General features: G+C 31.9%; 172 protein-coding genes, 2 tRNA genes and 4 pseudogenes (1 of these 178 only partly in view). 117 read left to right on the forward strand and 61 right to left on the reverse strand.

Annotation, left to right across the window (positions count from 1 at the left end; translation table 11 throughout):
• From guaA to RH82_RS01460, 4 genes are all read left to right on the forward strand, one after another.
• Window positions 1-1,370, forward strand: the 3' portion of a protein-coding gene (gene guaA / locus RH82_RS01445; protein ID WP_034057460.1) for a glutamine-hydrolyzing GMP synthase. Its footprint begins 163 nt before the window's first position; the window shows 1,370 of its 1,533 coding nt (coding positions 164-1,533); the start codon falls outside the window, past its left edge; it ends in the stop codon at window positions 1,368-1,370.
• A 252-nt stretch (window positions 1,371-1,622) separates the two neighbouring features.
• A complete protein-coding gene (locus RH82_RS01450; RefSeq protein ID WP_034057461.1) occupies window positions 1,623-3,596 on the forward strand; it encodes a LysM peptidoglycan-binding domain-containing protein in 1,974 nt (657 codons plus the stop codon).
• 71 nt (window positions 3,597-3,667) lie between these two features.
• Window positions 3,668-4,177, forward strand: coding sequence for a hypothetical protein (locus tag RH82_RS01455; protein WP_241147983.1), 510 nt, complete (start codon window positions 3,668-3,670; stop codon window positions 4,175-4,177).
• A gap of 43 nt (window positions 4,178-4,220) precedes the next feature.
• Window positions 4,221-4,457, forward strand: coding sequence for a DUF3820 family protein (locus RH82_RS01460; RefSeq protein WP_034057463.1), 237 nt, complete (start codon window positions 4,221-4,223; stop codon window positions 4,455-4,457).
• Between the two features lie 74 nt (window positions 4,458-4,531).
• Here RH82_RS01460 and RH82_RS01465 read toward each other — a convergent pair whose 3' ends face one another.
• Window positions 4,532-5,797, reverse strand: coding sequence for a T9SS type A sorting domain-containing protein (locus RH82_RS01465; protein ID WP_052158146.1), 1,266 nt, complete (start codon window positions 5,795-5,797; stop codon window positions 4,532-4,534).
• Between the two features lie 387 nt (window positions 5,798-6,184).
• On the opposite strand from RH82_RS01465, the gene RH82_RS01470 reads away from it, so the two are divergent.
• Window positions 6,185-7,993 carry a hypothetical protein gene (locus tag RH82_RS01470; RefSeq protein WP_034057464.1) on the forward strand — a complete coding sequence of 603 codons (1,809 nt, stop codon included), beginning with the start codon at window positions 6,185-6,187 and terminating at the stop codon, window positions 7,991-7,993.
• A gap of 208 nt (window positions 7,994-8,201) precedes the next feature.
• On the opposite strand, the gene RH82_RS01475 is transcribed toward RH82_RS01470, so the two are convergent.
• A complete protein-coding gene (locus tag RH82_RS01475; RefSeq protein WP_034057465.1) occupies window positions 8,202-8,762 on the reverse strand; it encodes a hypothetical protein in 561 nt (186 codons plus the stop codon).
• Between the two features lie 30 nt (window positions 8,763-8,792).
• Entirely contained in the window at window positions 8,793-9,611 is an 819-nt protein-coding gene (locus tag RH82_RS01480) for a tetratricopeptide repeat protein (RefSeq protein WP_034057466.1), read from the reverse strand.
• 716 nt (window positions 9,612-10,327) lie between these two features.
• Here RH82_RS01480 and RH82_RS17565 point away from each other — a divergent pair.
• The 4 genes from RH82_RS17565 (at window position 10,328) to RH82_RS01500 (ending at window position 16,657) form a co-directional block, all read left to right on the forward strand.
• Complete coding sequence (locus RH82_RS17565) at window positions 10,328-11,782, forward strand: Lcl domain-containing protein (RefSeq protein WP_052158147.1); 1,455 nt, start codon at window positions 10,328-10,330, stop codon at window positions 11,780-11,782.
• Window positions 11,783-12,125: 343 nt separating this feature from the next.
• Window positions 12,126-13,742, forward strand: coding sequence for a CTP synthase (locus tag RH82_RS01490; protein ID WP_034057468.1), 1,617 nt, complete (start codon window positions 12,126-12,128; stop codon window positions 13,740-13,742).
• 158 nt (window positions 13,743-13,900) lie between these two features.
• On the forward strand, window positions 13,901-15,805 hold the full coding sequence (gene yidC / locus RH82_RS01495) for a membrane protein insertase YidC (RefSeq protein WP_034057469.1): 1,905 nt from the start codon (window positions 13,901-13,903) through the stop codon (window positions 15,803-15,805).
• A gap of 147 nt (window positions 15,806-15,952) precedes the next feature.
• Complete coding sequence (locus RH82_RS01500; RefSeq protein WP_034057470.1) at window positions 15,953-16,657, forward strand: toxin-antitoxin system YwqK family antitoxin; 705 nt, start codon at window positions 15,953-15,955, stop codon at window positions 16,655-16,657.
• A 118-nt stretch (window positions 16,658-16,775) separates the two neighbouring features.
• Here the strand turns inward: RH82_RS01500 and RH82_RS01505 are convergent, their stop codons facing one another.
• Entirely contained in the window at window positions 16,776-17,756 is a 981-nt protein-coding gene (locus tag RH82_RS01505) for a fasciclin domain-containing protein (protein WP_034057472.1), read from the reverse strand.
• Window positions 17,757-17,961: 205 nt separating this feature from the next.
• Between RH82_RS01505 and mnmA the strand changes: the two genes are divergently transcribed.
• From mnmA to RH82_RS01535, 6 genes are all read left to right on the forward strand, one after another.
• Window positions 17,962-19,152 (forward strand): tRNA 2-thiouridine(34) synthase MnmA, encoded by a 1,191-nt coding sequence (gene mnmA / locus RH82_RS01510; RefSeq protein ID WP_034057473.1) that lies wholly within the window; start codon window positions 17,962-17,964, stop codon window positions 19,150-19,152.
• A 24-nt stretch (window positions 19,153-19,176) separates the two neighbouring features.
• Window positions 19,177-20,787, forward strand: coding sequence for a S8 family serine peptidase (locus RH82_RS01515; RefSeq protein ID WP_034057475.1), 1,611 nt, complete (start codon window positions 19,177-19,179; stop codon window positions 20,785-20,787).
• Window positions 20,788-20,812: 25 nt separating this feature from the next.
• Window positions 20,813-21,775, forward strand: coding sequence for an NAD(P)H-dependent flavin oxidoreductase (locus RH82_RS01520; protein ID WP_034057477.1), 963 nt, complete (start codon window positions 20,813-20,815; stop codon window positions 21,773-21,775).
• 372 nt (window positions 21,776-22,147) lie between these two features.
• Complete coding sequence (locus RH82_RS01525) at window positions 22,148-23,539, forward strand: MATE family efflux transporter (protein WP_052158148.1); 1,392 nt, start codon at window positions 22,148-22,150, stop codon at window positions 23,537-23,539.
• A 13-nt stretch (window positions 23,540-23,552) separates the two neighbouring features.
• Complete coding sequence (locus RH82_RS01530) at window positions 23,553-23,780, forward strand: hypothetical protein (protein ID WP_034057479.1); 228 nt, start codon at window positions 23,553-23,555, stop codon at window positions 23,778-23,780.
• 67 nt (window positions 23,781-23,847) lie between these two features.
• A complete protein-coding gene (locus RH82_RS01535) occupies window positions 23,848-24,420 on the forward strand; it encodes a phosphatase PAP2 family protein (RefSeq protein WP_034057481.1) in 573 nt (190 codons plus the stop codon).
• Here the strand turns inward: RH82_RS01535 and RH82_RS01540 are convergent.
• Genes RH82_RS01540 through RH82_RS01550 form a run of 3 tightly spaced genes read right to left on the reverse strand, consistent with a single transcriptional unit; the run spans window position 24,407 to window position 27,370 of the window.
• Window positions 24,407-26,041: an ArnT family glycosyltransferase gene (locus RH82_RS01540; RefSeq protein ID WP_034057483.1), complete on the reverse strand. Its 1,635-nt coding sequence runs from the start codon at window positions 26,039-26,041 to the stop codon at window positions 24,407-24,409. The two genes, RH82_RS01535 and RH82_RS01540, sit on opposite strands and share 14 nt — an antisense overlap.
• Window positions 26,034-26,657: a lipid-A-disaccharide synthase N-terminal domain-containing protein gene (locus RH82_RS01545; RefSeq protein WP_034057485.1), complete on the reverse strand. Its 624-nt coding sequence runs from the start codon at window positions 26,655-26,657 to the stop codon at window positions 26,034-26,036. Before RH82_RS01545 ends, RH82_RS01540 begins: the two co-directional genes overlap by 8 nt.
• Window positions 26,657-27,370 (reverse strand): glycosyltransferase family 2 protein, encoded by a 714-nt coding sequence (locus RH82_RS01550; RefSeq protein WP_034057487.1) that lies wholly within the window; start codon window positions 27,368-27,370, stop codon window positions 26,657-26,659. The genes RH82_RS01545 and RH82_RS01550 overlap by 1 nt, the downstream gene beginning before the upstream one ends.
• A gap of 250 nt (window positions 27,371-27,620) precedes the next feature.
• On the opposite strand from RH82_RS01550, the gene RH82_RS01555 reads away from it, so the two are divergent.
• Window positions 27,621-28,562: an NAD-dependent epimerase/dehydratase family protein gene (locus RH82_RS01555; protein ID WP_034057489.1), complete on the forward strand. Its 942-nt coding sequence runs from the start codon at window positions 27,621-27,623 to the stop codon at window positions 28,560-28,562.
• Window positions 28,563-28,646: 84 nt separating this feature from the next.
• Here RH82_RS01555 and RH82_RS01560 read toward each other — a convergent pair whose 3' ends face one another.
• The 3 genes from RH82_RS01560 to RH82_RS01570 all read right to left on the reverse strand — a co-directional run bounded on the left by RH82_RS01560 (window position 28,647) and on the right by RH82_RS01570 (window position 31,693).
• Complete coding sequence (locus tag RH82_RS01560; protein WP_034057491.1) at window positions 28,647-29,663, reverse strand: acyltransferase; 1,017 nt, start codon at window positions 29,661-29,663, stop codon at window positions 28,647-28,649.
• Window positions 29,664-29,818: 155 nt separating this feature from the next.
• On the reverse strand, window positions 29,819-30,898 hold the full coding sequence (meaB, locus tag RH82_RS01565; protein WP_034057710.1) for a methylmalonyl Co-A mutase-associated GTPase MeaB: 1,080 nt from the start codon (window positions 30,896-30,898) through the stop codon (window positions 29,819-29,821).
• Between the two features lie 249 nt (window positions 30,899-31,147).
• Window positions 31,148-31,693, reverse strand: coding sequence for a DUF2911 domain-containing protein (locus RH82_RS01570; RefSeq protein ID WP_034057492.1), 546 nt, complete (start codon window positions 31,691-31,693; stop codon window positions 31,148-31,150).
• Between the two features lie 241 nt (window positions 31,694-31,934).
• Between RH82_RS01570 and RH82_RS01575 the strand changes: the two genes are divergently transcribed.
• The 8 genes from RH82_RS01575 to RH82_RS01615 all read left to right on the forward strand — a co-directional run bounded on the left by RH82_RS01575 (window position 31,935) and on the right by RH82_RS01615 (window position 40,042).
• Window positions 31,935-32,492 (forward strand): RNA polymerase sigma factor, encoded by a 558-nt coding sequence (locus tag RH82_RS01575; protein WP_034057493.1) that lies wholly within the window; start codon window positions 31,935-31,937, stop codon window positions 32,490-32,492.
• Entirely contained in the window at window positions 32,476-33,036 is a 561-nt protein-coding gene (locus tag RH82_RS01580; RefSeq protein ID WP_034057494.1) for a hypothetical protein, read from the forward strand. Before RH82_RS01575 ends, RH82_RS01580 begins: the two co-directional genes overlap by 17 nt.
• 47 nt (window positions 33,037-33,083) lie before the next feature.
• Window positions 33,084-34,637: a hypothetical protein gene (locus RH82_RS01585; protein ID WP_156112384.1), complete on the forward strand. Its 1,554-nt coding sequence runs from the start codon at window positions 33,084-33,086 to the stop codon at window positions 34,635-34,637.
• A gap of 28 nt (window positions 34,638-34,665) precedes the next feature.
• Window positions 34,666-35,355, forward strand: a complete 690-nt coding sequence (locus RH82_RS01590; RefSeq protein WP_034057497.1) for a peptidoglycan DD-metalloendopeptidase family protein — start codon at window positions 34,666-34,668, stop codon at window positions 35,353-35,355.
• 339 nt (window positions 35,356-35,694) lie between these two features.
• On the forward strand, window positions 35,695-36,027 hold the full coding sequence (locus RH82_RS01595; protein WP_034057498.1) for a hypothetical protein: 333 nt from the start codon (window positions 35,695-35,697) through the stop codon (window positions 36,025-36,027).
• Window positions 36,028-36,581: 554 nt separating this feature from the next.
• Window positions 36,582-37,694: an aminoglycoside phosphotransferase family protein gene (locus tag RH82_RS01605; RefSeq protein ID WP_034057501.1), complete on the forward strand. Its 1,113-nt coding sequence runs from the start codon at window positions 36,582-36,584 to the stop codon at window positions 37,692-37,694.
• On the forward strand, window positions 37,691-38,737 hold the full coding sequence (locus tag RH82_RS17570) for a T3SS effector HopA1 family protein (protein ID WP_052158149.1): 1,047 nt from the start codon (window positions 37,691-37,693) through the stop codon (window positions 38,735-38,737). The genes RH82_RS01605 and RH82_RS17570 overlap by 4 nt, the downstream gene beginning before the upstream one ends.
• A 3-nt stretch (window positions 38,738-38,740) precedes the next feature.
• Window positions 38,741-40,042, forward strand: coding sequence for a lanthionine synthetase LanC family protein (locus tag RH82_RS01615; protein ID WP_034057502.1), 1,302 nt, complete (start codon window positions 38,741-38,743; stop codon window positions 40,040-40,042).
• A 147-nt stretch (window positions 40,043-40,189) separates the two neighbouring features.
• Here the strand turns inward: RH82_RS01615 and RH82_RS01620 are convergent, their stop codons facing one another.
• Both RH82_RS01620 and RH82_RS01625 read right to left on the reverse strand, forming a co-directional pair.
• On the reverse strand, window positions 40,190-41,095 hold the full coding sequence (locus RH82_RS01620; protein WP_034057504.1) for an IS982 family transposase: 906 nt from the start codon (window positions 41,093-41,095) through the stop codon (window positions 40,190-40,192).
• Between the two features lie 330 nt (window positions 41,096-41,425).
• A complete protein-coding gene (locus RH82_RS01625; RefSeq protein ID WP_034057506.1) occupies window positions 41,426-41,833 on the reverse strand; it encodes a hypothetical protein in 408 nt (135 codons plus the stop codon).
• 426 nt (window positions 41,834-42,259) lie between these two features.
• Between RH82_RS01625 and RH82_RS01630 the strand changes: the two genes are divergently transcribed.
• Entirely contained in the window at window positions 42,260-43,087 is an 828-nt protein-coding gene (locus tag RH82_RS01630; RefSeq protein ID WP_162182438.1) for a prenyltransferase, read from the forward strand.
• Here RH82_RS01630 and RH82_RS01635 read toward each other — a convergent pair.
• The 7 genes from RH82_RS01635 to RH82_RS01660 form a co-directional block, all read right to left on the reverse strand.
• Window positions 43,082-44,587, reverse strand: coding sequence for a phytoene desaturase family protein (locus RH82_RS01635; RefSeq protein ID WP_034057509.1), 1,506 nt, complete (start codon window positions 44,585-44,587; stop codon window positions 43,082-43,084). The two genes, RH82_RS01630 and RH82_RS01635, sit on opposite strands and share 6 nt — an antisense overlap.
• Before the next feature lie 183 nt (window positions 44,588-44,770).
• Window positions 44,771-48,127: a preprotein translocase subunit SecA gene (gene secA, locus RH82_RS01640; protein WP_034057511.1), complete on the reverse strand. Its 3,357-nt coding sequence runs from the start codon at window positions 48,125-48,127 to the stop codon at window positions 44,771-44,773.
• Window positions 48,128-48,445: 318 nt separating this feature from the next.
• Window positions 48,446-48,667, reverse strand: a complete 222-nt coding sequence (locus RH82_RS01645) for a DUF2795 domain-containing protein (RefSeq protein ID WP_034057512.1) — start codon at window positions 48,665-48,667, stop codon at window positions 48,446-48,448.
• A 176-nt stretch (window positions 48,668-48,843) separates the two neighbouring features.
• Entirely contained in the window at window positions 48,844-49,416 is a 573-nt protein-coding gene (locus tag RH82_RS01650) for a cob(I)yrinic acid a,c-diamide adenosyltransferase (RefSeq protein ID WP_034057514.1), read from the reverse strand.
• A 402-nt stretch (window positions 49,417-49,818) separates the two neighbouring features.
• Complete coding sequence (locus RH82_RS18980; RefSeq protein WP_262494835.1) at window positions 49,819-49,944, reverse strand: hypothetical protein; 126 nt, start codon at window positions 49,942-49,944, stop codon at window positions 49,819-49,821.
• Window positions 49,945-49,946: 2 nt separating this feature from the next.
• Window positions 49,947-50,720 carry an O-methyltransferase gene (locus RH82_RS01655; RefSeq protein ID WP_034057516.1) on the reverse strand — a complete coding sequence of 258 codons (774 nt, stop codon included), beginning with the start codon at window positions 50,718-50,720 and terminating at the stop codon, window positions 49,947-49,949.
• A gap of 113 nt (window positions 50,721-50,833) precedes the next feature.
• Complete coding sequence (locus RH82_RS01660; protein ID WP_034057518.1) at window positions 50,834-52,699, reverse strand: ABC-F family ATP-binding cassette domain-containing protein; 1,866 nt, start codon at window positions 52,697-52,699, stop codon at window positions 50,834-50,836.
• Between the two features lie 103 nt (window positions 52,700-52,802).
• On the opposite strand from RH82_RS01660, the gene RH82_RS01665 reads away from it, so the two are divergent.
• The 42 genes and pseudogenes from RH82_RS01665 to RH82_RS01865 all read left to right on the forward strand — a co-directional run bounded on the left by RH82_RS01665 (window position 52,803) and on the right by RH82_RS01865 (window position 98,850).
• Complete coding sequence (locus tag RH82_RS01665; RefSeq protein ID WP_034057519.1) at window positions 52,803-53,594, forward strand: polysaccharide biosynthesis/export family protein; 792 nt, start codon at window positions 52,803-52,805, stop codon at window positions 53,592-53,594.
• A gap of 10 nt (window positions 53,595-53,604) precedes the next feature.
• Window positions 53,605-56,067 (forward strand): exopolysaccharide transport family protein, encoded by a 2,463-nt coding sequence (locus RH82_RS01670; RefSeq protein WP_034057522.1) that lies wholly within the window; start codon window positions 53,605-53,607, stop codon window positions 56,065-56,067.
• Window positions 56,068-56,069: 2 nt separating this feature from the next.
• Window positions 56,070-57,056, forward strand: a complete 987-nt coding sequence (locus RH82_RS01675) for an SDR family oxidoreductase (protein ID WP_034057524.1) — start codon at window positions 56,070-56,072, stop codon at window positions 57,054-57,056.
• A gap of 50 nt (window positions 57,057-57,106) precedes the next feature.
• On the forward strand, window positions 57,107-57,946 hold the full coding sequence (locus tag RH82_RS01680; RefSeq protein ID WP_206420395.1) for an ABC transporter permease: 840 nt from the start codon (window positions 57,107-57,109) through the stop codon (window positions 57,944-57,946).
• A 2-nt stretch (window positions 57,947-57,948) separates the two neighbouring features.
• Entirely contained in the window at window positions 57,949-59,136 is a 1,188-nt protein-coding gene (locus RH82_RS01685) for an ABC transporter ATP-binding protein (RefSeq protein ID WP_034057527.1), read from the forward strand.
• Entirely contained in the window at window positions 59,133-59,975 is an 843-nt protein-coding gene (locus tag RH82_RS17575; protein WP_052158150.1) for a sulfotransferase family protein, read from the forward strand. Before RH82_RS01685 ends, RH82_RS17575 begins: the two co-directional genes overlap by 4 nt.
• Window positions 59,959-60,882 carry a class I SAM-dependent methyltransferase gene (locus tag RH82_RS01695; protein WP_162182439.1) on the forward strand — a complete coding sequence of 308 codons (924 nt, stop codon included), beginning with the start codon at window positions 59,959-59,961 and terminating at the stop codon, window positions 60,880-60,882. The genes RH82_RS17575 and RH82_RS01695 overlap by 17 nt, the downstream gene beginning before the upstream one ends.
• Complete coding sequence (locus RH82_RS01700) at window positions 60,869-62,008, forward strand: glycosyltransferase (protein WP_034057529.1); 1,140 nt, start codon at window positions 60,869-60,871, stop codon at window positions 62,006-62,008. The genes RH82_RS01695 and RH82_RS01700 overlap by 14 nt, the downstream gene beginning before the upstream one ends.
• Window positions 62,009-63,061 (forward strand): acyltransferase family protein, encoded by a 1,053-nt coding sequence (locus RH82_RS01705; protein ID WP_034057530.1) that lies wholly within the window; start codon window positions 62,009-62,011, stop codon window positions 63,059-63,061.
• 1 nt (window position 63,062) lies between these two features.
• Window positions 63,063-64,028 carry a glycosyltransferase gene (locus RH82_RS17580; RefSeq protein WP_052158151.1) on the forward strand — a complete coding sequence of 322 codons (966 nt, stop codon included), beginning with the start codon at window positions 63,063-63,065 and terminating at the stop codon, window positions 64,026-64,028.
• Window positions 64,029-64,034: 6 nt separating this feature from the next.
• Window positions 64,035-64,841 carry a putative capsular polysaccharide synthesis family protein gene (locus RH82_RS01715; RefSeq protein ID WP_034057531.1) on the forward strand — a complete coding sequence of 269 codons (807 nt, stop codon included), beginning with the start codon at window positions 64,035-64,037 and terminating at the stop codon, window positions 64,839-64,841.
• A gap of 446 nt (window positions 64,842-65,287) precedes the next feature.
• Complete coding sequence (locus RH82_RS01720; RefSeq protein ID WP_052158152.1) at window positions 65,288-66,109, forward strand: glycosyltransferase family 2 protein; 822 nt, start codon at window positions 65,288-65,290, stop codon at window positions 66,107-66,109.
• A 260-nt stretch (window positions 66,110-66,369) separates the two neighbouring features.
• On the forward strand, window positions 66,370-67,482 hold the full coding sequence (gene gmd / locus RH82_RS01725; RefSeq protein ID WP_034057533.1) for a GDP-mannose 4,6-dehydratase: 1,113 nt from the start codon (window positions 66,370-66,372) through the stop codon (window positions 67,480-67,482).
• Window positions 67,482-68,408, forward strand: a complete 927-nt coding sequence (locus RH82_RS01730) for a GDP-L-fucose synthase family protein (protein ID WP_034057535.1) — start codon at window positions 67,482-67,484, stop codon at window positions 68,406-68,408. Before gmd ends, RH82_RS01730 begins: the two co-directional genes overlap by 1 nt.
• A 23-nt stretch (window positions 68,409-68,431) precedes the next feature.
• On the forward strand, window positions 68,432-69,259 hold the full coding sequence (locus RH82_RS01735; protein ID WP_052158153.1) for a glycosyltransferase family 2 protein: 828 nt from the start codon (window positions 68,432-68,434) through the stop codon (window positions 69,257-69,259).
• Between the two features lie 72 nt (window positions 69,260-69,331).
• The gene (locus tag RH82_RS01740) at window positions 69,332-70,195 is read left to right on the forward strand and encodes a sulfotransferase domain-containing protein (RefSeq protein WP_034057536.1); all 864 of its coding nucleotides are present in this window, start codon (window positions 69,332-69,334) and stop codon (window positions 70,193-70,195) included.
• Window positions 70,196-70,204: 9 nt separating this feature from the next.
• Window positions 70,205-71,284 carry a glycoside hydrolase family 99-like domain-containing protein gene (locus RH82_RS01745; RefSeq protein WP_034057537.1) on the forward strand — a complete coding sequence of 360 codons (1,080 nt, stop codon included), beginning with the start codon at window positions 70,205-70,207 and terminating at the stop codon, window positions 71,282-71,284.
• Window positions 71,281-72,207 (forward strand): glycosyltransferase family 2 protein, encoded by a 927-nt coding sequence (locus RH82_RS01750; RefSeq protein WP_052158154.1) that lies wholly within the window; start codon window positions 71,281-71,283, stop codon window positions 72,205-72,207. Before RH82_RS01745 ends, RH82_RS01750 begins: the two co-directional genes overlap by 4 nt.
• Window positions 72,204-73,307: a glycosyltransferase family 4 protein gene (locus tag RH82_RS01755; RefSeq protein ID WP_034057540.1), complete on the forward strand. Its 1,104-nt coding sequence runs from the start codon at window positions 72,204-72,206 to the stop codon at window positions 73,305-73,307. Before RH82_RS01750 ends, RH82_RS01755 begins: the two co-directional genes overlap by 4 nt.
• Window positions 73,308-73,405: 98 nt before the next feature.
• A complete protein-coding gene (locus tag RH82_RS17585) occupies window positions 73,406-74,344 on the forward strand; it encodes a glycosyltransferase family 2 protein (RefSeq protein ID WP_052158155.1) in 939 nt (312 codons plus the stop codon).
• Entirely contained in the window at window positions 74,341-75,132 is a 792-nt protein-coding gene (locus RH82_RS01765) for a glycosyltransferase family 2 protein (RefSeq protein WP_034057541.1), read from the forward strand. The genes RH82_RS17585 and RH82_RS01765 overlap by 4 nt, the downstream gene beginning before the upstream one ends.
• Window positions 75,133-75,333: 201 nt before the next feature.
• Window positions 75,334-76,401 carry a glycosyltransferase family 2 protein gene (locus RH82_RS17590; protein ID WP_052158156.1) on the forward strand — a complete coding sequence of 356 codons (1,068 nt, stop codon included), beginning with the start codon at window positions 75,334-75,336 and terminating at the stop codon, window positions 76,399-76,401.
• Between the two features lie 3 nt (window positions 76,402-76,404).
• Complete coding sequence (locus tag RH82_RS01775; protein WP_034057543.1) at window positions 76,405-77,553, forward strand: glycosyltransferase; 1,149 nt, start codon at window positions 76,405-76,407, stop codon at window positions 77,551-77,553.
• A complete protein-coding gene (locus tag RH82_RS01780; protein WP_034057545.1) occupies window positions 77,550-78,245 on the forward strand; it encodes a sulfotransferase family 2 domain-containing protein in 696 nt (231 codons plus the stop codon). The genes RH82_RS01775 and RH82_RS01780 overlap by 4 nt, the downstream gene beginning before the upstream one ends.
• Before the next feature lie 13 nt (window positions 78,246-78,258).
• Window positions 78,259-78,603: pseudogene (locus RH82_RS18720) on the forward strand (glycosyltransferase family 2 protein); the annotation flags it as partial.
• A 93-nt stretch (window positions 78,604-78,696) separates the two neighbouring features.
• On the forward strand, window positions 78,697-79,152 hold the full coding sequence (locus RH82_RS17600) for a hypothetical protein (RefSeq protein WP_052158158.1): 456 nt from the start codon (window positions 78,697-78,699) through the stop codon (window positions 79,150-79,152).
• A gap of 88 nt (window positions 79,153-79,240) precedes the next feature.
• A complete protein-coding gene (locus tag RH82_RS01790) occupies window positions 79,241-80,395 on the forward strand; it encodes an acylneuraminate cytidylyltransferase (RefSeq protein WP_034057546.1) in 1,155 nt (384 codons plus the stop codon).
• A 5-nt stretch (window positions 80,396-80,400) separates the two neighbouring features.
• Complete coding sequence (locus RH82_RS01795; RefSeq protein WP_034057547.1) at window positions 80,401-81,276, forward strand: N-acetylneuraminate synthase family protein; 876 nt, start codon at window positions 80,401-80,403, stop codon at window positions 81,274-81,276.
• 19 nt (window positions 81,277-81,295) lie between these two features.
• Window positions 81,296-82,114, forward strand: a complete 819-nt coding sequence (locus RH82_RS01800; RefSeq protein WP_241147984.1) for a polysaccharide pyruvyl transferase family protein — start codon at window positions 81,296-81,298, stop codon at window positions 82,112-82,114.
• Entirely contained in the window at window positions 82,107-83,501 is a 1,395-nt protein-coding gene (locus tag RH82_RS01805; protein ID WP_034057721.1) for a glycosyltransferase family protein, read from the forward strand. Before RH82_RS01800 ends, RH82_RS01805 begins: the two co-directional genes overlap by 8 nt.
• The gene (locus tag RH82_RS01810; protein ID WP_034057551.1) at window positions 83,498-84,295 is read left to right on the forward strand and encodes a sulfotransferase; all 798 of its coding nucleotides are present in this window, start codon (window positions 83,498-83,500) and stop codon (window positions 84,293-84,295) included. Before RH82_RS01805 ends, RH82_RS01810 begins: the two co-directional genes overlap by 4 nt.
• Before the next feature lie 591 nt (window positions 84,296-84,886).
• Window positions 84,887-86,047 (forward strand): glycosyltransferase family 4 protein, encoded by a 1,161-nt coding sequence (locus RH82_RS01815; protein ID WP_034057552.1) that lies wholly within the window; start codon window positions 84,887-84,889, stop codon window positions 86,045-86,047.
• Entirely contained in the window at window positions 86,028-87,560 is a 1,533-nt protein-coding gene (locus tag RH82_RS01820) for a glycosyltransferase family 2 protein (protein WP_034057553.1), read from the forward strand. The genes RH82_RS01815 and RH82_RS01820 overlap by 20 nt, the downstream gene beginning before the upstream one ends.
• A gap of 1 nt (window position 87,561) precedes the next feature.
• Window positions 87,562-89,316 carry an FkbM family methyltransferase gene (locus RH82_RS19060; RefSeq protein WP_081979156.1) on the forward strand — a complete coding sequence of 585 codons (1,755 nt, stop codon included), beginning with the start codon at window positions 87,562-87,564 and terminating at the stop codon, window positions 89,314-89,316.
• Between the two features lie 18 nt (window positions 89,317-89,334).
• Window positions 89,335-90,345 (forward strand): hypothetical protein, encoded by a 1,011-nt coding sequence (locus RH82_RS01830; protein WP_034057556.1) that lies wholly within the window; start codon window positions 89,335-89,337, stop codon window positions 90,343-90,345.
• 7 nt (window positions 90,346-90,352) lie between these two features.
• Window positions 90,353-91,471 (forward strand): glycosyltransferase family 4 protein, encoded by a 1,119-nt coding sequence (locus tag RH82_RS01835; protein ID WP_034057558.1) that lies wholly within the window; start codon window positions 90,353-90,355, stop codon window positions 91,469-91,471.
• Window positions 91,472-92,547, forward strand: a pseudogene (locus tag RH82_RS01840) (glycosyltransferase). It begins immediately after the preceding gene.
• A complete protein-coding gene (locus RH82_RS01845; protein ID WP_034057559.1) occupies window positions 92,548-93,885 on the forward strand; it encodes an O-antigen ligase family protein in 1,338 nt (445 codons plus the stop codon). It abuts the pseudogene before it with no gap.
• A complete protein-coding gene (locus RH82_RS01850; RefSeq protein WP_034057560.1) occupies window positions 93,869-94,807 on the forward strand; it encodes a glycosyltransferase family 2 protein in 939 nt (312 codons plus the stop codon). Before RH82_RS01845 ends, RH82_RS01850 begins: the two co-directional genes overlap by 17 nt.
• Window positions 94,808-96,394 (forward strand): hypothetical protein, encoded by a 1,587-nt coding sequence (locus tag RH82_RS01855; protein WP_034057562.1) that lies wholly within the window; start codon window positions 94,808-94,810, stop codon window positions 96,392-96,394.
• Window positions 96,391-97,401: a glycosyltransferase family 4 protein gene (locus RH82_RS01860; RefSeq protein ID WP_034057564.1), complete on the forward strand. Its 1,011-nt coding sequence runs from the start codon at window positions 96,391-96,393 to the stop codon at window positions 97,399-97,401. The genes RH82_RS01855 and RH82_RS01860 overlap by 4 nt, the downstream gene beginning before the upstream one ends.
• A 54-nt stretch (window positions 97,402-97,455) precedes the next feature.
• The gene (locus tag RH82_RS01865) at window positions 97,456-98,850 is read left to right on the forward strand and encodes a sugar transferase (protein WP_034057565.1); all 1,395 of its coding nucleotides are present in this window, start codon (window positions 97,456-97,458) and stop codon (window positions 98,848-98,850) included.
• Window positions 98,851-98,988: 138 nt separating this feature from the next.
• On the opposite strand, the gene RH82_RS01870 is transcribed toward RH82_RS01865, so the two are convergent.
• Window positions 98,989-100,152: a lipoprotein N-acyltransferase Lnb domain-containing protein gene (locus RH82_RS01870; RefSeq protein ID WP_034057566.1), complete on the reverse strand. Its 1,164-nt coding sequence runs from the start codon at window positions 100,150-100,152 to the stop codon at window positions 98,989-98,991.
• Window positions 100,153-100,165: 13 nt separating this feature from the next.
• Window positions 100,166-101,230: a putative type IX sorting system protein PorV2 gene (locus RH82_RS01875; protein WP_034057568.1), complete on the reverse strand. Its 1,065-nt coding sequence runs from the start codon at window positions 101,228-101,230 to the stop codon at window positions 100,166-100,168.
• A gap of 148 nt (window positions 101,231-101,378) precedes the next feature.
• Between RH82_RS01875 and RH82_RS01880 the strand changes: the two genes are divergently transcribed.
• From RH82_RS01880 to RH82_RS01890, 3 genes are all read left to right on the forward strand, one after another.
• On the forward strand, window positions 101,379-102,131 hold the full coding sequence (locus RH82_RS01880) for a CDP-alcohol phosphatidyltransferase family protein (RefSeq protein WP_034057570.1): 753 nt from the start codon (window positions 101,379-101,381) through the stop codon (window positions 102,129-102,131).
• Window positions 102,131-102,937 carry a TerC family protein gene (locus RH82_RS01885; RefSeq protein WP_034057572.1) on the forward strand — a complete coding sequence of 269 codons (807 nt, stop codon included), beginning with the start codon at window positions 102,131-102,133 and terminating at the stop codon, window positions 102,935-102,937. Before RH82_RS01880 ends, RH82_RS01885 begins: the two co-directional genes overlap by 1 nt.
• Window positions 102,938-103,049: 112 nt before the next feature.
• A complete protein-coding gene (locus tag RH82_RS01890) occupies window positions 103,050-103,646 on the forward strand; it encodes an LURP-one-related/scramblase family protein (protein WP_034057573.1) in 597 nt (198 codons plus the stop codon).
• Window positions 103,647-103,878: 232 nt separating this feature from the next.
• On the opposite strand, the gene lptB is transcribed toward RH82_RS01890, so the two are convergent.
• The 4 genes from lptB to RH82_RS01910 all read right to left on the reverse strand — a co-directional run bounded on the left by lptB (window position 103,879) and on the right by RH82_RS01910 (window position 106,903).
• The gene (gene lptB, locus RH82_RS01895; RefSeq protein WP_034057575.1) at window positions 103,879-104,619 is read right to left on the reverse strand and encodes an LPS export ABC transporter ATP-binding protein; all 741 of its coding nucleotides are present in this window, start codon (window positions 104,617-104,619) and stop codon (window positions 103,879-103,881) included.
• 154 nt (window positions 104,620-104,773) lie between these two features.
• A complete protein-coding gene (locus RH82_RS01900; protein ID WP_034057576.1) occupies window positions 104,774-105,121 on the reverse strand; it encodes a carboxymuconolactone decarboxylase family protein in 348 nt (115 codons plus the stop codon).
• Complete coding sequence (gene tatC / locus RH82_RS01905) at window positions 105,105-105,938, reverse strand: twin-arginine translocase subunit TatC (protein ID WP_034057577.1); 834 nt, start codon at window positions 105,936-105,938, stop codon at window positions 105,105-105,107. Before tatC ends, RH82_RS01900 begins: the two co-directional genes overlap by 17 nt.
• Window positions 105,938-106,903, reverse strand: a complete 966-nt coding sequence (locus RH82_RS01910; RefSeq protein ID WP_034057579.1) for a KpsF/GutQ family sugar-phosphate isomerase — start codon at window positions 106,901-106,903, stop codon at window positions 105,938-105,940. The genes tatC and RH82_RS01910 overlap by 1 nt, the downstream gene beginning before the upstream one ends.
• Window positions 106,904-107,117: 214 nt before the next feature.
• On the opposite strand from RH82_RS01910, the gene RH82_RS01915 reads away from it, so the two are divergent.
• A complete protein-coding gene (locus tag RH82_RS01915; RefSeq protein ID WP_034057580.1) occupies window positions 107,118-109,310 on the forward strand; it encodes an ATP-dependent DNA helicase RecQ in 2,193 nt (730 codons plus the stop codon).
• A gap of 298 nt (window positions 109,311-109,608) precedes the next feature.
• On the opposite strand, the gene RH82_RS01920 is transcribed toward RH82_RS01915, so the two are convergent.
• The gene (locus RH82_RS01920) at window positions 109,609-110,043 is read right to left on the reverse strand and encodes a hypothetical protein (RefSeq protein ID WP_034057581.1); all 435 of its coding nucleotides are present in this window, start codon (window positions 110,041-110,043) and stop codon (window positions 109,609-109,611) included.
• 459 nt (window positions 110,044-110,502) lie between these two features.
• Here RH82_RS01920 and RH82_RS01925 point away from each other — a divergent pair, with 459 nt between their 5' ends.
• From RH82_RS01925 to RH82_RS01935, 4 genes are all read left to right on the forward strand, one after another.
• Complete coding sequence (locus RH82_RS01925; protein ID WP_034057582.1) at window positions 110,503-111,435, forward strand: peptidylprolyl isomerase; 933 nt, start codon at window positions 110,503-110,505, stop codon at window positions 111,433-111,435.
• A gap of 201 nt (window positions 111,436-111,636) precedes the next feature.
• Entirely contained in the window at window positions 111,637-112,335 is a 699-nt protein-coding gene (locus RH82_RS01930; protein ID WP_034057583.1) for a tetratricopeptide repeat protein, read from the forward strand.
• Between the two features lie 99 nt (window positions 112,336-112,434).
• Window positions 112,435-112,647, forward strand: coding sequence for a DinB family protein (locus tag RH82_RS19065; RefSeq protein WP_316930886.1), 213 nt, complete (start codon window positions 112,435-112,437; stop codon window positions 112,645-112,647).
• Entirely contained in the window at window positions 112,565-112,972 is a 408-nt protein-coding gene (locus RH82_RS01935) for a YfiT family bacillithiol transferase (protein ID WP_316930887.1), read from the forward strand. Before RH82_RS19065 ends, RH82_RS01935 begins: the two co-directional genes overlap by 83 nt.
• Window positions 112,973-113,118: 146 nt before the next feature.
• On the opposite strand, the gene RH82_RS01940 is transcribed toward RH82_RS01935, so the two are convergent.
• The 4 genes from RH82_RS01940 to RH82_RS01955 all read right to left on the reverse strand — a co-directional run bounded on the left by RH82_RS01940 (window position 113,119) and on the right by RH82_RS01955 (window position 115,951).
• On the reverse strand, window positions 113,119-114,294 hold the full coding sequence (locus tag RH82_RS01940; protein ID WP_034057584.1) for a DmpA family aminopeptidase: 1,176 nt from the start codon (window positions 114,292-114,294) through the stop codon (window positions 113,119-113,121).
• 183 nt (window positions 114,295-114,477) lie between these two features.
• Complete coding sequence (locus RH82_RS01945; protein WP_034057585.1) at window positions 114,478-115,281, reverse strand: SDR family oxidoreductase; 804 nt, start codon at window positions 115,279-115,281, stop codon at window positions 114,478-114,480.
• 6 nt (window positions 115,282-115,287) lie between these two features.
• A complete protein-coding gene (locus RH82_RS01950) occupies window positions 115,288-115,611 on the reverse strand; it encodes a hypothetical protein (protein WP_034057586.1) in 324 nt (107 codons plus the stop codon).
• Complete coding sequence (locus tag RH82_RS01955) at window positions 115,589-115,951, reverse strand: hypothetical protein (protein ID WP_034057588.1); 363 nt, start codon at window positions 115,949-115,951, stop codon at window positions 115,589-115,591. Before RH82_RS01955 ends, RH82_RS01950 begins: the two co-directional genes overlap by 23 nt.
• 315 nt (window positions 115,952-116,266) lie before the next feature.
• Between RH82_RS01955 and RH82_RS01965 the strand changes: the two genes are divergently transcribed.
• Genes RH82_RS01965 through RH82_RS01975 form a run of 3 tightly spaced genes read left to right on the forward strand, consistent with a single transcriptional unit; the run spans window position 116,267 to window position 118,543 of the window.
• Complete coding sequence (locus RH82_RS01965) at window positions 116,267-116,602, forward strand: tRNA-binding protein (RefSeq protein WP_034057592.1); 336 nt, start codon at window positions 116,267-116,269, stop codon at window positions 116,600-116,602.
• 2 nt (window positions 116,603-116,604) lie between these two features.
• Complete coding sequence (locus RH82_RS01970) at window positions 116,605-117,501, forward strand: bile acid:sodium symporter family protein (RefSeq protein ID WP_034057593.1); 897 nt, start codon at window positions 116,605-116,607, stop codon at window positions 117,499-117,501.
• 10 nt (window positions 117,502-117,511) lie between these two features.
• Entirely contained in the window at window positions 117,512-118,543 is a 1,032-nt protein-coding gene (locus RH82_RS01975) for a 1-acyl-sn-glycerol-3-phosphate acyltransferase (protein ID WP_241147985.1), read from the forward strand.
• A 71-nt stretch (window positions 118,544-118,614) separates the two neighbouring features.
• On the opposite strand, the gene RH82_RS01980 is transcribed toward RH82_RS01975, so the two are convergent.
• Both RH82_RS01980 and RH82_RS01985 read right to left on the reverse strand, forming a co-directional pair.
• Entirely contained in the window at window positions 118,615-119,025 is a 411-nt protein-coding gene (locus RH82_RS01980) for a PUR family DNA/RNA-binding protein (RefSeq protein WP_034057594.1), read from the reverse strand.
• A 90-nt stretch (window positions 119,026-119,115) separates the two neighbouring features.
• Complete coding sequence (locus RH82_RS01985) at window positions 119,116-120,873, reverse strand: ABC transporter ATP-binding protein (RefSeq protein ID WP_034057596.1); 1,758 nt, start codon at window positions 120,871-120,873, stop codon at window positions 119,116-119,118.
• A 145-nt stretch (window positions 120,874-121,018) separates the two neighbouring features.
• Between RH82_RS01985 and RH82_RS01990 the strand changes: the two genes are divergently transcribed.
• The 6 genes and pseudogenes from RH82_RS01990 to RH82_RS02015 all read left to right on the forward strand — a co-directional run bounded on the left by RH82_RS01990 (window position 121,019) and on the right by RH82_RS02015 (window position 126,240).
• A complete protein-coding gene (locus tag RH82_RS01990) occupies window positions 121,019-122,131 on the forward strand; it encodes a Leu/Phe/Val dehydrogenase (protein ID WP_034057597.1) in 1,113 nt (370 codons plus the stop codon).
• Between the two features lie 95 nt (window positions 122,132-122,226).
• Entirely contained in the window at window positions 122,227-123,171 is a 945-nt protein-coding gene (nusB, locus tag RH82_RS01995) for a transcription antitermination factor NusB (protein WP_241147986.1), read from the forward strand.
• Window positions 123,172-123,225: 54 nt separating this feature from the next.
• Window positions 123,226-123,717, forward strand: coding sequence for a DUF1573 domain-containing protein (locus RH82_RS02000; RefSeq protein WP_034057598.1), 492 nt, complete (start codon window positions 123,226-123,228; stop codon window positions 123,715-123,717).
• Entirely contained in the window at window positions 123,717-124,010 is a 294-nt protein-coding gene (gene yajC, locus RH82_RS02005) for a preprotein translocase subunit YajC (RefSeq protein WP_034057599.1), read from the forward strand. Before RH82_RS02000 ends, yajC begins: the two co-directional genes overlap by 1 nt.
• Before the next feature lie 370 nt (window positions 124,011-124,380).
• Window positions 124,381-125,159 (forward strand): annotated as a pseudogene (locus tag RH82_RS17610) (SMP-30/gluconolactonase/LRE family protein).
• A 73-nt stretch (window positions 125,160-125,232) separates the two neighbouring features.
• On the forward strand, window positions 125,233-126,240 hold the full coding sequence (locus tag RH82_RS02015; RefSeq protein ID WP_034057600.1) for a LacI family DNA-binding transcriptional regulator: 1,008 nt from the start codon (window positions 125,233-125,235) through the stop codon (window positions 126,238-126,240).
• Between the two features lie 259 nt (window positions 126,241-126,499).
• Here RH82_RS02015 and RH82_RS18735 read toward each other — a convergent pair whose 3' ends face one another.
• The 3 genes from RH82_RS18735 to RH82_RS02030 form a co-directional block, all read right to left on the reverse strand.
• A complete protein-coding gene (locus RH82_RS18735; protein WP_316930890.1) occupies window positions 126,500-126,895 on the reverse strand; it encodes a DUF1801 domain-containing protein in 396 nt (131 codons plus the stop codon).
• Between the two features lie 113 nt (window positions 126,896-127,008).
• Complete coding sequence (locus RH82_RS02025; RefSeq protein ID WP_034057601.1) at window positions 127,009-127,419, reverse strand: hypothetical protein; 411 nt, start codon at window positions 127,417-127,419, stop codon at window positions 127,009-127,011.
• 32 nt (window positions 127,420-127,451) lie between these two features.
• Entirely contained in the window at window positions 127,452-127,775 is a 324-nt protein-coding gene (locus tag RH82_RS02030; RefSeq protein WP_034057603.1) for a DUF2200 domain-containing protein, read from the reverse strand.
• A 353-nt stretch (window positions 127,776-128,128) separates the two neighbouring features.
• On the opposite strand from RH82_RS02030, the gene RH82_RS02035 reads away from it, so the two are divergent.
• Entirely contained in the window at window positions 128,129-128,806 is a 678-nt protein-coding gene (locus RH82_RS02035) for a class I SAM-dependent methyltransferase (protein WP_034057605.1), read from the forward strand.
• Window positions 128,807-128,825: 19 nt separating this feature from the next.
• Here RH82_RS02035 and RH82_RS02040 read toward each other — a convergent pair whose 3' ends face one another.
• The 3 genes from RH82_RS02040 to RH82_RS02050 are packed head-to-tail and all read right to left on the reverse strand — an operon-like array spanning window position 128,826 to window position 132,090.
• Window positions 128,826-129,272, reverse strand: coding sequence for an SET domain-containing protein-lysine N-methyltransferase (locus RH82_RS02040; RefSeq protein WP_052158162.1), 447 nt, complete (start codon window positions 129,270-129,272; stop codon window positions 128,826-128,828).
• A gap of 47 nt (window positions 129,273-129,319) precedes the next feature.
• The gene (locus tag RH82_RS02045) at window positions 129,320-130,696 is read right to left on the reverse strand and encodes a sensor histidine kinase (RefSeq protein WP_156112386.1); all 1,377 of its coding nucleotides are present in this window, start codon (window positions 130,694-130,696) and stop codon (window positions 129,320-129,322) included.
• An 11-nt stretch (window positions 130,697-130,707) separates the two neighbouring features.
• Entirely contained in the window at window positions 130,708-132,090 is a 1,383-nt protein-coding gene (locus RH82_RS02050) for a sigma-54-dependent transcriptional regulator (protein WP_034057607.1), read from the reverse strand.
• Between the two features lie 856 nt (window positions 132,091-132,946).
• Here RH82_RS02050 and RH82_RS02055 point away from each other — a divergent pair.
• Genes RH82_RS02055 through RH82_RS02065 form a run of 3 tightly spaced genes read left to right on the forward strand, consistent with a single transcriptional unit; the run spans window position 132,947 to window position 137,333 of the window.
• Entirely contained in the window at window positions 132,947-134,209 is a 1,263-nt protein-coding gene (locus RH82_RS02055; protein WP_052158164.1) for an efflux RND transporter periplasmic adaptor subunit, read from the forward strand.
• A 3-nt stretch (window positions 134,210-134,212) separates the two neighbouring features.
• Window positions 134,213-134,908, forward strand: coding sequence for an ABC transporter ATP-binding protein (locus RH82_RS02060; protein WP_034057608.1), 696 nt, complete (start codon window positions 134,213-134,215; stop codon window positions 134,906-134,908).
• Between the two features lie 19 nt (window positions 134,909-134,927).
• Window positions 134,928-137,333: an ABC transporter permease gene (locus RH82_RS02065; RefSeq protein ID WP_034057610.1), complete on the forward strand. Its 2,406-nt coding sequence runs from the start codon at window positions 134,928-134,930 to the stop codon at window positions 137,331-137,333.
• 271 nt (window positions 137,334-137,604) lie between these two features.
• Here RH82_RS02065 and RH82_RS02070 read toward each other — a convergent pair whose 3' ends face one another.
• From RH82_RS02070 to RH82_RS17615, 4 genes are all read right to left on the reverse strand, one after another.
• Window positions 137,605-138,207, reverse strand: a complete 603-nt coding sequence (locus RH82_RS02070) for a hypothetical protein (RefSeq protein ID WP_052158165.1) — start codon at window positions 138,205-138,207, stop codon at window positions 137,605-137,607.
• A 274-nt stretch (window positions 138,208-138,481) separates the two neighbouring features.
• Window positions 138,482-138,985, reverse strand: a complete 504-nt coding sequence (locus tag RH82_RS02075; RefSeq protein ID WP_034057612.1) for a cupin domain-containing protein — start codon at window positions 138,983-138,985, stop codon at window positions 138,482-138,484.
• A 695-nt stretch (window positions 138,986-139,680) separates the two neighbouring features.
• Window positions 139,681-140,361, reverse strand: a complete 681-nt coding sequence (locus tag RH82_RS02080) for a CPBP family intramembrane glutamic endopeptidase (protein WP_034057613.1) — start codon at window positions 140,359-140,361, stop codon at window positions 139,681-139,683.
• A gap of 9 nt (window positions 140,362-140,370) precedes the next feature.
• Window positions 140,371-142,281 (reverse strand): ankyrin repeat domain-containing protein, encoded by a 1,911-nt coding sequence (locus RH82_RS17615; RefSeq protein WP_162182440.1) that lies wholly within the window; start codon window positions 142,279-142,281, stop codon window positions 140,371-140,373.
• Between the two features lie 360 nt (window positions 142,282-142,641).
• Between RH82_RS17615 and RH82_RS02090 the strand changes: the two genes are divergently transcribed.
• Together RH82_RS02090 and RH82_RS02095 are read left to right on the forward strand one after the other, a co-directional pair.
• Window positions 142,642-143,457, forward strand: a complete 816-nt coding sequence (locus tag RH82_RS02090) for a sensor histidine kinase (RefSeq protein WP_034057614.1) — start codon at window positions 142,642-142,644, stop codon at window positions 143,455-143,457.
• Window positions 143,454-144,152 carry a LytR/AlgR family response regulator transcription factor gene (locus RH82_RS02095; protein ID WP_034057615.1) on the forward strand — a complete coding sequence of 233 codons (699 nt, stop codon included), beginning with the start codon at window positions 143,454-143,456 and terminating at the stop codon, window positions 144,150-144,152. Before RH82_RS02090 ends, RH82_RS02095 begins: the two co-directional genes overlap by 4 nt.
• A 242-nt stretch (window positions 144,153-144,394) precedes the next feature.
• Here RH82_RS02095 and RH82_RS02100 read toward each other — a convergent pair whose 3' ends face one another.
• Complete coding sequence (locus tag RH82_RS02100) at window positions 144,395-145,147, reverse strand: class I SAM-dependent methyltransferase (RefSeq protein WP_034057616.1); 753 nt, start codon at window positions 145,145-145,147, stop codon at window positions 144,395-144,397.
• 251 nt (window positions 145,148-145,398) lie between these two features.
• On the reverse strand, window positions 145,399-146,637 hold the full coding sequence (gene pepT / locus RH82_RS02105) for a peptidase T (protein ID WP_034057617.1): 1,239 nt from the start codon (window positions 146,635-146,637) through the stop codon (window positions 145,399-145,401).
• 136 nt (window positions 146,638-146,773) lie between these two features.
• Here pepT and RH82_RS02110 point away from each other — a divergent pair, with 136 nt between their 5' ends.
• The 11 genes and pseudogenes from RH82_RS02110 to RH82_RS02160 all read left to right on the forward strand — a co-directional run bounded on the left by RH82_RS02110 (window position 146,774) and on the right by RH82_RS02160 (window position 166,598).
• A complete protein-coding gene (locus RH82_RS02110; RefSeq protein WP_034057618.1) occupies window positions 146,774-147,808 on the forward strand; it encodes a quinone-dependent dihydroorotate dehydrogenase in 1,035 nt (344 codons plus the stop codon).
• Window positions 147,809-148,435 (forward strand): LysE family translocator, encoded by a 627-nt coding sequence (locus RH82_RS02115; RefSeq protein ID WP_034057621.1) that lies wholly within the window; start codon window positions 147,809-147,811, stop codon window positions 148,433-148,435.
• A gap of 120 nt (window positions 148,436-148,555) precedes the next feature.
• On the forward strand, window positions 148,556-149,419 hold the full coding sequence (locus tag RH82_RS02120) for a hydroxymethylglutaryl-CoA lyase (protein WP_034057623.1): 864 nt from the start codon (window positions 148,556-148,558) through the stop codon (window positions 149,417-149,419).
• Window positions 149,420-149,480: 61 nt separating this feature from the next.
• Entirely contained in the window at window positions 149,481-155,702 is a 6,222-nt protein-coding gene (locus RH82_RS17620) for a fibronectin type III domain-containing protein (RefSeq protein WP_162182441.1), read from the forward strand.
• 872 nt (window positions 155,703-156,574) lie between these two features.
• Entirely contained in the window at window positions 156,575-157,786 is a 1,212-nt protein-coding gene (locus RH82_RS02130; RefSeq protein ID WP_034057625.1) for a DUF4856 domain-containing protein, read from the forward strand.
• 101 nt (window positions 157,787-157,887) lie between these two features.
• Window positions 157,888-158,985, forward strand: coding sequence for an imelysin family protein (locus tag RH82_RS02135; protein ID WP_034057626.1), 1,098 nt, complete (start codon window positions 157,888-157,890; stop codon window positions 158,983-158,985).
• A gap of 61 nt (window positions 158,986-159,046) precedes the next feature.
• Window positions 159,047-160,407 (forward strand): annotated as a pseudogene (locus tag RH82_RS02140) (HTTM domain-containing protein).
• Complete coding sequence (locus RH82_RS02145; protein WP_034057733.1) at window positions 160,388-162,835, forward strand: TonB-dependent receptor domain-containing protein; 2,448 nt, start codon at window positions 160,388-160,390, stop codon at window positions 162,833-162,835. Before RH82_RS02140 ends, RH82_RS02145 begins: the two are co-directional and overlap by 20 nt.
• A gap of 19 nt (window positions 162,836-162,854) precedes the next feature.
• The gene (locus tag RH82_RS02150; protein WP_241147987.1) at window positions 162,855-163,898 is read left to right on the forward strand and encodes a Fe(3+) ABC transporter substrate-binding protein; all 1,044 of its coding nucleotides are present in this window, start codon (window positions 162,855-162,857) and stop codon (window positions 163,896-163,898) included.
• Window positions 163,899-163,907: 9 nt separating this feature from the next.
• Entirely contained in the window at window positions 163,908-165,545 is a 1,638-nt protein-coding gene (locus tag RH82_RS02155; RefSeq protein WP_034057630.1) for an ABC transporter permease, read from the forward strand.
• 63 nt (window positions 165,546-165,608) lie between these two features.
• A complete protein-coding gene (locus RH82_RS02160) occupies window positions 165,609-166,598 on the forward strand; it encodes an ABC transporter ATP-binding protein (protein ID WP_241147988.1) in 990 nt (329 codons plus the stop codon).
• 7 nt (window positions 166,599-166,605) lie between these two features.
• Here RH82_RS02160 and RH82_RS02165 read toward each other — a convergent pair whose 3' ends face one another.
• Both RH82_RS02165 and RH82_RS02170 read right to left on the reverse strand, forming a co-directional pair.
• Window positions 166,606-166,965 (reverse strand): DUF6686 family protein, encoded by a 360-nt coding sequence (locus RH82_RS02165; RefSeq protein WP_316930888.1) that lies wholly within the window; start codon window positions 166,963-166,965, stop codon window positions 166,606-166,608.
• Window positions 166,966-166,975: 10 nt separating this feature from the next.
• Window positions 166,976-168,259 carry an acetyl-CoA hydrolase/transferase family protein gene (locus tag RH82_RS02170; protein WP_034057635.1) on the reverse strand — a complete coding sequence of 428 codons (1,284 nt, stop codon included), beginning with the start codon at window positions 168,257-168,259 and terminating at the stop codon, window positions 166,976-166,978.
• A 198-nt stretch (window positions 168,260-168,457) separates the two neighbouring features.
• Between RH82_RS02170 and RH82_RS02175 the strand changes: the two genes are divergently transcribed.
• Window positions 168,458-168,961, forward strand: coding sequence for a ferritin (locus tag RH82_RS02175; protein ID WP_034057637.1), 504 nt, complete (start codon window positions 168,458-168,460; stop codon window positions 168,959-168,961).
• Window positions 168,962-169,320: 359 nt separating this feature from the next.
• The gene (locus tag RH82_RS02180; protein WP_034057639.1) at window positions 169,321-169,569 is read left to right on the forward strand and encodes a hypothetical protein; all 249 of its coding nucleotides are present in this window, start codon (window positions 169,321-169,323) and stop codon (window positions 169,567-169,569) included.
• Between the two features lie 50 nt (window positions 169,570-169,619).
• On the opposite strand, the gene RH82_RS02185 is transcribed toward RH82_RS02180, so the two are convergent.
• The 3 genes from RH82_RS02185 to RH82_RS02195 all read right to left on the reverse strand — a co-directional run bounded on the left by RH82_RS02185 (window position 169,620) and on the right by RH82_RS02195 (window position 173,411).
• Window positions 169,620-170,696, reverse strand: coding sequence for an imelysin family protein (locus RH82_RS02185; protein WP_034057642.1), 1,077 nt, complete (start codon window positions 170,694-170,696; stop codon window positions 169,620-169,622).
• A 5-nt stretch (window positions 170,697-170,701) separates the two neighbouring features.
• On the reverse strand, window positions 170,702-172,108 hold the full coding sequence (locus RH82_RS02190; protein ID WP_034057643.1) for a di-heme oxidoreductase family protein: 1,407 nt from the start codon (window positions 172,106-172,108) through the stop codon (window positions 170,702-170,704).
• A gap of 70 nt (window positions 172,109-172,178) precedes the next feature.
• Window positions 172,179-173,411 (reverse strand): imelysin family protein, encoded by a 1,233-nt coding sequence (locus RH82_RS02195; RefSeq protein WP_034057644.1) that lies wholly within the window; start codon window positions 173,409-173,411, stop codon window positions 172,179-172,181.
• A 259-nt stretch (window positions 173,412-173,670) separates the two neighbouring features.
• Between RH82_RS02195 and guaB the strand changes: the two genes are divergently transcribed.
• Entirely contained in the window at window positions 173,671-175,140 is a 1,470-nt protein-coding gene (gene guaB, locus RH82_RS02200) for an IMP dehydrogenase (protein ID WP_034057645.1), read from the forward strand.
• Window positions 175,141-175,334: 194 nt separating this feature from the next.
• On the opposite strand, the gene RH82_RS02205 is transcribed toward guaB, so the two are convergent.
• Window positions 175,335-176,108 (reverse strand): hypothetical protein, encoded by a 774-nt coding sequence (locus RH82_RS02205; protein ID WP_052158168.1) that lies wholly within the window; start codon window positions 176,106-176,108, stop codon window positions 175,335-175,337.
• A gap of 267 nt (window positions 176,109-176,375) precedes the next feature.
• A complete protein-coding gene (locus RH82_RS02210; RefSeq protein WP_034057646.1) occupies window positions 176,376-176,612 on the reverse strand; it encodes a hypothetical protein in 237 nt (78 codons plus the stop codon).
• 388 nt (window positions 176,613-177,000) lie between these two features.
• Between RH82_RS02210 and RH82_RS02215 the strand changes: the two genes are divergently transcribed.
• The 11 genes from RH82_RS02215 to RH82_RS02260 all read left to right on the forward strand — a co-directional run bounded on the left by RH82_RS02215 (window position 177,001) and on the right by RH82_RS02260 (window position 188,488).
• Window positions 177,001-178,950 carry a peptidylprolyl isomerase gene (locus tag RH82_RS02215; RefSeq protein WP_034057649.1) on the forward strand — a complete coding sequence of 650 codons (1,950 nt, stop codon included), beginning with the start codon at window positions 177,001-177,003 and terminating at the stop codon, window positions 178,948-178,950.
• A 1-nt stretch (window position 178,951) separates the two neighbouring features.
• Complete coding sequence (locus RH82_RS02220; RefSeq protein ID WP_034057650.1) at window positions 178,952-179,806, forward strand: hypothetical protein; 855 nt, start codon at window positions 178,952-178,954, stop codon at window positions 179,804-179,806.
• Between the two features lies 1 nt (window position 179,807).
• The gene (locus RH82_RS02225; protein WP_316930889.1) at window positions 179,808-181,220 is read left to right on the forward strand and encodes a peptidylprolyl isomerase; all 1,413 of its coding nucleotides are present in this window, start codon (window positions 179,808-179,810) and stop codon (window positions 181,218-181,220) included.
• A 15-nt stretch (window positions 181,221-181,235) separates the two neighbouring features.
• The gene (locus tag RH82_RS02230) at window positions 181,236-182,189 is read left to right on the forward strand and encodes an AAA family ATPase (protein WP_034057652.1); all 954 of its coding nucleotides are present in this window, start codon (window positions 181,236-181,238) and stop codon (window positions 182,187-182,189) included.
• 60 nt (window positions 182,190-182,249) lie between these two features.
• Entirely contained in the window at window positions 182,250-182,378 is a 129-nt protein-coding gene (locus RH82_RS19185; RefSeq protein WP_394330720.1) for a GldL-related protein, read from the forward strand.
• Window positions 182,379-182,662: 284 nt separating this feature from the next.
• On the forward strand, window positions 182,663-184,930 hold the full coding sequence (locus RH82_RS02235; RefSeq protein ID WP_034057654.1) for an aconitate hydratase: 2,268 nt from the start codon (window positions 182,663-182,665) through the stop codon (window positions 184,928-184,930).
• A gap of 275 nt (window positions 184,931-185,205) precedes the next feature.
• Entirely contained in the window at window positions 185,206-185,724 is a 519-nt protein-coding gene (locus RH82_RS02240; RefSeq protein WP_316930891.1) for a Crp/Fnr family transcriptional regulator, read from the forward strand.
• A 205-nt stretch (window positions 185,725-185,929) separates the two neighbouring features.
• On the forward strand, window positions 185,930-186,820 hold the full coding sequence (locus tag RH82_RS02245) for an anti-sigma factor (protein WP_034057657.1): 891 nt from the start codon (window positions 185,930-185,932) through the stop codon (window positions 186,818-186,820).
• A 120-nt stretch (window positions 186,821-186,940) separates the two neighbouring features.
• Window positions 186,941-187,504 carry a TlpA family protein disulfide reductase gene (locus RH82_RS02250; protein ID WP_034057659.1) on the forward strand — a complete coding sequence of 188 codons (564 nt, stop codon included), beginning with the start codon at window positions 186,941-186,943 and terminating at the stop codon, window positions 187,502-187,504.
• The gene (locus tag RH82_RS02255; protein ID WP_034057661.1) at window positions 187,505-188,170 is read left to right on the forward strand and encodes a hypothetical protein; all 666 of its coding nucleotides are present in this window, start codon (window positions 187,505-187,507) and stop codon (window positions 188,168-188,170) included.
• Between the two features lie 18 nt (window positions 188,171-188,188).
• Window positions 188,189-188,488 carry a hypothetical protein gene (locus tag RH82_RS02260; protein WP_156112388.1) on the forward strand — a complete coding sequence of 100 codons (300 nt, stop codon included), beginning with the start codon at window positions 188,189-188,191 and terminating at the stop codon, window positions 188,486-188,488.
• On the opposite strand, the gene RH82_RS02265 is transcribed toward RH82_RS02260, so the two are convergent.
• From RH82_RS02265 to RH82_RS02295, 7 genes are all read right to left on the reverse strand, one after another.
• Complete coding sequence (locus tag RH82_RS02265; RefSeq protein ID WP_034057664.1) at window positions 188,485-189,630, reverse strand: lycopene cyclase family protein; 1,146 nt, start codon at window positions 189,628-189,630, stop codon at window positions 188,485-188,487. The two genes, RH82_RS02260 and RH82_RS02265, sit on opposite strands and share 4 nt — an antisense overlap.
• 10 nt (window positions 189,631-189,640) lie before the next feature.
• Window positions 189,641-190,090, reverse strand: a complete 450-nt coding sequence (locus tag RH82_RS02270) for a sterol desaturase family protein (RefSeq protein ID WP_034057666.1) — start codon at window positions 190,088-190,090, stop codon at window positions 189,641-189,643.
• Window positions 190,090-190,929 (reverse strand): phytoene/squalene synthase family protein, encoded by an 840-nt coding sequence (locus RH82_RS02275; RefSeq protein WP_034057668.1) that lies wholly within the window; start codon window positions 190,927-190,929, stop codon window positions 190,090-190,092. Before RH82_RS02275 ends, RH82_RS02270 begins: the two co-directional genes overlap by 1 nt.
• A 1-nt stretch (window position 190,930) precedes the next feature.
• A complete protein-coding gene (locus tag RH82_RS02280) occupies window positions 190,931-192,394 on the reverse strand; it encodes a phytoene desaturase family protein (RefSeq protein WP_034057671.1) in 1,464 nt (487 codons plus the stop codon).
• On the reverse strand, window positions 192,391-193,329 hold the full coding sequence (locus RH82_RS02285; RefSeq protein ID WP_034057672.1) for a MerR family transcriptional regulator: 939 nt from the start codon (window positions 193,327-193,329) through the stop codon (window positions 192,391-192,393). The genes RH82_RS02280 and RH82_RS02285 overlap by 4 nt, the downstream gene beginning before the upstream one ends.
• A 101-nt stretch (window positions 193,330-193,430) precedes the next feature.
• Window positions 193,431-193,515: transfer RNA gene (locus RH82_RS02290), tRNA-Leu, on the reverse strand.
• A 49-nt stretch (window positions 193,516-193,564) separates the two neighbouring features.
• A tRNA-Lys gene (locus RH82_RS02295) sits at window positions 193,565-193,637 on the reverse strand.
• Between the two features lie 124 nt (window positions 193,638-193,761).
• Here RH82_RS02295 and RH82_RS02300 point away from each other — a divergent pair.
• Window positions 193,762-194,280 carry a shikimate kinase gene (locus RH82_RS02300; protein WP_034057674.1) on the forward strand — a complete coding sequence of 173 codons (519 nt, stop codon included), beginning with the start codon at window positions 193,762-193,764 and terminating at the stop codon, window positions 194,278-194,280.
• On the opposite strand, the gene RH82_RS18650 is transcribed toward RH82_RS02300, so the two are convergent.
• Both RH82_RS18650 and RH82_RS18655 read right to left on the reverse strand, forming a co-directional pair.
• The gene (locus tag RH82_RS18650) at window positions 194,272-194,775 is read right to left on the reverse strand and encodes a phosphoribosyltransferase domain-containing protein (RefSeq protein WP_034057676.1); all 504 of its coding nucleotides are present in this window, start codon (window positions 194,773-194,775) and stop codon (window positions 194,272-194,274) included. The two genes, RH82_RS02300 and RH82_RS18650, sit on opposite strands and share 9 nt — an antisense overlap.
• A gap of 27 nt (window positions 194,776-194,802) precedes the next feature.
• Window positions 194,803-195,180 (reverse strand): RNA-binding S4 domain-containing protein, encoded by a 378-nt coding sequence (locus tag RH82_RS18655; RefSeq protein WP_034057677.1) that lies wholly within the window; start codon window positions 195,178-195,180, stop codon window positions 194,803-194,805.
• Between the two features lie 79 nt (window positions 195,181-195,259).
• Here RH82_RS18655 and RH82_RS02315 point away from each other — a divergent pair, with 79 nt between their 5' ends.
• Window positions 195,260-196,366 (forward strand): FKBP-type peptidyl-prolyl cis-trans isomerase, encoded by a 1,107-nt coding sequence (locus RH82_RS02315; protein ID WP_052158169.1) that lies wholly within the window; start codon window positions 195,260-195,262, stop codon window positions 196,364-196,366.
• A gap of 62 nt (window positions 196,367-196,428) precedes the next feature.
• Here the strand turns inward: RH82_RS02315 and RH82_RS02320 are convergent, their stop codons facing one another.
• The gene (locus RH82_RS02320; protein WP_081979161.1) at window positions 196,429-197,067 is read right to left on the reverse strand and encodes an outer membrane beta-barrel protein; all 639 of its coding nucleotides are present in this window, start codon (window positions 197,065-197,067) and stop codon (window positions 196,429-196,431) included.
• Window positions 197,068-197,164: the final 97 nt, after the last annotated feature.

Below are 197,164 nucleotides of genomic sequence, written 5' to 3' on the forward strand. Positions count from 1 at the left end.
TGTCTGTGAGATCTGCGGAAGCTTTTCATCCAGATTTAAAAGGTATTCGTGGTGTAAAACCAATGCTTGCGGTCTGTTATGGAGCCCAATATTTAGCTCATTTTTCAGGAGGAGAAGTCGCAGAATCTAATACCCGTGAATATGGTAGAGCTAACTTAAGCTTTGTTGAAGAAGATGCCTTTTTAAAAGGAATTTCGGTAGGAAGTCAAGTATGGATGAGCCATAGTGATACTATAAAAAGTTTACCAACAAACGGAAAATTGTTAGCCAGTACTCACGATGTAAAAAATGCAGCCTATAAAATAGAAGGAGAAGCAACGTATGCAATCCAGTTCCATCCAGAAGTATACCATTCTAAAGACGGAAAACTATTATTAGAAAACTTCTTAATAAACATTGCAAATGTAAATCCAGATTGGACACCAAATGCCTTTGTTGGCGAAACGGTAGAAGCTTTACAAGCTCAGATAGGTAAGGATAAAGTGGTGCTTGGTTTATCTGGAGGTGTAGACTCTTCGGTAGCAGCCATGTTATTGCATAAAGCTATCGGTGAAAATTTATATTGCATTTTTGTAAACAACGGTTTACTGCGTAAAAACGAATTTACAGAGGTATTGGAGCAATACAAAGGCATGGGCTTAAATGTAAAAGGAGTAGATGCTTCGGCACGCTTTTTGGATGCCCTTGCAGGAAAGAGTGACCCAGAAGAAAAACGTAAAGCTATAGGTCGTGTCTTTATAGAGGTTTTCGATGATGAAGCACACGAAATAGAAGATGTGAAATTTCTAGCACAGGGCACAATTTATCCAGATATAATAGAAAGTGTGAGTGCTACTGGTGGACCAAGTGTAACTATAAAAAGTCATCATAATGTGGGTGGATTGCCAGATTTCATGAAACTAAAAATCGTTGAACCACTTAAAGCCTTATTTAAAGATGAGGTGCGTAGAGTAGGAGCTTCAATGAATATGGACGCAACGCTTTTAGGGCGCCATCCTTTTCCAGGTCCAGGTTTGGCTATTAGAATTTTGGGAGATATTACTCCAGAAAAAGTTCGTATTTTACAAGAGGTCGATGCCGTTTTTATTAATGGATTAAGAGCAGCTGGATTATACGACAAGGTTTGGCAAGCAGGTGCGATTTTATTGCCAGTAAACAGTGTTGGAGTTATGGGAGACGAGCGAACATACGAAAAATGTGTAGCACTTAGGGCTGTGGAAAGTACAGATGGTATGACTGCAGATTGGGTAAATTTACCTTATGAGTTTTTGCAAAAAACCAGTAACGATATAATAAACAAAGTAAAAGGCGTAAACAGAGTGGTTTACGATATTAGTAGCAAGCCGCCAGCAACAATAGAGTGGGAATAATAATTATAACTGTCACTTCTAGTGCTTTTTTGAGAAAAGACAAAAAATAGCAGCGATAAGAAGGACGTTACCATGAGAGTCGCGTTTCAATTTATTTTGAACGCAGTCGAAAGGTTATATCTTTTTTCTGCTGAACTTGTTTCAGTGTTTCTCTAAGCTAATGGTGTTTTTGTTTTAAGAGAATACCGCGATTTTAAGCAAAAAAAGATGCCACTACAACCGCAAACGCAACTTTGAACGTATAATAAACATATGAAGAGAATAATATACATCCTTAGCCTATTAGTGCTATTTAGTTGTGCTTCTGCAAATGCGCAGAAATATAATACACATCGTGTTAAGACGGGAGAAACAGTAGAAACTATTGCGAAAAAATATAAAGTTTCGACTTCAGATATTTATAAGCTAAATCCAGATTCTCGAGAAAAACTAAAACCAAATTCAGTTTTAATAATTCCCAAAGCGGGAAGTTTAGATTCAACAACAATTGAAGAACCCAAAACTGAGAAAATAGTTGAGCGAACTTTAAAACGTTTCACTAAGCACAAAACAAGACGGAAAGAGACTTTATTTAGTATCTCCCAAAAGTATAATATAGAAATTGAAGATATTAAAAAGTATAATACGTTTCTATATGCTAACAATCTTAAAAAAGGAAATAAACTAAAAATACCTGTCTATAAAACAGTGGTAACAATTAAAACTGTACCAGAAATTAAGACAGAAAACACAACTTATGTAGTGCAACCAAAAGAAGGTAAATGGAGAATTGCATACAAATATGGTATAACCGTTCAAGAGTTAGAAAGCTTAAACCCTAACCTGCCAGATATATTACAACCCGGTCAAACTATAACCATTCCAAATCTAGAAGCAGATAAGGTAAAAACGATTGAAGCAGAATATAGCTATTACAAAGTATTACCAAAAGAAGGCTTTTATAGGTTAAAAGTAAAATTAGGTTTAGAGCAGGCCAATTTAGAGCGTTTAAATCCAGAACTGGCAACTACAGGTTTAAAAGAAGGTATGATATTAAAAGTGCCTTTCGATACTTCTGTTAATAATACAGACAGTGGTATCACACAAGGTACTGTTATTTATAATGTTTCAGGTACTGTTGAATTATCTAATATAGTAAGAGATTCTAGTATAAAAAACATAGCAGTTATGTTACCTTTTACACTTAATAAAATCGATATAGATTCTGTTTTCGATGTAAAACGAAAAATAAAAAACGATAGAACTTTAGGAATTACTTTAGATTTTTATTCCGGTGTTTTAGTAGCTTTCGATTCTCTTAAAAAATTAGGTATAAACCTAAAAGTGGATGTTTATGATACTCAAAACAGACTTAGTGAAGTTAATTCTATTATAAGAGCAAACGATTTTGATGGCACACATGCTGTAATTGGACCTTTACTTACTACTAATTTTAATGCTGTTGCTAATGCTTTAGAACGCGATAATATACCTGTAATTTCTCCTATAGTTAAAACCGTTACTCTTGGGCGTAATGTTTTTCAATCGAGACCAAAGGAAGAGTATTTAAAATCTAAAATTATAGAGTATTTTAAAACCGATTCTACTGCACAAGTATTAATAATAACAGATTTAAAACGAAAAGCTGCTAGTGCAAGATTAAAAGGTAAGTTTGCTAATTCTAAATTAGTAACTTCTCGTTTAGATAAAGAAACAAGTAAGGATGCTTATAATCTTACAGAAGAAGACTTAATAGAGCTTATTAAGCCTGGGAATAATGTGGTGTTTTTAGAAACCAATAATGCTGGTTTTGTTTCGAATGTATCTAGCATTCTTAATGGTTTACAAATAGAAGGCACCAAAATTACGTTAACAACTACAGACCAGAATAAGGCTTTCGAAGGCGAAGAGGTTTCAAATTACCATTTGTCTAACCTTCATTTTACATATCCTTCAATTTCTAAAATATTGAATTCGCAAACGACCAATTCATTTGTAAAGCATTACAAACAGCAGTATAGCATTTCACCAAATGCTTATGCTATTCGTGGATTCGACTTAACAATGGATGTGGTATTACGTTTGGTAACGTCTCAAGATTTATATCAGTCTATAAACGATGCTCCTATGACCTCTTACATTGAAAATAAATTTGCTTACAAAAAGAAATTGTTTGGAGGTTATTATAATGAAAGCGTATATTTAGTATGGTATAATGATTTAGAAATAGAAGAAGTAAAGCAATAAGTATTGTATGCTTTTCGTTTTCAGTAGATTATAATAAACGTATGAATAAATTTTTTATAATCATTAGCTTTTTGTTATGTATTCAAAGTGATTCTCCTGAATTTTCATGGCATGAAAACCATAAATTAAAATGGACGGATTTTGAAGGCGAACCAGATATGGATTCTAGTGCAGCCGCAGTTACAGCTTCAGGTATTACCTTTAGTTATTCTATTCAAAAAAGCAGTACAGATGGAATTACGGGATTTCAAACTAAAGCATTTGCGCATTTTTATCCAGAAGAGTCTTGGTGTAAAAAAGACATAATAGACAATCATATTCTAAAACATGAGCAATTTCATTTTAACATTACAGAGTTAAATGTTAGATATTTTCGCGAGAAAGTTTCAAAACTAAAAATCTCTTCTTCAATTGAAAATCAACTTGATGATTTAAACAATCAAATCAATGAGAATTTAGGAAAAATGCAAAAGCTTTATGATGCGGAAAGTAATTATTCTATCAATAAAGAATGTCAAGCAAGATGGGTGATTTTTGTAAAGAAAGAATTAAAACGATTAGAAAAATATAAATCTAAGTAATACCAATTTATTTTATGCGACATTCAAAACTTAAATTGTTATAATGCAACTTCAACCAGACAAAACCTTTCTAATCAAGTTAGCACATACCAAAATGCCTTTTGGTAAATACGAGGGCAGATATTTAATAGACTTACCAGAATACTATGTGGTTTGGTATCACAACAAAGGCTTCCCAAAAGGTAAACTTGGAGACATGCTAGAAACCGTTTACACACTTAAATTAAATGGTTTGGAAGGATTAGTGAAAAATATACAGCGAAATTTCGATAAGATTTAGTTTTCAGGAATCTGCGTTTAAACGTAATTTGTCCAGTTAGTTACGTAATTACTTGTCTAAGTATTTACAATAGTTTAATTGCTTTTTAATATTTTTTTTATGTAAAAATCTTTATCTGCAGACATCTTTATTATATACATTCCGTTACTCAAACTCTTCACATTTAGGTCTAAACGTGCAACATCTTGTACCGTTTTTTCTAAAACAATTTTGCCGCTAATATCAAAAATTAGAATGTTTAGATCTGCATAGTTTTTATTCAATTTTATATTAAGAGTATTATATGCAGGGTTTGGAAACAAGCTTACGCCTTCTATATCAAATTCCGCGACACTTAAATTAGTAATACTTATATTTTTTGTTTTGGTGTTAGATTTACCACATTTAGTATTTGTTAGAGACACGGAATAATTACCAATGGCTAAAAAGGTATGGACAGGGTTTATTTCTGTAGATGCAGTGCCATCACCAAAATCCCAAAGTATGGAGTCAAAATCTGCACTTGTATTTGTAAATGAAACAACATCTGTAGTAATAACTTCAGAATAATCTGCCATGGCTTGATTTATAGTAAAATCCCAGTTAGTAATAGTATCAAAAACTATTGTCTTTGCTGCCATCTTAATAGTATTAGCTAAAGTTTCAGATAAAGATGAGTTCCATGTAATTGTCGTTGGGTCTTTTTTGTAAATCATAGTATAAAAGGCACATGCTGCGGCATAAGAACCGGCTAAAGATGGATGTGAACCATCACTTGAGTATAAGTCAATACTAGGATGGTTTGTTCTAATAAACCTCCAAACGGCTCCTGCTGGTGCAACTTCAGCTTCATTGGTATCTGCCATGAGACTATAAGTCGCTTTAATGGCATCGTCCATACCTTCATAGGTGCAAACCCAAGGCCTAATTGCGCAATTTCCTGCATCTCCATTCTCTCTTCCCCAAGTCATATAAAATAGAGGTTGAGAGCATACATCATTAGCTCTTATTGTATTGCTTAAGGATGCTGCATAGGGATATAATTCTGTTGCCATTTGCGATGGACTCAAAGACGTTTCCTGGCTTTGAGCTTGTAAAGTAACATAATCCCAATTATCTGAATTAATTTTATTTAGAGTAGTCGTGTTAGAAGCATGGTTTATAAAGCGAAAACCTCCTGGTGTATTAGAATCATAAATCAATACATCTCCTGTACTCATCGCCATGTTATTTACAAGTGATGGTAAATTGTTTGATGCTGTATAACTATTGCCAATAAATAATACTTTTTTTGTTATTTGGCTAGTAGCAGAAATAATACAAAAGAAGATTAAACTATAAGAAAGTAATAAGTGTCTCATTTTTATTTAGTTCTTTAGATTCTAAAAGTAAACAAAGTTGTTTGAGTTTTATTCTAAACTATGGTAAAAATAACAGATTAACGCTTTAACTAATTAATTTTAAAGAATAGGTGAGTAAGATAGAACGTAATTTCGATAAGATTTAATTTCAAGAAGGTTCGTTGTATGTTATTCGTGTTGGCTAGCAACTAAATTAGTAATAGAATACTAACCAAATGTAAAGCCTTAGAGTTTTGAAGAGTTATAACCCAATGAAATTTAAATGTACCTTAAAATGATGTTTCCAAGATTAATGTAATAAAAAGACAAGAGGTATGATATATGTCAGCTTTTAGTGAAATAGGAACGATTATATTGTGATTTATTTAATTTTTAAAAGATTAAAAGATGATTTCACCTAAATCGATGCACACTTTTCATATTCCGGTAATGGGATTAGCGTATACCATAGATAGTCCGATTCGTGTGGCTCAATATGGAATTTCTTCAGTAATATCAATTATTGACGACGATCTTATGGAAAAAATGAATGCATTTTATAGCAAAAAATTCAATCTGCCATATAAGGAAATATCAAAAAAAGATAAGGATTATCGTGCCCAGCGCATTACTTCTTATTTAAATGTTGTGGATGCTATTGTTAGAGAAAAATTCTCAAAATTAAAAACAGAATTATCAGAAAGCAAATTAGCTTTAGAAAATTTCATGGCTACCTTGCCAAATAAATCCAGTATTAAAGAAGGGATTTCCAATGTGTTAGATGAAGGTTCTACTCTGAAAGGGAGTGTTTTAGACTACTTGGAAAAGCATTTAAAAGTTGGTGATATTGATGTGAATATCATGACAAAAGTTGATAAGAATAATTTTTTTAAAGGCGAACAATTACCAGTTGAGTTTAATGATGCACATGCTTCACTTCGTGGTTTTGCTAATAGTAATTTGAATTCTTCAGTTGTGTTATCTGCAGGAATGAACCCGAGATTATACAGTTACTTTGAAAATTTTAACGATTTTTTTCCAGATCGCGAGGGTCAGTTAAAAAAGAAGATTATTCTTAAAGTTAGCGATTATTGTTCAGCTACCATTCAAGGAAAGTTTTTAGCTAAAAAAGGACTTTGGGTTTCAGAATATCGTATCGAATCTGGTCTAAATTGTGGCGGACATGCCTTTGCAACAGATGGGTTTTTGTTAGGTCCTATTTTAGAAGAAATTAAGAATAAAAAAGAAGAACTAATGCAAGACACGTACGCTATTTTTGAAAAAGCGCTAAGTCTAAAAGAATGTATTGTTCCAGAGCGACCTTTAGATTTAAAGATCACGGTTCAAGGTGGTGTTGGAATAGCAGATGAACACGAATTTTTGCTTGAAAACTATAAGGTAGATTCTGTAGGTTGGGGAACTCCATTTTTATTAGTTCCAGAAGCCACATCTGTAGATAAACAAACCAGGGCATTATTAGTAAATGCTAAAGAGAAAGATTTGTATTTAAGTGGTATTTCACCGCTAGGAGTTCCTTTTAATACGATAAAAGGAACCTCAAATGAGTTCTACAAACAAAAACGTATCGATAACAATAAAGCAGGAAGTTCTTGTCCAAAAAAATACTTGGCTTTGAGTAAAGAATTTGGTCCAGAAGGTATTTGTACAGCTTCAAAAATATATCAAGATGTGAAGCTGCAAGAATTAGAAGCTAAACGATTTGGAGTGACTGCAGATATGTCTAAAAATGCTGAAGCCAAAATTATAGAAAAAGCGTGCCTTTGCGTAGGTTTGGCCAATGCGTCTTATTTGGAAAATGATATTAAAATAAAAGGTCAGGAGCAAGGTGTAGTCATTTGTCCAGGACCAAATATGGCTTATTTTGATAAGGAAGTGTCGCTTTCGAAAATGATGCAGCATATTTATGGAAATGGATCTGTACTTTCACATATCAACCGCCCAAATATGTTTGTCAAAGAATTGAAAATGTATGTAGATTATTTAAAAAATGAAATCACTGCTATTTCACAAGAAGTTACAACTAAGCAAATTAAGAAATGGGTCGCTTTCAGGAACAATTTGTTTAACGGCATTTCTTATTATCAGGATTTGTTTCAAGCGCCTATATCTTCTGAAAGTGAAAACATACAAAAGGAACTTCAGTTTTATAAAGAAGAACTTATCGAAGTTACAATTCCGGAATTGGAAGCGGTGTAATTGTAGGGTTTAATAATAATGAAAGATTAAAAACGTCAGCGCACACTATTCAACTAATCGAATTTATAATAAAAAAACCAAGCCTAAATTCATCTCAAATTAGACTTCTAATGCCAAATTATAAGGTTAGTGCAGTATCAAGATGGAACTCATTAGTACACAAACATGTTTTCCCGTTAGATCTCTTTTCTTTATTATTTATTTAAGCTTAATGGTGCCAAGCATACAAAATTATAGACGAATCGTCTGAAAGGAGGGCCACATAAGAATGCAATTGATTGCCTTTTGTAAGACTATATTCACTGGAGATTTGAAGATTATTAGTAGTATCCAGAATGTTTTGAATTTTTTGATCCAGTAATTTGTCTTTTCCTTTAAGCCTTGTTTTTGTTGAAAAGCCTTTAGTGTCCATGTGGTCTGCAAGGTTTCGATAGTGTGTTTCATCCATATGGATTAAGGAAAGACTAATATAACCTCTAGCGTAGGCACCAAAAGTCCAGTTTTCTTGATGAATAAAGTGAGCGCTCTCTGGTAAATCTAAACCTGTAACTTCTTTAAAATGTTCTTTGTACATGCTGTTTGGGTTATAAATACCTTGATAACTAGCATAGCTCAACCACAATATAGGGAGCAATGCAAGTAATCGCCATACTTTCTTATACTTCATCTTTTTTACGTACCAATAAATACCAAAGGCAATGCCAATTGGAATTCCGTAAACAAATACTATTCCTATTAAAAGTGTAAAGATGGATGTGAGTGTTTCCATTTCGTTATTGTGTTTTATTCGTTAAAATGATCAATCCAAATACTGCTGTAAGTTTTCTTTTAGCCATAGTTCTTTTGCTTTTTCATTTCCTTGATCTACTGCTTTTTTTACCCAACTTGCTCCAATTTTTTCATCTTTCTCAACGCCATTGCCTCCAAGATATAAAAAGCCAACATAGAATTGTGCGTTAGAGTTTCCTTTTTCGGCTCCCATTTTAAACATTTTAAATGCGAGTTTAAAATTTCTTTCAATTAAAGTCCCATTCGCATACATAAAGCCTAAACCAACCATGCAATTTGAAGAATCGCAATCAATTCCCCTTTGATAAGTTTCTTTGGCAGCAATACCATTTTTAGAGGTTCCAGAGCCTTTAACGTATTTTCTCCCTAGTAAATAGCACGCATCAAAACCTAAAGTAGCATCACATTGACAGCCCGATAATTCAACATGCTTTTTGAGCCATTTAAACGCATCTTCAGATTCAGGTGAAGTAACTTCATAATATAAATAAATTCCCTGTAGCGATACCTTATTACCAAGTTCAGCAGATTTTTCGATCCAAAGATAACCTTCACCAGGATTCTTCATGATACCATAATACAGACCCAATTTATGAATAGCCTTTACGTTTCCTTGTTCTCCACTTTTTTTTAACCACTCCAATCCCCTTTTAATATCTTGTTGGATACCTGCTATTTTAAATTTGGAATCAAAGTAGATTAATCCTAGTTTATATTGTGAAACAGCATCGCCTTTCTCAGCTGTTTTTTGCAGGTCTTTAAAATCAACATCTTGGCAATTTGCTTGTAACGAAATAAATAGAAGGAGTGTAATTGATAAATACTTCATAGGGTATAAACTGTTTATTAGAGATTAAAAATGAGCTTTTAATTCAATCAAGCAGTTTAAATTCAGAAGTAAAAAATATCAAATAATGTCATTGCTTAACGGCATCGTTTCGAAGAATTCATAGACTTCTTGTAAGGTACTTGATTTGTTATCTAACACTTTCGGTTTTTTGTTGCTAACGTGTTCGCACAAGGTTTTCGTTGCATTTGGGTAGCTTAAATTAGTAAAAAAAAATGACTAGAGGGAAATCCGAAGGAATTTTCCTAGTACAACACAAACCAAACAATTAATTAGAGATGTTGTTATCATTAGTTTTTTTTAATTTTCAAATACACGTCAATTTCGCTAGGATTTAGTTTTCGGGAGGTTCGTTTAACGGTTTTGTATAACGAAAGTGGCGCCTATCGAAGTTTCGTTGTTGTCAGATTTAAAGATAGTTAATTATTTGTACGAACCCTTATTCTAGTAAAAATCTAAGCCATTTTTGTTATACGTTGTTACCATTAGTTACGGCACGCCCTATCCACCACTGAACTAAAAATTACTATTTTTCACTATTGGATTTGTTCTGAGCTTAATAGCTCTTTGTTACTTGGAAAATGAGTTGTATTTTTTGGGCTAAACTATAATTTTTTCTACGTAGTAACGCGTATATATTCTTTGAAATATTATTTGTATTTTTATGATTTTTGAAATCTTACTAAAAAACCAACTCTATGAAGAAAGCTACCTCAATAGTTCTATTACTGTTATTTACAGTAGGGATGTATGCCCAAACGCCAGAAGGCTTCAATTATCAGGCAGTAGCTAAAGATGCTGCTGGTGATATAATGGTAAGCACTACCATTGGTGTACAAATTCAATTACGCGAAACAACTATTGCAGGTGCTGTTATTTATACCGAAACACATAGTCCTACAACAAATGCTAATGGTGTTTTTAATCTAATTGTAGGTCAAGGCACAAGCGCTGATACTTTTAATACGATAGATTGGGCAAACGATTTACATTTCCTAGAAATTAGTATTGACCTCGCAAATGGTAGTACTTATGTAAGCGTAGGAACAACACAATTTATGAGTGTGCCTTATGCCTTACATGCCAAAACAGCAACAGCTGTTTTGGGAAATAGCGGTACGACTCATTTTTTACCTAAATCTATAGATGGCACTGCTTTAGGTGATTCTCAACTATTTGATGATGGTACTAATGTGGGTATTGGTACAGAATCCCCATTAAAAGCGCTACACATTCAGCGTGGTGGCACATCTTTATTGACGTCATCATTTGGAGATGGTATGATCTTTTCAACCAACAGCAATTCAGGGGCAAGGATTTTTCTGGAAAATTTAACGGGTTCAAGTGCTCAAAAAACGATGGTACTTGTTAATGAAAATGTAAGCGGTGAGGGTACCACCTATTTTGGATCTCTTTCTGATGATGGAGGTGCTTTTATAAACGGTTCTATTTTGTCAATGAATCATTCTAGCGGAAATGTAGGTATCGGTCTTCATGCCCCTACAGCGAAACTAGATGTTGCCGGAGATATAAAAATAGCAGATGGCACGCAGGGAGCTGGAAAGATACTCACCTCAGATGCAGATGGTCTTGCTTCCTGGGACGATAGTGTAATAAACCTAATAACAGATTTACAATCTCAAATAACACTATTAGAATCTCAAACTTCGGCAAGAGTAGGCGACTTAAGAGCAGGTGGAGTTGTGTTTTGGGTAGACCCAGCAGATAACCGTCACGGTTTGGTTTGTGCTTTTTCAGATTACCCCAGTACTAGAGAATGGGGTTGTTTTGGTACAGATTTACCAAACGTACCAAATGTGACTTCCTTTCCTTCTGGCCTCGGTGCAGAAATAGGAGATGGTCTAAGTAATACAAATAATATACTAAATGATTGCCCTACAGCCCCTGCTGCTTTAGCTGCTCGCTCTTACGGATCTGAATGGTTTTTACCAAGTGCTAAGGAGTTAAACGAAATGTATGATAATAAAGCAACTTTAGAGGCTGTCGCTGGGTTTACTCCATTTAATGTTTTCTACTGGAGTTCTACGGAGTACCTTAACAATGCCGCGTGGATTCAGTATTTCAACAATGGTGTTCAGAACGGCTCCAATAAGTTCAACGCACTCTATGTGCGTGCGGTTCGGGCTTTTTAGTTATTTATCAATTTAAATAAAAGTCGCGTAAGCGACCGGTTTAAAAAAATAAAAAAACTAATCGTATCGTAACAGTTACTATTGGTTTTTTTTGGTTTACATAAAGAATGATGCTAGATTTTCTTAGTATGGAATAATTAATGGTAATGTTTCATTGATAAAAAATTGTTTTAATGTTTTTTATCAGATGTTAAACGAAGTTAGCTGATTTTTTTTACAAAGTCAAGTCTAATACAATTCCTATAACATAAAATACCAACCCTAAATTCATCTAAAAATAAACTTATAAATCTCTAAGGTTTCAACTAAAAATTGTAAATTTGCTCGCGTTTAACAACGCACAATGGCAACTACAACAAAATACATATTTGTAACTGGAGGAGTAACGTCTTCACTAGGAAAAGGCATAATAGCAGCTTCTTTAGCGAAGCTTCTTCAAGCACAAGGTTACAGAACTACAATTCAAAAATTAGATCCCTATATTAACATAGATCCTGGAACATTAAATCCGTACGAGCATGGTGAATGTTATGTAACAGATGATGGTGCAGAAACAGATTTAGATTTAGGGCACTACGAACGTTTTTTAAACGTGCCTACAAGTCAGGCAAATAATGTAACCACGGGACGTATTTATCAAAGTGTTATTGAAAAAGAACGCCGTGGCGAATTTTTAGGTAAAACGGTTCAAGTTATTCCACATATTACAGACGAAATAAAACACAGAATCCAAATACTTGGACGCTCTGGGGATTACGATATTGTAATTACAGAAATTGGTGGAACCGTTGGTGATATAGAGTCCTTACCTTATGTAGAAAGTGTGAGACAGTTAAAATGGGAGCTTGGTGAAAATAACGCTTTGGTTATACATTTAACCTTAGTGCCATATTTAGCTGCAGCAGGAGAATTAAAAACAAAGCCAACACAACACAGTGTGAAAACACTAATGGAAGGTGGTGTGCAAGCAGATATTTTGGTGTGTAGAACAGAACACGAGCTGTCTCAAGATATTCGTCATAAATTAGCACGTTTTTGTAATGTAACACCAGATTCTGTAATACAATCTATAGACGCATCGACAATATACGATGTCCCTAATTTAATGTTAGAAGAAGGTTTAGATACTGTGGTTCTTAGAAAGTTAAGTTTAGAAAGAAAGACACCAGATTTAACACAATGGAACACCTTTATAAAGCGTCATAAAAATCCTAAATCCGAAGTTACTATTGGGCTTATTGGTAAATATGTAGAGCTTCAAGATTGTTATAAATCGATATTAGAAGCTTTTATTCATGCAGGCGCAGTAAATGAGGTTAAAGTAACAGTAGAATCTATTCATTCTGAATATTTAAATGAAGACAATGTAAAAGCAATGTTATCTCATTTAGACGGTGTTTTAGTAGCACCAGGATTTGGAGAACGTGGTATTGAAGGTAAAATTGATGCTATAAAATATGTTCGTGAACATAACATTCCATTTTTTGGAATCTGTTTAGGTATGCAAATGGCAGTTATCGAGTTTTCTCGTAATGTATTGGGCTTAAAAGATGCTAACTCTTCAGAAATGGATGAGCATACAGCCAATCCTGTTATTAATTTAATGGAAGATCAAAAAAACGTTACAGATAAAGGTGGTACTATGCGATTAGGTGCTTGGGATTGTAAATTGGAAAGCAATAGTATTGTTGGAAAAGTTTACAATACAAAAACGATAAAAGAGCGTCACAGACATCGTTACGAGTTTAATAGTGATTATAAAAAGCAAATAGAAGATAAAGGGATGATTGCAACAGGTTTAAATCCTGATACAAACCTTGTCGAGATAGTAGAAATACCAAGCCATCCTTGGTTTGTTGGTGTGCAATACCACCCAGAATATAAGAGTACTGTTGAGAGTCCACATCCTCTTTTTGTAGCCTTTGTAGCAGCTGCTTTAAAGCATAAGAAAAATAACTAAGGTGTCAGTTTGGCATAAAATAAATAACGGATTACTTTTTGAAGAGTAAGTGTTGAAAGTATAAAGCCTGTTTGTTTTTTAACATACAGGTTTTTTGAAATAACTAACTAGATTACCGCTGGAGTTTATCTTGAGCAAAGTCGAAAGACGGAAATAATATGGAAGAAAAGAAATTAGACGTAAAATCGATAATAGGTTTTGTACTTATATTTGGAATTTTATTATTCATGATGTGGAGTAACCAACCAACTCCAGAAGAAAAAGCAGCAGAAGAAAAAGTAAAACAAGAACAAGTTGAAGCTGAAAAAGCTAAAGTTGAAGCTCAAGAAGATGTAAAAACTGTTGCTGTAGAAGACTTCTCTAATGTACAACCTGGAGATTCGTTACAACAATTGGCAGCTCAAAATAAATTAGGTGCTTTTGCTTATGCAGCTGGTTTGGCTTCTCAGGATGTAACTGTAGATAATGGAGTGCTTCACTTAATATTCTCAAAAAAAGGAGGCCATTTATCTGAAGTTAAGCTTAGCAAATTCGTCGATTTCGATTCTATTCCTATTTACTTAGTAAAAGAAAACAATGCGAGTTTTAATATCAATTTCGGAACAACTGATAGTCGAATATTAAACACCAAAAATTTACCGTTTCAATCTCTAGTAACTAAAAACGGAGAAAACACTTTAGTTTCTATGAAATTGAAAGTGTCGGAAACTAAGTTCTTAGAGTATTTGTATGTAATCAAACCTAACGATTACATGATAGATTTTACTATTAAATCTCAAGGTTTAAACACTGTAATCAATGGCTCTCAAGATATTAAATTAGACTGGTATCAAACCAGTAAGCGTCATGACGAAAGTATAAGTTACGAGAACCGTTACACGCGTTTAACGTATCAACATGATGATGGTTCTGTAGACAAACTATCTCAAGCTGGTGAAGATGAAGAAACCGTTGAAGATTTAGATTGGTTATCGTTTAGACAGCACTTTTTCAGTACTATTTTAGTTTCAGATACGCCATTAAAATCGGTAACATTAACATCTAAAGATTTAGTAGAAGACGAGAAAATAGATACTTTATTCACAAAAAGGTTTGGAGCAAAAACCATTCTAGCTTTAACCGGAAATGAGTTAAACCAAAATTTCGGGTTGTTTTATGGCCCAACAGAAAGTAAAACGTTAAGTAGCTACGAAAAAAATCTAGAAGAAAGTATTCCATTTGGTTGGGGACTTTTTGGTTGGATTAATAAGTTTTTATTTATTCCATTATTTACTTTTTTAAGTTCTTATCTACCTTACGGTGTTGCCATTATTGTAATGACGGTACTTATTAAATTAGCCATGTCTTTTGTACAATACAAGCAGTATTTGTCGCAAATGAAAATGAAAATTCTAAAACCAGAATTAGAAGCTATTAAGGAGAAGCATAAAGACAATAAGATGAAAGCGCAGCAAGAGACAATGGCACTGCAAAATAAGGCAGGTGCTAGTCCGTTAGCGGGATGTTTACCAGCATTAATTCAAATGCCAGTATTTTATGCTTTATTTATGTTCTTCCCAGTAGCTTTTGCATTAAGACAGAAAAAGTTTCTTTGGGCAGACGATTTATCATCTTTCGATTCTATTTACCAATTCCCTGATGGTTTTAGTATTCCTCTTTACGGAGACCATATCAGTTTGTTTCCAATTTTAGCTGGTGTTGCCATCTTCTTTTATATGAAGTTAACAACAGGACAACAACAAATGTCTGCACCACAGCAAGAAGGGATGCCAGATATGGCCAAAATGATGAAGTACATGATTTATTTTGCACCAATTATGATGATTGTGTTCTTTAACTCTTACGCGTCAGGTTTAAGTTTATATTACTTTATATCTAACTTAATTAGTATTGGTATTTTACTTGTGATTAAGAATTATATTTTAGATGAAGATAAAATTCTTGCAAAAATTCAAGTTCAAAAAGCGAAGCCTAAAAAAGAGAGTAAATTTCAGAAAAAAATGAAAAATATGATGGAGCAGGCAGAGCAGCAAAAACAATCACAGAAGAAAAATAAGAAGTAAGAATTATAAATTTTTAAAAAGCTGCCATTCAATTTATAGAGTTTGGCAGCTTTTTTGTTTAATACAATTTGATGATTTATTAATCGTTATAATACTATTGATAGGTCATTCCGCACGTGATGCGGAATCCACAAGAAAACTCAAAACATGAAAAAACTAATAATTGTAATCTTAGCTTTAGTTTCAACCTTAACCTTCGCGCAAGACATTAATAAAAAAGACTCAAACGGAAACCGCCATGGCAAGTGGAGTAAGAATTTTGAAGGCACAAATGTAATAAGATATGAAGGCGAGTTTAATCATGGACGCGAAGTTGGAACCTTTAAATTCTATAAAAAAATAGACGATAAACCGGTTTTAACAGCTACCAGAGCATTTAGTTCAAAAAATGATTTAGCAAAAGTGAAGTTTTTCTCATCTACCAAAAATCTTATTAGCGTAGGTGACATGCGTGGGAAAACCTATGTTGGTAAGTGGATTTATTTTCATAATAAATCTAAGGTTGTTATGACTGAAGAGTTTTTTGATAATAGAGGAAAGCTTGAAGGTTCAAAGAAAACATATTACTTAAGTGGACAATTAGCACAGCAAGATAATTATAGCTCTGGAATATTGGTTGGAGAATCGCGTAGTTATTCTGAATTTGGAAAAGTGCTTAGAACCTTTAATTACTTAAACGGTCAATTACACGGTTCTTCTAAAGTTTTCGATTCTCAAGGGAGAATAGAAATGGAAGGCGTATATCAAAAGGATAGACGGCATGGTATTTGGAAATTCTATAAAGATGGAAAATTTGTAAAAGAAAAAGATTTTACTAGACGTAGTAAATATCCTAAAAGAAAAAAAAAATAACAAGCTAGCACTAGATAACAAAAAAAGCGCTTTGATTAATCAAAGCGCTTTTTATATGGTGTGACTTTAGTTTGCTATTCTCAAACTAAATAGTTGTCATTTAATATTTTAATTTCTTTTATGGTCTAATTACTTTATCAACAACATGAGCAACTCCATTCACCGCTTGAATATTTATTAAAGTAGTTACAATATTTGTGACTCTAGATAATGGATCTGTAATAGTAAAGTTTGAAGTGTCAACATTAATTGTTCCTCCTAAAGTTGTAACAGGACCTGTAGTTAAATCATTAGAAGTTATATTTCCACCTACAATGTGTATGTTTAATACTGCTTCTACAGTTGCAGGAGCTATATCTCCCAATCCAGTTCCTCCAGTAGGATCTAATTCTAATAATAAGGCGTCAAACGCAGCATTAGTAGGTGTGAACACTGTTAATGGTCCAGCCGTAGCATCAGCTAAAGTAGCGACTAGCATTGGAGATGGCATTTGAGAATCTGCAGATCCTAAAGCCGTTACTAAATCTGCTAATGCAGGATTAGTTGTTGCAAAAGTAGCTAATGTTGGTAACGTAATTACTTTGTCAACGATGTGTACAATTCCATTAGATGCCGATACATCTGCAGTTGATACAGATGCTAAGCCATTAAATTTAACACCACTTGATGTGTCAAAATAGATACTCATTTTATTTCCACCAGCGCCATCTGCTAAAGTGTTTGAGTAACCTGCACCTAAACCAGTTAATGTTGCAGCATCTACAGTTCCGCTAATTACGTGGTTTAATAACACTTGTGTTAAAGCTGCATCTGGTATTTCAGTAACATTAGCCCAACCGTTTGCCGATAAAAATTCTGCAAAAGCTGCGTTTGTTGGTGCTAATACTGTAAATGGACCTGGGCCGCTTAACGTAGTCGCTAAATCTGCTTCAATAACAGCAGCTACTAAACTACTTAAATCTCCTGTAGCTTGTGCAGTTTGCACAATGTTTAATGCTACCGGTGTATTTACAGCAACATTGTTGTCATCATCATTACTACATGACCAGAATAATGTCACGACTAATAATAAAATTGAAAGTTTTCTTAAATTTTTCATAGTTAATATTTTTTTTGTTTTTATGTTTCACAAAATTAAAAAAAGGTTAAACAATAAGATACAAAAATTTTGTTAAATGTTTTACACGAAATGTTAAACAACAAAACGGCTTTGGTTTTTGAAAAAAGAATATTGCTGTCAAAAAAATTAAATCTTGTATCTTTGCAATCATTATAAAAACAGTCCTAATTTTTAGGAAAAAAACATGAAAAAAAGAGTAATTGTAGGACTTTCTGGTGGTGTAGATTCTAGCGTTGCAGCTTATTTATTGAAAGAGCAAGGTTATGAAGTTATTGGTCTTTTTATGAAAAACTGGCATGACGATTCTGTAACAATATCAGATGAATGTCCATGGCTTGATGATAGTAATGATGCTATGTTGGTTGCCGAAAAACTAGGAATTCCTTTTCAAACTGTAGATTTAAGCGAACAATACAAAGAACGTATTGTAGATTATATGTTTAATGAATACGAAATGGGACGCACGCCAAATCCAGATGTACTTTGTAATAGAGAAATAAAGTTCGACGTTTTTATGAAAATTGCTTTAGACCTTGGTGCAGATTATGTTGCCACTGGTCACTATTGTAGAAAAGGAGTGATAGAAAAAGATGGAAAGGAAGTCTTTCAATTGTTAGCTGGAAAGGATAATAACAAGGATCAGTCTTATTTTTTATGTCAGCTATCTCAAAAGCAATTAGCGAAGGCATTGTTTCCAATTGGAGAACTTCAAAAACCAGAAGTACGTGAGATTGCTGCAAATGCCGATTTAATTACTGCGGATAAAAAAGACTCTCAAGGTTTATGTTTTATAGGTAAAGTACGTTTGCCAGATTTTCTTCAGCAACAATTAAAACCAAAAGAAGGCGTTATCGTTGAGATCCCAAAGGATAATTTTAATTATAACACGACTCAGAAGTCTTTCAGTACAAAAACAGAAGAACTTCAATATTTATCTAGAAAACCAGAATATGCAGTGGCAGATGGAGAAGTAGTAGGTAAACATCAAGGTGCTCATTATTTTACTAAAGGTCAGCGAAAAGGGTTATCTGTTGGTGGAAAAGTGGAGCCATTGTTTGTTATTGATACAGACGTAAAAGAAAACGTAATTTATACTGGACAAGGCAAAGGACATCCAGGTTTATATAAAAAAGCATTATTTGTTTCTAACGAAGAGTTGCATTGGGTAAGACCAGATCTAGCATTAAAAACAGATGAAACATTAAGTGTTTTAGCACGAATTCGTTATCGTCAGCCCCTAGAGAATGCGATGCTGCACAAAGTAGAATTTGGATTGTATGTAGAATTCGAAAACTTACAATCTGCAATTACTGAAGGTCAGTTTGTGGCTTGGTATTTAGAGGACGAATTAGTTGGTTCTGGTGTGATTTCGTAATTTGTAGTAAATAAACCATATCTCATGATTAAGAAAATTGCATTATTGGTTATGCTATGTTTTCAGTTTAATGCTATTGCTCAAGAGGATGCTTGGGTTTATTTAGCAGATAAGGAAAACGTACAAACTTCAATATCCAACCCGATATCCATACTTACACAACATGCTATTGATAGAAAAAGTGCACATAATGTTACCATCGATGAACGAGATGTTCCAGTAAATGAAAATTATATTTCGCAATTAAAAACGCAAATGGGAATAACAGTTTTAGCCAAATCGAAATGGTTTAATGCTGTTCACGTGCGTGGTTTGGAAGTGGATATTTTGGCTTTGGAAAATCTTATGTTCGTAAATGAAATTATTTTTGCTGACAATAATCTAAATGCTAAAACGGGAACAAGCAAACTTAAATCGGATTTTAAAAATGAGAGAGTACGCGCAGTTTTTAACTATGGTGATGCCTTAAACCAAATACAGATGTTTAATGGTGATGATTTGCATATTGCAGATTATACCGGATCGGGAATGACAGTAGCTGTTATTGATGCCGGTTTTCCAGGTGTAGACAATATTGCAGGTTTTCAGTATGTTCGAGATGCTGGAAACATTTTAGGAACTTACAATTTTGTTGCACGTGATGTCGATGTTTATTTAAATACTACAAGTAATCACGGTACATTGGTTTTTAGCGATATGGCAGGTTTTATTCAAGATGATTTCGTGGGTACTGCTCCAGATGCACAATATTATTTATTTATTACAGAAGACGCGCCAAACGAAAATCCTGTAGAAGAAAGTTATTGGGTAGAAGCTGCAGAGCGGGCTGATAGTTTAGGTGTAGATGTCATAAATACTTCTTTAGGTTATAAAAATTATGACAATACAAATTATTCTCACAGCGCTGCTGATTTGGATGGTTTAACAACGTATATCTCTAAAGGTGCGAATATTGCTTTCGAAAAAGGTATGCTTATAGTAACCTCGGCAGGAAATTCTGGAGCAAGTGGTATTAGTGCACCAGGAGATGCACCAGGAAGCTTTACCATTGCAGCTGTAGATGCCAATGGGAATTATGCAGGATTTAGCTCTCAAGGTAGTGTTATCCAACTTACTCAAAAGCCAGATGTAGCAACACAAGGACAATCTAGTTATGTTATTGGAGAGAATAATATAATAGCAACAGCTAGCGGCACTTCTTTTAGTTCACCAATTATGGCTGGTGGTTTAGTTTGTTTATGGCAAGCGTTACCAAATTTTAATAATGCTGAAATTATGCAGTTGGTACGAGAATCTGCATCACAATTTAATAATCCTGATTATTTTATAGGTTATGGTATCCCTGATTTGTCTTTGGCTTTAAACGAAGGATTGTCGGTAGATGAGTTTCCTATTAGCGCAACTATTTTAAGAGTGTTTCCAAATCCTGTAACTAATGAGTTAAATGTACAATTGCCATCAATTTACGAAAGTGGTAACCTGATTTTTTATACTATTCTTGGAAAAAAAGTGCTAGAGAGCCAAGTTTCGCAAACCCAGCGAAAAGTAAATGTTAGTCATTTTTCAAAAGGTGTTTATCTATTAAAAGTAGAGGCCGATGGTTTTTCTAAAACATTAAAATTAATAATTAATTAGTCTGTTCTAACAGGAATTTCTTTAAATGAAACAAACAAAAAGTAACACCGGAAACAAAATAACAAAACTCTTCAATATAAAATATCCAATCATCCAAGCTGGAATGATTTGGAATTCTGGTTGGAAATTAGCATCTGCAGCAAGTAATTCTGGAATTCTTGGTCTTATTGGAGCAGGAAGTATGTATCCTGAAGTATTACGCGAGCACATTCAAAAATGTAAAAAAGCAACCAACAAACCTTTTGGTGTAAACGTACCGATGCTGTATCCTAATATCACAGAGATTATGGATATTATAGTTGAAGAAGGTGTGAAGATTGTATTTACTTCCGCCGGAAACCCAAAAACATGGACCAAATGGTTACAAGACAAAGGTATAACAGTTGTACACGTTGTAAGTAGTGTAAAGTTCGCTTTAAAAGCGCAAGACGCAGGAGTAGACGCTATAGTTGCAGAAGGTTTTGAAGCTGGAGGACATAATGGTCGTGATGAAACGACAACGCTAACTTTAATACCAATGGTAAAAGAGCAGTTGCAAATTCCATTAATTGCGGCTGGAGGTATTGCAACCGGAAAAGCCATGTTAGCGTGTATGGTTTTAGGAGCAGATGCTGTACAAGTTGGAAGCCGTTTTGTTGCTAGTAACGAATCTAGCGCTCATGACGGTTTTAAGCAAGTTGTAGTAGATGCAAAAGAAGGAGATACACAATTAACTTTAAAAGAATTAGCACCTGTACGTTTAATAAAAAACAAGTTTTATAACGAGTTACAAGAATTGTACAAAACGGCACCAACTCCTGAACAACTTAAAGAATTGTTAGGAAGAGCAAGAGCAAAACGCGGCATGTTTGAAGGTGATTTAGAAGATGGCGAATTAGAGATTGGACAAATTGCAGGATTAATACATGAGATTAAGTCTGTCAAGGATATTGTTGAGGAAATGGTTAGTGAATTTGAGGAAGCGAAGGCTAGTGTTTCTTGTTTATAAGCATCTATATAAAAGTGAATATGTAATAAAAAATTAAGAAATATTATCTTGTTTTCGTATTAATTCAACTTAGTTCTTTCTATTTGTGCGTTTTTATTTTCTAAAGAGATTAGAATCATTATTGATGCTTTTATCTTAAAAATTGTTTCTAGCGATTTGATTTGCAATACGGAATATACAGGACTTTTTCAAAAGTGAATACCGGTTGGGATAATTATAGGAGGATTTTCTTTTGGGAACTGTTTTTTGAATTTAAAATAAATTAACATTTTCAGAGTAAGAGAATCAAAAAGTGTTTTAACTTATATGTAACTTAAAAAATTCTTCAAAAATAAAATCCAAAAACCAAAACCTAAGCACTATTTTTGCCAAATGGTTTTAAGCAACTATACTAAAGAATTTAAATACAATTGGCAACTGGCAGCACCAGTAATGCTCGGTATGCTTGGTCATACATTTGTAAGCTTTGTTGATAACATTATGGTTGGTCAACTGGGTACAGCAGAACTGGCAGCAGTATCGCTTGGAAACAGTTTTATGTTTATAGCCATGTCTCTTGGAATTGGGTTTAGCACAGCCATTACACCTTTGGTAGCAGAAGCAGATTCTGCTAAGGATTTTGCACAAGGAAAATCAGCATTTAAGCATGGTCTCTTTTTGTGTTCTGTTTTAGGTGTTTTATTGTTTTTATTACTATTTTTCGCTAAGCCATTAATGTATTTAATGAAACAGCCTGTTGAGGTTGTAGAATTGGCATTACCATATTTAGATTTGGTGGCTTTTTCTTTAATTCCGTTAATTATTTTTCAAGCGTTTAAACAATTTAGTGATGGTTTGTCTATGACAAAATATCCAATGTATGCAACCATTCTTGGTAATATTATAAATGTTGTTTTAAACTATTTATTCATCTTCGGAAAATTTGGTTTTCCAGAATTAGGGATTGTTGGAGCAGCTTATGGAACGGTAGTCTCACGATTTATTATGCTTTGGTATTTGTGGTATTTGTTAAAGAAAAAAGACAAGTCGAAAGCCTTTGTAAGCAATATAAAACTGTTTGTTTTAGATACCTTAATGCTAAAAAAAATTATAAATTTGGGAGCGCCAAGTGCTATGCAAATGTTCTTTGAAGTTGCCATTTTTACAGCTGCCATATGGTTAAGTGGTTTATTAGGAAAGAATCCACAAGCAGCAAACCAAATTGCATTAAACCTTAGCTCTATGACGTTTATGGTAGCTATGGGATTAGGTGTTGCGTCAATGATTCGCGTTGGTAACCAAAAAGGATTAAAGAAATATCATGAGTTGCGTCGTATTGCGTTTTCGTTATTCTTATTAGGAACAGTTTTCGCTGTTGGTTTTGCCCTTTTATTCGCCATATTTCATGATTACTTGCCTAGAATTTATGTCGATTTTGATGACGCTGTAAATTTTGATGATAATATGGAAGTGGTATCAATAGCTTCAAAATTATTATTAGCAGCAGCCATTTTTCAAATAAGTGATAGTATTCAAGTGGTTGTATTAGGAGCATTGCGAGGCTTACAAGATGTAAAAATTCCTACCTTAATAACATTTGTGTCCTATTGGCTTATTGGTTTTCCTGTTAGTTGGTTTTTAGGGAAAGAGGACGCTTATGGCAGTTTTGGTATTTGGTTAGGATTATTAGCAGGTTTAACTACGGCTTCAATTTTATTATATATTCGATTTAACTATCTTACAAAAAAGCTAATTTTGTCAAACGAATTAACAACAAACAAATAACGAACAACAACAAATGACACTTCCAAAATTCATACTAGGTGATAACACCGATTTTCCAAACGCTATTTATGTAATCCATACAGAGTTTCCAATGTTTATAATAAACTTAGAAGATGATGAGGTGGAGTGGTTAGAAGATTTTGATCAACACGACCAGAAAGAACTGGAAATGGAAACTGAAAACATGATCACAGAAGCTACAGCTTTTTACGATAGAGAAGTAGCACGTTACGACGGTTAATATTACTGTTATTGCGAGGCGGTTTTTAGCAGCGAGGCGATTTTTTTAATAATTTTAAATCTGTTCAATGTTAGAACAATTACTACAATACGATAAAGAACTCTTTTTATTTCTAAATAATTTAGGAAGTGAAACATGGGATAATTTGTGGCTTATAATCACTCATAAATTTACTTTTGCACCGCTTTATGCACTTTTGTTATTTTTGGTTTTTAAAAAACTAGGGGTAAAAGGAATGCTGTTTATGATTTTGGTAATTGTATTAATGGTAACATTTACAGATCAAATTACAAATCAATTTAAAGATGGTTTTATGCGTTTGAGGCCCTGCAGAACAGATGGTATTATGGATAAAATGAGAATGGTTGCTGCTTATTGTGGCAAGTATGGCTATTTTTCTGGGCATTCTTCTAATACTATGGCAGCAGCTATTTTCGCTGGTTTGTTATTAAAACCATATTATAAAAATCTAATATTTATATTAGTCTTTTGGAGCGTTGTAGTGGCTTATAGTAGAATTTATGTGGGTGTGCATTTCCCATTAGATATTGTCTCAGGAATGTTATTTGGAGTGTTTTCTGGGTTTATTTTTTATAAACTAGCAACGTATGTGTTAAAACGATTTTCTATTTCAAAGTAAGAATGTAAAATACGCTTTTTAAACGCGTATTGTTTTGTTTTGAACTGCTACCGAAGTGATTTAAATCGTAAGTTCCAATTTCTTTCATAGTGTATTTATTGCGAATTTCTACTTCGTTTTCTGGACTCATAGCATTAACTAGTATTCCAAAGGTATTGTCCTTTGGAAACACATAAGCTTTTGCTTCTCTTTTAATTTCAGGTATTATATCGCCATAATCCCAAATGGTTTCTGGAGCGATGTAATTAATTGCAAATAGTTTGAGATCGCGTTGTTGGTTTTCTTTATTTAAAGAAGACAGGCTATTAAATTTTTCATTTTTAAAGGCTTCAGAAAGTGGTAAAACAAAGATAATTACGGAGACAAAAAAGAGCACCGTTAATAGAAAAACGGTTTTGATGTCTTTTGCTTTTAGTTTAAATATAATGAATACTCCAATAGTAAATAAAACTGCAGATGCTAATACGAACCGGAATAAATGTTCTTGCAATTCAGTTTTAAATAACACAAACATAACAACTGGAAACGCAATACCCAAAACCCCAATTAATCCAAAATTAAAATAGACAGGAAATGTTTCTCGTTTGTCTTTTAACGTTTTAAACTTCCTGATTAAATATTCAATATAAAATCCAATATTAAACGCCAACGGAATTAATACAGGCATTAAATAACGAGATTTCTTCATGGGTATTAACGACAGTAAAACAACTGCGGTAATAGTCCAAAGTATACTAAATTTATAAGCTTTAAAATGGCTGACACGTTTTTTTAGATAAGGATACAACAAGGAGATAAAAGCAGGAATGGTCCAAAGGCCACTTTGTACAAAAAAGCTCCAGTAATAGTAAAAAGGTCTGGTATTATAGCCTGTCCACGTACTTGTTTCTCGCGTTGCAATCGCATCTAATGTTGCAGGGTCATTTAATTTAACATACAAATACCAAGAGCCACCAATGGTTAAGCCTAATACAATGACACCTAAAATCGAAGGCAGTTTTTGTGTTATATTTTTGTATTTAAAACTAAATCCATAGGCAATTAAAAACGGTAATAATAAAGCATAAATAGAAATTGGTCCTTTTGCTAAAATGGAGAGTCCTAAGAATATGCCAGCTTTAATAACAAGCTTCCAACTTTTAGTTTCAGATTTAAAAATCTTGAATAAAAAGTAAATGGCCATGAGCATAAAAGCATGTGTAAAAATATCTGAAGGTGCCTCAATAGTAATTCCTATAACGTAAAAAGAAGTGATTAAAACGAATGCGTTAATCATGCTATGGGTTCTTCCTTTTAAAATGGTTCTCGATAAATAGAACATAAAACTTCCTGAAAGCATGACCATTAAAACTGCTGGAAATCGCATTCCGAAAGGGCTTTTTATTCCAAAAAGTAAGCCGCTAAAAGCAGACATCCAAGACGGTAAAGGCGGCTTTTGGTAGCGCGCAACAGTATTCATTGTTGTTAAAAACCAATGGTCGTTATTAAGCATTTCGCGTGCAGTAATAAAGTTTCGCGCTTCCATAATTGAGACTTGTAATAGGTCTAAGTTTGGTAAGAGCATGATGGCTACAAATAAGCAAATAGCAAGTATAGGATGTTGTTTAAGGTATTTAAACATTCTGATTTTTTAGAATAATTAGATTTCTTACGTATATAACGGTGCCTAAAATATGTCCAACAAAAAGCACAGGATCTTTTCTAAATATGGCATAAGTTAAAATAAGGAGTGAACCTATTAAGCTTAAAGCCCAAAACCCAAGAGGTAGAGAAGAGTCTTTTTGTTTTTCAGAATATAGCCACTGATAAACGAAGCGTAAAGTAAAAATAGTTTGCGATATAATGCCTAAGATTAATAACCAAAAGGGAATGTTTTCGTTTTTAAAGAAAATATTGACATCTATTCTGTTGTTATTAAAGTAGAATATAGAAACAAATAGAGGCATAAATAGTAACACGTAGCGCAGAATTATTGGAATTTTTTTCCACTGATTTTGGAGCTGTAAATTTCTAATGTATATAAAATAGGTGAGTGCTTGACCAAGCATAATAGCAAAATCGTCTCGTAAATAGCCATAAATAAAAAGAAGAAAAGAAGCCATTAAACTCAATGTCCAAAATAAAGTTGGCGTGACAACACGTTTGGTTTTTTCACTCGAAATCCATTGAATTATGAGACGCGATGAGAATAAAATTTGAGCTAAAAACCCAACACTATATATTAACCAATCACTCATTATTTTTGTTTAGCAATAGTGTAGTTAATATACTTTTTTTTCATCCATAAGTAAGCAAAGCAGTCCATTAATGGTCCAATTAACCGGTTCCAAACGCCAAATTTTGCTTCACCTGCAACTCTTGGAAAATGTTGTACAGGAATTTGTTTTATGATTCCGTTTTGTAATAAAATCATAGCTGGTAAAAAACGGTGTAAACCCTTAAACATAGGAATGCGCTTAGCGAAATCTGTTTTGATTACTTTTAAAGGGCAACCAGTATCATCCATACCATCGTGTGTAAAACTTCTACGAATACCATTTGCTATTTTAGACGACATGTTTTTTACAAAACTATCCTTCCTATTTGAGCGAACGCCTGTAACCAAGTCGTTCTCTCCAATATGTTCTAAAAGTAAATTAAAATCGCTAGGAGCAGTTTGTAAATCACTATCAATATATCCAACGAGTTCTGTTTCTGTAAAATCGAAACCAGCTTTAATGGCAGCACTTAAACCTCTATTCTCTTTGAAGGAAATATATGAAAATTCTGGATTTCTATTGCAAACAGCTTCAATAATTGACTGGCTTTTATCTTTAGAACCATCATTAACAAACAAAATTTTGGTTGTTTTAGTTGCTATTTTGGTGTAGGCTAAAAGTTCAGTTTCTACACGTAATAGGTTATCTTCCTCATTATACACAGGAACAACAATTGTAAATTGATAAGTCATAAATAATCTTGATTGTAATGCAAATGTATTGTTTTTTTAAGAATAGAAAATGAGTATCAAATAAAATATGTTTCTTTGTATATCAAACAGATTTTAAAAGGGTAACTATTAGATTTAAATTATGTTTTTGTTTGATAATTTGAAAATAGAATGATAGCCAAGTTTAGATTATATTTAAATTGAAATATAAAGGAAATAGAAACGAATCTAATGTATTATCTTGAGGTTTATTGGGTATAGAATTTAAAATATGAAGATATTAGTAACAGGAGCAGCAGGTTTTATAGGTTCTCACACTTGCGAACGCTTAAAAAGTTTAGGGCATGATGTGGTTGGTTTAGATAATTTTAATGATTATTACAGTTTGGAGCTGAAACATTTAAATGAAAAAGCCCTTAACGCCAAAGGTATTAGTATTATTAATCATGATTTAAGAGCAGATAGTTTAGTTGATGTACTTCCAAAAGAGGTTAACTATATTTTTCATTTTGCTGCACAACCAGGTATTTCGGCTTCATCAACATTCGAAGATTATTTTACTAATAACATTATAGCTACCAAAAACTTAATTGATTATGCTTTAACACTCTCTAATTTACAGTTAATGGTAAACATTGGGACGTCTTCAATTTACGGTTTAGAAGCGACTTTTCCTGAAACGGTTGTACCAAAACCAGCATCGTATTATGGTGTAACAAAGTTAACTGCAGAGCAATTAGTACTTCAGAAAAGTAGAGAGAAATTGTTTCAATCGTGCTCGTTGCGTTTATATTCTGTAATTGGTCCACGCGAACGTCCAGAAAAAATGTATACCAAATTAATTGCTTGCGCTTTTACTAATACGGAGTTTCCTTTATACGAAGGCAGTGCGTCTCACCTAAGAAGCTTTACTTACGTTGGTGATATTGTAGATGGTATTGTAAGTGTCATTGGAAATGAACCCAAAGTTGATGGTCAAATTATTAATCTTGGAACCGAAGTCGAGCACACCACTCAAGAAGGTATTGAAGCTGTAGAAGCTGTTATTGGTAAGTCAATACAAATAAACCATGTGTCTGCTAGAATAGGAGATCAATTGCGAACTAAGGCAAATATTGATAAGGCACGGGAGCTTTTAGATTATAATCCACAAACTACTTTATTAGAAGGCGTGAAAGCGCAAGTGGAATGGTATAAGGTTAATTTTACTTAATTGTATACCCAAAGAGTCGTTAAGAATTCCTAGTAGTTTTCTGAATTTTAGAAACAAAAAAATTAGAGTCATAGATTAGTGTTTTTATCCTGAAATATAATGGCCATACTTTATTTTGCGAAGTAAAAAAATTGTTAAGCTTGAAAGTGAAATGCAAATTAGTGATGTTATGGGAATACTAATTACTGGGGTAGTGAATTCCCAACTGATTCCAAGCTTATTTATAAGCGTTAAGATAAGAATGTGAGCTAAATATATGCCGAAGCTGTGATTATTTAAAAATGAAATTATAGCTTTAATCATTTTGTTTTTAATACTAATATTCTTTAATGTTAGAAATATACCAATTGAACTAAGTGCTACATTAGGGGTTAAGTATCCATAAAAATAACCTGCAAATTCACCTTTGTTTTGTGTTATGTAGTATGTGCCATAAATAGTTATTGTTATTCCTAATATTATAAATATGATTGGAGTGTATTTATATTTTAATTTAAAATTAGACAAGTAATAACCTAATACTAGATATCCAATATAACCCGTAAAATTAGTTAATGGGATTTTTGGGAAATACATCTTGAAATGTGGTATACTGTAAAGGATTGTTGCAAACCAAATGACTAAAAAATATAGAATTTCATTTTCATTTGAGTTTTTAATCCATTTCCTTAATATCGGAATAAATAAATAAAGCCCCAATAACGTATATACAAACCATAGATGGAATTTACTACCGTAAAATATTTTTCTTATTATTAACTTTATAGTATCTATAAGTGAATAGGAGTTTTCACCCAGTATTATATAATCATAAGATATATAAATCAGACTCCAAAATAGTAATGGAGGTATGATTCTCCAAAATCTTTTTTTGATAAAATAACTTAATTCGTAGTCTTTACTCAATAACAGTGCACCACTAATCATAAAAAACACAGGAACACAAAATCGAGTCGCTCCATCAAAGAGGTTTCCTATATTCCATATCCTTACAGGGATTTCTCCATACTTATATAGAATTGGTGATGACACATGCAAAATAACCACCGCGATCGTTGAGATTACTCTAACATTATCTAACCAAGATAGTTTCCCTTTCAATGGTGCACGGTGTTTAGTTTATAAAAAGCTAATATTTTTATCATATGGCCAACGAATTTATACTAATTTGTTCACAAAATCAACCCAAATCATTAGTAACTATTATAATCTTATGTTAGACATAAGTCAGTTTTTAATCTTAATTACCGCAAAAATTATTTAGTACTCCCCAAACCCAACAAATACTCAGCAGCCACAAAAGGCGTCGTTTTATTAGCTTCAATTAGCTTCAACTGTTTATTAAGGGCTGTTTTAATGTCAGTATTATCAAAGAAATCGCTTTTAAGTTGCTCTTCAATAGTTTGTATGAGCCAAAATTTGTTTTGTTCGTTTCGTTTAGAATAGAAGTAGTTGTTGTCAACGGTAAGTTTCAGGTAATCGGAAATCATAGTATATAAGTCTTGAATACCTTGATTTTCAATAGCACTACATGTGACCACTTTTGGTTGCCATGTAGACGATTTTACAGGATACATATGCAATGCACGATTAAATTCTACCTTGGCTAGCTTAGCACGCATGGTATTATCACCATCCGCTTTATTAATGGCAATAGCATCTGCCATTTCAATAATACCGCGTTTTATACCTTGAAGTTCGTCTCCAGCACCAGCGAGTTTTAGTAATAAAAAGAAATCCACCATACTATGCACAGCGGTTTCACTTTGTCCAACACCAACAGTTTCAATAATAATAGTATCGAAACCAGCAGCCTCGCATAAAATAATAGATTCTCGTGTTTTTCTAGCAACACCACCAAGCGATGTTCCAGAAGGACTTGGTCTAATAAAAGCATTTTTATCTTTCACCAAATCTTCCATTCGGGTTTTGTCTCCTAGAATGCTACCTTTTGTAAGCGAGCTACTTGGGTCTACAGCTAACACAGCAACCTTTTTACCAATGCTTGTTAAATAGGTTCCGAAAGCTTCAATAAACGTGCTCTTTCCAACACCAGGAACACCTGTAATACCTATGCGGATGGATTGATTTGCATGTGGTAAACACGCTTTTATAATAGCATGGGCTTGTTCTAAGTGTTTCGTGTTTTTACTTTCGACTAAAGTAATGGCTTGACTTAGCGCTGTAATGTTTTCATTTAAAATGGCTGATACTAAAGTATCAGTCGATTTTTTATGTTTTCGGCTTTCTTTAATTTTTGAAATAGCAGAATTACTGGTTATTTCTGGAGCAGAAATACCTTCGTTTTCTTTTAGTGCAGATTTTTTATTTGCCATCTTTTTTGTCATGTCCGTGTTTCCTTGAATTTGTTTCAGTAGAGGCGGAAAATCTTACCATTTTGTGTTATTTGTTTTATAAGGTCTCGACTGCGCGTGACCGGACAAAAATATTATTTTTTAAGTTTGAGTAATTACTGACGACTGAATACTGCCTAATTGTTTAACCTTTCGATTAAGACCGTCAATTGAAAGCTGAACACCGCCAACTCATTTCCCGAGTAAGACTGCCAAATGAAGACTGCTTACTTACTTCAACGGTACAACAACCTTAGCATCATCCCACGCCATAGTTAAAGATAAATTATCTGTAGAATTATCGAAAGCAATAGTAAATTGTTCTACAGGTTTTTCTAGTTTTTGCACAGAAGCAGAGCACATTATAACATCAAATTCTGGAATGCGCATAGGTTCCATAGTCTCGTCAACGCCCCATTTATATTGTTTAGCGTTAAACATAACGCTCCAAGACGTATCATTTGGTATGGTCCATAACGTGTATTTTCCAGCAGGAAGCGAGTCGTTACCAATTTTTAAAGCTTTATTAGTTTCAAAGGTGGTCGCCTCATTTGCGCCTGTTCTCCAAACCTTATTAAAGGGCACCAAAGCACCAAAAACGTCTCGATTGCGTTTCGATGGTCTGTTGTAGAATATTTCTAACTTTAAATCATCGACAGTAAAGACCACAGTTTTTTTTGGACTCTTACGTTCTACAAAAACACCGGTTTTAGTAAAGTAAAAATACCCAAGAGCGGCAACAATAATGAGTAATAAAAAAACGATAAATCGTTTCATAGCGATTGTAATTAAGTGAATACCAAATATAATTCAAATTTATAGTCAATTATTTGAAATTAATTTGGTGTCAGTTTGTGCGTTAAAGATACTCTAAAAGATAAGGCTGGTCAATAGCTTAACTCTTATTTAATCATTTTTGTTGTTACCTTTATAAAAAAAATGTAACTTTTTTGCCACATCTTAAATTTTGTGTCGTCTTTATAATGAGCTCGAAAATATACTAACCAAAAACCAATAAGTGAAAGTCGTTCAATTAGATAGTATTGAATTGTGTAAACAAAACAATCGCAAAGCGCAATTGAAATTGTATAACCAGTATTGTGATGCTATGTATTGTATTGCGAAACGTTTTGTAAATCACACAGCAGAAGCCGAAGATGTCGTACAAGAATCTTTTATAAAAGCATTTTCAAAACTGCATCAATTTAAAGGCGACGTTACTTTTGGAGCGTGGTTAAAACGTATTGTTATTAATAAAAGTATCGATTATCTCAAACTAAAAAAGCAGCGTTTAGTTGAGTTAGAAGACGTTCATTTAAAAGTGATCGATACTAATGATAATAACAATTGGTTAGTAGACGATACAACAACTATAGACGAAATTAAGGTAGCTATTAATAATCTACCAGAAAAGTACAAATATGTTTTGATGTTGTTTTTAATTGAAGGTTATGACCATGAGGAAATTTCAAAAATATTAAATATTACGCAAGTCGCATCACGTACACAGTTGTCTAGAGGGAAAGTTAAATTACAAGAATTACTAAAACATAAAAGTTATGGCGAAAGATATTAGAGACCTATTTGAAGCAGATAATAAACTGTCTAAAGATACAATGCCAACTGGTCATGAAGTACGTTTTCTAGATAAGCTAGAGACCGCTTTACCAGAAAAGAAAGCCTCACAATTTAATTGGTTATCAATAGCAGCGAGTGTTGTCGTGTTTTTAGGGTTGAGTTTTGGAGCATTTCAGTTTTTTATTGCTAATGGAAATCAAGGTACTACAATTGCAGATGTGGAGACTAGTGACACCAAAACAATTGGTGATATTTCTCCAGATCTAAAAAAGATTGAAGATTATTATCTCGCTAATATCAATATAGAATTGTCTAAAGTAAAGTTAACACCAGAAAATAAAGAACTTTTCGATGGTTACGTTAAACGTTTAGACGATTTGAAAGCTGAATACCAACGCTTGAATGTGGAGCTTACAAAAGAAGGGCCAGATGAGCTAACAGTAGATGCGCTTATTAGTAATTTGAAGTTAAGATTAAACTTAATGTATCGTTTAAAAGAACAATTAAAGGACTTGAATACAATCAATTCTAATCAAATTTAAAAATGAAGCTGAATAGGATAGTCAGCAAATCAATCAAAACGAAAATTATGAATCTAGCATGTAGAACGCTATCAACTCACGAAGTGATTAATAGCGTACCGCATGTGACACTTAAAAATAAACTTATGACACTTAAATATATATATACTACTATGCTTTGTTTGCTAGTATCGTTTAGTGCTGTGGCACAGAATGAACTTACAAAAACAAAGCAAACCATAAAGGTTAATAAAAACGTTGAAATTTATCTTGATGCTACGCATACTAATGTAGAAGTAGATACTTGGAACAAGAATTATGTAGAAATTGAAGCTTACATCGGAAGTAAGAAATTAAGTAAAGAAGAACTTGCAAAGGCTTTAGAAGCTTGGGACTTTGATGTTGATGCCAATGAAAATCGCATAAATATTCATTCTAAAGGCTCTCAAGGAAACTGGTCTAATGATATTAGTATAAAAATTTTAGATGAAGAGTCTCTAGAAGCACTATCTAATATGGACATTAATTTAAATTTAGAACCCTTATTAGAAGGCTTAAGCAGCTTAGAATCTTTACAAGATTTACCAGAAACTTTAAAAATACTACGTATTCCAGAATCTCCAGATGGTAGCTATAATATGGATTTCGATTTTGATAAATATCAAGAAGATGGAGAGAAGTATTTAGACGCTTGGAGTAAGAAATACAGAAAGGAATATGGCGAAGAGTATGAAGAAGAAATGCGTGATTGGGCAAAAAGCATCAAGCAGTCAGATTTAGACAATTTCGAAAAAGAAATGACCATTTGGGGAGAGAAATTTGGTGGAGATATTGAGAAAGCTATCGAAGAAGGTTTCGGGGAAGATTTTGAAAAGAAAATGGAAAAATGGGGAGAAGATTTTGGGAAACAGTTTGAAGAAAAATTCGCGCCTGCAATGGAGAAATGGGGAGAAGAATTTGGCAAAGCTTTCGAAGAAAAAATGGAAGAGGCGTTTGGAGATTCTAAATCTAAAAACAGATTTGAGAAATCTAACAAAACTCAAGATTTAATAAAAACCATAAAAATTAAAATGCCTAAAAAAGCAAAATTAAAGCTTGATGTTAGACATGGAGAACTTAAAATGGCATCTGTAATTAGTAATCCAGACATTACTATTTCACACGGTAAATTTTTAGCAAATACTATTGATGGAAGCGACGCTTCCATCAATATTTCATATTCTAATGCAGCTATTCAAGCATGGAACGAAGGCACTTTAAAATTAAATTATGCGTCTAAAACAAAAATTAAAACTGCTAAAGATTTAATGCTTAACGCTGTGTCTTCTAATGTTGATATCGAAAATTTATGTGGGAACTCTGTTATAGATGGTAGTTTTGGCGATTTGTATGTGCAGAATATTTTGGACAATTTTAATAACCTAAATATTTTTTTAGAAAATAGCGATGCGCTATTAAGTTTACCTAAAACAATAAATTACAACCTGTATTTTAAAGGCAATCACTCTAAACTTAATAAGAAGACAACTAATAGTAAAACAATAAAACATACTCCAAATGATGGAAATTCTAATAAAACCATTGTAATTAATGCCAAGTATAGTAACGTTATTGCTGAATAAATTTTATTTTTGAATTCAATTGTTTTAAATGAATTCGAAAAACTTCAAAATACGCTTAGCGGCTTTAACTTCACAAAATATTTTTGTTATAGATGCTGCAATTCCAAAAAGCGACTACACTCCAATCGATTTATCTAAAGCAAACACAGACCTTGACACTTTCGATAGTTCTTCTTCTCAAGATTGGGATACTTACATTACCAAATATTTAAAAGAACGTAACAAAAAAGTAGCCTTTGGTGGTTATCTTGAAAAACGTGGTATTTATAATCGTAGCGATTATTTTAATAACCCAAATCCAAGAGCTGAGCGTAATATTCATATTGGTTTAGATTTATGGATAGCAGCTGGAACCTCTGTTTTAGCAGCGTTTAATGGTGAAATTCATAGTTTTAAAGACAATACTAACTTTGGCGACTATGGGCCAACAATTATTCTAAGACATGATTTGGATGGTTTTGTATTCTATACGCTTTATGGTCATTTATCTCGCGAATCTTTAGCCAACTTAAAAGTAGGAGCAATGGTAAGTCAAGGTGAAATTATTGCATATTTAGGCAAAGCCGAAGTAAATGGTGATTATGCGCCACATTTACATTTTCAAATGATTATAGATTTACAAGGATGTGTTGGAGATTATCCGGGAGTTTGTTCTTTACAAGATTTAGAGTTTTATAAGGAGAATACTGTTAATCCTGAGAGAGTTTTGGAATTTTGAGTTTTAGGATGTTCGTTTAACTGTTTTTTTAAGTCTTAGTTGTATCCTTTCATATATCAATATTAAGTATGTATAGCATTTTCTTATAATTCAATTTATTATTTCCTCATCTTTAAATTGTCAAATAATATAGAATAATAAAGGTCGGGTATTAATACCTATTTTTTAAAAAGCAGTATTTGTACTCTAAAAAAAACAATTGTTTTATCAGATATTTACAATGTAATGTAAGAACAAATTATTCGATTGAGTAGCTACTATCAATTATTCTGATTACAAAGGTGGAATCCGAAAAACCTATTTTTAAATAGAGTAGGAATATTTTAAATTTTATTTATTATGGCAAATTCTAATTGTTGTTGGATAATAGTAGCAACTACTGGCTGTTCAACAGACGTTAATACAGAGAAAGCTTCCGCAGTTGCCCAAAAATCGGCACCGGATGATTGTTGTTGGATTGTTTTAGCAACTACTGGTTGTTCAACAGAAGTACAATCTACTTCTGCAGAGGCCTCTCTAGCACGTAAAAATGCTGTTGCAGATGATTGTTGTTGGATTGTTTTAGCAACTACTGGTTGTTCAACTGATGCAGAAACTACCAAATTAGTACAGAAAAAAACAGCAGACAGCTGTTGTTGGATTGTTGTAGCAACTACTGGTTGTTCAACTTGATACTAACTTAAGTATGTATTAAAAAATATTGAGGAAGGATATTAATGTCGTTCCTCAATATTTTCAAATTTTTATTTTGGTTATGGTCGAAATATTTAACAATAAACTAGTCAATGAAGAACTCTTAATTGAGTTGCTACAATCATTCGTGTTGGTTAGTATAGTTCAATTCCGAATAGTCTATTCTAAATAGAGTAGAATAAATTTTAAAAATACAATTATGACAAATAGTTCAAAAGATAAGAAGAGCAACCTGAACGCAAATAAATTGGTTGACATCAAGATACCTTATGATTGCTGCTGGATTCCTCTTTCAACTACAATGTGTAGTACTGATCCAACGTTCGTTGTTCAAAAAAAACCAATGATGATTGTTGTTGGGTTGGAGTGTTGGGAACTACAGGGTGCACTATGGATGAACCAAGCTTAAATAAATCCTCCTTAGAACAAAATTTAACAGATAACGATTGTTGCTGGGTTGTCGTTGCTACTACTAGCTGTACAACCTAATGCCTTATTATGCAATATTTCTAACTTAAAATACGCTAAACTTTATGTATACTGTAAATAACATTCATCACTTTTTATTGCAAGAGAAATTAATTGATTCAGATACGGTTGTATTTGGTGATTTCGAAGTAACAAGCATTAATAGGAGGAATCAAAATATACAAGTTACAACGCTCACAGATCCTAATTTCTTGATTAAACAAGTTAAAAATTTAAAATCTGAGAATGCTCAAACCTTGAAAAGAGAAGCTCAATTCTATGACTATTTTTCAAAGTCACTTCCTAGTCTAAATAATTACCTGCCAGAAGTTAAGTATGTTGATTTGGAAAAAGTAATCCTAGTTATGACTTTTTATAAAGATGCTATTCCGCTATGGAAGTATTACAATGAAAAGACGATTGAAAAATTTCCTTTGAAAACTACTGAGACTGTAGGAAGGTTATTGGGTGAGGTGCATAATGCATTCACTAAAGAGGAAATAATGAAAGATAAAAGATTAGATTTTTTGAACGATGAATTGCCCTTAATTTTTAATTTGTATAAACCACATCCCAAACGCCTTTCTTATATAGGTCGTGGTGGTTATAATTTTATTAAACACATTCAAAAAGAGGACGATATAATGATTGCATTTAATAATATTCCATCTATTTGGAAGAAGAATGCTTTAATCCATGGAGATATAAAATTAGACAACTTTATTATTCTCAATCCTGAAGATCCTGCTAGTAATCAATTGAGATTGGTAGATTGGGAAATGCTTCAATATGGCGATTTTGCTTGGGACCTTGCCGGTGTATTTAATGATTTTGTTTTTTGGTGGATAATTAATATGCCTGATAATGAAACACCTGAAGAAATGGTAAAAAACGCAAAATTTTCTTTCGACAAATTACATCCAGCCATAAATGTTTATTGGGAAAGTTATTGTAGTACAAGAGGCTTAACGTTTAAAGAGAACATAGAATTATTAGAAAAAGTAACCCTGTTTTCTGGCTTCAGGTTATTGCAAACATCTTTTGAAATCTCTTCAAAATTTGATGCTATTCCTCATATCGCACAATTGTTTTTAAATATGGGTAAAAGCATTATTAGAAACCCAGAACTCACTCAAGAAAAATTATTTGGAATATCAAAAAAAGAATTGATATCATGATAAAAACGAAACTTCACAAAGACATTCAAGAGGTATTAAATGCTGTTGAAATTTTAACCGAGACCTCTTACAATATCAAAGATATTCAAAGAGATTTGACTCAAATAAAATTAAAATCAGATGATGGAGAGGTACTTCAAAAAGACCCTAAGAGAAATGATTTATTTTTTAAAGAAATTCTTAGATCCGATATTTATAATCAACTATACAAGTTTAATGTTCCAGATAAAAACAGCTTTTTGGGAGAAGTAATGAATGGTAACTTTTTAGAAAATTTATCCAATGCAAATAATGGTTCAGGAACTTGGGAAGATAATTGGCTAATTGTAGGCGAAGAATTCAGTACTGGGAAAATAATTGTGAAGAAAAAAGATATTATGTTTTGGGTTAACAAAGATGAAGTAATAAGCAGTAATGAATCTTATGTTAACAACACACCATGCCTTGTGAAAATAGAAAAAGAGATTAAAAACTTAAACCCAAGTTTTTATATGGTATTTGGAAATACGAATAAGGAGAAAATTAATAAATTTGAAAATCAATTAACCCGTTTCTATTGGAATTTAACTCCTACAGGTGCTATTAAATATATAAAACTTGTTACGGAAAGATTAAACGAAAAAAAATGTTGTTTCCGTACTAAAGTACTTTCTAATCCTCAAGAATACAATAGATCAGATGCTGGAGTTTTATATTTAGATACAAGCCAACTATCAGTCGCTCTTCCAATTATTATGGAGATTTACAACGACCTTAAATCTTATTTAAAAGACAAAACACCACTCTTTTCAAAACAGCTTGCTAGAGGCTTAAGTTTTGCCGAAGACCCACAAGATGGTAATAGTTTTGGGATTTCGAGAGCAGAAATTATAAGTGATACCTTATATGATTGCTTTCAAAATAAAATTTTATCAAAGAATGAAATTTCTAATGAAATCTGTTCTTCGTTTTTATCCAAAGGAATTAATCCCAACTATCCATATTGTTCACAATCAAAATTGGACAACTATGAAATTTTATTAAACTCAATAATCTTAAATTAAACGATGGAGACACTTCAAATAGACTCTACTAAAGAAACCTTATTAAATGCTGCTTTAGAGATAGGAGATCATTTAATATCTACAGCAATTTGGGACTCAACTTCAACATATTGTACCTGGAATGGTGCTCGTGATATTCAAGATGCTCAAATTGCAAAATACTCAAAAAGAGTTTCGATTTTGAGTCCTGAATTTTATAGTGGAACTGGTGGAGTTGCTTATTTTTTAATAGAACTTTACCACAACACACAAAATGAGGAATATAAAAAAATTGCTTTAGGAGCATGGATGAGATCCATTAATTACATGAGAATTAATGACTTTCCAGCTTCTTCTATTTCTTTTTATGCTGGAGATTTAGGCTTAATTTTTGTTGGTTACAGATTTCTTGAAGTAGATAACAGTCTTGGTGAGGCCATTCAACCACATTTAGATTGGTTGATATCTAACTTAAAAAATGGTTTAAATGATAAACATTCTTTAGATATTATAGGAGGAAATGCAGGAGCTATTCCTGTTTTACTAGAATTAAAAAGAAAGTACAATTTAGATATTTTTGAAAAAGTAGCAACCGATTGTACTGAAGAATTAATAAGCCTTGCACAATGGAAAGATGATATGTGTATTTGGTCATCTCATAAAGTACATGGCGTAGAACTGGATACGCCTCCTACCACAGGTTATTCTCATGGAGCATCTGGTTTGGCAGTAGCGTTGTTAGAAGCTTATCAGTATTTTGGAGATAACAAATACCTTAAACATGGAAGAGGATCATTTACTTTCGAAAACTCCTTATTTAATGACGAAGAAGGGAATTGGGTAGATACTAGATATCCACATGTAAAACGAAATGGAAAAATAACTGGAACATTCAGATCTGCATGGTGCCATGGCGCACCAGGCATTGCTTTAGCTAACCTAAGGGCAGCATTCTTAGATACGGGTAACAGTGAGCTTTATTTTGAAAAAGCTCGCATCGCTATTAATACAACAAAAACTTTGTTATTGGAAAAAATAGAATCACTTCCTGAAAAAGATGCAACGCTATGCCATGGGATTTTAGGTTTGTCGGATATAATTTTTAGTTATGCTCAAAAACTAAATAACGAAGAGCTGATGTCATTTTCAAGAGCAATTACTTTAGATTATATTTCCAAATTTAAGAATGTTATTTCATTGCCATCAGGTATTGTTGCCGGCGGTTATAATCCATCTATTATGGTAGGACTTTCTGGTATTGGATTACATTGTCTAAGATTATACTCTAATGAAAATATAAGTAGCCCATTAATTTGTGTATTATAGAGTAGAGGTTTGTCTTTATCAACTTTAGGATTGGTTTTGTTAAACTCATTTTTTAATCATGAATTAATAACTGTTATTTCTAATAAAATATTAGGTCTCGAAGAATTAAATATTTCAAACTTTAAAACCTGAGTTCGACGTAAGGAATTAATAAAAAAGAGTTAATTGTGAAGATTTTTCTGTTTCAAATTTAATGCTAGGTTTCTTTTCTTGAAAAGAATAAGCCATAAGACTAGCTACTAAATTAGTAATGAAATTAGCAAAACTTCTATGCCTAGAATGCTCCGCGTGAGCTATATTTTTAAGTTGATCATTTATAGTTTCTATAACAGACCGTTTTCTAAGTAATATTTTATCTCTCATGGTCATTATCACATTTTTCATATTGTTTCTAATACCCGTTATTAGGTGCAACCCTTGATCGAATAGTAAAGCCGATAATTGCTTAGATATATAACCTTTATCTGCATATAAACTCCCAAATATTTTCTTTAAAAAGTGGTCTTCTTTTAAAGGTGTTCTGTCATCCACATTGGCTTGAGTAATAATAAAGTCAAGGAGTTCGCCTTTATCATTGACAATAACATGAAGTTTAAAACCGTAAAACCATCCCATTGTAGATTTACCAATAGTTGCAATCCCTTTAAATACTTTATTCTGACGTATACGTTTCTTTTTACAGGCTCGTATTGGTGTTGAATCTATAAAAGAAATACCAGTACATTTACCAAGGCAACACATTTTCATAAACAGGGTTAGTGGTAGTATATTAGCTTGCATAAGTTCTACAAAACGATTATAAGACACTGTATTTGGGAACTCTTGCTTTAAATGTTTTTGCACATAGAAAATATAGAAGTGCTTGAAGGTTCTTATACCACTTAAATGAAATAGAACGGTAAGGCTTACTATCTCACTCATAGACATTGTAGATTTTCTATTTCTGCTCTTTTTACCAGTGGAAAGCAGTCTTTTTCTTAAAGCTGGCTCAAAAACAAGGCAAAAATCATCAATAGAACAGAAAATTTCAGTAATTTTATCATTAGAAATCATAAGCAGGATGTTTTTTAATATATTGAAAAACAACACTTTAATATGCTAAATATTCTGCTTTTTTCGATACTAAAAAACCTCTTTTCTTACGTCGAACTCAGGTTTAAAAGTTATCCTAATCTAGTTAAAGATGTCTTAATTATTGAAAGTAAAGATAATATTAATTCTATTTTAATATATAGTGCTAACGGATAGTTGGTTAAATAAACAAAAAGCTTGGGTAAATGTTTTAATAATAAAATCGATGTAAGTAAACTGCAAAAAGGCATTTATTAGATTAAATAATGATCAAGGAATTCTAAATCAAAAATTTATTAAGGATTAAAACGACTAATCAAAAACATTCCGCTGTGCGAGAGATTTTCCGAAGAAAAAACCAGCAATAACTCCAACAACTTCAGCAATTACAAATCCTGTTTCTTTTGGTAAGCCAAACGTAACAAAGGCTGTTGCTAAAATCATAATTCCAGCTACACTATAAGCAGGAATCATACTCGTTTTAGAAATTAAACCAGCGACAAACATACCAGTTATAATGCCCATAAAATGGCCTATAACCACAAATATTTTCGCGCCAGTTGGAATACTAGCCATATTATTTTTTATCCATTCCATATCACTAGGATCTGATCCTTTTGGTAATGGAAAAAAAGTATGTCCAAGAAGGTTTTCGAAAAGATGAACAGCTAGTGCTGCGGCTATAAATCCTACGATAGTGGCAACTATATTTCTAAGCATGATTGTTTTATTTTTAGCCTTATTAAAGAGTGTGTTAAAGCAATAGAAAACTAAATTTACGAAATAATTATTGAATATGTTTTATTGTGAAATAACTTAGGAAGCATTTCAGTCTGTGCCTTTGATTATAGTCACGACATGAGGTCGTACTTCGTTCTTGAGATGACCGATGAAGAAATGAATGCTAAACCGGTTGTGTTTTCTGACCTTTTTATGCTTACCGATGGTTTCGATAGCCATGGTTATGGAAAATAAGTAGTACTTGTTAATCAATGGACTATAACCCAATTTCCTTTAGTTAATAAGGTTTTTTTTTGTTTAATAAATATTTAAAAAAAATAAACAAAAAAACACATATATTTAGATTTTTTCATTCTATCGACGTATTTTTGCCGTACTATGAAATTAACATTTAAAGAAATATTAATGAGGTCCAGACCAAGATTCTGGATGTATGTTCTGGGAACGTTTTTAATAGGTGTTATGTCTTCAGGCAATCTCTTTTTACATAGCGATTTTACGACGCTCCTTTTAATAGTTTTTGTTCTGTTTTTTTCGCTACCGGCGAACGTCCTTATTTACGGTGTTAACGATATCTATGATTATCATACCGATATTTATAATGATAAAAAGGTGAAATACGAAACGGTTTTACATCCTGAAAAGCATAGTAAGTTTTGGCTAATAATAGCACTAGTATTACTTCCTTTTTTGCCTTTACTCTTTATCGTTAATGTGCCAACAATACTCGCCTTATTGTTATTTCTTTTTACAGGGTTATTTTATTCGGCTACACCAATACGTGCTAAAACAAAGCCACCTTTAGATGTTGTTTTTTCTTCAATTATATATGTGTCGCCTGCATTAGTAGGGTTTTTTGTCACTGGAAACACAAACATACAATGGTTTGCCGTGCTTGGTGGTATTATTTGGGCTTTTGGTATGCAAACCTATTCTGCAGTTCCAGACATTGAAGCAGACAGAAAAGCGGGATTCAATACATTGGCTATTATGCTTGGTGAGAAAAAAGCCTTGTGGTTTTGTTTAATGGCTTATTTTTTTTCTGCTTGTATTGGTTTCTACTATGTAGGAGTTATAGCCGCTGTCTTTGGTGTTGTTTATATCTCAATAGTGTTATTAAGTATTTATAATCCGTCAAAATTGTTTAAATATTATACTTACTTTCCTCTTATCAATGTGTTAACGGGAGCCCTTTTGTTTTTCTCTATGTTTTTTAAGGAAATGATGTTATAAGGATTCTAAAGGTTTTGCTGTTTTAATTTTCTGAATACGTTTGTAAACGAGTTCTGCTGAAATTAGGCAGATGGGCATCCCAATTCCAGGACTAGTACTCGCGCCAACATAATACAGGTTTTTAACTTTTTTACTGTAATTTAAAGGACGTTTTAGCGTCTGTTTTAAAGTGTGAGCCAAACCTAGAGCGGTGCCCTTATAAGCGTTGTAATCTTTTTTAAAATCGTCTCCCCAATACGAACGCTCATAAACAATATAATCTTCAATTTTAGGAAGGTTCAAATCCGTCTTCATCAGGTTTAAAATCTTTTTTCTATAACCGCTCATATCAGCTTCCGTAAGATTAAGGCCAGGAGGAATTGGGACTAGCACGAATAGATTATCGGTTCCTGGTGGTGACAATTCCGGATCTGTTTCTGTGGGCTTACAAATGTAATAACTAGGGTCGTCTGGAAGTTGAGGTGTATCAAACAACTCCTTAAAATTCTGTTTCCAATCAGCTCCAAAACGTAGGTTGTGATGACTTAATAAGTCTATTTGTCTGTCCAAACCAAGATACATTATAAAAGCACTCGGACTCAAAACAGCTTTCTCCCAATACTGTTCAGGATATGTTTGGTAGCGTTTTTCTAATAATTTTGTTTCGGTGAACCATAAATCGGCATTAGAAATAATAAGATCTGCTTTTAGAACCGCTCCATCTTCTAGTTGCACACCAACAGCATGTTTGTTCTCAATGAGAATTTTGGCCACTGGTGCATGGGTTATAAATTGTGTGCCATGCTTTTTATTAATATTTACAAGTGCTTTTACTATTTCATAAATGCCGCCTTTAGGATAGTAAACACCCATATTAAAATCTATAGCATTCATTATATTGTACATCGCAGGTGTTTTTGCGGGATCGGAACCAAGAAACACTAAAGTGTATTCAAGAATTTTTTTTAGACGATCACTCTTAAACCACTTATTTAAATACGATTGCATCGTTTGAAACGGATTGAGTTCTATCCCTTTTTTTATAACTTTCCATTTTAGAAATTCCATTGAAAATCCAAGATTGCGATACATAAAGGTGTCTTTGGCCATCTCGTATTGCGCACCAGATTTTTTTAAATACGCTGTGATTTTAGGCGTAACACCAGGTTCTAAGGTTTCAAAAAGTGGTAAATCTTTTTCTAAGTCTGAATGAATATCAACGACAGGAAGTTCTTTATCGTTAGAAAAGAATACACGATATGAAGGAGAGAGCTTTATTAAATCCAAATGATCTGAAATATTTTCATCTAGAAGTTTAAAATACTGTTCGAACACATCTGGCATTAAATACCAAGACGGACCCATATCAAAAGTGTAACCTTCGGCTTTAAAAATATTAGCACGACCACCGAGGTTCGCGTTTTTTTCAATAACGTTAACCTCATAACCTGCTTTGCTTAAAAGTGCCGCAGAACCCAATCCTCCGATACCGGAACCAATAATAATCACTTTCTTTTTCATGGTCACAAAAATAATGAAGACTAGAGTGGTTAGAAAGAAATTAAGAAGGAATTAGTAAAGGGAATGTAAAACTAAGCACAAAAAAAACCTGATAAGAATTATCAGGTTTTAAATAGAGTAATTTTCATTTCTAAAGAAACGAAAAAGAATATAAATGTAGCTTTTTTAAAGTTGTAATATTAATTAATCAGTAACCATAACCCATTCGCCTTTAGAAATTAAAGGCTCGGCTTGTTTGTATTTTACGGTTTTGTTTTCTCCACTCATAACATGTTTGATGGTTACTTTGTCGTTACGTCCAATTTTTGGTTGGTCGCGAACAATAGTTTCCACGACTTGTCTTTGCTGTTGCGTATTCCCAGCTTGCCTGTTTTGTGCAGAACGTTCATCAAGATTCTGAATGTCATCCTTTTGAGCTTGTAAATGATCTCTTCGTTTAGGCTGCTTTGCTTCGCTAATGGTATTCGTGTCTTCACTTGGTAATTCTCCCTTAAACAAAAATGAAATAACATCTTTATTTACGAGATCAATCATCCCTTTAAACAATTCAAAAGCTTCAAATTTGTAAATTAATAAGGGATCCTTTTGCTCATGTACAGCTAATTGAACCGATTGTTTTAACTCGTCCATTTTACGTAAATGCGTTTTCCAAGCATCGTCAATAATGGCAAGTGTAATATTTTTTTCAAAATCGGTAACGAGCTCTTTACCTTTAGATTGGTAGGCACGTTCTAAATCTGTTACAACTTGTAAGGTTTTAACACCATCTGTAAATGGCACTACAATACGCTTATATTTATCACCTTGATTTTCGTATACATCTTTAATAACTGGAAAAGCAACTTCTGCATTGCGTTCCATTTTGCCTTTATAATGAGAGAAAGCAGCAGTGTAAACGCGTTGCGCCAAGTCCGTTGCCGATAGTTTTCCAAATTCAGATTCAGTAATAGGAGACGGCATAGAAAAATAACGAATCAATTCGAATTCAAAGTTCTTAAAATCACTTGCGCCTTTGTTGGTTTCTGCAATGCCTTCCGAAGTATCGAAAATCATGTTTGCTAAATCCACACGTAAACGCTCACCATTTAAGGCATTGAAACGACGTTTGTAAACGACTTCACGTTGAGAGTTCATAACATCATCATACTCTAGTAAACGCTTACGAACACCAAAGTTGTTTTCCTCTACTTTTTTCTGCGCACGTTCAATTGATTTAGAAATCATAGAATGCTGAATCACTTCACCTTCTTGTAATCCCATTTTATCCATCATTTTGGCAATACGTTCACTACCAAATAATCGCATTAAATTATCTTCTAAAGACACATAGAATTGAGAGCTCCCTGGATCTCCTTGACGTCCAGCACGACCTCTTAACTGTCTATCGACACGACGCGAATCGTGACGTTCTGTACCAACAATGGCTAAACCACCAGCAGCTTTTACTTCGTCACTTAATTTAATATCTGTACCACGACCGGCCATGTTTGTAGCAATAGTTACTTGTCCTGCATTACCAGCTTGTGCTACAATATCAGCTTCTTTCTTGTGTTGTTTTGCGTTTAAGACGTTGTGGTCTATTTTACGAATACTTAACATCTTACCTAGAAGTTCCGAAATTTCAACGTTGGTTGTACCAATTAAAACGGGACGCCCTTGTTGTGATAATTTGGTTACTTCTTCAATAACAGCATTATACTTTTCACGCTTCGTTTTGTAAACTAAATCTTCTTTATCTTTTCTAGCAATAGGTCTGTTGGTTGGTATTTCTACGACGTCTAATTTATAGATCTCCCATAATTCGCCAGCTTCTGTAACAGCGGTACCTGTCATACCAGACAGTTTACGATACATTCTAAAGAAATTTTGAAGTGTTACCGTTGCAAAAGTTTGCGTTGCATCTTCAATTTTTACATTCTCTTTTGCTTCAATCGCTTGGTGTAAACCATCGCTATAACGACGGCCATCCATTATACGGCCCGTTTGCTCATCTACAATCATTACTTTATTCTCCATAACAACATATTGGTTGTCTTTTTCGAATAGAGCGTAGGCTTTTAGTAATTGATTTAAGGTGTGAATACGTTCAGATTTTACACCAAACTCTCTAAATAATACTTCTTTGAGGTTTGCTTCTTCTTCAGATGCTAATCCTTTAGTTTCAATTTTAGCAATTTCAATACCAATTTCTGGCATAACGAAGAAATCTGGATTGTCTTTTCCAGAGATATATTCTACACCTTTATCTGTTAATTCAATTTGATTATTTTTTTCTTCAATAACATAATACAAAGCTTCGTCAACCTTTGGCATCTCACGATTATTGTCTGCCATATAAGTGTTCTCCGTTTTCTGAAGGATTTGTTTAACACCGTCTTCACTTAAAAACTTAATTAATGCCTTGTTTTTTGGAATACCTCTGTAAACTCTCAACAATTGAAAACCACCTTCTTTAGTATCGCCATCTGCAATTAATTTTTTTGCTTCGACTAAGGTTTGTGTTAATTGCTTGCGTTGCACAGAAACAATATCCTCAACTTTAGGTTTTAAAGCATCAAATTCATGCTCATTTCCTTTTGGGATTGGGCCTGAAATAATTAATGGTGTTCTAGCGTCATCAACTAATACAGAATCGACTTCATCTACAATAGCATAATGGTGACGACGTTGTACTAAGTCGTCTGGCGAATTTGCCATATTATCACGTAAGTAATCGAAACCAAATTCATTGTTTGTACCATAAGTAATATCAGAATTGTAGGCTTTTCTACGACCATCACTATTGGGTTGGTGGTAATCGATACAGTCAATGGTCATCCCATGGAATTGGAAAATTGGTGCCATCCAAGCCATATCACGTTTCGCTAAGTAATCGTTTACAGTTACTAAATGCACACCTTTTTCGGCTAATGCATTTAAGTAAACTGGTAATGTCGCTACTAAGGTTTTTCCTTCACCAGTTTGCATTTCAGCAATTTTACCTTGATGTAAGGCAATACCACCAATAAGCTGAACATCGTAATGAATCATGTCCCAGGTAATTGGTTTTCCAACGGCATCCCAAGAGTTAGACCATGTTGCTTTTTCGCCATCTAAGGTTACATAATCTCCCATTCCAGAAACTTCTCTGTCAAAAGGACTTGCAGTTACTGTAATTTCTGTATTATTAGTGAAACGTTTTGCTGTTTCTTTAACTACAGCAAAAGCCTCAGGTAATAGTGCGTTTAATGTTTCTTCAACAGCTTCGTAAGCTTCGTCTTCGATTTTGTCAATCTCTTGATAAATATCTTCACGTCTGTCTATATCTTCCGTAGCATCTGCTTCTTCTTTTAACGTGTCTTTACGAGCGTTAAAAGGCTTACGCGTTTCAGCGATAACAGCTTTAAATTCGTCAGTTTTAGCTCTTAACTCATCGTGAGATAAGGCGCCAATGGCAGCTTCAAAGGTTTTAATTTTATCTACTAAAGGTGACATGGATTGCACATCTTGTTTGGATTTATCTCCAACAAATACTTTTAGTATGGAATCTAAAAAACTCATAGTTTTATGTTTTATATTTTGATTGTTATGTTTTATCTGTGTAAAACAGAACAGTTATTATTTTAGTTATGTGGCGACTATCTCAATGAGTTCAGTCGAAGTGCCTTTATCTTTAGTGTTTTTAATACTCAAATTTTAAGGGCTTAAATATACGTTTTTAGCTGTGGTTGGCTAAATTTTAAACCACAAAAAAAGTCTCTAATGGAGACTTTTTTCTTTCTTTTTAGTGTTTAAACGTAGCGTTGCTGCGTCTTATAATTGTTGAAACGTTGCTGTGCAGCGTTTTAGCAGTATTAGAGCCTATGCAAAGCATAATGTCTAATACTCGTCCTCGTTCCAGAGGTAGTCTTCGTCTGTTGGGTAATCAGGCCAGATTTCTTCGATAGAATCGTAAGAATCGCCTTCATCTTCAATAGCTTGTAAATTTTCAGTCACTTCTAAAGGTGCTCCAGTTCTAATCGCGTAATCGATAAGTTCATCTTTAGTAGCCGGCCAAGGTGCATCACTTAAATGAGATGCTAATTCTAATGTCCAATACATTTCTTAATAGGTTTTATTTTTTGCAAAAATAAATTTTTAGTTTTAATAGGCAAGAAAAAAGAGGATTATTTTTCAGTAATAAAAAAGAACGTCATTTTTCACTGAAACTATTTGATAATAAATCTTTTGCAGTGTTATTTAATCACAGGACCTAAGATTGTCTTTCTGTTTAGCGTTTAATGCTTTTCAGGAATCCATTTTACTTCGTCTGCTTGCAAGTCATGAGACAACTTTCGTGCCAATACAAATAGGTAGTCAGAAAGACGGTTTAAATAGATTAAAGCTTCAGGTAAAAAGGGTTCTATTTCGTTTAATGCGCTGGCTAAACGTTCGGCTCTTCTACAGACACAACGTGCTACGTGACAGAATGACACCGTTTGATGACCTCCAGGTAATACAAAATGCGTCATTGGTGGTAAGTCTTCGTTCATAGCATCCATTGCGTGCTCTAGAAGTGTTATGTCTTCTTGTGAAATTTTATTGATGTTTAAACGCTCTTTTCCATTTTTTAAAATTAATTTCTCTGGATCTGTTGCTAATACAGCTCCAACAGTAAAGAGTTTGTTCTGAATTGTAATTAATATGTCTTTGTAGTGTTGATTGATATTTTGGTCGCGGATAAGTCCTATATGTGAATTTAATTCATCTACAGTGCCATAACTATCAATTCTAATATGATGTTTTGGTACACGAGTGCCACCAAATAATGCTGTTGTTCCTTTATCTCCTGTTTTTGTATATACTTTCATGGTAACGAAGTTAAAAGTTATTAGTCGAAAGTTAAAAGTTTTGAGGAGAAAATATTTTTCTGCCTTCATATATTTATTGAACACTATTTTTACCCATAAGTTTAATATGTGATGCTCCTTCTTTCAGTGGCAGGAAGGTGGATGCTGTTTTAACAGAACTCGGAAGTTTTGTGATAAATGTATGGCGGCTTAATAAATAGTATAGATTTTAGTTTCTATAGGCTTTAACGTCTCTTTTTTTGAATTCTCAATCGAATGTTAAATTCATTATTAGCTTTAAAAGTAAGCAGAGTACTAACTCATGATTGGTAGTAAGTAACCATGTTATTTTAAATTTATTATTATAAGACTAGCGTAGAACTTGTAATTATTGCGATTCGAGGCCAAGGAATAGTAAAAGGTTTATTGATTTAAGCGCTTATTGCCTTTCTTCTTTTTATAGCTGTCTTTATAAGCAGTGTTTCTTTTTCTTGGAATACCAATAAACGCAATGATTAGTAGTGTTGTAATTGTGAAAATTATAAGCATGATTATATTCTTATAGTAAAATGCTCCTTTTTTTGTTCTTTCCTAAAAAACACAATGCCCCACATAAAGGTATCTATCGTTACGGTAACTTGTGGATGTTTTTTAATGGTTTCCCAAGCTTCAGTCATGCCTTTAGACCAATAAATATCATCAAAAATAAATACAGACGCGTTAGTTGCTGTTGGTAACAAGGATTCAAAATAATCCAAAGTGGCTTGTTTTTGATGGTTACCATCAAAATAAATAAGATCGTAGGTTTTAGATGTTAAAGGCCTAATGACTTCACTAAAATCACCAGTAAGTATTTCAATGTTTTTTACGTTGAATTGCTTAAACGTCCCTTTTGTAAACGTCGAGATATTTGGACAGCCTTCAATAGTGGTGATTTTAGCTTTTGGATTCCCAAGGTGCATGGCATGTGTTGCAATACCTAAAGAAGTGCCTAATTCAAGAACCGTGTTAATTTTAAAGTAATCTAATAAACGAAATAATAGTTTTGTTTCTTTTTTTGAAGCGCCTACTTTTTGTGCCATTTTAGAAACAGAACGTTGGTTAGATTTAAAAACACGACTACCAGAACCTAAATCTGTGACATCAATTTTGAGCTTGCTTTTTCTTAATGTTTTACCGTATAATGCAATTTGTTTGTAAGAATTGTAATTAGTTTTATCATAAAAGCATTTAGTAATTAGGTTGTATACAAAAGGAGAATGCACGCCATGTTGGTTTGAAGAGCGCAATAGAAAGGTTATGTAGGAAATTATTTGATGTAGCATTATGTTTCAACAAAAGTTGTAATTTATTTAATTTCTCTTTCTTTTCTATTTAACATTCAACACTATCCCATAAGAGTAAGCAACTGCATACTGAACACTGCCTACTTTTTTTCCTACCCTTCCATTTTCTCAGTTAATTCTAACCAACGCATTTCTTTTTCTTCAATACCGTCGATAACAACTTTTAGTTTACCGGATAATTCATTGATTTCAGCTGTAGATAATTCTGGATTTAGAAACTTCTTCTCCAATTCAGTTTTATCAAATTCTAGCGTTTTTATTTTACTTTCTAAGTTCTTATATTCTTTTTGCTCGTTATAAGACAACTTTATAGTGCTGTTTTTTTTCCAGTTTTTCTTTTCCTTTTTCTCTTCTTCAGAAATTGCTGAAATTACAGGTTTACTATCGTCGTAAGCTCTAAAATCACTATAGTTTCCTGGGAAATCTTCAACAATACCTTCGCCTCTAAATATAAATAAATGATCCACTATTTTATCCATAAAATAACGGTCGTGAGACACAACTAATAGACAGCCAGGGAAATCTAATAAGAAACTTTCTAACACGTTTAAGGTTACAATATCTAAATCGTTAGTCGGTTCATCGAGAATTAAAAAGTTAGGGTTTTGTATTAAAATAGTACAGAGGTATAGGCGTTTACGTTCCCCACCACTTAGTTTTTCTACAAAATCATATTGTTTTTTTCTATCGAATAAAAAGCGTTCCAATAATTGTTGCGCACTAATTTGTTTTCCTTTTTTTAATGGAATGTAATCGCCAAACTCACGAACCACATCTATAACCTTCTGATTGGGTTTTGGTGTAATTCCTGTTTGCGTGTAATAGCCAAATTTTACCGTTTCTCCAATTACTATTTTCCCGGAATCTGGCTGCGCACTTTGTGTTAAGATATTTAAAAAAGTCGATTTGCCAGTTCCGTTTTTTCCAATTATACCAGCACGTTCACCTTTTTGGAACATATAATTAAAACCATCTAAAATTACTTTGTCCTTGTAGGATTTTGACACCTTTTTTAATTCTACAATTTTACTACCTAAACGCTCCATGTTTAGTTCTAATTGTATTTCGTGGTCTTGTCTGCGTTGGCTTGCCTTGTGTTTAATTTCGGTGAAATCGTCTATTCTTGATTTCGATTTTGTTGTTCGCGCTTTGGGCTGGCGACGCATCCAAGTTAATTCTTTTTTATAGAGTTGTTTGGCTTTTCCGGTCTCTGCCGTTTGCTGTTCTATTCTGGCTTCCTTTTTTTCTAGGTAGTAAGAATAGTTTCCTTTGTATGAAAATAATTCACCGTGATCCAATTCTATAATTTCGTTGCACACACGCTCTAAAAAATAACGGTCATGCGTTACCATAAACAAGGTGATATTTTCTTTGGCGAAAAAGTCTTCTAACCATTCTATCATTTCAAGATCCAAATGATTCGTAGGCTCATCAAGTACTAAAAGATCTGGTTTATTAATTAAAGCATTCGCTAAAGACAATCGCTTTTTTTGTCCTCCAGACATGCTACTTACTTTTTGCTGTAAGTTGTCGAGCTTCAGTTTAAAAAGAATTTGCTTGTATTGCGTTTCAAAATCCCAAGCATTCTGGATGTCCATTTGTTCGAATGCTACTTGATACGCATCAGCATCTTCAGGATTTAAAAGCGCCTTCTCGTAATTTTTTATAACATCAAGAATAGGGTTGTCACTGTTAAAAATAGTGTCTTCAACGGTTAATTCGCTATTTAAATAAGGTTCTTGAGGTAAAAAAGAGACTTTAATATCTTTTCTAAAAATAACATGACCAGTATCCGGCTCGTCAGTTTTTTCAAGAATATTTAGTATGGATGTTTTTCCTGTTCCGTTTTTAGCTACAAAAGCTACTTTCTGACCTTTGTGAATGCTAAACGAAATGTTCTCGAAAAGTGTAAGCGCTCCATAAGATTTCGATATGTTTTCTACTGTGAGATAATTCAAGGATTGTTTTTTTTACAAAGAACGGGTAAAAAACCAAAAAACGAGACAAATGTTTTATTATTCACGGTGAAAAACTATATTTGCGTTAAATCAATGGTCCAAAATGAATCGATTGCTATTCGGTATTGTAATTATTATATTTAGTGTGTTATGTACCTCTTGTATTACTAATAAGGATGTGGTTTATCTACAAGATAAAGGCACAGTTGTTAGTGATTCTTTGCAACTAGTAGAATTATCAAAACCTTATCGCGTTCAAATTAATGATATTTTAAGTGTTAATTTTAAAGCGGTGGATTCTGAGGTTAATAAATTATTAGGAATTTTTCAGCCTGTTTCAAAAGTCGGTGGAGCATCGGGATTATATTTTAGTGGTTTTTCTGTAGATTTGCATGGTAATATTGAATTTCCAATTTTGGGTAAAATAAATGTTTTAGGCTATACTACAGACGAGATTAGATTAAAAATTAAAGACGCCTTGTTTGAAAAATATTTAAAAAAAGAGGCTCAGGTTTTTTTAACTGTAAAATTATCAGGCTTACGTTATACAGTTACAGGAGAAGGTGCTAATGGAATATTTACGTTGCAACAAGATCGTGTTAATATCATAGATGCTTTAGCAAATGCTGGAGGTATGGCTAATACGGCAGATCGTACAGATATAAAAATTATAAGACAATATCCTCAAGGACAGAAAATTCACAGTATTGATCTTACGGATATTGCGGCATTGAAATCCCCATATTATTTTATTCAAGCTAATGATATTATTATGGTTAAACCTTTAAAACGTAAGGCGATAGGCGCTGGAGAAACGGCAACACAAACCTTAAGAACGGTAGCTTCAATATTTTCTGTTATAGTTTCCACCTATTTTTTGGTAAAGAATCTTTAAATTTTAGTTTATGAATGATGAATTTGATTTATCAGAGTCTTCTCAACCTGCTTTCGATATCAAAGCGTTTTTATTTCGAGCTTTACGCTATTGGTGGTTGTTTATTATATGCATTGGTATTGGTTTATTTTTTGCACACCAACAGAATATTAGAAAGCAACAGTCTTATAGTTTAGGTACACAAATATCTATAGTCGATAATACTAATCCGCTATTTACGTCAAATACAAGTTTAACCTTTAATTGGGGCGGTGTTTCTGGTAAAGTAAAAACAATAGTTACCATTTTAAAATCGCGGTCTATTCATGAGAATGTAGTAGATAGTTTGGACTTATATGTCTCTTATTTAAAGCAATCACGCTTTAGAAAAGACGATATTTATAAAAGCGCTCCTTTCGAGTTTAACTTAACGCCCAATACAAACCAAATACTTAATACCCCTATTAAAGTAACGTATTTAGGAGCAAATACTTATGAGCTAAGTTTAATTAGTGAGGCAGAAGAGTCTATAGTAGTAACTACTCAAAACTTCACAGACAAGACCAAAGGTGTTATTGATGTGTTGCCTAATGAAAGAATCTTTACGTTTACTTCTGGCGATACCATAAATCTGCCTTTTATCCATGGCGTTATTAATATTAAGGACAATGCCGTTGTGGCCCCAAATAGTGACTACTTTTTAGAGTTTCAAGATTATAATACTGTGGTTAGTAAGTACAGACGTAAATTAAAAATACAAAACCCTAAAGCTTCTGCTATTCTTAATTTAAGTATGACAGATTTTAACAAGAGAAAAATTGTCGATTATTTAAACGAAACGGTTAAAGTTGCAGTTGCAGATGAACTAACACGGAAAAATCAGTTTGTAATAAATACAATAGCATTTATAGATAGTCAATTAAATCGCTACAAAGAAAAAATTGTTAAAGACACAGACTCTTTAAATGATTACAGACAAAAAAATAAGATTTTTAATTTAAGTGCTGAAGCATCTCAGGTTAGTAATGAATTAATTTCTTTAGAGTTGCAAATAGACGCGCTTGATATGAAATTACATTACTATGCGCAATTAAAAAACTATTTAGAAACCAGCGATACGTTTACAAATTTTCCGGCACCTTCAACAACAGGAGTTGGTGAAGCTAGTATTTTAAAGAATATTTCTCAAATAAACACCTTATCTGTTCAAAAAGCGAAGCTTCAAGAATCCGTTATAAGTGATGCAGCTATATTTGATGATTACAATAGTCAAATAGAGGCTTTAAAATTGGTGCTGTTAGAGAATATTAGCGCAGCAAAGAACGGTATTAAAAGAGACAAGGTGTTTGTAAATTCTAAAATAGCTGGTGTTAATACAGAGCTTAGAAAGTTGCCTAAATTACAACAGGACTTATTTGGGTATAGACAACAGTTTTCTTTAGACCAACAAACCTATAATCTGTTTCTATCAAAACGTGGCGAAGCAGATATATTAAAATCAGCTACGGTGTCAGATGTTTTAGTAATAGATAAAGCTAAAGACACAGGCGCGAGAGTAACAGACTTAAAATTACAATCGGCCTATATATTGGCTAGTGTCATAGGCGTATTTCCGCCATTATTATTAGCCTTCTTAATCACTTTTTTCGACAACAAATTACATAGTCCAAAGCAATTAGAAACAGAATCCAGTATTCCTGTGTTAGGTGTTGTAGGCTTGAACACATTGGACAATAACTTAGTCGTCCATAGAAAACCAAAATCTACAGTAGCAGAAGCCTTTAGAGGTATTCGCTCAAGCCTACAGTATATATACAAAAAACACGAATTAGAAGGCACAAAAACAGTTATGGTAACTTCGTCTGTAAGTGGAGAAGGAAAAACTTTTTGTTCTATAAATGTAGCGACCGTCTTTGCGCTAAGTGGAAAGAAAACAGTCTTGGTAGGCTTAGATTTAAGGAAACCTAAAATTTTTGGAGATTTTGATATTAAAAATGATATTGGTGCCGTTAACTATTTAATCGGGCAAATGGACTTAGAGCAAGTCACGCAAAAAACAGAAATAGAAAATTTAGATGTTGTCACTTCTGGTCCAATTCCTCCAAATCCTTCAGAGCTATTAATTGGAGATAAAATAGATACGTTAATAGCATCTTTAAAAGAAAAGTATGATTATATTGTTTTAGATACACCTCCTGTTGGCTTGGTTTCTGATGCTTTAGAACTTACTGAGTATGCAGACGCTACACTATATGTTGCAAGGCAAGACTACACTAAAAAAGGAATGCTTAATTTAATTAATGATAAGTATAAAAAAGGCGAAATAAAAAATATTAGCCTGGTCTATAATGGTTTCGATCAAACTGGAAAATATGGTTATGGCTACGGTTATGGCTACGGTTACGGTTATGGTGCGTATGGGAATGGGTATAATGAAGACGAAGTCAAAAAAAAACCAATACTAAAACGTATCAAAAGTCTCTTTAAAATATAAATATGCATAAGTACCATACTCAAGATTTATCTCAGTATCGTTTTCTTATTACAGGAGGCGCAGGTTTTATAGGCTCTAATATTGTAAACTATTTAATAGCTAATAATGCAAAGCATGTAAGAGTATTAGATAATTTTTCTAATGGTTACAAGTCTAATATTCAAGAATTTATGGACTGTTCTAATTTTGAGCTTATTGAAGGCGATATCCGTGATTTAGAAACTTGTAAGCACGCCATGCAAGATATAGACTATGTGAGCCATCAGGCAGCTTTGGGCTCAGTACCACGCTCTATTAACGATCCTATAACATCAAATGCCGTAAATGTGTCTGGGTTTTTAAATATGCTTGTCGCTTTAAAAGAAAGTAAAACGGTTAAACGTATGGTTTATGCCGCATCAAGTTCTACTTATGGAGATAGTAAAAGCTTGCCAAAAGTAGAGGAGACTATTGGTAAACCACTCTCGCCTTATGCGGTTACTAAATATGTAAACGAGTTATACGCAGATGTTTTTTGTAAAACTTATAATACTGATATAGTAGGCTTACGTTATTTTAATGTTTTTGGTCCAAAACAAAGTCCTAATGGCGCTTATGCAGCAGTTATTCCATTATTTATGGAAGCTATTAAAAATAATGAGCCTGCAACTATTAATGGCGATGGAGAACAAACTAGAGATTTTACCTACGTTGATAATGCGGTACAAGCTAATATTAAAAGTTTTTTCGCTTCCAAAGAAGCACAAAACCAAGTGTTTAATATCGCTTTTGGAAAACGAATAAGTGTCAATGCACTGTGGGAATCTTTAAATGTTTCAGCAAACAAAAACATAACCGCTAATTATGGTCCTACAAGACCAGGTGATGTAAAAGATTCTTTGGCAGATATTAGTAAAGCACAACGTCTTCTAGGTTATAAACCTAAATATTCTGTTGAAGAAGGCTTAAAAGAGACTTGGAATTATTTTAAAAAGACTATTAATATTTAAAGTGACTAGTTTTTAATTAAGTTGTAATGGTCATGTTAAAATAAATAAATTTGGAAGTAAAAATTTATCAAAAAGAAAACAAACTAAGCCTGTTTAAGTTGCTTAAAGAGAGTTTAATGGATATTTATAATTCTCGTTTTTTAGCCAGGCAAATGGCAGAACGCGATATTAAGGCACAATACCGGCAATCTTATTTTGGGATCCTATGGGCTTTTATCACGCCTTTAACAACGGCTTTGGTATGGATTATTTTGAATATAACAGGAACCATAAAGCTTACAGATGCTGGAATGCCTTATCCATTATTTGCATTTACTGGAACACTAATGTGGTCTATTATAACAGAATCTATTAATTCACCAATGCAAAGTACCAATGGTGCACGAGGTATTTTAACAAAAATTAATTTCCCAAAAGAAGCTTTAATTATTTCTGGAATTTATAAATTACTATTTAACACCAGTATTAAATTACTATTGTTGGTGTTTTTTTTGTTTTACTTTAAAGTCGTATTAACTTGGTACTTGCTACTCATTCCTTTGGTGATTTTTGGAGCGGTCTTATTTGGTACAACAATAGGCTTATTTATTACACCTATTGGATTATTGTATGGAGACGTCAATAAATTAATTAAATTTGGGTTACAATTTTTAATGTACGTAACGCCTGTGGTGTATGTGATTCCAAAAGACGGCATCATGAAAACCATAATGGAACTCAACCCAATAAGTCCAATTATTTTAACCGTTAGAGATTTAATACTTGGAGTAGAGTTTAATTCTATTACATATTTAGTAATTGTTTTATTATGCTGTTTGCCATTATTATTTTTGGGTTTAATTATTTATAGAATTTCGATTCCAATTATTGTAGAACGTTTAAGCGCCTAGTTATGAAAGAGAACGATGTTTTAATAAAAGTAGAAGGCCTAAGTAAAAAATTCTGTAAGGATTTAAAAACCAGCCTATGGTATGGTGTTAAAGATTTAGCATCTGGTATACGTGGGAATACAAGCGAACGCGAATTGCGCCCTAAAGAATTTTGGGCAGTTAAAGATATTAATTTTGAGTTGCGTCGTGGCGAGTGTTTGGGTTTAATAGGACACAATGGAGCAGGAAAATCGACGCTTTTAAAAATTTTAAACGGATTAATTAATCCAGATGCAGGTAAAGTAACTATTAAAGGCCGCGTTGGCGCATTAATCGAGCTAGGCGCTGGTTTTAACGGCATTTTAAGTGGTCGCGAAAACATCTATAATAATGGTGCAATCTTAGGGTTTACCAGAAAAGAGATTGATGGTAAACTGGACGAAATTATTGCATTTTCAGAGCTAGAAGAATTTATAGACATGCCGGTTCAAAATTATAGCTCAGGCATGAAAGTACGATTGGGTTTTGCAATTGCGGCACAAATGGAACCGGATGTTTTGATTATTGATGAGGTATTAGCCGTTGGTGATATGGCATTTGCAATGAAATCTTTTAATGCTATAAGTCAGATATTAAAAACGTCCGCTGTAATTTTCGTAAGTCATAGTATGCCCTTTATTTCCAGGATTTGCGATAATGTCATTTTAATGGATAAGGGGAGTATTTTGTTGAAAACTGAAGATGTAGGTATTGGTATTCAATCGTATTTTGATAAACAAAAACAGTTAGAATCCTTAAATTTTGGCAATGAAAATATTAATCTTAATTTTGTAAAAATATATTCAGATGATGAAATTGTTGATGGTATTATTGAATATGGAAAAAAGGCAGTATTTGAAGTAAATGTTAGTTCTAATACTGGATATAAAAATGTTAAAGTGGCTATACTTATTTACAATATGGCACAAATTAATGTAGCGCTATATGAATCTAGTTATATTGATATTGAAGGAACAAATAATCAGGATTTTAAGTTTGATTTTGGGAAAAGTTTTTTGTCTAGGAGTAATTATTTTATCACAGTTCGTTTTGATAATTTTGAAGATGGTAAGTCGCTTGTGATATCAAATTATGTAAACTACAGAAAATTTCAAGTTACAGGAGAGGAAAGAATAGTTTTTGCGCCACTTTATTTAATAGAGGAAAAATGAATTTATTTAAAATTTTAAAGAATAATAATAAAGATAAAGTAGGGTTGTTCATTTTAGGAGCACAAAAATGTGGTACTACTTCATTGCATTATTATCTTAGTCAACATCCTCTATTTTTGGGTTCACAACCAAAGGAAACTGATTTTTTTAGCTATGATAGGTATTATGAAAAAGGTGTCGATTTTTATCATAAATTTTTTGATTTAAATTTAAAGCAGAAGAGGTTACTTAAGTTTGATTCGTCAACTGAATATTTGTATATCCCATATTGTGCAGAAAGAATAAAAAAATATAATCCTAATTCGAAATTTATCATAATAAAAAGAGACCCAGTTAAAAGGGCGATTTCTGCTTATAAAATGTATAAAGCTTTGAGTCAAGGTGAACTATGGTCAGAAGCTTATTTTAACAGGATTAAAATGCATAGTAGTGAATTTGAATCTAAAATGTTGAAATTATTAGTTAGAAAACCGTTTCCGGAATTTGCCGATTTAATTAGAGAGGAAGTTAGTTTAACTTCTACAAGTAACAATGAATTTATATATGAACCTAGTCTTATTGCTCGAGGAAATTATGAACATCAAAAAAAACGATTTCTACATTATTTTCCTAAAGAAAATATATTTGAAATTGATTTTGAAAGATATGCTGAAAATACAATCGAAGTGCTAAATGAGGTATTGGGCTTTTTAGATATAAAACAAGATTTTTTTGATGAAAGCTATGACTTGTCTATCCAACTTAAATCAAGAGAATCTTTTTTTCTAGATACTGATGAATATATTTCTTTTCGTCATTTGTTTAATGAAAATTATAGAAATAATGAAAATGATAGTTAAGTCCCCAATTACATCTGGAAAAACAAAATTATTAAAAGAAATTCCAACAAGTTATTTGAATTTTCTATATCAAGAAGGCTTGGGTTTAACATTAGAAGATTATTTTAAAGAAATTGATAGCATTTGTTTATATCAATGCTTAGATACAGGATACAAATTCTTTTTTCCTTTCAATCTAAGTGGAAAAGAATTATTTTATAAGAAACTTGAATTGAATAAGTGGTATTATCAAGAATCTAAGTGGGAATATGATGCTGCCAATTTATTTATCAAAGAGGGAGATAGAGTTTTAGAGGTTGGTTGTGGTAGAGGTCACTTTTTATCTCAATTAAAAAAAAGAGATCTTGAAGGCATAGGTTTGGAGTTAAATAAAGAGGCCATTGGTTTCGCAGTTAAGAATGATATTAAAGTGTTAGATAAATTAATTGAAGAGTACGCAGAAGAAAAACCTGAAAAGTTTGATGTTGTATGTGCTTTTCAATTACTTGAACACATATCGGATATTGGTTCATTTTTCACACAATGCATTAGTTTATTAAAACCAAATGGGCGATTGATTTTTGCAGTACCAAATAATGAGGCCTTTTTCTTTAATCAAAGTAAGATACTTCCCGAAAATAACGTTAGATATATTAATCAATTGCAAACTTTAGCCCTTAATTTGCCTCCTCATCACATGGGGCTTTGGGATAAAGACGTTTTTAGAAAAGTAGCTAGTAATAACTTAAATTTGGAGTTAGTGAGTATAAAAGAAGAGCCAGTAAACAGCGGGAGAAAGGAATTAAATACTGAAATACTTAAAAATATTGGCATAAAAAATAGATTTTTAAATAAACTTAATAAGTTTATTTATAGAAAAAGTTTAACAAAAGGTGATAGCTTATTGGTAGTTTATGAAAGAAAATAGAAGTTTATTAATTATTTCTTTCATGAGTGGTTTTCCATGGGGAGGAAGTGAAGAATTATGGTTTAAGACAGCGACTCATGCATTGTTGGAAGGAAAAGAAGTTAAAATATTGATAAAAAAATGGTCAAACGATCATGAAAATATTAATATTTTAAGAAGTAAGGGAGCTCAAATTTTTTATTTGGGTGAAAAGAATCCTGAACAAAAAGGATTTATTCAAAAAATTTTCACTAAAAAATTAAAGAAAAGAAATATTCCTTTTAAGGATTTGATTTTGGATGGTGTAGATAAAATTTTAGTAAGTCAAGGTGATACATTTTCTACTTTTGGTAATACTTTGTTTCAAGAGTTATTAAAACTAGATAAATCAGTTTATTTAATTAGTGAGCATTTATCAGATACTGGAATTCCGAGTACCGAAATTAGAAAGATTGCAAGAAATTCATTAAACAGAATAGAAAAGTTTTTTTTTGTTTCTAATCGCTCGCTTGAACTTACTAAAAGGTATTTGAATTCTAGTGGAGATAATTTTCTTTTGGTTAATAACCCTGTAAATCTAAAAGATAAAAAGATAGTCGAATACCCAAAAAACAAAACACTAAATTTTGGTGTAGTTGCTAGATTAGATTGCAAATTTAAGGGGCAAGATATTTTATTAGAAGTTTTAAGTCAAGAAAAATGGAAGAAAAGAGATTGGTCTTGTAATTTGTATGGAAGTGGTGTAGATCATCAATATCTAGATGATTTAATTTCAACCTATGGTTTAAATGATAAAGTAGTGATTAGAGGTCATATTAAATCTGTAAAGGGTATTTGGCGAAAAAATCATATTTTGGTTTTATCATCAATAAGTGAAGGGACACCTTTATCCTTAATTGAAGCACAAATTTGTGGGCGAGTAGCTATAGGAACAGATGTAGGAGGGGTTTCTGAGGTTATCCATGATAACATAAATGGATGGATTGCTCAGGCACCATTAAAGAGTTATTTAGACGATGCAATGGAAAGGGCATGGAACGAAAGAGACAAATGGGAGCAAATGGGTAAAGTTGCTCATGACATGGTAATGAAAAGGTATGAAGAAGATGCTGGTGAACAATTATTCAATATAATTTTTAGTAGATAGATGTACCTCAAACAAATTGATGCTCTTAGGGCTTTTGCTGTTATTTTTGTGATTTTTTCACATTGGGGACCGCAAAATGAGATGGTAATGAAAATATTGCCTTTTGGCTTTTTAGGTGTAAATCTGTTTTTTGTGATAAGTGGTTTTTTAATTACACGAATCCTACTTACAAATCAGAATTTAAAATCATCTACTAATTGGACCATTATTAAGAGTTTTTATATTCGAAGGACTTTAAGAATTTTTCCCTTATACTATTTAACACTATTCTTTTTTGTAATTATAAATTATCAAAACATAAGGTTAAATTTAAATCCTTACTTATTTTATTATTGTAATTTTAATTATTATCTTGACAATAGAATGCATGGTCAATTGTCTTCCAGATGGTCTTTGGCCGTAGAGGAACAGTTTTATTTAATATGGCCATGGATTATTCTTTTTATAAAAAAGATAAGAATGCAACAATTTTTAATTTTCACAATAATTTTAGCTTTTTGTTCAAGAACAATTCTGGTTCTTTTATTTCCGGAAAATGAGTTTGTTCAGTTTTTAATGATATCTAATTTGGACTCACTTGGTGTCGGAGGTTTGTTGGCTTATTTATCTATATACAATATTGAAATATTCAATTACCTCAATAAGGGATTGGTTATATCATTGATTTTATTTTTAGGTATAGCTATGCTATTTTTATATTCTTTTTATCGTTTTAGTGAAACACATACTGGAGTTATTCCTATAAACTTAAAAGCGATTGGGTGTACATTAGTAAGTTTCGGTATTGTAATAAGAGTCGTTAATGGAGTTAGAAGTCGACTCGGTAGTATTATAATGACTAATAAAGCATTAGTTTTTCTGGGAAAGATAAGTTATGGCTTATATCTGTATCATAGTATAGTATATTTATTAATGGAAGAACTAAATTTTAAACACTTTTCTAGTTTCTATACCAAAATATTAGCAATACTTTTATTACTTGTAATATCTTCATTATCTTGGTATTGCTTTGAGAAACCTTTAAATAATTTTAAAAAATATTTTTTATATTAAAATGATTGATATTTCTGTTATTCTGTGCTGTTATAATAGCGCACACTTATTAAAAGAGACGTTGTGCCATTTAGCAAAACAAGTTACCAAAAAAGACTTTCTTTATGAAGTTGTCTTAGTCGATAATAATTCTACAGACCAAACAGCACAAATTGCAAAACAGTTATGGTTGCTATTAGAAACTGACGTTGCATTACATGTTGTTTCAGAACGCCAACCAGGCTTGTCGTGGGCAAGAAAAACCGGAGTGTTAAATAGCAATGGAGATCTCATTGTTTTTTGTGATGATGATAATTGGCTAGAAGCACATTACTTGCAACTGGCTTACAATTTTATGATAAAAAATTCTAGGGTTGGAGCTTTAGGTGGTGAAGCGCAGGGGGTTTTAGAAATGGAGAGGCCGCCAAGTTGGTGGCAGGTCGAAAAGTCAAATTACGCGGTGGGTAAACAAGCAGAAGAAAGTGGTGATATTAGTAAAAGAGGGTATCTTTGGGGAGCAGGTATAGTAATGAGAAAAGAGTTATTAGTAAGATTATATCAAACAGGTTTTATATCTTTACTTTCCGATAGAAAGGGTAATGAATTAAGCTCCGGAGGAGATAGTGAATTTTGTAAATGGATACAATTGATGGGGTTTAAATTATGGTACTTAGAATCCCTTAAATTTAGCCATTATATCACAAAAAACAGATTGGTCGACACCTATTTGGTTAAGTTATTAGAAGGTCATCAGCAATCACAAAATATACTCAATCTTTATAATTTGTTTGTTAAAAGTGTTTCCACTCGTAAGCTTTTAAGTTTTACTCGAATTGAGAGGCTTATCATTTTAAAAAAGGTAATAAAGGCATTTCTAAAAAAAGATAAGAGATGGAAAATTGATTTGCAGTTAGTCTGTGGTGCAGCGGTTAAAATTCACCCAGATTTATATCAAATAATAATTACTTATAAATATTTAACCAAATAGCTATTAATGAAAAAAATATTATCTAAAATTGAAAGCAAATTAAAATCCAAATTAAAGATTTTAATTTACAGGGTACTAAAAAACAGAACTGTATTAGTTCACACTTTGGGAAAGGTGGGATCTTCAACCATTTATCACGAATTGAAAAAAGTAAGTCCTTGGGACAACATTTTTCACACTCATTTTTTGTCGGATGAATGGTTGCATTTAAAATTAAAAGAAGGAAATCATTTTGAGGTAAATAACAAGATGTCTCAAAAAGTGTTTGCTCATTTTAAATTGTATCCAAATAATAAAAAGTATATTATCTCTTTGGTTAGAGAACCAGTTTCTCGAGAAATTTCTAATTTTATGCAAAACCCTGAAGATTTTGTTGATGGTAATATACTAGATATGTCTAATGAAAATTTAAAAAAAGCCTATTTAAATAAATTAAACTACGACTATACCTTTAATTGGTTTGATAGCGAGTTTTTAAATTATACAGGCTTTGATGTGTTTTCTGAGCCTTTTGATAAAGAGAAAGGGTTTTCTATATATCAGTATGAGGGTTTCAATATACTTATTCTAAAGTTAGAGCGCCTCAATGAATGCTATACAGAGGCGATGAAAATTTTTTTAGGGTTGAATTTGAGCCTTGAAGGCAATGCAAATCAGTCCTCACAAAAGCCTATTGCTCATGTTTATTCTGAATTGCGAAAGACAATAAAATTTTCGGAAGCTGCATTGAATAAAGTATATAGCCATAAATATGTCACCCATTTTTATACAGAAGGTGAAATACAAGGTTTTACTTCAAAATATTTAAAGTGAAATTTTCCAAGCTTTAGTGTTTTTAAAGGAACAGGTTTAGCTTTTTTAGAATTGATTTAAGTCGTTATAATAAATGATTATTTGTAAATTTTCAATCACTTTTTATTGTTATTTAGACAAATATCCATTCCTATGGAGAAATATAATGAGAAGTTAATCTTGAACGGTAACATAAATAGTCTGGACGAGCAACCTAAATCTAAATGTGAGTATATTGTCGATGATAGTGTATGCACCGATCGAAGCAAGGAACTTGTTGCGCGTTATCAAATGCATTTACTGATTGGATAAGTGTTGCAATCTTCGTGTTTTGTAACCATCACTAAAGGAATTGAAAAAGATATAGATGGTTCTTTATTGTTATCCAATTTTAGTAATGTTTTTATTTACGGTAAAGCCCTAAACATAATGTCTAAACACTTAATTAATGATGATTTATTAATTCTATGAAGAACGCTAAAGATAAAACACCAGTACTAAGTATTATAATTCCAACTTATAATTCAGCTTCCACGCTTTCAGCGACTCTTGATAGTATTTTAAATCAAACATTTAAGGATGTAGAACTGCTGATTATGGATGGGTTGTCTATAGACAAGACTTTAGAAATAGCAACAAGATATCAAAAGCAGTTTGATAATGTTTTTGTGTATTCAGAAAAAGATAAAGGTGTTTATGATGCTATGAATAAGGGAATAGATCTCTCTAAAGGTGATTTTTTATATTTTATGGGTAGCGATGATGTTTTTTACAATAATACTGTTTTAGCAAACATGTTAACAAAAGGAAACGTGTTGTTTGATTTTATTTATGGCAGTGTAGAGTTTAAGAAAAGTAAACGCATTCATTCTGGTGAGTCTAGTTTTAATAAATTAGTTTGGGAGCAAATAAGTATTTGCCACCAAGCTATTTTTTATAGCAGAGAAACTTTTGATACTATTGGTTATTACAATTTAAAGTACTTTATACATGCTGATTATGATTTTAATATTAGATGTTTTAAGAATAAAGCGATTAAGATAAAATATGTGGACAGCATTGTTGCTATCTTTAATGAAGCCGGTTTAAGTGGGTTGAATTCCAATGCCGACGCGTTTCATACAGAACTAACAGCATTTAATGTCAATCAAAAATATAATATCCTAGATCTATATAATGAAAATTTAAGTTTAGAAAAAAAAATCAAAAGCATTTCAAACTCTAAAGAATATAGGCTAGGTCAATTTTTATTAAAACCAATTAAGAAACTCAAAAAAATGTTTTTTTAAAAGCTAATTTAAATTTTCAGAAATGCTATATTTACTTAGTATAAATAAGAGAGATGTTAGATGCTAAGTGATAGGTTTTTGTAATGAATATGACCTATAATGTCTAAAAACAATTATTTCTTGAATTATATTTAGAATTCTGAATATATAAAAGATCACTATGGATGTTAGTTCTACCATTAGCCCTTTTGAGCTAACTTAACTAATAGTTAACAAATTGAGCACAAGTAAATAGATAGATCTATAAAATTAAAAGTAAAATGAAAACAGCATTAATAACAGGAATTACAGGACAAGATGGCGCTTATTTAGCAGAGTTGTTATTGTCTAAAAATTATATAGTTCACGGTATAAAAAGGCGAGCATCTTCTTTTAATACGCAAAGAATAGACCATTTATACCAAGACAGACACGAAGATAATGTGCGTTTTAAATTGCATTATGGCGATTTAAGTGATGCCATGAACTTAACACGAATTATAAAAGAGGTGCAACCAGACGAGATTTATAATTTGGGAGCGATGTCTCATGTTAAAGTAAGTTTCGATACTCCAGAGTATACAGCGAATATAGATGGCTTAGGCACGCTTAGAATTTTAGAAGCTGTAAGACTTTTGGGGTTAACAGAAAAAACTAGAATATACCAAGCGTCAACGTCAGAGTTGTACGGTTTGGTGCAAGAAGTGCCTCAAAAGGAAACGACACCTTTTTATCCTAGAAGTCCTTATGCTGTTGCTAAATTATATGGCTATTGGATAACCGTAAATTATCGTGAAGCCTACAATATGTATGCGTGTAACGGCATTTTATTTAATCATGAATCTCCGCTTAGAGGCGAGACATTTGTGACTAGGAAAATTACAAGAGCGACCGCTAAGATTGCATTAAAAATGCAGGAGACATTGTATTTAGGGAATTTAGATGCCAAACGAGATTGGGGACACGCAAAGGACTATGTAGAAGCCATGTGGCTAATTTTACAACAAGAGGTTGCCGAAGATTTTGTAATTGCTACAGGTGTTACCAAAACAGTGAGAGACTTTGTTAACATGGCTTTTAATCATGTTGGTATTACTCTAGAATTTACAGGAACAGGAGAACAGGAGGTTGGTAAAATAAAAGCCTGTACTCATACAGAATACCAATTAGAAATAGGAACCGAAGTTGTTAAAGTCGATAAAGAATATTATAGACCTACAGAAGTAGATTTATTAATTGGGGATGCAACAAAATGTAAAACGAAATTAAACTGGGAACCTAAATATTCACTTTCCGATTTAGTTGAAGATATGATGTCTGCGGATGTTAAATTGTTTAAAAAAGAGAAGTATTTAAAAGAAGGTGGTCACGATACCTTAAACTATAACGAATAATGGAATTAAACGCTAAAATATACATCGCAGGCCATAATGGAATGGTAGGTTCTGCTATTCTAAGAGTACTTAAAGAGAAAGGCTATACTAATTTTGTGTTGCGTAGTTCATTAGATTTGGATTTAACGGATCAAGAAAAAGTAGCTTCATTTTTTAAAGCAGAAAAACCAGACTACGTGTTTTTAGCTGCGGCAAAAGTGGGAGGTATAGAGGCTAATAATGTGTATAGAGGTCAGTTTTTGTACGAGAATCTAATGATTCAGAATAACGTTATTCATCAAAGTTACGTTTCTAAAGTAAAGAAATTATTGTTTTTAGCCTCGTCTTGTATTTATCCAAAATTAGCAAATCAGCCTATAAAAGAAGATTATTTACTAGAAGGGAAATTAGAGCCCACAAACGAGCCGTATGCAATTGCTAAAATAGCAGGAGTGAAGCTATGCGAGAATTATAATAGACAATATGGTTGTGATTTTATTTCGGTTATGCCAACCAATTTATATGGTCCAAACGATAATTACGATTTAAAGAACTCACATGTATTACCTGCTTTGTTACGTAAGTTTCACGAAGCAAAAGAAAATAATGCACCAACGGTTGAAGTTTGGGGATCTGGGACACCAAAAAGAGAGTTTTTACACGTGGACGATTTAGCAAAAGCTTGTTTTCATTTAATGGAGTCCTATCAAGGGAATGTGTCTGTTAATGTTGGGACTGGTGAAGATTTATCTATTAAAGCATTAGCTGAACTTATACAGAAGACTGTAGGTTATACGGGGATTATAGTTTGGAATAGTGATAAACCGGACGGCACACCACGAAAATTATTAGACGTTTCGTTAATAAATAGTTTAGGTTGGAAATCTAAAATAGAGTTGAAAGAAGGGTTAAAAGACGTTTATGAAAACAAATTTTTAAAACAATAAATTTTAATTTAGTTTTAACTGCTATGAATCCATTTTTCACAATTATTATTCCAACTTATAATGTTGAAAAATTACTTCCCGAATCACTAAATAGTATTTTAGAACAAAACTATAATGACTATGAAGTTATTATAATGGATGGTCTTTCTAAAGATAATACAGCTAAGTTAGCTCAGCAATACGCAAAAACCAACCCGAAAATTAAAGTTTTTAGCGAGAAAGATTCTGGCATCTATGATGCTATGAATAAATCGATTGCCCGAGCCAAAGGCGCTTATTTGTTTTTTTTAGGAAGCGACGATACTTTTTACAATAAGGATGTGCTTTCAAATATATATACAGAAATCAAAAATACAAATGCAGATGTTGTTTATGGGTCTGTATGTAGTACTAAATATGGAAGTAAATACGATGGTGCGTTTACTTATGAAAAATTAACAACTAAGAATATTGGACATCAGGCTATTTTTTTTAGCAAGAGTGTCTTTAAAGAGATTGGTGATTTTAATTTAAAATATAAAGCATTAGCCGATTGGGATCATAATATAAGATGGTTTTTTTCATCTAAGATAAAAAGTAAATATGTAGATCTAATCGTAGCAAATTATGCAGAAGGTGGGTTTAGTGACCAATATGTTGATTTGGTTTTTAATAGAGATAAGTCGAAAATTCTATTTAAGCATGGACTATTTAAATTAAAAACTAATAAATTAATTAAAATTATATCAGAACTTGTAAATTCATCGAAATTAGAGAATAAGTATTTAGCTTATTCTTTTTATAATACAGTTGTTATTGCGTTGAAAGCTTTAAAAATAATTCGCAAAATGTTATACCTTGTAAAGTATTAGTTTTTGAAAACTAGGCTACTAATTTACAGTTCCTGTAATCTGGGTAAATTTTAATTTTAAAAAAGATAAATAATGATAAATGACTCTATATCTCCAAACTTCTTAATAATAGGAGCTAATAAGGGAGGGACCACTTCATTATTTCAGTATCTAATTGAGCATCCTGAAATATTCAAAACAACTGTTAAAGAGCCTATGTTCTTCAATCATTATAATAAACAAGGTGCTGACGAAAAGTTTAGAACAGTTCGAGTTATAAAATCGCTAGAATCTTATAAAAAACTTTTTAAAGGAAGTGAGAATTTTAAAGCAGCTGGTGAATCATCGACCTCTTATTTAGCAAATCCAAATTGTGCGGCTAATATTTATGATTTTAATCCAGAAATGAAGTTGATTGCTATTCTTAGAAACCCTGTTGAACGGGCGTTTTCAAACTATTTAATGTATGTGCGTTGGGGAGAAGAAACGAGAACTTTTACTCAAGCACTTCAAGACGAGTTGAACGGTAAAGATTTGCCTCAAGGCAAGCAATATATTTATTTAGGGCGCTATTTAAAATCATTACAGATTTATAAAGCTCTTTTTAAAGACAAGCAATTAAAAATATTTCTTAATGAAGATATGAGATCAAATCTGTTAAAGACGTATCAAGATATTTGCTGTTTTTTAGATGTGTCTGCAGATTTTGAACCAAATTTTAAAAAAAAATATAATACTAATGCTAGCGTTGAAATACGTCCTTTCCATAAGTTTTTAAAAAAAACAAATAAAATTATCCCTTATACCAACGTAATTCCTAGTTTTATTAAAAATTATATTTTTAGTAAACCAAAAATGAAAAAGAAAGATAAAATGTTATTACAATCTTTATACAAAGATGAAATTGAAAAGTTGTCTATTTTCTTGGATCGTGACTTAAGTAATTGGTTAAAATAAAGATAATAAATGAAAAAATTGAGACCAATTGCCTTTGTATTACCTCAGTTTCATCCAATTCCAGAAAATGATCTTTGGTGGGGAAAAGGATTTACAGAATGGACTAATGTAACGAAAGCGAAACCTTTATTCGAAGGGCATTATCAACCGCATTTACCTACAGATTTAGGGTTTTATGATTTGCGATTGCCAGAAGCTCGTAAAGCGCAAGCCGATTTAGCAAAAGCTTATGGTATTTATGGTTTTTGTCATTACCATTATTGGTTTAATGGTAAGCGATTATTAAATCAGCCTTTAGACGGGATGCTAAAACAAAAAGAGTTAAACATGCCTTTTATGTTTTGCTGGGCTAATGAAAACTGGACACGCAGATGGGATGGAAGAGAGGACGATGTGCTTATGCATCAGGAGTATAGCTTGGAAGATGATAAAGCACATATGCGCTGGCTGTGTCAACATGTTTTTTCCGATAAAAGATATATTAAAGTAGATGGTAAACCTGTATTTGTAATTTATAGACATAATTTATTTCCAAATATAGAAGCGACAGCCGCTATTTGGCGAGACATTGCTAAAAATGAATTTGGATACGAAGACTTGTATTTGTGCATAGCTGAAAGTTTTGGAGAAAAAACACCTCCAAATACGATAGGTTTTGATGCGGCTATTGAGTTTTCTCCGCATGCTGTCATCAAACATAAAGTAGAGGCTAAACAAAAGAAATCTCTATTGGGTTTCTTGAAAAAAAGCAAAGAAGCTTTAAGAGTAGATGTACGCGATTTTAAATTAGGTGTTCAAAGTTGTAAAGACAGAGTCTTGCCAGGTTATAAGTTATTTCGAGGTGTAACGCCTTCCTGGGATAATACGGCAAGAAAAAATGAAAAGGGAATTGTTGCTAACGGAAGTAGTCCTGAATTATATTTAGATTGGTTAAAACATACTGTTGATAATTTCAAGCCTTATAGTAAAGATGAAAATTTTATATTTATTAACGCGATGAATGAATGGGCAGAAGGGAACCACTTAGAACCTTGCATAAAGTATGGCAAAGCTTATCTCGAAGCAACTAAAAAAGCTTTAGAAAATTGAACCCGAAAGTTTCCATAATTGTTCCAAATTACAACCATTCAAAATTTTTGTCACAGAGATTAGATTCCGTTTTTAATCAAACGTATCAAAACTTTGAGGTTATTTTATTGGATGATGCTTCGACAGATAATAGTGTGGAATTATTAAATCATTATGCAAAGCATGATAAGGTTTCTCATTTGGTAGTCAATACAGAAAACTCTGGTTCACCATTTAAACAATGGGAAAAGGGCATAAAATTAGCAAAAGGTGATTATGTTTGGATCGCGGAGAGTGATGATTATTGTGATCTAAACTTTTTGAATACTATTATAGTAAATATTGAAGTGGATATTGGTGTATATTATGTTCAAACTACCGACGTTAATAATGAAAGTGAAATACGCAACAATCGATTGAGCTATACAAAAAATTTTAAATCTAATATTTGGAAATCTTCTTTTAGAATTGAAGGGAAACAATTTATTAGTTTTTATTTATCTGTTAAAAATGTCATCCCGAATGCAAGTGCAGTTGTCTTTAAAAAAGATTTAATTAGTAATAATACATTTGATGATGTACTGGTTAACATGAACATGTGTGGAGATTGGCTAGCTTGGATAAAAATTAGTGAATACACAAATATAAAGTTTATAAACGAAAATTTAAATTTTTTCAGACAGCACAATACGTCTACTAGAAATCATAATTCTTCTCATAAAATTAAAAATAGATTAATAGAGGAAAAATATATCAGGGATTATTTATTTGATAAACATCAAATAAATAATATTGAATTAAATAGAAGTATGTATCAAAGATGGTTTGAAATACATACAAAATGGAGTTTTTTGAAACCGAATTTTTATTTTATAAAACTAGAACAGCACAATAATTTCACTTTAATATTAAAATTTTTAAAGTATAAAACTTTTAAATTATGAATATAGCTATTTTTTCACCCAGTCAAAATCCATATTCTGAAACTTTTATTCAAGCGCATAAAAATCACTTAAAAGATAATGTGTTTTATTATTATGGATCTAAGGGGTACATTAAATTAGAAGGTCAAGATAGGTTGGTGCCAAAAGCATTGGAATGGCGTTATCGAATTATTCGTAAATTAAATAACTATTCTTTTATTTATATTAATGAACAAGAGATCTTAACCTCCTTAAAAAAAAATGCTATTGATGTAGTGTTGATAGAGTACGGTACACATGCTCATGAATTATTATCTCTTTTAAAATCTAGTGACTTGGCTGTAGTCGTGCATTTTCATGGTTATGATGCGAGTGTTTATAAGACTATAACGAAATGTGAAAGCTATAAAGATATTTTTAGTTTTGCTACAAAGATTATAGCTGTTTCTCTTAAAATGAAAAAAATGTTATTAGTGTTGGGTTGTCCAAAAGATAAGCTGGTTTATAACGTATATGGTCCACAACGAGAGTTTGAAGCTATTCAACCAAAATTTTCTAAAAAACAATTTGTAGGTATTGGTCGTTTTACAGATAAAAAAGCACCGTATTATACTATTATGGCTTTTAAAGAAGTAGCCCACAAACATCCAGATGCGCTTTTACTTCTTGCTGGAGATGGTGTTTTACTTAATATGTGCAAGAATATAGTTAAATATTATGGCCTAGAAAATCAGGTTCAGTTTTTAGGTGTTATTTCACCAAAACGCTATCGTCAAATATTAGAAGAATCTTTAGCTTTTGTCCAACATTCTATTAGAGCTAAAAATGGTGATATGGAAGGTACGCCATTAGCAGTTTTAGAAGCTAGTGTAGCTGGTTTACCTGTGATATCTACTAATCATGCTGGAATCCCTGATGTTATTGAACACGGTGAAACTGGTTTGTTATGTAAAGAACACGATGTTTCAGCTATGGCTAACAACATGATGCAAGTTTTAAATGATATTACTTATGCTCAACAATTGGGTAATAATGGGAAACAACATATATTAAAGCATTATAGTGTAGCAAGGCATATTAAAAACCTACAAGATATTCTAGAAGAAGCAAGCAAAGTTTAATAATTATGTACTCTTTCTTATCTATTATATTTGTGTTTTATTCTGTTAATATTTAGGAGATATGAAACATTCAGTATATTGACCCATTAAACATAAAAATGCATATAAAGCCGTTAATTTCCATAATAATTCCAACATACAATCGAGCACAGATTATTGGGGATACATTAGACTCTGTATTAGCGCAAACCTATACAAACTGGGAGTGTATTGTGGTTGATGATGGTAGTAGCGATAATACAGAAAATGTAATAGCAATTTATTGCGAAAAAGATGCTAGATTTCAATACCATAAAAGACCAAAGGAGAGACTAAAAGGCGGTAATGCTGCACGTAATTATGGGTTTGAAGTAAGTAATGGAGAGTTTATTATTTGGTATGATAGTGATGATGTTATGCTTGAAGAAAAATTGCAACAGCATATTAACATGTTTAGTAATAAAACTACTATTGATGCAACAGTAACAAATAGCAGTCATTATAATTTTATAAGTAAAAAACCTTATAAACTTTGGCGAGAACAATTAACATCTAACAACTTAATTTCTGATTTTATCGCCTTGAAAGCAGGATGGCATACTGGGGATGCCTTGTGGAAATTAGAAAGCTTAAAGACTTTAAGTTTTAATGAAACGCTTGCTTGTGCTCAGGATTGGGAGTTTAATTTAAATGCTATTATTACAGGTAAAACATTTGTTTTTAAAGACCAATGCTTATCGTATGTTAGGTGGACTCCAGGCTCCATAAAGAATAATTTAAATACCAATTATATTATTGGTAGTTTATTAGCAAGAGCATCCGTTTTAAAAATGCTAAAAAAACATGATAAATTGGATAAAGAGAATGCCGCTTTATTACTAAATGATTTTTATTCATATTATGAATATTTAATATTCAACTTTAAAATAAAGTTCAGTATTACAGCATTAGGGCATATTATTTATTTGTCGTTTAAGACAAAAAAAATGAAACGTTTAATAAGTAATTTGGCATTTTATTATCCGTATAAAGTAATAAAACGTATTTTGAGCTTATGATATCTGTTGTAATTAGAAATAAAAATGAAGCTAAGGCTTTAGCTCATGTACTTAGTATATTAACAAGTTTGTATTCAAATGATATAGGAGAAATTATTTTGGTAGATAACAAATCTACAGATAATAGTGTTTTAGTTGCTGAGAAATATGGATGTAAAATTGTAACGATCAGTCATTTTACTTATGGGAAAGCCACTAATTTAGGGATTAATGAAGCTAAATTTAAATACGTACTGCTTCTAAGCGCTCATGCAATACCAATTGGATCTTCTTTTTTTAAGTCTGCAATTGCTAGTTTTGAGAATAATAGTAAAGTCGCTGGGATTAGATTTGTGAATTCCTTTGAGAATTATATTAGAGCGCATAAAAATGACTATCAAGTTAAGAACCCTTTAAAATATGGATTGATGACAGCTTGTGCAATGGTAAATAAATCAGTTTGGGAAGAATATAAATTTGATGAAGCATTGGTGGCTAGCGAAGATAAATATTGGTCTAAAACTGTTGTAGATCACGGGTTTTTAATAAAAGATGTGGCAGAAACATTCTTTTATTTTGCTCGGCGCACAGAAGTTTCTAATTTAAATCGCTTTAAACACGAGACCATTGCGGATTATCAATTACATGGAGAAAAATATTCGTCTTATTTTAAAATTGTTGCTTCTAGTGTTTACAAAATGACAATAATTAATATGAGCTCTTTTTTTCAAAATATTTATAATGAATTGAAATTCTTAAAAATAAAATTTCAAATTAAAGATACGCTTAATAAAACGAGCAAAAGATGATGTTAAGGTCGAGACTTTAACACCCGTAGTTGAAAATTTAAACAAAATGACACATAATTAATGCTATTTATTTCAGAATTAATTAAGATTGAAAATAACATTTCTAGAAATGGCTTTTAACTATTCGAGAAAACAGTGCAACATAGAATGCTTTTAAAAAAAGGCATATAACATTATTTATTACTAGAAATCAATTCTGAAATGATAACCATAATCTTAACATACAGAAACAGAAAACTAAACACTGTAAAAAACTGTTTAGAGTCTCTAGCGAATCAACTCAATAGTGAATTTGAAGTAGTTTTAGTAGATTATGGCAGTGCTTCTAAATATGAAAGTGAATTAATAAATGTGCTAAACTACTATAGTTTTGTAACACTAATGCGATGCGAAACAGGATTGCAATTATGGTGTAAGTCTAGAGCTATTAATATCGCTTTAAAAAGAATTAAAACACCGTATTGTTTTGTTGGAGATATCGATATGTTATACCATCCGGAGTTTATTACTATTTTACATAAAGAAGCAAACCATAAGACTACAACCTATTTTCAAGTCGGCTTTCTAAGTGAAACAGAAACTAAAACAAACAAGGCGTTTTTAGATTACGAGATTGCTTTTAAATCTCAAAAAGAAGCTACGGGTATGACCTTATATAACACTTCTCTATTAAAATCTATTAATGGTTACGATGAATTTTTTAATGGTTGGGGAAGTGAAGATACAGATGTGCATATACGTTTGCAAAACGCTGGACATCACGTTGAATTTTATACCGAACGCGTCTTAATGTTGCACCAATGGCACCCTAAAAATTACAGAACTAAAAATGATGTTACTCCGTTTCATAGTAGTTTAGAGCAAATTAATGCAGCATATTTAGACTTAGTCATTTCAACAAAAAAAGTAATAGCAAATACAGAATATAATTGGGGCGTTTATAATCAAGACGACTACCAAAAGCTAAACACAATTGAAAGAAATTATACGCTCACCAACAAAACAGGGCAATTATCAGCATTTATTAATTGTGTTTTGTTAGTAGAAAAAGATAAAGTTGTTACACTTTCTATAGCTACACATAACGCGTATAAATCCACCAAACAGAAAGCAAAAGCACTCTTAGGTAAAAAAAGCATGACTTTTGATAGCATGCAAGTGCTAAATGATACCATTTTAGAATGTATTATTAGTAAGTTTAGAAACCAAGCGTATCGATATCAGTTTAATAGAGATACAAACACTATCGCTTTAACCATTAAATTATAAGCAATGCGAATATTAATGGTTTCTATGAACTCTATTCATTTTCAACGCTGGACCAATCAGTTAATAGATGGTGAACATGAGGTTTTTTGGTTCGATATTAAAGATGGAGCGCAAGTGCCAAGTTTATCTTGGGTGAAAGCGTTTCAAGGTTGGAAACAAAAATTCCCTAATCTAAAAGGAAGACACTTTTTAAAGAATAAACTTCCTAAAGTTTATAAAGCCTTAGAAAATGATACCGCAAAAGCATTCGAAAGCGTACTGTTGGATGTGCAACCGGATGTAGTACATAGTTTTGTACTCTATATTTCTTGTACGCCAATTTTAAATGTTATGAAAAAGTATCATGCTTTAAAATGGGTTTATTCTTCTTGGGGAAGTGATTTGTATCACTTTAAAGAGTTGCCAGAATATAGAAAAGATATTGAAATGGTGCTGCCAAGACTAAATTACTTGTTTACAGATTGTAAACGAGATGTGCAATTAGCAAAAGACTTAGGGTTTAAAGGTGAAGTTTTAGGAACGTTTCCTGGAGGAGGAGGTTATGATTTTTCAGTTTCAGATAAATATATACAAACACCAGTTTTAGAGCGTAAGATTATTTTGGTTAAGGGTTACCAAGGAAGATCTGGAAGGGCAATAGAAGTGTTACAGGCTTTAGAATATATAACCGTGGAACTCTCTCATTATAAAATTGTTGTTTTTGGAGCAGATGTAGAGGTTCAAAGTTATATTGCGAGCAGTAAAAAACTTCAAGAATTACATTTATCTGTGTATTCAAAATCTAAGTTCCTTAGTCATGAAGTTATTTTAGAACTCATGGGAAAAGCTCTAATTTATATAGGTAATAGTAATTCTGATGGTATGCCAAATACCTTATTAGAAGCCATTTCTATGGGGGCTTTTCCAATACAATCTAATCCAGGTGGCGCAACAGCAGAAGTAATTACGCATAACAAAAATGGATTGCTAATTCAAGATTGCGAAAATATCGAAGAAATTAAGATACACATTTTAAGAGTTTTAGCTCAGACAGATGTAATAGAAGAAGCTTTTAAAATAAATCAAAACCACGTGAAAGGTGTTTTTGAAAGAGAAACAGTGAAACAAAATGTGTTATTAGCATATAATTTAGTATTAAAACAAAACAAATGATAAGTCATAAGCATAAATGCATTTTTATTCATATTCCTAAATGTGCTGGTACTACAATTAAATATTTATTATTTCCCGATGAAGTAATTAGTTGGAAAGATGTAGATTATGATAAACTACATGGTTGGTGTCCGGAGCGAAATTTTTTTATGCAACACGCTACTGCGCATCAATTATTGGAAACAGGTTTGGTAAGTGAGGAGGTCTGGAATAGTTATTGTAAATTTACTTTTGTTAGGAATCCATGGGATAGAGCAGTTTCAGATTACTTTTGGATGATGAATGACAGAAAAGTAAAAGATAGCTTTAAAAATTATTTATTAAAACAAGGGCGATTTAAAGCTATATTAAACGATAAAAGTAAGTTGTATTATCGAGGTGATCACACAATACCCCAAACAGATTTTTTTGATACTGAAGGTCATTTGAAAATGGACTTTATAGGTCGTTTTGAAAATTTTAATGAAGATTTAGCTCTTATTTGTAAAAGAATAGGTTTAATGAATACAACCAATTTACATATTAATAAATCCAAAAAAAAGAAAGTGCATTACTCTAATTATTATACAAAGGAATTAATGACCGTATTTAATCAATTTTATAAAAATGATATCGAACAATTTGATTATCAATTTGAGGACAATAAAGAACGTTTTTTTAATTTAAAAAAAAGCTTGGGTTTTTATGCTTGATGCACCCAAAAATATGGTAAGCGTATTTGTTTTGGCTTATAACCAGGAGGCTTACATTGGGCAAACTATAAATTCCATACTAAATCAAAAAACATCATTTCCAATTAATATTGTTATAGGTGAAGACTCTAGTACAGATAATACTTTAGGTGTTATTAAAAGTTTTCAAAAGGGAAATACTGAGAAAATAAAAATAATTACTTAAGAAAATAATATTGGATTAATAAGAAATTTTGTAAGAACAATAAAAGAATGTGATGGCAAGTATATTGCTATTTGTGATGGAGACGATTTTTGGGTTGATGAAAATAAATTACAAAATCAAGTTGATTTTTTAGAGGCTAATAATGATTTCTCAATAGTATTTACGAATAAAAACGATTTATATGAAAACAATGTAATTGTACCTCCCAAAGTTGATAAATTAGACGTTTCAGAATTTAAGGATTTAGTGAAAGGTAATTATATAGCTTCTGTAACGACTCTTTTTAAAAATAATTTTAATCAAAAAGAAATACCAAAATGGATAGAGAAATATCCTTATGGCGACTGGCCAATTTATTTGTTAACGGTAAATGACGGCTCTAAAATTAAGTTTTTAAATCAGATTACTGCTAATTATAGAAAGGATATAGGTATTTCATCTAACATGAGAAAAAATGCGATAATGGTTAGTATAACCAATCTTAGTATTTTAAAAGACATGTATCACGACAAAACTTTTTTTAATAATAAAAGAGTAATAAAAGAAAGTATAGTAAATCATGAGATACAAGTAATGAGTGCTTTTATTAATAGTAAACAATTTATAAAAGCAACTGTATTATTTATAAAACTTTTGCCTAATACTAATTTTTCGGATCTATCAAAACGGTTTTTAATGACTTTATACAGAAGTCTTTATTAATAAGTTACCTTTATCTTATTTTTTTATAGTTTCATGCCTAAAAAATGTATTTTAGCACATTGTAAAAAAAAGCAACACTGTTAAACCAATGAAAAAAATAGGATTCATTCCACTGCGAAAAGGTTCAAAAGGCATTCGCAATAAAAACAAGCGTAAAATGGTTGGAAGACCTTTGTTTACTTGGGTTTTAGGTGAGGCTATTTTTTCGGAATTGGATGAAATTATTGTTTTTACAGACGATCAAGATATTATAGATTTTATTGGTAAAGAATACCCATGGACCACTAAAGTAAAAGCACACTTAAGAAGTAACGAAAGTGCAAGCGATACAGCATCTACAGAAATGGCAATGCTTGAATATTGTGAGTCTATACATTACAATTTCGAGGTCTTTTGCTTATTGCAGGCGACTTCTCCTTTTACAAAGAGAGAAAATATAAATGATTGTTTAAAGGCTCTTGATGGGGATTCTGACTCTGCTTTAACCGTCGTAAATACACATCGTTTTCTTTGGAATACTAAAGGTGAAGCGCTAAATTATAATCCGCAAAAACGGCCTAGACGTCAAGATTTTGATGGGTTATTAATAGAGAATGGTGCTGTATATACAACCACAAAAGCGGCGCTAAAAGCACATAAGAATAGAATAGGAGAGAAAACAGCTCTTGTGAAAATGCCTGAAGATTCGCTATTAGAAATAGATACAGAAACAGATTGGATTGCAGTAGAGCAATTACTAATTGAACGACAGAAAAGAGAAAAACAAGCCGCACAAATCACACATGTTGTTTTAGATGTAGACGGTGTCTTTACAGATGGAACAATAACCTATACTAAAGATGGAGAGCATACCAAAAGTTTTGATATGCGTGATGGTATGGGATTAGAAATCCTTAGACAATTTAATGTTAAAGTGCTGGTTATGACTTCGGAAAACTCTGAATTGGTAGCCAAACGGATGCGGAAATTAAATATTGAACACGTGTATTTAGGCGTAAAAGACAAGTACAGTTTACTGCAGAATATATTGAAAGAAGACCACTTATCGATTAAAAATTTCGCGTACATTGGAGACGATGTTAACGATTTGACGAATATATGTAGTGTTGGCTGGGCTCTAGCGCCAAATAATGCCACAGATACTGTAAAGCAACATGCCGATGTCGTGTTGTCTAAACCATCAGGAGCTGGTGCAATTAGAGAAGCTTGCCAGTTTATTTTGAACTATAATAAAAGATTTTAAAAAATATGAATACCTATAAAAAACCATACATTATTGCTGAGATTGGTTGTAACCACAAAGGCGAAATGGAACTTGCTAAAGAACTAATTAAAGTCGCTAAAATCTTCTGTAATGTAGATGCTGTGAAATTTCAAAAACGTAATAACAAAGAGTTATTAACTAAAGAACAATATAATGACCCACATCCAAATCCTTTAAATTCTTATGGTGATACTTATGGAGCGCATAGGGAATATTTAGAATTCGATGTCAAGGAACATCAAGAATTAAAAGACTATTGTGAAGACATAGGCGTTACCTATTCTACTTCAGTATGGGATGTGACATCTGCAAAGGAAATAGCAGCATTGCATCCAGAATTTATAAAAATACCGTCGGCTTGTAATAATAATACTGCCATGTTAGATTGGTTGTGCAAAAACTATAAAGGAGAACTTCATATTTCAACAGGCATGACAACCAAAGAGGAGATTGACGCTTTGGTTAACCTGTTTAAAAAGCACAATAGAAATAAAGATTTAGTGCTTTATAATTGCACATCTGGTTATCCAGTGCCATTTAATGATGTCTGTTTATTAGATATAAACCTCTTGTTAGATAAATATAAAGATGACGTAAAACATATTGGCTTTTCTGGACACCATTTAGGAATTGCAGTAGATGTTGCCGCCTATACTTTGGGTGCAAATATTATAGAAAGACATTATACAATAGATAGAACGTGGAAAGGGACAGACCATTCAGCGTCTTTAGAACCTATGGGTTTACGTAAGCTATCTAGAGACTTAAGAGCCGTTCACGATGCTTTAGCTTTTAAAAGCCAAGACATCTTACCCATTGAGCAAGTGCAACGCGATAAATTAAAAAACCAAAAAGGATAATATGTTTTCAAGCCAAACCATGAGGTTATTTTGGTGGAATGAAAAAAAACTTCAAGGTAAAACCAAAGAGAATTATGGTGACCTTTTGGGTTTGTATTTAGTTGAAAAAATCTCTGATAAAAAGGTGGTTTGGGCTAATCCTTCAAAATTTTCAATTGCCAATTTTTTTAATCCTATTTATGTTACTATCGGAAGTATATTAACGCAAGTAACCACGAATTGTATTGTTTGGGGTTCTGGTATTATTTCTAAAGACTATAAAATAAAGGAGGCTAAATTTTTAGCCGTTCGTGGTCCACAAACGAGAGCGCATCTTTTAAGTCAAGGATTTAATGTGCCGGAAATTTATGGCGATCCTGCATTATTATTGCCTAGGTTTTATAAACCTGAAATTAAAAAAAAATATGCTTTAGGCATTGTTCCACATTATAAAGATTTTAGTTTCATTTCCGAAAAGTTTGGGAATGATGATGGTGTTTTAATTATCGATTTATTGACTAACGATATTGAAGAAACAACAAATCAGTTTTTACAATGCGAAGCCATTGTATCGTCTTCTTTACATGGTATTATTGTAGCCCATGCTTATGGTATTCCTGCTGTTTGGCAGAAGTTTTCAAACGATGTTTTTGGAGATGATATTAAATATCAAGATTACTTTGAGTCTATAGATTTAAAACCTTATAGTTCTTCTGTTTTAAATAAAAAGAGTACTATTGAAGATTTAAAAGCACTGCTAAGCGAAAAACCTAGTGTGCCAAAACCAGAAATAATAGATGCATTGTGCGATGGGTTAATGCGTATCTGTCCATTTAAAAATGAAATTGAAAATGGCTAAAAAAGTATTCGTTTTTTTTCCAGATGGTGTAGGTTTAAGAAACTTCGCGTTTACCAATTTTAAATCTATTGGTGAGCAAATGGGTTTTGATATTACCTATTGGAATAATACTATTTTTTCATTAAAAGATAATCTGGGATTTAAAGAAGTTAAGATTGAAGATCACACGGCTCACAAATTATTACCAATGTATACAAGAGCAAGAAAACGTGCAGAATTAAATGTGTCTCGAGATAAGTTTAAGGACGACGTGTACCCTACATATAAGTTTCCTTTTAGTTATAAAGGCCTAAAAAACACTTTTAAAACACTGTATACAAAGTGGCTTATTGGTTTTTATTCTTCAGAAAAAGGAATAGTTAAGCTTCGTAATAAAATAAATGCTTTAGAGCGTTCTACTTCAAAATATAAATACTGTAAAGCACAATTAGAAGAACATAAACCAGACCTCGTTTTTTGCACTACACAACGTGCGACACAATCTATAAGTGCAATGCTTGCTGCTAAAGATTTAGGGATTCCTACTGTTGCTTTTGTCTATTCTTGGGACAATGTACCTAAAGCCATGCAAGTCGTCGAAACCGATTACTATTTTGTGTGGAGTAATTTAATGAAGGCCGAAGTTTTAAAATATTATCCTTTTGTAAAAGAGAATCAAGTTATAGTTACCGGAACACCACAGTTTGAACCACATTTTGATGATGCTTTAAAACAGTCTCGTGAAGCCTTTTTTAGAGACTATAACTTAGACATTAATAAAAGATACATTTGTTATTCTGGAGACGATGAAACCACATCACCATTAGACCAATACTATCTTGAAGATTTATCAAATGTAGTGCGAAGTTTAAATGCTAAAGGCGAAAATCTTGCAATTATATACCGTAAGTGTCCAGTCGATTTTACAAACAGATACAAGGCTGTAATTGAAGCAAATATAGATATTATTGAAGTTATAGATCCAATATGGAAACCTGTTGGAGGGCAATGGAATCATGTATTGCCAGCAAAGGAAGATTTTAAATTATTGTATAATGTTTGCGAGCATAGCGCCTTTGTAACCAATGTGTGTTCTTCAACCGTATTCGATTTTGTAGCACATAAAAAATCCTGTATTTATTATAATTACGAGCAACCACAACTTAAAAAAGGCATTAGAGATATAGGACAGAATTATGAGTACGTGCATTTTAGATCTATGCCAAGCAAAGAAGCAGCTGTATTCTGTGAAGATAAAAAAGATTTAGAAGGTCTTGTGAAGTCTATTTTAGATGGGAAAACATCTAATGTCTCTCCAGGTTTACAATGGTTCGAAACTATTGCAGGAAAAGAACCAAATAAAGCTTCTGAATATATTTGGGAAAGCATAAAATCTATTTTAAAATGAGTCAAAAACAAACAATAATTTTTTCCAATTCTTATAGTCCAAGAACGGGGCATAATTTTGCTTCTGAAGCATTAAAGGTATTCACTGATCATGAGGTTTTGGCACATGCTAGAAGCGAGACTAGGTTGTCGAACTTTTTAAAAGGATATAAAGAGTTGTACAATTCCATTCATTTTAAATCTGACAGAGATTTTTTTGATACCATAATACTTAATGACATAAGATCAAATATTATAAAACATTCAGAAAGTAACTATATATTGATAAAAAACACGTCTTTTGAAGGTGTTAAACATATACCAGAAGTTTTTCCTGATGACATTCATATTTTGCTTTTAAGAGACCCCATAGATACTTTTAACTCCCTTTTTAAGGCAATGAATCTTAATAAAATGGGACATAAGTACTGGATAAAGAAAATAGGGAAAGTGTTAGGGGTTTATCCATATTATTTCTGTCGAAAAGTCAGCATGCAAATTATAAAAGATTTACCCGATTTCAGTAAGTTTTATGTTGTTAAATATGAGGATCTCGTAAAACAAAATATAACGGTTTTAGAAGCTTTAAAAAAGAAATTTAATACTCCAAAAAGTATAGAACAAATTATAGAAGAACTAAGCAGTATTAAAGTCATTAACTCTTCTTTTTTTGAAGAAACTGGAGCAAAAGGCATATGGGAATCAAAAGAAATAACGAAAGGTTTTAACCCAATTAATAGAAAGAAAAATTCATTTTTAATAAGAACGGGAATTGCATTAGGAGCTAAAGAATTAAAAAGCAAATTGGGTTATTAGGGTTTGTAACTATAGTAAATAAAAGAAAGACCTCATTTTAATGTAAGGGTTTAGATAGTAACTAAATAAAAGAATCTACAATCGATTATTACCAGATATTGAATAGTGATTCTCTAATTGTAGACGTTGAGGTCTTTAGATATGGAAGTTTAGATAATAGTAGCTATTATTTGATACTTGAAAATCTAAAAAAAAAATTATTATTGTTGCACTGTTTAGTTTTGGCATTTATTTATACATAGATTTTTGGTATGTTGCGTTCCGTTTTAATCCTAATCTTAAAATATTATTGGTAAATACAAAAATGTCAGATTCTGCAACTAGTAATAAAGAGTAATCTGTTTTTGATTTTTATATATTGAAAATTTGAGTTAGTAGGTATGAGCTTTAATAAAAAATATTGAATAATAAAGAGGCTTTCTCGGCTATGATTTTCGAGTGTCATGATTTAGAAAGAAAATACGAATTGGTTTACGATTTTATCAAACAGTGTAGGACTACTTTTAAAGTGGTATACTTGAATATAAATTTTTGTAAACGGACGGGATAATAGTTTGGAAACTAGTCTTTAAACACATTAAAATATAGGTAATGCACATAGGTTTAATAACATCAGAATATCCACACCCTAAAGTTGTACATGCTGCAGGTATTGCAACGAGTATAAAAAACTTAGCAATTGCATTAGTTGAAAAAGGAGTTAGAGTAACAGTATTTGTATACCATCAAGATGAAACTACTATTTTTGTTGACCAAGGCGTAACCGTTCATTTAATACAGAAGAAATCATATCGGTTTTTGGGTTGGTATTTGTATAGAAAACATCTTCAGAACGATATAAATGCAGTCGTAGAAAATCAGGATATAGCTATTTTAGAAGCTCCAGATTGGACTGGAATTACTGCATTTATGAAATTTAAAGTGCCTTTAGTCATTAGGTTTCATGGTAGTGATGCTTATTTTTGTAAACTAGATAATAGAAAACAAAAATTTAAGAATTTTATGTTTGAGAAAAAAGCATTAAAAAGCGCTTCAGCATTTATAGCACCGACAACTTTTGCTGGTTTGGAAACACAGAAAATTTTTTGTCTAGATCATAAAAAAATAAAAACTATTCATTATGGATTACAATTAGATCATTTTGTAAACAAAGCACCAGACCAATTTGAAGCAAACACGATTCTTTATATTGGTACCATTATAAGAAAAAAAGGCGTTTTAGAATTAGCGGCCATTTTTAATAAAGTAATAGACACAAATCCAGAAGCAAAATTGGTTTTAATAGGAGGAGATGCACCGGATATTAAATCAGGAAGTCTCTCTACTTATAAACTAATGGAAGGGGTGTTTTCTAAAAGTGCAAAGTCTAATGTAAGCTATTTAGGAAAAATACCTTATACTGAGGTGAAAACACAAATAGAAAAAGCACATGTTTGCGCATTTCCATCCTTTGCAGAAACTTTAGGTATGGTAACTATAGAGTCTATGGCATTACAAAAACCTGTGGTTAATACTTGTATTGGCTGGGCGCAAGAATTAATTGATGATGGTGAAAATGGTTTTTTAGTACATCCAACAAATATCAATTTATATGCTGAAAAAATTGGTATGCTTTTAAACAATACAACTTTGTGTGCAACAATTGGAGAAGCTGCAAGAGTAAAAGTAGAACGTACTTTCAATATAGAAAAGCAAGCCAATAAAAATATAGATTTTTATAAAAAAATTATAGATGCTCATACTTTTTCATAAAAACAATAGAGTTGTAGAGGTCGTCGACAGTGTTACTAATACTTTGATAACGTTTTTGGACCAAGAACCAACAAAGGTGTTGTTTTCTCTAGCATCAAAATTCCCTAATCGTATTATTGTATGGAGCCACCTGGCGTATAAAGGTTGCATTGATACTATGGTTGTAAAGTCCCATTTTAATTCAAATAACAGTATGATTTCCAATAGTAATTCTACTTATTTTGGAGATGCTATTGGCTATGTTGAAGATACTCCTTTTATTAATATCAACAAAAAAGTTAAGTTTCCTACTTGGTTAATGCACAGCGATTGTGGAGCAATTTATGGTGAGGTATTGCTAGTGTTTCGAGAGCAAATAAACTTTAAAAACAGTTTTAATTATACTTTAAATAGCATAGCTAAATTAGGAATAACTAATGGGTTATTTTGTTACTTTTCTCCCGATATTGTAATTGGTAATAACACTAACGCTATAGGAAATAAGGCGTCTACATCAGAATTGTTTCAATTTGTTAAAGAACATTTTAAGGCAAAATGGGTGCTTTTGTTATTTATTAATTTATTAATTTTCGAAAAGAAAGTTGCACTTCTTTCATTAGTAAAAAGCTTGTTTTATAACCAAAAAAGGTTAGCAAATAATATATCGTATAATACAAATAAACCGAGTCTTAATGCTGATGTTACATTGTCTGTGCTTATTCCAACGCTTGGAAGAGCAAAGTACTTGCAGGATGTCTTGAAAGACTTAGCCAACCAAACGTTAAAGCCTAAAGAGGTCATTATTATCGAACAAGATGATAGTGAGAGTATAAAAACGGAATTAGAGTATCTAAATACAAAAGACTGGCCATTTAAAATAGTACATAAATTGATTCCTCAAACAGGAGCTTGTAATGCAAGAAACATAGGTTTAAATTTGGTGACTTCAGATTATGTTTTTCTAGCAGACGATGATATTAGGTTTGATGAAAACACAATAAAATCTTCTTTAAAGTTTATAAAAGAATATTCGCATAAAGCCATCACACTTAGTTGTCTTCGTGAAAACGATATTGAAAAAGTTAAAGTGCCTATCCAATGGCTCTCTTTTGGCTCTGGTTGTAGTATTGTAGAAGTGAAGGCTATAAAAAACGTGAATTTCGACATGGCTTTTGAGCATGGATTTGGCGAAGATAGTGATTTTGGAATGCAATTGAGAAACAAGGGAATAGATGTTATTTACGCACCTTTGATACGGTTAAAACATTTGAAAGCGCCAATAGGAGGTTTTAGAAAACCTTATATTAGACAATGGGAAAAACAAGTTCAAAAACCAAAACCGTCTCCTACGGTAATGTTTTTTAAGTTAAAGCATCAAACAGTACAGCAGCTAAGAAGCTATAAAATCACTTTGTTTTTTAAATATTATAAAAATCAAGCGATTAAGAATCCTTATAAATACTATAGACAATTTAAAAAGAATTGGAAACTCAGTATCTACTGGGCTGAACAATTAAAAAGTTTAAATAATTAAAATGAATTTCTCTCTAATTATTTGTACCTACATGCGTTCTCAGCCATTGTTAACACTGCTAAACTCTGTGAATAAGCAGGCCTTATATCCAAATGAAATTTTAATTATAGATGGCTCCACAGATACTAAAACTGAAAGTGTTTTAATTAAAAACAGCTTTAATAACTTAAAATATTTTAAAGTGGATGACGTTCATCGCGGTCTAACAAAACAACGTAATTTTGGAATAAGTAAAGCGAATATAGCTTCTGATATTATTTGTTTTTTAGATGATGATACTGTTTTAGATTCAAAATACTTCGCAACTTTAATGGCAACCTATGTGACTTATCCAGAAGCCTTGGCAGTTGGTGGTTATATAACAAATGAAGTACAATGGGAAACTGCTAAAGAAGAGAACTTGATTTCAAAATTTTATTTTGATGGTTGGCAACGTAAAGAGCCTTCTCGTTTTAGAATGCGTAAAAAGTTTTGTTTAGAACCAGATACTGCTCCTGGATTTTTGCCTACTTTTTCGCATGGACGCTCCATAGGCTTTTTGCCACCTTCAGGTAAGATTTATGAAGTTGAACAGCTTATGGGAGGTGTTTCATCATATAAAGCATCAATCTTTAAAACTCTAAGTTTTTCGTCTTATTTTGAGGGTTATGGTTTGTACGAGGATGCCGATTTTTCCATCCGTTTAGCAAAAACAGGAAAACTTTATATAAATACTAGTGCACAGTTATGTCATTATCATGATGGTTCCGGTAGACCAAACCAGTATAACTATGGTAAAATGGTGATAAGAAATGGGTGGTATGTTTGGAGAGTTAAGTATCCAAATCCCACTTTAAAATCACAATTTAAATGGCATGCCACTGCTCTTTTATTAACGAGTGTTCGCTTTATAAATGTGATAACTAGTAATAAAAGAAAAGAAGCGTTATCCGAAAGTTTGGGTAGAGTTGTAGGATGGTTATCTTTACTATTAAATAAGCCTCAAAAAAAAAATAAAATGAATTATACACAAATATTAAATTTACCACATAAAGTAGTCCTACATTTTAAAACTTTAGGTTTTCAGGGTGGTATGTTGCTATTTAAGAGATATATCAGAAAAAACAATAGCTTTAAAATTTTACTTCCTAAATATAAGGCACCAATATTTCTCAGAAATAACACTTCAGATATTGGTGTGTTTTATCAAATGTTTTTGTCAAAAAGTTATAATATTGGCATAGACAATTCGCCTAAAGTAATTATAGACTGTGGAGCAAATATTGGGCTTTCAACGGTGTTTTTTAAAAACAAGTTTCCAGATGCGCAAATTATAGCTATTGAACCTGAAAAATCAAATTTTGATATGTTAAAAAAAAACACAAAATTTTACACGAATATTCATTGTCTTCATAACGGGATCTGGAATAAATCCACAAACTTGAGTATAGAAGATGATAATCTTGGGCATTGGGGCTTTACCGTTACCGAAGTAGACTTTGAAAATGAAAATACAATTTCCGCAATTTCTATAAATGATATTATGATTGAATTTAATATTAAACAGATAGACATTTTAAAGATAGATATTGAGGGCTCTGAGAAAGAATTGTTTGAAAAAGATTTTGAAAATTGGCTAAGTATAACAAAAGTTTTAATAATAGAATTACATGATGGACTTAAAAAAGGTGCTTCTAAATCCTTTTTTAAAGCAATAACAAAATATGATTTTAGGATGATCAGAAAAGATGAAAATCTAATATTTTATATGAACTAATAAAGGAATGAATTTTTTATGAAATTAGAAATATCGACTTGGACCCATCATTTAAATCAGTTGTTATACTCCTATTTTTACTATTGTAAAAGTACAAAAACAGCCTTTAATCTTGTTTTTAATAAAAATGTGAGACACAATGGAGCAGTGTTGTTTATAGAGAATAAATCAGCATTTTTTGATTATTCAGATGATGTTTTGTTTTTGGACTCAACAAATAGTTACGATTATTATTTTAAAAGATCTTTAAAAGAAGAAGATGTTAAAGCGAACGTACATACTTTAAATTTTAATCTTTTAATTAGTTATAAGAGTCATTCTTTTTTGCTTAATTTAAATCGTGATTTCTTTAGATTTAAGCCTAATAGAATGGAAATATTTAGAGCTTTAGATAAATACGCACTATTAACAAATTCTGCTCATGGGATTATAGATTCGCGAAAACTACCATTAGAAGTGAATGACCATGGTGGTAATATAATATTTCATACAAGATTGTGGAATGCAGAGAACCATCCAAATGAAGAAGAAAAGTATAGAAGAAGATTACAGAATGATTTTAGAATAAATGCTTGTAGAATTTTAAAAAATAATTTTGAGAATGTTTCTGTTGGGTTATTTTCAGATAAATTATCTCAAGAACTAGCACCAGATATTTTATTAGATAATACCCATTCCAAAAAAAAGAATTATTTAAAAAATTTGAAAGGATTTAATATTGGAGTTGCTGACGATGGACTAAAGGATACACCAGGTTGGAAAATAGGTGAGTACCTTCTTTTTGGTAAAGCTGTAATTACAACACCTATTAATGTAACATTAGATCATTTTATTGAAGGAGTGAATTATGAAAAACTATCTTCTCGATCAGCATATGAGGATATTCCTGAAAGAGTAGAAAATTTATTAAAGAATAAGAAGTATTTAGAAGTTGGAAAAAATAATTTAGATTGGAGTAATAAATATTTACACCCAAAAAATTATTTTGAAAGAATAATAACGATTATAAATTCGGATACTGTTAAATGATACAATTATGCGTTTTCTTATAATATCTCACGCGGCACACAAATTAGAACAATCGAATTTGTTTTCTTACGCACCTTACGTTCGTGAAATGAATCTGTGGTTAAAGCACGTAGATGAAGTAGAGGTGATTGCTCCTGAAGTTGCAGGAAAACCCAATTCAATTGAAATCGCTTATAAGCATGAAAATGTTGAGTATAGTGTCGTTACGGCTATTCAGTTTACTTCCGTTTTACATCTTTTAAAATCAATAATAAAACTTCCTCTAATCATCTTTAAACTTTTTAGGTCTTGTGCAAAAGCAGATCATATTCATTTGCGTTGTCCTGGAAACATGGGTTTATTAGGTTGCTTTATACAGGTTTTTTTTCCGAACAAAATTAAAACAGCAAAATATGCAGGTAATTGGGATCCAAAAGCGAGACAACCCTTAAGTTATCGTCTTCAAAAATGGATATTGAGTAATACTCTATTAACTAAAAACATGCAAGTTCTGGTATATGGCGATTGGGAGAACCAATCGAAGAATATTAAACCGTTTTTTACTGCCACCTATAGAAATTCGGAAATTGAAACTATTGAAAAACGTGATTATAACACACTTTTGAAATTTGTTTTTGTAGGTAGCCTAGTTGTTGGTAAACGCCCATTATTAGCTATTCAAATTATTGAAGCTCTGAAGCAAAAAGGTTTTGATGTGAGTTTAGAGGTGTTTGGAGATGGTGTTTTAAGAGATGAATTAATCCAGTATATCTCTAAAAAAAATCTAGAAAGAATAATAAATATTAACGGAAATCAAACCAAGGAAGTTGTGAAAGAAGCTTTAAAAACGGCGCATTTTTCAATATTACCTTCTAAATCTGAAGGCTGGCCAAAAGCCATTGCAGAAGCTATGTTTTTTGGTTGTATACCTGTAGTCACTGAAATTTCATGTGTGCCTTATATGCTAGATTATGGTAAAAGGGGCATTCTAATGACTCCTAATTTAGAAGATGCAATAATAGAATTAATGAAAGGTTTGGGGAACAATGAACATTTGCGGTCTAAATCTGAAGCTGCTTTGAAATGGTCTCAACAGTATACTTTGGATTTATTCGAAAATGAAATTATTAAACTATTAAATAGATAAATGAGAGTTTTACAATTAATAGATTCTTTACAAACCGGAGGAGCAGAGCGCGTAGCTGTAAACATAGCAAATGCTTTAGTATCTAAAGTAGAAATATCTTATTTATGTGTAACACGTGAGGAAGGTTTATTAAAAGATAGTATAAACACTCAAGTTAATTATCTGTTTTTAAATAAAAAGAAAACCATAGATATTAAGGCCATTAAAAAATTAAATAAATTTGTTAAGAACAATAGAATTGATGTTATTCATGCGCATTCTACTTCTTTTTTTATTGCAACAATTATTAAAATGTTAAATGGAACCGTCAAAATTGTCTGGCATGATCATTATGGTGATAGTGAGTTTTTAGAGAAACGGCCGTATAAAATGTTAAAGGTATGTTCACCATGTTTTTCTAAAATTTATAGTGTAAATCAAGAGTTAAAGGATTGGTCTAATCTAAAATTAAAGAGTAAAGTTGTTAGTTATTTGCCGAATTTTGCTGTAGTAAACGAAAACAAAGCTAAAACAATATTAAAAGGAATGCATAATAAACGCATTATTCATTTGGCAAATTTACGTGAGCAAAAAGATCATTTCACTTTGCTTAAGGCTTTTTCTGAAGTTATAAAACAGTTTCCTGAGTGGAGCTTGCATTCTGTTGGTAAAGACTTTAAAGATGAGTATTCTGAGGCTATTCAACAATATTTAAAAAAACTGAAGTTGCAAAAACATGTTTTTTTTATGGAAGTAAACCAGATATTACAAACATATTAAATCAAAGTAATATTGCTGTGCTTTCTTCAAAATCAGAAGGGTTACCTATTGCTTTGCTAGAATATGGGTTGGCTAGCTTGCCAACAATAGCAACAGATGTCGGTAATTGTAATGTAGTCATTGCTAATGAAACTTTAGGGCAATTAATTCCTTCAGAAAGCACAATGGCTTTATCTCAAGCTTTAATAAATTATATTAGCGCTAAAGAAAAAGCTAAAACCAAAGGTGTAAATTTGAAATCTCATGTTTTAACTAATTTTTCAGGTGAAGCCATATCCAAAATACTAGTTCAAGATTATAAACGTATTCTAAGCTAAATGACAAAAACCGATTATTTAAATGAGCGTATAGGGTTATTATTTAAGCCTTTGTATGTGAAAGTTGCTTTGTTTTTAATGGTTATGTCTTATTTCTACAATTTGCCAGTAATTAAGTATAGTGTACAGGGAAATAATGAACTTCGATTATTCGATATCACTGGTTTATTAATCCTTTACATTGTTTATGCTAATAAGCCTGTAGTTTTGTTTTTTATACGCTCCAAATCATATTTAAATACAATGAACAGTTTTGTAATGTGGTGCGCACTAACCTTAGCTTTTACAGCGCTTTTTAGTTTTTTTATGGGTAAGCCATTCTGGTTTATAAAAACACTCTTATATTACTATCATATGCTTGTTTTCTTTTATACGGGTGTTTTAATGGCTATGTATTTAAGAGATAAAAGCCGTTATAGATTAGTTGCTCATCTTGTTTTGATATTATCAATGGCTGAAGCTATTTTAATATTTTTACAGCATGCTGGTGTTGTTCCTTTTCTTTGGAATGATGTTTATAAAGAAACTTATGCAGGATTTATTTCTGGGGCATTAGGGCCCAATAAAATATGCTTAGGCATGACCATGTTTATGTCCTTTGTGTATGCTGTTGGTTTATTTATGCAAAGTCAATTAAAGGTAAACAAGATCCTCGTTATTGGATGTATGCTATCCAGCTTAGCAGTCATTGGAATATCGGGTTCGAGAACAACTTATTTAGCATTAATTATTTTTCTCTGCTATATTTTTGTAATGAAAACTAGAAAATTTATAGCTTTGTCCTTAGTCTTATCACTTGCTTTAATTGTTGGGTTTTTTTTAAATTTGGAGATTATAGAGACGATAACGACTACTTTTGAAAATCGAGTACTTAATAAAATAAGTAATCCAGATGCTTTTAATCCAGCGAGTTTAAATGTAGATGTAGAGGAGCTTTATGATGATTTAGGTGCTGGTAGAAATAGAATAGTACTTTTGTATTTAGATTATATTGCGAGTAATCCTTACGTCATTCCTTTTGGAATAGGTGTAAATAATAGACTTCTGATTGGTTTTTCTGCTCACAACATTTATTTAAGTTTAATAAATGAAGTGGGTTTATTAGGTTTATACTTATATTTAAAATGGTTGTTTTCTTTTTTCTATCTTAAATTTGGAAACGCAAGTTCTCTAAAATTAGTGCTTAATGGTCTCGTAATTGCGATGCTCGTTACGCTTTATTTTGGAGAGCATTTGTATCTTTACCGTTCTGTATTTACTATATTGGGCTATTTTATACTAGTTACTGTTTTACTCATTGTTCCTCGATATTATTTTATTAATGAAAAACGAAAATAAAATAGCAGTTGTAATACCTTACTACAACGCTGCTAAGCACATTGTAAACGTTTTAAAGAAGTTACCAGATTTGGTGACAATAGTTTACATTATTGATGATTGCAGTCCAGAAGTGCTTCCAGAAGAAGCTGTGTCTGCATTCTCTAATGTAGTGTGTCTAAAGCATGGAAAAAACCTTGGTGTTGGTGGCGCAACAAAAACAGGCTTTGCAAAAGCCATAGAGGATAAAATGGATATTGTGATAAAGGTAGATGCAGACGACCAAATGGACACTGCATATATAGAAGAACTTATTACACCTTTGTTAAATGGTAAGGCTAGCTATGCAAAAGGAAATAGATTTAGAGATCTTAAAGCACTAAAAAAAATGCCCTTCGTTAGAAAAATTGGTAATCTAGGATTGTCTTTTCTTACTAAAGCCGCTACTGGATATTGGAATAATTTTGATCCAACTAATGGTTTTTTTGCTGTTAAAATTGAAACACTTAAACGCTTAGATTTTAATGAAATTTCTAATCGCTACTATTTTGAAACCTCATTGATTTCTCAATTATATTTCCAAGATGCTGTAATAAAAGATGTACCAATGCCTGCCATTTATGGTGATGAAAAATCGAGTATGAGTGTTTGGAAAATGCCATTTGTGTTTTTTCCAAGACTGATAAAAACTTTCATAAATAGACTGTTTAGAACGTATTTTGTATATGATTTTAATATCTCTTCCATTTATATCTTGTTAGGAACGCCTTTGTTTTTATTTGGTTTAATTTATGGCATTTACAACTGGTGGTTTTATTCTAGCCGTGCAATGTTTGCGCCTACTGGAACTATTATGTTGGTTACTTTAACGATTATTATTGGTTTTCAATTACTATTACAAGCGGTACATTACGATATTACTAAAGCACCAAAAGCCGAATAAATGTTAGCATCTAAAACCAACCGTTTTTTTATCATTTTTGGAATACATCTTTGTATTGCTTTAGGATTCTATTTTGGGAATTTAAAAGCAAATTATAGTAGTTTGTCTGGCGATCTTCAAAATATTATTCCTGTTGCTCAAAAATTTGATAATCCCGAATTGTTTAAAAACGATTTATATCTTGACGATATTAATAACGTAAAATATTACACGCCATTTTTTGTGCAATCGTTGCGGTTTGTAGCTAAATTTACGAATGCAGATTATGTGCAAGCATTAAACGTAATAAGTGCTTTTTGCCACCTCTTATTTGGTATTTTGTGGTTTTATTTAATATATAGGTTTGTCCCCGATTTTTGGATCGCCGTATTGGTTTCTTTTTTAATTAGAGGTATTGTTTGGTTGCCTGGATTAGAAATTTGGGGCATTGCAGAGCTTTGGTCCATAATGCCAAGAACCGTTTATATTGTCTTTTTTCCTATTCCCTTTTTAGTGTTAAATAAAAGTTGGAAAGGCCTGCTGTTCTCTGCTTTTTTAATCGGGTTAATATTTAATTTCCATCCCATTACTGGATTAGGCGGTATTCTGTTGTATTTAGTTTTCTTAGTGTTACTGGTTTTTATTTTTAAAATGAAAAACCGTGCAACTGCTAGAAACATACTGTTCCTGTTTTGTGCTTTAGCCTTAGGAATGCTGCCGTTTATAGTAACGTATTTTGGGAAAACGTCTAGCACTGTAACTTATGATATGAGTGCTTTTACAGAAGCTTTTAATGCTAGGATTCCTGCATTTTTTACTGAACCACTATTATATCTACAAGATTGGTTGCATTTTAAAACCCTTTTTTATGCCGTGCCAATTTTAGTCTATTTAATAATTTCAAGAGACAGTAAACTTCATTTTAAGTGTGCCAAAACTATTATTATCCTAACGGCCATATTAATATTTTTACCCTCTATAAGTGTTTATGTAGAGCATTTTGTTAATACAGTTTTAGGTTTAAATTTAAGAATAGCATTTCAACTTATTCGTGCACAAAAAGTAGCTATCATTCCTTCGTTTTTTGCTATGGCCTATAGTCTTCAGTATGTCAATACTAAAATTAAAGGCAATTATTTTTTACCTACATTATTTTCAATATATTTTATAATGCTATTGGTTTGTAAATTACCTACATTCAATGCTATTCCTTTTGCGGGAGACGATATTGCGAGATCTGTGTTACCAAATAATTTAAGTTTTGGAAGCATAAATCCAGTAAAAGAATTGAGTGTAGATAGAATGGGGCAATACATATTGGAAAATACAAACCAAGATGCTGTTATTTATGGCGGACATTATTATAGAGGAGCCTCTAAACGTTCTGTAATATTAGATTCTAAAGGTGCATCAATGATTATTGAAGGTAATCCTTCGCAATTTATTCAATGGAAAAAAGACCAATCAAGACTAAGTCATGCGCCTTCAATAGAGGAGAAAACTGCTGTATTAAGAAGTTTTGGCGTTAATTATATCGTTTCAAAAAAACAGTTCCAACTAGAGGTTATCCATGTTGAAGGTAATTTTAAATTGTATTTGCTACAATGAGAAACCTGCTCTACATAGGGAATAAGTTGTCATCTAAGGGAAAAACAGCAACGACAATAGATACGTTAAGTAAAGCGTTAACAGCTGAAGGTTACACTGTAAAAGCAGTATCCAACAAAAAAAATAAGCTTCTGCGATTGTTTGATATGTTGCTGTCTATAGTTAAAAACAAAAATTGGGCAGACTATGTTTTAATTGATACGTATAGTACACAAAATTTTTATTATGCTTACCTGTGTAGCCAATTATGTCGTTTTCTTAAGCTTAAGTTTATTCCCATTTTGCATGGAGGAGATTTGCCAAACCGACTTAAAAAGAATCCAAAATTATGTAAGTCTATTTTTAATAATGCACTCGTTAATGTAGCACCTTCAGAGTATATACAATCAAATTTTATTAGTTTAGGTTATAAAAATATTACTATTATTCCTAACGCAATAGATTTAGATAATTATAGCTTTAAACAGCGAACTATTGAAGATGTAAAGTTACTATGGGTACGTTCGTTTTCGAAATTATACAATCCAAGATTAGCGGTTGCTATTTTAAAGGCAATTCAAAATAGGGGAATCAAAGCTAGCTTAACTATGGTTGGCCCAGATAATGATGGGAGCCTAGAGGATACAAAGGCCTATGCAGAGTCTTTAAATATAGTTGTTAATTTTACAGGTAAATTATCAAAAAAAGAATGGATTAAGCGATCTTTTGATCATAATATTTTTATAAATACCACTAATTTCGATAATATGCCAGTAAGTGTTATTGAAGCTATGGCTTTAGGTTTGCCAGTAATATCTACAAATGTTGGTGGGCTGCCTTTTTTAATAGAAAATGAAATAGATGGCGTACTAGTAGCTCCTAATAGTGTGGATGCATTTGTTTCAGAAATTGTTGCTTTTATGGCTAATCACCAAAAAGTAGAAAAGTTAACAATTGAAGCTAGAAAAAAAGTAGAACAGTACAGTTGGCAGGTGGTTAAGGTAAAATGGAAGCTAATTTTAACATAAGTCTTGGAATCCTCCTTTTACTTTTTATCTTTACAGCAAACCATAAAATAATTAATGGCAAAGCAATCTAGTATTCATTTTGAATTATCAGAAAGAAAGATCTTATTAAGATTCTTCGATCTCTTAGTTGTTGGTCTTGCCTTATGCGGGTTGAGTCATTTTTCAGAATTCGATTATTTTATAATAGATGAGACAAATTGGAGTTGGTTAGTTGTTTTAGCTATATATATTATGGGTTTTGGCACCGTTTTTGAACTCTACGATCTAAAAAAATCTAGTAAAATAGAGTTGGTTTCAAGTGCTATTGTCCTTACCACTTCTGTAACCGTTTTGGTGTTTCTTTTAACTCCATTTTACACACCGATATTACCAGAAAATCGAATTCAAATTCTTTACTTCTATTTAGCGGTGTTAATGCCATTATTAATTTGGAGACTAGCTTATGTTACTTTTATAGATTCGCCAAGGTTTTATAAAAAGGCGTTATTAGTAGGGGAGATTTCAAGTATTGAAGCTATTGTTAAAGCTTTTAAAGCAGCAGATCCTAATTATGAAATAATTGGTTTTGTTAATTGTGAAACTGAAAGAGAAGACGCTATAAAATATAAGGGCATAAAAGAATATAGTGCAGATCAAATTTATGAGATTATAGTTAAAGAGAATATTTCTGAAATTTTGGTCGCTAGTTATAATTCTGAAACTATTTCACCTAGTATTTATGTGGATTTAATACGGCTTTTAGAAAGAGGATACCCAATAAGAGAGTATACTCAAGTTTATGAAGAAATGTCTTATAAAGTACCTGTTCAGTTTATTGGAAAAGATTTTTATAAGTATTTTCCATTTAGTCGAAACAATAAAAATAAACTCTATCTAGCATACAGACGTATTTTTGATGTGTTGTTATCTCTACTAGGAATTATATGTTCGCTGTTAGTTTTACCATTTATTGTGATAGGAAATGCCATTGGTAATAGAGGCCCTTTATTATATTCTCAAGAACGTGTTGGAGAAAATGGAAAGCCTTTCAAAATTTACAAATTTAGAAGTATGGTTACAAATGCCGAAGCTGGTGGTGCAGTTTGGGCGAAAAAGAATGATACTAGAGTAACAACTTTTGGACGTTTTTTAAGAACCACAAGGTTAGATGAGTTGCCTCAGTTACTAAACATACTTAAAGGAGAAATGAGTATTATTGGGCCAAGACCAGAACGCCCAATATTTGTAAACGAATTAGCTCAAATTATTCCGTTCTATCATACCAGGCATATTATAAAACCGGGTTTAACTGGTTGGGCTCAAGTTAATGCACGTTACGGCTCAAGTGTAAATGATAGCTTAGAGAAGTTGCAATACGATTTATTCTACATTAAGCACCGTAGTTTTTTACTTGATTTTAATATTATTGTAAAGACCTTGAGTACTGTTATTTTCTTTAGAGGACAGTAGTTTTTAGTTGTTCTAAAACGAAAGAATATACAGTGTTAAAAGCCACGAGTTATCACAAAACAATTTCTTTTCTTATATGAGAGTTAGAATTTATTTTTTGAGTAATCAGTTCTAGCTAAAAGTAGGTTACCAATTATTTTATTTTCGAGTAAAAAAGGTAATCAAATATAAATAGCGTACTACCAAGGCAAGGAGCAAGGGAATAAGTCCATAAGCATACACCTGAACGCCAATTACCCAATGCAAAGTCATAAGACACATCATAATAACAAGTAGCTTTAAGTAACCAATAAACCAACGTTTAGGAGTGTTTTTAGTAACTTGAAACAAGGCAATAATGCTAATTGGGCAAGCCCAAAGTAAATTGTAATTATGTGCTGTTGCAGTATGGTCTGTAGCAAACCAAAGTAATAGTAAGAATATGCCAATAATGCCTGTTATCGCAAAAAGTATAACATCTAACCACTTCGTGCGTTTACTATTTTTATGATCTTTATAAGTAATGAATAAAATACATAAGCTTAAAATTGACAGTATAAAAATAGGGCTTGTAAAAAAAGAGCCTCTACTAAACTGCCCTTCTTGAGTGTAAATTACTTTTGTTTCTTTTACCAATGATTTTTTTGAATCTTTAAAGGAAGCCGCTTCAAAAAAATAAAATATATTTTCTGGTAGAAACATATATTCTCTTGGACTTGCAGTTCTATCGATTACAGAACCTAAAGCTATATCAATACCAAAACTACCCCAAGAATTCCAATATAAATTATTTTGAATAAGGTCTCTAAACGATTCTTCTTTATAAATTTCAGGTGTTTTATATTCAATATTACTTTTTAAAACAGTCTCTGTAACATCACGCATTTTAGTTGCACAGTTATCGAAGAAAAAATCATAAAGATAGGGTCTGTTTTCTGGTTTGTAATTATTGGCTAAGTAATTTAAAAGTGCTTCTTTTTGGTCTTGGTTTAAATTAAGAACCTGCTCTTTAATTGTTCTGTTTTGCTCCTTGTATAAGGCAACTACAGTACTAGTATTAGCAGCTCCCATTAAATACTTTAATTTACCTTTAGCAAAATTGGTATAGAAATTAGGATCATTATAAGGGTATCTTCCATAGTCGTAAATAGCATCAATAGACTCGTTTTTGACTCTAAATCCATTATGCCCAAAACTATCGTTCAATAAGTTTCCTGGTCCTATTGTAATAATACTGATCTCTGTATCTTCAGTGAGCTGAGGCACTTGAGAAAATGAAATAAAGAATGAAAAGAGGAGAACAGTAAATAGAATTTGTTTCATATAAAACGCGATGTTATCTAAAAGCACTAAAGTCTAATTTTAAAGAAAAAACATTAGAATATAAGGCGGCACTTTGGTCTCCAATATCTGTGAATGCATAATCTACCTGAATACCTTTGTATTTAAATCCAATACCAAAACTAGGCTGAAAACTTAAGCTTTCAGAATTATCGATCTGTAATTCATTTTGAAAATTACCAACACCAGTTCTCAGATAAATCATATTAATATAACCAAACTCAAAGCCTAAAGCTGGATTTACACTCGCAAAAGAAGTTGAAATAACATCGTTATTCTGCTCGAAACGTACATTTAAATCAAATTCAGCTTTTAAACTATAATCATAATGAAAAACGTAACTTTTAGATATACCTATTTGTAATTTTGGGATTGTAATTTCCGAAGCTTCAGGCAATTCTTGATTCTGTCCTTCTATTGCGCCTTGTACTCTTGCAAAGGCATCTTCATCATAACTCCAAGAATTAAAAGTCGTTGTAATATCACGAGCCATTATTCCAAATTTCCAATTGTTTTGGCTTTCAAATTGTATTCCAGCATCTAATCCAAAGCCCCAAGAATTTGCGAAATCACCAATAACGCGTCGAATAATTTTTGCGTTTATACCATAGTTTAAGCCTTGAACAGGTAATCTCCTGGCGTAAGAAAAAGTAAAGCCATAATCTGCGGTCGAGAATAGGCTAATACGATCGTAATTAACGTTTCCTTGATCGTCTATAAGTTGTGTAGTGTCTAAAATATCGTCAACGGCAAAACGTATTAATGAAATTCCAATAGCACTTCTATCATCTAATGGCATTGCAAATGCAGCATAATCATAATTAGCAATGTTCGCAAAATAACTAGAATGCATAAGCGCAAGCTGTTTATCTTCAACATTAACCAGTCCTGCAGGATTCCAATAACCTGAATTAACATCGCTACTAGTTGCAGATACAGCATTACTCATTCCTAGAGCGGCAGCATCTACACCAATGTTCATGAATTCGTTAGAATATTTTGTCTGACCAAATAGTGATAATGACACTATAGTTAGCGCAAGTGTTAATTTTAGTCTCAAGAGCGATTTTTTTTTACAAAGATGGTAATAATTTTTCTTTTTATATTAAACTTCAAATGAATTAGTATATTGTGTTCAGTCCTTTTTTTAATTTTAATGTTATCGTTTAAATGAAATACTTTATTATTTTTACATAAAAAATTAACCAATGCAAATTAAAAAATTCATACCAAATTTTGTTACACTGCTTAATCTATTAAGTGGGAGTATTGCTGTGCTATTCGCAGTTAATAATCAGTTTGTTACTGCTGCGTTTTTTGTTTTTTTAGGTATATTTTTCGATTTTTTCGATGGCCTTTTAGCGCGAAAATTAAACGTACAAAGTGAATTAGGTTTGCAATTAGATTCTCTCGCAGATATGGTTACTAGTGGTTTAGTACCAGGAATTGTACTTTATAGATTAATTGCAATTGCCGTAGATGCTCCTCCAATGGTAGCCTCTAACGAATGGACTGAAACCATGCATTGGTCGGGATTTACATTGACTCTAGCACCAATTATTGGATTGTTTGTTACTTTGGCTTCAGCTTATAGATTAGCCACGTTTAATTTAGATGAAGACCAACAATCCTATTTTAAAGGTTTGCCAACACCTGCAAATACCTTGCTTATTATGTCGCTGCCATTAATTATGGAATTTCAGCACAATGATGCTATTAATGCTATTATTTTAAACAAATGGTTTTTAATTGGTCTAAGCCTTTTAAGTTGCTATTTATTGAATTCAAGAATAAGATTATTCGCATTAAAATTTAAAGACTATAGTTTTAAAAATAATGCAATGCGTTATATTTTTATCCTTCTAAGTTTGGTCTTGTTGATTGTGCTCCATTTTGCAGCCATTCCGGTAATTATATTACTTTATATTATCCTGTCTATAATTCAAAATAACCAAAACTAATGTTAGAAATTATTTTCACACTATTAATGCTAGTTGCTTTACAGGCAGTTTTAGGTTTCGATAACTTGTTATACATTTCTTTAGAATCTAAAAAAGCACCGGTAGCTGCACAGAAAGGTGTACGTAAAAAGGGTATTTTAATAGCCATAGTATTAAGAATCGTTTTGCTGTTTGTTTTAGTAAGCATTATTGATTTTTTTCAAGAACCTTTTTCTTGGCTTACGGGAGGCATAGAAAACGTTGTAAAGTTCGCTTTTAATGGACATAGTATTATAGTATTAATTGGAGGTGCTTTTATTATTTATACTGCTATTAAAGAAATATGGCACATGATAGGACAAGATAATTTAAACCATGATATTGAAGGTAATGGTAAACGAACAAAGTCTGAAAATGCAGTAATTACAAGTATTGTGATTATGAATTTGGTGTTTTCTTTCGATTCTATTTTAGCAGCCATTGGTTTAACCAGTGAAATTGAAAATTCTACAACGGCCTTTATTGTTATGGCAATTGCTATTGTCGCTAGTGGATTATTAATGCTATTAATGGCAGATAAAATTTCAGTCTTTCTTGCTAAAAACAGAATGTACGAAGTTCTAGGACTGTTTATTCTATTTATTGTTGGCATTATGTTGGTCACTGAAGGCGGACATTTAGCTCATATAAAACTCTTTGGAGAAGAAATTGTACCAATGAGTAAAACAACGTTCTATTTTGTAATCGCTATTCTTGTGGTTGTTGATGTTGTGCAAGGGCGCTACCAAAAGAAGCTATTTAGAGAAAATAGTAGTAAAACTGAATAGTTTTAAGTTGAAATTGAAGCTTAAAATGTAGTTGTTTTTAAATATCTAAAAACAATAATAATCATACAACACTATCTTTTCCTCAGAAAAAGAATTATATATAAGTAATACTATGAAAGATTTAAAATTCCCATTGCATTTTAGTTTTAATATTGGCACATTTTCTAATGACTTTACTGCTAAAAATACTAATGGAATTACAGTTGCTTACGTTAAACAAAAAATGTTTAAGCTTAAAGAGGCTATAACGATTTATAGTGACGAGAATAAAACTAAAATAGATTATACCATTGCAGCAAACCAATGGTTAGATTTTTCTGCGGCATATGCCTTTAAAGATGCGCAAGGAAAAAATATAGGTAAAATAGTAAGAAAAGGATGGGCTTCAATATGGAAAGCCAATTATCAAATTATAGACCAACACGAGAAATTACAATACCATATCAAAGAAAATAATCCTTGGGTAAAAGTTTTCGATTCATTGCTTGGCGAAATTCCAATTCTTGGTTTTTTCACAGGTTACTTGCTTCATCCTACTTATAATGTCACAAACGTAAGAGATGAGATTATTGTAAAGTTGAAAAAAGAGCCTTCTTTCTTCGGAAAAGAATTCACAGTAGAACTTGTTAAGCCAATAGATAATGACGACGACGATCGCATTATGCTAAGTTTAATGATGATGGTTTTATTGGAGAGAAGAAGAGGTTAATAACTTGAACTTCAATTAGAATATAATGTAGTGAAGCAAACTAATAAGTGTTATTCGCTATTTTATGGAACTCCCACCAAGTAAGTCTTTACATAAGAATTAGTTTGAATTTGTGTAATTGGTGACAAAAAAAGGAGTAAACTTCAAAGATATGCAACGCTCCAAAAGTAAATCCAACAGAATAAAAACAACCAAAAAGAAAACGCCAAACGTCGCTTAGCGACCTTAGTTTTTAAAAATCAATCTTTGTTTTACGCAATTCGAAGTTCTGACCTAAATACACTTTACGAACCATTTCATCTGCAGCAAGTTCTTCAGGTTCACCGGCTTTAAGTATGCCACCTTCAAACATAAGGTACGTTCTATCTGTAATTGCTAATGTTTCTTGTACGTTGTGGTCTGTAATAAGAATTCCAATATCTTTTTTTGCTAATCGTGCAATAATACGCTGAATATCTTCTACAGCAACAGGATCTACACCAGCAAAAGGTTCGTCTAGAAGAATAAAACTAGGATCGGTAGCTAAAGCCCTTGCAATTTCTGTTCTTCTACGTTCTCCACCAGACAATAAATCGCCACGGCTTTTTCTAATATGACCTAAACTAAATTCTTCAATAAGCGATTCCATTTTATGTAATTGCTCTTTTTTACTCAGTTTTGTTAATTGTAAAACACTTAAAATATTGTCTTCAATACTTAATTTTCTAAAAACAGAAGCTTCCTGTGCCAAGTATCCAATACCATTTTGAGCACGCTTGTACATTGGGTATTTAGTAATGTTAGTACCTTCTAGAAATATGTTTCCGCCATTAGGTTTTATTAAACCAACAATCATATAAAAAGAGGTTGTTTTTCCTGCACCATTTGGTCCAAGTAATCCAACAATTTCTCCTGTGTTTACTTCTAGAGAAACATCTTTTACAACTTTTCGTCCGCTGTAGGACTTCATTAAATGTTCGGCTTTTAATTTCATGTGCTTATATTTCTAATTTCTTTAAGTTCACATGCTGTTCGCTATTAATCATGCTCTTAGGTAGAGAGATTTTAACATGCTCTTTTAATAGACAAATAATATAGTTTATAAAAATACTAAACTTACTATAATCTGAATTCGGTTTAGCTAAATTTTAACTTTGATTTTCCAATTCATCCCAATATTCATATGCTTTTCTTAAATGTGGAATGACAATAGTACCACCAACTAAAGTTGCAATACTAAGTGTTTCGATTACTTTTTCTTTAGAGACACCTGCTTTATAACACGATTCTAAATGATACTTTACGCAATCGTCACAACGTAAAACTGTTGAAGCAACTAAACCCAAGAGTTCTTTAGTAGCAACATCTAATGCGCCTTCTGCAAATGCATTAGTATCTAAATTAAAGATGCGTTTTATTACTTTATTATTATCTGCTAATATTTTATCATTCATTTTCGAACGATAATCGTTGAATTCTTTAACTAACTTTGACATCTTTTTTTTGTTTCTTTTTCTGATTTTTAACTACCATTTTAGATATAAAAATACTAACCTGATATAATATAAGTATTGGTATTGCAACAATAATCTGACTTGCAATATCTGGAGGTGTTATAATTGCTGAAAAAACAAGCACAATTACAAGGGCAAATTTCCTGTATTTCTTTAGGAATTCAGGTGTTACTAATCCAACCTTTGTTAAGAAGTATATAATTATTGGAAGCTCAAAGATAATACCACTAGCAATAACGGAAGCTCTTATTAGTCCCACATAATTATCTAAATCAAACTGATTATCTACTTGATCGCTTACTTGGTACGTTCCTAAAAAGTTAATTGATAAAGGGCTAATGATATAATATCCAAAAAGAACGCCTATGAAAAATAATATTGAAGATATAATAATAAAGCCTCTAGAATGTTTTCTTTCATTTGTTTTCATTCCGGGACTAATAAATTTCCACAGCTGATATAATACATAGGGGAAAGAAATAATAAAGCCCGCGTAAAATGAGGTCCAAATATGTGCAGAAAACTGACTTGCGAATTTTCGACTTTGTATAATAAAAGGGAACTCATCAGAACAAAAAGTAGAATCGTTAAATCCGAAAAACTGTGACACCTGACACAATGTTTTATAGGTGGGGAAACCCATTTTTGTTGGTGCAAAAATAATATGAAAAATAAAATCCTTAAATAAGAAAGCGACAAAACCACAGATTACTATTGCAGTAAATATCCTAATTAAATGCCATCTTAAATCTTCAAGATGATCTAAAAAAGACATCTCATTTACATTATTTTTCGCCATTATATAATACCTTCTTTTATTAAATCGTGAATATGTACAACACCTGCATAATCACCATTTTTTTCTACTAATAATTGAGAAATACCGTGGTTTTCCATAAGTTCCATGGCATCTACAGCCATTGCATCCTCATTAATTGTTTTAGGTTTGCTGCTCATAATATCTTTAGCAGTTAAACCAGAGAAATTGTCTACTTTAGTAAGCATACGTCTTAAATCACCATCGGTAATAATACCAATAACTTTATTGTTTTCTACAACAGCAGTAACACCAAGCAAGCTTTCCGAAATTTCTATAATTACTTTCTTTACATCAGTATCAGTTTGTACTTGAGGTTTATTATTAACCGAAGATAAATCTTGAACACGTAAATATAATTTTTTGCCCAAAGCGCCACCTGGATGGTATTTTGCAAAATCTGTACTCGAAAATCCGCGAATTTTTAATAAACAAACAGCGAGTGCATCACCAATAACCAATTGAGCAGTTGTACTTGTTGTTGGTGCTAAATTATTTGGACACGCTTCTTTTGCTACAAACGCATTTAAAACATAATCTGCTTGCGTTCCTAAAAATGAATCTTTATTGCCAGTTATAGCAATCATTTTATTTTTTGCATTTTTTATTAACGGGACTAATACTTTTATTTCTGGTGTATTTCCGCTTTTAGAAATACAGATTACAACATCATTTTCTAACATTAATCCTAAATCACCATGAATAGCATCTGCAGCATGCATAAAAACAGCAGGAGTTCCTGTAGAATTCATTGTAGCCACAATTTTAGAACAAATTATAGCACTTTTACCTATGCCAGTGATAATAACTCTGCCTTTAGATTTGTATATAAGTTGCACAGCTTCAGCAAAGTCTGAATCAATTAAAGTCGCTAAATTACTTATAGAAGCACTCTCCAATGCTATCGTTTCTTTGGCGATTTTTAGTATAGAATCCTTAGTGTTCAAAATTTATCATTTTAAGATTAGGTAGCAATTGAAAAGATTTTGTTATCTTTAAAAGTTGCGTAAAAAAACTACGTTTACGTGATTGTTAATAATCTTGACAAATTTAGCGAAAAATTAAAAGTAAATCTTTAATTCTTCATACTAATAGTGTTGATTTTAGAAGTTGTTTTACCCTAACTATGTTGTATAAATAATTAATTGCTTAATATAAACAGTGAAAAGTCAAATACGTGCTGCCCTAAAAAAGTATTTCGGTTTCAGTGAATTCAAAGGATTACAAGAAACCGTTATCGAAAGTATTCTATCTCAAAATAACACATTCGTTATTATGCCTACAGGAGGCGGGAAATCTTTATGCTATCAACTTCCTGCGCTTATGCAAGAAGGAACAGCTATTGTCGTGTCTCCTCTAATTGCATTAATGAAAAATCAAGTCGATGCCATTCGTGGTATTTCAGATGAACATGGTGTTGCTCATGTTTTAAATTCGTCTTTAAATAAAACGGAGATAAAGCAAGTAAAGGAAGATATCACAAATGGTATAACTAAGCTGCTATATGTAGCGCCTGAATCGCTAACAAAAGAAGAAAATGTAGAGTTTTTACGTACTGTAAAAATATCTTTTATGGCTGTAGATGAGGCGCATTGTATTAGTGAATGGGGACACGACTTTAGACCGGAATACAGAAATTTACGAACTATAATTCAGCGTATTGGTGATAATATTCCAATTATTGGACTTACCGCAACTGCTACACCAAAGGTTCAAGAAGATATTCTTAAAAATTTAGGAATGCCTGATGCTACAACTTTTAAAGCATCGTTTAATAGACCAAACTTATACTACGAAATTCGTCCAAAGACAAAAACCGTAGATGCCGATATTATTCGTTTTGTAAAACAAAACGAAGGCAAAACAGGAATTATTTACTGTTTAAGTAGAAAACGGGTTACAGAATTAGCACAGGTTTTACAAGTAAATGGTATTAAAGCTGTGCCTTATCATGCAGGATTAGATGCTAAAACTAGAGCACGACATCAAGATATGTTCTTAATGGAAGATATAGATGTTGTTGTTGCTACCATAGCTTTTGGTATGGGAATAGATAAACCAGATGTGCGCTTTGTAATCCATCATGATATTCCTAAAAGTATAGAAAGTTACTATCAAGAAACAGGACGTGCTGGAAGAGATGGAGGAGAAGGACATTGCTTAGCTTATTACGCGTACAAAGACATTGAAAAACTTGAAAAGTTTATGTCTGGAAAGCCAGTAGCAGAACAAGAAATTGGTCATGCCTTATTACAGGAAGTCGTTGCTTATTGTGAAACATCGATATCTAGGCGGAAATTTATTCTACATTATTTTGGTGAAGCATTCGATAATGAAACTGGAGATGGAGGAGATATGGATGATAATATGCGTTATCCTAAAAAGCAAAATGAAGCAAAAGAAGATGCTATTATTTTGTTAGGAATAGTGCAAGCCACAAATGAAACCTATAAATCTAAAGACTTGGTAAGTGTAATTACGGGTACTTCTAATGCCATGATTAGTTCCCATAAGACTGATAGTCAGCCGTATTTTGGTAATGGTAGTCATAGAGATAAAAAGTACTGGATGGCATTGCTTCGTCAAATATTAGTTACTGGTTATCTTAAAAAAGATATAGAAACGTATGGAGTTGTTAAGTTAACAGACTTAGGGAAAGCCTTTATTCTAAAGCCTTCTTCTTTTATGATGACTGAAGACCATACTTTCGACGGTTCTCATAACGATCATATTATTACGGCATCTAAAGGTAATGGAGCAGTAGCAGATGAAGTTCTAATGAAAATACTTAAAGAATTACGAAAGACAAATGCAAAAAAACTTGGTGTTCCTCCTTTTGTGATTTTTCAAGATCCTTCTTTAGAGGATATGGCCTTGAAATATCCTATTACTGTAGCCGAATTATCTAATGTCCATGGTGTTGGAGAAGGTAAAGCTAAAAAATATGGAAAGGATTTTGTCGCTTTAATCGATAAGTATGTTACCGAAAACGATATTATGAGACCAGACGATTTTATCGTTAAATCTACTGGAACTAATTCTGGATTAAAATTATATATTATTCAGAATGTGGATAGAAAATTACCTTTAACAGATATCTCTTCTGCAAAAGGAATGCAAATGGTCGATCTTATTAAAGAAATGGAAGCCATTGTCTTTTCTGGAACCAAGCTTAATATTAATTATTGGATTGACGATTTATTAGATGAAGACCAACAAGAAGAGATTCATGATTACTTTATGGAATCTGAAACGGATAAAATAGATGACGCAATAGACGAGTTTGATGGTGATTATGATGATGAAGAACTACGTTTGTATCGCATTAAGTTTATTAGTGAAGTAGCGAATTAAAAGAGCAGGCAGTATTCAGTAGGCAGTCTCAGTATGTAGTTTTAAAATAATTTAATAGGGTAAACCTAATAGTAAGATGCAATAGTAATCAAACAACAGTTTCTTTTTCTTTGGAAAAGAAACTGTTAAAAAGTTATAGGTTGTCATTAATAATAAAGCGAACAGTCTCTGAAAAGTTATAACGGAGACCCTTCATGCTTTGGGTAGGTCTATATTTTTAAATAGAATACTGTTTTAATTTCATTAGCCATTCTAAATCACAAAAGCAACAGTATTCGGTAACAAAACGAAAACTCCTTTACTCCTTAATATATACACTAAAAACAACCTCCTTTTTCTTTATTGAAAGCGTAATCTGTTTTATGGTAGATTTTTTAAGTTTTTCAACTGCAGTTTTTTCAATTTCAAAATCAATTTTGGTAACATAACCCTTTAGAGGATGTGCTGGATCAGATTCTAGTTCGGGCATATCAGAGTTTAGCTCTAAAGTATAATTATCACCTTCAATTACTAGTTTTGCACCTTCTTTGGTTTTCGTTTTTAAACTTCCAATAATAAAAGTTTGTAAATAATAATAACCACCAAGTTCGTTATACCCAGCATACATAACGTTACTGCTGGAAACTCCTAAAGGTTCGTCGTCACTAGATTCAATTATAGTTTCAATATATTTATCGTCCTCTAGTTTATCTTCATTTTGTTTATTTCCAAATAGCTTACCAAAAACTCCCATAGTGTTATATTAATTTGATTTCAAAGCTAATAAAATTTACACGAATTTGTTAAAGGAGCTTCACTTTTTCGTTAAACCGTCCAATTTAACTAAGGCAAAACCTTGGGCCTTCAGTTTTAGGAAAGAGCTACTATTTTCGTGTTTTTAATAATTAAACAAGAGTTATCATTTTAGTGCATCTTTTGTGAATTCTGCGAATCTCTGTGAAATAGTATTTTATAATTTTAAGTAATCATATAATATACAAGCCATAAACATTTGCGAAATCCGAGTCAAGAATAATAATAATAATAATAAATATATTCATGAGATTGCCACAGTCATTCCTCCTTTGCAATGACAGTATTAATTTAACATCATTGGAATTATCAGATTAAGTAAGTCCTTCAAAAATCGTTATTCATCATTCGTAAATCTCAAATCATTCCCTATCTTTGCACCTCATTAAAAAACAAGACAATGCAAGACGGTTTATACGCAAAATTTAACACGAATAAAGGTACTATTTTAGTTAATCTAGAATTTAAAAAAGCTCCTGGAACAGTAGGTAATTTTGTTGCTTTAGCAGAAGGGAACATGGAAAACTCTGCTAAGCCTCAAGGAACTCCTTATTATGATGGTTTAAAATTCCATAGAGTAATTGCAGATTTTATGGTTCAAGGTGGTTGTCCACAAGGCGCAGGAACTGGAAATCCAGGCTATAAGTTTGACGATGAGTTTCATCCAGATTTAAAACATAGCGGACCTGGAATATTGTCTATGGCAAATTCTGGACCAGGAACTAACGGAAGTCAGTTTTTTATAACGCACATTGCTACAGATTGGTTAGATGGAAATCATACTGTTTTTGGTAATGTAATAGAAGGTCAAGATATTGTAAACGCTATTGCTCAAGATGATAAAATTGAAACTTTAGAAATTGTTAGAGTTGGAGGTTCAGCAGAAAAATACAATGCTATTGAAGCGTTTAGAACATTTGAAGGTTCTCGCGAAAAAAGAATAGCAGCAGAAAGAGCGGCAAAAGCAGCAGAATTAGATAAGTATTCTTCAGGTTTCGAACAAACAGAAAGCGGATTACGTTACCAGATTCTTCAAAAAGGAACGGGAACTCAAGCAGAAAAAGGTAAAACTGTTTCGGTGCATTATAAAGGTACTTTAACAGATGGTACAGTTTTCGATTCTTCTTACAAACGTAACGAACCAATTGATTTTGCTCTAGGAATGGGACAAGTAATTGCAGGTTGGGATGAAGGTGTTAGCTTACTTAAAGTAGGAGATAAGGCACGTTTTGTAATTCCAAGCGATTTAGGATATGGATCGAGAGGAGCAGGAGGCGCTATTCCACCAGATGCAACTTTAATTTTCGATGTAGAATTGATGAATGTGAAATAACCCAAGCTTCATTTTTATAAAGAATTAGTGAATGGCTTATACTCACGATAGTAAAGGCTTTCATAATATTAAAATATAAGTTTACTAAAATTAGTAACAAATATAAATTTAAAACGTCTCATATACATATGAGGCGTTTTTTTATGCTTAACATTTAGTACATTTATATTATATAAAGTCAATCAATCAAAATAATTAGAAATGAAAACCAAACTCTTTTTTTACACCCTTCTATTTACACTAATGCTAGCTTGTGGTAAGTCTGCTGATTATTCACCAGAATTTATTAAAGACACCACAGGTCGCTATTTGTTTAATGCAAATGAAGTAATAGAAGTCTATTTTGAAAATAACGAACTCTTTCTGAAATGGCGCGGAGCCGAAAAAATTGAACCTTTATATTTAGATAAAAACACCTATTTTATAAAGGAAATGAATAAGAAAGTTCAATTTTTAAAACCAGTTGGATCACAAGTATATGTTATTTCTGAAGTTCTAGAAGATGATGCATTAGAAGCAAAACAAATCAGTTATAAAAAATTACCAGATGTTGTACAAGTACCAAGTACATATTTAAAAAATAAAGAATACGAAAAAGCGCTTAAAGGTTTTTTAAAAATACAAAAAGATGACTCTACAAGTGCGTTTGTAAGAGAAAATGGATTTAATAGATTAGGCTACAATAAACTAAATGAAAAAAAGTATGATGAAGCTATTGCAGTTTTTAAAATAAATGTTGCACTCTATCCAAAAAGTGATAATGTTTATGACAGTTTAGCTGATGCTTACCTTATAAATGGAGACAGTTTAGAAGCTTATAATAATTATAAAAAAGCACTACAATACAATAATGGCAACAGACGTGCAAAACGTTTTGTAACTGCTTATGATAAGAAATAGTGTCATTATGAAAATGCAATGTCATTATGTGGAGCTTTTTATCGACGTGGTAATCTCATTCTAATAGATAAGGAATACTATCTTTAAAACATTATACTAATGATAAACCAAGAATTAGAATCTCTAAAATACCCAATAGGAAAATTCGAGTATCTAGCACAAATAAGTGAAGCTCATATTCAAGAATGGATTTCTGTTTTAGAAGCATTTCCTAACCGTTTAGAAACGCTTGTTAAAAATATTAATAACCAAGCTCGATACACCTTACAGACCAGAAGGTTGGCCTATAAGACAAGTTGTACACCATATTAGCGATAGCCACTATAATAGTTATACGCGCTTTAAATGGGCAATGACAGAAGATAATCCTGTAATAAAAGTTTATAATGAAAATGCCTGGTCTCAACAGCACGATTATAATGCGCCCATTGAAAACTCGCTGCTACACATAAAAGTAATACATGCAAAATTGGTACATTTTGTAAAAGGCTTAACTTTTGAAGATTTAAAGCGTACATTTATTCACCCAGATGGTAATGAAACCGTTGCTTTAAACGAAAATTCGGGTATTTATGCTTGGCATTCGAATCATCATTTTGCACATATTGAGCGGTTATTGAAGAAGAATGAATGGTAGTTATGAAATTGGTTGAAAATTAGTTTTTAAAATTGGAATTTTAATGTTCTATATTTTATTACGTTTTTTCATGGTTTGTTGCGCCTTTTAAGTGCTAAATTTCGTAAAGAAAACCAGTAATTAATTTTATACGGTGTTGTACCACGTTATTCTTTCAGTCGATTGTATTTTTTCAACGTTTCAATAAGTAAATCGTGTGGTAGAGCATAGGCCTTATTACCATTGATTCCTTCCATAGTTTCAGCAGCTACCATTGCATTAATAATCGCTTCCTCTACGGCCTGAACAGTGGCCTCAAAAACTGGCATCAGTTTGTCATTTGGCATTGATTCTACTGTTGTTGTTTCATCACGGTTAAATGCTTGTTCATTAGCAGTTGAGAAGGCTAAAAAAATATCTCCAGAGCCATTGCTTCCTCGTCCGCCTACAATACCAATTCCTAATGGAATTCTTTGAGCAATTCTTTTTAATTGATGCGGTAAAAGAGGTGCATCTGTTGCTAGAATAACTATTATTGAACCATCTCCTTCTTGTCTCTTTGATTTTGGTGGTGCATTAAATTTATAATTTAAGGTATCTTTTAATTCAATTCCAATAGGAACACCTGCAATTGATAAGTTTCTTTTGGCTCCAAAATTTGATTGAACGATTACTCCAACAGTATAAGTTGAATCCTTGACTTTAAAAACTCTCGAAGAAGTTCCTGTTCCACCTTTATAACCCAAACACATCATTCCAGTTCCACCTCCAACATTTCCTTCAGCAATCTTTCCGCTTGATGTATTTTCAATAGCTTCCAAAACATGTTTTTCTTTCACGTGAAATCCATATATGTCATTAAGGAATCCATCATAAGTTTCCGCAACTACTGGGTAAGTGTACCACCAATCTTCTCCGCTATACCAATCCGTATCTACATACCATTTCAATACTGCGTCTCTAACAACTCCAACACTATTTGTGTTAGTAATCATAATTGGTGTTTCTAAAAAACCTGATTCAGTAACCCAAGTTGTACCTGTCATTTCTCCATTACCATTAAGACTGTACCAGTTGGCATAAACTGGGCTAAATTTTTTGGCTTTTCCTCTCGGAAATATTGCAGTAACTCCAGTTCTTATAGGTCCTTTGCCTACAATGTTTTCTCCTTCTCCAGAAATAATAGTGCTATATCCAACTTCAACTCCTTTAACATCTGTAATAGCATTAAACGCTCCTGTTTTACCAACAAAAGGGACTCCTAACTCTCTTGCTCTTGGTTTTTGTCCGTAAGATTGGAAACAAATGAGTGTTACTATAAAAGTTATAAATATTTTTTTCATATTGATTGTTTTTAATGTGCTACAACGTTCATGATGATATGAAATCGTTTAAATATTGAAACAAATTCAGCACAAGTATTTTATATCATCAGTTATTATAATTTCGAAGTTAGTAGATTTTTTTGACAAAGTCAAGTCAACTGTTTTTAGGGAATACTCTGTATTTATTAGAAGAGTTTATCTCTATTTTTTCCTCCCAATAAATTCCTCCATAGTATCATAAATACCTAGAAAACTACCTGTAAACCAATCGAAAAAATTAATAGACATAATCGCTTGTCCTATTCTTGCAAGCCTATACATGTATCCTGGAATAGTTACCATTCGCTTCTTCTTTTCAATAGCTTTAACAATAGTAAGAGCAGCAGTTTCGGGATCAAGAATTGGTAATTTAGACTTAACACCATCAAACATACCTGTGTTTATGTAGTACGGCATAATGGTGGTGACGTAAATGTTTTTCTTCATCTTTTTCATTTCTAGCCTCAAACTATCAGACCAACCAATTAAAGACCATTTACTTGCTGCGTAAACAGACATTTTAGGATTAGAAATTAAGCCGCCAGAAGAAGCGATATGACAAATATGGCCAGAATTCTTAGCTATCATGTCTTCTAGAAATTCATTTGTAATTAACATTGGAGCATTTGCATTAATCTCCATAGTTTTTATAATGTCTTTTGTGGTATGCTCATGAAAATACTTGCCTATAATAATACCTGCATTATTAATTAGGTAATCTATACTATTATATTCTTGTTTTACTTTTTTAGCAGTATTTTGGATTTGTTCGCTATTCGAAATATCCACTGTATAACCAATAATATTTCCAATGGAAGATAGTTTAGTTATTGTCTCATTTAAGTTTACTTCGTTTATATCCCAAATAATAACTGTTGCTTGTCTTTCAAGAAATAAACGTGCTAGAATTTTACCGATTCCAGATGCTCCACCTGTAATTAAAACTGTTTTGTTTTGTAGTTGCATTTTGCTTTAATTTATTTCCAAATTTGTTGTAATATTAATTTCCTTTGATGAATTCTCGTCTGATAAATTTACTATTAATCTACAAGGATTATTTACTTTTCCTTTTGGGAAATTGATACTTACTACTAGCTGATTTTTTAAATCTTTAGGATTCATTCCTATGTCTTCTACATTAGACATCATATTCGGATTCATAAGTATTATATCTTCATCATTATCAATAAGTTCAATTGATAATGATGGAAAAACCTTTTTATTAATTATTTCTAAGCCTTCTATATCGTTAAGTATTAACAAAAACAAGTTTTCAGAATTTACATCTTTTTTCAAAAACAGTTTGTTTTAGTGTTTTATTCCATAAATATATGTTTGAATATTCAATTCCGGTGTTTTCTATATTTAGGAATTCATTTTCTTTTATTGTGAAAGGTAATTCATAAGTGAATTTCCCATCTCCTTTTGTGTCCCATATGCTTACATGAATTTTATATTTCTCATTGTTTTTATATGGTAAACCCGTTTTGAAGTTTGCTTGTAATTGAAGCGGATAAAGGTCAGTTCCGTTTTTTAAATTTTTTAATAAATTTGACTCTGAAAGGACTGTGTCTTTTTCATTTTTCACAAGGTACATTGATAACCCTGGATACGTTTTATGTTCTAATTTTGTCAATCCACTAATGTTATTAAAAACTAGGTTTATATTTTCACCATAAACAAATTCATTTCTATTGTTTACTTTTTTATTTCTATAGTTACATCTTCACAGCCAAGTCCATCTCCTCTTGAATATGCTCCAGTATTTAAATCAGTATTCACTGATTGATTAAATTGACAGGAACTACATGTAATAATAATAATAATTAAACTTAATGTTTTGATTTTTAGCATTTGATTTTTTATTATTGCATTTAACCTTTTATCTAACCAAATATACAATTTCACGCCCAAATTTGTTGGAGCAATTCAACTTTCATATCTTTAACTTATGAGTAAAACCATCCAATTCGACGATTTCACCAAAGTAGATATTCGTGTAGGCACAATAACAGAAGTTAACGATTTTCCAGAGGCCAGGACTCCAGCATATCAATTAACTATCGATTTTGGGGATTTGGGAGTGAAAAAAACTTCCGCACAAATAACAACACGCTATAAAAAAGAAGATTTGCTAAACAAGCAAATTCTTGCAATAGTAAATTTTCCTAAAAAGCAAATTGGTAAATTTATGAGCGAGTGTTTAGTTCTTGGCGCGGCAGATGGAGGAGATGTAACCTTATTAAACCCAGAAATTCCAGTTAAAAACGGAAGCACTGTTTCTTAAATATGGAAGAATTAGATGCTGTTGTTATAAATTTTGATGCAAACGGTCTTTGGATTTTAAACATAGCCTTGGCAATAGTTATGTTTGGTGTGGCTTTAGGCATTACATTAACGGACTTTAAACTACTATTAAAAGAACCAAAATTGTTAATAGCAGGTGTTTTATCGCAATTTATACTTTTGCCATTAGTAACTTTTCTTTTTGTTTTAGTAATAAAACCAGAACCGAGTATTGCTCTTGGTATGTTTATGGTTGCTGCATGTCCTGGTGGAAATATTTCTAATTTCATGACGCATTTAGCCAATGGTAATACAGCATTATCGATAAGTTTAACTGCTTTTGCTACTGTTTTAGCTGTTGTGTTAACACCTCTTAATTTTGAACTATATGGTAACTTGTATAGACCAACAGCAAGCTTATTGCAAGCCGTAAATATTAGTTTTTTAGAATTATTAAAATTGGTAACATTGATATTGGGTATTCCTTTAGTCTTGGGGATGTTGTTGAGGTATCGCTATGAAACTTTAGCAATCAAGCTTTCAAAAATATTAAAACCGCTATCCATTATTGTGTTTATAGCTATTGTTTGCATCGCATTTTATATAAACATTGATGTATTTACAGGTTACGTAAAATATGTAGTTGGCATTGGGATATTTCATAATGTATTGGCTTTGCTTTTAGGCTTTGTAGTTGCAAGATTATTTGGACTATCTCTTAAAAACCAGAAAACGATTATGATAGAAACTGGAATTCAAAATTCTGGTTTAGGTCTTTTATTAATCTTTACATTTTTCGATGGATTAGGAGGTATGGCAATAATTGCAGCTTTCTGGGGAATCTGGCATATTATTTCAGGTTTAGTTTTATCCTTATATTGGTCTCGAAAAACGAATTAAAAACAAACCTTTGAAATCACTTTTAATATTTTGTGTTAAAACCTATATTGGTATTGGGTTGTTTTTCTATTTCAAAAAAATTGAAATTAAAAAACATGCTCCTATTCCTAAGGGTAAACCCATTTTGTTTTTGGGTAACCACCAGAATGCATTATTAGATCCATTAATAATGGCAGTTACTTCTGGTCGTTATGCACATTTTCTAACACGCGCCCAAGTATTTAAAAAACCATTAGTTGGGAAAATACTTAAAGCGTTGCAGCTTATTCCTGTGTATCGTGTTCGCGATGGTTGGCAGAATATTAAGGAGAATAATGCTATTTTTAGTCAGTGTATTTCATTATTAAATAATAATGATGCCATTACTATTTTTCCTGAGGGCAGCCATAATTTAAAAAGAACAGTGAGGCCATTAAGTAAAGGATTTACACGTATCGTTTTAGGTGTTTTAGAAGAAAACCCAACAAGCGAATTACTACTTATTCCTGTTGGCTTAAATTATAAAGCTGCTGCTGCTTGTCCAGACCAAGCCATGGTTTTTTTTGGTAAGCCTATTTCTGCATCAAAATATATAAATGACACTAAAAATGAAGCAATAATTAATCTAAAAACCGATGTGCATTGCGTATTAACAGAACTAACAACACATATAGAAACCGATAGTTATAACAATACACTGTCTAAATTAGAAAGTTTAAACGTTAATTTCTTGGAACCTCAAAAAGTAAACGCTTGCATTAAATCTAATTTTGAAAACTGCGAAACGCAACCTAAAACGAGAAGTAATCACTTAAAATCATTTTTTAAAATGCTTTTAATTGTAATTTGTTTTGTTCCTTATTTAGTTTGGAAAAAAATTGCTCAACCTAAAATTAAGGAAATTGAATTCACATCCACATTTAGGTTTGCTTTAGCTATTACTTTGGTGCCTTTTTGGCTGCTATTAATTGCGTTGATAGTGTCTCTTGTTTTTTCTGGAAGTAGTGCTGTCTATTTTATGGTTTCAGCTTTAATTATCGCATTGTTAGCCGTAAAATTATAGCAAAAAAAATACCGTTTCAAAGAAACAGTATTTTAGTCTAACGTTTAGATTATAATATCTAGTGTCTTAATTTATATATCATCAAAATCAATATCTGTAAATCTACTTTCGGCAGGAGTGCCATCTTGCGCAGGTTCTGTAGTTTCAGAAGTAGTTTCATTTGGAGCAGGCGTATCATACTCTTTTTTGAAATCTTTTTGATGACGATCACTAATGACTTCATTTCCTTTTTCAGTAATAACGTAATCTGTCATTTCCTTTAAAATGGTATTAAACTCATTAAAATCTTCTTTGTATAAATAGATTTTATGCTTCTTGTAATGAAACGAGCCATCATCATTTGTGAATTTTTTACTTTCTGTTATCGTTAAGTAGTAATCTCCAGCTTTGGTAGCGCGAACATCAAAAAAATAAGTGCGTCTTCCGGCTCTTAAAACTTTAGAGTAAATCTCTTCTTTCTCCATCATCTCGTTATTGTACATAATTGTAGTTTGTTGTTATTGTTTTTCAAAAATATAAAAAAAATAAAACCATGCAACATTTTACGGTTTTTCTTTTAGCATATTTATTAGCTATGAAGTAGTATTTTCACTCAATTGTTTTAAATAGAGTTCTTTATAGTAACCTTGGCTGTCAATAAGTTCGTTGTGAGTTCCTTTTTGTACAATCTTACCACCGTCTAAAACTATAATATGATCTGCGTTTTTGGCTGATGAAATCCTATGACTCACAATAATACTTGTTTTTCCAGCTGATACTTTTTTAAGATTGTTTAATATTTTTTCTTCTGTTTCTGTATCAACAGCAGAAAGGCAGTCGTCGAACAATAATATTTTTGGATCTTTTATAATGGCTCTAGCGATAGAAACACGTTGTTTTTGTCCGCCAGATAATGTAATACCACGCTCGCCCAAAATAGTCTCGTAACCATTGGTGAATTTAACAATGTTTTTATGGACTTGTGCATTTTTAGCTGCAGCAATAACTTCGTCGTTAGAAGCATTCTCTTTACCAAATTTTATGTTGTTGTTTATGGTGTCGCTAAACAAAAAAGCATCTTGTGGTACATAACCAATGGCATCTCTAATGCTAGTAAGGTTAAGTTTGTCGATGGCGTTATTATCGATTAGTAATTGGCCTTTTTCAATATCGTATAGTCTACCAATTAAGTCTAATATGGTAGATTTCCCCGAACCTGTTTTACCTATAATAGCAAGAGTTTCACCAGAATTCACTTTAAAACTAACACCTTGTAACGCTTTAATATTGGTGTCATCATAAGTAAAATGAACCTCTTTAAATTCAATATTCCCTGTAATTGTAGAAAGTTCAGTGGTGTTGTTTTTTATTTCAGGTTCAAGTTTTAAAAATTCGTTTATACGTTTTTGCGATGCTTCAGCGCGTTGAATTATAGAAGTTACCCAACCAACAGTAGCCACAGGCCACGTTAGCATGTTTACATATATTATAAATTCTATTATATTTCCTAGGGAAATTTCGCCATTAATATATTGTTTACCTCCAATGTAGATTACTATAATATTACTAATTCCAATAAGTAATAACATCATTGGGAAAAAGAAGGCCTGAATACGAGCCAAACTTAGTTGTTTCTCTTTACTGGTTTTTGCAAGTGTTTTAAAATCGGCTTGTGTTTGTGGCTCAATACCATAAGCTTTAATAACCGAAATGCCACTAAATGCTTCTTGAGTAAACGTTGATAGTTTTGATAAGTATTCTTGAACAACTGTACTACGTTTGTGTATTTCTTTACTAATTAAATATATTAATATCGATAAAATTGGTAATGGAATAATAGTGTAAAGCGTAAGTTTTGGTGCTTCCTTAAACATAAATGCTAAAGCCACAACAAAAAGAGTAATGGTATTTATACTGTACATAATTGCCGGTCCAGCATACATTCTTACCTGTCCAACATCTTCACTTATTCTATTCATTAAATCTCCAGTTCTATTTTTCTTATAAAAATTTAAAGAGAGTTTTTGGTATTGCTGGTAGATTTCATTTTTTAAATCGAATTCAATATAACGCGAAACATTAATAATGTATTGACGCATAAAAAAAGTAAGAACTCCTGCAACTATAGCAGTTCCAATAATTAATAAAATATTATGCAGTAATGCGCTTTTAAAATCAGCAATAGAGTTTTCAGGATGTTGTAATTGAGTATTTACAATGTCTATAATAGCGCCAATTAGTTTTGGCACATATACCTTAAATAGAATGGAAATAATGGTAATAGCAATCCCTATTAATAATTGTGTTTTATATTTTAAGAAATATTTATTAAGATGCTGTAATTCTTTCATTTACAGTTTTGATGGTTTTAAGTTTAGTTGTGAAATATTCAATTTAATGACTATTTTTTTGCAATAACATCAATATTTGTTATTTTTGAACGTCCTTTTTAGGGAATCTGTAAAATATTATCCAAATTAATTAAACAAATAATCAATGATTTCAGAAGTTTTAAACGCAAACGAATTACATAAAATAGATCCAGTATTTGGACAGTTATCATTCGATAATCATGAACAAATAGTTTTTTGTAACGACAAAGATAGTGGATTAAAAGCAATAATAGGCATTCATAATACGGTATTAGGTCCAGCTTTAGGAGGTACTAGAATGTGGCAATATAATAATGAATGGGAAGCGCTAAACGATGCCTTACGTCTCTCTCGTGGTATGAGTTATAAAGCGGCTATTACAGGATTAAACCTTGGAGGCGGTAAAGCTGTGATTATAGGAGATTCAAAAACTCAAAAAACACCAGAATTAATGAAACGCTTTGGTGAGTTCGTACACTCGCTAAGTGGTAAATATATTACTGCCGAAGATGTAGGAATGGAAACTAGCGATATGGATTTAGTACGTGAGGTTACACCTTATGTTACAGGTATTTCAGAAGCTAAAGGAGGAGCAGGGAATCCTTCACCAATTACAGCTTACGGTGTTTTTATGGGAATGAAAGCTGCAGCAGAATTTAAATTTGGTACGGCAGTTTTAGAAGGTAAAAGTGTTCTCGTTCAAGGTATTGGTCATGTTGGAGAGTCTTTAGTAGAACATTTAACAGACGAAGGTGCTAACGTCATTATTACAGATATAAATGAAGAGCGCCTTAACGCAGTCAGTACTAAATATGGTGTAAAAATTTATAGGGGAGACGATATCTATTCTGAAACTGTAGATATATATGCACCTTGCGCATTAGGAGCTACAATTAATGACGATACCATTAAAAGAATACAAGCTAAAGTTATTGCTGGAGCTGCAAATAACCAATTAGCAAACGAAAATATTCATGGACAAATGCTCCAAGATAAGGGCATAGTTTACGCTCCGGATTTTTTAATTAATGCAGGTGGCATTATTAATGTGTATGCAGAACTAGAGAATTATGGTAAAACCGAAATTATTCGTAAAACCGAAAATATTTACAATACAACATTACAAATATTAAATAATGCTGAGGCAAATAACCTTTCAACGCATCAAGCGGCTTTAAATATAGCACAAGGAAGAATAGATGCCAGAAAAAAAGAAAATTCTATTAATTATTATTAATTAATAATTGGTATTAGTATTCATAAAATATACTATTTTTGCAGAGCGAAAGTGACCATCACTTTCGCTCTAATTTTTTTAAGTTCTTTGTAAAAATGCTAAGTAGAAGACACATTAGAATAAAAGTAATGCAAGTGCTTTATGCCTTTAGAGGTCATGAAAGCGATGATTTCTCTAAAGATCAAAGATTCTTATTAAATAGTATAGATAATATGTACAATCTATATTTACTATTAATCTCTTTAATGATTGAAGTGCAAAAGCGTGCCGAAAATCATTTAGAAAAAAGTAGTAAAAAATATCTACCTACAGAAGAAGAAAAAAATCCTAACCGTAAATTTGTAGACAACCAAGTGTTAGCAATGCTTAAAAATAATGAGCAATTGCAAGCTAAATTTGAAGCTCACCATATTAATAATTGGGAGTTAGATACTGAATATGTAGAGATTATTTTTAAGGAAATCTTAGCTAGTGATATTTATAAAGAATATTTGGAAACAACAACGACGGACTTTAATGCCGATCGTAATTTTATTGTAGACGTATTTAAAGAAATAATTGCTCCAAACGATAAACTTTACGATTACTTAGAAGACAAGCATTTAACTTGGTTAGACGATTTGCCAACGGTGAACACTTCTATACTTAAACTATTACGTAAAGTTAAAGCTGATTCTACGTCGTTTCATTTTTTACCAAAATTGTATAAAGATATCGAGGACAAACAGTTTGCTATTAAATTGTTTCAAAAGACGTTGTTAAATCAAAATATTTTAACCGAAGAGATTTCTAAAAAAACAACCAATTGGGATAGCGATCGTATTGCAAGTATAGATTTTATGTTGCTTAAAATGGGTATTTGTGAATTTCAAAAATTCCCATCAATACCAACAAAAGTAACCATTAACGAGTATTTAGAAATTTCTAAAGAATATTCTACACCAAAAAGTAGTGTCTTTATAAATGGGATTCTAGATAAGCTTGTAAAAGAGTATCAAACTGAAGGAAAACTAAATAAAATAGGTCGAGGCTTGATGTAGTTCAAAAATATTGTTATTTTTGTTCCAAATTACCAAAATATTAAAAATTAAATTATGAAAAAAGTAGTAGTATTATTTAGTGCGTTATGCATGATAGCATTAACGTCTTGTAAAGAAGATGCAACAAGTAAGGTTGATGACACAAAGGTTGCAGCAGCAGCTGTTAGAGATCAAGCAGCATCTAAATTCCCAGTAATTGAGTTCGATAGAGCAGAGCATGATTTTGGTGAAATTATTAATGGTACTCCAGTAGAAACAGTATTTAGTTACAAAAACACAGGAGATGCACCTTTAGTAATTACAGATGTAAAAAGTTCTTGTGGTTGTACAATCCCTAAAGATTGGTCTAGAGAGCCTTTAGCACCAGGAGCAGAAGGAAAGTTTACAGTTAAATTTAACGGTAAAGGAAACAATAAAGTTTCTAAATCTGTTACAGTAACTGCAAATACAGAAAAAGGTAGAGAAGTAGTTAAAATTACTGCTTTTGTAAAGCCAGATCCTAATGCACCAGTAAAAGCGACACCTTTATCTCCAGTTATTAAGTAATGGGAGATCTTACAAGTATGCTACCAATTGTAGCAATGTTTGCTGTAGTGTATTTCTTTATGATTGCACCACAGATGAAACGTGCTAAAAATGAAAAAAAGTTCGCTGCAGAGTTAAAGCGTGGCGATAAAATAGTTACTAAAAGCGGTATGCATGGTAAAATTGTAGAGCTTAATGAGAAAGATAGTAGTTGCGTTATAGAAACTATGTCTGGAAAATTAAAGTTCGATCGTGCTGCGATTTCTATGGAAAGCAGCAGAGTATTAAATGCGCCAGCAGTAGTAAAAAAGTAGATTATTTAAATATCATATTAAAACCTCAAGTTAACGCTTGAGGTTTTTTTGTGCCTATAAATTAGAGAACGATAATCATTTATTTTGTTTTAATCTACAACCAACTATCTTTACCAAATAAATATTTACCTAGAGAACTATGTTATTAAAACCAACTAATCATTTTTATAGGCTAATATTACTATTGCTCTGTATTTCATTATCGAACCTGAATAGCAAGGTTAGAGAAGAAGTCACTGGAAAAAATGAAAGTATTAAAATAGTAAAGAATAATCCACTTATAGTTGAATTAGAATATAAAGCCGAAGCAATACTAGGAGAAGGTGCACTTTGGAATTATAAAACACAAGTGTTTTATTGGATAGATATTATGGGCAATGCCTTTCATATTTATAACCCAAAAACTAAAATGAACAAAACGTATAAAACACCTTCACAAATTGGTACTGTTGTCCCTTTTACTAAAGAGGAAGTGGTTTTAGCATTAGTAGATGGTGTCTATATTTTAAACTTAAAGACAAGCTAATTTACAATACTATCTGATGTAGAATCTAAACTAAAAGGAAATAGATTTAACGATGGTAAATGTGACCCATTAGGAAATCTTTGGGTTGGTTCTATGAGTTTCAATCAAAAAAATGGATCAGGCGTTTATATAAAATAAATATAAATGGAAACGCTAAAAAAATATTAGATAGTGTTACCATTTCTAACGGAATTACTTGGACTAAAGATGCGTCTACAATGTATTATATAGATACATCAACAGGGAAAATTAAAGCTTTTGATTTCGATAAAACAAATGCAACAATTAGTAATGAGCGTGTTGCAGTAGAGATTCCAAAAAGTATGGGATTTGGTGATGGTTTTACAATAGACGATGAAGGTATGCTTTGGGTTGGATTATGGAATGGAAATAGTGTCGCTAGATTTAATCCTAAAACAGGTAAATTATTATCTAAAATTGAAGTGCCAGCACATAATGTAACAGCATGCGCCTTTGGAGGAAAAATTTTAGATATTCTTTATATAACAACGGCAAAAGTCGATATGACGGACGAAGAGTTAAAACAAAAACCATTTTCGAGTTCTATTTTTAAAGTTAAACCGGGAGTAAAAGGAGTTAAAGCTTCTTTCTCCGGGAAATAATAATAAGTAATTAAACATTCTATTGTACTTTAATAAGTTTATTCTTTATCTTGTTATACAATATCGATTTTATATGATTACACTTAAAGAACTAGCCGAAAAGTTGAATGTTTCTATATCAACAGTTTCTAAAGCCTTAAATGGTAGTAGCGAGATTGGAGAAGCAACAGTTGCCCGTGTAAAAGAGGTTGCTAAAGCGTATAATTATAAACCTAATCGTGTGGCATTAAGTCTTAAAAATAGTAAGACAAAAACCATAGGTGTTATTATTCCAGATATATTAAATCATTTCTTTGCTAAAGTATTATATGGTATAGAAAAAGAATCAGCAAAACAAGGTTATAATATTATTACGTGCTTGTCTAATGAGGTGTTTGAAAAAGAAGCTAATAGCTTAGAATTATTAGCAAACGGAAGTGTTGACGGCTTTATAATGTCTATCGCTCAAGAAACCCAAATCAATAAACATACCGAACATTTTAAGGATATTCTAGATCAAAAAATCCCGATTTTAATGTTCGATCGTGTGGCAGATGCAATAGCATGTGATAAAGTTATTATTAACGATTTTAAAGCGGCATACAATGCAACGACACATTTAATAAAAGAGGGTAGAAAAAATATTATTCTAATAAATAATATAGATGAATTAAGTGTTGGTAAGTTACGAGCAAAAGGCTGTTTTAAAGCGATAGAAGATGCAAAATACACTAAAAGTAATTTAACTGAAATAAAGATTGGTAAAACTACAGACTTAGAAACTGAAATTGAAACACTCTTTAATAAAAATAAAACAATTGATGGTATCATTGCAATCGATAATATTTCTGGTGTTATTGCACTAAATAGTGCTAATAAAAGAGGTTGTAATATTCCAAAAGACATCTCTATAATTGGTTTTAGCGATGATAATGTATTGCCATTTACTAGCCCAAAACTTTCTACTGTAACACAACATAGTGATGCTATTGGTGAGGCTTCTGTAAAAATATTAGTGAAACGTTTAGAGTCTAAAGAACCAATAGAGATTGTTACAAAAACGATAGATTTTAGTTTGAATTTACGTGAAACTACGCTCTAGATTTTAAACTTAAATTAAAGTTATAGTGTAGTACTCTGCTTTTTTTTTAACCGAGAAATGATTTTTAATTTCTATTAAATAGAATCTGAAGAAAAGGAGTTCAAAATAGAATGTTTAAAATGTTGTTAATTAAAAATCACCTTTGCCTTTTACAAATACGAATCAACAATTTTTATACTTATCGTGTAAACCACTTCCTTTTAAAATATTGGGTTTAATTTTTTCAAGTCTAGACAGTTCTGTAGCCTCCTTTTTGGCTTCAATAATGTAATTGTAATATTCGTAGTTGACAAGATAGTGTAAGTGCTCTAAAAGTTGCACTAAAAGCAGAGTTAGCTTTTGTTTCTTTAGTTATTAATTCTGGAATTACAAGATCTTTTTTAGTGGTACGCACTGACTTTAGTTCTTTGCCTAGTTTTTGGTTTTCAATAGCTTCCTTTGTATATGCTATTACTAGTGGTTTGTTTATCTCTTCTATAGATTCAAAACGCATTTGTCTTAAGGTTTTTGTTTTTTCTTGTGCTTTTTCTAAAACATTTTGTTCATCTTTTAAAAAGACACCATTAAAAAACCAAATACAAAAATGCTTTTTAAAAGCACCAATACTTAAAATATTCTTACCATGTATGCTATAAGTAGGAGCAGACCATTTTATGGACTACTCAAGGTTATCTGTTGATAATATTAGTTCTCGAAGTATTTCTAAAGCATCTTTAAAATGAACGTTTGCTTCTATGTATTCTTCGACGGAAGAGGCTTTTTTAATATTTATAGCAGGTTAATATCGTTTTTAAAACGTTCTTCTGTTGGCCTTAATAGTATTAAATAAATAACAATTAAAATTCCAAAAAGTATAAATTTAGGTTTTAAAAAGAGAATAATAAATGCAGAACCTTCCAAAATTGACCAACGTGCAATTGAAGCAAATTGAAATACATGAAAATTAAAATCTTCAGCAGCATTTTTGTTTCCGGTTTTGAGTATGAGCTTATATATTGTATTGCTTATTACAAAAGCTATAACTGGAATTGCGATATAGAAATAATCTTCACTAGAAATTTCTGAGAAATTAAAAATATCCAATATTGGATTAATATTATGTATTATAACGTAAGCAATAATAACACCAGCGCATAATGCTAAATGAATGATTTGCAGTAATTTTATTTTTTGCTTCATGTTATAATTTTAAAGTGCTGTGAGCTAATTCATTATCCTCTTAATATATTCTCCATCTTTCGTCCTTTGGCTAATTCGTCTACTAATTTATCTAAATATCTTGTTTGTTTGGTTAAAGGTGTTTCAATATCTTCTATTCTATAACCGCAAATGACTCCAGTAATAAGTTTCGCATTTGGGTTTAATTTGGCACGCTTAAAGAAGGTTTCGAATGTAATTTTTTCAGCAATTAAAGCGTTTAGTTTAATCTCATCGAAACCTGTAAGCCATTCTATAACAGTATGTAATTCTTTTATTGTTCGGTCTTTCTTTTCAACTTTATCAATATAATGTGGATAATCAGAAGCGAATGTCATTTTTGCTATTCTTTCGTCATGTTTTGGTGTTGTTGTGCTTATAATGTATTTTATTGGACTCTAAATTAAGAAAATTTATTGAATAGGTTTTAAACTAAAGTAATGTCTATATGTGTTCTTTCTAATAGTCTTTTCTAGCATAGTTAATTTCTAAACTTTACTTTCTCGTTGCTTTATGCTTCAATCTGTTTTGAGGTTCTTCTTAAAGGTCAAAAAACAGATACAGCCATCAAATCAAGAACTATTATAGACTGCAGATGAAAGAAAAAAAGTATTTATTTAGGATTGAAAAATGTTACATTTGGTTACCTATAATTAAGCTTCGCTAGTTTGTAAAGGTTAATAGTATTTTAATGAAGAATAAGGAAAACGGAACCAAAAGAGTTAAGAAGCCTTGGCCAACTAAGGCTGCTATGGAACAGGTTTATAAAATGAATCTTTGGGGAGGCAATACCGCTACTTTCTATTCAGGAGAAGGTTCGCGTAATCCTATTATTGTCAATCCTTATTTAGAAGAAGTATCCTCTTTTTTAAAATCTTTTAAGAGCCCTCTTGTTGTTTGTGATTTGGGTTGTGGAGATTTTTATATTGGTAAAGAATTAGTGAAGTACACGAACAAATATATTGCGATAGATATTGTTAACGATCTTATTGAGCACAATAAAGAAAAATTTATAGAAGAGAATTTAGAATTTTATTGTTTGGATATAGCTGTAGATAATTTGCCTTTTGGAGATTGTGTAATACTGAGACAAGTATTACAGCACTTATCAAATACAGAGGTACAAAGTGTATTGGGTAAGTTGAACGGTTTTAAGTATCTTATTTTAACTGAACATCTGCCTAATGGAAATTTTATACCCAATAAAGATATTATTTCTGGACAAGGTATTAGACTAAAAAAGAAAAGTGGTTTAAAACTTTTACATTCACCGTTTAATTTTAAAGTAAAAGAAGAAAAACAGTTATTATCTATCGTTTTAGATGATGGTAAAGGTCTATTAGTAACAACGCTTTATACTATTTTTTAAATGAATGTTTTGTTTAATATTACTTGTGTTTGTTCCAATACCGTTTGCCATAGCCACAAAATATTTCTTCACCAGATTTAATTTTTTTAGTGGCCTTTAAACAAACATTGTTATCATCGTCTAAAGTGATTTTTGCATTATTATCAAAATTGCTATTAATAGAATCATTCGCGTATTTCGCAAAGCACTCAGTATGCATACTATCCATAATACTGCCATCTAATAGGTTAATAAAATAGCGATCATTCTTCTTTTGGGCTCTTTCTTGAGCTTCTTTTTCGGTAAGAATTTCTCCTGTAAAAAGAGATATTATTTCATTTTTATAGAGGTTTATGGCCGTATATAATCCATTACCAGAATTATTTATTTGAGAACCCTTGATATATAAATAGTCTTCTTCGGCTGCTTCGATGCTATTTGTTGGTATGTAAAACACTTGAGGATTATATTTTGTCAATTTTTTCATCAATTTTTTTACTTTAAAATTTGAAATGAGTACAATTTCAAAGAACGTTATTGTTTAAACACAAGTGAAAATGAAGTATAAACACCAACTTCAGAATTAACTAATAAATTCCCTCCATGTTTTTTCATGATATTTTTAGACAAACTTAATCCTATTCCGGAGCCGTTTTTCTTTGTCGTATAAAATGGAATAAAAATTTGATTCTTAATTTGATCTTCTATCCCTTTTCCATTATCATGAATACTAATCACAGTTTTATCTGCTTCAATAACGCAATTAATTTTTAGCAATGGATTTTCGATGCCATGAAGAGCATGAATACTGTTATTTATTAAATTAATTAATACTTGTTCAATCAATTTTGTGTCTGCCATAATAGTGGCATTTGCAGGAATATGTGATAACTCCATCGCAATATTAGCTTTTTGAATTGATGGTTTCATCAATAATTCAATGGATAATAAAAATGTTTTAATATTCGTTTTATTCAATGTAGGAATGGGAACATTAGATATCGTTCTATAGTCCTTAACAAAATCTAATAAGCCGTCAGATCTTCTCTTAATGGTTTTTACGGCCATATTAATATCCTGAATATCTTCGTCATCTAAAGCTTCAGCTTTTAGTACGTTGCCTTCACTGTCTTCAGTTGTCGATTTTACCGTAGATGCCAAAGAGCTCACAGGTGTAAAAGAATTCAACATTTCATGCGCTAAAATTTTAATCACATTATGCCAAGCTTCAATCTCTTTTTGTTCAATTTCTGAACGAATATCCTGAAAAGTAATAATAAGATACGTTTTACCTAAGAGTTGTAATTCAATGGTTTCAAGCGATAACTGTTTCTTTTCTGTTTCTTTCCCAAAGTCCACTAAGGTTTTACCACCTTCAGCAGTTTTTTTTATTTCATTTACTAACCAAGGTACACTCTTGGCTAATCTATGCCAGTATTTATGTTTTGGTTGCTGTAATATATCGCAAGCTGCTTTGTTTAAAAACAATATTTCTTCATGAGATTCATTGGTGTATAAATCATCTTTTTTTATTGATATAATTCCTAAATTAACATGCTCAAGTATATATTTGAAGTATTTGTATTGGGCTTCTTTTTCAATTTTATTACGTTTAAAAATTTTAATAATTAAATTAAAATCATCAAATACCTTTGCGAAGGAATCTCCCTTTTTTGAAGGTGAAAAGTAAACGGAATAGTCTTCATTCTTTAAAGCATCTAGAAATTTTACTAAGGAGTAATTCGTATTATTTACATAGCGAATTAAGAATATTACTTGAATAATTATTAGAAGTCCAACACCCATCATGCTAAACCATAAATAGTTCAATAAAAAATAAGAAAAAAGTACACAAGTGACCAGTATGAGTATAATACGAATAGCGACTTGTAAGGTGAATCTTTTAATCAAAATAATGAATGTTATAAATTAAATTTTTCTAATCGACGATAAAGGGCAGCTCTGGTTAAACCTAATTCTTTAGCAGCCTTAGAGATGTTACCATCATATTTGTCGATTGCTTTTTGAACTAATAGTTTTTCAATGTCTTGTAGGTTTAAATTATCAAATTCATTGCTGAGCACTTCATTTCCTTTAGGGATAATAGTTAGATTAAAATCTGTAGGCAATATTTCATTATTATCAGCCATAATTACACCACGTTCTATAGTATGCTGAATCTCTCTAACATTTCCTGGCCATTTATGATCTTGAAGTACTTTCATGGCCTCTTTAGTTATTTTTAAATGAGACTTTTGGTATTTTTCGCTATAGATATTTAAATAATGATTTATAAAATCAGTAATATCTTTTGGCCTAGCTCTAAGCGGTGGAATTGTGATTTCTACTGTGTTAATTCTAAATAATAAATCTTGTCTAAATTTACCTTGGGCAACCCATTCGTGAATGGGAACATTTGTAGCAAACAAAAGTCTCGCATTAAAAGGTCTTTCAATACCTTCTCCTAGTCTTGAAGTTTTTTTGTCTTGTAGTACTGTTAATAATTTTGATTGTAAATTTAATGGCAAGTTTCCTATTTCATCTAAGAATAACGTGCCATCTTCAGCCATTTCAAAGCGACCTGGCTTGTCTTCTAAAGCATCTGTAAAGGCCCCTTTTTTGTGCCCAAAAAGTTCACTTTCAAAAAGGCTTTCAGATAAAGAACCTAAATCTACATGAATAAAAGGCCCATTGTTTTGTGACGATTTTTTATGTATTTCTCTAGCTAAATGCTGTTTACCTGTTCCGTTTTCACCTAGTACAATAATGTTTGCATCGGTTATACTTACCTTATCGATAATATTCATGACTTCTTGCATTTCATCAGAGTTGCCAATAACAGGACCGAATTGTTGATCACTACTTTTTAACAAAGTGTCATTAGTATGCTTAAGAATCGAGATTTTATGATTTGATCTGCTCAGTGTAAGTCCTGCATGAACAGTAGCTAATAATTTTTCGTTAGTCCAAGGTTTTAGTATAAAGTCGAAAGCACCTAACTTAATGGCATTAACAGCCAATTCTACTTCTCCATAAGCTGTCATTAAAATTACAACCATCTTTGGATTAATTTTTAGTATATGCTTAAGCCAATACAAGCCTTCTTTTCCATCGTTAAAACCAATACGGTAGTTCATGTCCAAAACAATAACATCGATTTGCTCTTTTGAAAGTATTTGATTTATTTCTTTTGGATTGTTTCGTGTAATAACATTATCATAGTGCTTTTTTAATACCAATTTTGCCGATAACAAAATGTCTTCATCATCATCAATAATTAAAATTGAGGCCTTGGTTTTTGTCATTTTATAAGATCTAGTTATTTTGACTAATGTACAAAATGTTCGATAACGAACAATAAAATGTTCGAAAATGAACACTTTTTAATAATCTTAAAAAACATAAATAACTAATAGTAAGCATTTTATGTATTTTATTTTTTATGGCACATCGATTGCTCTTAGCTAGTCAAAATAAAAACATACCATTATGAGAACATTAAATAACAATCAATTATCAGCAACTCTTACACAAACAAAAAGCCACGCTTGGAATAGTAAGAGACGTTACAGATAAGTAACTAATTTATAAAATAACATTATCATCAATCTATAAAAACAAACTATTATGAGAACATTAAACAACAATCAATTAACAGGAACGCTTACACAAACAAAAAGTCATGCTTGGAATAGTAAGAGACGTTACAGATAAGTAACTGATTTTTAAAATAGCATCATCAATCTATAAAAAAAACATACCATTATGAGAACATTAATCAACAATCAATTAACAGGAACGCTTACACAAACAAAAAGCCATGTTTGGAATAGTAAGAGACGTTACAGATAAGTAACCAATGTGTAAAATCGCATCATCAATCAATCAATCAATCAATCAATCAATCAATCAATCAATCAAAACAAACAGTATGAAAAAAGCAATAATAATTGAAACCGGACGTGAGCAAAAGCAAAATGACATATTGCTTTTCTTGAGTAGTAAAAAAATCCATTTATCAGAATTTAATCGACAGTTCTATAACATTTAATCCAAAAAACAATGATTTCAGTATTAATTAAAATCGCAAATTTTATAGTAGATGTCGTGGTGCTCTGCGTATTCTAAATACATAGTATTAGAAAAAAAATAAATATCATAATGAAACAAGTAGGAATGGATAAACGGATAGAGAAGAAAAAATGGAGTCAGACAAAAACACTATACCTTATTGGCTTTATAGCCTTTGTAGTGCTTTCTGGTTTTGGTATCAATGTAATAAATAAAAAAACGTATAAAGTAGATGGTTCTAGAATTACAGTAAAAACGGTTACAGAAGGTGATTTTCAAGATGTAATTTTAATTGATGGAGACGTACAACCTATAAATCTTGTTTTAGTAAATACAATGGAAGGCGGAACAGTTGATGAAATTTTTGTTGAAGATGGCATTTTAGTAGAAAAAGGAACACCATTAGTGAAATTAAATAACTCAGCAGCCACTTTGAGTTATATGAATCAAGAAACTGCTATTATAGAGCAAATAAATAATTTAAGAAGCTTAAAGTTATCATTAGAAAAAGATCAAAGAGATTTATCAGAATCTTTAATCGACAGTGAAAATAGTTTAGCTGATGTTGCACGTGCTTATAAAATAGATTCTGTTTTATATTCAAAAGACATCGTGGCTAAAAATGATTTTACAAACTCTAAAGAATCTTATAAATACCAACAAAAGAAGCGTGACTTTACGGATAAAAATGTTAAAAATAGTAAGCGCAATAACTTAACTCAAATTCAGCAAATTAATAGATCAATTTCGTTAATGCAGAGAAACTTAGAGTTTATTCATGCCAGCATAGATAAAATGTTAGTTCGTGCTCCTGTTTCTGGAATGCTGTCTTCATTCGATCCTGTAATTGGAGAATCTTACTCTAGAAATCAATCAGTTGCTAAAATAGATGTTCAGTCTGGTTTTAAAATTAGAGGACAAGTAGATGAGTATTATTTAAGTATGGTAAAGCCAGGACAATTAGCGCGTTTCTCTTTCGATGGTGTGCTTATAGATCTAAAAGTAAAAAAGGTACTTTCAGAAGTTGTGAACCGACGTTTTGAAATCGAGTTAATATTTGTAAATGATCCTCCAAAGTCAATTACTAATGGACAATCATTACAAGTGCGTTTAGAACTTTCAAAAGCCCAAAAGTCAATATTAATTCCACGAGGCAGTTATTTTCAGTCTTCGGGAGGTCAATATGTATTTGTTCTTACCGCAGAAGATGAAGCTTATAAACGCTTTATAAAACTTGGAAATCAAAATCCTAGCTATTATCAAGTATTAGAAGGTTTAGAAAAAGGAGAAAAAATTATCACTTCATCTTATGATGAATTTAAAAATTACGAATCAATCAAAATAAACAAATAAATCATGATCAAATTAAACGAACTAACAAAAGTATATCGCACAGATGAAATAGAGTCAACAGCCTTAAATGCTGTTTCTTTTGAAATTAAACAAGGAGAATTTGTGTCAATAATGGGACCTTCAGGATGTGGGAAATCGACATTATTAAACATTTTAGGGATGCTAGATAAACCAGAAAGTGGAAGCTATGAGTTTCTAGGTAATGAGGTAGCGCATCTTAATGAAAAAGGAAGATCAGATGTTCGTAAAAAAAACATAGGCTTTATATTTCAAAACTTTAACCTTATCGATGAGCTTACTGTATTTGAAAACATAGAACTGCCTTTACTTTACAATAAAGTGCCATCAGCAGAAAGAAAACAACGTGTAAATGAACTAATGGAAAAAATTGGGATTGCACATAGAGCATCTCATTTTCCGCAACAACTATCTGGTGGGCAACAACAACGTGTTGCTGTAGCCAGAGCTTTAATAACAAAACCACCATTAATTTTAGCTGATGAGCCAACAGGTAACTTGGACAGTTCTCATGGTAATGAAGTTATGGAATTAATGTGCGAATTACACGAAGCGGGAACGACTATAGTAATGGTAACGCACTCCTCTCACGATGCTAGTTATTCTGGACGTATTATTAATTTATTAGATGGCGAAGTTGTATCTGAAAAGAAAAACAAAATAGCGCAATCTGCCATATAATTTTTAAAAATTAGAAACTATGTTTAAGAATTATATAAAAGTGGCTTTTAGAAGCCTCAATAAAAACAGAGTATATGCGGTCATTAATATTTTAGGACTTGCCTTAGGATTAGCCGTAACAATTCTAGTCTTTCTATTTATTAAAGATGAAACCAGTTACGAGAAACATTGGAGTGGGTACGAACGTATTTATAGAACCGGAATAAAGGCAGATATGATGGGTCAGAAAATGGATGCTCCTGCATCTCCAAGTCCAATGGCTAATGCCTTTAGAACTGAATTTACTGATGTAGAATCTGCAACACGAATTAATACTGTACACCAAGAAATATTAGTAAGTCACGAACAAACAAAAGTTTATATTCAAAAAGGAGTTTCTGTCGATAGTACATTTTTTAATGTATTTGATTACGAATTTGTTCTTGGAGATCCAAAAACAGCATTAAAAGAACCTAATGGGATAGTTTTAACCGAAGCAACTGCTTTTAAGCTATTTGGTGACAAAAATGCTCTAGGTGAAGTAATTAAATACGATAACCGTCGCGATTATATTGTAAAGGGAATTGTAAAGGAACCTAAAGGGCATGCACACTTCCAGTTTAATATGTTTATGGCAGATCACAGTATCACCACAATGTGGATGAACAACAGCTGGATTACTTATGTTAAGCTAAAAGAAAATGTAGATTATAAAAGTTTTGAAGCAGAAATGCGACGTAATTTTATGAAAAAAATTGAACCAGATGTGGAACGATTTATGCAGGTTACTGTGGAGGAATTTATAAAACAAGGTAATGCGTTCGAGTATCAATTAATGCCAGTTAAAGATATCCATTTGTATTCAAATAAAGATTTTGAAGTGCAACAAAATGGAAATATTATGTACATTTATGTATTTATGGGAATTGCGTTTTTAGTGATCATAATTGCGGGAATTAATTTCATGAACTTATCGACTGCCAGAGCTGGCAAACGTGCTAAAGAAGTAGGTGTTAGAAAAGTATCAGGTGCTTCACGTAAAATGCTTATTACTCAATTTTTAATTGAATCTGTCATTCAAAGTTTTATAGCACTCTTTATAGCATACATTTTAGTAGAATTATTTTTACCAGGTTTTAATAATATTATGGAGACTAATATTAATCTCTTTAATGAATATTTAGGGAAAACCATATTGTTTTCAGTACTTGTAACTTTATTCTATGGTCTTTTTGCAGGTAGTTATCCAGCATTCTTTATCTCTGCATTTAAACCTATTTCAGTATTAAAAGGTGATTTAACAAAAACTAAAGGTGGAGCGCTTTTAAGAAAAGGACTTGTAATTACGCAGTTTACGGCTTCAACAGTCTTGATTATTGGTATGATAATTATCTTTAAACAAATTTCGTTTTTGCATAATAAAGATATTGGATTTAAGGGTGATCAAGTTATTGTTGTGCCTTTGCAAACCGATGATATGACAGAGAATTTTAGAAACTACAAAAATGTATTTCTAAAAAATAGTAATGTACAAAGTATAACAAGAGCATCATATTACCCTGGAGATATTCCGAATCAAAACATGTTTTCTTTAGAAGGAAGTGAAGAAAAATTACCACTATGGAATATGGAGGTCGATTATGATTTTTTCAAGACTTTAAGTATTGAAATGTTTGAAGGACGTAAATTTAATGTAGAAAAAGATTCAGACTCTTTTCCAAGTTATATTTTAAACGAAGCAGCTGTTAACAATTTGAATATAGAAAATGCAGTAGGTAAACGTTTAGGAAGGTTTCGTGGTCCAGAAGGCAACTTACAATACGGAAATGTTATTGGTATTGTAAAAGATTTTCATATTGAAGGCTTTAATCAAGAAATAAGACCAATGGTATTAACCGTAAGTAATCAAGTTTGGTTTGCATCTTTTAAGATAGCAAATACAGATAGGAACAAAACGATAGCATTTATTGAAGGCGAATGGAATAAGCTAGAACCATCTCACCCATTTCGTTATACGTTTTTAGATCAAAAATTTGGAGCTTTATTGAAGCAACAAGAAAATTTTGGAACTATGTTTTTGTTTTTAACTATTCTTGCTATTATTATTTCAGCAATGGGATTATATGGTCTTGCTTCTTACACAGCGGCTCAACGTACTAAGGAAATTGGTATTAGAAAAGTTTTAGGAGCCTCTGTTCCTAATGTTATGAAAATGCTAACCAAGGATTTTATTAAATTAGTACTGATTGCAAATTTCTTTGCTTGGCCTATTACTTATTTACTTGCCAAAAATTGGCTTACAAACTTTTCATATCAAATAGATATGCCAATTATGCCATTTATATTTGCGACAGTATTAGCGTTAGTTATAGCATTAATTACAGTAAGCTTTCAAGCTTATCAAGCGGCTACATCAGACCCTGTTCACGCCTTAAAATATGAATAACTAATTTGTGTTATATTAAATAATCAACTCCTAAAAAGCATTGGAGTAAGAAGTAACTTCTATTGAATATGAATTAAAGGAATTTTCTTTAAACGATAGGCAAGAAGAAGATGTATATTTTAGAGAGCGAGAAACTAATGATTATTAGTTTCTCGCTTTTTAATTAGAGATTTTTTGTAAAAAAATGCTCGAATGATTTATAAGATATAATAAAACGAACCGTCTCATGTTTCTAAAATGATATACATGATGAAGCACTTAAGTATTTTGTTTAATAGTAGATCGTAGTTTCAGATTTAGGAAAAGTTAATTTATTACTTCCAGGAGAAAAGCCGTCCATAGAGGGTAAAGTTTCTAATTTCCTAATCATTTCTTTTTTCTCAGTTTTAGCACTTTCGTTTTCACAGTCTTCTGTTTCTTTTTCGTAACTAATTTTACCATTAGATAAATTATAATCAAAAGTTTCGAAGTAATCACAAGGCGCTCCAGAATTAACTGTAGCACCTATTAATTGAAAATCGCCACTTTGATATCTATAGCGATGAGTATAATTCCATTTTTGACGACTCCCACCAAAATGGTTAATTACAAGACAATTTCGGTCAATAGAGATACCTTCAAATGGGTCTCCCATCACACCTCCTTGTTCACTAGTTAATATCGCGCTAGCTGATTTTTTCCACAACTCCCATTTGATATTGTTCTTTTTGTAAATGTATATTTGCCTTTCTGTTCCAAAATCAGTTTCTTTTTCAGTATCATAAACAATAATTTTTTCAGAAACACCATCTTTATCTAAATCTCCTTCTATTTCATTGAGGATTTTAAAAGTTTCTGGAGTTCTAATGAGTTCGGTTTTTTTAACTAATTTCACTTCTAATTCATCAATAGTTTTAGACGTTTTTTGTGTTTTAGTGAGTTCAGGTTTTTTAGTTTCTTAATTTTTACAAGATATAATTGAAAAAAGAAGTAACACTAAAACGTATTTAGATATGTGTTTTTTCATTTTGAAGTAATGGGTTTGCATCTGGTTATTAGTTGGCTAGCTCTAAATTAGGAAAAGAAAACGAACCAGAGTTAAACCTGCAGTGTTTCCCAGGTGAGCAAAAAAATAGCGTAATAAACTATATTATGTCTTAAGTAGTATTTTAATTATGTGTTAATTTTGATATTATGTCTTCTTTATCTGGAAACAAAGACACAAGTTCTTTTCTAGTTTTAAGCTCAAAATCTTCAAAACTAAACCCTGGAGATACTGTGCAACCCACTAAAGAATAGTCGTTTTTATTTATAACTTCAGCGGCGAACCAATAGCCGCCAGGAACAATAAACTGAGGCGTTTCTCCTTTACTAAAATCACGTCCAATAACATGTTTTGAGTGCACCCCTAATTCCGAAATCATATGTAAGAGTATTGGAGAACCATCGTAAAAATGCCAGATTTCGTCTTGTTTAATTCTATGTAAGGCCGAAAAGTTACCTGATGTTAAAAGAAAATAAATACAGGTAGAGTAATTTCTTTTACCCTCATAACGCGCTTCTAAATTCTCTTTATTTATTTCTCCATGACTTCTATAGGTCTCCTTAAAATAACCGCCTTCGGGATGTGGTTCTAATTTTAATTCGTTTATTATGTTTTCAATCGAATTCATTATGATAATAGTATTGTTAGCGTTGTTTGGTTGGTATAAATCGTTTCAATATTGAAACAAATTCAGAACAAGGTTTTTTTAGAGCTTAAACGAAGTTAATTGAAATTTTTTAGAAAGTCAAGTCTTTAAAATCGAAACTTACTAAAACAAAATGCTGCTTTGAGCGGTTATTAATTTGGGTAATAACGGTATGCTTGATACTGATGGCTTTCTCTCTGCTTCTTTTTTTAATGAGGGTTTTTATTTAAACCAAATTTATTAATTCATTTTAAAAAATGTCTATAGCAATATTCAATCCATTATCAGTATTCTCTATTTGTGAAAGCTTGAGGTATGCATAAACTTCTTCTAGAGCTTTAGTTTTATTAATATTTTTTTGATTCTTGTTAAGTGCATTTAAACGTTTTAGGCATGAGTAATGGCGATAAAATAGTCCTAGTTTTTGGCTATCTTAAAAAACACTAAAAAACACTAAAAAACACTAAAAAACACTAAAAAACACTAAAAAACACTAAAAAGCACAAACTTTGGGGTTTGCACTTTCTTATCCATTGCTTAAACATTTTGTTAGGAACTGTATTATTCTTTCTTTACTTTCTTTCAGCGAACACACGAGAGTATTTATCGTTTTCAATTAGCTAACCTTCAGACTTTCCATTTGTCCAGTATTTAAAAAAAAGAAACTATAATACTTCTTAAAACATGTGTTGAATCCAATCAGAAATAACATGATCCTTATTTAAATAAAGAAGCGTTATTCCAACAGTATCAAAAAAACCATGTACCAAAACAAGTAAAAGTAAATGACTTCTATTTCTATTAAATAGCATTGAAATAAAGAAAGACCATAAAAAGCTACTTATTATTCCAATAGCTCCCTGATACCCGTGAGATACACCAAAATAGATCGATGTAATAAATGCTGACAGTAACCAAGCTTTATTAGAGTTGCCTAACAATTCAGCTAATGCTTTCATATAGTAACCACGAAATAGAAATTCTTCACCAAATGCAGCAAATATCCACATTACAATCATTAAAACGATATAGCCAACTAGATTTCCTCTAATATCTTCTAAAGAAGATAAATCAAAATCTCCTAGAAATAATTGAAGTAAGGGGTCAATTATGACATAAAAACCAGCAAGAAATACTAGCGTTAATATTAAACTGATTAAAACTGTTTTTTTACTAATTTTCTTTCCTATTCCGAACCTTGACCAATCAAAATTGCTTCCCCATAAAATTAAAAAAGCAATACCAAGTCCGAAAAAAAAGACAAAATTTCGATCAATAAAGCCAAATACCGGAGCAATTATCATCGTTAAAACAACTATGTAAGGTCGTGTTAAAAAATTGTAAATTTGAGTTTTCATTTCTGCTGATTATTTATTGTTTTTAATACCGTTCAACGGTAATTGCTCTCCTAAAAGATTACCGCGAGAAAAAACCTCATTCTCCCAAAAAAGAATTTCTGCCATGGTGCCGCTTTTCATATTGGCGTCTATGACAATTACGCTCCCGCCATAGTGCATTTCAATTTGTTTATGAGTGGTATGACCAACGACAATATTTGAAATCTTGAAATGCTTTAACAATTCTTCAATTTGCTCATCGGTGGCTAGTTCGCCTTGAAAGTAACCTCTATAATATATTGGTCCGTTAGCTCTATGAAGAAAGTCTCCTAGTTTATTGCGTTTTTTAACCCATTCACTTGCTACTAATTGTTGTTTGAATTCTGTGTTAATTTCTTCCATAGACAAACCTTTCTCTACTAAATTAGGATGTAATCCACCGTGTGTAAACAAGATACCGTTTAGCTTTATCAAGACTGGACGTGTGCGTAACCAATCGCCAAGAATAGTCCCTTTATTAAAAAGTGTATTGAAAGGCATTTCTAATATCTTGGCAATCTCAGTATATTTTGGATGTATTGAACGTAAATTCCCGTTAAGTACCATAACATCATGGTTTCCGAGAAGCACGTGTAATTTTCCTCCTTTTGCTTCCGCTTGCTTTTCTAAATCATATAAAAACCATAAGACTTCGGTAACCTGTGAACCTCTATCAAACATATCTCCTGCAACCACAAAATGTCCATCTTCAAAACTCCATTTTCCCTCGTTATCGATAACACCATTATTTTTTAGGAGTTTTATAAATGTGTCATACTGGCCGTGAATATCGCTGACAGCTCCAATTTTGAAATTTCCGTTGTAGTCTAGTTGTTTAACCTCTTTAGGAGTGTTATCCCATAGTTTTGTTGTTACACCGTTGTATTCAATTATTTGTGAATTGATTTCTTGGGTGTACGTTTTTCCTTTATTTACCCAAACCGCTGTGCGTCCTGTTGGAGATTGTATTACATAAGGGCCATCGCTAACGCCTTCGTACGGAATATTAAGAACTTCCAAAATCTCTTTAATATTCTCTTCCTTTGCCAAATTGATGGCAGAATGATCGCCTTGAAGTTTTATATTAGGATCTCCACCATTGTCTATTAATAATTGTAACGCTTCTGCGTTTCTTCCTTTAATTGCAAATACAACTGCTGATTGCTTTTCTGTACTAATAAAATTTACGTCAGCCTTATGCGCAATAAGTTCCTTAACTATCGTAAGGTTTTGATAAGCAACGGCATACATCAATGGCGATAAATCATTAGTTACTAAATTTGGATTGGCACCGTTTTTAAGTAAATACTTAGCTATTTTATGTGTTCTATCCTTTTTTATGGCAGTAAAAAGTAAGGTTGTTCCTTTACCATAAAGAGAGTCTATTGCATTGCCTTTTGATAAAAAGGTTTTAACAGCTTCCACATTTCCAACGGCAATCTCTTGTTGAATATTAACCTTAACACCATTCGAGGATTTTGTATAACGCTTGCTTAACTGTTCCTGGGTTAATTCTCTGGCCATATAAAGTATCATTTGCTTGCCGCTTTGCGAACTCCAAGTTCCCGTTATTAATGTTTCTGAAATTAAACCTGAAAAGCTGCCCTGAGAATGAATAGAGAAACTGATAGACGTTTTGGTAGTCTCAAGATCTTGCATAGGAATTGTTGCAACTCCTTTTGAAGCTGGTCCCATAAAGCCAATAAGTTGGCCTTCATTAGATGGCTTGAAGTTCCATAGAATTCCTATAGACTTATTCTCATTAATAACTAGATTTCCTTCCCATTTTCCTGCAATAGATATATTGGTTTTTTCGTTTGGACTTAGCTCTTGTGCAGAAAGGTTTGAATTAATAACAAAAAGTGTTATAAGTGAACACATAAAATTAATTAGTTGTGGCATTTTGATAGGTTTTAAATGTTTTGTGATTTTTGTTTTTTGAATCGCGATTTGCGAATAAATTTTTTGTGTTGAGCTCATTGTATTCTTTTGTTATAAAGGAAAAATGAAAAGTACTGCCCTGTTTTTGAATCTGTTACTTAATGCATTCATTTCTATTCATTTTTTGAATTGATTGAAGCAAAACTAATTTCAATTTCATCCTTATAAAATTAATAGTGACCAAAACATAGTTACAAGGGACACAAAAACAATATCAATGTATAAAGTTATTTCATCCCACTATTAACTAACTTGAATACGCTTATTAGGTTGTTTGTCAACATCTTTTGTCATCAAGTTTTATACTCCTAAATTAGCAAAATGATATTCAATATAAATAGAAAGAAAGGGTTCGTAATTATTAGTGTTGCGATAGTAACAGCACTAATTCCAATACTAATAACTGCTTTTGAATTAATTACAACCGACAAAGAATCTGTTGTTTTTTTAGAAGAGTATCCAGCGTCAATCGGTGTACTTATACTTTTGTACTATGTCTTATTAATTGTTTTACTCCTTTTCTGGTTTCTAAAACAAGTAATCTCCTTTTTCAACTTAAAAAATGAAAAAGCTAAAACAGAATTACTTCATTTAAAAAGTCAAGTAAATCCACACTTCTTTTTTAATACACTAAATAATTTATATGGTCTTGTTGGGACAGATACAAAAAAAGCACAAGAGTTAATTCTTAAGCTTTCAGATATGATGCGGTATAGTATTTACGAAGGCGAAAAAGAGGTCGTAACACTTAAAGCAGAAGTTGATTATTTAAATAATTATATTGCCCTTCATAAAATGCGATATCACAAACAAATTGATGTTAAGTTTGAAGCTGAAATTGAAGATGATTATAAAGTGATGCCTTTACTTTTTATTATTCTATTAGAAAATGCTTTTAAACATGGTATAGAGAACTTAAGCAAAGGAGCTTATGTTTATATTAATATAAAAACAATAGACAACAAAGTGTTTTTTGAAATAGAAAATAATTTTGACCAAACACTACCAAAAGAAGACAAGGGAATTGGATTGAAAAATTTAAAACGCAGATTGGAATTGGTGTATCCAAAAAAACATACCTTATCTTTTTCTGCAACTGAAAATGTATATAAGGCAAAATTAACACTGCAACTATGATTAAATATCTAATTATTGACGACGAATATATAGCACATGATATTATAAAGGGCTATTGTGATTTATTGCCAAATATGCAGTTAATGAAAAACTGTTATGATGCTTTAGAAGCTATTGAATATTTGAATGGCAACACCGTTGATTTAATTTTCCTAGATTTAAATATGCCAAAACTAAAAGGCTTTGAATTTTTAAAAACGCTGACTTTGCAACCAAAAGTAATTGTAACTACAGCCTATAAAGAATTTGCACTGGAAGGGTACGAACTTAATATTTCAGATTATTTATTGAAACCATTTGGTTTCGAACGGTTTTTAAAAGCAATCAACAAAACAGTAAGTACAACTAACAAACCAACGCAATCTATTGTAGACAGAAAGGATGCTGTTTCAAAAAGTATTTTTCTTCGAAGCAATAATAAATACAATCAAGTAACAATTGATACCATTGAATATATTGAAGCCTCTGGAAATTATACTAAGGTGATTACTAGCAATGAAACCATTATTATTAGAGAAAAAATTTCTGATGTTTTAGAATTATTAAATGATATAGATTTTATTCAAGTCCACAAATCGTTTGCGGTATCAAAGAAGCATATAAAGAGTATTGAGGGTAATCGAATTTTTATTTCTGAAAATAGTATTCCTATTGGAAAAACTTACAAAACGAATATTATTCAATTATTGAAGTAGTTTGTTGCTAATGGCTGAGGTAAGAAGCCTTGCCTGTTTTTGAGTACAAATATATCAATGCTCACGGCCGTTTATTAAATGTTATGTTCTTCCAATTTAGTGCAATTCACGCACTCTTTTTATTGCAGTTTTTAGGTAGTTATTTCATATGCAATACGGGAATGTTGCACTGGAATAATAGACGCCTTAAAGTATTATTTACTTGTGAATAGAATTTCAATATATGAGCCAATAGAGATGGCTTATTGACAAACAAATATCTGTTTTTCCGAATAATCATTAAATGGGTCTTCTTCAAAACCTCCAAACTTATTAATAATATTAAAACCATTCTGTTCTAGGTATGAATCTAATTCTTGAGGAAAAAACAATCTCATATCCAAATTTTGAATCGAATCAAATTCACCATTTATAAAATAATGCCATTCTATACGATTAATCTGAGCTTTATTTTCATATCGCATGATCTGCGTTATTAATACTTCTCTTCCATCATTGGTTGTATATTTGGCAATTTCTTTTTGTTCTTTTTCGCCTTCAACAATAAATTGAATATTTGGATTATAGCAATCTAACAGAAATAAGCCACCTTCTTTGAGATGATTTCTAACAACATTAAAGGTCTTAAATAAATCTTCATTTTTATATAAATGATGGATTGAATTAAATGGAATAAAAATAAGGTCGTATTTTTCTGGTAAATCTAAAGTTCTAATATCTGCTTCAATAAAGGTAACCTCTAATCCTCTTTCGGAAGCTTTTAATTTTGCTTGTTCAAGCATGGAAGAGGTGTAATCTACCCCAATAATATTATATCCATCCTCTGCAATTGGAAGCGTAAGTCTCCCTGTGCCACAACAAAGCTCAAGTATACGGGCATCCTTATTCTTTGGCAGCCACCGCTTGTAAAATTGCAAATCATCTAGGTTGGTATTCAGTCCATCATAAATATTCGCATCATAAATTAAATCGCCAACTTTATAATTACTATTCATTTTGTTTTTCAAAATCTCTTTATAATTTATCTATTATTTTATAATTACCGCATTTAAAAATAAGTAATAACCCAATCAAAAAAGGTAGTTAACCACAATGTTTCATTGATGAAAGTTCAATTCAATACTTAAACAAATTAAGCACAAGTAGACGAAGTTAGCGTGATTTTTTTACAAAATAAAGTTAGTAAAAAGCAAAATAGCCAAAAACAAAACTGTTTTTGGCTATTCATAATAGTATTAAAAATGAGTTATTTTTTCTGCGCTGTCAATTCACAAATCTTACAAATGACTTCAGTAGCTTTTATCATACTCTCAACAGGAACATACTCGTAGCGGCCATGGAAATTATGTCCACCAGCAAAAATATTTGGGCAAGGTAATCCCATATAACTTAGTTGAGAACCATCTGTTCCACCGCGAATGGCTTTAATAAGAGGTTTAATGCCTAATTGTTTCATGGCTTCTTCAGCAATATCTACAATATGCATTACAGGTTCTATTTTTTCTTTCATATTAAAATATTGATCTTTAATCTCAATTTCAATAACTTCTCTTTCGTATTGACTATTTAACTCTTCAGTTAATTTTTGCATGACTGCTTTGCGCGCTTCAAAATGTCCAAGATCATGATCGCGAATAATATATTCTAACTTAGTGCTTTCCACTTCTCCTTTAATAGAGTAGAGGTGAAAGAAACCTTCGTAACCTTCAGTATGTTCTGGCGTTTCCATGCGTGGTAAAGAGTTTATAAACTCTGTAGCGATATGCATAGAGTTTACCATTTTACCTTTAGCATAACCAGGATGTACTATTTTTCCTTTTACGGTAACAATAGCTCCTGCAGCATTAAAGTTTTCGTATTCTAATTCTCCAATTTGGCTACCATCCATTGTGTAAGCCCAATCTGCTCCAAATTTCTCTACATCGAATTTGTGAGCGCCACGACCAATTTCTTCGTCTGGAGTAAAACCAACTTTTATAGTACCATGTTTTATTTCTGGATTGGCAATTAGATATTCCATTGCCGAAATTATTTCTGTAATTCCAGCCTTATCATCTGCTCCTAAAAGTGTTGTGCCATCTGTTGTAATTAACGTCTGACCTTTATATAATAACAAATCATCAAAATAATTTGGAGATAAAACAATATTTTCAGCTTCATTAAGCGTAATGTCTTTGCCGTCGTAGTTCTCAATAATTTGAGGTTTTACGTTAGCTCCTGTAAAATCTGGAGTGGTATCAAAATGCGAAATAAAGCCTATGGTTGGCGTTTCATGCTCTACATTACTTGGTAAAGTTGCCATAATATATGCATTTTCGTCTATAGAAACAGCGCTCATTCCAATAGCTTTAAGTTCATCTACTAGCGCGTTTGCTAAATCCCATTGTTTAGCTGTACTTGGTGTTGTGTCGCTTTCTGGATCAGATTCTGTGTCAACGGTTACATAACCTACGAAGCGTTTTATTATATCTTGTTTTGAAATCATAGTATAAAAAAAAATTAGATTTTGAGAGCATTAACCAAATAACGCTTTAGAGTTTCAAAAATACGATTATTAAGTTTTTTAGCATTTGAATTGCTCAATTTTTTATTTAGAATTACTTTTGTGCAAACAGTATTAAATGTACAAATTAATCCTAAGACCATTATTCTTTCTTTTCGATCCCGAAAAAGTTCATCATTTTACTTTTTCGTTAATTAAAATAACGTGTAAAATTCCTGGAATAGCATCACTTTTTAAAAGTATGTATGTTGTTGAAGATCCTAAATTGGAGCGTAAGCTTTTCGGTTTAACCTTTAAAAACCCAGTAGGTTTAGCAGCAGGTTTTGATAAAAATGCAGTGTTATATAATGAACTTTCAAACTTTGGTTTTGGTTTTATAGAAATAGGAACAGTAACACCAAAAGGGCAAGTTGGGAATCCTAAAAAGCGTTTATTTAGATTAAAAGAAGATAAAGGGATTATTAATAGAATGGGTTTTAATAATGAAGGACTCCAAGCTTCCATTGCACAATTAAAAAAGAATAAAGGCAAACTAATTATTGGTGGAAACATTGGTAAAAACACGCAAACTAAACCTGAAGATTATACTAAAGATTATTTGGAGTGTTTTAATGCATTGCATCCTTATGTAGATTATTTTGTGCTTAATGTAAGTTGTCCAAATGTTGGCAGTCATGCGAAATTAAATGATAAGGATTATTTGCTAGAACTCATTTCTTCAGTACAAAAAGCAAATAAGACATTTAAAATACAAAGACCAATACTGCTTAAAATCGCTCCAGATTTAAATGAAGGTCAATTAGATGAAATTATAGCGTTAGTTGCCGAGACAAACCTAGATGGTGTTATTGCAAGTAACACATCAAACAATAGAACAGGTTTAAAAACATCTGAAGAACGACTTAACGAAATAGGAAATGGAGGTTTAAGCGGGCAGCCTATTTTAGAAAAATCAACTCAAGTTATTAAATACTTATCTGATAACAGTAAAAAATCTTTTCCAATTATTGGAGTCGGAGGTATTCATTCAGCCGTAGATGCCTTAGCGAAAATTGAAGCAGGAGCAGACTTGGTTCAAATTTATACCGGTTTTATATATGAAGGACCTTCGCTTGTAAAGAAAATTAATAAGGCTATTTTGAAAGATTTTTAAGTGAATTATGATACGCTTTTAGCATTCGTTCTGGCCACTTCGGTTTTAGCAATTTCACCAGGACCAGATAATATTTATGTTTTAATGCAAAGCATTGTAAACGGAACAAAATATGGTTTGGCAACTGTTTGCGGACTTATTTCTGGTTGTTTATTACATACGACTTTAGTCGCTTTTGGAGTCTCTGCCATTATTAAAGAAAGTGACACGCTATTTTTTATAATTAAATGTTTAGGCGCTGGTTACCTTTTATATCTGGCTTATAAAGTATATTGCAGTAATGCGAAATTAGATTTAAACGATGCTGCTGTGCCTAAAAAAAGCATGTCGCAATTGTTTAAGCAAGGTGTGATCATGAATGTGCTTAATCCTAAAGTTTCTATTTTCTTTTTGGCCTTTTTTCCTGGTTTTTTATTTTCTGAAACCTTAAGTTCTATAAAGCAATTTTATGTTTTAGGATTGTTGTTTATGGTAACGTCATTCCTTATTTTTTCTGCAATAGCAATTCTTGCGGGTTCAATTTCTACATATTTAAAATCTCATAAAAACATAGGAATTGTTTTAAAATGGTTGCAAATTGTTGTGTTTGTTGGGATTGCGATTTTTATTTTATTTTCAAAAAAATAGAGTACTTTTATAATCAAATTATTTGTGCTTAATGAAACGAGCATCTTAAAGTTTTATCACTTATGGGAATGATTAATAGCGAACTGCATGTGACCATAGAAAAGCAATAGATATAAACACATGAAAGACCACGTTAAAGTTATAGAATGTCCTAGAGATGCCATGCAAGGCATTAAAACTTTTATTCCTACGGAAAAAAAGATACAATACATTCAATCTTTATTGCGTGTAGGTTTCGATACTATCGATTTTGGAAGCTTCGTATCACCAAAAGCAATACCGCAAATGGTAGATACTCGAGAAGTTTTAGCACAATTGGATTTAAGTAAAACAACCAGTAAACTGTTAGCAATTATTGCCAATACGCGTGGCGCAGAAGATGCTTGCAAACATCCTGAAATAGATTATTTGGGTTATCCGTTTTCAATTTCCGAGAATTTCCAGATGCGTAATACACATAAAACTATAGCGCAATCAGTAGTCACTTTGCAAGATATTTTAAACAAAGCAGATGCTGTAAATAAAGAAGTTGTTGTTTATATTTCTATGGGTTTTGGTAATCCTTATGGAGACCCTTGGAATGTCGATATAGTCGGGGAGTGGACAGAACGCTTAAGTAAAATGGGTGTAAAAATTTTGTCGTTAAGCGATACTGTTGGAACTTCTAATCCAGAAAATATTAACTATTTATTTTCAAATTTAATTCCAGAATACAACAATATAGAATTTGGAGCACATTTACACACAACACCTACTTCTTGGTTCGAAAAAGTAGATGCAGCTTATAAAGCGGGTTGTAGAAGATTCGATGGCGCCATTCAAGGTTTTGGTGGTTGTCCAATGGCAAAAGATGAATTAACTGGTAATATGCCAACCGAAAAAGTACTCTCGTACTTAACTACAAAAAAAGCTTCAGACTTAAATGCGATGTCTTTTGAGAGTAGCTATAATGAAGCTACTAAGGTTTTCACGAAGTATCATTAGTGTTTTTGAATAATTTATTTGTAATCCTTACCTTAGCTTTTTTTTAAACAAAATGACTTCTATGAAAAAAGATTACTATTCAGTTTTTATTGCATTTTTATTTTGTGTTTCTGTTTTTTCTCAAAATAAGATTTGGGAACAGCCTGTAACCGTTAATAATTTGAAATCTGTTTCCGAAAAACCGTTAAAACAGAAAACCTTTAAGTTCAATGCTAATATTTTTCTAAATCAATTGGTTTCAGCGCCCAAAAGGTTTAGTAATAAAAATTCTAACAGTATTATTAGTCTTCCAAATGAATTTGGAGTTTTAGAATCGTATAAAATTTTTGAATCTTCAAATTTCGATCCGGTTTTAGCAAATAAATACCCTCAAATTAAATCTTATATCGGTATTAATACTGTCACTGGTACTACTGCGAGAATAAGTTATTCACCATCTCAAGGATTACATGCTTTTGTATCTAATTTAGAAAGGGCTACCACAATAATTAAACCTTTGGATGTTAAAAACAACTTGTATACTGTTTTTTCAAGAAGCGATTTGAGTCAAGATATTTCTGATTTTGAATGCAGCACTATGGAGTCGGTTATGACAAGCTCTAAATTTATCAATCAAAATAATAACAGTTTTAATGCCGATGATCAAAATTTAAGATTATATAGATTAGCGGTATCTACTACGGGAGAATATTCTCAATATTTTCTTGACGGAACAGAAGTTGACGATATAGAGCGTATTAATAAAGTTTTAGCAGCTATAAATACTGCACTAGTTAGAATAAATGGAATATTTGAAAGAGATTTTTCTGTAACAATGCAATTAATAGCCAACAATGATTTAGTAATATTTTTAGATTCTAATTCAGATCCATATAATGGCGTCTCTAATACAGCAGTGCAAAACGAATTGGATGCTACTATTGGAAATGCAAATTACGATGTAGGACATTTATTTGCCTTTGAAGGTTCAGTATATGGCAATGCTGGTTGTATAGCCTGTGTTTGTACATCAGGTGATAAAGGACAAGCATATACAGTTCACAGTGCACCGGATTCAGATAATTTTTATATGATTGCAAGTCATGAATTTGGACATCAATTTGGAGGCTTTCATGTACAAAGTAGTTCTAATTGCAGAAGCTCAGCAGGATTGCAAGAAGTTGAACCGGGTAGTGGAAGTTCTATTATGGGTTATGCTGGTATTTGTCCGGCTAATGTGCAAAACACTCCCGATGATTATTTTAATTATGTCGATATTCGAGATGTAGCACAATGGACTATTAACGATAGTTCTTGTTCAGTATTAATGCCTTTAACTAATAACGCACCAACAGTAATGGCAGGAGGTGATTTTACAATTCCTATTTCTACTGCGTTTGTGCTAGAAGGACAAGGTAACGATATAGACTCAGGCGATACGTTATCATTTTGTTGGGAAGAAAATGATCCTGAAGATCCATCTAGTATAAATGCACCGTCGCCTACTAGAGTTCAAGGTCCAATGTTTAGATCCAAATTACCAATTAGTATTCCAGATCGCTATATGCCTCAATTAAGCGATGTTATTAGTGGAAATATTACACCTACATGGGAAGTTGTACCATCTATTGGTAGAACAATGGATTTTGTTTTGACCGTAAGAGATAATGCTTTAAATGGAGGGCAAACAGCTTCAGATGAAATGACTGTAACAGTAGATGCAAGTTCAGGGCCTTTTACCGTTAGCTCGCAAGCGACCACTGAGAATTGGGATGTAGGATCTAGTGTAACTATTACATGGGATGTCGCTAATACCAACTTATCACCTATAAATGCTTCAAATGTAGATGTGTTTTTGTCTATAGATGGCGGATACACATATCCATACACTTTGATCTCTAATACGCTTAATGACGGTAGCGAAACTATTATTGTGCCCAACGTTCCAACGACTTCTCAGGCTAGAGTAATGGTCAAAGCAGCGAACAATATATTTTATGCTTTAAATGCTTCAGATATTAATATACAAGCATCGGAGTTCGTTATGAATTTTGCAAACACATCTGCTTCCATTTGCCAACCTAATGATGCCGTTTATAATTTTACATACAATACATTTTTAGGTTTTAATGCAACCACCACATTTTCTGTCGACAATTTGCCTGTAGGAGTAACAGCAAGTTTTAATCCTATGTCAGCTAATGCAAATGGAACAAACGTAATGCTTACAATTTCAAATACAGTAAACTTTGCCGTAGGAGATTATAATTTAATTGTAAAAGGGAACGCAACAAATGTTGAAAAAAGTGCGCAGATCTCTTTATCTGTATTTAATAATAGTATGAATACACCTATATTAATAGCACCTGCTAATAATGCTAATGGAATTGATTTAAGCGAACAATTAACATGGCAAGCAGATATTAATGCCTCTAATTTTGAAATAGAAATTGCGACAGATATTAATTTTACCAATGTTATTGATTCTGCAATTTTAACCGATAACTTTTTTAGCGCATCAAATTTAGAGTATAATACCACTTATTTTTGGCATGTAAGAAGTGTAAATGATTGTTTAACAACAATGTATTCTAATACGTTTGAGTTTTTAACCTCTTGTATTGCACCATCTAATATAACAGTTTCTAACGTATTAATCGATACAGCAGAAATTAGCTGGACAGAGAATGGGAATGCGTCAACTTGGGAAGTAGAAATAGTTTTATCAAATACTGCGCCTTCAGGAGTTGGTGTTATTACAGCCTCAAATCCTTATTTAGCGACTAATCTAAACTCATTTACAACATACGATGTATATGTAAGATCAATATGTAGTGGTTCTAATTTTAGTACTTGGGAAGGGCCAATAAGTTTTACAACTACAGAAGATTTTTGTTCTGGAGATAATTTTTATGATACTGGTGGACCAAATGGAACTTATTCTAATGGTGAAAATTATACAACTACAATTTCACCCAGTGCTGGCTTTAATAGTGTTAGTGTTCAATTTAATTCATTTTCAACAGAAGGATGTTGCGATTTTCTGAGAATTTATGATGGACCAGACAATAGTTATCCATTAATAGGTTCATTTGGAGGTAATAATAGTCCAGGAAGTATTACATCTTCTGATACTTCTGGAGCATTAACTTTTGTTTTTACTTCCGATGGAAGTGTAACATCTTCTGGATGGGATGCTTCAGTAATATGTGAAAGTATATCTTGTCCAAATCCATCAAATCTTCAATTTACAAATATTGATACCACTAGTGCAGATGTTTCTTGGTTAGCAGGAAGCACAGAAACCCAATGGGAATTGGAATATGGAGTATCAGGTTTTGTTCAAGGTACCGGAACATTAGTACAGCAAGTTAATACAAACTCTAATTATCAAATTTCTAATCTCAATTTAGCTACAACTTACAATGTGTTCGTAAAAGCAAATTGTGGTGTGAATTCAGGAGATGATGATAGCGCATGGATTGGCCCAGTTAGTTTTACCACATTAGATATAAACCCACCATCTAATTTAGTAGCTCAATTAGACCAAAACTCGGGCGACGTTATTTTAAATTGGAACGAACCCGTTTCGAATTCAGTTGTTGGAAATTGGATTTTAAATTATGATTTTAATTGTAATAATAATTACAATCAAGCTGGTATTACATTTAATGCAGATTTTACGTTTTTAGCTCCATCAGCTGGACTTACAGGAACTTGGGTTCTTATTGGTAATCAAATAACTTGGACATATGATGATAACGGTTTTCAGTACAATGGCACTATAGTAGGTAATTATATGTCTGGTACTATGGGCACCGCTGGATGTTGGTTTGCGGACAAACAAACGTCTTTGAATAGTAGTTATGATTTTATTATTGCAGAATTAGAACCTAATGGTGAAGCCTCCATTAATGCCGGAGTAAATTATACCTTTAATTTTTCTGAAAACTCATTTATGGCATTTTTAGGTTATAATCTGTATAGAGATAATGTTTTACTAGTGGGTTCTATTGTTGGAACAACTTATACCGATACGCTTCCAAATTATGGAACTTATGATTATTATGTTACAGCTATTTATGACGAAGGTGAATCTACACAATCGAATACAGAAACGGTCCTATGGTTATCTTGCCCTGAACCATCAAACCCTCAAGTGTCAAATATAAGTAGTGACACAGTAGATTTAAGTTGGTTGGCAGGGAGTTCAGAAACTCAATGGGAAGTGGAGTATGGTCAAACAGGTTTTACACAAGGCTTTGGCACAATTATGCAAACGACGTTGAATACAAATTATCCATTAACAGGCTTATCAGGTTTAATAACTTACGAGGTATACGTTCGTGCCAATTGCGGTAATAACCCAGGAGATGATGATAGCATTTGGGTAGGGCCAGTTTCGTTTACTACTGCTATATCTTGCCCAGACCCATCGAATCTTCAAGTATCAAATATAAGTGACACTACAGTAGATGTAAGTTGGCTAGCAGGTAGCACAGAAACACAATGGGAAGTAGAGCTTGGTCAATCTGGTTTTACACAAGGAGCAGGTGTGTTAACGCAAACAACCTTAAACACAAATTATCCATTAACTGGTTTAACACCTTCTTCAGCTTATGATGTTTACGTTCGGGCTAATTGTGGAGTAAACCCAGGAGATGATGATAGCAGTTGGATAGGACCAATGGCGTTTACTGCGTTATGTGGTACTTTTATTGCTCCATATATTGAAGATGTCGAAACCCATAATGCTACAACAACATCAAATATATCAAATTGTTGGTCATCTTCACCAAATAACACAAATAACGCCTACAGATGGGATATTGTAGGTAATGGTGGAAACACACCTTCTCCTGATACAGGACCAAATTCTGCAAATAGTGGTTTAAAATATTTTTATACGGAGGCTAGTGGTTACGCTACTGGTGATGTTGCAGAGTTATACTCTCCCATTATAGATATCTCATCGTTAACAGTTCCACAATTATCATTTTACTACCATATGTATGGCGTTGATATGGGTTCTCTTCACGTAGATGTTTTAAATAATGGAGTATGGACAAATAATCTTTTGATTCTTTCAGGTCAACAACAGAACTCAAGTTCAGCTGCATGGATAGAACAAACTTTAATTTTAAATGGATTTACTGGAGAAGTTCAAATTAGATTTAGAGGGATTAGAGGAAATAATTTTAGAAGTGATATGTCTATTGATGATATTAGAATAATAGATTCTCCAACTTGCCCAGACCCATCAAATCTTCAAGTATCAAATATAAGTAGTACAACAGCCGATTTAAGTTGGTTAGCAGGAAATACAGAAACCCAATGGCAAGTAGAACATGGTCTAACTGGTTTTGTGCAAGGAACAGGTATATTAACTCAAACAGGTTTAAATACTAATTATCCATTAACTGGTTTAACACCATCTTCAACTTACGATGTTTACTTTCGTGCTAATTGTGAACCTAATCCAGGAGCAGATGATAGTAGTTGGATAGGACCAATTGCGTTTAATACTCTATGTGGCGTAATTGTAGCTCCTTTTTATGAAGATTTTTCTACTTTTACGACTCCAAATTGCTGGCAAGAATCTGGAAGCGAATCTTGGAACTATAACACTTTTGCAGATTACCAAGCCGCTAATGCTGGTGATCATACATCAGGAGGAGGCACAAATTATGCTTGGATAAATGGCTCTACACCAAATGGACCCGGACAAATAAGTAATTTAAGAACAATGGCTATAGATGTTTCTCCATTGGCCGAGCCTGTTTTAAAGTTTTCTATTTATAGTTATAATACAGATGATTTTCAATATAACACCTTAAATGTTATTGTTCATAATGGAACAGGAGCAAGCCAGAATGTATTACAATTACAAGGTTCAACAGGCGGATGGATGGATTATATTATAGATCTAACAACAATTACTTCAAGCTCTAATATAATAGAAATTGAATTTACTATAGAGGAAAATAGCCCAGCTGATCCTTATTTTAATGATATTCTAATTGATGACATTTCTGTAGAAAGTAATGGCACTTTAGGAACTGATCAGTTTGATTTGGAAGGCTTTAGTTTTTACCCAAATCCAGTAAAAGATATGCTTTACTTAAGTCATATTTCAACGATAAGTAAAATTGAGGTGTTTTCAATTTTAGGACAAAGCTTATTTTATTCAACACCTCAAAAAAATGAAACTCAAATAGATATGAGTAACTATGCAATAGGAACTTATTTTGTTAGAGTTGAGGTCAATGGTGGATTTAAGATTATAAAAGTTATTAAAGAATAATTAATTACATTATTGCTTATGTTTTAAGAACCTTATGAAATAATCATAAGGTTTTTGTTTTTTTTAAGCAAAAAATAAATTAGAGTGTTTTTTGCAAATAGTATTTATGTGTATGCTCTCTGTGAATTACTGAATAGTTTTCTTCTTTTAATTTTTTGTTTATAGTATTACTAAAATCTAAACCTAAATTTACGACATACGGATAACCTGGTTGTAATTGCTGGCACTTGAGGAACAGCATAAGTTTTGTCACGTTATTGTTTAAATTTAGTTTTTGAAAAGTGATACTTTGGTAATAAATCAATAATAAAGTTAGAAGTAACGAATTCGTTATCTGGTAGATTTCCTGAATCAGTAAGTGTTCTAAACTCACTATTATTGCCACCAGTTATATTTATTTATGCAAAGTAGGTTTTAGTAGCATCGATGGCTCTATTCGAGGTTTTGGTTTTTCTAAATCGTATTAGAGGTCAAATGTCAACCGAAATATTACGCTCTGGGTTAATTACAAAAAAAATTCAAATTTATATGCAATGTCTTTTGAGAGCAGATATTATGAAGCTACTAAGGTTTTTCTAGAGCCCAATTCTATAAAAACATATGTTAAATATAAGCCTGAGCGCGTTCTTTTCTTTAGTTAAAGGAACTCCTTTTTTTAGATTTTCATTTTTTTTATTTTCATTTTAATTGAAAGAACTTTAACAGTTGCTAACGCGCAGAATTTCAATGCGTTATTCTATATTTTTAATTATTATTTAAATTTAGTCTAAATAAACTTGCGTAAACTAAGATTCATTTTTATTTTTGCATAAAAATTACAAGTCTATTTGTAATTAGTCTAAATAAGAATAAACAGAAATAATCAATAACAAATGAACAAATTAGTATTAGGTTTTGCGGCTTTAGCAATATTAGGATTAACATCATGCTCAAATGACGATGATAATACACCAATTTTACCACCTACAAATAATGTAACGGCTCCAGATACGTATGTATTTGAAAGAAATGGCGCTAATACAGTGTTTTATACCGGACAAACAACACGTATTTTAATGGCAGAAGAATTAATCGCTGCAATTAAAGACCCATCAAAAACAGAAATCGAATTGGATGCTATGTTTGCGCACCAAGAGGGCGCTACCGATTTTTCTGATGCAACTTTAAATGCTTCAGGTAAAAGTGTAAGAAGTAAAACGGCGGCATCTACAGATTTCTTTTCTGCAAATACTACAGTCGCTAATGCAATAAAAGCAGACTTTGACGGGTATATTTCAGATCAAGCAAATAATGTCTTCCCTAATTGGGGAAATACAGCAAGTATAGGTGTTGCAGGGCAAATACAAGAAGCAGCTGGTGGCACTACGCGCTACGTAAATGGTAAAGGATTAGAGAATAACCAAGCACTAAACAAAGGTTTAATTGGTGCTTTGATGATAGATCAAATGCTTAACAGTTACTTAGGAACGGCAGTTTTGGATGCTGGCGATAATAGAGCTAATAACGATGCTGCTATTTTGGATGGTTCTAATGACTACACTACAATGGAGCACAAATGGGATGAAGCTTTTGGTTATTTATATGGTAAAGAGGTTAATGCTGCAATGCCAGCTTTAGGGGCAGATAACTTTTTAAATAAATACTTAGCACGTGTGGAAAATGATACTGATTTTGCTGGTATTGCTATGGATGTTTACAACGCGTTTAAATTAGGTCGTGCAGCAATTGTAGCTAAAAATTATGAAGTTCGTGATGCGCAAGCAGAAATTATAAGAGGAAAAATATCTGAAATTGTAGGGATTAGAGCCGTCTATTATTTACAACAAGCAAAAGGGAGTTTAGGTACAGATTGGGCAGCTGCTTTTCATGATTTGTCTGAAGGTTACGGTTTTATATACAGCTTACAGTTTACAAGAAAGGCAGGAACTAACGAACCTTATTTTACAAAAACAGAAGTTGATGGCTTTATTGCTACGTTAATGGCCGGAAATGGATTTTGGGAGCTTACAGGAAGTCAATTAGATGCAATGTCTAATACTATTTCTGCTGAATTTAATTTTACTATTGCACAAGCAGGAAGTTAATTAATTACTTAGAACAATTATAAATAGTGTTCGTGTTTTTTTATTAAACGAGCACTATTGCTTACTTTTGCAAAGTTAAAAAAAAATAAAATTATATCAAGATGATTAAAAAAATAATAGCAGTAGCCATTTTTAGTTTAGCCATATTTGCATGTTCAGAATCTGACGATGCAATTTCTGGCAATGCATCAAGTGACACCTTTAACAGAGCGGCAATGCTTACCAATATTGCTGACAATATTATTATACCGGCATATCAAGATTTGGAGTCAGATTTAAACACATTGGTAGCGTCTAAAGCTGTTTTTGTTGCGAATGTAAACCAAGCGAATTTAGAGACTTTAAGAACCGATTGGTTTAGTGCATACAAAACATACCAAGCTGTTCAAATGTTTCAAATTGGTAAAGCAAAAGAAGTTTTCTTTGAAGCGCAAATGAATATTTACCCAACAAATACAACAGATATTGAAAATAATATTGCGACTGGTAATTACGATTTGTCAAATGTAAATAATAACGATGCTGTTGGTTTTCCTGCTGTAGACTATATGTTGTATGGCTTAGCAGATAGTGACTCAGCTATTTTAGAGGTGTATACTAATGTTAATCACAAAAATCACCTGTCAGATTTAATTAACAGAATGCAGTTACTAACTAATACTGTAGTCACAGATTGGACGTCGAGCTACAGAGATGGTTTTGTCGTTAATACAAACAATATAGAGTCTGGTGCTGTAAACCAAATACTAAATGCTTACGTTTTTTATTATGAAAAGCGATTAAGAGCAGATAAAGTGGGTACGCCATCAGGAGTGTTTTCAAGTACACCGCTACCCTCTAAAGTGGAAGCGCTTTACAAAGAAGATAATTCTAAAGAATTATTACTAGTTGCTTTAGATGCTGTGCAAGATGTGTTTAATGGAAAAGCATACAACAGTAATATTGAAGGCGAAAGTTATAAAACCTATTTAATGGGCTTAAATAGAAATGATTTAGTCGAAGTCATAAATACGCGTTTTGATAGTGCGAGACTAAAAGTACAAGCTTTAAATTCAAATCTAAAAAATCAGGTTGAAACAGATAATAGTAAAATGACAGACGCTTATGATGCGATTCAATTAGCCGTTGTCTCTTTAAAGTCTGATATGTTATCCGCCTTAAATGTTAGTGTAGAATATATTGATGCAGATGGTGATTAATCTAAAAAGATTAAAGTAAAGCTTGTCTAGAACCTTTTTAAAGACTGCGTTTTTTTGTATCATGAATAACACTTTAAAAACATATTTAAGACAAACCACAAATGCAGCACCGTTAGCTGTATTTCGCATAGGCTTTGGATTAATGATGTTATATAGTATTATTCGGTACTGGGCAAAAGGTTGGATTGAAACCATTTATATACAACCAGAATTTCATTTTAAGTATTATGGGTTTGAATGGGTGAAAACCTGGGGTGATTACACCTATCTTTTATTTGTCGTCTGCGGAATTGCTGCGCTTTTAGTCGCGATAGGCTTTAAATACCGTTTGGCAATTATAACTTTTTTTTAAGTTTTACGTACATTGAACTTATTGAGAAAACCACATATTTAAATCATTATTATTTTATAAGTGTCCTTAGTTTTTTATTGATTTTTTTGCCTGCAAATAAATACTTTTCTATTGATGCGTACCGTAATAAAATACAATATAGAAATATACCAAAATGGACAAGCGATAGTATAAAATTACTATTAAGTATTGTTTACATTTATGCAGGATTAGCCAAGATCAATAGCGATTGGTTACTTAAAGCCATGCCTTTAAAAATATGGTTGCCGTCTAAATATGATGTGCCATTAATTGGTAATACCTTAATGCATCAAAATTGGTTTCATTATGCCATGAGTTGGTCTGGTATGTTTTATGATTTGCTCATTCCTTTTTTTCTATTATACAAGAAAACGAGAGGCGTGGCGTTTTTCTTTGTCGTAGTTTTTCATGTTTTTACACGTGTGTTGTTTCCAATTGGGATGTTTCCGTATGTAATGATTATTAGTACGCTTATATTTTTTGATGCTAATCTTCATATTAAAATTATTAGTTTTATTAAAAAATTCGTGCGTATTTCTTCCGCGAAAGCGATACAAACCAAAGCAGTGTTTCAATCAAAAAAGAACAGAATTATTATACCAATTGTAGGCGTGTTTTTGGTGTTGCAATTACTTATTCCATTTCGATACCTTTTATATCCTGGTGAGCTATTTTGGACTGAAGAAGGCTATCGTTTTTCATGGCGAGTTATGCTCATGGAAAAAATGGGAAATACCACGTTTAAAATAACAAATGGAGAAACAAATACTTTTTTTTATGTTAATAATAGTGATTTCTTAACGCCCTTGCAGGAAAAGCAAATGAGTTTTCAACCAGATTTTATTATTGAATATGCGCATTTCCTAGGGAATCATTTTAAAAATCAAGGCCATCAAAATGTACACGTTTACGCTAAAAGTTATGTCGCATTAAATGGTAGATTAAGTGAGCCATTTATAGATGAAACCGTAAATTTGTATGCCGAAAAAGAATCATTTAAACCCAAATATTGGATTTTACCATTTAACGATGACATTAAAGGATTATAAATTATTTATCGCTTGTTTTTTATGTATGTTTTTTAGCATTGCACAAAACAAAATTTCTGGAACTATTACAGAAGCATCTTCTAACAAACCATTAGAAAATGTAGAGATTTACGATAAAGATGCTGGGTTATTAGCGCGCTCTAATGCGCTAGGTTACTACACCTTTGAAACTGAAAAAGAAACCCTAACTATCGCCTGTTTTTCTTACGAGTTTGAAGTTGTAGAACAAACAGTAAGCACAACTAAAAATAGTGTATTTGACATTACATTAAATGCGTTGTCTCAAACGCTTTCTGAAGTAGAACTGACGTCTAGAAAAGTAAAAATATTTGCTTTAAAACGTTTAAGAGATTTTGAAGAAACTTCTATTTATGCAGGTAAAAAAACTGAAGTGGTTTTAGTGGAGCAGTCTATGGCAAACTTAGCGTCTAATAATGCTAGGCAAATATACAGTCAAGTGGCTGGTTTAAACATTTATCAGAATGACGATGCAGGTTTACAATTAAATATTGGAGGTCGCGGTCTAGATCCTAATAGAACGGCAAGTTTTAATACTAGGCAAAACGGTTACGATATTAGTGCAGATGTTTTGGGGTATCCAGAGAGTTATTACACACCAGCAGCAGAGGGTTTAAGCGAAGTTCAAATTATTAGAGGTGCAGCTTCTTTGCAGTATGGAACACAGTTTGGGGGTTTAGTGAATTTTAAAATGAAGACCCCTAATGCTCATAAACCTTTCGAATTTATAACAAGAAATACAGTAGGAAGTAATGGTTTATACACCAACTTTACAAGCGTAAGTGGTACAAAAAACAAACTGAGTTATTATACGTTTTTCAATTACAAAAAAGGCGACGGGTTTAGACCAAATTCTAATTTCGAATCTAAAAATGTGTATTCACATGTTGGTTATCAGTTTAACGACAACACAAAGTTAACTGGAGAAATTACTTATTTAAGATATTTAGCAAAACAAGCTGGTGGTTTAAACGACAGGCAATTTGATGAGAATCCTTATCAAAGTAATCGTGCGCGTAATTGGTTTCAGGTCGATTGGTTATTGTATAATCTGAAACTATCGCATTCGTTTTCAGAAAACACGAATTTTACTTTTAATGCTTTTGGCTTAGATGCTAATAGAGTTGCTTTAGGGTTTAGAGATAGGCGAACAGATGTTTCAGATCCAGGAAATGCTAGAGATTTAATTAGTAGCGATTTTAATAATTATGGTTTTGAAACACGGTTATTAACTAAATATAAAATTGCAGATAAAAAAGCCGTTTTTTTGGTAGGAGCTAAGTTTTATAAAGCTGAAAATGGATATTCTCAAGGGCCAGGTAGTAATGGTAATGATCCCGATTTTTCTTCAGCAATAGAAGCATACCCTTCTTATCCAACACAATCAGATTATAATAACCCAAACCTAAACCTCGCTGCTTTTAGTGAAAATATTTTTTATATTAATGATAAATTATCGATTACTCCGGGTGCTAGGTTCGAATATATAAAAACAGCAAGTGTTGGTGTAATACAAACGTTTAATTTTGATGGTGCAGGAAATCCTATTGATGCAGGAACACAAGCTCAAGATATTGAAAACCAACGTGCTTTTGTGCTTTTAGGACTTGGAGTGAGTTATAAATCTTCTAAAGCTCTAGAGTTTTATGGTAATATTTCGCAAAATTATCGCTCGATTACTTTTGGAGACTTAAACATTGTAAATCCGTCTAATGCTGTCGATCCAAATTTAAAAGACGAATCTGGTTTTACAACAGACATTGGTGTTCGTGGTAATATTAATACATATGTGTCTTACAATGCTAATGTATTTGGTTTGTTTTATAGCGATAGAATTGGGTTGATTGATGCTATAATCCCACCAATTAATAACGTTGGAAAATTAAGAGTTAATGTTGGAGATGCTAGAATTTTTGGAATAGAATCGCTAATCGATTTTAATCTTAAAAAAATCTTTAATCTAAATGAAGGGTTTAGCGCTAACTATTTTATCAATGCTTCTTTTGTAACTTCAGAATACACATCTACTAATTTTGACAATACTAGTAGTGATGTAAGAGTCGGTAATAAAGTAGAATTCATTCCAGAAGTTAATATAAAAACAGGCTTGCAATTTGGGTATAAAAACTTGTTGTCTAATATACAATACACCTATTTATCGTCGCAATTTACAGATGCCGGTAACGATCCTGGTGGCGATAATTTAAATAGTATTGTGGGTGTAATTCCTAGCTACAACGTTTTAGATCTTTCTGTATCTTATAAATACAAACGTTTTAAATTAGAAGCCGGTATCAATAACGTTTTAGATAATATGTACTTTACAAGACGTGCAACTGGATATCCTGGACCAGGGATTATACCATCGGCAAATCGAAATTTTTATACCACATTACAAGTTCAATTATAAATTATTTTATATGAAAAAAATGTATTTTATCTTGCTAGCTGTACTAGTTTTTGGAGCTTGTAAAAACGACAAGGGTAATGGCATAGAAGGTCCTGTTTTAGTAAAAAAAATGCAAGAAATTAATGTTTATACGCACAGACACTATCCTGCAGATCAAGAGTTATTTGCGAATTTTGAAAAACAGACAGGAATAAAAGTCAATGTGGTCAATGCAAAAGCAGATGAGCTGATGCAAAAAATGACTAAAGAAGGCGCGCAATGTCCAGCCGATGTTTTAATAACTGTAGATGCGGGACGTTTAGTGCGTGCTAAGGATAAAGGTTTATTACAGTCTGTAGTTTCACCGGTGTTAGAGGTAAACATACCCTCAAATTTAAGAGATGAAGATAACCAGTGGTTTGCTTTAACAAAAAGAGCGCGTGTTATTGCTTATGCTAAAGATCGCGTGAGTCCACAACAATTATCGACTTATGAAGATTTAGCCGCTTCTAAATGGAATAAAAAAATATTAGTGCGATCTTCTGGAAACATTTACAACCAGTCATTACTAGCATCAATTATTGCTAACGATGGTGAGGATGACGCCAGAATATGGGCAAGAAATATTGTTGGTAATATGTCACGGTCACCACAAGGTAACGATAGAGACCAGGTGAAAGCAATAGTTGCTGGAGAAGGAGATATAGCAATTGTAAACACGTATTATATAGGGAAATTATTAAATTCTAGTAATCCGGAAGAGGTTAAAGCAGGAAATGGTGTTGGTCTATTTTTTCCAAATCAGGAAAATCGAGGAACCCATATAAACATTAGTGGAGCAGGTGTTGCTAAATATGCGCCAAATAAAGCGAATGCTATTAAATTTATCGAATATTTATCTGGTGTGGAGGCGCAAGAAGTATTTGCAAAAGCAAATTATGAGTATCCTGTTAATAGTGCCGTTGAGCCTTCAGACTTATTGAAAAGTTGGGGGGATTTTAAGGCAGATAGTTTACTGTTATCTACTTTGGGTAACAATAACAAAAAGGCTGTTTTAGTATTCGATGAGGTAGGTTGGAAGTAGAGTTTTAATATGAAATACCTAAAGCATTTTAGAAGAAATATAAACAAGTGGTCAATATTTACAGTGGTCCTTGTGCTTCTTATAGGAATACCAATAATTACAATCTTTTTAAAAATATTTCTAGGTCCTGGAGAATCATGGCTTCATATTATTGAGAATGTGCTATTAGATTACACTCTAAACTCAATATTTTTAATATTTGGTTGTACAGTAATTACTGTTTTGTTTGGCGTTTCTAGTGCATGGATAGTGAGCCGATATACCATCCCTTTTCAAAAGCAATTAGAATGGATGTTAATTTTACCATTGGCCATACCATCGTATATAACAGCTTACGCTTATGCTGGGTTTTTCGATTATGGAGGTACACTAGAATTAATGCTAAAAGCAATAGGTATTATTGGTGTTAAATTTAATATTACAAATATTTTCGGACTCATATTTATTCTAGGCGTTTCGCTTTTCCCATATGTTTATGTGAGTGCGCGTTCCGTTTTTTTATATCAATCCGCACGCTTAATAGAAGCCTCAAAAATGCTAGGTGTTGGAGAACAAAAAACATTTTTTAAAATAGTTTTGCCAATAGCAAGGCCTGGAATTGTAGGTGGTTTACTATTGGTTTTAATGGAAGTGCTTAACGATTATGGAGCAGCACAATATTATGGTGTAAGTACTTTTACTACTGGTATTTTTAGATCTTGGTTTGCTCTGGAAGAACCTGCTACAGCAATTTATTTATCTGCAATATTATTAATTGTTGTCTTCGCTATTATAGGTATTGAACGTTGGCAGAGAGGTTCTAAAAACTATGCAATAGCCAATAAAAGTGATATAGAATTATCAAAAATCGAGGTTTCAAAAAAGCGAAGGTTTGTGCTGTTTCTTATCGTTTGTATTCCTGTAATTAGTGGTTTTTTATTGCCGCTATTTCAACTCGTGTATTGGAGTGTTTTAACCGCTTCTAATGTGGTGTCTATTGCCTTTTTTAAAATTGCATTTCAAAGTTTTGGTGTCGCTTTTTTAACCGCTTTTCTAACCGTATTTCTGGCATTGTTAATTTTGTATTTTCCAAAATGGAATCGTTTACAATGGCTTCGTAAAAGCTCTAGAATTGCTATTTTAGGTTATGCTATTCCTGGTGCGATTATAGCAATTGGTGTTATGATACCGACCTTGCAATTTGACAAATGGATGATTAGTTTTTTTAAAAATAATTTTGAAATAGCTATAGGTCTAATAATTAATGGAACCATTATAGTGTTAATCTATGCTTATATCATAAGGTTTTTGGCAGTGGCTTTTAATCCTATCGAAGCCGCACAGTCTAAAATTGGTAAGACTTTAATAGAGTCTTCCAACCTTTTAGGAAGGACTAATTTAATCACTTTTGTTAAAATCGATTTTCCTTTATTAAAAACGGCATTGTTAAGTGCTTTTATATTAGTTTTTGTAGATGTTATGAAAGAGTTGCCATTAACACTTATTCTTAAACCGTATAACATAAATACATTAGCTGTAAAAGCCTATGAGTATGCCAGCGATGAATTAATTATGGAAGCTGCACTGCCATCCTTATGTATTATATTAACAGGTGTTTTACCTATCATTTTGTTAAATAAACTTATCTTGAACGGAAATAAAAAATAGCAGTTTAATTATGATGTCGATGCTTCATTTAGGCGGTTATATTACATTTTAAAAAATAGTATATTGAAGTACATTTTAGAAATTATAGGATTATCAAAAACGTTTGCTCAAAGTAAAACGGCAGTTATTAATATTATCGATTTAAAAATTAAAACGGGTGATATTCTTGCTATCGTTGGCGAGAGTGGAAGCGGTAAAACAACATTGGCGCGTCTAATTGCAGGATTAGAAACACAGGATTATGGAACCATAATATTAAATGATACCACCATTGCGTGTGATACTATATTTAAGGCGCCAGAAAATAGAAATATTGGGATGGTGTTTCAAGATTATGCTTTGTTTCCTCACCTAACGGTTTCCGAGAATGTGGGCTATGGCCTTTCAAAAAAAGCAAATAAATTGGAACGTATTGCTGCGGTTTTAGAACGTGTGGGCTTACATGGCTTTGACAATAGGTTTCCATTTCAGCTTTCTGGAGGACAGCAACAGCGTGTTGCACTGGCTAGAGCTTTAGCACCAGAACCAGAGCTTTTAATTTTAGACGAGCCTTTTAGTAACCTAGATACTAATCTTAAAATAAAATTACGCAATGATATTTTTGATATTTTAAAGCAAACTAATGTAACGGCATTATTTGTTACGCATGATACCCAAGACGCTATCGCTATTGCAGATGAAATTATTGTATTAAAAGAGGGGGGGATTATACAAAAAGGTGCGCCAAAGAAAGTCTATAAATGCCCAAATAGCAGCTATGTGGCTTCGCTTTTTGGGGCTTTAGTTCCCTTGCAACAAGAGGACTTATTCTGTTTTGGTTTTAAACCTGAAGCTCATAAACGTTATGCTTTAAGAATTGAAGATTTTAAGATTAATGAAGCAGCAGATTACGTATTAAAAGCACAGGTTTTAAAATGTCAGTTTGCTGGTCAAGGTTTTTTAAATACCGCAGTATTACCTAATAAGTCGATTGTTAATATGACAACTCGTAGTAAAATTGAAGGATTTTTTACATTGGGATTTAAAAATAATGATCTGTTAGTGTTTAGTTAATAAACTGCTATTTATTAATCATATTAATTCTTAGTAAATTATTCATACTATATCCAAATAATGCACCTTCCAATAAATCTTTTAATGTCTCTAATTCTGTATAGGTTATAACAATACAAGTATCTTTTGAAGGCGTTTCTAATAGATAAGATTCACAATTCTCTTTTTTGTTATTGCTTTTGTCATTAGCTATTTCATTTTGTAAGCGCTTTATGGTCTTAAGAAATTTTTCTATTTTTTTTGTAGATAGACACATACTTAAATTAAGGAAAACAAGTTGGATTTTTTTTCCGTTGCGTGAGTTATCAAAATTCCAAGTAAATGTTATGCCTATGCTGTTGTGGTATATTCGATTTATATCTTTCAAAATAATTATTTTAATTGTGCACTAATATTTTAGAGTTCTCGTATATTTTTTTGCATAAAAATTCACGATCATCAGGATGTGCTATTTGTATTATCGCCTTAGCTCTCTCCTTAAGGTTTTTAGCATAAAGAGAAGCTACACCATATTCTGTGACTACAAATTGTACATGTGCTCTTGTGGTAACAACCGAAGCTCCAGTTTTTAGAGTAGGCACTATTCTAGGGATACCCTTGCTGGTTCGCGATGGTAAAGCTAAAATGGCTTTTCCGCCTTTAGATAGCGTAGCGCCTCTTATAAAATCCATCTGTCCACCAACTCCAGAATAGTGCTTAGTCCCAATAGAATCAGCACAGACTTGGCCATATAAATCTATTTCAATAGCACTATTAATGGCAGTGACTTTAGGGTTTTGCCGTATCGTTCTTGTGTCATTAACATAGCCAACATCCATCATATTTACTATAGGATTATTGTCAATAAAATTATAAATACGTTTTGTGCCAAAGGCAAAACCAGAAACAATCTTGCCAGGTTCAGTTACTTTTTTGCTTCCATTTATTACTCCACTTTCTACCAAATCTATAATGCCATCAGAACACATTTCTGTATGAATACCTAAATTTTTATGATTACTTAAGTAGTTTAAGGCCGCATTGGGTATGCCTCCAATTCCCATTTGAAGTGTAGCACCATCATCTACAAGATTAGCAATATTTTTTCCTATTTCGTTTTCTAGATTGCTAATCGGTTTAATAGGCATTTCATGTAAAGGCTCATCTACATCTATAAAAGAATGGATTTTGTTTAAATGTATTATTCCATTGCCATGAACAAAAGGCATATTTGGATTTACTTGTGCAATAATATATTTTGCTGTATCCACAGCTGCATTGGATATGTCCACCGAACAGCCTAAGGAACAAAACCCTTTTTTGTTGGGAACAGACACGGTAATTAAAGCGACATCTATTGGCATTCTGCCACTTCGAAATAGTGCTGGTATCTCACTTAAAAAAATAGGGATATAGTGCGCACTTCCTTTTTGTACATATGGTCTTATGTTATGACCTACGAAAAAGCAATTAATATTGAAACTGTTTTTATATCTTGGGTTTGCATAGGGTACAGGTCCTTCTGTATGAGCCGAAATAATATTAACATTCTCTAGTTCGTTATGTCTATTGGTCATTGCTTGAATAAGTATGCCAGGAGCCGCTGCGGCTGTGTGTATAAATACTCTGTCTCCAGATTTAATTATTTTAACGGCGTCTTTAGCAGTTGTTTTATAGGCCATAAGTTGTATGTTTTAGTTAAACAAAATTAGTAATTTAAAATGATTCTAAATAAGGTTTTCTCATAATTTTATTTAATAATGCGACTTTTTTTTTGAAATCATATCAACCAGTAGTTATTATAAGAAACCATCTAAATTTTGGAATATATTCCTCATATTATTTAAAACTTTATTAAATTTGTTACAAACTAAATAGTTATGAATATTTCAATAGAAAAATTATTAAACAATCAAATTAGGTACGAAGCACAAGCGTCTATGCAGTATCTCGCCATGGCCTCTTGGGCGGATTCTACAGGATATAACGGTGTTGCAGATTTCTTTTATAGTCAGTCTGAAGAAGAACGTGCGCACATGATTAAGTTAGTCAAGTTTGTAAATGAAAGGGGTGGAAAAGTAATCATTCCAAAATTAGAAAAGGCGATGGATGATTTTGAAAATTTGAACGAGCTTTTTGAGAAATTTTTAAAAAGTGAAATGTTCGTGACAGAGCAAATAAGTCATGTTATTTATGAGTGTCTTCAACAAAAAGATTATAACGTTCATAATTTCATGCAATGGTATGTCACAGAACAGCTGGAAGAAGAAGCAATGGCAAGAACATTGTTAGATAAGTTAAATATTATTGGTAGTGATAAATCTGGACATTATCTTTTTGATCGTGATATACAGGCTATTGCAGCTTCTCAGGAACAAGAATAAAATAATAAATGGAAACAGATAGCTCTTTTGATTTGGATACCGATTTAAAGTGTACAACAATGACTTCATCATGTATTGTTTATAATAAAGAGAAGAAGAAGAAGAAGAAGAAGAAGAAGAAGTGTTGTAAAAAATTTAAGAAAAAAGGAAAAACGAATTGTAAACGTTGTCCTAAATTATAAGTCTATTTGAATACAATTGATTTGAATGTAACTGATTAATAACCCAATACTTATGTTTTTGTGTTTTGTATTATTTTAAAGCAGTCTAAGTATAAATATCTCGTAATCAGTTATTTGTTTCATTCTAAAGCCCATAACGCTTAAATTTGATTTATATTAATTAAAAAGAATAAGCTTATGTCCATAAGAATAGGAAACAGTTGTGTAAATTGTGAAAGTCTAACATCTAACAGTAAATGTAAAGTTCATGGCGTAATTGTCGATACAAGTTATACTTGCGATAGTTTTGAAATGAAGGCAGTATTAAAAAATAATTCAAATTGTGGAACTTGCGCCAGATATGAAGAGTCATCTTGTGCAAACCCTCAAAAAGCAGCGTCAAATATGTTGTGTTCAAGTTGGGCACCACAAAATGCTTCGGCTTAGTAATTAAATTATAAAAATGGTTGGTTCTAGTTGCTAACTATTTTTGTTTTTTAGTCACCATCAATATCTGTAGATGTTATAATTATAGATAAAGTACTCCTTACATCTACACTAAATAAAATACTTAAAGCCTCTAATTCTTCGTGTAAAGTCCTGACTTGGTTTGGATGCGATATAATAGCATTAAAAAGACTAACAGGTATAGCGTCGATAGCATTTTTAACGTCTATAATTTTTGTTGCTATTGCAGTGTTTAAAGCCATGTTTTTGGTAATAAAAAACACATAATCATCTATGCCAAGACCCTCAGTATTAAAATAAGTCTTTTCCACACTATTAATATTTTCTTTTAAAATAAGCAAAGACAGCGCACTAAAATAAGCTTGTGTCTGGTCAGGGTTTATTAAAGACGAATTTTCTAAGCCTGCAGGTTTTCCTATTTTACTGATTTTTGCAGTTTCAATTAAATTATACAGGCCATTATAAATTATATTAAATGAGCTCTGAATACCGGTGTCCTCATTATCAATTAGTGATAGTGAAAAATTACCCGGAGTGTTCCATATACCTTTAAGTCTTTCTGCTTGAGTTTTAAAATCTAAAGCAACGAATTTCAAATAATTTCTTCTTTTTTCTGAAGCTATAAATAAATTATTAGCCGCTTCAAGGTCACTTCCAAATAGCAAATACTCTAATCCTGATAAGGTTTTTATTTGCGGACTTAAACCAGCTACGAGTTCTTGAGTAATCTCAGAATTATCATTTATTGCATTTTCTATAGCCGAGGGCAATGTTGGCCAATTGTAAAGTATGCGATCCATAAATTGGTCTCTAATAGCACCAATATTATAAGCATAAATAGCACCATAAGTCAAAGCCGTTTGTTTCCATTGGTCGCGAACTACAGATAAATTTGTTTCTGTTGTAGCTGCTAAGTAAGCCTCTACCTTAATATTAAAAAGGGCACTCTCGTTAACAAAAGTATTAACTTTGTGCAGTATTTGCTTATTCGTGATATCTGAAACTAGAACTTTTACATTAAAAGATTCGTTATCAGTTTGGTTATCATCGTTCTTATTACAATTAAATGCGAATAATAAAACGAGTAAAAGACTTATTTTTTTCATAGTAGTTATAATGAATTTACAAAATCAATAACTTGATGACGTTCATCAAGAGGTAGATTTTTAAAGTTTTGTTTTATAGCATCAGCTTCACCGCCATGCCACAAAATAGCTTCTTCTATAGTTCTTGCTCGGCCATCGTGTAATAAATTAGAATGGTTATTAACTGCAGGAATTAGGCCAATACCCCAAAGAGGTTGTGTGCGCCATTCGTTTCCAGTGGCTAAAAAATCGGTTCTATTATCTGCTAAATCGTTTCCCATATCATGTAATAAAAAATCAGAATATGGTTTTATAGTAATATTTTTAAGCAATGCGCTTGGCGCAGTAGTTCCAGTGGTTTGATTAATGGTATGGCATCCAATACAGTTAAGTGTGTTAAACAGTACTTTGCCTTTTAAAACATTTTCATCTTTAAAATTACGTCTATTTGGTACTGCTAAGTGTGCTTGATAAAATAATACGCGATCTAATTGGTCGTTAGTTACTTCTGGACTACCACCATTTGGAGCATCGATGCAATCTTGCTGTGGTGACGGGCAATTTTCCTCCATAAAAATGGAGTTCGTTAAGCCCATATCACCATGAAAAGCAGATGCTACTTGTTGTTTCAAGGTTGGTGCATTTGCTTTCCACCCGTATTTACCTAATTGCGTGGTATTGGTTTCATAATTATAAACAAAATTGGCACGTCCGGAAATACCATTATTGTCACTATCGTTTATGTCTTCAAATTGAATAATTTCAAAATCTGGTAATGCAGAAATTAAACCTAAACCAATAGTTTGTTGTGCTACTCTTGGCGACTTTTGTACACCAGAAAGCGACCCAAACTGCTCTTCTTGAAAGGTGTAAATAGGTTTCTGTAAGGCGTAAGTATTGCCATCTGGATAACTTCCAGGAATTACTTGATAAGTTACATTTACTTTAGCTTCAAAAGGAATCCCGTTATTAGAGCGATCTTGAATTTGCGTACCGTATTCTGGAACAGCAATAGCATCTCCATTTGCATTTTGTCCAGCTAAACTAACACGCATTAAAAATCCATTAGAGATCATACCGTTCTGCAAAGGTTCACCACGACCATCTTTAAAATGGCAAGTATTACAAGCACGAGCATTAAAAGTTGGACCTAATCCATCTCTTGCTGTTGTAGAGGCCGGTGAGGATACCCAACTTTGATTAAATAGTGAGTTTCCCGTACCAAATAGTGCTTGTTGTTGAAACGTTAAACCATCTATTTGCCTACCAAAAGCAGTATTATTAGTAACGTTAACACCTAAAGGGCCTGTTAATAATTCTTCTCCTTCTTCGTAAATAGAGACGTTTTGCGGTATGGGTTCGTAGTCCTCTTTACTGCAATGAAGTAACGTTATTGAAAGTGAAATATATAGTATTATTTGCAGTTTAGTCATAGTTTTTAAAACTAAAGAGATCCCGAATACAATATTCGGGATGTCTTTTAATTTGTAATAAGAATAATAATTATAGACTAATTCCTATTGCAGTTGCCGAAGCACTAACTACATCTCCTAATTCTTGTAAAGCTATCGCAGCTTGCATTACTAAACCTAAATTAGTGTCTGTAGATGTTTCTTGTGTAATTAATAAATCAAATGGTTCTGTGCTATTTCCTAATGTAGTCACTTTTGCTAACATAGTGTCTGCAGAGACCTTTAAAGCAGCAGCTTGTGTTGGGTTTGCTTGCTTTACTAAATCGTAAAATGATGCCCCAGAAATGATGCTGTATTCTCCAAATATTACATTGTAAACACCTTTAGCATTAGTATATACATCTCTATTTGTATTATCACTAAAACAGGAATGCTCATCTTCTTGACCTAAACCGCTAATACCTCCAGCAGAATCTACAGCTACAATCATACGCTCAAAGCTTAATTCATCTCCGGCAATAAAAAAAGCACCCGTAATTAGTTGTTTTAAAGCAATGTTTTCATTTAAATTTGTAAAAACAGTTCTATACGTTCCACCTGTGTTCCATGTGCTCACTAAGGTTTGCAAATCGTTTATTAATAAATTTGTAGAAACTTGAAGATATTGTGCGCGTCTGTCTGCATTGGTAGCAGTTGTATAATCTGTAAATGACCTTAAACCTGGTAAGTTTGCGCTTGGTAAGCTATTGTCTTGTCCCCAAAGAAGGAACTCTATTGCATGCCATCCAGAACTTATGGCTTTTTCGTTTTCGTTTGCACCACCTTCGTTTAAACTGGCAATGGTTGCTTCGCTTATAGTGATGCTATTGTCACCAATGATACTGTTAAAATCACCTGCGTATTCTTCGGTACCTGCTTCAACATAGTCTATGTAACTTTCGTCAATTGGCCAAGCATTCATTTGTCCTTCATTATTAATACTCCAAGACTCGTCGGGTTGGTCAATTGGACCATTAGATCCTCTATAAACTTCTGTTTGACCATAAAATTCACGAGCAGCTAACCAAGCGTTTTTAGCTGAAGTGAAGTTGGTTTCGTTTGGTGTTGCTACAAACGTGTTTATAGCAGTTTGCATACTTATAGCACTGTTTTGAGAGTCTAAATAAGACTGGTATACTATACTAGCATAATTCTCTATAACTTGAGTTTTGGTTACTGTATCTTCGTTTATTACTGGTTGTGCTGTATCGTCATCTGAGCTACAAGAGTACGCTAATATTGAGACAGCTGTAATTAATGTTATTTTTAAAACGTTTTTTTTCATGTTATTTTTATTAAGACTAATTATAAATAGAGGTGCAAATATATTTTTCATTTTCATAAAAAACAAGCTATTTAGAATAAATCTTAATAATAATTATTCTGAATTTTATAATCTATTAGAAATAAGTACATTACTATATTTATTTCAGTTTTAAAGTGCTATAATTAAGTATAATAAGGTTTTTAAAGAAAGTATTTCACAGAAATATGTTTGCTAGCTTTATAATTATTACCTTTACGCGCAATTAATTCCAATTGCAATGACAGCACACGAAAATAAAATAGTTGGTGAAGGTTTAACCTACGACGACGTACTACTAGTCCCAGCTTTTTCTGAAATTCTTCCACGCGAAGTCAATATCCAAACAAAATTTACGCGTAATATAACCATTAATGTTCCCATTGTATCCGCAGCTATGGATACCGTTACCGAAAGTAAAATGGCAATTGCCATGGCACGTGAAGGTGGAATAGGAGTGTTACATAAAAACATGACGATCGAGGAGCAAGCAGATAAAGTGCGTAAAGTAAAGCGTGCTGAAAGCGGCATGATTATCGATCCTGTTACTTTACCATTGACTGCAATAGTAGCAGATGCAAAAAACGCTATGAAAGAACATAGCATTGGTGGTATTCCAATTGTAGATGCGAATGGAAAACTAAAAGGGATTGTTACCAATAGAGATTTACGTTTCGAACACCAAAACGATAGACCTATTGTTGAGGTCATGACTAAAGATAATTTGATTACAGCTCCAGAAGGCACAAGTTTAAAAGGTGCTGAGAAAATTCTTCAGCAAAATAAAATTGAAAAGCTTTTAATAGTAAAAGATGATATTCTTGTAGGTTTAATAACCTTTAGAGATATTACTAAAGTAACTCAAAAGCCAATTGCAAATAAAGATACTTACGGAAGATTGCGTGTTGCTGCAGCTATAGGAGTTACTGGAGACGCATTAGATAGAGCCGCAGCATTAGTGAAATCCGGTGTCGATGCTATCATTATAGATACAGCACATGGTCACACCAAAGGCGTGGTTAATGTTTTAAAAGAAGTTAAAGCAAAATTTCCAAAATTAGATGTTGTTGTTGGAAATATAGCAACCGCCGAAGCTGCTAAATATTTAGTAGCAGCAGGAGCAGATGCCGTAAAAGTAGGTATTGGTCCTGGTTCAATTTGTACAACTCGTGTAGTAGCGGGTGTTGGTTTTCCACAATTTTCGGCAGTGTTAGAAGTAGCAGCAGCTATAAAAGGAAGTGGAGTTCCAGTAATTGCAGATGGAGGTATTCGTTATACAGGAGACATACCAAAAGCAATCGCAGCAGGAGCAGATACTGTAATGTTAGGTTCGCTTTTAGCAGGTACTAAAGAATCTCCAGGAGAAACTATTATATATGAAGGACGTAAGTTTAAATCCTATCGTGGAATGGGCTCGGTAGAGGCCATGAAACAAGGGAGTAAAGACCGTTATTTCCAAGATGTAGAAGACGATATTAAAAAATTAGTACCAGAAGGAATTGTTGGTCGTGTGCCTTATAAAGGAGACTTAGATGAAAGTATCCATCAATTTATAGGAGGATTGCGAGCAGGAATGGGTTATTGTGGTGCAAAAGATATAGCAACACTTAAAGAAACTGGACGATTTGTTAAAATTACAGCTTCTGGGATTAATGAGAGTCATCCACATGATGTTACTATTACTAAAGAATCGCCTAATTATTCTAGATAGTATTTTACTTAATTTTAAAAAAGGCACCTTAATTATTAAGGTGCTTTTTGTTTTTAATATGGTTTGTTTAATATCAAGATATCAACCGTTTCAATACTAGAAGATGTTTAGCATAAAGTTTTTGACCACAGTTAAACGAAGTTGGCTGATTTTGTTTAAATAGGCAATACGTAGTTCTAGGAATATTTTAATTCTTAGGCTTCAACCGCACTCTTAGATATAAACTCAGGATCATCACTAAAAATCGCTTCTCCTTTAATAAGCCAAGCGAATCCAAAGCTTTCTACAGCAACGGTTTCCATCCAAAAGGTGAGTTGGTTCCCATTATAAATATCGGCACTAATAATACCCGTAAAACCAAGTAATATTATGATAAGTGATATTACAATGAGCCCAGCACACACTCTAAAAATTCGATTTCTAATCACCTTTTTTTGTCCACGATGTCCTTTTGCTTTATTAGATTTTGTAAACATGAAAAAGGACATATACGATAGCAATAATAAAAATAGTGCTGCGGATACCAAATGAAAGGTCTCTCTAAAGCCTGCACTTGCATTACCATTAATAAATGTCACGGAGTACGCTTTTAAAGTGTCGCAACATGTTTCGCTTAAATTCCCAGTTGGGAAGAAAACCACAAACAGCGCAAATACACCAGCAAGTGTGGAGATGTAAAAATCTTTTGATTCTTTACCACTATACACAATTAAGAATATAGCAATTAGACTTAATATGACCGTAAACACAGTTCCTGCTCTTGTATAGTAGTAATGACTTATAGATTCTATAGGTCTAGAGAGATCGAAAAATAAAAAGGTAATAATGATTAATAGTATTGGCAATGCCATACCTAAAACACCAATGAGTTTTCTTAGTGTTTTACTGTTTTGTAACCAGATGTCATCTTCTTTTTTATAGTCTAGGTTAATCATGTTATTAACCTTCTTGGTAAGTAGATTTTGCATAGCTGCTAGCTTTAAACTATTTGATTGTGATTTAAAGCAATAATAATCAAATAGTTATAATTATGTAAAAACTAAATTACATAATTATACAATACAAAAATCACGTAGTTACACGTGTATTTCTAGATGAATATTAGGGGAGATATTAGGGTTTTTTTAGAGTACACAAAGAGCTAGCAATTGATTTTACAGGTCTTGTTGTAAGTTTTACTCAAATTGCAATGCATGTGTTTTATGTCAAAAGTTTAATTAATTTAGCGCTATAACTTAAGCCTCATAAACCTGTCCACGATGCGGTTTTAAGGCATCTCTTACTGGTTTCATTTCGTCTTCATTAACGACCATAAAAGCAATAGCATGTGCAGTGTTTAAAACTTCAAAACCAGTTATATTTAAACTTAATTTCTCAATCGTAATGTATTCTTTTAAATGTATCTCGTGATGTTCAGCAATTTTTAGAGCATCTGGTCCTCTAAAATCCCAAATTAATTTAAGTTTACGCATTTTTCTACTGCTATTTTATTTAAAATTATTAAAATAAACTTCAATAATTATTTACGAAGAGTATTCTAAATTAATACTGTAAAACTATAGAAATAATTAATACCAATTATTAAAGTGTTGCAAAATGATTTATTTATACATTAAAAAGATTTTATTTAGTTAATTAATCAACCATTTTTGTTTCTAAACTAGCTGTTTTATAACAATAAATAATCTTTTCCTATCGTTTGTTATTGTACTTGCATAATAGGCTAATATTGTTATTTTTGCATCTTTCATATTATTTATTAAAAAATATATGAAATGCGCATGTTAAAAAAAGCATCATATAAAGAAATGATTGATAGCGAACAGCATGTAGCCTTAAAAAAACAATAAATTTAAACACATGAAATTTAAACACCTATTATTCTTTTTTGCTTTTATTTTTTCTTCATTATTTCTAGTTCAAGCACAAGATAAAGACGTGCTTTTTACAATAGATAAAGCACCAGTTTATGCTTCGGAATTTATTAGAGTTTATAATAAAAATTTAGATTTAGTTAAAGACGAATCTCAAAAGGAAATCGATGGCTATTTAAAGCTTTTTGTTAATTACAAATTAAAATTGCAAGAAGCAAAACGTTTAAAGTTAGATGAGAAGCCAAGTTATTTAAGAGAATTCGAGAGTTATAAAAAACAACTGGCTAAAAACTATTTGTCAGATAGTAAAGTAACAGATGCTTTAGTTGAGGAAACTTATAACAGACTGCAAACCGAAATTAATGCAAGTCATGTTCTAGTAAAAATAGATGAAAACGCAAGCCCGAAAGATACTTTAATAGCGTATAACCAAATCGTTAAATTACGGGATCGTGTTATAAATGAAGGTTATAAGGTAGTGCAAAAAGAGGTGCATAATGGTAAAACAGTTTATGCTGAAGATTTAGGTTATTTTACAGCATTTAAAATGGTTTATCCATTTGAAAGTGCAGCGTACAATACTAAAGTGGGCGAAGTGTCGCAACCTTTTAGAACACGTTTTGGATATCATGTTGTAACCGTTTTTAATAAGCGTAAAGCCAGAGGCGAAGTTACGGTTGCGCATATTATGATTAAAACAGGTAAAGAGAACGAAAAGGATAGTGAGATTAAAATTAACGAAATTTATAAACGCTATAACCAAGGAGAAGATTTCGCTGCTCTGGCAAAACAATTGTCTGAAGATAAAAGCACTGCAAGTAATGGAGGACTCTTAAAACCATTTTCTAGTGGGGAATTAAGTGCTCCAGAATTCGAGGCAGTAGCCTTTGAATTGAAAATTATAGATACCGTTTCTAAACCTTTTAAAACCCAATTTGGATGGCATATTATTAAACTTAAGGCTAAAAAAGGGATTCAGCTATTAGCAGAGATGAAACCTGAATTACAGTCTAAAATTAAACGAGATTCTAGATCTAAAGTTATAAAAGACTCTAGAGTTAAAACTTTAAAAGCGAAATATAGAATACTAGAAAGCACTAAAGAGTTAGACTACTTTAAATCTATAGTTTCTATTGACTATTTTAATAGAAAGTGGAGCCTACCAACACCTTTTGAAGGAGATAAAACGTTTATTAAAATTCAAGATAAAGTAATTACTTATAATGATTTTGGTCAGTTTTTAATTAAAAATCAACGCAGTCAGAACAAAACAATGACTGACATGGGTATTGTAGTAGATAAAATATATAATAGTTTTCTAGAAGTGGAATTACTTAAATATCAAGAAGAAAACTTAATCAATGAAAATATCGATTACTTCCAAATTGTTGGAGAATATAGAGATGGTTTGTTGTTATTTGATTTAATGGAAACTGAAATATGGAATGTTGCTAAAAATGATTCAGTAGCATTACTAAAATATTATGAAGGAAATAAAAACAGGTATTTCTTTCCAGAACGTGTAGATGCAGTCGTAGCTTCTTCAGCTAAAAAAAGTGTTATAAAAAAGATTCCTAAACTTTTAGATAAAGGTCTAGACACAGAAGCAATTAAGGCCTTAGTAAATACCAATGATCAGGTCAATGTAAGTTTTACCTCAGGTGAAATGGATAAAAATCACCAAGCATTACCAAATAAGATTAAATTTAAAACAGGCATATCCAAAATGTTCAAACATAATGATGCGTATGTTGTGGTTTATGTAAAAGAGATATTACCAAAAACACAAAAAACGTTTAAAGAAGCTAAAGGTAATGTTACAAGCGATTATCAAGCATTTAAAGAAGAAAACTGGTTAAAAGAGCTAGCTTTTAAATACACCTTAAAAGTAAATCAAGACGTGTTGAACAAAGTAAAACAAACAATAGAAAATTAATATGTTTAAGCGACTTGTATTATGCCTTATCATTGCTTTCTCTTTCGCTTCCTGCGATTATTTTAAGCAAACAGAAACACAAGACCCAATAGCTAGAGTTAAGGACAGTTATTTATATAAAGACGATATTAAAAACTTACTTCCTGAAAATTATACTAAAGCAGATAGTACTGTTATTGTAAACAATTTTATTAATAATTGGGCAACACAACAATTGTTGGTTCAAGGTGCTGCATTAAATTTAAACGAAAAGACTCAGGATGAGTTTAATGCTTTAGTAAACCAATACCGAAACGATTTATATAGCAAAGCATATTTAGAAGCATTGGTGTATAAGAATCTTGATACTGCCGTTTCTAAAGCAGAAGCTAAAAAATATTACGACGAAAATAAACAAGCTTTTAAACTTAATGAAGACCTCATAAAATTTAGATATATTAATTTAGATGAAAACAGGCTCGATTTAAAAGAAATCAAGAAAAAATTTAAACGTTTTAATGAGGATGACAAACGCGAGCTAGATTCCATAGCAATTCAATTTAAGTCCTATTCATTAAACGACTCGGTTTGGATAAGATTAGATCAAGTCATAACAAAAATTCCAACAGTTACAAGTGCTAATAAAAATGAACTGTTAAAAAAATCTAATTTTATACAACGCAAAGATTCATTAGGACTATATTTGATGCAAATTAACGATGTCCTACTTAGAACTGCGGAAGCGCCTTTAGAATATGTGCATCCAACTATTAAACAAATAGTTGTAAACAAGCGTAAGCTAGAACTTATTAGGCAACTAGAAAAAGATATTACAAAGGATGCAATTAAAAATAAACAATTTGAAATTTACAATTAATTTGAAACATATAATAGCAGTATGCTTAACGCTTTTTGTCACTAATGGAATATTAGCGCAAGAAATTATAGATGAAACACCGAAAGAAGAAAAAGTAGCAGACAGTATAAAGCCTACTACAAACATAAAAGTAGATGGTGTTGCAGCAGTGGTTGGTGACTATATTATTTTAGAGTCCGATATTGACAAAACATTTCTACAATTAAAAGCACAAGGTGGAGATCCATCTGCATTTACTAGATGTCAATTATTTGGAAAGCTTTTAGAAGATAAATTATATGCACACCAAGCAATACAAGATAGTATTGTTGTTAATGATGCCGAAATTCGTTCATATGTTAATCAGCAATTACAAGAAATTAAACAACGGGTTGGTGGGGATATGCAGCAAGTTCTTGATTTTTATAAAAAAGCAGACGAGCAGAGTTTAAGAGATGAAATGTTCGAAATCAATAAATCTCAAAAATTGGGAGTCGAAATGCAAGGTAAAATTATTGATGAAATCGAGGTAACACCAGAGGAGGTTCGTCAGTTTTTTAATAAAATACCTAAAGACCAACGTCCAGAATTTGGTACAGAGCTTAAAGTTGCACAAATAGTTATAAAGCCAGTAGCAACGCAAGAAGAAATAGACAAGGTTATCAATAAACTAAAATCTATAAAAAAGGATGTTGAAGAGAATGGCGGAAATTTTAGATCTAAAGCATTATTTAATTCAGACGATCCAGGTTCTAAAAAAAATGGTGGACAATTACCTCCAATGAATAGGGCTAGACCAAGAATGGTTAAAGAATTTAGAGAAGTAGCATTTTCTTTACAAGAAGGCGAGATTTCAGACCCTTTTAAAACGCAATACGGCTATCATATTGTATTACTTGAGAAAATTAGAGGTCAGGAATATGATGTAAGACACATATTAATGATACCAGAAGTTGCAGAAAGCTCTGTTAAAGCTGCTAAAGATAAAATTGAAGAGACTAAGAAAAATATAGAAGAAGGGAATATAACTTTTGCAGATGCTGCAAGAGAAGTTAGTGATGAAGTAGAAACTAAATTTCAAGGAGGGCAATTAATTAATCCTGCAACACAAGATTATAATTTTGAGTTAACCAAAATAGATACCGAAATCTACGTTAAAATTCAAGATTTAGAGAACAATACCGTGTCTGATGTTCTTGTGGATAGAGACGAGATTGGTAATGTTCTTTATAAAATTCTTACTGTAACAGATAGAATAAATGAGCATGAAGCAGATTATTCTCGCGATTACTTAAAAATTAAAGAATTAGCATTAAGCGAAAAACGTTTAGAGACTATCGGAAAATGGCAAGAAGAAAACATTTTAGATACTTACATTAAAATAAGCGGAGATTATAGAGATTGTGATTTCACCAACAATTGGCTAAAAAAATAATATAGAATAAAACGAATGTCAGACGTAGCAGCTATCAACCAATTAGTAACCAAGTATAACGCATTAAGACAAGAGATTGCAAAAGTAATTGTAGGTCAAGACGACGTTGTAAACCAAATATTAATTTCCATTTTTTCTGGAGGTCATGCTTTATTAATAGGCGTGCCAGGATTAGCAAAAACGTTAATGGTAAATACCATTGCACAATCTTTAGGATTAGATTTTAAACGTATACAATTTACGCCAGATTTAATGCCTAGTGATATTCTTGGAAGTGAAATTCTAGACGAGAGTCGCAATTTTAAATTTATAAAAGGACCAATTTTTGCTAATATTATTTTAGCAGATGAAATAAATCGTACACCTCCAAAAACGCAAGCGGCTTTATTAGAAGCTATGCAAGAAAGGTCTGTTACGGTCGCAGGACATAATTACAAATTAGATTTACCATACTTTGTATTGGCAACACAGAATCCTATTGAGCAAGAAGGAACGTATCCTTTGCCAGAAGCACAGTTAGACCGTTTTATGTTTGCTATTAATTTAGATTATCCAACTTTTGAGGAAGAAGTGCAAGTTGTTAAAGCAACAACAAGCGATGCTAAACCATCTGTAAATGCGTTATTTAATGCACAAGAGATTATAGATTTTCAACAATTAATTAGGCGTATTCCTGTAGCAGATAATGTCATTGAGTATGCAGTTAAAATGGTCGCTAAAACAAGACCAAATAAAGATACTGCGTCAGATTTAGTAAAACAATATATAGATTGGGGAGCAGGACCAAGAGCCTCTCAAAACTTAATATTAGCAGCAAAAACGCACGCCGCAATTAATGGGAAGTTTTCTCCAGATATTGAAAATGTACAAGCTGTAGCTCAAAGTATTTTAACGCACAGAATAATTAAAAACTATAAAGCTGAAGCTGAAGGTGTAACTGCAGAGCAGATTATTAAAAGCCTGTTTTAATGAAAGCTAAGCAGTGTGTTCTTCCATTAGTTATCTTCTTTTAGGAATAATTTTACTGTTATAAGTGCGCTATTCAAAATTCAACATGGGCCGTATGGAAGCGAAATATTAATGCTAGGTTTAATTTTTGAAGTTATTGGATTGTTGGTTGTAATGGTTATTCTTATTAAATACTTCTTGAAGAAATAAATAGCTGTTATCCTCGAATAGTGAAAATTTATTTTAGAAATCTTTATAACTAGTGAATATTAACGCACTCGACTTATTAATTTGCTATTTTTTTAATCCTAAAATTATCATTTTAATAATATTTCAACTCGTTTTTTTATTTTTATTGAGTTATTCGCAAACGTTTTCGTAATTCGTTACAAATTTTTTAAATTCTTCAATATTTTGTATTTTTGCAATCCCGATTCCGATTACTATTGGTACGGATTTTTTACTAAACAATAACAACCTAAAACTATTAGCATATGGCATTTGATATTGATATGATTAAGAAGGTTTATAGCCAAATGGCAGAACGCGTTGATGCAGCTCGTGAAGTCGTTGGAAAACCATTAACACTTTCAGAGAAAATTTTATACAATCACCTTTGGGATGGAAAAGCTACTAAAGCTTTTACTAGAGGTAAAGATTATGTAGATTTTGCTCCAGATCGTATTGCTTTACAAGATGCGACAGCTCAAATGGCTTTATTGCAATTTATGCAAGCAGGTAAAAACAAAGTTGCGGTGCCAACTACAACGCATTGTGATCATTTAATTCAGGCAAAAGATGGTGCTTCTACAGATTTAAAAAATGCTAACAATACAAGTAGTGAAGTTTTTAATTTCTTAGAATCAGTATCTAATAAATATGGCTTAGGTTTTTGGAAACCAGGTGCAGGAATTATTCACCAAGTGGTATTAGAAAATTATGCATTTCCAGGAGGAATGATGATCGGTACAGATTCCCATACAGTAAATGCTGGTGGATTAGGAATGGTAGCGATTGGTGTTGGTGGAGCAGATGCTGTAGATGTTATGGCTGGAATGGCTTGGGAGCTTAAATTTCCTAAATTAATAGGTGTTAAGTTAACAGGTAAATTATCTGGATGGACAGCACCAAAAGATGTTATTTTAAAAGTAGCAGGTATCGTTTCTGCAAAAGGAGGAACGGGAGCAATTGTTGAGTATTTTGGCGAAGGTGCTATTTCTATGTCTTGTACAGGAAAAGGAACGATTTGTAATATGGGAGCCGAGATTGGAGCAACAACTTCAACTTTTGGTTACGATGCGTCTATGGAACGTTATTTACGTGCTACAGATAGAGCTGATGTTGCAGACGAAGCCAATAAAATTAAAGAGTATTTAACTGGAGATCCAGAAGTTTATGCTAGTCCAGAACAGTATTTTGATCAAGTTATTGAAATTAACTTATCAGAATTAGGACCATTATTAAACGGCCCTTTTACACCAGATTTATCGACACCAGTTGGTAAAGATATGTCTGAAAAAGCAAAGGCTAACGATTGGCCTATTCAAGTAGAATGGGGATTAATAGGATCGTGTACAAACTCTTCTTATGAAGATTTATCACGTGCATCTTCTATTGCGCAACAAGCTTTAGATAAAGGAGTAAAAATGAAAGCAGAATTAGGTATTAATCCAGGTTCTGAACAAGTAAGATATACAGCAGCTCGTGATGGTATTTTAGGAATTTTCGAAAAATTAGACGCTAAAATATTTACAAACGCTTGTGGACCATGTATTGGACAATGGGCTAGATATAGCGATCCGAAAAATGCACCTAAAAATAGTATTGTGCATTCGTTTAATAGAAATTTTGCTAAGCGTGCAGATGGAAACCCAAATACACACGCATTCGTTGCATCACCAGAAATAACAGCTGCAATTGCAATTGCAGGTCGTTTAGATTTTAATCCGTTAAAAGATACTTTAATCAACGAAAACGGTGAAGAAGTAATGTTCGATGAGCCAACAGGATGGGAATTACCACCAAAAGGTTTCGAAGTTAAAGAGAATGGTTACTTAGCTCCTGAAGCAGATGGAAGTGGAGTAAATGTTGTAGTTAGCCCAACATCAGAGCGCTTACAATTATTAACACCTTTCGAGCCTATTGGTAGTGAAATTAATGGTGCTAAATTATTAATTAAAGCCTTTGGAAAATGTACAACAGACCATATTTCTATGGCCGGACCTTGGCTGCGTTTCCGTGGACATTTAGATAATATTTCTAATAACTGTTTAATTGGTGCTATTAATGCATTTGGTAAGAAAACCAACTTTGTTAAAAACCAATTAACTGGTGAGTTTGGTGGTGTGCCAGATACAGCAAGAGCATATAAAGCTGCCGGAGTGCATACAATTGTTGTTGGAGATCATAACTATGGAGAAGGTTCTTCTAGAGAACATGCAGCAATGGAGCCAAGACATCTTGGTGTTGTAGCGGTTATTGTAAAGTCTTTTGCGCGTATTCACGAAACAAACCTTAAAAAGCAAGGGATGTTAGGTTTAACATTTGCAAATGAAAGTGAATATGATTTAATTCTAGAAGATGATACTTTTAATTTTGTTGACATGGCAGATTTTTCGCCAGGAAAACAATTAACATTAGAAGTTGTTCATGCAGATGGGGCTAAAGATATAATTATGTTAAACCATACCTATAATCAATCTCAAATCGATTGGTATAATGAAGGTTCTGCATTAAACTTAATTAAAAAGGAAAATGTTTAATTAGATTGTACATATAAAATTTTAAAAGCTCCTAATATTTATTAGGAGCTTTTTTTGTTTAATATGTAAGTTTTGTATAATAATTACGACTGTGAATTATCTAATAGTCAACAAACAGATTACATGAACCCACTTTGGTTTTTCGAAGACACTAATCTTTTCAAAGTATTATGTCCGCACAAGTTTAAAGCATATGAGAAAGAGCACGATTTTGACGCCTACAAAAAAAAGATTACATCTACTTTACAGAAGACTCTGCTAACAAAGTTTACCTTATAGAAAAAGGAAAAGTTAAAGTCGGTTATTATAGTGAAGCAGGAGAAGAAGTCGTAAAAGCTATTTTGTCTAAAGGACAATTATTTGGGGAAAAAGCAATTTTAGGAGAAACGAAAAGAGATGAATTCGCTCAGTCTATTGACAATGAAACTTCAATTTGTCCAATTGGAGTTGATACCATGCATGAACTCATGAGAGATAATCAAACGTTTAGTTTTAAAGTCTATAAATTCATTGGTTTTAAATTTAAAAAATTAGAAAGACGACTTCAGCTTTTAATGTTTAAAGACACTAAAACAAGATTACTTGAGTTTTTGGATGAATTGTGTACAGAATATGGTTACGATTGTGAAAAAACAGGAGATCACGTGATCAAACATCCTTATACACAAAAAGACATTGCTTCATTAATTGGAACTTCTAGACCAACATTAAATATTTTAATTAATGAATTGAAAGAAGAAAAGGTTTTGGATTTTAATAGAAATGAAATAAGAATGTATAAAACATCAGCATAATTTATAAAAAACTTTTTTTTACAGTTATAAACACAAACCAAAACCATAGCAAATGCTATGGTTTTTTGTTTATAAACGAATATCTAAGCTTGTTTCTTTTAATTTTTTTCATAAAAATGGCCTTATGTTAGCTAGCTAACATTTAATAAGTATCTACTCTGCTAATTTTGTAATAACAAATACAAACTTAAAAAAAAACGTAGCAATGATTAAAAAAATGATTTTAGGAGCCTTGGCAATAGGACTTTTTGCCACCTCTTGTAGTAACGACGACGATGCAACAGTAGTATCAACAACTTCAGGTTTAACCATTAATCTTAATGGATTAGAAGCCCTTGGAGCTAATTTTGTGTATGAAGGTTGGGTAATTGTAGAAGGGATTCCAGTATCTACAGGAACATTTAGCTCTGTAGCTTTTCCACAAACCTTTCAAGTAAATACTGTTCAATTAAATGTAGCAACTAAATTTGTATTATCAATTGAGCCAGCAGAGGATTTGGATCCATTACCAGCAGCAACAAAAGTATTAGCAGGTGATTTCTCTGGTAATTCGGCTAATGTTTGGGTTGCTCCAGTAACAACAAACGCAGATATGTTTACAGGTTCATGGGGTAGATTCTTTTTAAGAACGCCTACCGATGAGACAGGAACTAATAATGGAAATGATGAAAATGGAATATGGTTTGGTACTCCAGGAACAATGCCTCCAGCAGCAGGACTAGGTTTGCCAACATTAGCTCCAGGATGGAAGTATGAAGGATGGGTTGTTGTTGATGGAGTTGGTCCAATTTCAACAGGAACATTTACAGGTGTTACTGAGGTAGATGATTCTAATAATTTTAGTGGCACACAAAATAATGCAGGTCCTCCAATCCCAGGAGAAGATTTTTTCTTAAATACACCTACAGGATTTACATTTCCTTTAGATGTTAGAGGACGTACAGCTGTAATTTCTATAGAGCCATTTCCAGATAATTCTCCAGCACCATTCGCAATGAAGCCATTAGTTGGTGCTGCAGGAGCAGCAACAGCGCCTGCAACTCATGATTTGAGCTTAAACTTAGATTCATTACCAACAGGTACAGTAACTAGATAAAATAGTACAGAATACTATATTTCATCTCAATAAATAGAGTTTATAAGGTGTTATAGTATAGTTTGTTTTTATTAGATTTGAAGTGTTAATTGTAAAATTAACGCTTCATTATTTTAAATTATGGCAACAAGAAAGGTTTCAGCTAAAAATATAATTTTCATAGTAATCATTGCTTTGTTAATTATTCCGCAAAGTAGACAGCAAATTCAAATAGCCATACATACTATAATGGCAAAAGTGAGCCCAAGCGTTGAAAAGAATAATGCTAGAGAGCAAGTAAGTAGCTATAATTGGAAATTGCGGGATTTAGAAGGTAATAGCTATCATTTAGATCAAGCGAAAGGAAAAGTTACCCTTGTAAATATGTGGGCAACCTGGTGTCCTCCTTGTATTGCAGAAATACCTTCACTTCAAGCGTTGTACAAAGATTATAGTGATAAAATAGAATTCATTTTAGTTTCTGATGAAGCGCAAGAAGTAATCGAGGCTTTCTTGAAAAAAAACAACTATAATTTAAAAATCTATTCACCTTTATCTGAAGCTCCCGAAACGTTTAATGTAAAAAGCATTCCTAGAACCTTTCTATTAGACAGAAATGGAAATATTATTATTGACGAATCTGGTGCTGCAAATTGGAATAGTGAAACGGTTCGTAATACTATAGATGAATTATTGAAAAACTAAATGAAAAAATATATAAAGGTTTTAGTATTTGTCTCCCTTTTTATAAATGTGTTTTCTTGTAAAAAAGCGATTAATGAAGGTCTTAAATTTGAAGATTACGATTCTACAATATTTAAAGCTGAAAAGCAATTGCTTTCTAATGAATATGATTCTGCAAGTACATATTTTAACAATGCCTATAGTATTCGTAAAAATATGTTAGCTTTTGATATGAACAACGCTCTAAATTTAGCAATAAAAGTTAAAGGCTGGAATCAAGCTTTAGTCTGGTCTGAACGATTAGTTAAAAAAGGTGTTGAATTATCTTATTTTGAAAAGAAAATTTTTAAATCATTTCATGAAACTAAAGAATGGAAACAATTTGTTGAAAATTATGATAAACACACAAAATATTTTAAAGAGCATTTGGATAATGAGATGATTGACTCTCTAGAAATTTTATTAGATATCGATCAGCAAGCTTATTGTTTATTGCCTTCAAAAAAAATTGATTTATCAAATGTTTTTGATAAAACAGTTTTTTTAGATTCACTTTTATTTCGATTAATAAAAAACAAAGGATTTCCTAATGAAGACAAAATAGGTGCTCTTATTTATAATGATAGCTTAATTAGTCCAATGATAAAATTCCATGCGCTTTATAGACATAGTTATCAAGCTAATTGAGATTTGGTAAATGAGTTTTTGATTAATGCAGTAGAAAAAGGCGAGCTTAAAAAGGCAGTTTATGAGAATACATTAATAGGTGATAATATGGATTTCGCTGTTATAGATTGTAAGATATATCAATCTAAATTCCTCAAACAATCCTCAATAGATAATTTTTTTAAAGAGAAAGTAATCTTTCAAAATTTTAAAGAAAATGATTTTAACTTTTATGTGCCATTCTCTAAATTTACTTTTAAAACAACTAGTGATGCAGACAATATGATATCATCATATGATTATTTATGTGATTATAGAAACTGTGAAAATGAAAATTAAAGCGTCTTAAAAAAAGCCTTTATAAAGGCTGAAGAAAATAAGGATTTCATAATTTTTAATTCTTCTATAAACGTAGATTCTTCGTCTAGAAATCTAAGCATAGTTTCTATGTTGTTTTTATCATAAAATTGCTCGAAAATCCATTCTCCTTTCTCGTTTTCATCTTCTAAAACTTTAAGAAAAATCTTATCGTAAAACTTATATTTTTGTTTAAACAGACCTTTTGAAGGCTTTTTGCTTTGTTTTAAATTTTTAATAATAATAGCAACTTTCTTTTCGGTGTGTTTAAAAGAATAACCAGTAGAACCTTTTACCCAACCACCACCTGTACCAATTTTAGTTATATTTTTTGTAGAATAGTTTTCGAAAGGAAAATTAGTCATTGGAATACTACCGCTTTCGGTTTCTAAAATGGAATAGTTATCAATTTTTAAAACCTCAGAAATATACTTTTTTATGAATCTATCATAAGTTACCTCGTCTACAACTGTTGTAGTAAAATAGGTGAATTCAACAAGTGCTGTCGTTTCAGATAAAGGTAATACATAAGTAAAGGTGGTTTGTTCTCCATCTTTTAACCTATAATCCATCATTGTAAATTGTTCAGGATTAAAGCTAGGTGTTTCCGTTTCAATAATTATACCTTTAAAATGCTGAATAATTTTAGTGTAATTGTTTAATTCTGAAAAGTAATCTTCAGTAATTCTACTATCAAAAACATGATGGGCAGAGTAGGAGTTAAATTCTGTTTTTACTATTGTTTTAGATGAGTCTTCTAAAGAAAGAACGTCATCTACAATAAAATAAAAATTAGTTTTAGCTTTAAGTATCCGTTTCGCTTCAGTGTAAAAGTCTAAAGCATGTATAGTTTTATAAGTGTAAGGGTTAAGGTTTAAAGTGAGTTGTTTCTTAGAAGAGAAAAACAAAGATTCATTCCAAGATTTTGTAATTATATCATCCCATTTTCCTTTGCCTTCTTCCCAGAAACTCCAGGTTTTATCATTTTTAGTCTTTGGCGATTTATCTATTAAGGCAACTTGCTTTCCATCGAAAAAGGAATCTTCAGCAAGTGCTAAAGCCAATTGAAAACCAGCAAGACCGTTACCTATAATAATATAATCGAAAGAGTTGCTAATTGACATTGAGAGAAAATTAGCGTTTAAAATATTTAAATGGAACAAATAGCATCCCAAAACACTCTCCATCACCTTTACCTAAATGCTTGTGGTGCATTTTATGAGCTCTTCTTACGCCTTTCGCGTACCAATTATTAGCCTTTCTTAAAAGCTTAAAACGTTGATGAATAAAAATATCATGAACAATAAAGTAAGCTGCTCCATATGCCATTATACCCAGGCCTATTGGTAAACAATACCAAATAGCTTCGTAACTCCAAAGATAAAAACAGGTCATGCTAACTACTGCGTAAAAAATAAAAAATGCATCATTGCGCTCAAACCAGCTATCATGCTCTTTATGGTGATGATCTTTGTGTAAAGACCATAAAAAACCGTGCATTACATATTTATGCGTAGACCACGCCATAAATTCCATAGTGCTAAATGTTGCTAAAAAAACGAGTATCCAGAATAGTATTTGCATTACAATAAATTTAGTTGATATTTTACGTAACTCCTAGTTAATAGTTCTACTTTTTTATAGTTTGGTACTCTTACTCTAGTGTTTTTAATATCTAAGGCAGGTGTTTTCTTTAATTTTTTTAATAACTGATTATAATAACGATAAGCCATAAAAACACCAAATTTAGCTTCTAATGGTAAAAGTTTTATACCTTCTAAACCTTTTGAGAAATCGTTTTCAATATCATTAATAATAAGTTGCTTCGCATTTTCGTCCAAATTATTTAAATCTGTATTGGGAAAATAAGTGCGTTCTAAAACATCGAAATCTGCTTTTAAATCTCTTAAGAAATTTACTTTTTGAAAAGCAGAACCTAAAGACATCGCGGAGTTTTTTAATTCGTTATATTTTTTATTATCCCCATTTACAAAAACTTTTAAGCACATAAGCCCAACAACATCTGCAGAACCATAAATGTAATCTTTGTATTCTTCTTCCGTTAAATATGTAGATTTAGATAGATCTAGTTTCATGCTTTGCATAAAAGAATCTACCATGTGCTTTTCTAAATTATATTTATGGAAGGTCTGTTGAAAAGAATTCAAGATAGGGTTTAAGCTTATTTTATCTATTAAAGCATGTTCTAAATCGGCTTCAAATCTTTTAAATAGTGTTTCTTTATCGTAATCGTGAAAAGTATCTACAATCTCATCTGCAAATCTAACAAAACCATAAATATTATAAATATCTTGTCTAATAGTGTTCGCTAGCATTTTGGTTGCCATAGAAAAAGAGGTGCTGTAAGACTGGGTAACAATCTTACTACAACTATTAGAAACCGAATCGAATAATGCTTTCATTTTAATTATTGTGGTGTTTATTTATTAATTCTGCTACCAGTTTTCCAGAAATTATAGCTGGAGGAACACCTGGACCTGGAACGGTTAATTGTCCCGTAAAGTATAGGTTTTTAACTTTTTTACTTTTTAATTTAGGCCTTAAAAAAGCAGTTTGCAAAAGCGTATTCGCCATACCGTATGCATTGCCTTTGTAAGAATTATACTCTTTTATAAAGTCTTTAACGCAAAAGGAATCTCTAAATATTATATTGTTTTTCACATCTTGTTTTGTCAAGGTCTCAAAACGAGCCATAATGATATCAAAATAGTGCTGTCTCAATTCTTCTGTATCTTCAATACCTGGAGCAATAGGAATTAAAAAAAATCCTGTTTCACAGCCTTCAGGAGCCATGCTTTTGTCTGTTTCCGATGGAAAATTGGCATAAAACAATGGTTCTGTAGGCCATTTTGGATCATCGTAAATATCCTGAGCATGTTTTTCAAAATTAGTATCAAAAAATAAATTGTGATGCTCTATGTTTTTTAGTTTTTTATTAAAACCTACGTAAAACAGTAACGATGAAGGTGCAAAGGTTTTTTTTGCCCAATATCTTTCAGAATATTGTCTGTACTCTTGATCCAGTAATGTTTCAGAGTGATGGTAATCTGCACCACTCAGAACAACATCAAAATTTATTGTTTTATTATTTACAATGATTGAGCTCGCTTTTTTGTTCTCAATGTTTATTTTTGAAACAGGACTATTGGTGTTTATTTTAACACCAAGACTTTCTGATAAGGCTTTCATTGCTTTAACAATTTCATACATGCCACCTTTGGGGTGCCAAGTCCCTAAACCAAAATCGGCATAATTCATGAAATTGTAGAACGATGGCGTTTTATTTGGCTTCGCGCCTAAAAACAAAACTGGAAATTCCAAAGTAGAAATTAATTTAGGGTTTTTAAAACTTTTTCTAACATCACTACTAATGGTTTTAAAAAACTGATCCACGCGCATTGCTGTTTCTGGTGTAATTAATTCCAAGGGTGAAATTCCAGGTTTTAAAACCACTTTATTTATAGCAATATCGTAGTTTTTACCAGCTTTTTTAATGAATTTTTTTAGTGCAACTGAGCTACCTGGCTCTATGCGCTCAAATTCTTCACAAATTTTATCCATAGTATCTCCTATGGTAATTTCATCATCTTTAAAAAAAATTTTGTAGGCTGGAGACAACTTATCTAATTGGTAATAATCAGAAGTTTTCTTCTCGAAATCAGCAAAAAACTTATCAAATATGTCTGGCATCCAATACCAACTAGGTCCTATGTCAAAAGTGAATCCTTCTTTTTTTACTTGTCTACATCTACCACCAATAGTATCGTTTTTCTCAAAAACTGTTACTTGATTTCCATATTTGGCAAGATAGCAGGAAGCCGATAATGCAGAGAATCCAGAGCCTATTATAGCTATATTTTTACTCATATATTACTGTTGACCACTTTATGGTTATTGAAAGTTAAATTGTTTAAAACCTGTTCACTAGATTCTGATATAAATATTTGATCATTTATTAGACTGGTATCTATGGCTTGTGCTTGCCTTCCAGAAATATAAAGCTTATTATTTGTATTAAGTAATACTTTACGAGTAAGTTCTTGTATGTATTGATCTATTATTTCTGCTTCTGGCTTTACTGTAAAACTTGAAATAAATGTAATATCGTTATAGTAATCTTTTACATATTCCAAACTATCAGTAGGTACACTTTGTCCTAAATAGATGGTATGTAATCCTTTTTCAGATAATTCGTAATTTATAAATAATAAACCTAGTTCATGAACTTCATTAGCCGGAAGAAACAAAACATATGCTTGGTCCTTGTTTGTAACTTTAGTTTTACTAATAGCTTTTTCTGTATTCACTAAAATTTTCTGTTTAATTAACTCAACTATAAAATGCTCATGAGCTGGTGTTAATGTATCGGTTTGCCATAAGAGACCGATTTCATCTAGAAACGGTACAAAAAACAAATAAAATATTTCAGTAAAAGTGTACTTAGAAGCCAATTCATTAAATGTTGAATAAAATAGGGATTGATCAAAACTGAACATTGACATTTTGAAAGCATTAATTGCAGAATTGTTATTTCTTTGCTTTTCAGAAATTTCATTTACAAATAAAGATATTTCTTCATCATTTAATTTTGCAATCTTAGAAATCTTAAAACCGTTTTTATTAAGATAGCTAATATTTAATATTCTCTGTAAACTTTTTAAGCTATAGTTCCTAATGTTAGTCTCAGATCTATTTGGTTGAAAAAGACTATAGCGCTTTTCCCAAATTCTAATGGTATGAGCCTTAATGCCTGATAAGTTTTCAAGGTCTTTAATACTAAACTTTGTTTTTATATTGTTCATTCTATGGCTAAATTAATTAAACAAAATGTAATAGCGCCAATATTAACAAAGTTTTTGTAATAATTATGTAGAAGAAATGAAAAGAATGATGATTATTTTAGTGCGCACGAGAAGACTCGAACTTCCACGATCTAAGCGATCACTAGCCCCTCAAGCCAGCGCGTCTACCAATTCCGCCACGTGCGCATTTAAAATTAAATAAAAAAAAAAGTTAAGCAGAGCTTAACTTTTTTAGTGACCGGGCTGGGGCTCGAACCCAGGACCCTCTCCTTAAAAGGGAGATGCTCTACCAACTGAGCTACCAGGTCTTTTCCTTATTGGGGTGCAAATATAAAACGTTTTATTAATAATACAAGCGTATTTTTAAAAATATTTTTGTTTTTTTGTACTTACTATTTCTACATCTTTAATAATCAAATAATAAGCCTAAAAATGAATATTGTTTTACTTGGATATATGGCATCTGGAAAGTCGAAAATTGGTACAGAACTTGCGAAAATTCTTTCTTTTGACTTTGAAGATTTGGATAATGTGATTGAAAAGAATGAAAATAAGTCGATAAACGAGATTTTTACAGATTCTGGTGAGCTGTATTTTAGAAAAAAAGAAAAAGAGTATTTAGATTCACTTTTAAAACACTCAAATAACACGATAGTTTCTCTAGGAGGTGGTACACCATGTTATTATAACACAATGGAGACTTTGGTGGCTAATTCTGGTGTAAAAACAGTATACCTTAACGCAAGTATTTCTGTCTTGGTTAATAGGCTTAAAGGAGAAACATCTAAAAGACCAGTAATTGCTCATATAGAGACAGATGTTCTTTTAGCAGAGTTTATTGGGAAGCATCTTTTTGAAAGATCTTACTTTTACAATAAGGCAGAAGTGAAGATTAACGCTAATAATTCTGTAGATGCTATTGTTAAAAATATTATACTTCAGTTATTTTAAATTTACTTCATAATTTTTACCTTCTAAAATAACTTCAACATGTTCATTTAATGACGTGGATAACGAAATGCCTTTAAAATCTGCTTTAACAGGATATTTTTTATGGTTCCTATTTACAAGTACGGCAGTTTTGAATTTCTTTAAGGGCACATCTAAAAAATGTTTAACGCCATAAATTAATGTGGTGCCTGAGTTTAAAACATCATCAATTAGGATTACAGATTTATTTTTATACTCCTCTTTTTTAATAGATGTTTTTATAGTCTCTAATGGGTTTTTCTTATCTATTATTACTTTACATAAAATAGGTTCTATTGGTGATATTTTACTTAATACGGATTTTATTTTTTTCGCAAAAAGGTAACCATTAGAATCTATTCCTGCTAAAACCACCGTGGTTTCATTGCTGTTATCTTCATAAATTTGATAAGCAATTCTTCGTATTTTGTGTGTTATCTCATCATGAGAAAGAATACAATTTTTTAAAGTAGTCATTTTTTTTTGTGTTAATTTGATGAGTATTTATTCTTCTTCATTTTCTCTGTAGACATCATCAATATTTCTTCGATCTTTCTTAGTAGGCCTTCCAGTCCCTTTTTTTCTATAATAATCTTTTGCATACTTAAGTAGTTCTTGAGATTCGAAAGCCGATTTGGGTGTAGTGTCTACTCTATAAATATCGACTAGTTTTGCTCCAACGCGATTTGGTGGTACATCTAAAACAGTAACAGTATAGTTAATTTGATTCTTTCGTATTTCAATTTTATCTGTAGGATATATCTCTCTACTTGGTTTTACAACTTGCCCATTAACCTTTATGTGTCCTTTTTTACATGCTGTTGTAGCGATATTTCTTGTTTTAAAATATCTAACACACCATAAATACTTGTCAATTCGCATATAATTTAACTTAATTCTACGTTAATGATACTGTACAAAATTATTATATAGTTTATCTTGCACCCAAAAATAAGCAAAAATGAATTTAAGAAAATTTTTAATCCCAACTTTATCGTTGTTTTTTATCGCTTTCTCTTGTAAAGATGATGAACCAGAATTTGAAATTATTCCAGATCGTGATAGACAAGAAGTTTATGATGAGAATGACATAGAAATTCAAACTTATTTAGAAACACATTTTTTTAATTATGAAGATTTCGATTTTTCCGATGCGACTAATCCTGCGAACAATGATTTCAATTTAGTTTTAGATACAATTTCTGCGGATAATGGGACTCAAGATAAAACGCCTATCTATAATTATTTAAATCAAGCGGATGGTGTTTATCCAAGATTGGATATAAAAATAGTTGATCAAGACGATATAGATTACAACCTATATATTTTAAAAGTTAGAGAAGGTGAAGGAGATGCTATAAGTCCTTTAGATGCTGCCGCTATGCTTTACAGAGGGACAATACTAGATGGTACTTTATTTGATAGTGCTGTCAATATTGAAAATGGGCAACCGTTTAATCTAACAGGAGTTGGAAGCATTGGAGGAGTAGTTCCAGGGTTTAGAGAGGGTATTACAGAGTTTAAAACATCTACGGGTTATACAGAAAATGCAGATGGATCTATAACTTACAACGATCATGGACTAGGAGTAGTCTTTATGCATTCAGGTTTAGGTTATTTTTCTTTACCACCAACTTCTGCTATACCAATATACTCTCCATTATTTTTTAATTTGAAGGTGATTTCTAGAAGTAATACAGATTATGACTTAGACGGAGTGCCTTCACATATAGAACATCCAGATGGAAATATTGACGGAGAAGAAGACAATATAGATGGTGATTTATTAGTGAATTTCATAGACAACGATGATGATGGAGATGGCGTTTTAACTAGAAACGAAGTCGTGCAAAATGAATATGAAGAAGATGTGGATGAAAATCAATTTATGACAAAAGCTGAGGCACAATCATATTTTGATGCTATTACAGCTACAGATGAAATATTTATTAGTATTGAAGGTGAGTTAGATGGTACATTTACTTTACATACACTTACTGTTCCTGATGATAATAATGATGGGACTCCAAATTATTTAGATAGTTCGGTAACCACTGAATTAGAATAGTTTTAAATAAATCAATAAAAAAAGTGACAATTAAATCAGCTTTTTTTTATACGCTATAGGTTCTATAATTTAACCGAAAGACTCAATATTAACTGACTTGGTCTAGAATCTATTCTATCTACATTAAGTTGAGAATTATTTAAAACAACTGTAGTTTCGTTTTCAGTAAAACCACGCTCATAACGCAGGTCTATTCCAAAGGAATTAAAATGCACTGCAACCCCAAAATTAAGGCCTACTGAAAAATCATTTTCTATTTTAACAACTGTTGCATTCTCTATATCCGAATTTAAAATATATTGAAACGCTGGACCAGCAAAAATACTCACTGGGCCTATGATTTTTAAACCAACTAAAATAGGCGCATCAATACGTTGCAAGCTAAAATCTCCTGTCGCATACTCACTAGTAGTTTTTGTGTACATGAGTTCTGGCTTTATGTATAATTTTCCTCCTATTTTACCAAAAACACCAATATGAAAACCTATTGCGCTTTTTGGATTGTGAAATGTATTAGTAGCCGAATTATAATAATCGCCATTAGTATTGTAGTTTAGACCAGCTTTAATTCCAAATCCTCTTCCGTTTTGAGCTATTGCAGATGAGGCAATAACCAAAACAAAAATTACTGTTAAACATACCCTTTTACTTAAATCACTTTTGTTAATGAAGTGATTATAAAACTTTGCAAAATTTTTCATTAGTGTCGTTTTTAAATGTGAACTATACCTGTAACGATGATCGCTGCAATATATTTTCTTATTCTATAAGTTTGTAAGATAATAATAAAAATAAAAA

The sequence above is a fragment of the Lacinutrix jangbogonensis genome (assembly GCF_000797445.1).
GTDB classification, from domain to species: domain Bacteria; phylum Bacteroidota; class Bacteroidia; order Flavobacteriales; family Flavobacteriaceae; genus Lacinutrix; species Lacinutrix jangbogonensis.

Bases quoted from the DNA above. Each gene is read 5' to 3' on its own strand.
- RH82_RS01450 (WP_034057461.1), top strand. From the start codon at position 1,623: ATGAAGAGAATAATATACATCCTTAGCCTATTAGTGCTATTTAGTTGT.
- RH82_RS01460 (WP_034057463.1), top strand. From the start codon at position 4,221: ATGCAACTTCAACCAGACAAAACCTTTCTAATCAAGTTAGCACATACC.
- RH82_RS01465 (WP_052158146.1), bottom strand. From the start codon at position 5,797: ATGAGACACTTATTACTTTCTTATAGTTTAATCTTCTTTTGTATTATT.
- RH82_RS01470 (WP_034057464.1), top strand. From the start codon at position 6,185: ATGATTTCACCTAAATCGATGCACACTTTTCATATTCCGGTAATGGGA.
- RH82_RS01475 (WP_034057465.1), bottom strand. From the start codon at position 8,762: ATGGAAACACTCACATCCATCTTTACACTTTTAATAGGAATAGTATTT.
- RH82_RS01480 (WP_034057466.1), bottom strand. From the start codon at position 9,611: ATGAAGTATTTATCAATTACACTCCTTCTATTTATTTCGTTACAAGCA.
- RH82_RS17565 (WP_052158147.1), top strand. From the start codon at position 10,328: ATGAAGAAAGCTACCTCAATAGTTCTATTACTGTTATTTACAGTAGGG.
- RH82_RS01490 (WP_034057468.1), top strand. From the start codon at position 12,126: ATGGCAACTACAACAAAATACATATTTGTAACTGGAGGAGTAACGTCT.
- yidC (WP_034057469.1), top strand. From the start codon at position 13,901: ATGGAAGAAAAGAAATTAGACGTAAAATCGATAATAGGTTTTGTACTT.
- RH82_RS01500 (WP_034057470.1), top strand. From the start codon at position 15,953: ATGAAAAAACTAATAATTGTAATCTTAGCTTTAGTTTCAACCTTAACC.
- RH82_RS01505 (WP_034057472.1), bottom strand. From the start codon at position 17,756: ATGAAAAATTTAAGAAAACTTTCAATTTTATTATTAGTCGTGACATTA.
- mnmA (WP_034057473.1), top strand. From the start codon at position 17,962: ATGAAAAAAAGAGTAATTGTAGGACTTTCTGGTGGTGTAGATTCTAGC.
- RH82_RS01515 (WP_034057475.1), top strand. From the start codon at position 19,177: ATGATTAAGAAAATTGCATTATTGGTTATGCTATGTTTTCAGTTTAAT.
- RH82_RS01520 (WP_034057477.1), top strand. From the start codon at position 20,813: ATGAAACAAACAAAAAGTAACACCGGAAACAAAATAACAAAACTCTTC.
- RH82_RS01525 (WP_052158148.1), top strand. From the start codon at position 22,148: ATGGTTTTAAGCAACTATACTAAAGAATTTAAATACAATTGGCAACTG.
- RH82_RS01530 (WP_034057479.1), top strand. From the start codon at position 23,553: ATGACACTTCCAAAATTCATACTAGGTGATAACACCGATTTTCCAAAC.
- RH82_RS01535 (WP_034057481.1), top strand. From the start codon at position 23,848: ATGTTAGAACAATTACTACAATACGATAAAGAACTCTTTTTATTTCTA.
- RH82_RS01540 (WP_034057483.1), bottom strand. From the start codon at position 26,041: ATGTTTAAATACCTTAAACAACATCCTATACTTGCTATTTGCTTATTT.
- RH82_RS01545 (WP_034057485.1), bottom strand. From the start codon at position 26,657: ATGAGTGATTGGTTAATATATAGTGTTGGGTTTTTAGCTCAAATTTTA.
- RH82_RS01550 (WP_034057487.1), bottom strand. From the start codon at position 27,370: ATGACTTATCAATTTACAATTGTTGTTCCTGTGTATAATGAGGAAGAT.
- RH82_RS01555 (WP_034057489.1), top strand. From the start codon at position 27,621: ATGAAGATATTAGTAACAGGAGCAGCAGGTTTTATAGGTTCTCACACT.
- meaB (WP_034057710.1), bottom strand. From the start codon at position 30,898: ATGGCAAATAAAAAATCTGCACTAAAAGAAAACGAAGGTATTTCTGCT.
- RH82_RS01570 (WP_034057492.1), bottom strand. From the start codon at position 31,693: ATGAAACGATTTATCGTTTTTTTATTACTCATTATTGTTGCCGCTCTT.
- RH82_RS01580 (WP_034057494.1), top strand. From the start codon at position 32,476: ATGGCGAAAGATATTAGAGACCTATTTGAAGCAGATAATAAACTGTCT.
- RH82_RS01585 (WP_156112384.1), top strand. From the start codon at position 33,084: ATGAATCTAGCATGTAGAACGCTATCAACTCACGAAGTGATTAATAGC.
- RH82_RS01590 (WP_034057497.1), top strand. From the start codon at position 34,666: ATGAATTCGAAAAACTTCAAAATACGCTTAGCGGCTTTAACTTCACAA.
- RH82_RS01595 (WP_034057498.1), top strand. From the start codon at position 35,695: ATGGCAAATTCTAATTGTTGTTGGATAATAGTAGCAACTACTGGCTGT.
- RH82_RS01605 (WP_034057501.1), top strand. From the start codon at position 36,582: ATGTATACTGTAAATAACATTCATCACTTTTTATTGCAAGAGAAATTA.
- RH82_RS17570 (WP_052158149.1), top strand. From the start codon at position 37,691: ATGATAAAAACGAAACTTCACAAAGACATTCAAGAGGTATTAAATGCT.
- RH82_RS01615 (WP_034057502.1), top strand. From the start codon at position 38,741: ATGGAGACACTTCAAATAGACTCTACTAAAGAAACCTTATTAAATGCT.
- RH82_RS01620 (WP_034057504.1), bottom strand. From the start codon at position 41,095: ATGATTTCTAATGATAAAATTACTGAAATTTTCTGTTCTATTGATGAT.
- RH82_RS01625 (WP_034057506.1), bottom strand. From the start codon at position 41,833: ATGCTTAGAAATATAGTTGCCACTATCGTAGGATTTATAGCCGCAGCA.
- RH82_RS01630 (WP_162182438.1), top strand. From the start codon at position 42,260: ATGAGGTCCAGACCAAGATTCTGGATGTATGTTCTGGGAACGTTTTTA.
- RH82_RS01635 (WP_034057509.1), bottom strand. From the start codon at position 44,587: ATGAAAAAGAAAGTGATTATTATTGGTTCCGGTATCGGAGGATTGGGT.
- secA (WP_034057511.1), bottom strand. From the start codon at position 48,127: ATGAGTTTTTTAGATTCCATACTAAAAGTATTTGTTGGAGATAAATCC.
- RH82_RS01645 (WP_034057512.1), bottom strand. From the start codon at position 48,667: ATGTATTGGACATTAGAATTAGCATCTCATTTAAGTGATGCACCTTGG.
- RH82_RS01650 (WP_034057514.1), bottom strand. From the start codon at position 49,416: ATGAAAGTATATACAAAAACAGGAGATAAAGGAACAACAGCATTATTT.
- RH82_RS18980 (WP_262494835.1), bottom strand. From the start codon at position 49,944: ATGCTTATAATTTTCACAATTACAACACTACTAATCATTGCGTTTATT.
- RH82_RS01655 (WP_034057516.1), bottom strand. From the start codon at position 50,720: ATGCTACATCAAATAATTTCCTACATAACCTTTCTATTGCGCTCTTCA.
- RH82_RS01665 (WP_034057519.1), top strand. From the start codon at position 52,803: ATGAATCGATTGCTATTCGGTATTGTAATTATTATATTTAGTGTGTTA.
- RH82_RS01670 (WP_034057522.1), top strand. From the start codon at position 53,605: ATGAATGATGAATTTGATTTATCAGAGTCTTCTCAACCTGCTTTCGAT.
- RH82_RS01675 (WP_034057524.1), top strand. From the start codon at position 56,070: ATGCATAAGTACCATACTCAAGATTTATCTCAGTATCGTTTTCTTATT.
- RH82_RS01685 (WP_034057527.1), top strand. From the start codon at position 57,949: ATGAAAGAGAACGATGTTTTAATAAAAGTAGAAGGCCTAAGTAAAAAA.
- RH82_RS17575 (WP_052158150.1), top strand. From the start codon at position 59,133: ATGAATTTATTTAAAATTTTAAAGAATAATAATAAAGATAAAGTAGGG.
- RH82_RS01695 (WP_162182439.1), top strand. From the start codon at position 59,959: ATGAAAATGATAGTTAAGTCCCCAATTACATCTGGAAAAACAAAATTA.
- RH82_RS01700 (WP_034057529.1), top strand. From the start codon at position 60,869: ATGAAAGAAAATAGAAGTTTATTAATTATTTCTTTCATGAGTGGTTTT.
- RH82_RS01705 (WP_034057530.1), top strand. From the start codon at position 62,009: ATGTACCTCAAACAAATTGATGCTCTTAGGGCTTTTGCTGTTATTTTT.
- RH82_RS17580 (WP_052158151.1), top strand. From the start codon at position 63,063: ATGATTGATATTTCTGTTATTCTGTGCTGTTATAATAGCGCACACTTA.
- RH82_RS01715 (WP_034057531.1), top strand. From the start codon at position 64,035: ATGAAAAAAATATTATCTAAAATTGAAAGCAAATTAAAATCCAAATTA.
- RH82_RS01720 (WP_052158152.1), top strand. From the start codon at position 65,288: ATGAAGAACGCTAAAGATAAAACACCAGTACTAAGTATTATAATTCCA.
- gmd (WP_034057533.1), top strand. From the start codon at position 66,370: ATGAAAACAGCATTAATAACAGGAATTACAGGACAAGATGGCGCTTAT.
- RH82_RS01730 (WP_034057535.1), top strand. From the start codon at position 67,482: ATGGAATTAAACGCTAAAATATACATCGCAGGCCATAATGGAATGGTA.
- RH82_RS01735 (WP_052158153.1), top strand. From the start codon at position 68,432: ATGAATCCATTTTTCACAATTATTATTCCAACTTATAATGTTGAAAAA.
- RH82_RS01740 (WP_034057536.1), top strand. From the start codon at position 69,332: ATGATAAATGACTCTATATCTCCAAACTTCTTAATAATAGGAGCTAAT.
- RH82_RS01745 (WP_034057537.1), top strand. From the start codon at position 70,205: ATGAAAAAATTGAGACCAATTGCCTTTGTATTACCTCAGTTTCATCCA.
- RH82_RS01755 (WP_034057540.1), top strand. From the start codon at position 72,204: ATGAATATAGCTATTTTTTCACCCAGTCAAAATCCATATTCTGAAACT.
- RH82_RS17585 (WP_052158155.1), top strand. From the start codon at position 73,406: ATGCATATAAAGCCGTTAATTTCCATAATAATTCCAACATACAATCGA.
- RH82_RS01765 (WP_034057541.1), top strand. From the start codon at position 74,341: ATGATATCTGTTGTAATTAGAAATAAAAATGAAGCTAAGGCTTTAGCT.
- RH82_RS17590 (WP_052158156.1), top strand. From the start codon at position 75,334: ATGATAACCATAATCTTAACATACAGAAACAGAAAACTAAACACTGTA.
- RH82_RS01775 (WP_034057543.1), top strand. From the start codon at position 76,405: ATGCGAATATTAATGGTTTCTATGAACTCTATTCATTTTCAACGCTGG.
- RH82_RS01780 (WP_034057545.1), top strand. From the start codon at position 77,550: ATGATAAGTCATAAGCATAAATGCATTTTTATTCATATTCCTAAATGT.
- RH82_RS01790 (WP_034057546.1), top strand. From the start codon at position 79,241: ATGAAAAAAATAGGATTCATTCCACTGCGAAAAGGTTCAAAAGGCATT.
- RH82_RS01795 (WP_034057547.1), top strand. From the start codon at position 80,401: ATGAATACCTATAAAAAACCATACATTATTGCTGAGATTGGTTGTAAC.
- RH82_RS01800 (WP_241147984.1), top strand. From the start codon at position 81,296: ATGAGGTTATTTTGGTGGAATGAAAAAAAACTTCAAGGTAAAACCAAA.
- RH82_RS01805 (WP_034057721.1), top strand. From the start codon at position 82,107: ATGGCTAAAAAAGTATTCGTTTTTTTTCCAGATGGTGTAGGTTTAAGA.
- RH82_RS01810 (WP_034057551.1), top strand. From the start codon at position 83,498: ATGAGTCAAAAACAAACAATAATTTTTTCCAATTCTTATAGTCCAAGA.
- RH82_RS01815 (WP_034057552.1), top strand. From the start codon at position 84,887: ATGCACATAGGTTTAATAACATCAGAATATCCACACCCTAAAGTTGTA.
- RH82_RS01820 (WP_034057553.1), top strand. From the start codon at position 86,028: ATGCTCATACTTTTTCATAAAAACAATAGAGTTGTAGAGGTCGTCGAC.
- RH82_RS19060 (WP_081979156.1), top strand. From the start codon at position 87,562: ATGAATTTCTCTCTAATTATTTGTACCTACATGCGTTCTCAGCCATTG.
- RH82_RS01830 (WP_034057556.1), top strand. From the start codon at position 89,335: ATGAAATTAGAAATATCGACTTGGACCCATCATTTAAATCAGTTGTTA.
- RH82_RS01835 (WP_034057558.1), top strand. From the start codon at position 90,353: ATGCGTTTTCTTATAATATCTCACGCGGCACACAAATTAGAACAATCG.
- RH82_RS01845 (WP_034057559.1), top strand. From the start codon at position 92,548: ATGACAAAAACCGATTATTTAAATGAGCGTATAGGGTTATTATTTAAG.
- RH82_RS01850 (WP_034057560.1), top strand. From the start codon at position 93,869: ATGAAAAACGAAAATAAAATAGCAGTTGTAATACCTTACTACAACGCT.
- RH82_RS01855 (WP_034057562.1), top strand. From the start codon at position 94,808: ATGTTAGCATCTAAAACCAACCGTTTTTTTATCATTTTTGGAATACAT.
- RH82_RS01860 (WP_034057564.1), top strand. From the start codon at position 96,391: ATGAGAAACCTGCTCTACATAGGGAATAAGTTGTCATCTAAGGGAAAA.
- RH82_RS01865 (WP_034057565.1), top strand. From the start codon at position 97,456: ATGGCAAAGCAATCTAGTATTCATTTTGAATTATCAGAAAGAAAGATC.
- RH82_RS01870 (WP_034057566.1), bottom strand. From the start codon at position 100,152: ATGAAACAAATTCTATTTACTGTTCTCCTCTTTTCATTCTTTATTTCA.
- RH82_RS01880 (WP_034057570.1), top strand. From the start codon at position 101,379: ATGCAAATTAAAAAATTCATACCAAATTTTGTTACACTGCTTAATCTA.
- RH82_RS01885 (WP_034057572.1), top strand. From the start codon at position 102,131: ATGTTAGAAATTATTTTCACACTATTAATGCTAGTTGCTTTACAGGCA.
- RH82_RS01890 (WP_034057573.1), top strand. From the start codon at position 103,050: ATGAAAGATTTAAAATTCCCATTGCATTTTAGTTTTAATATTGGCACA.
- lptB (WP_034057575.1), bottom strand. From the start codon at position 104,619: ATGAAATTAAAAGCCGAACATTTAATGAAGTCCTACAGCGGACGAAAA.
- RH82_RS01900 (WP_034057576.1), bottom strand. From the start codon at position 105,121: ATGTCAAAGTTAGTTAAAGAATTCAACGATTATCGTTCGAAAATGAAT.
- tatC (WP_034057577.1), bottom strand. From the start codon at position 105,938: ATGGCGAAAAATAATGTAAATGAGATGTCTTTTTTAGATCATCTTGAA.
- RH82_RS01920 (WP_034057581.1), bottom strand. From the start codon at position 110,043: ATGGGAGTTTTTGGTAAGCTATTTGGAAATAAACAAAATGAAGATAAA.
- RH82_RS01925 (WP_034057582.1), top strand. From the start codon at position 110,503: ATGCAAGACGGTTTATACGCAAAATTTAACACGAATAAAGGTACTATT.
- RH82_RS01930 (WP_034057583.1), top strand. From the start codon at position 111,637: ATGAAAACCAAACTCTTTTTTTACACCCTTCTATTTACACTAATGCTA.
- RH82_RS19065 (WP_316930886.1), top strand. From the start codon at position 112,435: ATGATAAACCAAGAATTAGAATCTCTAAAATACCCAATAGGAAAATTC.
- RH82_RS01940 (WP_034057584.1), bottom strand. From the start codon at position 114,294: ATGAAAAAAATATTTATAACTTTTATAGTAACACTCATTTGTTTCCAA.
- RH82_RS01945 (WP_034057585.1), bottom strand. From the start codon at position 115,281: ATGCAACTACAAAACAAAACAGTTTTAATTACAGGTGGAGCATCTGGA.
- RH82_RS01965 (WP_034057592.1), top strand. From the start codon at position 116,267: ATGAGTAAAACCATCCAATTCGACGATTTCACCAAAGTAGATATTCGT.
- RH82_RS01970 (WP_034057593.1), top strand. From the start codon at position 116,605: ATGGAAGAATTAGATGCTGTTGTTATAAATTTTGATGCAAACGGTCTT.
- RH82_RS01980 (WP_034057594.1), bottom strand. From the start codon at position 119,025: ATGTACAATAACGAGATGATGGAGAAAGAAGAGATTTACTCTAAAGTT.
- RH82_RS01985 (WP_034057596.1), bottom strand. From the start codon at position 120,873: ATGAAAGAATTACAGCATCTTAATAAATATTTCTTAAAATATAAAACA.
- RH82_RS01990 (WP_034057597.1), top strand. From the start codon at position 121,019: ATGATTTCAGAAGTTTTAAACGCAAACGAATTACATAAAATAGATCCA.
- nusB (WP_241147986.1), top strand. From the start codon at position 122,227: ATGCTAAGTAGAAGACACATTAGAATAAAAGTAATGCAAGTGCTTTAT.
- RH82_RS02000 (WP_034057598.1), top strand. From the start codon at position 123,226: ATGAAAAAAGTAGTAGTATTATTTAGTGCGTTATGCATGATAGCATTA.
- yajC (WP_034057599.1), top strand. From the start codon at position 123,717: ATGGGAGATCTTACAAGTATGCTACCAATTGTAGCAATGTTTGCTGTA.
- RH82_RS02015 (WP_034057600.1), top strand. From the start codon at position 125,233: ATGATTACACTTAAAGAACTAGCCGAAAAGTTGAATGTTTCTATATCA.
- RH82_RS02025 (WP_034057601.1), bottom strand. From the start codon at position 127,419: ATGAAGCAAAAAATAAAATTACTGCAAATCATTCATTTAGCATTATGC.
- RH82_RS02030 (WP_034057603.1), bottom strand. From the start codon at position 127,775: ATGACATTCGCTTCTGATTATCCACATTATATTGATAAAGTTGAAAAG.
- RH82_RS02035 (WP_034057605.1), top strand. From the start codon at position 128,129: ATGAAGAATAAGGAAAACGGAACCAAAAGAGTTAAGAAGCCTTGGCCA.
- RH82_RS02040 (WP_052158162.1), bottom strand. From the start codon at position 129,272: ATGAAAAAATTGACAAAATATAATCCTCAAGTGTTTTACATACCAACA.
- RH82_RS02050 (WP_034057607.1), bottom strand. From the start codon at position 132,090: ATGACAAAAACCAAGGCCTCAATTTTAATTATTGATGATGATGAAGAC.
- RH82_RS02055 (WP_052158164.1), top strand. From the start codon at position 132,947: ATGAAACAAGTAGGAATGGATAAACGGATAGAGAAGAAAAAATGGAGT.
- RH82_RS02060 (WP_034057608.1), top strand. From the start codon at position 134,213: ATGATCAAATTAAACGAACTAACAAAAGTATATCGCACAGATGAAATA.
- RH82_RS02065 (WP_034057610.1), top strand. From the start codon at position 134,928: ATGTTTAAGAATTATATAAAAGTGGCTTTTAGAAGCCTCAATAAAAAC.
- RH82_RS02075 (WP_034057612.1), bottom strand. From the start codon at position 138,985: ATGAATTCGATTGAAAACATAATAAACGAATTAAAATTAGAACCACAT.
- RH82_RS02080 (WP_034057613.1), bottom strand. From the start codon at position 140,361: ATGAAAACTCAAATTTACAATTTTTTAACACGACCTTACATAGTTGTT.
- RH82_RS17615 (WP_162182440.1), bottom strand. From the start codon at position 142,281: ATGCCACAACTAATTAATTTTATGTGTTCACTTATAACACTTTTTGTT.
- RH82_RS02090 (WP_034057614.1), top strand. From the start codon at position 142,642: ATGATATTCAATATAAATAGAAAGAAAGGGTTCGTAATTATTAGTGTT.
- RH82_RS02095 (WP_034057615.1), top strand. From the start codon at position 143,454: ATGATTAAATATCTAATTATTGACGACGAATATATAGCACATGATATT.
- RH82_RS02100 (WP_034057616.1), bottom strand. From the start codon at position 145,147: ATGAATAGTAATTATAAAGTTGGCGATTTAATTTATGATGCGAATATT.
- pepT (WP_034057617.1), bottom strand. From the start codon at position 146,637: ATGATTTCAAAACAAGATATAATAAAACGCTTCGTAGGTTATGTAACC.
- RH82_RS02110 (WP_034057618.1), top strand. From the start codon at position 146,774: ATGTACAAATTAATCCTAAGACCATTATTCTTTCTTTTCGATCCCGAA.
- RH82_RS02120 (WP_034057623.1), top strand. From the start codon at position 148,556: ATGAAAGACCACGTTAAAGTTATAGAATGTCCTAGAGATGCCATGCAA.
- RH82_RS17620 (WP_162182441.1), top strand. From the start codon at position 149,481: ATGAAAAAAGATTACTATTCAGTTTTTATTGCATTTTTATTTTGTGTT.
- RH82_RS02130 (WP_034057625.1), top strand. From the start codon at position 156,575: ATGAACAAATTAGTATTAGGTTTTGCGGCTTTAGCAATATTAGGATTA.
- RH82_RS02135 (WP_034057626.1), top strand. From the start codon at position 157,888: ATGATTAAAAAAATAATAGCAGTAGCCATTTTTAGTTTAGCCATATTT.
- RH82_RS02145 (WP_034057733.1), top strand. From the start codon at position 160,388: ATGACATTAAAGGATTATAAATTATTTATCGCTTGTTTTTTATGTATG.
- RH82_RS02150 (WP_241147987.1), top strand. From the start codon at position 162,855: ATGTATTTTATCTTGCTAGCTGTACTAGTTTTTGGAGCTTGTAAAAAC.
- RH82_RS02155 (WP_034057630.1), top strand. From the start codon at position 163,908: ATGAAATACCTAAAGCATTTTAGAAGAAATATAAACAAGTGGTCAATA.
- RH82_RS02170 (WP_034057635.1), bottom strand. From the start codon at position 168,259: ATGGCCTATAAAACAACTGCTAAAGACGCCGTTAAAATAATTAAATCT.
- RH82_RS02175 (WP_034057637.1), top strand. From the start codon at position 168,458: ATGAATATTTCAATAGAAAAATTATTAAACAATCAAATTAGGTACGAA.
- RH82_RS02180 (WP_034057639.1), top strand. From the start codon at position 169,321: ATGTCCATAAGAATAGGAAACAGTTGTGTAAATTGTGAAAGTCTAACA.
- RH82_RS02185 (WP_034057642.1), bottom strand. From the start codon at position 170,696: ATGAAAAAAATAAGTCTTTTACTCGTTTTATTATTCGCATTTAATTGT.
- RH82_RS02190 (WP_034057643.1), bottom strand. From the start codon at position 172,108: ATGACTAAACTGCAAATAATACTATATATTTCACTTTCAATAACGTTA.
- RH82_RS02195 (WP_034057644.1), bottom strand. From the start codon at position 173,411: ATGAAAAAAAACGTTTTAAAAATAACATTAATTACAGCTGTCTCAATA.
- guaB (WP_034057645.1), top strand. From the start codon at position 173,671: ATGACAGCACACGAAAATAAAATAGTTGGTGAAGGTTTAACCTACGAC.
- RH82_RS02205 (WP_052158168.1), bottom strand. From the start codon at position 176,108: ATGCAAAATCTACTTACCAAGAAGGTTAATAACATGATTAACCTAGAC.
- RH82_RS02210 (WP_034057646.1), bottom strand. From the start codon at position 176,612: ATGCGTAAACTTAAATTAATTTGGGATTTTAGAGGACCAGATGCTCTA.
- RH82_RS02215 (WP_034057649.1), top strand. From the start codon at position 177,001: ATGAAATTTAAACACCTATTATTCTTTTTTGCTTTTATTTTTTCTTCA.
- RH82_RS02220 (WP_034057650.1), top strand. From the start codon at position 178,952: ATGTTTAAGCGACTTGTATTATGCCTTATCATTGCTTTCTCTTTCGCT.
- RH82_RS02230 (WP_034057652.1), top strand. From the start codon at position 181,236: ATGTCAGACGTAGCAGCTATCAACCAATTAGTAACCAAGTATAACGCA.
- RH82_RS02235 (WP_034057654.1), top strand. From the start codon at position 182,663: ATGGCATTTGATATTGATATGATTAAGAAGGTTTATAGCCAAATGGCA.
- RH82_RS02245 (WP_034057657.1), top strand. From the start codon at position 185,930: ATGATTAAAAAAATGATTTTAGGAGCCTTGGCAATAGGACTTTTTGCC.
- RH82_RS02250 (WP_034057659.1), top strand. From the start codon at position 186,941: ATGGCAACAAGAAAGGTTTCAGCTAAAAATATAATTTTCATAGTAATC.
- RH82_RS02255 (WP_034057661.1), top strand. From the start codon at position 187,505: ATGAAAAAATATATAAAGGTTTTAGTATTTGTCTCCCTTTTTATAAAT.
- RH82_RS02265 (WP_034057664.1), bottom strand. From the start codon at position 189,630: ATGTCAATTAGCAACTCTTTCGATTATATTATTATAGGTAACGGTCTT.
- RH82_RS02270 (WP_034057666.1), bottom strand. From the start codon at position 190,090: ATGCAAATACTATTCTGGATACTCGTTTTTTTAGCAACATTTAGCACT.
- RH82_RS02275 (WP_034057668.1), bottom strand. From the start codon at position 190,929: ATGAAAGCATTATTCGATTCGGTTTCTAATAGTTGTAGTAAGATTGTT.
- RH82_RS02280 (WP_034057671.1), bottom strand. From the start codon at position 192,394: ATGAGTAAAAATATAGCTATAATAGGCTCTGGATTCTCTGCATTATCG.
- RH82_RS02285 (WP_034057672.1), bottom strand. From the start codon at position 193,329: ATGAACAATATAAAAACAAAGTTTAGTATTAAAGACCTTGAAAACTTA.
- RH82_RS02300 (WP_034057674.1), top strand. From the start codon at position 193,762: ATGAATATTGTTTTACTTGGATATATGGCATCTGGAAAGTCGAAAATT.
- RH82_RS18650 (WP_034057676.1), bottom strand. From the start codon at position 194,775: ATGACTACTTTAAAAAATTGTATTCTTTCTCATGATGAGATAACACAC.
- RH82_RS18655 (WP_034057677.1), bottom strand. From the start codon at position 195,180: ATGCGAATTGACAAGTATTTATGGTGTGTTAGATATTTTAAAACAAGA.
- RH82_RS02315 (WP_052158169.1), top strand. From the start codon at position 195,260: ATGAATTTAAGAAAATTTTTAATCCCAACTTTATCGTTGTTTTTTATC.
- RH82_RS02320 (WP_081979161.1), bottom strand. From the start codon at position 197,067: ATGAAAAATTTTGCAAAGTTTTATAATCACTTCATTAACAAAAGTGAT.